The sequence below is a fragment of the Pseudomonas sp. MH9.2 genome (genome assembly GCF_034353875.1).
In the GTDB taxonomy this organism is placed as follows: domain Bacteria; phylum Pseudomonadota; class Gammaproteobacteria; order Pseudomonadales; family Pseudomonadaceae; genus Aquipseudomonas.
Map to the genome: position 1 here is coordinate 2,070,616 of NZ_CP133784.1, position 230,686 is coordinate 2,301,301.

Consider the following 230,686-nt stretch of genomic DNA (forward strand, 5'->3'; position numbering starts at 1 on the left):
TAATGATTCTCTTTATCTCTTGCGTTAAAAGTTAGATATATCTTAAGGTATATCTAACTTACGCAGGAGACAGAGAAATGAGCGAACCAGGTGACCCCACTCACCATGCCCATCAAGACCACCGCGATCACGGTGACGGCCGCGATGGTTTCGAAAAACGTCCCGGCCGTGAGCGCGGAGGACGCGGCCCGCGGGTCTTTGCTCCCGGCGACCTGAAATTACTGCTGCTCGCGTTGATCGCCGAACAACCCAGCCACGGCTATGACTTGATCCGCCAGATCGAAGGTATGTTCGACGGCGCCTACAGCCCAAGCCCGGGGGTGATCTACCCGACACTGACCTTTCTTGAAGAAAGCGAAATGATCCTCGGCGACGCCTTCGGCGGGAAAAAACGCTACGTCGTGACCCCGAGTGGTGAGCATTCGCTGACTGAACAGGCCATCGCGCTGGAGGGGGTGCACATGCGCATCGACGTCAGTAAGCGCGCCTTGCGCGGACATGATCGGCCGCCGCAAATCCATGAAGCCGTGCACAACCTGCGGCATGCGCTGCAACTGCATCACGGGCGCTGGGATGCGGCAGAAATCCTGCGCGTGAGCACCCTGCTGAACGACACCGCCAAAGCTATCGTTGACGGCCCTGTCAGCGCCACGGAGAAGTCTTGATGAATTTGCAACAGACCATTCACCGCGTCAGCCATGACATCAAACGTCGCAAGCTGGAGGTGCTGCGCGTCATCGACCTGACACCCCGGATGCGCCGCATCACCTTGGGCGGGCCGCAACTGCAGGGCTTTGTCAGCCTGGGCACCGATGACCACGTGAAGTTGATCTTCGCGCAAACGGCCGAAGAGCAGGCGGCACTCGAGACCTTCGTCCCCGGCTCCCCAAGCGATGGCCCAAGCCCGGCGATGCGCGACTACACGCCTCGGCGCCATGACGCAGAGGCTGGCGAACTGGATATCGATTTCGTCCTCCACGGCGAGGGGCCTGCCGCCACGTGGGCAGCGCAGGCCAAACCGGGGCAAACGCTGTACATCGCCGGGCCACGGGGCTCGATGATCGTCCCGGATATCTTCGACAGCTACTTGCTGATCGGCGATGAAACCGCCCTCCCCGCCATTGCCCGCCGTGTAGAAAGCCTGCCGGCCAACCGCAGTGCGCTGGTGGTGGTCGAGATCGCCGACTCGTCCGAGCAGCAGACCTTGCACAGTCTGGCTCAGGTCGACGTGATCTGGATTGTGCGGGGCGAGCAGGATCTGGTGAAGGTTACCCGCAGGCTGGAAATGCCGGAAGGCAAGCTATACGCCTGGGTGGCAACTGAAGCGGCGTTGTCACGCAAGATTCGTCGTGTATTGCTGAATGAATTTGGCCTGGAGGAAAGTCTGGTAAAAACCGTCGGTTACTGGCGCCTGAATGAGGCCGACAACGGTTGAACGATGTCGGCGATGCGGTCTTGAACAGACCGCATTCCTTCACCGTCTGACGCTGTGGCCCTTGACCCTATCCAGCCCGACCAGTACCAGCGAGATCATGAAAAACCCGGCCAGCACGCCACCTGCATTGATAAAGGCCTTGGCATAACCGAGGGTGCCGACATCAATAAAGGGGTACATATAGTCGCCAATCAAATCCCCCCGCAACAGCACGTAAGCGAAATACACCAGCGGGTAGATCCCCCACAGCAGCACGTGGCTCAAGCGCAATCCCCCTTTCTGGACGTATAGCCACCAGTACACAAGAAACAGCAGCGGCATGATGTCGTGCAGCAATTCGTCCGCGATCCATTGCCAGCCCTGGGGCTGCCACAAATGGCGCAGGAGCACGTTGTAAGCGAGCCCCACCAGGACAATGCTGGCAGCAATGCCGCTGCACACCCAAGGCGTTCGGAAAAAGCGATGAACACCATCGCTTCTGCTAACGACCGCGCAGGTCAGGGCAATCGCCACCAAGGTGTTAGTGAGTATGGTAAAAAAACTGAAGAACCTTACCAGCCCACCGAGCAGACTCGCTTGATCCGCCCACCGCGCGAAAAAAATCAGATACAGCTGGATAGCCAATGCCGACCATCCCAGCAGTGCTGCGATGATGATGAAGCTGCGCTGTCCTTGCGACTGTTGCGAATGTTCGCTGTGCATCGTTTTAATCATCCTTGGGTATCGGCAGAGAAAGGAGGGCCCTCACCAGCCTTTGCTGCGTGCCAGCTTCACGTACAAACCTTCGACCTTCTCCCGCGCCCACGGGGTCTTGCGCAAAAACGTCAGGCTGGACTTGATGCTCGGATCGCTTTTGAAACAGCGAATATCAATGCGCTCCGCCAATCCCGACCATTCGTAGTGCGCCACCAGCGCGGTGAGGATCTGCTCCAGTGTTACGCCATGCAGAGGGTTGTTGTTGGATGTCGTCATACCAGGCCTTCGAACTGATTTAAGCGGGGTTTGCCCCGTAAGGTGCGCACCTTAGCCGAGCCTCCCCGTAGCGGGAAGAGCTTAACGCCCCAAGGCATCAGATTGGCATCAGACGAACACCGATAGAAGTTGTAGGACATAACCCCGTCACCTGCACTGCCTGCCTTTCACTGTTACTAAATCCGCAACAAACCTTGGCGCATCCTTCCCTTTCGCTTATTGGCTCAGGTCTCTATCATTACAAATCACTGCTGAATCGATTAATCAACGAATACGCCTCATGTTTGGCACAGAGGCCTGAACTCTGTGCATCGATAGCTGCCTATGAAATAACCCCGTCAAATCCTGACTGCGCCCCCGCCGATGGAACGCATCCAATCGCCAAAATCAGTGGCTTCAATGCGCATGCATGTGACTGGACTAGGCTCACAAACAGACGTTACGCACCAAGCGACATCCCCTTAATCGTCCTGGAGAAACACATTATGAGCACTGATGGTGCTTTAAGCAGAACACGCCTGTTACCGACATTGCTCGGTCTGGTGTTGCTGCTGATGGGCCTGGCCATGTTGGCAGGAGGCATCAAGCTGACGCTGCTGGGCGGCTCGCTGTACTACCTGCTGGCCGGTATCGGCTTTGCCCTGACTGGCGTGTTGCTCATCGCAGCACGCCGTGCCGCGCTAGGCCTGTACGCGCTGCTTCTGCTCGCCAGCACGCTCTGGGCGCTGTGGGAAGTGGGCCTGGATTGGTGGCAACTGGTGCCGCGTCTGGCGCTGTGGTTCGCGTTGGGCATCGTGCTTTTGCTGCCGTGGTTCCGTCGTCCCCTGCTGCGTGGGCAACCCGCCCCCATGGCCACCGGCGCATTAAGCATCGCCGTGGTGCTGGCCGGCCTTACAGCGTTGGCCAGCCAGTTCACCCACCCTGGTGAGATCAAAGGCCAACTGGACCGCGAAACCGCAGGCACCACCAACACCGCCCCGGCCATGCCCGACGGTGATTGGCAATCCTATGGGCGCACCGCGTTCGGTGATCGCTATTCGCCGCTGGCGCAGATAACTCCTGAAAACGCGGGTAAGCTGGTGCCTGCCTGGACCTACCGCACAGGGGATATCCCTGGACCGAACGATCCGGGTGAAACCACAGCCGAAAACACCCCGCTCAAGGTCAACGGGATGCTCTATGTGTGCACACCGCACAGCCAGGTGATCGCACTGGACCCGGACACAGGCAAGGAAATCTGGCGTTTCGACCCGAAGATCAGCACGCAGAAAGCGGCTAACTTCAAGGGTTGGGCGCACATGACCTGCCGCGGCGTGTCGTATCACGATGACGCCGCTTACGCTGCGACTCCCGCTCCCGCTCCCGCGCCGTCGGCAGTACCTGCGCGAAGCCCCGTGCCAGCAGCAACATCGGCGACCAGCGCAAACTCGTGCCCACGTCGCCTGTTACTGCCAACCGCGGACACCCGTCTGATCGCGCTGAACGCCGACACCGGCAAGCCGTGCGAAGACTTCGGTGTTAACGGCTCGATTGATCTGGGCGCCAACATCGGTGCCTTCACGCCAGGTGGCTACTACTCCACCTCGCCGCCTGCCGTGACCCAAAATCTGGTCGTCATCGGTGGTCATGTCACTGACAACCTCTCCACCGATGAGCCGTCCGGGGTGATTCGCGCGTTCGACGTGCACACCGGTCGTCTGGTCTGGAACTGGGACAGCGGCAATCCGAACGACACCACGCCGATTGCTGCGGGCAAAACCTACACCCGTAACTCTCCCAACATGTGGTCGATGTTCAGCGTCGACGAAAAACTCGGCATGCTTTACCTGCCGATGGGTAACCAGATGCCTGACCAGTGGGGCGGCAATCGCACCCCTGAATCAGAGAAGTACAGCGCCGGCCTCGTTGCGCTGGACATCGCTACCGGCCACGTACGCTGGAACTTCCAGTTCACCCATCACGATTTGTGGGACATGGACGTTGGCGGCCAACCGACGCTGATGGACATGAAAACCGCGGATGGCATGAAACAAGCCGTCCTGGCATCGACCAAGCAGGGCAGCATCTACGTGCTGGACCGCAGCAACGGTCAACCGATCGTGCCGATCAACGAAATCCCGGTACCACAAGGCGCGGTTGCCGGCGATCACACGTCGCCGACCCAGCCCAAGTCCGACCTGAACTTCATGCCGCCGCCCCTGAAAGAGCGCGACATGTGGGGCGTGACGCCATTCGATCAAATGCTGTGCCGGATCGACTTCAAATCCCTGCGCTATGACGGCCCCTTCACTCCCCCATCGCTGCAAGGTTCGATCGTCTATCCAGGCAATTTCGGCGTGTTCGACTGGGGCGGTATCTCGGTTGATCCGGTGCGTCAGATCGCGTTCGTAAACCCAAGCTACATGGCCTTCAAATCCAAACTGGTTCCAGCAGCCGAGGTTGAAGGTGGCCCAGGCCGTAAAAGCGAAACTCAAGGCGTACAACCCAACAAAGGAGCACCTTATGGTGTGATCCTCGAAGCGATGCTGTCGCCGATGGGCCTGCCTTGCCAAGCGCCAGCCTGGGGTTACGTCGCAGCCGTGGACCTGACCAATCACACCACGATCTGGAAACACCAGAACGGCACTGTGCGTGACAGTGCGCCAGTACCGATCCCGTTGACCATGGGCGTACCTAGCCTGGGCGGAACGTTTGTCACCAAGGGTGGCGTGGCGTTCCTGAGCGGCACCCTCGACCAGTACCTGCGCGCCTACGATGTTCGTAACGGCAAGCAACTGTGGGAAGGTCGCCTGCCAGCAGGCGCCCAGACCACGCCGATGACCTACACCGGCAAGGACGGCAAGCAGTACGTGCTGGTCATGGCGGGCGGTCACGGTTCACTGGGCACCAAACAAGGCGATTACATCCTGGCGTTCAAACTGCCGGACTGATGATGAAGTGACCCAATGAAAAAGGCGGCTACCGAAAAGTAGCCGCCTTTTTTGCAGGGCTTGTCCCGTTCGGAGCTTTGTGGACATCTGCCATGGGGTTGCCACAAGCGCCCCTATACTGAGCACGGCCTTTAACTATCATCCTGCCAGGGCTTACAAAAAATTATCGGCGCATTGAACGAGAACCCAGGCTCGACCGAATCTATTTGTACTCACCATTGAAACCCTTGCTGCTGCGCCCCATCTAAACTCCATGTTCAATTGTGCAGGTGCCCCATGAGCGACCAGCAAACAGACTCACAAAATTTGTCAGATGACGTTAATGCCGAGCACGACATAGACCAGGGTTCAACCAACACCAGCCTGGCCCTTCCGGGGCAAAACCTCCCGGACAAGGTCTACATCATCCCGATCCACAACCGCCCGTTCTTCCCAGCTCAAGTGCTGCCGGTGATTGTCAACGAAGAGCCTTGGGCCGAGACCCTCGAGCTGGTCAGCAAGTCGGACCATCATTCACTGGCGCTGTTTTTCATGGACACGCCCCCCGACGATCCCCGCCATTTCGACACCAATGCCCTGCCTGAATACGGCACGCTGGTAAAGGTCCACCACGCCAGTCGCGAGAACGGCAAACTGCAATTCGTGGCCCAGGGTCTAAGTCGGGTACGTATTCGCACCTGGCTCAAGCACCATCGCCCGCCGTATCTGGTGGAAGTCGAGTACCCGCATCAACCCAATGAGACGACTGATGAGGTCAAGGCCTATGGCATGGCCCTGATCAATGCGATCAAGGAACTGCTGCCGCTCAACCCGCTGTACAGCGAAGAGCTGAAGAACTATCTGAACCGCTTCAGCCCAAACGATCCGTCGCCGCTCACCGATTTCGCGGCAGCACTGACCTCGGCCAACGGCGTCGAACTGCAAGAAGTGCTCGATTGCGTACCCATGCTCAAGCGCATGGGCAAAGTCCTGCCTATGCTGCGCAAGGAAGTCGAAGTCGCGCGCCTGCAGAAAGAAATCTCTGCTGAAGTGAACCGCAAGATCGGTGAACACCAGCGCGAATTTTTCCTCAAGGAGCAGCTCAAAGTGATCCAGCAAGAGCTGGGCTTGAGCAAAGATGATCGCAGCGCCGACATCGAGCAGTTCGAGCAGCGCCTGGAGGGCAAAACCCTGCCGCCTCAGGCACGCAAGCGGATCGACGAAGAAATAAACAAACTCTCGATACTGGAAACCGGCTCACCGGAATACGCGGTGACGCGCAACTATCTGGATTGGGCCAGTTCGGTGCCGTGGGGCGTTTATGGCAAGGACAAGCTCGATTTGAAGCACGCGCGCAAGGTGCTCGATCAGCACCATGCGGGCCTGGATGACATCAAGAGCCGAATTCTCGAGTTTCTCGCGGTGGGCGCTTACAAGGGGGAGATCAGCGGCTCCATCGTCTTGCTGGTCGGCCCGCCGGGCGTGGGCAAAACCAGTGTGGGCCGCTCGATTGCCGAATCATTGGGTCGGCCGTTCTATCGGTTCAGCGTCGGCGGCATGCGCGACGAGGCAGAGATCAAGGGCCACCGTCGCACGTACATCGGCGCGCAACCGGGCAAACTGGTCCAGGCGCTCAAAGACGTCGAAGTGATGAACCCGGTGATCATGCTCGACGAGATCGACAAGATGGGCCAGAGCTACCAGGGCGACCCAGCCTCGGCGTTGCTGGAAACCCTCGACCCGGAACAGAACGTGGAATTCCTCGATCACTACCTGGACCTGCGTCTGGACTTGTCGAAAGTCCTGTTCATCTGCACCGCCAACACCCTGGATTCAATCCCCGGCCCATTGATCGACCGAATGGAAGTGATTCGCCTGTCTGGCTATATCACCGAAGAGAAAGTCGCCATCGCCAAACGCCACCTGTGGCCTAAGCAATTGGAGAAGGCTGGTGTGGCCAAAAGCAGCCTGTCCATCAGTGACACTGCGTTGCGGGCCGTCATCGATGGATATGCCCGTGAAGCCGGGGTCCGGCAGTTGGAGAAACAACTGGGCAAGCTGGTGCGTAAATCCGTGGTCAAGCTGCTGGATGAGCCGAATTCGGTGATCAAGATCGCGCCCAAAGACCTGGAAGCTTCGCTGGGCATGCCAGTATTTCGTAACGAACAAGTGCTGTCAGGTACCGGCGTCATCACCGGTCTGGCGTGGACCAGCATGGGTGGTGCCACATTGCCGATCGAGGCGACCCGAATCCACACGCTCAACCGCGGCTTCAAACTCACCGGGCAGCTGGGCGATGTGATGAAAGAGTCGGCGGAAATTGCCTACAGCTACATCAGCGCGAACCTGGCGCAATTCGGTGGTGATCCGCGTTTCTTTGACGAGGCTTTTGTGCACGTGCACGTGCCCGAAGGCGCGACGCCTAAAGACGGCCCGAGTGCAGGGGTGACGATGGCCAGCGCGTTGCTGTCCCTGGCCCGCAATCAAGCGCCAAAAAAAGGCGTGGCCATGACCGGCGAACTGACACTGACCGGGCATGTATTGCCGATTGGCGGTGTGCGCGAAAAGGTTATCGCGGCGCGTCGGCAGAAGATCCACGAGTTGATCTTGCCTGAGCCAAACCGTGGCAACTTCGAAGAACTGCCCGACTACCTCAAGGAAGGCATCACCGTGCACTTCGCTAAACGCTTTGCTGACGTCGCGAAGATTTTGTTCTAAGCGCCAATGGTCTCGCCAGCACGTTGACCCCTACAGAAGACCTCGCTTATCTGTAGGCGCCAACTTGATGGTGAGAAAGGTTATGCTCCCTGTTCGTTGAAAACGACTGGAGCTTCCATGACTGCTGTCCGCCTGCTCGTCCCTCTGAGCCTTGTCCTGCTTGCTGCGTGTGCGCAACAACCAAGGCAAATCGTCTCCGTTGAAAAGCAAAGCCAGTGCCCGTTGAAGCTGAAAACCGGGCAAACCTTGATCCTGACGCTGCCCAGTACACCCACTACCGGTTATCGATGGAAGGTGCAGACGCCTGCGTCGGGCGTGCTGCGCAGTTTAGGGCCGGAGGTCTATAGCAACCCGGAAGAGGCAGGGCTTGTGGGGAGCTCCGGGCAATCGGTATGGCGCTACCAGGCTGCCAGCGCGGGAGATGGGCAGCTGTTGATGATGTATCAACAGCCGTGGGCGCCTGAAGTGGCACCTGTTCAGACCTTCGATTGTGCGATCACGGTTAACTGAGGCTCAGCGCCCACATTCGCGAAAGCCCTGATGCGACCCGTCTGACAGGACACGTCGCATCCTGAGCGCAAACTGGCTAAAATGCCGGCCTTTTCGCCCTCTCCGCTGGAACCGCCGTGAGCAAAGAACCCGACCGCATTTTCGCCCAGCCCCTGGCCCAGGTGCCGGACTTCGCCTTTAACGAGGACGTGGTGCGGGTGTTTCCGGACATGATCAAACGTTCGGTACCGGGCTACCCGACTATTGTCGAAAACCTGGGTGTGCTTGCGGCGCAATTCGCTCAACCTAATAGCATTCTTTATGACCTGGGCAGCTCCCTCGGTGCCGTCACCCAATCGTTGCGCCGTCACGTGCGCAGTGAAGGCTGTCGCGTGATCGCTGTGGATAACTCGAGCGCGATGGTTGAGCGCTGCCGTGAATACCTGAAAGCTCAAGACTCGATGTTCCAGGAGTTGTTGCCGGTTGAAGTGATTGAGGGCGATATTCTTGCGCTGCAATTCCAGCCCGCTTCGGTGGTGGCGCTGAACTTCACCTTGCAGTTCATTGCCCCGGAACAACGGTTGGCTTTACTCGGTCGCATCCGCCAGGCACTGGTGCCCGGTGGCGCGCTGATTCTTTCGGAAAAACTGCGTTTTAACGATGATCAGGAACATGCCCTGCTCACTGATTTACACATCGCGTTCAAACGCGCCAACGGCTACAGCGACCTGGAGATTTCCCAGAAGCGCAGCGCCATTGAAAACGTCATGAAACCAGACAGCCTCGAAGAACACCGTGATCGCCTATTGGCGGCCGGATTTTCCAAGGTGGTCCCATGGTTTCAATGCCTTAACTTTGCCTCGTTGATTGCCCTGCCATGATTGATCTCGCTCCACTGGTCCGCCGTTTGGCGGACACTCCCCTGGCTGAATGGGCCAACGGCCTGCAAGCACAACTTGATGCCAAAATGAGCAAAAGCCACGGCGACCTGCAGCGCTGGCAAAGCGCGCTGGACGCCCTGCCTGAATTAGTGCCGACACGCATTGATCTGGTTGAAAGCTTCACCCTTGATAACGACTGCGATGCCGATACGCGGGCGCAGTTGCACAACGCGCTGATGGGCCTGTCACCGTGGCGCAAAGGACCGTTCGATGTGTTTGGTGTGCATATCGACACCGAATGGCGCTCGGACTGGAAATGGTCGCGGGTGTCACCGCACCTCGATTTAAAGGGCAAGCGCGTACTGGATGTGGGTTGCGGCAACGGCTATTACCAATGGCGCATGCTCGGTGCCGGGGCCGACAGCGTGATCGGCGTCGATCCAAACTGGCTGTTCTTTTGCCAGTTCCAGGCGATGCAGCGCTATTTGCCCGACCTGCCTGCCTGGCACCTGCCGTTCGCCCTGGAAGACCTGCCAGCCAATCTCGAAGGCTTCGACACAGTATTTTCCATGGGCGTGCTTTATCACCGGCGCTCTCCCATTGACCATTTACTGGCGTTGAAAGACTGCCTGGTCAAAGGTGGCGAACTGGTGCTGGAGACGTTAGTGGTGAAAGGTGATGTGCAGCAAGTGCTGGTGCCGGAAGATCGCTACGCGCAGATGCGCAACGTCTGGTTCCTGCCGTCGGTACCGGCCCTTGAACTATGGTTGCGCCGTGCCGGATTTGTCGATGTGCGCTGCGTGGATGTCAGCATTACCACCGTCGAGGAACAGCGTGGCACCGACTGGATGCGCTTTCAGTCATTGAGCGACTACCTCGACCCGGCCGACCACAGTCGCACGGTGGAAGGCCTGCCCGCACCGATGCGCGCGGTGATCGTGGCGCGCAAGCCTTAGACCTCATCGTCTGAAAATCGGTCTTCGCGAATGGGTTGAATGGAGGTCTATCTAATTCAGCCCTTGGCAGCCGCTGCCAGTATCAATGCCTTCATTTCAGCCACGGCGGACTTGAAGCCGACGAAAAGCGCATGAGCCACCAGCGCGTGGCCAATGTTCAACTCGTTGATGCCCTTAATCGCCGCCACCGCTTCGACGTTGTGGTAGTGCAAACCGTGACCCGCGTTGACGATCAGGCCCTGGGCCAGGCCAAACGCCACCCCGTCAGCGATGCGTTTCAATTCTTCCGCGACTTCGCTCGGTGTTTGCGCGTCGGCATAACGGCCGGTGTGCAACTCGATGGCGGGCGCACCTATGCGTTTCGACGCGGCTATCTGCCGCTCATCAGGGTCGATGAACAACGATACTTCACAGCCGACTTTCGCCAGACGGTCCACTGCAGCCTTGATCCGCGCCTCTTGACCGGCAACGTCCAGACCGCCTTCGGTGGTCAGTTCCTGACGGGTTTCCGGGACCAGGCAAATGTGTGCCGGACGCAGACGCTCGGCGAACGCGAGCATTTCTTCGGTGACGCCCATTTCGAAGTTCATGCGTGTTTGCAGTACATCCTTGAGCAACAGTACGTCGCGCTCCTGAATATGCCGACGGTCTTCACGCAAATGCACGGTGATGCCATCGGCACCCGCCTCTTCAGCATCCAGCGCTGCTTTCACCGGGTCCGGATAGCGGGTACCACGGGCCTGACGCAGGGTGGCGACATGGTCGATGTTCACGCCAAGAAGAATGCGAGTGTTATGGGTCACGGATCGCTCCTAGAAATTTGATCAAAACAGACCGCGCAAGCATAAAGCTTGCTCACGGCTTGCGAAACAGTTCACGGCTGACTAACGGGCGACCGCCAAGGTGCACGGCCAACGCTTGACGCATCAATCGCTTGGCTGCTGCCAGAGCACCCGTGGCGCTCCAATCGGCTTCAGCCATGGCCAACAACTCAGCCCCCTGAAACAGCCCCGGCTGCAACAACCATACTCGCTCCAGCCCGGCATCCACTTGCAAGCGATACAAGCCGTCGGCTTCCACCGGATCACCGTTGATGTCAGCGTCCAGATCGAAGCCGTAGCCCAGATCATCGAGCAGTCGCCATTCAAAGGAGCGCAACAAGGGTTCGAGCGGCCGACCTTCAGCCAGTGCCAGCAAGGTGGCGGCGTAATGATCGAAAACAGCGGGGTGAGGATCTTCGGCGGGCAGCAGACGGATCAGCAGTTCATTCAAGTAAAGACCGCTGAACAAGGCTTCGCCAACCAGCCAGGTGGAAAGGCCTGCGCTTTCCATGCGCCCGACATTTTTCAGTTCGCCCCGCCCGCGAAACTCGATTTCAAGCGGGACAAAGGGACGTGCCAGGGTGCCGGCCTTGCCGCGAGCGCTGCGCAGCACAGCTCGCAATCGGCCTTGCGGGGTAAGGAAATCGACCAATGCGCTGCTTTCGCGGTACGCCCGGCTGTGCAGCACATAAGCAAGTTGGCCGGTGGGCGTGCTCATCGTTCAGGCAGGCTCGCAGATCGCAGCAGTAGGAAGGGCATAGCCAGGAAAAGATGCGGCGTTGCCCGGTGATCGACGGCTAAGCGACCAATCACCAGGCCATGAGACTTACAGGTCGCCGTAGCCCAACGAACGCAGGGCGCGCTCGTCATCGGACCAGCCACCTTTGACCTTGACCCACAGGTTGAGCATGACCTTGGAGTCAAACAACAACTCCATGTCCCGGCGTGCATCTGTGCCGATACGTTTGATCCGCTCACCTTTGTCGCCAATGATGATTTTTTTCTGACCATCACGCTCGACCAGAATCAGCGCGTGGATGTGCAGGGTCTTGCCCTGCTGCTTGAATTCTTCGATTTCCACGGTGATCTGGTATGGCAACTCGGCACCGAGCTGACGCATGATCTTCTCGCGGACCAACTCGGCGGCCAGGAAACGGCTGCTGCGGTCGGTGATTTGATCTTCCGGGAAAAAGTGATCGTTTTCCGGCAAATGGGCGGCGATCAGGCCTTCAAGTGCTTCGAGGTTATGACCCTGTTGAGCAGAAATCGGCACGATCTGCGCATTCGGCAGTTGGCCTTGCAGCCACTCCAGGTGCGGCATCAGCGCGGCTTTGTCTTCAAGGCGGTCAGTCTTGTTGATCGCGAGAATCACCGGGCCTTGCACGTATTGCACACGCTCGAGCACCATCTGGTCTTCATCGGTCCAACGGGTACGGTCAACCACGAAAATCACCACGTCGACGTCTTTCAACGCGGCCGAGGCAGTCTTGTTCATGTAACGGTTGAGCGCTTTCTCGCCGTTCTTGTGCATGCCCGGGGTATCGACGTAGACCGCCTGTACCAAGCCTTCGGTCTTGATACCGAGCATGTTGTGGCGAGTGGTCTGCGGCTTGCGCGACGTGATCGCCAGTTTTTGCCCAAGGATGTGGTTCAGCAGCGTGGACTTGCCCACGTTGGGCCGGCCAACAATGGCAACATAGCCACAGCGTGTTGCAGTTGAATCAGTCATGGCCGTTCTCCACGCCAAGGGCAATGAGTGCTGCGGCCGCTGCTACCTGTTCGGCAATACGACGGCTAACACCCTGACCCCGGCTTTTTTCATTCAATAAGTTAATCTCGCACTCGACGAAAAACATTCGGCAGTGCGGCTCGCCCTGGATATCCACCACTTCGTAACGCGGCAGGTCACAGGCACGCGACTGGAGAAACTCCTGCAGCCGGGTTTTAGGATCTTTGTTGGTATCGACCAGGGTCAGGCTGTCGAACTCGGTGGTCAGCCAGGCCAACACGCGCTCACGCGCCATGTCCATGCCAGCATCCAGGTAGATAGCACCGATCAGCGCTTCCAGGGCGTCGGCCAGAATCGATTCGCGGCGAAAACCACCGCTTTTCAATTCGCCGGAGCCCAGGCGCAAGTACTCGCCCAAGTCGAAACCACGGGCCAGCAGGGCCAGTGTCTCGCCCTTCACCAGCCGCGCCCGCAAGCGCGACAACTGGCCTTCGCGCGCCAGAGGGAAGCGGTCGAACAAGGCTTCACCGGCGACGAAATTGAGAATGGCATCGCCGAGGAATTCCAGGCGCTCGTTATTACGCCCGGCAAAACTGCGGTGAGTCAGGGCCAGGATCATCAGTTCCTGGTCTTTAAAGGTGTAGCCGAGCTGACGCTCCAGGCGACTCAAGGAAACGCTCACGGTTTGCCCACGCTGAATTCGTGGTCGAACTTGACCACCAGATCAATGTTCTGGATCAGTGGCTCACGATTTTCGTATTTCAAATGGGCGAGAAACTTGTTGTTCTCCACCGTTACACTTAACGCCTTGTTCAAATCCAAATCCCGAATGCTGTTGACCTGCATGCCTTTACTGACATGGCTGTAAAAATCGCTGACCGTTGTAATTTCCAGCGTTTTGTCGGTTTCGACCGAGCTAATGATTTTCTTCATCGACATATAGTCGAGGTAATGCGGAATCAGTTTGAAGGCCGTGCTTGCCGCAAACGCGATCAAAGCCAAAGCCAGCAACCACCCCACGAACGACAAGCCTTTCTGCGAACCGGCAGGTGTCATGTTCGACCTCAAGCGTAGCTGTTCCATAGTGCCGGCAAGGTGTTCCATTGCCATCGTTTCAACGCAGCCCAAACGACGTACGGCGCTGTTGAGTACAGCGCCGTATTGGCTACTTGATCAGCCCAACCCGCGAGAAGTTCGGCAGGTGGCTCAGTTTCGGCTCAGGCCAGCTCATCCAGACAGCAAAGGCCTTGCCGACGATATTCTTGTCGGGAACCATGCCCAGCTCATCCTTGGGAATGTTTGGATCATCCCAGAAACGGCTGTCGTTCGAGTTGTCCCGGTTGTCACCCATCATGAAGTAGTGCCCGGCCGGCACAGTCCACTCATGATCTGGTGGTGCACGGTAGCGGCTCATTTCCTGGCGAATCTGGTGTTCAACGGCACCAAGCTGCTCAAGATAAAGATCCGCGCTGCCCAAGGTCCCCGGCTCGGAGCCAATCAGTTGTTTGGCCACCAAATCACCGTTGACGAACAGACGCTTGTCGCTGGTGTAACGGATCTGATCACCTGGCAAACCGACCACACGCTTGATGTAGTTGACGGTCGGGTCGCTTGGGTAACGGAACACCATCACATCGCCGCGTTGAGGATCACCGATCCGAATCACTTTCTGATCCAGCACCGGCAGGCGAATACCGTAGGAGAACTTGTTCACGAGGATGAAATCACCCACGTCCAGTGTTGGCTTCATCGACCCTGAAGGGATCTGGAAGGGCTCGACCAGAAATGAGCGCAGCACCAGCACGATAAACAGCACCGGAAAGAATGATTTGCCGTATTCAACCAGCAAAGGCTCTTTGTCCAGGCGTTCCAATACCGCGACATCCGGCTGGCTGACGCTGCCCTGATAAGTCGCGATGGCAGTCCGCCGGCGTGGTGCCAGAATGAGCAAATCGAGCAATGCAAGTGAACCGCATACGACGACAGCGATGACCAACAACAGCGGGAAATTTAGTGACATAGGACCTAACTATCCAACCTGAGCACTGCAAGGAAGGCTTCCTGTGGAATTTCCACGTTACCTACTTGCTTCATGCGTTTTTTACCGGCCTTTTGCTTCTCGAGCAGTTTACGCTTACGGCTTACGTCACCGCCGTAACATTTGGCCAGTACGTTCTTTCTGAGTGCCTTGACGGATGTACGCGCTATAACCTGCCCGCCAATGGCGGCCTGGATTGCTACGTCGAACATCTGCCGCGGGATCAGTTCCTTCATCTTTTCGGTCAACGCGCGACCTTTATAATTCGCCGTATCGCGATGCACGATCAACGCCAGGGCGTCGACTTTTTCACCGTTGATCAATACATCGAGCTTGACCAGATTTGCTGACTGATAACGGTTGAAATGATAGTCCAGAGACGCATAACCACGGCTCACTGACTTGAGACGGTCGAAGAAGTCCAGGACCACTTCGTTCATCGGCAGGTCGTAAGTCACTTGCACCTGAGTCCCCAGGAACAACATGTCGTGCTGTACACCACGCTTTTCAATGCACAATGTAATGACGTTGCCCAGGTGCTCTTGCGGCACAAGAATATTCGCCCGCACGATCGGCTCGCGCATGTCTTCGATTACGGACTGATCAGGAAGCTTGGACGGGTTGTCGACGTAAATCGTTTCACCGGTCTTCAACAGTAATTCAAAAATTACCGTTGGCGCGGTGGTGATCAGGTCCAGATCGTACTCGCGCTCCAGACGCTCCTGGATGATCTCCATGTGGAGCATGCCCAGGAATCCGCAACGGAAGCCGAAACCCAGTGCGTCGGAGCTTTCTGGCGAATACTGCAGGGACGAGTCGTTGAGCGTCAGTTTTTGCAACGCTTCGCGGAAGTCCTCGAAGTCATCCGAGCTGACCGGGAACAGACCGGCATACACCTGCGGCTGAACACGTTTGAAGCCTGGCAGTACATCCACGTCGGGCGTAGTGTTCAAGGTCAGGGTGTCGCCGACAGGGGCGCCGTGAATATCCTTGATACCCGCGATGATGAAGCCTACTTCACCGGCTTTCAGGTCAACGGTCTGCGTATGTTTGGGGGAGAAAACACCCACGCTGTCGACCAGATGCACCTTGCCGGTGGACTTGACCAGGATTTTGTCGCCCTTGCGTACGCAACCGTGGCGTACACGCACCAGCGAGACAACGCCCAGGTAGTTGTCAAACCAGGAATCGATGATCAACGCTTGCAGCGGATCTTCGATGTTGCCGGTCGGCGCGGGAATGGTGTGAACCAGACGTTCAAGCACTTCATCGACGCCCAGACCGGTCTTGGCCGAGCAGGCGACCGCGTCGGTTGCATCGATACCGATGATTTTCTCGATTTCTTCCTTGACGCGGTCCGGGTCGGCCTGCGGCAAGTCGATCTTGTTGAGTACCGGCATGACCTCAAGGCCCTGCTCGATAGCGGTGTAGCAGTTAGCGACGGACTGGGCTTCGACCCCTTGACCCGCATCGACAACCAACAACGCGCCTTCGCAGGCCGCAAGAGACCGGCTGACTTCATAGGTGAAGTCTACGTGACCTGGGGTGTCGATGAAGTTCAGCTGGTAGGTTTTGCCGTCCAGCGCTTTGTAATACAGGGTAACGCTATGGGCCTTGATGGTGATGCCGCGTTCGCGTTCCAGGTCCATGGAATCGAGGACTTGAGCTTCCATTTCGCGCTCGGACAAGCCACCGCACATCTGAATGAAGCGGTCGGCCAGCGTCGACTTGCCATGGTCAATGTGGGCGATGATGGAGAAATTGCGGATATGACTCAAATCACTCACGGATCAACACTCAAAAAGGTTGCAGGCAGATTGCCCGCCGAAAAATAGCCGGGAATTGTACCTGATGGAAGACTGGGGCGTCACGTTCGCAGGCCACACCAGCGGTCAGTAACCGCATTCTCTGGACGACAGGTGCAAAAAAGGGCGGTGATCACCGCCCTTTTCGTCACGCCAATCTGTTACTCGGCCAATTTGAAGGTGATGAAGCTAGCCCGACCCTGACGCAGAACGCGCATGGACACGGAACGATTCTTCGGCAACTCCTTGGCAACCTCGGTGAAGTTCGTGGCCGACGTGATCGCCTGATTGTTCAGATGAGTGATCACATCGCCCGGTTGCAAGCCGATCAAGGCTGCAGGACCGTCCTGCACTTCCTTGATGACCACGCCACCCTTGAGGTCGTAGCTTTTTTTCTGTTCAGCGGTCAGATCGGCTACCGACACACCCAGGCGATTGCTGCTGCGCTCGACGCCAGAATCCGGAACATCCATTTCCTGACCTTCTTCGGGCAGCGCGCCGATGGTCACGGTCAAGTGTTTACGCTTGCCGTCACGGATCACTTCCAGATCGGCCTTGCTGCCGTCTTTCAGATTGCCGACCAGATGTGGCAAGTCGGCAGACATCACAATCGGCTGACCATTGGCACTGAGGATAACGTCACCCACCAGCACGCCGCCTTTCGCCGCAGGACCGTTCTCCAACACCTGAGCCACCAACGCACCGGCCGGCTTATCCAGACCGAAGGATTCAGCCAGGTCTTTGTTGACCTCCTGAATCACCACCCCCAACCAGCCACGATTGACCTTGCCGCCCGCTTTCAACTGGTTCGCGACATCCATCGCGACGTCGATCGGGATGGCAAACGACAAACCCATGAAACCACCGGAGCGGGTGAATATCTGGGAGTTGATCCCGACCACTTCGCCAGACATGTTGAACAGCGGACCGCCGGAGTTACCCGGATTGATCGCGACATCGGTCTGGATGAACGGTACATAAGTATCGTTCGGCAGGCTGCGGCCCTTGGCGCTGACGATACCCTTGGTCACCGAGTGATCGAAGCCGAATGGTGAACCAATGGCCAGCACCCACTCACCGACTTTCAGTTTGTCGGAGTTGCCAATCTTGACGACTGGCAGGTCTTTGCCCTCGATCTTCAAGACCGCGACATCCGTACGCGGATCAGTGCCAATCAATTTGGCCTTCAACTCGCTACGGTCGGAAAGACGCACGAGAATTTCATCCGCGCCGTCGATGACATGGTTGTTGGTCAACACATAACCGTCGGCAGAAATAATAAAGCCGGAACCCAAAGACTGGATTTCGCGCTGACGATCACCTTTGGGCGTGCGTTGCCCCTTAGGCATGTTGCGTTCAAAGAACTCTCGAAGCTGAGGTGGCAACCCTTCCAGATCAGGCATTTGAGCGTTCGCGACAGAGCGCTCAGGCATTTTCTGGCGGGTACTGATGTTCACTACAGCGGGCGAGGCCTGCACAACCAGATCGGTGAAGTCAGGCAAAGCCTCCGCCTGCGCGGTGGCCATCTGACCCAGTATCAGGACTGCAGTGACAATTGACAGGTAAGACTTCAAGCGTGGAATCAACATACGGCTCCCGTTCACAACGAGCATGGTTAAACAGTACGGGCCAAGGGGCCCGCGGAGCATGTGCGCATCACAAGCAATCGCTGCGCGCCTCTGTGGGGCATTTTTTTACCCCAGAAACGACGAAGGCCAGAGCTGCCAAGCCATGACCTATAAAAAAAATCGAAGTTTTTTGCAACCTGGAAGTATCACCAAACATGTCAGCATCTCGGCCGCAAGACAAGCACAGGCTTGCCTTGCAGAGAAAACAGCCTGAAATAAACGTCTCTCATCCCGGGCACTGCCTCCAATCCTTGCTTACCCAGCCGCTCACTTGGTGGCTGGCTGGGCTTGATCATCAGCGCTACGCATCGAGAGCGCAATCCGCTCTGCGGTGCCTATCGGTATTTCTCCCACCACAGTGACCATGGCGTCTCCGACAGCTGTCGTCACCCGACGCGACACCGCCACTGTCGGGCCGAACTGGGTCCGGATATCAGTAACAGCATCTCCGTTCAACGGCTCGATAAAAACAGAGAATCGTGCAAGCCCGTCGTCGTACATCAAACTAGTCACCAAAGTCTTGGTAACCGGATCCTTGCGCACCGCACTGCTGCTCAACTCGAAGCCGTCCGGCAACCAGTCAGAGCGCCACGTGGAACGAACATTCGGTGCTTCGTCCCTGGTTTTGACCATCTGTACCGGCTTGCAATCAGGACTGACTTCAAGCATTTGATCGGTTGGGATGTCCCGGGTATCAAGCTCGGTAAACTGGAAGCGTTCGAGCAGCTGACCTTTATCGTTCAACAGCAACGACTTCAACGGCAATGCTGTTTCGCTGTCCAGGTGCAATTCGACGCCGTAGCGGTGTTGATCTCGAGGCGTCATCGAAATGATGATTGCATCACGACCCGCAACCCGCGATTTCCCGACGACTTTCATGTCATACCAAGCAGATAGCTTTTTCGAGTCAAGACCCCGTGCCGACGAGTCGCGCACATTGACTACCCCGGCTACAAGCGTGCCGCTGACGCATTGGGTAAGCCCATCAACGCGCAGCACTTCCTGTGCAGAACCATCCAGCTGAAGCAGATGCTCACGAACCTTGCCATCAGTCACACGATGCCAAATACGGTGGGTAGAGAAACTACCGTTACGCTCGTAAACGAAAGTGCCTTGGAAACTTTGTGTCTGGTCAGCCTGCGCAAAACGCTTGAGCATGTTTTGCGCGTCATCGGCATGCGCCGGAAGAACCAGCCATCCAACGAGTAGAAGCGGTAATAGAGGGATGGCGCGCATGATCCTCCTTAACGGTTTTCCAGGCTGGCAGCACGAGCATACGGCAAGGCACTTTCGGTGCCCTTCAAAGCGGCTTGCTGAGCATGTTGACGCAGATAGCCTGGCAGACGCTGATCATGCCAGCCAGTCTGACCTTGCAAGACACCACTGGCCATCGGACCCGGGGCTTGCTCGGCGCTTTCGTTGTAACCGGCCAATACTGCAGGGCCTTTTACTTGTGGTACCGACAGATTCGCTGGCTGAGCGGCTTGCTGCGCCAATTCAACACCCGCGATTTCGTCCTGATTGTACAAACGTACACCGGCCAACACAGCAACGGTTACCGACGCGGCAACGGCCAGTCGGCCCAAGCTGCGCCAAGGGCTACGGCTTGTCTTGAGCGGAGTAACTTCATCGGCGATCGCAGCAGAAACAGCCGCCGATATATCCAGATGAGGCAGCAACAAGTCTTTGTGCATGGCTGCACGGGCAACTTGATAACGCGACCATGTGGCACGTGTATCCGCATCGCCGAAGGCATTCAATACCCGGCGCAATTCCAATTCATCCGCTTCGTTATCCATCACCGCGGACAGCGATTCCTGCAGGGCTTCACGACTCATGGCGGTTCCTCTCTTGGCTATCGCCGCTGTCTCAGGAGTCCTGCAACAAGGGTTGCAGGGCTTTGTCTATGGCTTCCCGAGCGCGGAAAATGCGAGAGCGCACGGTACCCACCGGACACTGCATGACGCTCGCAATGTCCTCGTAACTCAGACCATCGAATTCACGTAAAGTTAGGGCTGTCCGTAAATCTTCTGGAAGTAACTGGATAGTTCGATGGACAGTGCCCTCGATCTCATCCCTCAACAATGCGCGCTCTGGCGACTCGATATCCTTGAGGCCATGATCGCCATCGTAGAACTCCGCGTCTTCAGACCTTACATCGCTGTCCGGTGGTCGCCGACCGCGCGACACCAAATAGTTTTTTGCCGTATTAATAGCGATGCGGTACAGCCATGTATAAAAAGCGCTGTCGCCGCGAAAGTTACCCAGTGCACGATAAGCCTTGATAAAGGCCTCCTGTGCAACATCCTGCGCTTCATGGGTGTCGTGCACAAATCGCACGATCAAACCAAGAATCTTGTGCTGGTATTTCAGCACGAGCAGATCAAAAGCTCGCTTGTCGCCGCGTTGTACGCGCTCGACCAGCTGCTGATCTTCTTCCTGGGTCAACATGAACGCTCCTCATTGAAGCTGAAGGAGTGTTGCATCAACCCTTGAACAGGCTTGCAAACATAGACTCGGGCTTTGCGCAAAAGTTCTCCCCTCTCAGCAAGTTTCCTGCGGGCAGTCATCAGACCCGCACGAAAAACGCAGCCCGGACATGGCCGGCTACGTGAATAATCTTGTCGTCGAATACGCGCGTGGTGGAAGCTGCTTTTGACCCCCCGCAAATACCCAACATGTTCCTTTATAGGCAACCTGCTATTGAGCCCAGGCGTGCATGAAAAGTTCCCGGGGTCCGCGCTCAGGTGTAAGAAGCTCACTGCGGCTCTCGAGTAAATGCTGATTCAGCCTTGAAACAATCGCAACACGGACCCTTTTGCAGGGAAAACGGTGTGCATCATCGTTCCGACTGGAGCACAATCCGAGCCCGCCGTGGTTTCACAATGCCATAAAAGCGCGGCTATTGTGCCGATCCACCCCTCTATATACTAGTGCCCGCCAAGCTCGGAATTCAGACATGAGCCAACATTTCCAACACGACGTCCTGGTAATTGGCAGCGGTGCCGCAGGGCTGAGCCTTGCGCTAACCTTACCGAGCCATTTACGCGTTGCCGTTTTGAGCAAGGGCGACCTGGCCAGCGGCTCGACATTCTGGGCCCAGGGCGGCGTTGCCGCCGTGCTGGACGACACCGACACCGTGCAATCCCATGTCGAAGACACCCTGAATGCTGGCGGTGGCCTGTGCCATGAAGACGCTGTGCGCTTCACCGTCGAGCACAGCCGCGAGGCCATTCAGTGGCTGATCGACCAAGGCGTGCCGTTTACTCGCGATGACCAGTCAACCACGGAAGACGGCGGTTTCGAGTTTCACCTGACCCGGGAAGGTGGCCATAGCCATCGGCGTATCATCCATGCCGCCGATGCAACAGGCGCTGCGATTTTCAAAACCCTGCTCGCGCAAGCCCGGCTCAGGCCCAACATTGAACTACTGGAACAGCGCGTCGCGGTCGATCTGATCACCGAACGTCGCTTGGGTCTGGACGGTCAACGGTGCCTGGGCGCCTACGTGCTCAATCGCGCCACCGGCGAAGTCGACACCTACGGCGCGCGCTTTACCGCCTTGGCGTCCGGTGGCGCGGCGAAGGTTTACCTGTACACCAGCAACCCTGACGGAGCCTGCGGTGACGGCATAGCGATGGCCTGGCGCTCCGGTTGCCGGGTGGCGAATCTGGAATTCAACCAGTTTCACCCTACTTGCCTGTATCACCCACAAGCCAAAAGTTTTCTGGTAACCGAAGCCCTGCGCGGAGAAGGCGCCTGGCTAAAACTGCCGAACGGCGAGCGCTTCATGCAGCGCTTCGATCCTCGGGCCGAACTGGCGCCACGAGACATCGTGGCCCGAGCTATCGACCATGAAATGAAGCGTCTGGGCGTTGATTGCGTGTACCTGGACATCAGCCATAAACCGGCAGAATTCATCAAGACCCATTTCCCGACGGTCTACGAGCGCTGCCTTGAGTTTTCCATCGACATCACCAAGCAGCCGATCCCGGTGGTGCCGGCCGCGCATTACACATGTGGCGGCGTGATGGTCAACGAACAGAGCCGCACCGACGTGCCAGGCCTTTACGCCATCGGCGAAACCAGTTTCACCGGCCTGCACGGCGCCAACCGCATGGCCAGTAATTCGCTGCTGGAATGCTTCGTCTACGCCCGCTCTGCCGCCGCCGATATCGTTGAGCAACTGCCCAATGTACCCCAGCCTGAGGCGCTACCGACCTGGGATGCAAGCCAGGTCACCGACTCCGACGAAGACGTGATCATTGCCCACAACTGGGATGAGTTGCGGCGGTTCATGTGGGACTACGTGGGTATCGTGCGCACCAACAAGCGCTTGCAACGTGCCCAGCATCGGGTGCGCTTGCTGCTGGACGAGATCGACGAGTTCTACAGCAACTATAAAGTCAGCCGCGACCTGATCGAACTGCGCAACCTAGCGCAAGTGGCAGAGTTGATGATCCGCTCGGCCATGGAACGCAAGGAAAGCCGGGGATTGCACTACACGCTGGACTACCCAGACATGCTGCCTGAGGCCCTGGACACTATTCTGGTGCCGCCCACCTACGTCGGCTGAACTTCAACCGCACGCGCAAACGCCGGTGTACTTCCGGCGCCAACGCGTCGCGTGGAATGCACACACTGCGCACCCGCCGCCCAACGACGCCAGACGCTCCTGCCAGACGAAAACGCAGCACCACCGCCAAAGGCAGCGCCAGACTGTCTCGACGCAGTTGCACCGCCTTCCAGCCTGAACGAGCACTCCAAAGCTGCCAACCGTCAGCATCACGGCGTAAACCGGTGAACGCCGAGGGACTGCTCAGTAAAATGAAGCGCGGCAGTGCCCAGCCTCCATGCATCAGGCACAGCAAAACACCGAGCGCGCCTGCCCAGTCGGGGACATCAAGAAAATATAACGAAACCAGGGCCAACGCCTGAGCGATCAGATAGGCCGTCAGCAGGAGCCGTGAGGCCTGCCAACGGCATTCGAAACGATCACTTCGGCTGGACACGATCCAGAATCATGCGAACCATGCGCTGCAGCTCCGGATCTTCAGATTCGGCGCGCTGCATGAACCAGCCGAACATATCCTGATCTTCACACGTCAGCAATTTGCGATAAAGATCGCGATCTTCGGCATTAAGGGTGGAATAAACCTCCCTTACAAAAGGTACCAGCAACACGTCCAGCTCAAGCATGCCACGACGGCTGTGCCAATAAAGCCGGTTGAGTTCAACGTCATCGACCATGGAGCGCTCCTCAAATAGGCGGCAAGTATACAGGCGCAGTTCCAGAAGGCGCACTGCGCTTTGGTCGCAGCAGTTTTCAACGACGTGTGATCGCGCCTGTACCCATTCTGCAGACACCGCACTATCATGGTGCCCAGACTTTTTACTCTGCGATGACTAATGGCCGACTCAGCTTTTTTCTGCACGCTGTCCCACGAGGGCATTCTCGCCGTCCGCGGTCCTGACGCCAGCAAGTTCCTACAGGGCCAATTGAGCTGCAATCTCAATTACCTGAACGACACCACCGCGACCCTGGGTGCACGCTGCACGCAGAAAGGCCGCATGCAATCGAGCTTCCGCATCCTGCTTGAAGGCGATGGCTGCCTGCTGGCAATGGCGTCTGAACTGATTGAGCCGCAATTGGCTGATTTAAAGAAATATGCGGTGTTCTCCAAATCAAAGCTGACCGACGAAAGCCCGGCCTGGGTCCGTTTCGGCCTCAGCAACGGCGACGACACACTGATAGCGCTGGGGCTGGATGTGCCGCAAGCGTCAGACAGCGTGACGCGGGCCAATGGCCTGATCGCCATTCGCGTATCTCCTGCCCGTACTGAACTGTGGGTGCCGGCCGATCAGGCCGAAAACGTACGGGCTCGTCTTGCGGCGCAACTGGCTCAGGGCACATTGAATGACTGGCTGCTGGGTCAGATTCGCGCCGGCATCGGTCAAGTGACGGGCGGTACTCGGGAAACCTTCATTCCGCAGATGATCAACCTGCAAGCCGTGGGCGGCGTGAGCTTCAAGAAAGGCTGCTACACCGGCCAGGAAATCGTCGCGCGCATGCAGTACCTGGGCAAACTCAAGCGACGACTGTATCGCTTGACCCTGACTGGCGCTGAAATCCCTGAGCCCGGCACGCCACTGTTCTCGCCGGTTCATGCCAGCGCCGTGGGCGAAGTCGTGATTGCCGCGCAGGCAACCAACGGTATCGAGCTGTTGGCGGTGTTGCAGGCCGAAGCGGTGGAGGACGGGAATATCCGACTCGGCACTCTGGAAGGCCCGGCGCTGCTGTTGACCGACCTGCCTTATACATTGGACGCCAAGCTCGAAACCCAGCGTTGATCGCGGCAAGTACCCTCTTCCCCGCTCAAACCAAAAAACCGAAAAATCACCCCAAGCGCTCGTCGAGCGCTTAGGGCTCGGATCACGCAATACCAAGAGATTCGACATGAGCGACATGGCTGACAACGTGCAAGCGGACTTGATCAAGGCGATCAATAACGATGCTCTGTTTCTGCCAACACTGCCGGAAGTTGCGCTGAAAATTCGTCTCGCCGCCGAAAATCCTGACATCAGCGTCAGCGAACTGAGCAAGGTAATCGGCGGCGATACCGCGCTTTCAGCACGCCTGATCAAAGTAGTGAATAGCCCGCAGATGCGCGCCAGTGTCGAGGTCAGCGACCTGCACACCGCCATCACCCGGCTGGGGATCAATTACAGCTGCAATCTGGCAATCGGACTGGTGGTGGAGCAGATGTTTCAGGCCAAATCCAAGGTGGTAGAGCGCAAGATGCGCGATATCTGGAAGCAAAGCCTGCAAGTTGCGGGTATCAGCTACAAGCTGTGCCGCACCTACTCGAAGCTTAAACCGGATCAAGCGACCTTGGCGGGCATGGTGCACCTGATTGGTGTACTGCCAATCCTGACGTACGCCGAAGACCATTACGAACTGCTCTCGGACTCCGTCAGCCTCAACCATGTGATCGAGCATATTCACCCGATTATCGGTGAAAAACTGCTCATCAGCTGGGAGTTCCCGGAGCCGCTCGCCAAGGTGCCGGGGCAGTTCCAGGATTTCACCCGCCAGTCGGAGTGTGCCGATTACGTCGATCTGGTGCAGATTGCAACGGTGCACAGCTACCACGGCACCAGCCATCCTTATGCTGGAATTGAACTGAGCAGCTTGCCTGCCTTCGGCCGGCTGGGTCTGGACCTTGGCGATGGCCGTCTTGTTTCCGAAATGAATGAAGCCATGAACATGCTCTATTGAGCGCCGTTTTGAACAGGGACAAAACTCACCCGCACCTTCAAACCGCCTTCGGCACCGTCATGCAGGCTGATCTGCGCCAGATGTGCGCGACAGATCTCACCGACAATCGCCAAACCCAAGCCTGACCCTGCACCCTGCTGCTGACGCCGATAGAAGCGTTCAAACACCCGTTCACGCTCTGTTTCAGGGATCCCCAGGCCGTCGTCCTCGACTTCAAGAATGCAGGGTGCCCTCACCCGCAGAATCACATTGCCACCCGTCGGAGTATGCGCCAGGGCGTTATCCACCAGATTGCTCAGCAATTCGTTGAGCAATGTCGGCTCGCCGCGCAGCCACACAGGGTCTTCGGCCTCCAGCGCCAACGCAACACCACGCGCATGGGCCAGCGGCGCCATGGCCATGCCCAGCTCGCGAGCCAGTTGGCTTAAGTCGAGCAACTGGGCGCCCCCTTCAGCAATCGCCCGCGCACCGTTTTCGATACGTGCCAGAGACAGTAATTGATTGGCCAGATGCGTCAGACGATCAGTGCCCTGCGCAGCTGATTCCAGAGTAGTGCGCCAGTTTGCCGGATCGGTATCACGCAACCCCAATTCGATACGCGCCTTGAGCGCGGCTAATGGTGTGCGTAACTCATGGGCGGCATCTGCGATGAATTGCGCCTGACGCTCAAACTGCACGCGCAGACGTTCGGTGAAGTGATTGAGCGCACCCACCAGCGGGCGCAACTCACGCTGGACTTCCACAAGCGGCAACGCCCTTAGGTCGTCGGGCTGGCGCTCTTCGACCGCAGTACGCAAACGCTCCAGCGGACGCAACGCCGCGCTGACGGTGAACCACACCAACACCAACGCGCCCATGCCGAGCATGCCCAGACGCAATAACGTGTCAGCCATCAGGCTGCGCGCCATACGCACCCGGGCTTCCTCCGTCTCGGCCACGCGAATCTCCGCCATACCGTTCATGTTCGGTTCACTGACGGGCTTGAGCAGGCTGACCACCCGTACGTCCTGCCCCTGATACCGCCCATTGTAAAAGCTCGCCAGCGCCGGGTAGTCATCTGTGCGCAAGGTGCCCGGCGGCGGCGCGGGTAGATTTTCGTAGCCAGAGATCAGCTTTTTGTCGATGTCGTTGACTTGGTAATAGATCCGCCCCGCACTGTCATACGCAAAGGTGTCCAGTGCGACATACGGCACATCCGCGCTCAAACCGCCGTCGCGCTGCGAAAGCCCGGCGGCAATGGTTCGCGCCGACGCCAGCAAGGTTCGGTCATAGGCCGTGTCGGCCGCTTCGCGACCATTCCAGTAAGCGCTCAAGCCGCTGGCCAGCATCAATACGGTGAGCAGCAGACCCAGGTTCCACAACAACCGCCAACGCAGGCTGCTGTGGGTAGGCAGCTTAAGCATCACGGCTTTCCAGCAAATAGCCAAGACCGCGGAACGTAACAATGACAACAGGTTGGCCATCAAGCTTTTTGCGCAGGCGGTGTACGTAGATTTCGATGGCGTCGGGACTGGCATCTTCATCGAGGCCAAACACTTGCGCCGCCAACTGTTCTTTACTCATCACCCGGCCGGGTCGGGCGATTAGCGCTTCAAGCACCGCCTGTTCACGAGACGTGAGGGCCAGCAGCTCATCGCCCAGGGTGAAGCGCCGAGTGTCGAGGTCATAGACCAGCACCCCGCAACGCTGCTGGCGTTCGCCGCCGAGCACGCTACGGCGGAGCAACGCCTTGACCCGTGCTTCCAACTCGGTCAGTTCAAAGGGTTTGGCCAAATAATCATCAGCACCCAGATTGAGGCCGTGCACACGATCTTTGACATCGCTCCGCGCGGTCAGCATCAGCACTGGCAGATTTTTCCCTCGGGCCCGCAAGCGGCCCAACACTTCAAAACCGTCCATGCGCGGCAAGCCCACGTCCAGAATCGCGACGGCATATTCCTCACTGCTCAACGCCAAATCGGCGGCCACCCCATCGTGCAAAACGTCCACGGTCAAACCCATACTTTTGAGGGCTTGAGCCACGCTTTCGGCTAATTGCAGATGGTCTTCGACGAGAAGAACACGCATCGACTTCTCCAGATTCTTGGGCTTATAAGGCGCGGAGTTTACAGCCGCATCGTTGGCTGTGAAGCACAGAAAAAATCAACGACAGCTGAAAGGTTAGTGAAAGTTTCACCTTCTAGCATCGCGCTACGGTGGCTTATACCTGCCGCAAAACTGAAAAGCGCCTTGAAGCGTTTTCAAAGGTTTTATTAAAAAAATAATAACAACAACGGAGTATTTCATGACGCTGTCCTTGCAGACTCAGGCCGCCTCGCCTGCTCGTCCCCTTCGCCTAAACCCCTCCGCGCTTGCCAGCGCCGTTGCCCTTGCCGGTTTCAGCCCGCTCAGCTACGCCGATTTTATCGACGACAGCAGCGCCAGCCTGGAAACCCGCAACATGTACTTCAACCGCGACTTCCGCGACGGCACCAGCGCCCAGCAATCCAAGCGCGACGAGTGGGCCCAGGGCTTTATCCTCAACGTCCAGTCAGGCTACACAGCAGGCACCGTCGGGTTCGGCGTGGATGCCATTGGCATGTTGGGGATCAAGCTCGACTCAAGCCCGGATCGCACTGGCACCGGCCTACTACCGACCCACGACAATGGCCGCGCCGCCGACGAATATTCCAAGTGGGGCCTGACGGGCAAGATGAAAATCTCGGCCACCGAACTGAAAGTCGGCACGCTGATCCCTGAGCTGCAAACGTTGAAGCCCAATGACGGGCGCATCCTGCCGCAGACCTTTGAAGGCGGTATGCTCACCTCCAGAGAGTTCAAGAACCTGACTTTTACCGGCGGTCGTCTGGAGAAGGTCAAGGACCGCGATGACACCAGCAGCGAAGACATCGCGCTGAACAACAAGAACAAACGCTTCGCTGGCACGGTGACGGGTGATCACTTCGACATGGCCGGGTTTGATTACAAACTCACCGACAAAATCACTGCCAGCTATCACTTTGCTCAACTTGATCAGGTCTACGACCAGCATTTTGTCGGCCTTGTCGCCTCGCAACCCGTGGGCCCAGGCACCCTGGCCACTGATGTGCGTTTCGCGGTCAGCGGCGATCAGGGTTCGGCTCGCGGCGGTAACATCGACAACAAATCATTCAATGGCATCGTCAGCTACAGCCTCACTGGTCATAAGTTCAGCGCGGGCTATCAGCACATGTCCGGTGACAGCGCCTTCCCGTATGTGGATGGCAGCGATCCGTTCCTCATCAACTTCGTACAGATCGGTGATTTCGCCGAAGCCAACGAGCATTCCTGGCAAGCGCGTTACGACTATGACTTCGCCAAGCTGGGCGTCCCCGGCCTGACATTCATGAGCCGCTACGTCAGTGGTGACAACGCTAAAGTGGCGAGCCATGACGGCGAAGGCAAAGAGTGGGAACGCGACAGCGAAATCAAATACGTGGTACAGAGCGGCGCGCTGAAAAACGTCGCCGTGCGCCTGCGCAACGCCACGTACCGATCGAACTTCGCCCGGGACGCCGATGAAGTGCGCCTGCTCGTCAGTTACACGGTCGCGATCTGGTAATCGTTAGAACAGCTGGGCCCAAAATAACAACTCCCCTGGAGACAACCATGACTTTATCTTTGCGTCGTTTCGCCCTCGCCGCCAGCTGCATGCTAGTGGCTACCCAACTGCTCGCGGCTGAACCCAAGCGCCCGGAATGCATCGCTCCGGCCTCACCGGGGGGCGGATTTGACCTGACCTGCAAGCTGGCACAGAGCGCGCTGGTCAACGAAAAGCTGCTGAGCAAACCGATGCGCGTGACCTACATGCCCGGCGGTGTCGGCGCAGTGGCGTACAACGCAGTGGTTGCCCAGCGACCGGCCGACGCCGGCACGCTGGTGGCCTGGTCCAGCGGCTCGCTGCTGAACCTGGCACAGGGCAAGTTCGGCCGCTTCGATGAGAACGCCGTGCGCTGGCTCGCGGCGGTCGGCACCAGCTATGGCGCCATCGCCGTGAAAAGCGACTCGCCCTACAAGAACCTCAACGACCTGGTCGAAGCGCTGAAAAAAGACCCGAGCAAAGTGGTGATCGGCTCCGGGGGCACCGTCGGCAGCCAAGACTGGATGCAGACCGCCCTGATCGCCAAAGCCGCGGGCATCAACCCGCGTGACCTGCGTTATGTTGCCCTTGAAGGCGGCGGTGAAATCGCCACCGCGTTGCTCGGCGGGCACATTCAAGTAGGCAGCACCGACATCTCCGACTCCATGCCGCACATCCTTAGCGGAGACATGCGCTTGCTCGCCGTGTTCTCCGAAAAACGCCTGGACGAGCCGGAAATGAAAGACATTCCGACCGCCAAGGAACAAGGCTACGACATCGTCTGGCCGGTGGTACGCGGCTTCTACCTCGGGCCAAAAGTCAGCGACGAAGACTACGCCTGGTGGAAAGCGGCCTTCGACAAACTGCTGGCCTCCGATGACTTCGCCAAGCTACGTGACCAGCGCGAACTGTTTCCCTTTGCCATGACGGGCCCGGAACTGGACGCGTACGTGAAGAAGCAGGTCGCCGACTACAAGATCCTGGCCAAGGAATTCGGCCTGATTCAGTGATTGAACTCAATTGATATCAGTGGTTGCGTCGCCCATTCGAGGCGACGCGACACAGGAGTTACCCATGCTCTTACAACGAATTTTCGCCTCGGCGTTGCTGCTGGCGTGCGTCGGTCTTGCGCTCATGGCCTGGCCTTATCAGGCCGCATTTTCCTATGAACCTGTAGGACCTCGGGCGTTTCCCCTGCTGATGCTGGGGCTGATGGGCCTGGGCTTGCTGTACATGCTGTTTCGCCCGACACCCCTCGTCCACAGCGAAGAAGACCCTCAACTGGACCGCCCTACCCTGATCAAAATCGCCACTTGCACGGTTTTGCTCCTTATTTTCGCCGGCCTGTTCGAACCCTTGGGTTTCATCCTCAGCAGCATCCTGATCGGCATCCCCATGGCCCGTCTGTACGGCGGTCGCTGGAAGCTGAGCGTGGTGGTCGTGACCTTGATCAGCGTCGGCCTTTACCTGTTGTTCGATAAAGCCATGGACGTTCCGTTGCCGCTGGGCCTGCTCGACGTTCTGGAGAATTAATGTGGACACTTTTAGCTACCTGAGCCAAGGCTTCGGCGTTGCGCTGACCCCTTACAACTTGATCACCGCCCTGTGTGGCACCCTGATTGGCACCGTTGTCGGTTTGCTGCCCGGCCTTGGCCCGATCAATGGCGTGGCGCTGTTGATCCCTATCGCGTTCGCCCTCGGGTTACCCCCGGAGTCAGCGTTGATCCTGCTGGCGGCGGTGTACCTGGGCTGCGAATACGGCGGCCGGATCAGCTCGATCCTGCTGAACATTCCGGGCGAAGCGTCCACGGTGATGACCACTCTCGACGGTTACCCGATGGCTCGCCAGGGTCTGGCCGGTGTCGCCTTGTCGCTGTCGGCGTGGAGCTCGTTTATCGGTGCGTTCATTGCCACCTGCGGCATGGTGCTGTTCGCGCCCTTGCTGGCGAAGTGGGCGATTGCCTTCGGACCGGCGGAATATTTCGTACTGATGGTGTTCGCAATCGTCTGCCTCGGCGGCATGGCCGGTGATCGTCCACTGAAGACGTTTATCGCGGCGCTGATCGGGCTGTTTCTGTCCACGGTCGGCATCGACGCCAACAGCGGTGTGTACCGTTTCACCGGCGACAATATCCACCTGACTGACGGGATTCAGTTCGTGGTGTTGGTTCTGGGGCTGTTCTCGATCAGCGAAATTCTATTGCTGCTGGAAAAAACCCATCGCGGGCAAGAGGCGGTCAAAGCCACCGGCCGCATGATGTTCAACTTCAAAGAAGCCAGCTCGGTGTTCGTGGTGAACCTGCGTTGCGGTGTGCTCGGTTTCATCATGGGCGTGCTGCCGGGTGCTGGCGCGACACTGGCCAGCGCCGTGGCCTACATGACCGAGAAGCGTCTGGCGGGCAAGACCGGCAAATTCGGACAAGGTGACATACGCGGCCTCGCGGCCCCGGAAACCGCCATCGGCGGTGCGGCATGTGGAGCGCTGGTGCCGATGCTGACCCTCGGTGTCCCGGGCTCGGGAACGACAGCAGTGATGATCGGCGCATTGTCGCTGTACAACATCACGCCTGGCCCTTTGCTGTTTCAACAGCAGCCCGACATCGTCTGGGGCCTGATCGCCTCGTTGTTCGTCGCCAACGTCATGCTGGTGATCCTCAACATCCCGATGATCCGCATCTTCACCCGCATCCTCGCTGTGCCGAACTGGGCGCTGGTGCCAGTGATCGCGATCATCACTGCGATTGGCGTCTACGCCGTGCATGCCACCACCTTCGACCTGTTCTTGATGGTCGGTATCGGTATCTTCGGCTACATCCTGCGCAAGATGGACTTCCCTCTGTCGCCGGTCCTGCTGGGCTTTATCCTCGGCGGCTTGATGGAACAGAACCTGCGCCGTGCCCTGTCGATCTCCAACGGTGCGCTGGAAATTCTTTGGTCCAGCCCGATTACCTTCGGGATATGGGTGCTGACGGCCATCATGCTGCTGATGCCTGTCGTGCGGATCTGGCGCAAGCGCTCCCGGCAGCGTCGTGCCGTGGCTAATGTCTGATCGCCCTTTAAATACGTGGTGGGGAACCCCGCTGGTCGGCCTGCTGGGCGGTTACCTCGCCAGCCAGGTTGGCTGGCCGCTGCCGTGGATGGTGGGCTCGCTGCTGGCGATCATCCTGGTGCGCTGCCTGACGCCCTGGCAACTTGCGGAAATCCCCGGCGGCCGTAAAGGCGGGCAGTGGATTGTCGGGATTGGCATCGGCCTGCACTTCACGCCGGTTGTCATCGAACAGGTCATGTCGCATTTCGGCCTGATCTTCTTCGGAGCACTGGTCACCAGTGTTTCCAGCGTAGTCGGAGTTTGGCTGATGCGACGTAGCGGCGAAGATCGCGCAACGGCGTTCTTTTCCAGCATGCCGGGCGGCTCTGGCGAAATGGTCAACCTCGGGGCGCGCAACGGCGCAATCCTCAGCAGCGTCGCGGCGGGACAGAGTTTGCGAGTGTTGATGGTGGTGCTGTGCGTGCCCGCACTGTTCAAGTATCTGCTGGGCGACGGTGCGCCTGCATCGAATCCGGCAGCCGTTGACTGGTCCTGGCTGCTGGTGCTGTTTCCCGCAGGCGGACTGCTGGCGTGGCTCTGGCAACGGCTGAAGCAACCCAATCCATGGCTGTTCGGACCGCTATTGCTCAGTGCGGCCGCAAGCATCACTTGGGACTTGCACATCGGCTTACCGCAAGGCGGCAGCCAGATCGGCCAATGGCTGATCGGAAGCGGCCTGGGCTGCCATTTCAATCGTTCGTTCTTTCGGCGGGCGCCGTCGTTTATTGGCCGAACATTGCTGGGCACTGCACTGACCATGCTGATCGCCGCCCTCGCCGCTGGGTGCCTGAGTGTGATGACCCATCTGGACCTGCGCTCACTGACCCTGGGCATGATGCCCGGCGGCATCGCCGAAATGAGCCTGACAGCGGAAGTCTTACAACTGTCGGTGCCGCTGGTCACGGCAATGCAGGTCATGCGCCTGCTGTTTGTACTGTTCCTCGCCGAGCCGCTGTTTCGGCACTGGGATAAGCGGGCTGAGTAGAGACCGGGTTGACCCGTTCGCGAATGAGCTCGCTATTTTCTGTGGGAACGAATTCATTCGCGAAGATGGCAGGATGCCCGCCACTGCATTCAGGTCAAACCGGCGGCAATCTCCAGTCAATCGGTGTCAATCCATTCTGTTGCAAGAACTTGTTGGCCCGGCCAAAGTGTCCGTTGCCGAGAAAGCCTTTGTAGGCGGACAGCGGCGAGGGGTGTACCGAGGTCAGTACCAGGTGTTTGCTGGCGTCGATCAGTTTCTGTTTGCTTTGGGCATGAGCACCCCACAGCATAAACACCAGATGCGGCTGATGTTCGCTGACGACCTCAATCACCTTATCGGTGAAGATCTGCCAGCCTTTTTTTGCGTGTGAAGCAGCGTTCGCGCGTTCGACAGTCATGGTGGTGTTGAGCAGCAGCACGCCCTGATCGGCCCAGGACTGCAAGCAGCCGTGATTGGCGATGTCGATGTTCAGGTCACGCTTGAGCTCTTTATAGATATTGACCAGCGATGGCGGCGTTGGCACGCCTGGCTGCACCGAGAAGCACAAGCCATGGGCCTGACCTGGGCCGTGGTACGGATCCTGGCCAAGGATCACCACCTTGACCTTGTCCAGCGGCGTCGAGTTCAACGCATTGAAGATCATCGGGCCCGGTGGATAGATTTCCTTGCCTGCGGTGTGCTCCTGGCGCAAGAACTCACGCAGTTCGTTCATATACGGTTTTTCGAATTCCTCACGCAACGCGTGCTTCCAGCCGGATTCGAGTTTGATACGGTCATCGTTTGTCATGGCACACCTGCAAAAATCAATGCGCGGACACTAGGAAAGCTGGCCGCCGATGTCAATCGACCAATGTCATTGCACCACGCGGCCCCTGCCTCTTTCCTACACTCCCTGTAATCACCGTTTGCAACTTACCCCCGCATAGGGGTATCACAGACCCAATGGACAGTTGCCCCGCCCCCCGAGAGGTCATGATGAATCTGCAATTTGAAGAACTCCACGCCCAAGACGGCGCGCGCATTGGTGTTGCCAGCCTGGATGCGGAAAAGTCTCTGAATGCGTTGTCGCTGCCGATGATCCAGGCGCTGATGGATCGCCTTGAAAAATGGGCCGATGACCCGCAAATCGTTTGTGTACTGCTGCGCGGCAATGGCTCTAAATTTTTTTGTGCCGGCGGCGATGTACGAGCATTGGTCGACGCCTGCCGTGCCCATCCCGGCGAAGTCCCACCGCTGGCCGCGCATTTTTTCGCGGCGGAATACCGGCTCGATTACCGTCTGCACACGTACCCCAAACCCTTGATCTGCTGGGGCCATGGTTACGTGCTGGGTGGCGGCATGGGCTTGTTGCAAGGCGCGGGCATTCGCATCGTCACCCCGACCAGTCGCCTGGCAATGCCGGAAGTCAGTATCGGCTTATACCCTGATGTCGGCGCCAGTTGGTTCCTTTCCCGACTGCCCGGCAAACTGGGCCTGTTCCTCGGACTGACCGGTTCACACATCAACGGGCGCGACGCGCTGGATCTGGACCTGGCCGACCGTTTCCTGCTGGATGAACAGCAAGAAGAGTTGGTCGAGGGGCTGCTACAACTGAACTGGCAGGAACAAAGCCCGGTGCAACTCAACAGCCTGCTCAAGGCGCTGCAACAGGAAGCCATCGGGCAATTGCCTGATGCGCAATGGTTGCCGCGTCGAGCGCAGATTGATGAACTGCTGGACGTCGCGACTCTGCCGTGCGCCTGGCGTGCCATCAGTCAATGGAACACGCACGGCGATGCCCTGCTCAGCCGTGCGGCAAAGAATCTGACTGAAGGTTGCCCCCTGACTGCCCATCTGGTGTGGGAGCAGATTGTCCGCGCCCGACACATGTCGCTGGCTCAGGTATTCCAGATGGAATACACCCTGAGCCTGAATTGCTGTCGTCATCCCGAGTTCAGCGAAGGCGTGCGGGCGCGCCTGATCGATAAGGATCAAAAGCCTCATTGGCACTGGCAAGACGTCGCCAACATCCCGGACGCCGTGATCGATGCGCACTTCGCCAAGGTATGGGAAGGACGGCACCCCCTGGCGGACCTTTTAGACTACTAGACCCTTAAAGCAGGTGAAGCGCCGACGTAGCGACGCTTCACCTGTTTCCACCCCGACCATCGCCGCCACGGCCGTCGCCTCCGCGATTGCCGTGATCACCCCGGCCGCCTGAACCATTGTCATGACCGCGACTGCCACCACCGTGTCCACGGTCACCGTCATTCCGGCCTTCATTCCATGAAGGGTTGTAGTGTCCGCCACGACCCTCATGGCCACCCTGATCACTGCGGTAGTAACCCCGTCCGGCGTAAGGCATAGGTCTCGGACCATAATCAGGCCGAGGGGCGTAATAAGGCGCCGGACGCGGCCCGTAATAACGGGGAGGCGCTACGTAATAGCTCGGACGGTAGGACCGGTCATAACTGCCATAGTAAGCGCCACCGTAAACCGGCTGTGTATAGACATCGGATTCGTAATAACCGGGACCTGCATAACAACCAGCGAGGATTAAACCAAGCACAACTATAAGCAAGGGTCGTCGATACATGGCGGCCTCCTGGACCGCTAGAGAGCTCAAACCAGCGACGCTGGTCGGCATCGGTCAAAACCGCTGACTGACGAAAAATCAGACCGCAAATAATTCACCGAGTGCCCTGCCCCAAAAACTATATCCCACTCAAGATGCGCCCCAAACAGGTGCGTGCACGCACCACGCTAAAGCACCCACTCCCGTTCTCGCTCCCCCTTCAACTGCGCAACCCAACTGCCGCAAGGCGTGGTGAGACTTGGCACGCCTCTCGCTTATGACTTGATGTGCAGGAGTCAAAACAGGTTCGCGGCACCACAATTTACAATAGCTGACTAGGGTTCCGATTCGCTTGACGCGAGTGGCTGGTCCGAGAGTTGGCGACCTCCAGTAGAGGTTACACGGCGGGATAAAAGCCCGGGAGACAGGACACCAGTGGTGTCGCGTGACTCCTGACCGCTCGTTTTTTTTCCTACTGGAGGTTCTTATATGCAGAGCAACATTAAAAAGCCCCGTCTGTTCGCCATGCTCGCCGCTGGCCTCGTCGCGGCATTGAGCCTCTCGGCACACGCCGCCCCGAAAGAACACTTCAACGTTTGCTGGACCATCTATGCCGGCTGGATGCCCTGGGAATACGCGGGCACCCAAGGCATCGTCGACAAATGGGCGAAGAAATACGGCATCACCATTGATGTCACCCAGATCAACGACTACGTCGAATCGATCAACCAATACACCGCCGGCCAATTCGATGGCTGCTCCATGACCAACATGGACGCGCTGACTATTCCGGCCGCAGGTGGCGTCGACAGCACCGCGCTGATCGTCAGCGATTTCTCCAACGGCAACGACGGCATCGTGATCAAGGGTGAAGGCAAGAAAGTTGCCGACCTCAAAGGCATGAAGGTTAATCTGGTCGAGCTGTCGGTTTCTCACTACTTGCTGGCCCGTGCCTTGGACAGCGCTGACCTTACCGAGAAAGACCTTAAGGTCGTCAACACCTCGGATGCCGACATTTCTGCTGCCTTCAACACCGATGACGTCAAAGCGGTGACCACCTGGAACCCAATGCTTTCGGACATCAAGGCCAAACCCGGCGTGACCGAAGTGTTCGATTCGAGCAAGATTCCTGGCGAAATCATGGACATGATGGTGGTCAACACCCAGACCCTGAAAGACAACCCGGCACTGGGCAAGGCCCTGACCGGAGCCTGGTTCGAAGTGGTCGCACTGATGAACAGCAAATCCGCCGCCAGCACCGCTGCACTGGAACACATGGCCAAAGCCTCGGGCACCGACCTGGCTGGCTTCCAGTCGCAACTGAACACCACCAAGCTGTTCGCGACCCCCAAGGAAGCACTCGACTTCGCCGCCAGCGCTCAACTGCCACAAACCATGCGCAAGGTCGCCGAGTTCTCCTTTCAACATGGGCTGCTCGGTGAGGGTGCCAAGGACACCAGTGCAATCGGCATGTCTTTCGCCAACGGCGTGACCAGCGGCGACAAGACCAACCTCAAGCTGCGCTTCGACCCGAGCTACGTACAGATGGCTGCCGAAGGCAAATTGTAATCGCGTTCCAGCCCAAAGGTTATTGCCATGCGCTTGATAAACCGCCGCCCGGATCGCGCCAGCCGTCTGATTTTGGTGATCCTGCCGTTCGCCTTGTTGCTGTTCGCCTATTTCATGGGATCGGCGACTCGGCTGACGGAAAACCCCAACGACAAACTGCTGCCCAGCGCGGTGCAGATGACCGATGCGGTCAAGCGCATGGCCTTTACCGAAGACCAACGCAGCGGCGGTTATCTACTGTGGCAAGACACTGCCTCCAGCCTGCAACGCCTGGCGATTGGTCTTGGCATCAGCGCCCTGCTCGGCTTGTGCCTGGGTATCGCGTCGGGGATTCTGCCGCTGTTCGGCGCACCGTTGTCACCGCTGCTGACGGTGTTGTCGATGGTCCCGCCGCTGGCGATTCTGCCGATCCTGTTCATCGTGTTTGGCTTAGGTGAGCTGTCGAAAGTCATGCTGATTGTGATTGGCATTACACCGATCCTGGCGCGGGATCTGGAGCAGCGCGCCCGGGAGATTCCGGTCGAGCTGCTGATCAAGGCGCAGACCCTCGGCGCCTCGACCTGGACCTTGGTCCTGCGGGTGATCCTGCCGCAACTGCTGCCACGCCTGCTGATTGCCTTGCGTCTGGTGCTGGGTTCGGCTTGGTTGTTCCTGATCGCGGCCGAAGCCATTGCCTCCACCGACGGCTTGGGGTATCGGATTTTTCTGGTACGACGCTACCTGGCCATGGACGTGATCCTGCCCTACGTGGTCTGGATCACCCTGCTCGCCTGGCTGATGGATTGGGGGCTCAAGGCCCTGACCCGGCGTGCATTCCCCTGGTATGAAGGGGCACGCGGATGAGCTTTATTTCGGTGAAAAACGTCTGGCAACAGTACGACGATCAAGTGGTGCTCGAAGGCCTGAACCTGAGCGTCAACGAAGGTGAGTTCTGCACCTTGGTCGGCGCCTCGGGCTGCGGCAAATCCACTTTCTTGCGCTTGCTGCTCGGCCAGGAAGTGCCCAGTCGCGGCCAGATCCATCTCGACGGCAAGCCGCTGGCTGGCGAACCGGACGCCAGCCGTGGCGTGGTGTTTCAGCGCTACTCAGTGTTTCCGCATCTGTCAGTGCTGGACAACGTTGCTCTGGGTCTGGAATTGCCACGCTCGCCACTGCTTGGACGCCTGTTCGGCACGGCCAAACGCGAGGCTCGGGAACAGGCCGCGGCCGTGCTGAGCAAAGTGGGCCTGGCCCATGCGCAGGACAAGTACCCGACGCAATTGTCGGGCGGCATGCAGCAACGGCTGGCCATCGCTCAAGCGCTGATCATGAAACCGCGCGTGTTGCTGCTGGACGAGCCCTTCGGCGCGCTCGATCCGGGTATCCGCAAGGACATGCATGTCTTGTTGCTGGAGCTGTGGCGCGAGACTCGCCTGACTGTGTTCATGGTCACCCACGACCTGTCCGAGGGTTTCAACCTCGGCACCCGTCTGCTGGTGTTCGACAAGGTTCGCCATGACCCCCATGCGCCCGGCGCTTATGGCGCCCGCATCACCTACGACATTCCCTTGAACAGCGATCGCCGCGCCGCACGCGCCGCCATTGATTCGCTGCAAACGGTTTAGAGGATCTTTTTTATGAACGCGCACATGACCGACTCAACATCCCTGTTCCCCGTCTTTGCTGAAGAAATCCTGCCCGGCGGCGGCCACCGTTCGTTCGTGCTCAAGCGCGGCCAACTGCTGCGCCTGACCGACGTCCGTGGCGGCGCCAACGTCAGCCTGACCCTGCTTAACGCCAACGAGAAAACCGAACGGCTGAACCTGCCGGACAGCCTCAAATGCCAACACACCGCAAAACTGACCACCGGCCACTGCCTGTACTCGGACATGGGCCGGGTGCTGGCAGCGATCACGGCGGACACCTGCGGCTGGAGCGACAGCTTCGGTGGGGTGCTGTGCGCTGAAGAGGTCGCGGAAAAATATGGCCAAGGCCGCTATCAGGAACTGCGCAACGGCTTCTTTCGCAACGGCACCGATAACCTGCTGGTGGAACTGGGTAAATGGGGCCTGGGCCTGTCCGACCTGCTGATGACCCTGAACCTGTTCAGCAAAGTCCGGGTCGACGAAGACGGACACTTTCACTTCGTTGCGAACAACTCCAAAGCCGGTGACTACATCGAGCTGTATGCGCCGATGGACACCCTGGTGGTGCTGACCGCCCTGCAGCACCCGATGGACCCTGATCCACAGTACGCCCCCAAACCGCTCAAGCTCGGCTGGATGAACGCCGATCCCAGCATCGCCGAGTACTGCCGTACCTCGCGCCCGGAAAACGAGCGCGGTTTTATCAACACTGATCGCCTGTTCGCCTGAGGATCGCTGCCATGACCACACTCTCCAAACAGCCGGAAGCGGCGATCTACAACGCGACCATCCCCGCAGGCGAGCCCTGGCTGAGCGAAGTCAAGGCCGGACAAACCCTGCGCATCCTCGACCTGGAAGGCAATCAAGCAGTCGATACGCTGTTCTACAGCCTGGCCAACCCCCGCGAACGGTATGACGTGCAGCGTACCTTGCGGCGGCAGAACAGCGTGTACCTGACCACCGGCAGCGTGCTGTATTCCAACCTCGGCAAACCGATGCTGACCATCGTCGAAGACACCTGCGGACGCCATGACACCCTCGGCGGCGCTTGCGCGCAGGAGAGCAACACCGTGCGCTACTCTCTGGAAAAACGTCACATGCACAGTTGCCGCGACAACTACCTGCGCGCCTGTGCCCATGACGGTCGCCTGAGCAAAGGTGACATCGGCCCGAACATCAATTTCTTCATGAACGTGCCGGTCACCGCAGACGGCGGCCTGACCTTCGAAGATGGCATCTCGGCGCCCGGTAAATACGTCGAACTGCGCGCGGAAATGGACGTGATCGTGCTGATTTCCAACTGCCCGCAACTGAACAACCCGTGCAACGCCTACAACCCGACACCTGCGCAGTTGCTGATATGGAACTGAATCTTTTGAAGCTACGCAGCTGGTTATTCAGCCTGTGCCAAAGCCGCTCCGGGCAGTGCGTGGCGTCAAAGCGCCAGCCTCCCCTGTAAGAGCACCAGGTTTCGCCATCGGGGACGGCCTCGAGGCACTACGAAAACAGCGGGACGGCCCGCTTCCCGGCAAGAAACCGATCAGCCATCGGTTTCTGGGGTTTATGCCATGTTCAAGACACTGCTGATCGCCAACCGTGGCGCCATTGCCTGCCGCATCCTGCGTACCTTGCGCGCCTTGCAGGTCAAGGGCGTGGCGGTCTATTCCGAAGCCGATGCCGCCAGCCTGCATATTCTTCAAGCCGATGAAGCCCATAGCCTGGGTGAAGGTGGCGCAGCCGGGACCTATTTGGCGGTGGATAAAATACTCGCCATCGCCAAAGCCAGCGGCGCCACGGCGATCCATCCCGGTTACGGCTTCCTCTCCGAAAACGCCGCGTTCGCCCAAGCCTGCGAAGACGCTGGCATCGCCTTCGTCGGCCCGACACCCGACCAGCTTCGGGTGTTCGGCCTCAAACACACGGCACGCGCACTGGCCAAGCAACACGGCGTGCCGATGCTTGAGGGCACCGAACTGCTCGACAGCCTCGACGACGCCCTCAACGCGGGCGAACAGATCGGCTACCCGGTGATGCTGAAAAGCACAGCAGGCGGTGGCGGGATCGGCATGCGCGTGTGCCGCAGTGCGCTCGAACTGAGCGAATCGTTCGACGCGGTGAAACGTCTGGGACAGAACAACTTCAGCGACGCTGGCGTCTTTATCGAGAAGTACATCCAGCGCGCCCGGCACTTGGAAGTACAGGTGTTCGGCGACGGCCAGGGCGACGTTATCGCCCTCGGTGTGCGTGATTGCTCGGTACAACGGCGCAACCAGAAAGTCCTCGAAGAAACCCCGGCGCCGAACCTGCCAGACGGCATGGCCGACGAACTGTGTGCGGCAGCGATCAAGCTGGCCAAAGCGGTCAATTACCGCAGCGCCGGGACCGTGGAGTTCGTGTTCGACAGCGAGGACCAGCGTTTCTATTTCCTCGAAGTGAACACCCGCTTGCAGGTCGAGCACGGGGTCACTGAACAAGTGTGGGGCGTCGATCTGGTCAGCTGGATGGTCCAGCTGGCAGCGGGTGATCTACCGCCACTCAGTCAGTTGCGCACGGGCTTGCAGGCGAACGGTCATGCGATTCAGGCGCGGCTGTATGCCGAAGACCCGGGCCGGGATTTCCAGCCCTGCCCCGGCTTGCTGACTGCGGTGAATTTCCCGACCGCCGATGGCAAGACCTTGCGCATCGACACCTGGGTCGAAGCCGGTTGCGAGATCCCGCCGTTCTTCGACCCCATGATTGCCAAGCTGATCAGTTGGGCGCCAACCCGTGAGCAGGCCAGCGCCGGACTTGCTCAAGCGCTGAGCGACAGCCACCTGTATGGCGTGGAAACCAACCGCGATTACCTGCGGCAGATTCTGCTCGACGCGCCCTTTGCCAGTGGCCAGCCATGGACTCGGTGCCTGGAAGGTCTGGTGTATCGCGCCAACACCTTTGAAGTGCTGAGTGGCGGTACCCAGACCAGCGTGCAGGACTATCCCGGGCGTCTCGGTTACTGGGCGGTCGGTGTGCCGCCGTCCGGGCCAATGGACAGTCGCGCACTGCGTCTGGGCAACCGCCTGCTGGGCAACGCCGAAGGCTGTGCCGCGCTGGAAATCACCATGAGCGGCCCGCTGCTGCGCTTCAACACCGACGCCGTGGTTGCCATCACCGGCGCGCCGATTCCGCTGACCCTGGACGGTCAGCCTCAGGCGCTGAATACCGCGTTGCTGGTACCCGCCGGTTCAACCCTGGCGCTGGGCACCATCGCGGGCGCCGGTGCACGAAGCTACCTCTGTGTGCGCGGCGGGTTGGAGCTGCCGGACTATCTGGGCAGCAAAAGCACGTTCACCCTGGGTCAATTTGGCGGGCATGGCGGCCGCGCTTTGCGGGCTGGCGACGTGCTGCACATTCCAGCCCTGAGTGACCGCAGCATCGGTCAGCGCGTACCGGACGACCAGCTTCACGCCTTGCCTGCCGTGCGTCAGATCCGGGTCATTTACGGCCCCCATGGCGCGCCGGAATATTTCACCGAGCGCTACATCGAGACCTTCTTCGCCACCCAATGGGAAGTGCATTTCAACTCCAGCCGTACAGGCGTCCGCCTGATTGGTCCCAAGCCGGAATGGGTCCGCGCCGACGGTGGCGAAGCGGGCTTGCACCCCTCGAACATCCACGACAACCCGTACGCCATCGGCGCCGTGGATTTCACTGGCGACATGCCGGTCATCCTTGGCCCGGATGGCCCGAGCCTGGGCGGTTTCGTCTGCCCGGTGACCATCATCGAAGCCGACCTCTGGCAACTGGGGCAACTCAAGGCCGGCGACAACGTGCAGTTCCATCCGGTCAGTATCGATGCTGCACGCGCGATCTTCTGCATGAGCGAACGTGCTCACGAGGAAAGCGACGCGGTGCCAGATCTGGCCTCATCGCGAATGAGCTCGCTAGCACAAGGGTTAATTTCACCTGTTGTATTGGACATCGGCCAGGACGACACACGGCTGATGGCGCGTCTGTCTGGCGACACTCATTTGCTCCTGGAAATCGGCGCACCCGAGCTGGACCTGGTACTGCGCTTTCGCGGTCATGCGCTGATGCAGGCCCTCGAAGCCAAAGCGCTACAGGGCGTGATCGACCTGACGCCGGGCATTCGTTCCCTGCAAGTGCATTACCAGCCCGAACAACTGCCGCTTGCGGATTTACTGGATATCGTCGTCGGCGAATGGGACGCCGTGTGCGCCGCCAAAGACCTGCAAGTGCCGTCGCGAATCGTGCACTTGCCGCTGTCCTGGGATGATCCGGCGTGCCAGTTGGCCATCGAGAAATACATGACTACCGTGCGCAAGGACGCCCCGTGGTGCCCAAGCAACCTGGAGTTCATCCGCCGCATCAACGACCTGCCCAACCTCGACCAAGTGCAGCGCACGGTGTTCGACGCCAGCTACCTGGTGATGGGCCTGGGCGACGTGTACCTCGGCGCGCCTGTCGCCACCCCGCTCGACCCACGGCACCGGCTGGTGACGACCAAGTACAACCCGGCACGGACCTGGACGGCAGAGAACTCGGTCGGCATCGGTGGCGCCTATATGTGCGTGTACGGCATGGAAGGCCCCGGTGGTTATCAGTTTGTCGGGCGCACGTTGCAGATGTGGAACCGCTACCGCGAAGTCGCGGCGTTCGATGGCAAACCGTGGCTGCTGCGCTTCTTCGATCAGATTCGTTTTTACCCGGTCAGCGCCGAAGAGCTGCTGCGCATCCGCCGCGATTTTCCCTTGGGCCGGTACCCGCTAAGCATCGAGCACAGCACCTTGAACCTGGCTGACTATCAGGCTTTTCTCGCCCGTGAAGCCGAGGGTATCGCCGCATTTCGTGCTCAGCAGCAAGGGGCCTTCAACGCCGAACGCGAACGTTGGATCGCCAGCGGTCAGGCACATTTTGAAAGCGACGAAGCCGCTATCCCAGCCACCGACGACGCCCCTCTTGACGCAGGCCAGCACGGCATCGACAGCCATATCGCCGGCAACCTGTGGCAGGTGCAGGTCGAGGTCGGCCATCGGGTTGAAGTGGGCGATGTGCTGGTGATTCTGGAGTCGATGAAGATGGAAATTCCGCTACTGGCAACCCTGGCTGGCACCGTGCTTGAAGTAAGGGTGCAGCCCGGCTCGGCGGTGCGCGCCGGGCAGCGGGTCGTGGTGCTTGAAGCTGACTGAACTTACTTATTTTTTTGACGGAATTACGCCATGAGCCATGACCTGCATTCAAGCGACCTGCGCCTCGACAGCGTTCGCGCCGCGTATCAAGACGGTCGCCAGACACCTCGGCAACTGATCCTCGCCCTGCGCGAAAAAGCCGCTGCGTTGAACCCGGACTATCACCTGTTCATCCATCTGCTGAGTGCTACCGAGCTGGAACCCTATCTGGCCGCGCTGGAAAACAGCGACCTCAACGACCTGCCGCTGTATGGCGTGCCGTTCGCGATCAAAGACAACATCGACCTGGCCGGCATCCCCACGACCGCCGCCTGCCCGGCATTCACCTATACCCCGGAGCGCTCGGCGACCATCGTCGAGCAGTTGATCGGCCTCGGCGCAATTCCGTTGGGCAAAACCAACCTCGACCAGTTTGCCACCGGGCTGAATGGCAGCCGCTCCCCCTATGGGGCCTGCCCGAACAGTGTGCTGGCCGAGTACCCGTCAGGCGGCTCCAGCGCAGGATCATCGTTGGCCGTGGCGCTCGGCGTCGCCAGCTTCGCCCTCGGCACCGACACCGCCGGGTCCGGCCGAGTGCCCGCAGCACTGAACAATCTGGTGGGACTCAAGGCCAGTAAGGGCCTGATCTCCACTGCCGGGGTGGTGCCCGCCTGCCGCACCCTTGATTGCGTGACCACTTTCACCGCCACCGCGCGCGAAGCCAGCCAGTTGCTCGGTCTGGTAGCCCGACTCGATTCGCGTGACGAATACAGCCGCAGCAACCCGCTGTGGAACGACGCCTCTGCGTTCGGTGCGCCCCGCCCGTTTCGTTTCGGCGTACCCCGTGCGCAGGACCTGGCGTTCTTCGGCTGCGAGCAAGGGCCCCTGCTGTTCGGCGATGCCATCGACCGTCTGACCGCGATGGGCGGCGAAGCAGTGACGCTGGACCTGTCACCCTTCCTCGAAGCTGCGCGCCTGCTGTATGACGGCCCATGGGTTGCCGAACGCTACAGCGTTGCGGGCGAACTGATGGAGCACAACCCAGAAGCGGTATTGCCGGTGATCCGCGCAGTACTGTCGAAAGCACCGGCCGTGACCGGCGTGCAAACGTTCCGTGCGCACTACCGCCTGCAAGCACTCAAAGCCCTGTGCGACAAAGCCCTTGAAGGTCTCGACTGCGTAGTGACGCCCTCCATCGGTCGCCCGGTGACCCTCGCCGAACTGGAGGCTGAACCGGTGCTGCGCAACTCGGAATTGGGTTACTACACCAATTTCATGAACCTGCTGGACTACGCCGCCGTCGCCGTACCGAGTGCCTTCATGGACAACGGCCTGCCGTGGGGCGTGACCCTGTTCGGTCGGGTCTTCACTGATCACTATCTGCTCAGCCTGGCCGACGCCCTGCAACGCCATACCGGCCTGCCGGTGATCGGCGGCCACGCACCCAACCTGTCAGCACCGACCACTGTCGCCCGCAACGACATGGCACGCTTAGTGGTGTGCGGCGCGCACCTGGATGGCCTGGCGCTGAACTGGCAACTCAAGCAGCGCGGTGGCCGCTTGCTGGAGGTCACCCAAAGCTCGGCGGATTACCAGCTCTACGCATTGGCCGGTGGACCACCGTTTCGGCCCGGCATGCTGCGGGTCGCGCAAGGCGGCGTAGCGATTGCCGTGGAAGTCTGGGAACTGCCAAGCCGCGAACTGGGGTCATTCCTCTCCGGCATTCCGGCACCCTTGGGCCTGGGCAAGGTTCAGTTGGCCGACGGACGCTGGGAAAGCGGTTTCATCTGCGAACCTTATGGCCTGGAGGGCGCGACAGATATCAGCCACCTAGGCGGATGGCGCGCCTATTTGAGTGCCTGACCCAACCATTAAGTAGCCCGACGACGAACGTGGCTGCGCACGTTTCAGTGCGCAGCCACAGCGTCCTGCATACCCCTGTTTACACGCACCCCGTCGTTACATAGATGTACGACATGAAGAGATCCCTGATGACACAGTGACGCGCCCCTCATCACGTTCAGCCATCCACATGAATGACCCAGAAAATCCAGTCCCCCCTGTTCCAGCACGCACTGCACCCGCCCCAACATACAGCCTCGAACACCCCGCACTTACGCACCTGACCGGCAACCACAGTGAACAGAGCGATACCCTACCTTCCTCTGGAGCCTTTGCGCTGTCGCCGTTTTATTACGCAACGCCCGACGATCATCTGGAGGGACTGTCGCAGGAACCGCCACCCGCCACAGCGCTAAACCACAAACAACTCGCCACGCTCAGAAAGAGCCGCGCCGCCAGACTGCTCGCCATGTCGCCCTTGAGTTTGAAAGCCTGGCAGATGGACATGGACTGCCCGCCGGGAGTGCACGCCTATGTCAACGAACAACTGACTCGGCTTTTATTTGAGCAGACCGGTAAGCCCTCCCTGCCGGACCATATTTACATGAACTTCACGACCGATACGCGTCCGGCCGTCTTTGTCGATGGGCAAGAACTTTACACGCGGCGTCTGTCCCTCACCGACGTGGCGGTTACCTCTTTCGATGCAGCCAGTTTTTATGCCCTGATGCAGAGCGCTGAACCTGAGCGCCTGTTTGATGAGGCAACACCTTCGCTGAGCACAACCCTGGTCCTCACGCTGATCGACAAGGCGGACTGGCCTCGACACTACGAGACCCTACTTGCCGTCTTCTGGGCCAGGCATGAACTGACGTATCGCACCCTCGCCAAACTTTCATTTCTCGACACGCTGGGCCGGTACCACACGCGTAAAATGATCAGCCTGGACGGTTATAACCTGACGCTTGAAGCCATGGGACTCGACCGGTTCCCCACCACCGTTGAAACCCTGGAAACATCAGCCAAAGGCGAGCGCACGGTCGTCCGTGTAGTGCTGCTGAATGACCAAATCCTGCCGGGCATCTTTCAGCTGACCTCAAAAAATACATCGCACAGTTTTATTCACATCACCGGTCAAAAACCTGCCGTTTTCGAATACATCAGCGACAACCCTGAGTTAATGAGGCAAAAACTCCTCGACGCGTTGAACACGTCGCCCTGGCTCGCGTCGTATCTGGACGCTGCCGACAAACAAGGGAACTCGCCCTTCACTCTCGATATAAAAACTCTCGATGAGGATATTTTTTCCGCGCTCACCCGCGCCCAGAAAGCGTTTTCATTCGAGCAGCACTCACAACACACCCACACGGACGCCTTGTTCATGCTGGTCGAACGCGGCCTGACCCTGGTGAGCGTTCTTGATCGCTGGGAACTTCAGCCGGATATCGTGAAGCGGATACCCAACCCACTGATGGCCGCCAACCGACTGATGCGCAGCTACCTGAAAAACGACCATCAACTGGATGTGAATCCGGATCATGTTTTCATTCGCTATGTTCGAGGCACATCGACCACCCCATTGGGTAGCGCCCACTCGCCCATCACGTATGTTCAACCCCCCGACGAAACCCCGATCAGCCTGAGCAACGCCCTGTTGAGTAACTACCGGGTCGAGCGGCCGGTGGGTTATATCGATAACGGCGCCCGTACGACGGTTTACACCGACCCCACAGGCAAGGGGCAATGGTCCGAAGGCGCTGCGCTTGAGATATCCCCGGAGGTCATCGAAAGCCACATCAGGAGCATTAACTTTCTTGACCTGATGTCGAAACAACTCAACCGGTTTTGGGAGAAGCAGGGAACTGCTATCGAGCAGTCGTTCAAGACAACCTTTATGGCGCAGGCAGTGATCAGCCTCAAACAGAAACAGTTAACACGCGCTGGATTCGATCTCATCGTCGAAATGCTGGACACGACGTCTACCAGCATCCGCTGCAAAGCGTTGGGTTTTTACCTGAAACCCTCGCTGATAGAAGGCACGCAATGCCAACCCTGTGCCGGTCTGCTGGTATTCACCCACGCCGACACACCCTTGACGGTGCTGTACCAGGCCGGTCAGTCCGTGGCATTTATCGAATTCAGTCGCGACATCGAACTTACCCGTTATATACAAACCGCCGCCAAGGATAAGCAGTGGCAACGCATGCTGTTGAGCTATATACCGGTCAGACTCCACGAGAAGTTTATGTATCTTCTTGATGTTTGGAGCGGTAACAGCATCCCCGACCCGGCTTCCTCCCTGCTTCGGCCCTGGACAGACGTGGTTTACGCCAACGACCTGCATAAAGCCAAAGCCCGAGCCCTCTGCGAGCAGCCCATTACTTCGTCGCCGTTCGTCTTCATGCGCGAGACGCTTGAGCGCAACTATCAAGATGATGCGAATGAACACATCGTGACCTCGAAAGAAGTTTCGCTGCGCTATTGGACGCGTCAGCTCAACCACCTACAGCTGTTGCTGGCGCCCATGTCGCTGCTGCTGACGCCCGTGGCGCTGGCCTCTCTTGCGACTCACGCCGGGTCCATCTACCTGGGCATCGCGACAGCAGCATTACCGGGAAACCGGAACACCGAAAAAACCCAGACAGCGCTCAACGTGCTGTCTTTAGGGCTGTTGCAGCTGGCGCCCTACACCCCCCGATTGCTGCGTTTGTTCAACACATTCAACGTTCTGGGGAAAACAGCCATAGCGGGGGCTAGCGCTACGTCCGCCGCCACAAAAAGCTTCGGCTCCTGGCTTGGCCGATCAATGAATGCCCGTAAAACCCGCCTGGAAACATTTTTCAATACCAACAGCCTGCTCAAGACCTGGAACATTCCCGGTCATAGCACCTTCGGCACCTTACCCGTCAAAGTATGGAAGCTTGGTCGAAAATTCCTGCTCTGGACCTCGGACAAGGCTCAAGCCAGAACCCTGGTTGTAAGTACACACGGGCATTACTTGCCGTGGACTAACACTGCACGGATCCCCAATGGCACCGAACTTAGAACCTACGCACCCCATGGTTATGAGCTGGTCGACCCAACGCTTCACCGAGTCGTGAGCCAGAGGGTCAAACCGTTTTCTATTTTAAATAACGCAAACAACAGCCTCGCGCGTCCTCCAGGCCCGCTGCCGCCGTATGCCATCACCGATAAGGTGCTGGCCGGAACATCCCTTCCGGGCAATATCAAGAATTATTCGCTGATGAAATTCCAGAGTACTCGCGGCGAGACGTATCAAGAAATCAGTCACGTGGTGCGTCATTCGAACCTGTCGCCTTTAAACGGTCTTCCCGCTACGCCCATGGACGTACTGACTGTCAGAAATCGCCTCGGCATGACTTATCCGAACCTGCAGGATCTTTTCAAATCATTGTCTGAACAGGGTATCCACTACGACAAAATTTTATTGGTGCACTGCCGTTGTTCTGCCATCAACTCTTTGATAGGCCGCTCACCCGCGTATATAGCACCGACCGCGAACATGCCGATTACACCGTGAACCTGAATCGGCCATAGCGCAGAACAGTAGCAACACGCTAGCATGCGACCTCTATTGATCTTCTCCTCACCGGACTCGTCATGCCACTTCGCTCTCCACTCAATTCCCAGCGTTCGTTGATCCTGACGTTGGTGGTCCTGCTGGGGAGCGGTTTTCTGGCGACATCTCTGCTCAGTTATTACGCCTCGCGGGCGTCGATTCGCGACAGCATCGTCAACACCGAACTGCCGTTGACCTCGGACACGGTGTATTCGGAGATCCAGAAAGACCTGGTCCGGCCGATCCTGATCTCATCAATGATGGCTCGTGACACCTTCATGCGTGACTGGGTGGTGGCTGGCGAGCACGACCCGGAACAAATGACCCGTTACCTCAACGAAGTCATGAGTCACTACAGTGCCTATACGGCCTTTTTTGTCTCCAATACCAGCCTCAAGTATTACCAGGCCAAAGGCGTCTTAAAGAAAATCGACGCCAATGAGCCACGCGACATCTGGTACTACCGGGTACGCGACATGGCTGCGCCCTACGAAATCAACGTCGATCCAGACATGGCCAACAAGGACAACCTGACCTTCTTCATCAACTACAAGGTGTTCGATTACAAAGACAACTTCATCGGCGCCACGGGTGTGGGCCTGACCGTGGATGCGGTGATCAAGCTAATCGATCGTTATCAGCAGCGGTATCAACGGAGCGTGTATTTCGTCGACGCCTTCGGCCGGATTGTGCTCACGGGCGCTCAAGGTGGACCACTGGGAGCCGTCATCGGCCAGTCCCTCAAGGACATGCCGGGCCTGAAAGACTTGCACGACAAACTGCCGAGGCCACAGACCGGCAGTTTCGAATACCAGACGCAAGGCCAGAACCATTTTCTCAACGTGCGCTTCATCCCAGAACTGAACTGGTACCTGTTCGTCGACAAACAGGAAGACGGCGCCCTCACCGATATCCGCCAGTCGCTGTACCTGAACCTGTTCATCTGCCTGGTGGTGACACTGGTGGTCATGTTCTTGCTGCACCGGGCCATCGGCCGCTATCAGCGTAAGATCGAAGCCCAGGCCACCCTCGACAGCCTCACGGGCCTGCCCAATCGCCGCGGCTTCGATTTGATGGCGCTCAAGGCCATGCAGGAAGCGCAACGCGAGCCCAAGCCCTTGGCGGCGCTACTGATCGACATCGACCATTTCAAGCGTCTCAATGACGACCATGGCCATCTGGCGGGCGATGAAGTGCTCGTAGGCTTCGCTCAGGACCTGCAAAGCTGCCTGCGTCAGTCGGATATCATTTGTCGCTGGGGCGGCGAAGAGTTCATCATCCTGCTCAAGGACACCAACAGCGCCAGCGCTCAGCAAGTCGCGGAAAAAATCCGTCTGCTGGCAGAGCAGCACTCCTACACCTTTTCCGCCACGTCGTTGCAGATCACCGTCAGCGTTGGCCTGACTGAACTGCAGCCTGACGACACCCTGCACAGCCTGATTGCCCGCGCCGACCACGCGTTGTATCGCGCCAAACACACTGGGCGCAATCGGGTGTGCATGGAGAGGGCCCGGTCTCAGTTTGAATAGGCGCGCCATGCACAGCCAGACGATGGAAAAAAGCTCAATCGATCCTGACCGCTGCCCGGTCTGCGGCGCCAGCAACCGCTGCACCCTCGCCGACCCACGTACGGCGACGCAACCCTGCTGGTGCTTTTCAGTCAGTATCGACCCGACTGTACTCCAAGCGCTGCCGCTGGAAGTGCGCAATGCTGCCTGCCTGTGCCCGCGTTGCGCACAGATCGAAACCGACGTTCAGTCGAAGCCCAACGACTAGATCGCGTACCATGCCCGCCCCTTTCCCGGTCGTCTGTCACTGCCATGCGTCTTGATCGATTCCTCAGCAACCTGCCGCGCTTCAGCCGCAAAGATGTGCGATTTGCGTTGGTGGCCAAGCGCATCAAGGTCGACGGTCAGACCGTCAGCGACCCCCTTCACGAGGTGCGTGAGTTCACCCGTGTGGAATGCGACGACGACGTATTGCAAGCCGGCAAACCGGCACGCTATTTCATGCTGCACAAACCACCGGGCTGCGTCAGCGCGACGCTCGACCCACAGCATCCAACGGTGCTCGACTTGCTGGATGAGCCGGACAAAGAAGACCTGCACATCGCCGGTCGACTTGATTTCAACACCACGGGCCTGATGTTGATCACCAATGACGGTGTGTGGTCGCGACGATTGACCCAGCCGCAGACCAAGCTGGCAAAAATTTACTACGTAGAAACCGAGCAAACGATCAGCGACGACTACGTACAAAAATTCGCTGAAGGGTTTTATTTCGCGTTTGAAGACCTCACCACTCAGCCCGCCGAACTGACCCTGTTGGGGCCTCACTGCGCGCGGCTGAGCATCGTCGAGGGCCGCTACCATCAGGTCAAACGCATGTTCGGCCACTTCAACAATAAAGTCCTGCGCCTGCATCGCGAGCGCATGGGCCCCCTGCAACTGGACGCCGATTTGGCGCCTGGGCAACACCGCGCCTTGAGCACCGAAGAAATCCTCGCGATCTGATCAAACCGACCACTCAGCAGAAGTTGTCCAACAATTTACCAACGGCACTTGCGGGTTGTCCCCGAGCCTGCTTGAATCCAATCGTCAGTCTCCATGTGACTGATTGGTCACCCACTCATTCTAAGAAACTTTTTGCCGTCTCGAGAACCTCAGGTTCCGTGCCGACAAACCGCCCGCCAATAACAATACCTGTCGAACAGATCGTTTCGGATCGACATGGGCCCCCCTTTCCAGGCGCATGCCTACCTGTCACGAAACTCGTGCAACCTCTTTTGCGCGCATACCTGTTTTCGCCAGGAGTCTATGTTATGAGGCCAGAAATCGCTGTGCTTGATATACAAGGTCAGTTCCGGGTTTACACGGAGTTCTACCGCGCAGATGCCGCAGAAAAGACCATTATTCTGGTCAACGGCTCGATGGCCACTACTGCGTCCTTTGCTCAGACTGTTCGCAACCTGCACCCGCAATTCAACGTGGTGCTGTACGACCAACCCTACGCGGGCAAATCCAAAGCGCACAACCTGCACCGGCAGCCGCTGACCAAAGAGCTCGAAGGTCAGATCCTGCTTGAGCTGATCGACCACTTCGCCGCCGAACATGTGCTGTCCTTTTCCTGGGGCGGCGCAGCAACCTTGATTGCCTTGGCGCAGAAACCACGACGTATTGAAAAAGCTGTCATCAGCTCGTTCTCACCCGTGGTCAACGAACACATGCGCGACTACCTCGAACGCGGCGTCAAGCACCTCGGTGCGTTTGATCGCCACGAGGTCGGCTATCTGGTGAACAACACCATCGGTAAACACTTGCCGTCGTTGTTCAAGCGCTTCAACTACCGGCATGTCAGCAGCCTGGATATCCATGAATACGTGCAAATGCACTTTCATATCAGCCAAGTGCTGACCACTGACCAACTGTGCTACGTCGACGCCGCGAAACGCATCGACGTGCCCGTGTTATTCCTCAACGGCGAGTGGGACGAATACACCGCAGCAGACGACGCCCAGCTTTTCGGCGACCACGTGCGCCATAGCGAGTTCTGCACCCTCCGGGCCACCGGCCACTTTCTGGACATGGAACACAAAGCCGCCTGCCGCGACTCGCAAGAGGCCTTGTTGAGTTTCCTCAAGCCCACACCCGTCGCAAAACGGCCACGCTACACCCAGGTACAGAGCCACCATGCATTTGCACTGTGAACTGAAATCACTCGCCCTTGTAGGTCGCTATCGAGCGCAGTTTTCGGCAGCGCCTACAGGGAATGCGTGTTTCACGTGACGACGTAATCTGTCACGCAGCAGGTTTACCCGAAAAAAACGCCAGAAAAACCCACCTGGAAAAAATAGCGCTTCAGTTCAGCGCCGACATCTGGTACAAAGTCAGCCGCTCAAAGCGGGTGTCGTATAATGGTATTACTCCAGCTTCCCAAGCTGATCACGCGGGTTCGATTCCCGCCACCCGCTCCACTTTCCTGACTTCACATGTTCCCGCGTATAGAGGAGAGCAGTGAAAACCAAAAAACCGGCCTCTTAGCCGGTTTTTTTATGCCTGTAAGTTTTCGTATAGCGGTCGGCCATGGGGAAATGACGGCTTAACGCGCAAGCCGCTGCCGTGAGTCAAATCTCGTCTGAGCATTTGACTCACCGCGCAGGACCTTCAAACGCGAAACTGATCCATCAGTTTCATCTGGTGAGTCGCCAAGGCGTTGAGTTGGTGGCTGACCTGCGCCGACTCGGTGGCCTGACCGGCAAGGGTCTCGGTGACGGTGCGAATGGCCGAGACGTTGCGGTTGACCTCTTCGGCGACGGCGCTTTGCTGTTCGGCCGCGCTGGCGATCTGCAGGTTCATGTCGCTGATCACCGTGACTGCGTCACTGATTTTGCTCAGAGCCTGAACCGCTTGATGAATGTGCTCAGCGTTCTCCTGGGCCTTGCTGTGGCTTGAATGCATGGTCTGCACGACGCCGCGAGTGCCGCTTTGGATGCGCTCGATCACGTGGCGAATCTCTTCCACGGAATCCTGGGTGCGCTTGGCGAGGTTGCGTACCTCGTCGGCGACTACCGCAAAACCGCGCCCGCTTTCGCCGGCACGCGCAGCCTCGATGGCGGCATTGAGGGCCAACAGGTTGGTTTGCCCGGCAATGCTGCGGATCACTTCCAGCACCGAACCCACCTGCTCACTATTGACCGCCAACGCTTCGACTTCGGTCACGGCATTACTGACTTCTTCGGCCAGCAGGGTGATATCGCGTGTACTGCGCTCGATGATCGTCAAACCGTCCTTGACCGACTGGTCAGCACCTCGAGCAGCACTGGCCGCACTTGAGGCATTGCTGGCAACGTCCTGAGCGGTAGCGCTCATCTCGTTGGAGGCTGTTGCCACCTGATCGATTTCGCGAAACTGCACCTGCATGCCATCACTGGTACGACGGGCGATGCCTGAAGACTGGTCGGCGGTTGCACGGGCTTCGGTGACGCTTTGTTTGATCTGGGCGATGGTCGGTTGCAGTTTGTCGAGGAAGCGGTTGAACCAGCTGACCAGTTCACCGAGTTCATCGCGCTTGGCGTATTTCAGGCGCTGTGTCAGGTCGCCGTCACCGCTGGCAATGTCCTTGAGCATGGCCGCCACACTGTTGATCGGCCGAGTCACGCCCGAGGCCGTCAGCCAGATCAGCAGCAGACCCAGTAGACCCGCGAGGGCTGCGACCAACAGAGCCTTGACGGTGCCACTGGTTTTCGCGGCGTCGAGCACGGCCTGCAATTTGACCGCGTCGGCCAGGAGCACCTGTTCTGGCAAGTCGATGACCACACCCCAAGGGGTAGCACCGGGGATCGGTGTCACCGGAAAAATCGCCCGGATCACGTCGCCCTGTTTGACCACGCTGACCTTGTTGGTGCCGATCGCCCGGAGGATGTCCTTACCGTCGCCGCCCAAGACCTGCTCAATGCCTTTGCCCAGGGTGCCGGCGTCGACGCTGTTGGCTGTCAACAAGCCACTGCCCGAGACAATCAGCATGTGCCCGGCGCCGTCGAACAGTTCTTTCTGGGAGCTGACCGCCTCTGCCTGTAGCGAACTCAGGGCCAGGTCCACACCCACCACACCGATGACCTTGCCGTCGACACGAACGGGCACGGCGATGGTTGTCATCAACACCAGTTTGCCGCCGACCGTGTCGGCGTAGGGCTCAAGCAGGCAGGTCTTGCCACTATGGAGCGCGCAGGTGTACCAGGTGTTGTAGGGCATACCGCTGAGGTTCAGTTCAGTCTTGGTCATGTCGCTTTCGAGAATGACGGTGTTCAGGCTAGTGTCATCGGCACGGCTCCAGTAAGAGGAAAACCGTCCCACTTCGTTGGCACTGTGCTTGGCGTCATTGGCAAACTCAGTGTCTCGACCATCCAGTGCGTTAGGCTCGAAGGATAGCCAGATACCCAGCACGCTGGTGTTACGTTCAAAGACGGTGCCCAGGCTGTGGTTGAGCTCTTCGCGCAGCGCGGCGGCGTCCAGTGAGCGGTGACCGGCCATGGTGCGTATGTCGACGACTTGGTCGGCCATTGCATTGACGACCAGCAGACTGTCACCAAATGTCTTTTGTACCCGTAGCGCTTTTTCCGTCGCCTTTGCCTGTAACAGGTTCTGCACACTATCAGTGAGCATTTTCTTGCTTGAGGCGCCGACCAGTTGGTCATTCTGGTTAGTCTGGTAAAAATTCATCCCGACGATCAATCCAACCACACCCAGCAGGCAAAGTCCTGAGAGCAATACAATCTTCAGGCGGATAGAAAAGTTATCGAACATAAGTGTTCTCATAGTGGATCGGCCGGGAGGATGGCGAGAGCCGCATATGGTGTTACCCGCCATATTCTTGTAGTTATATATTTGTAACGGCCTTGGGCCTCGTAACTTGAGACCGAGGCCTTTTTGGGTCGAGGCCGCACGGATCGCCGATGATCGTGATCGGTTAGCCCCATGTACCGAATACGTACCAGAACCGTTACCCGATGAGACTGGAGATAGTCGCGCCGGGGAGTGTATAAAATATCCACTTCAACCCGGATATCCGCATCATGCCTGCCAACAGTCGCGCGTGTTCAGATCAGGTCGATGCTGACCTGATCAAGATCACTCGTCTATTCGCCACGCCTATCGCCAGCTTGATCCACCCAGAGCATGAGCTTCTGAACGAACAACTGCGGTCGGTCATCCTGGAGCGTTCGGCACACGACCTTGGCACATTGCACAGTAACGATGGCGGCTGGCAATCTCAGGACGACTTCGCCACGTGGGCTGGTGAGCCTGGCGCAAAACTGGTCGCCTTCGCACAGGAGCTGGCCAACCAGCTGTCAGCCATCAGCTCGCCGGAGCACGGTCTCATAGAAGCTCATTTGCAGTGGCGCTACAGCGCATGGGCAAATATCAACCGCAAGGGCCACTCCAACTCATTACATGCGCACCCGGGGGCATTTTGGTCTGGAGTGTATTGGGTAGACGATGGCGGTCGCGGGCACAATCCTGAACTCGGAGGCGAACTGGAATTCATCGACCCGCGTGGGATCACACCGGCGCTGCTCAATCCCGCCCTGCGCATGCGCATCGCGGGTTGTCTGGCGGCAGGCTACGCGAGCACAGTCACGCCCTCAAGCGGTACGCTGCTGATGTTTCCCTCCTGGCTAATGCACGCTGTGCGTCGCTACGAAGGTGATCGGCCGAGGATTTCCGTGGCGTTCAACTTTGCTATTTGAGCCGACGTTATCGCAGTGCCATCAAGGACAGACACCGGTTTCCTGTTCTGGAATCACAGGTCTGTCCTGACGTTCGAGCCTCTTCACACCCCGCCCTTCAATTTCCGCACTGCCGTTATCTCCGGCAAATCCACGCGTCTTACATAAACCCGCAGTGGCTCGGTGATGTTCAGCCGGTCATCAATGTTCTGCTCCAGCAACAACGCCAACAGGTCGCGCTTGAGTGTCATGACCTGGTTATCACCAGCTTGCCAGACGAATTCGTGAGTCGGCGTGATGGTATGGTCGGGCACGTCCATGCCAAAGGCGTCTTCGCTGAAACGAACGATGTACCGGTCCGCTTTGTGGTGGTAGCCGACAAAGCCTTTAAGCAGGTCGGAAGCGTCACAAATGACGCTCGAGGTAATGCTCATGGTTAGCCTCTGGGACGTATCAAAGTGCGCTGCGGAAAATCGCTTCGATCTGAAGCTGTTCAGCCGGGCGCGGATTGGTCAGGCCGCAGGCGTCTTTCAAGGCGTTGGCAGCCAGGGTTGGAATGTCTTCCTCCTTGACGCCCAGTTCTCTGAGGCCCGCAGGGATGTCGACGGCACGGGACAGATTGCGAATCGCGGCGATGGCCGCCCGGCTGCCGTCGTCGGGGGAGAGGCCGCGCGTGTCTTCACCCATGGCGTGGGCAATGTCGGTCAGCCGTGACGGGCAGACGCTGGCGTTGAAGCTTTCGACATGGGGCAGCAAGATTGCGTTGCACACGCCGTGGGGCAAGTTATAGAAGCCACCCAATTGGTGAGCCATCGCGTGCACGTAACCCAAGGAGGCGTTGTTGAACGCCATGCCCGCGAGAAACTGCGCATACGCCATGTTTTCCCGCGCAACCATGTCGCTGCCATTGGCCACGGCCTGGCGCAGGTTATCGGCGATCAGCGCCATGGCTTTCAGGGCGCAGGCATCGGTGATCGGGGTAGCGGCCGTTGAGACGTAGGCTTCAATGGCGTGGGTCAGTGCGTCCATGCCCGTGGCTGCCGTGAGCGCTTTAGGCATCGCGACCATCAATCCGGGATCGTTGACGGAGAGCACGGGGGTGACATTACGGTCGACGATGGCCATTTTGATGTGGCGGACTTCGTCAGTGATGATGCAAAACCGCGTCATCTCGCTGGCTGTGCCCGCCGTGGTGTTGATTGCAACTACAGGCAACTGCGGCTTGGCCGACTGATCGACACCTTCGTAGTCGCTGATGTGCCCGCCGTTGGTCGCGCACAATGCGATACCTTTTGCGCAATCGTGGGGCGAGCCGCCGCCGAGGGAGATTACGAAATCGCAGCCGCTGTTCTTGAGCAGCGCCAGGCCCTTCTCAACGTTACCCACGGTAGGGTTGGGTTGTGCGCCGTCGAACACCAAGGCATCGATGTCCTGTTCGGCCAACAACCCGACGATTTTCGCCGCAACACCGGCCTTGGCCAGCCCGACGTCGGTTACGATCAACGCTTTGTGAAATCCGAAGTTGCGGATGGCGGTCATCGCTTCGGCCATGCAGCCAATGCCCATGATGTTCACCGCAGGAATAAAGAAAGTGCTGCTCATGGCAAGTCCCTGTAACCAAGCCAAGCCAGTCGATCCGGTTTGGCGAATGCGTGCAGCATCTTCTGATTGCAAACATTTCGCATTGATCTGGCTCAATACCGGCATCAACGTCGGGATCAGCCGATAGGCGTGATAAAGTCCCGGCGCTGCCTTTCCCCGACCTGACGACGAACAGAGACTATGGACTTCACGGATTTTGACGCTGAGCTTGCAGACTGGAATGAGCTGCGGGCGACCACCCCATTTTCCGGTTTGCTGATCGGAAACGGCGCGAGCATGGCGGTGTGGAAGAACTTTTCTTACGACTCGCTCTTCGAAAAAGCCGAGACCACCCGTAACAAACCGTTGAGCCATACCGAACTCGCCGTATTCAAGGCCATAAACACCAGCAATTTCGAGCCGATCCTGAGTGCGCTGAAAACCACCATGAGGGTCAACGCAGCACTGACCATCAGTTCTTCATCGCCACGTAATCGGTATTTCGCGATTAAAGAAGCCCTGATCCACGCCGTGCGTTCAGTCCACATTCCATGGCGTCTGGTGGAAGAAAGTACCCTGACCCGTCTCAATCAAGAACTCAGCCAGTACCGTACTGTTTATTCGACCAACTATGACTTGCTCTGCTATTGGGCCGTGATGCAGTCGCCGCAGGCCTTCAACGACCTGTTCGACGATGACGCCACTTTCGACCTCAGCAATACGCCGACCAATGCCACGCGCATTCTTTATCTGCACGGCGGCTTGCACCTTGTGAAAAACCTTGATGGCAGCGTTCGCAAACTGCTGTCATCGGAAAGCACCCTGCTGGGCAGCTTCGCCATCAATGCCCTGGACGACGTGCCGCTATTCATCAGCGAAGACAACAGCGAGAACAAGCTGAAGATGATCCGCCACTCGGATTACCTGTCTTTCTGCTACTCGCAACTTGCGACTCATGAAGACGCCCTGTGCATCTTCGGCCACGCCCTTGGCACCCAGGACAAACACATCGTCGACGCGATCAGGCATGCCGGGGTCAAGACCATCGCCCTCTCCATTTACCCGCGCAGCGCCGCCTTTATCCAACACCAAAAGCGGCACTACAGCAGCGTCTTCGCGGGGCTGGATGTGACCTTGAAGTTCTTCGATGCCAAGACCCACCCGCTGGGCAGCCCTGAATTGTCGGTGCCCGTCGAACGTCTGAATACGACTGTAAGCGCACCGAAACCAGTGGGCTCAAAGCGCTGAGAGCAATTCACGCCTGAAGAAGCACCCGAACTGTACGGATAAATCTCTCTGTAGCTGTGAGGGCGCGTGCGGGTCGGTTTGTGGCTAGATGAGATGCTCTTGTATCCCATAACAACAAGGCCACGTTTCGATCATGTCCTCTCGCGAAAACACCGGTATGGCCTTGGGCCTGATCGGGGTGATTATTTTCAGTCTGACGCTGCCCATGACCCGCATCGTGGTCCAGGAAATCCACCCACTCCTCAATGGCCTGGGCCGCGCATTACTGGCGGCGATTCCAGCCGCGGCGCTGTTGCTTTGGCAGCGCGAAAAGTGGCCGACCTGGGCGCAGATCAAAGGTCTGAGTCTGGTAGCGCTTGGAGTGATTGTCGGTTTTCCGGTGCTGTCCGCCTGGGCGATGAAAACCCTGCCTGCGTCCCACGGCGCGCTGGTCAATGGCCTGCAACCCTTGTGCGTGGCGATCTATGCGGCGTGGCTCTCACATGAGCGCCCATCGAAAGCCTTCTGGGCCTGTGCGGCATTGGGCAGTGCGCTGGTGCTCGGCTATGCGTTGATCAGCGGTGCGGGGAATATTCAGGCGGGCGACGTGTGGATGCTGGCGGCGGTGGCCATCGGCGGGCTGGGTTATGCCGAAGGCGGCCGTCTGGCCAAGCAGATGGGGGGTTGGCAGGTGATCTGTTGGGCCTTGGTCCTGTCCAGCCCGCTGCTGCTCGGGCCGGTGATTTATCTGGCATTGCAGCATCAAGGACCGATCTCCACCGGCACGTGGTGGGCATTTGGTTATGTGTCGATTTTCTCGCAATTCATCGGCTTCTTCGCCTGGTATGCCGGCCTGGCCATGGGCGGCATCTCGCGAGTCAGTCAGGTGCAACTGCTGCAGATTTTCTTCACCATCGTCTTTTCAGCGCTGTTTTTCGGTGAGCACATCGAGCCAATTACCTGGGTGTTCGCGGCCGGCGTCATCGCTACGGTGATGTTGGGACGCAAGACCACGGTCATTGCGCCCAAGCCGATCACCACCCGAGTCTAATCAGCTGATGTAGCCGTCTGCCTGGAGCAGGGTTTCCAGGCAGTGTTCCTGAATACCGTAGAACGCTTTCAATTCCTGGATTTTGCTCAACAACTCCGGCTGTTTGAGCGGCTCGGCGCGTTTGACCGCAAGAATCATTTTGTTCTTGTTGGTGTGCTCCAGCGAGATGAACTCGAACACCTTGGTCTCGTAACCGCAGGCTTCAAGGAACAGGGCACGCAAACTGTCGGTAACCATTTCTGCCTGCTGGCCCATGTGCAAACCGTATTGCAGCATTGGCCGCAACAGCGTCGGGCTTTGAATCTGCAAGCGGATCTGTTTATGGCAGCACGGCGAGCACATGATGATCGACGCCCCGGAACGAATACCCATGTGGATCGCGTAATCGGTGGCGATATCGCAGGCGTGCAAGGCAATCATCACGTCGATGGCACTGGGCGCCACAGTGCGCACATCGCCATGCTGGAACACCAGCCCCGGATGCTCCAAGCGCGCAGCGGCGTTGTTGCACAGCGTGACCATGTCCTCGCGCAACTCGACCCCGGTGACATGGCCTTCTGCGTGCAAGGTGTTGCGTAAGTAATCGTGAATCGCAAAGGTCAGGTAGCCCTTGCCCGAACCAAAGTCCGAGACCTTGATCGGCTGATCCAGCGCCAGCGGCGAGGTGCTCAAGGCATGGGAAAACACCTCAATGAACTTGTTGATCTGCTTCCACTTACGCGACATGGACGGGATCAGTTCGTGCTGTTTATTGGTCACGCCCAAGTCGGTCAAAAATGGTCGATTCAGCTCCAGAAAGCGCTTCTTCTCACGATCATGCTCGACCGAGGGCGCTTCGCGCTGCTGCTGGGCCTTGCTGGTGAACAGCGTACTTTTACCTTTTTTGCTGTATTCCAACTGCACTTCGTCAGTCAACGATAACAAGTGCGCGTTCTTGAACGATTCGGGCAATAAACCCGCGATCACCTCGACCCCTTCCGCCAGCGGGAAATTCTTGGTGATGTCGCGGGTTTTATAGCGATACACGAACGACAGGTGCGGCAGCTCCTTGATCGTCGTCAGCTTGATGATGATGCGCTGCAACTCCACCTCAGCGCCGACGTACTTGGCCAGTACCAGCTTGATAAAGGAGTTCTGCGACAGACTGGTGTCCAGCAGGCTCAAAAACTGCGCACGATGATCCGGCACAGACTGGGTGGACGTTGCAGTGGCTGACATTGGAAAGCGCCTCGGACGGGCTAAAAATAACGAGGCGGCCATTTTAGAAGAGTTGATGGTAGAAACGTACGATTATTTTCTTATAGGTAAAGCGCCCTATAGCGAGCCAGACAAAATATGACGCGAACATTTCCTACAACAACTGATGAAATAACTTCCGAGCCAAATCCCAAAACGTAAAGTGCGCAGACTGAAATCCGGCTATATTTAAGAGCGTCTAATGAGCAAACAGACTGCAGTGTCCGCTATTAATTTTTATTATCACGCACAGGAAGTGCCCACTCTATGAACAAGCTTATTGAACTAAAAAACGACGACACCTTGGAACACGCTGTAACAAAACCGCTCGATTACTTGAAAATCTCCACGACAGCAGAACAAAATGGTGGCCGCGGCTCAGCGCTAATTCTGACAAAAGAAGACATTCTGACTATCAAGCGTTATGAAAAACAAAGTTTGAACTTCCCGTTGACACTTGCTGAGGTGGAGAACCACCTCGGTTTCAAAACCAGTAACATTAAGGGCCTTGAGCCCATAGACATCCTGCAGACCTATACGAGCATCAACGCCCACGCCAAGCGTTGGGCACCCCTTGAAAGTGAAATAAAACTGGTTGGCACATCACTGGATATATTTGCAACCAGCTTTACCGTCTCCGGCCAAAGAATTCTGAACATCATCGACAGAATGGACATTCTGGACCAACTGGAGTTGACCGTCGCCGACCTGTCACTTGAAAGCATTCAGGACCTGCCATTGGCACCCTTGAATCCAAAAGACCAGAAAATCAAAACGGCGCTGGTTTCTTATTTAAATATAATCGCAGCCGACATCGCGAAATCAAAAAAAGAAACCCATGACGTAAAACAAAAAATCACACATTTTGCAAAGACGCTTGCGGAACAGTTGATCCCGAGCGTGAACGATAAAATCACCCTCACGAGCACGTCCAATCTCAATCAGAAAGTGACAGATTTGGAAAAGGATATTGACGAACTGACGAGCGTGATCGATCAAAAAAACAAAGAATACAAATCGCTAACTACTAACGTCGCATGGGGAGGGTTTGGGGGCCCTATAGGTCTCATCGTTGTCGGTGGAATTCTTGGTGCTAAAGCGGAAAAAATCCGCAAGGAAAAAAATAGTCTTATCGCTGAAAAAAACAAAAAAATTAGCTCCCTTAAAATAAAACGTCCACTCGTTGCCGCTCTGCACGGGTTGAGTTTACATTTCCAAAATATGGAAATTCGCATGTTGGATGCCGAACAAAGCTCGAAGAACCTTGAAGACATGTGGGCCGTTCTGGCCAAGTACATCGATCATTCTGCGGAAGAACTCGAGAGCATCAATAACACCCATGATCTTTTGACGTTTGCCGTACGATTTGAGCGCGTCGTTTCTCCGTGGCATACCATCAAAAATTACACCCACGAATTACTGATTGCGTTCGAAAGCGCACTCACCGAATACAAACTTAGCCGGCATTATTGATTCATAAGGATATGAAATGAACGTTTATCAACTGAACACCTCTTTGCCATTTTCCAGCCCTGACTTGTCGGTCATGGCGGCGTCCAAACAACTGATCAATGTGCAAGCCATGTCTCTGCGACTGGCGTTCCTTTCGGCAATGGACGAAAAACTTCAGCACCTGGATATCACCATCAACCGTGCGGATCAGGTATTCCGGGACGAATTAAGAAATGTCTTCGTCATATTGGACACTACCCACCTGGCGCCTATCGACACCAAAATCCAGCAAATCAAAGACAGCGATCGATTAACGGCAGCCCAACAACAACGCGGCATTGATCTGCTGAACCAAGAGAAAATGCGGATTATCGCCACCGTAATCACCTCCATTCAAAAAGGCGCCAGATCCATCTCCCGGGGTGCCGATGACATCAGTGCAATCAACCTGAAATTGAAAGACGGCACGTTACACACTACATTGCAAAACCGAATCAACACACTGACCCAGAAAAACGCCGGGCTTAATGTTCAGCTCAGCAACATTGTCGATGATCGACGCACGCTGAGTGAAGCCATCAAGGTTTTTGAAAAATATAATATAGCGGACCTGTTCAAGGACACGTTACCTACCGCCGCAGAGTTGGGTGCCTTGAATATAGAGATGCCAGAAATTGCGGCGATTCAGCTGGCGGCAGGCCGACTGGAGAAGTTACTGGAGCATGTCAGTCGCACGCTTAACTACGTAGACCTCATCAACGAGAGGGATAAGCTGCGCAATCGTTATAACGCCCTTACTACCCAATCCCGTGATATTGACGCTGAGATCAACACCCTTATCGATCAGTCCAATCAACTTATGGGGTTGGCCAATGTCGAGCAGACCAAAACCGTTTGGGTGCAAGAGGCCCAAAAAGTCGCTAAATCATTTCAGATCTTTCTAGGTTCAAACAGCAATGACGTTCTGCTCGACGAGAATTTTTCTCAGCACCTTGTTCAACTGAAGGCCTATGTGCATTCTTTTTACACTGTAACCCGCACACTCTAATCAATCTCTCGCCGCAAAAGCAGATGCCTGGGAAACCGTCATCTGCTTTCACTTGCCGGTCACCCCAGCACCACCAACCGATTCGGCAACTCATTGCGCGTCTGCGTCACAGGCACATGGGTCGCCAACAATTCGCCGCAGGCTTCAATGCAACCCAGGAACCCTTGCAAGGTCTTCCCGTCACTGACCTGTTGAGTGAACACCTCGATCAGCGCTTTCCAGACAGTGTCGTCCACACGGCTGCTGATGCCCCGGTCTACGATGATTTCAACATAGCGCTCAGCTTCACAGACGAAGATCAGGATGCCGGTACCGCCGAGCGTATGGTGCAAATTCTGCTCGAGGAATTGGCGGCGAGCCAGGTTACCAGCACGCCAATGGCGTACGGATTTGGGGATCAAACGGGTTGTCACCGCCGGAACGCGCATGATCAGTGCGGCAACGATAAAAGTGGCCATCTGCACCAACAGCAGCTGATTGGCGTTCAGCCAGCCTGGGTAATAGTTGATCAGTCCAGGCAGCAACAGCGCCACTAGCCCAGCCCCGATCAACGGCGCGTACGTGTAATCGTCGGCCTGTGCGGCCAGCACCGTGACCAGTTCGGCATCGGTTCGTTGTTCGACCCGGCGAACGGCCTCGGCGACCTCGCGCTGTTCTTCTTTATTCAGTAAAGCCATGTGCGATCACCTATAGGACCCATCATTTACCAATTACCGGACGCGCCGCCGCCGCCGAAGCTGCCACCACCGCCACTGAAGCCGCCACCACCAGAGCGTGAGCCTCCAGAGCCAAAACCGCCCATGCCGCCCATGAAGCCACCGCCACCGCCTCGTCCTCTGCCCCAGAGCATGTTCATCACGATAAAGATCAAGAACAGCGCCAGGTACACCATGTTCTGCATAGCATCGCCGGAGCCATTGTCGGCGGCGGGCTCGGCCAGCGGGTTGCCTCCGAGCACCTGGATCATGGCCTGCACGGCCTGGCTGATGCCGCCGGAGAAGTTACCGGCCTTGAACGCCGGGGTGAGTATCTGGTTGATGATCACCGAAGACTGGGCATCGGTCAGGCGTTCTTCAAGGCCGTAGCCCACCTCAATCCGCACTTTATGATCATCGCGGGCAACAATCAGCAACGCGCCATTGTCTTTGCCCTTTTGCCCGACACCCCAGAAACGGCCGAGTTGGTAACCATAATCCTCAATGCTGGTGCCTTGCAGGTTGGGCAGCGTGACCACCACAACCTGCTCGCCGGTCGCCTGCTCATGAGCCTCAAGCATGTGTGACAGTTGCGCTGTTGTTTGCGCATCTATCAGGTGCACGGTGTCGACCACGCGTCCGGTCATGGGCGGAAACACCAGCGCGGCCAGAGTCACCGTGGCGCAAGCCAACAGTAAACCCACCAGGGACAGCCGCAGGGCGCGCATCAGAATTTCACTTCAGGGGCTTTCTCGGAGCCTGGCGTCGTGGCTTCAAAGTTCGGCCGGATCGGCAGATCGCTGTACATCACGGTGTGCCAGAGGCGACCGGGGAAGGTACGAATTTCGGTGTTGTAGCGCTCGACCGACGCGATGAAGTCTTTGCGCGCCACGGCGATGCGATTTTCCGTGCCTTCAAGCTGCGATTGCAGGGCAAGGAAGTTTTGGTTGGATTTCAGGTCCGGGTAACGCTCGGAGACCACCATCAGACGACTCAGCGCACTAGTGAGCTCACCCTGAGCTTGTTGGAACTGCTTGAGTTTTTCCGGATCGTTCAAGGTGCTGGCGTCGACCTGAATCGACGTGGCCTTGGCCCGCGCCTCAATGACAGCGGTCAGGGTGGTCTGTTCCTGTTTGGCATAACCGCGCACAGTCTCGACTAGATTGGGGATCAGGTCGGCCCGACGCTGATACTGGTTCTGCACCTGCGCCCAGGCAGCCTTCACCTGCTCGTCATAGGTCGGAATGTTGTTGATGCCACAACCGGCCAATAACGTGCTCAGCAGCATCAGCGCCGTCATGGACCAACTGAAACGAAAGCCCCGTTGTGTTTGCATGTCCTTTTCTCCCCGTTTGAAATGCTTATTCATTCTGACCCGACAGACTGACTTTAGCCAAACCAGACGATCCGCTGCATAATCCGCGGTCAAGACTGGATTGCTAACGCGCAATACGCTAAAACTCCCTGCGCTAAAGATGCTCTGCGCGACAAAGAGTTCAGTGGCGACCCCTTCGCCCTGATCGACAATAAGCGCAACAGGCTCAATACCCAACATTTGGCTGACCAGTACTTAACGTAAGTTGCTGAAGAACGCCTTGAGAAAATAGTCATGAATAAGCTGTGTTTGCTGGGCCTTGTCGTCGGCCTGGCCAGTCACTCGGTAATGGCCGAGACCAATGACACCACCCTGCAGACTAAAAACGTCTTCATTTCCGACCTGATGAAACAAATGACCCTCGATGAAAAAATCGGGCAGTTGCGACTCATCAGTATCGGCCCCGAAATGCCGCAGCCGAATATCCTCAAGGAAATTGCTGCCGGCAGAATCGGCGGCACGTTCAACTCGATCACCCGTTCCGAAAACCGTCCTTTGCAGGAAGCGGCAGTTGCGAAGAGTCGCCTGAAGATTCCCATGTTTTTCGCCTACGACGTGGTCCACGGCCATCGTACGACCTTTCCGATCAGCCTGGGTCTTGCGGCGAGCTGGGACATGGACGCGATAGCCTTGAGCGGTCGTACGTCAGCCATTGAAGCCAGCGCCGATGGCCTGGACATGACCTTCGCACCGATGGTCGATATCTCCCGCGATCCCCGCTGGGGCCGCAGCTCGGAAGGGTTTGGCGAGGACACCTACCTGGTGTCGCGCATTGCCAAAGTCATGGTCAACGCTTATCGCGGCGAGCATCCCGGTGGCGCTGACAGCCTGATGCCCAGCGTCAAACACTTTGCGCTGTATGGCGCTGTCGAAGGCGGTCGTGACTACAACACCGTCGACATGAGTCCGGTGCGCATGTACCAGGACTATCTGCCGCCTTACCGCGCCGCCATCGATGCCGGTGCTGGCGGGGTAATGGTCGCCCTCAACTCAGTCAACGGCGTACCGGCCACGTCCAACACCTGGTTGATGCAGGACCTGTTGCGCAAGGAGTGGGGCTTCAAGGGCGTAACCGTCAGCGACCACGGCGCCATCAAGGAACTGATCCGCCACGGTGTGGCCAGCGACGAACGTGAAGCCGCCAAACTGGCGATCAAGAACGGCATTGACTTGAGCATGAATGACTCGGCCTATGGCAAACACTTGCCTGGTCTGCTCAAGGACGGGGAGATTTCCCAGAAAGATATTGATAACGCCGTGCGCGAAGTGTTGGGCGCCAAGTACGACATGGGCCTGTTCGCCGACCCGTACCGTCGTATCGGCAACGCCGCTCACGACCCGGTCGACACCAACGCCGAAAGCCGCCTGCACCGCAAAGAAGCGCGTGAGGTGGCACGCAAGACCATGGTGTTGCTGAAAAACGATAACCAGACGTTGCCGCTGAAGAAGCAAGGCACCATCGCGGTGATCGGCTCTCTGGCGACAAGCCAGATGGACATGCTGGGCAGCTGGTCCGCTGCAGGCGTACCGAAACAATCGGTCACTATTTTTGACGGTCTGGCCAATGCGGTCGGCGACAAGGCCAAGCTGGTTTATGCTCGCGGCGCCAATGTCTCTGATAACCCGAAAGTCATTAACTACCTGAACTTCATGGTCACCGAAGTCGAGATCGACCCGCGTCCGGCCGAAGAAATGATTGCCGAAGCGGTCAAGGTTGCCCAGCAGGCTGATGTGGTGGTGGCAGTGGTTGGCGAGTCGCGGGGCATGTCCCACGAATCGGCGAGCCGCACTGACCTTAATATCCCCGGTAGACAGCGCGACCTGATCAAGGCACTCAAAGCCACCGGCAAACCCTTGGTGCTGGTGCTGATGAACGGCCGCCCGCTGACTTTGGTCGAGGAACAGAAACAGGCTGACGCGATGCTCGAAACCTGGTTCACCGGCACCGAAGGCGGTAACGCAATAGCTGACGTGCTCTTCGGTGACTACAACCCGTCAGGCAAATTGCCGATGTCCTTCCCTCGTTCGGTGGGGCAGATTCCGGTTTACTACAACCACCTCCGCACCGGCCGTCCTTTCACGCTCGGTTCGCCCCCGAACTACACGTCAAACTACTTCGAAGAAGAAGTCACTGGCCCGCTCTTTCCATTCGGTTATGGCTTGAGCTACACCCAGTTCAGTCTGTCGGACGTCACGTTATCCAATAAACACATGAAACGCGGCGGCCAGTTGACCGCCAGCATCGCGGTAAAAAACACCGGCAAGGTTGCTGGCGAAACGGTGGTGCAGCTTTATCTGCACGATGTTGCTGCCTCCATCAGTCGCCCGGTCAAAGAGCTGAAGAACTTTCAGAAAGTCATGCTCCAGCCTAAAGAAGAGAAAGTCATCAACTTCGTCATCACTGAAGACGACCTGAAGTTCTACAATCCTGCGCTGAAATACGCGGCTGAGCCGGGCGAATTCAACGTGATGATTGGTCTCGACTCTGAAGACGTGAAAACAGAGAGCTTTGAGTTGTTATAAGCGGCCCTGTATCAGGCGCGGTCCAGCCTCTGGACCGCGTTGCATCCTTCGCGAAGACTGAACGTCACACGACATGAAATCTCGACGTTCACCCAGCGTTCTCGGCACTGCCCCGTGCTAAGGTGCCTGCCGACTCACTTCCGTCTCCGCCACCATGTCCTTCACTTCCCGCACCTTTCGCCTGCCTCTCTATGTGCTGCTGATCCTGGCGGGCGCGGTGTTGGCTGCCGGACTGGCGATGCAGCAGACCGAACGTCACGCCCTGGCCGACGATGCCGGGCGAGCCCGTGGGCAACTGGCGTTGTATGGCAATACGCTGCACACCCTGATCGAACGCTATCGCGCGCTGCCCGCAGTGCTGGCGCTGGACCCTGAACTGCGTTCGGCCTTGAGCGGACCGGTCAGCTCAACGACTCAGGACACGGTGAACCGCAAACTGGAACGGATCAACAGCGCGGCGCAGTCATCCACCCTGGAGCTGCTCGACCGCAACGGTTTAGCGGTCGGCGCCAGTAACTGGCGTTTGCCGAGCAGCTATGTTGGTCATAACTATGCGTTCCGCCCCTACTTTCTGCAGACAAAAGCCCAGGGCGTGGGGCGTGGGGCGCTTTTATGCGGTTGGCGTGACCAGCGGCATTCCCGGTTATTTCTTATCGAACGCCGTCACCAGCGACGCGGGCGATTTTCTCGGTGCCATGGTGGTGAAACTGGAGTTTCCCGAACTGGAACACGAATGGGGCCAAGGCAGCGACCTGCTGCTGGTCAGCGACGCCAAAGGCATTGTGTTCATCGCCAATCAGCCCGGCTGGCGCTATCGCGAGTTGCAGCCGATTTCCGCCAGCGACCGCGCGGAACTGGCCGCCACCCGCCAGTACGACAAACAACCGTTGTCGGCCCTGCATCGCCAAGTGATCCAAGCGTTTGACGACAACGGCCATCTCGCCAGGATCGAAAGCCCCGACGGTGCGGTGGATTATCTGTGGGAGTCTTTGCCACTCACCGCCGAAGGCTGGACCCTGCATCTTTTGCGCAAGCCACAGGTGGCGGCCGAAGACATGCGCAATGCTGCTCTGGCAGCGGCCGGCACTTGGCTGACGTTGGTGTTTCTGAGCCTGTTTCTTTATCAGCGCTGGCGTTTGGCGCGTTTGCATCAGCGCAACCGTGAAGAGCTGGAACAACTGGTTGAAGAGCGCACCCGCGACCTGCGCACCGCTCAGGACGGGTTGGTGCAGTCGGCCAAACTTGCGGCGTTGGGGCAGATGTCCGCAGCGTTGGCCCACGAAATCAATCAGCCGCTGACCGCCCAACGCATGCAACTGGCCAGCCTGCGCCTGCTGCTCGATCACGGCCGTATCGACGACGCCTATCAGGCCCTGACCCCGCTGGATCAACAACTGACGCGCATGGCAGCGCTGACCGGGCATTTGAAAACCTTTGCCCGCAAAAGCCCCAGCGGCCTGCGGGAACGGCTGGATCTGGCGGCGGTGGTTGATCAGGCGTTGCTGTTGCTCGAACCCCGGCTGCGCGAAGAACACGTCAGTTGTGTCTTGCACCTGACCCGGCCCGCGTACGTGCGCGGTGATGCCATTCGCCTGGAGCAGGTGCTGATCAACCTGCTGCGCAATGCGCTGGATGCCATGCGCGATAAACCGCTCAAGCGTCTGGAAGTACGCATTGAGGCTGAGCAGCCTGCACACGATTCCACTAAGCCCAGGCAATGGCGGCTGACGGTCGGCGACAGTGGCGGCGGCATTGCGCAGGAGCATCTGGCCAACGTTTTCGACCCGTTCTTCACCACCAAACCAGTGGGCGATGGGTTGGGACTCGGCCTGGCGGTGTCTTACGCCATCGTCCACGAATCTGGCGGCACGCTGTACGTCGACAATCATGGCGGCGGCGCGCGATTCACACTGACGCTTCCCACTGATCCAGAGGCCTGATCCTGCATGCTGAATTCTGTAATTGTGGTCGATGACGAAGCCAGCATCCGCGATGCGGTACAACAATGGCTGTCGCTGTCCGGGTTCCGTGTGCAGGTGCACAGCCGCGCGGAAGATTGCCTGGCCGCACTGCCCGATCATTTTCCCGGCGTCATCCTCAGCGATGTGCGCATGCCAGGGATAAGCGGCCTGGAGTTTCTGGCCCGCCTGCAACGCTTAGACCCGGACTTGCCGGTGATCCTGCTGACCGGGCATGGCGATGTGCCCATGGCGGTGGATGCCATGCGCGATGGTGCCTATGACTTTCTGGAAAAACCCTTCAGCCCGGAAACGCTGATGAGTAGCCTACGCCGGGCGCTGGAGAAGCGGCAGTTGGTCCTGGAAAACCGACGCCTGCATGAACAAGCCGATGCCAAGTCCAAACTGGACGAAACCCTGCTGGGCGTTGCACCCAGTCTGCACACCCTGCGCCGGCAAGTGCTGGAGCTATCGCAACTGCCCGTCAACGTGGTCATTCGCGGCGAAACCGGCAGCGGCAAAGAACTGGTCGCGCGCTGCCTGCATGACTTCGGCCCTCGGGCGGGCAAACCCTTTGTCGCACTCAATTGCGCGGCGATCCCCGAGCAGTTGTTCGAAGCCGAACTGTTCGGCCACGAAAGCGGTGCCTTCACGGGCGCGCAGGGCAAACGTATCGGCAAGCTGGAGTACGCCGACGGCGGTACGTTGTTTCTCGACGAAATTGAAAGCATGCCGCTGGCCCAGCAGGTCAAATTGCTGCGCGTTATTCAGGAGCAGCGCCTCGAACGGCTGGGCTCTAACCGGAGCATCTCTCTCGACATCCGGATTATCGCCGCGACCAAACCAGATCTGCTGGAAGAGGCACGGGCCGGGCGTTTTCGCGAAGACCTGGCGTATCGCCTGAACGTGGCCGAACTGCGTTTGCCGCCGTTGCGCGAGCGCCGCGAAGACATTCCGCTGCTGTTCGGCCATTTCGCTCGCACCGCCGCCAAACGCCTGGGGCGCAAGGCGCCGGTATTGAGCGGCGCGCAACTGAGCCATCTGCTCAGCCATGACTGGCCGGGCAATGTCCGCGAACTGGCCAACGCGGCAGAACGTCAAGTCTTGGGATTGGGCCAGGCAGAGCCCACAGCCACCGAGTCGGGACAGTCACTGGCCACCCGGCAAGAGGCGTTCGAAGCCCATTGCCTGCGCAGCGCACTGACCCGGCACAAAGGCGACATCAAGGCCGTCCTCCACGAACTGCAACTGCCACGCAGGACCCTCAACGAGAAAATGCAGCGTCACGGCCTGCAACGGGAAATGTTTCTGCTGGTTGCGGAATAAGCCGCCCTATCGGCAACTTTCCGCTCATGGGAATCACGCCAATGAGCGGATTCCCGCCTAAAAAATCACCCAAACCCTTCTAGACCGGCCATCACTGGCCTGGCACAGCTCCTGCTATAGGACTGCCAGGCTGCGCTTGTGCGTGCTCCACTAAAAATAATGACTTAAAGGATCCGTGATGGACATCCCCAACTCTCTGTCTAAAGGGTCGGCTGCCGCGTCGACCAAAGAAAAAACCACAGGCAGTCGCCTGAAATCGATTTTCAGCGGCTCGGTCGGCAACCTGGTCGAGTGGTACGACTGGTACGTCTACGCCGCTTTCTCGTTGTACTTCGCAAAATCGTTCTTCCCTCAGGGCGACACCACCGCACAACTGCTCAACACCGCTGCGATCTTCGCCGTGGGCTTTTTGATGCGCCCGATCGGCGGCTGGCTGATGGGCATTTACGCCGACCGCAAGGGACGCAAAGCTGCACTGATGATATCGGTGTTCTTGATGTGCTTCGGCTCGCTGATCATCGCGTTGACCCCGAGTTACGAAATCATCGGCGTCGGCGCACCGATTCTGCTGATATTCGCCCGCCTGCTACAGGGCTTGTCAGTCGGTGGCGAATACGGCACTTCGGCGACTTACCTGAGTGAGATGGCCACCAAGGAACGTCGCGGCTTCTTCTCCAGCTTCCAGTACGTCACGCTGATTTCCGGTCAACTCATCGCGCTGGCGGTACTGATCATCCTTCAGCAAACCCTGACCACTGAGCAGCTGTACGCATGGGGCTGGCGTATTCCGTTCGTGATCGGCGCCCTGTGTGCCGTGGTCGCGCTGTACCTGCGGCGCGGGATGGAAGAGACCGAGTCGTTCACCCAGAAAAAAGAGAAACCAAAAGAAAGCCTGATGCGCACCTTGATGCGTCATCCGAAGGAGCTGATGACCGTGGTCGGCCTGACCATGGGCGGCACCCTGGCCTTCTACACCTACACCACCTACATGCAGAAATACCTGGTGAACACCGTCGGCATGAGCATCTCCGACTCCACCACCATTTCAGCGGCCACGCTGTTTCTGTTCATGTGCATCCAGCCCTTGGTCGGCGCACTGTCGGACAAAATCGGACGGCGTCCTATCCTGATTGCGTTCGGCGTGTTGGGTACGCTGTTCACGGTGCCGATCCTGACCACCTTGCACACCGTCCAGAGCTGGTGGGGTGCGTTCTTCCTGATCATGGCGGCGCTGATTATTGTCAGCGGTTACACCTCGATCAATGCCGTGGTGAAGGCCGAACTCTTCCCCACCGAAATTCGCGCCTTGGGCGTGGGCTTGCCTTATGCCTTGACCGTATCGATCTTCGGCGGCACCGCGGAATACATCGCGCTGTGGTTCAAAAGCATCGGCATGGAGACGGGCTACTACTGGTACGTCACCGCCTGTATTGCCGTTTCGCTGCTGGTTTACGTGTTCATGAAGGACACCCGAAAGCACTCACGGATTGAAACCGACTGAGCGTGAATGTCGATTTCTAATCGGGACACGCAGTCAAAAAAGGGGTGACCACTTCAAGTGGTCGCCCCTTTTCTTAACACCTCAACGGCCTCCCCAATCGGGCATGAGTGGGTCGCAAGAAAGTCGGAAATATCCATTAGACGTTTGCATACCCACCGACAACTGCACACATCTACATGATTTTATTGGCTTTTATTAATTATTATTTTTAATGACAGTTAATAGCACCCTTTGTTTAATTATTAACAAAGCTGAGCGGCGTAGCGGCTGAGTGATGACGCGGACAGTGCAAACCGTTTGAGGTAACACCTCTTGGATTTACCTTCAGCCCGGCCTATGCCGGGCTGATTCTTTTACGGAGTTTATGAAAGCCCGTTGTATTGTTGCACCGGCAAACAACACGTAACTTCGGTATGAAAAGTGCGTGCACTACCTCTCCAGAATAATAATTCTACTGCTCACTCTACTGCTGCCAACCTCGTGTCTGACGTCACCGAAAAAGCGAGTACCCAGTGCACATTACCCTCCGTTCCCGACGCCCACTACCACAGCAACCACATGATTTATATGAGAATTTACGTACTATTAATTTCAGCAATAGTCGCTAGCATCCTTAATGACTTCTTAATTAAACCGAGCGGCGTAACATTCACCCCATAGCAACTTAAAACCCACGAACATGCAGAGCAAACATCATGAAAACTTCAAAACTTATCTTCGGCCTGGCGTTCTCGGTATTGGCCAGCAGCGCGTTCGCCCTTCCCGCTTTTGCAGAAAATGGTTCGGCTCACACTAGCGCTACTCATGTTGCTGCTGATGGCGCTGATCACGTCGGTGCAAACCGTGTCGCCGCTGATGGCGCTGATCACGTCGGTGCAAACCGTGTCGCCGCTGATGGCGCTGATCACGTCGGTGCAAACCGTGTCGCCGCTGATGGTGCTGACCACGTCGGTGCAAACCGTGTCGCCGCTGATGGTGCTGACCACGTCGGTGCAAACCGTGTGAGCTAACAGCTCACACTGCTCCTTCCAGCCCGGCTTATGCCGGGCTTAATTTTGCGCGGCATGAAAGTCTGGAAACGCTGGTCGATGCCTTGCACTATGGCAGTCTTTCCCAAAGCAGCTGTTGTCATCAGGAATCCCGCCATGCCAGACGATATCCATTTCTACGAACCTTCCCAAGGGCATCGCCTGCCCCACGACCCGTTCAATGCCATCGTCGGCCCGCGTCCTATCGGCTGGATTTCATCCCAGGATGCTCAGGGCAATCTGAATCTGGCGCCTTACAGTTTCTTCAACGCCTTTAACTACATTCCGCCAATCATTGGCTTTTGCAGTGTCGGTCGTAAGGACAGCCTGAATAACATCGAACAGACTGGCGAGTTCGCCTGGAATCTGGCGACGCGGCCACTGGCCGAAGCAATGAACAAGAGCTGCGCAGCCGTCCCGCCGGGAACTGATGAATTTGAGTTGGCGAACCTGACCCCCGTGGCATCGCGCATCATCAAGGTGCCGCGCGTGCTGGAGACGCCGGTGTCGTTCGAATGCAAGGTCACGCAGATCGTGCAGCTGCAACGCGCGAACAGAGAGTTGGTGTCGAGCTGGCTGATTCTTGGCGAAGTGGTGGCGGTGCATATTGCCAAGTCACTGTTGAAAGACGGCATCTACGACACTGCGGCCGCAGAGCCTATTTTGCGCGGAGGCGGCCCTGCCGATTACTTTCAGCTGGGGCCGGAATCACTGTTCAAGATGTACCGGCCCACCGTTTAAACCAGGTTAAAACACCAACTCGCCGTGCGCATCGACATCGACCAGACGGGCCAATACCTCGGTCGCGGCCTGGTCGGCTTCATGCGCTGTTTTGAATTTTTGCCCGTCCAGCACACGATGAAAACGTGGCGCGCCACCCGCGCCATGGGCTTTGACGGCAATCGCCGCATCGTAACCGCCCTCACCGGGCATGACTGCGGAAACCGCTTCGACGTCTTTGAACTCTTTACGTGCCATGCCGCTTATCCTGCCTGTTAATGGGATCGCGGCAATTCTAAACCGTTTGCACGCCAGACCGCAGGGCGGTGGTCATGTCCACACCGTGCATCTGGTTAGCCTGCGCCGCGCTAACAGTGGCAAAGGTATGAAAATCCAGACTGCTGACCACCAGTTCCTGCACCACGTCAGCGAAAACGCTTAGTTCCGGGGTCGAGAAGTAAGCGTTCATCGCCTGCTCGCTAGACCATAAGCCGGACACCAACCACAAATCCGGATCGCACATTGATTGCTGCAACGCAAAGTGCAGACAGCCAGGAGCCTTCAGCGTCGGTTCGATCAGGCGACTCAATCGCACGCCCAAGTGTGCACTGCATCCGGTTCGGGCACGGGCAAAGGCAAGGTGGCTCACGGGGCCTGGATTGGGCATGATCTGCACTCCTGAGGTGGACAGCTTTTATGGGGCGCGGCGCAACTCGCTACAGCACCAGAGATTAGGCCGGTAGGGGAATTTGCCGTTAGCCGGTTTCTGCCCGGTTATTGCCTATTACTGCATCAGGGTGTTTGCTGCCTGTTGCACCTGAACCTGAGCGCAACAATTCCGCGCCTGTCGAACAACGGAGCATCAAGCAAGTTCAGGCCTTGATAAGCGGGAGTTGCTGCCTCTCTGCACGCGCGCCGACAGAATCAGGCAAGCATTGAGCAGAATCCAGGTAGCGCTTTTTTTTGCACAAAAATAGGCTGTGCTCATCGGTGAACCATCAGAGGATTCGAGGCATGTTACAGCGTGAGCCCCCTAGCGTTCAGGTGGACGATGATATGGAAAAGCAGCGTGCCGAGCTGGCCGATATCATTCGACGCTTTGCGCCTGAAGATGGCATTTTCACCACTGCCGTCGCGCCGCTGTACATGGTTCGCTACGATCATCCGGTCCAATCGTTTCCGACGCTGGCGCAACCAGCGCTGTGCATCCTCGCCCAAGGCAGCAAGGACGTGCGCCTGGGTGACGAAAGCTACACCTATGACCCGCTGAATTATCTGGTGCTTTCGGTGGCGATGCCGCTCAGTGGCTGTATTCAGCATGCCACGCCGGAGCACCCGAACCTGGCGCTGCGTCTGGACATCGACCCCGCGCAAATCAATACCCTGATCGCCGAAGCCGGCCTCATGAGCGTGCCGACCCGTCCGACCGGACGCGGGCTGTATATCGAGCGCATTGATTCGCAACTGCTCGATGCAGTGCTGCGTCTGACACGCTTGCTGTCCACTCCAAAAGACATTGCCATGCTCGCGCCGCTGATTCAGCGCGAGATCCTTTACCGTCTGTTACGCAGTCAGCAGGGCTATCAGCTGTATGAAATCGCGATGTCCAACAGCCAGACGCATCGCGTCACGCAGGCAATAAAATGGCTCAACAGCAACTACGAGCAACCCTTGCGGATCGAAGATCTGGCGCGCGAAGTGAACCTCAGCGTGTCAACGCTGCACCATCGCTTCAAGTCGGTGACGGCCATGAGTCCCTTGCAGTACCAAAAGCAGCTACGGTTGCAGGAAGCCCGACGGTTGATGCTGGCTGACGGGCTGGACGCCTCGGCAGCCGGTTATCGGGTCGGCTATGAAAGCCCTTCGCAGTTCAGTCGCGAGTACAGCCGTCTGTTCGGCGCACCGCCCTTGCGCGACCTGGCTCGGCTGCGCAAGCGCGTTTAACCCGCCACCAGCGGTCAGTCATACACGTTCAGGCCGTCAGTACCCGGCAAGCCTCGGCAGGAATGGTGATCGACACCGGATTGCCGATGCTCAGACCGAAGCCCTGGCACGGGGTACTCAGCGCGGTCAGCGAAACACCGGCGCAATCGATAGTGGTTTCGATGGTCGCGCCGATATCACGAACGAAGGTCACGGTGCCCAACAGACGATTGCCAGCAGTCGGCAGCGGCAACGATAGTTGCAGATCCTCCGGGCGCACCAACATTTTGATCTTGGCACCCGCCTCAATGCTCGCGCAGATCGGTACGTCCAACGCTTCACCGCCGGGCAAGCCGACGCGCCCGTTGCCCAGTGCGATAGCAGGAAAGATATTGCCCGAGCCAATAAAGTCGGCGACGAACTCGTTGGCCGGGTTGCGATAGATCTCAATCGGCGTGCCAACTTGTTGCACGCGATTCTGTCCCAGTACCACCACAATGTCGGCCATGGTCATGGCTTCGCGCTGATCGTGAGTCACCAGGATAGTGGTGATATTCAGCCGTTGTTGCAGTTGGCGAATCTCCACCTGCATCGACTCGCGGAGCTTGGCATCGAGTGCCGACAAGGGCTCATCCAACAGCAGCAGCTTGGGGTGCGATGCAATCGCCCGCGCAATGGCCACGCGCTGACGCTGACCACCCGAAAGCTTGGCCACTGGCCGATCAACCATTTGCTGCAACTGGATCAACTCAAGCAATTCCTTGACCCGCGCTTGCTGGTCGGCCTTGCTTACGCCACGCAGTTTCAACGGGTACGCGATGTTTTCCCCCACCGTCATGTGCGGGAACAGCGCCAGTGACTGGAACACCATGCCGAAGTTGCGCTGGTGCGCCGGGGTATGGCTCACGTCCTCGCCATCGAGACGAATCTCGCCGCCGCTCAAGGTTTCCAGGCCCGCGATCATGCGCAACAAGGTGGTCTTGCCGCAGCCGGAGGGGCCGAGAAAACATACCAGTTTGCCTTCGGGCAGGTGCAGGTTGACGTCCGTTACCGCGCAGGCCGAGCCGTAGAATTTCTCGACGTTTTCCAGGATTAATCCGGTCATTTACCTAAACCTCAAAAAATTAGAACGAAACGCCACCTTCACCGACCAGCTTCTCCAACGCCCAAATCAGGACGAAGTCGATCAGCACGATCAACACGGCAAACGAAAAGACGGTCGGATCCAGCGATGACACGGTGCGGCTGTACATCCAGATCGGCACGGTCATCACGTCGATGTTGTAGAGGAAGTAGGTGACGGTGAACTCGTTGAACGAGACGATAAACGCCAACAACATCCCGGCAAGAATCCCCGATTTCATCAACGGCACAACCACGTCGACAATGGCCCGCAACGGTGAAGCGCCGAGCATTTGCGCGGCCTCCTCGACTTCGCTGCCGATGGACATCATCGCCGCAGTGCAGTTTTTCACCACGAACGGCAGCGCCAGAATTACGTGTGCGATAACGAGCCGCGAGGTGTTCATCTGAAACGGCAGGCTGTCGAATATCAGCAGCAACGCCAGACCGAGCACCACCATGGGAAACACCAGCGGCAGCGACATTAGTTGCAGTGCCACACCCTTGCCGCGAAATTCGCAGCGTGTCAGGGCATAGGACGCAGGCACCGCGACCAGGGTCGCCAGGACCATGGTCAGGCACGCGACCCACAGACTGGTGGTCATGGCTTTACCTAGACTCAACACATCACTGGCGTCGGGGGAAACAAAGGTATTCCAGGCGGCCTTGTACCACTGCAGGCTGTAGCTGCTGGGCGGAAAGTCCAGGTTCGAGGCACCACTGAACGACATGACGATCATGGTCAGAATCGGCAGCACGGCCAGCAACAGAATGAAGCCTGAGAGGACACCCGCCAAGCGACCGGTGTCTCCAGGTAGGATCGGTTGAAAGCGCAAGCGGCTTTTCGAGGGGCTGCTCATTGCGAAGCCTCCAGCAGACGGCGACGACGGCCGGTGATGTATTCAGAGAGGGTCATGATTGCCAGGGTGGTGACGATCAACACCACACCGGCAGCCGAGGCAGCAGGCCAGTTCATCAGGGGCGCGATCTGGTCGTGGACCATCACCGCCAGCATGGGCACCCGCCGACCGCCGAGCAGTAACGGCACGACGAAACTGCTGGCGTTGTAGGCGAACACCAGCGTGGCGCCGGTGATGATGCCAGGCAGGCTCATCGGCAACACTACTTGGCGAAACACTTGAAAACGACTGGCGCCCAAGGTGGCGGCGGCTTCTTCATAGCTGCGCGAAACCCCGCGCATGGCGCTGGCAATCGGTAATACCGCCAATGGGAAAGCGGTTTGCACCAGGCCCATCAGCACACCATTTTGGTTGTAGAGCATCATCACCGGACGGGTGATGATGCCCAGCCCCATCAACGCCTGATTGAGCATGCCGCCCGGGCCGAGAATCACCAGCCAGCCGTAGCTTTGCAGCAGCAGGTTGACCAGCAGCGGCAGGAGCACGGCAGCCAGAAACACCCGACGCAACAAAGGCGACTGCAAGCGCGACATGGTGTACGCCACCGGAATCGCCAGTACCACCGCGATCACCGCACTGAACAATGCCAGGCGCAAGGTCAGCAGTAATGACTTCAGGTAATACGGCTCAGCCAGTTGTGCGTAGCTGGCAAGGCTGAAGCCGGACCATTCGGCGCCCTTGGTGCCGACACTCATGCGCAACACCAGGAGGCTGGCGGCAATCAACACCGCGAGAAACAGCATCGATGGCGAGAGAAAAAGCCAGGCGCGCGCCGTGGGGGAAATCGTTTTAGCCCGGCGTACCGAGGGCGCGGCGGCCGAGCTGATCAAAGGAGGGTGTTCCATGGCGGTGATCTCGTGGGAGATGGATTCAGCATCGCGGGCAAGCGCGTTCCTACAGGAGCATGTAGGCGCTTGCTTGCCCGCGATTCGCAACTCAGGAAGAGAAGATTTCCGTGTAACGACGAATCCACTGATCGTGAACGGTGGCCAGGAAAGCGTTGTCGTGCATGATCGCTTTGTCGGCAATCTGTTCCGGCGTAAGGATGTACGGGCTCTTGCGCGCTTCTGCCGAGATGATTGCCTTGGCGTTGACCGGGCCGTTGAAGATGTCTTCGGCCATCTTGCCCTGCACCAAAGGGTCGAGAGAATGGTTGATGAAGGCGTAAGCCAGATCGGTGTCGCCCGGACGATTTTTCGGCATGACCGACTGCATCAGGTCGGTATAGAAGCCTTCTTTCATACCAAAGGTAGCACCCAGACCGTAGGCCGGATCGCGAATCTGTTTCGGAAAGAACGCCGGGGCATACAGGCCACCCATGTCCAGCGAGCCCGTGCGGAACAGCTCTGCAATCTGGTTCGGGTTCTCGCCCAAGGTCACTACGCGGTCCTTGAGCTCTGCCAGTTTCTTGAAACCGGGTTCGATGTTGTGCTCATCGCCACCGGCCAGTTTGGCGGCGATGATGATCAGGTCCATGGCCTCGGTCCAGTTCGGCGGCGGCAGGAAAATGTTCGGTGCCAGATCCCGATCCCACAGTGCGGCATAGCTGTCCGGCGCTTCTTTTACCGTGCGGGTACTGTAGATCAGGCTGTTGCACCACAGTAGATAACCGATGCCGTGACCGTTGGCGCCTGTGCGGTATTTTTCAGGCACGTCGACAATATTGGGGATGCGATTGAGGTCTGGTTTTTCCAGCAGACCGGCAGCGGCCAGGCCTTCAGCACCGACACCGGCGAGGGTGATGATGTCGTATTGCGGACGATCACCACCGGCCTTGAGCTTGGCGACCATTTCCGAGGTGCTGCCAGTACGGTCGGCAATAACCTTGGCACCGGTTTTGGCTTCGAAGGTGGCCGCGATATTGCGCAGTGCCGCCAGGCCAGTGTCGTCGGACCAGGTGAGCAAGCGCAGGGTTTTCCCCTGAAACCGGGTATCACTGGCACTGGCCCTGATGAAGGGCATCGACATCGCAGCCGCGGCGACCGATGCAACGCCCACCGTCTTGATGAATTGCCTTCTGTTCAGATCATGCTCGCCCATGACGGACTCCTTTTGTTTTTCTAAAAGTGAGGATTGATCGCAGCTTCGCCCCAGGCTGAGTGCGCCAGTTGATCCCGCTACAGCTCCCGTGCTCCGGGGGCCGTGGCTGATTCGACACGGTCATCCTGAGGCGGGGCTTGAGACGCAACAATCGAAAATTTGTCATTGAAGCCATGTGTCAAACGCATGCCTCGACAGGAGGCATGCGTGAGCTGCTTTGGTGCTAAAAGGCGGCGCGGATGACGTGTTTGAGTTCCTGAAAAGCCTGCAGTCCCCAAGGCCCCAGCTCGCGACCGATGCTGCTCTGCTTGTAGCCACCCCACGCGGCCTGCGGAAAAATCACCTGCGGCGCGTTGATCCATACCAGGCCTGCTTGCAGTGCATTGGCGACACGATCAGCCGTGCCCGGATTGCGACTGACCACGCTGGCCACAAGGCCGAATTCGCTGTCGTTGGCCAAGGCGATGGCCTCGTCTTCCGTGGCGAAACGGCGCACGCACAGCACAGGGCCGAAAATCTCTTCGCGCCATAACGCACTGTCCAGGGGCACATCGGTGAACACCGTGGGCTGTATAAAATATCCGCGGGATAGATCCGCAGGCCGCTTACCACCGCACACCAGGCGTGCGCCGTCGTTCACACCCCGCGCGATATGCCCGAGCACCCGTTGGTATTGAGCCTGATTGACCAGTGCGCCCATCTCGACTTCGGGCTCGAAGGGGTCGGCCACGCGGATGGCTTCGGCGCGCGCCTTGAGCTTTTCGAGGAATGCGTCGACCAACTCATCGGCAACCAATACACGACTGGTGGCTGAACACATCTGCCCGGCATTGAAAAATCCGCCACCGCTGGCCAGCTCCACCGCCAGATCCAGATCGGCATCGGCCAGCACCAGCAGCGAGGACTTACCGCCGAGTTCCAGGCTCACGCCCTTGACCGTTTCAGCGGCCCGCTGCATAACCTGAACCCCCACCGCAGTGCTGCCGGTAAATGAGATTTTCGCGACGTTCGGGTGCGCCGACAGTGGCGCACCGACTGCCAGCCCGGTCCCGCAGACCAGGTTGAACACCCCGGCGGGCAGACCGCTTTGCGCAATGATGTCGGCCAGTTCGAGCTCCGGCAGCGGCGTGACTTCCGACGGTTTCAATACCACGCAACAGCCGGCTGCCAAGGCGGGGGCCAGCTTCCAGGCAGTGGTGACCATCGGGAAGTTCCACGGCACGATCAACCCGACGACGCCACACGGTTCACGCCGTAGACGCGCCGCGAAGTCTTCACTGGGTAGCGTCACGGTGCTGTCTTGCTGCCCGTCCAGCGCTTCGGCCAGGCTGGCGTAATAGTCGAATGTGGCGATGACATCATCGACATCGATTGCGGCCTCAAACAGCGGCTTACCGTTGTTGCGCGATTGCAGCTCAATCAGTCGCTCGCGTCGTTCCCGCACCCCGCTGACGATCTTGCGCAACAGCACGCCCCTGGCCGCTCCCGTGGTCTGTGACCAGATAGGGAGTGCCAGACGCGCGGCTCGCACAGCGTGTTCGACGTCCGTGGCATCGCCGCCAGCCAACGTCGCCAGCGGCGCTTCGGTGGCCGGGTTGATCACCCTAAGTTGCTCACTGCCCGACAACCATTGGCCATCAATGTAGAGCCCAGCAAGGGGTGTGCTATTCGGGTTCGCTTGAGCGTTCAGCATGCTTTCATTCCGGTCATCCAGAGGGTCTGGTCTATTTCGATCAAGGTCGGGCATTGGCGGTCGCCCGCTTTTCGCAACGCCAGCTTCAGTTCCTCGACGCCAGCAATCCTCTCTGCTTCACAGCCCAAGGCTTTGGCGACGCCGATAAAGTCGGGGGTATAAATGTCGACGCCCACCGGTTCAATCGAGCGGTTGACCATGTATTTTTTGATTTCCTCGTAGCCCTGGTTATTCCAGAGCAGGACGATGATCGGCGTGCGCGCTTCCACAGCGCTGGCCAGTTCCGAGAGGGTAAATTGCAAACCCCCATCGCCTATCAGGCACACCACGGCGCCACGAGCCTTGGCTTCAGAAGCACGCCCCAGCCAGGCGCCAATCGCGGCAGGCAAGGCGTAACCGAGGGTGCCGTAACCGGTCGATGAGTTGAACCAGCGACGCGGCTGCTCCAGATTGAGGGTCAAATTGCCGGTGTAGACGGGTTGAGTCGAGTCGCCGACCAGCACCGCATCGGGTAACACGTCGAGCACCGTCTGCAAAAAAACAGTCTGCCCGCGAGTGGCGTCGTCCCAGGTGGTCGCCAGGGTTTCGCGCAACGCAGCGGCGCGCGTGTGGCCCCAGTCCGCGCAGCGTGGAGCCAGTTCTTTTTTGCCAAGCCCGGCCAACAAAGCTTGCACGGCCGTGTCGGCATCGGCGACCAGCGCCACCTGCGGCGCATAGTTGCGCACGGTCTGATCAGGGTCGATATCAATGCGCAGCAATGCACCCGGGATCTCGAAACCACCGGCGAAGGTGATGTCGTAATCGGTTTCGGCCAGTTCGGTGCCGATGGCCAATACCACATCGGCCTCAGCTACCAGCGCACGCGTCGCCACCAGCGATTGGGTTGAGCCGATCAACAGTGGGTGACGCGATGGCAGCATGCCCTTGGCATTGATGGTCAGCGCTACCGGGGCTTCCAACTGTTCAGCAAGCCGTGCCAACGCAGGCGCGGCATCTATGGCGCCACCACCGGCCAGAATCAATGGCCGCCTGGCCGCCGCCAGCAGGCTGACCATTCGCGCGATGGCCTCGGGCGCCGCACCGGCACGGCTGACATTCACAGGTTCGCTGGTGAGCAACGCGTCGGCATTTTCTACCAATACATCAAGGGGGATTTCGATGTGCACCGGGCGTGGACGACCGGCCTGAAACAACGCAAACGCGCGAGCCAGCACTGCCGGTAATTCCGACGCCGACATCAAGGTGTGGGAAAACGCGGCAACGCCCGCGACCAGATTGCTCTGCGATGGCAGCTCATGCAACTTGCCGCGCCCGCCGCCCAACTGGCTGCGCGATTGCACACTGGAAATCACCAGCATCGGAATCGAGTCAGCGTAGGCCTGGCCCATGGCCGTGGTGATGTTGGTCATGCCGGGGCCGGTGATGATGAAGCACACACCCGGCTTGCCACGGGTGCGCGCATAACCGTCGGCCATGAAGCCGGCGCCTTGCTCATGGCGCGGCGTGACATGGTTGATCGACGAGCCGGCGAGCCCGCGATAGAGCTCGACGGTGTGCACACCCGGGATACCGAAGACCTGCTCGACGCCATAGCCCTCGAGCAATTTGACCAATACTTCGCCGCACGTTGCCATGTTCGCCTGCCTTTCTTTTATTCGGGAACTGCACGTTGTCGCGGCGCTCAGGCCTGCCAGACACACTGCAGATGAGGCCCAATTGGACCCGGCATGCCGTAGCGGTGACAACGCAAAAAATGTCATGCTAGGCATGTCCTCCATTCATGCCTGAGCCCCGATGAAACGCCTGCCGCCCTTACCTGCCCTGCATACTTTTCTGATTACAGCCCAGTGCTGCAATTTCACGCGGGCCGCAGAACTGCTGCACATCACCCAAGGCGCAGTGAGCCGGCAGATCTCGGGGCTGGAAAGTCATCTGGGCTATACGTTGTTCCAGCGCCAGGCACGCGGACTGAGCCTGACCGCCCAAGGGCGCGAGCTGTTCCCACGGATTCAGAAAGTGTTTTCGTTGATCGACGAAGCGGTCGAACACGTCGGTGCGAAACGCGAAACCCTGCGACTCAAGGCCCCGACGTGCATGATGCGGTGGCTGCTGCCGCGTTTGTTGCAGTGGCAGAAAGAGCGCCCGGATGTCCCCGTCGAGCTGACCACCACCGTGCAACATGCCGTGGATTTCCGCCGCGAAGAGTTTGATGCCGCCGTAGTGTATGGGGCACCGCCGGCCAATTCGGTGGCGGCACATCATCTATTCGATGAGCAATTGACCCCGGTCTGTTCTCAGCAACTGTTGGCCGGGCCGATACCGCTCAAGACCCTGGCCGATCTGGAGCAGCACATGCTGCTGCACCCGACTCGCGACCAGCGTGATTGGGAAAGCTGGCTCAAGGTCGCCGGAGCGACCGTCAGTAATATCGCCAAGGGCCAGCATTTCGACACGCTGGACCTCGCCATGTCAGTCGCATCACAAGGGACAGGCGTGGCCATCGGTGATTGGGCTCTGATCGGCGAGGACCTCAGCGCCGGACGGCTGGTGGCGCCCTTCGACCTCAAGGTGCGCACCGGTGCCGCGTATTACCTGGTGTATCCCGAACGCTCCGACCCATCGCCCGAGTTACGCGAACTGATCGACTGGCTGCTCGTCCAGGCGGCCGAGCGCGCCAGTCAATAACTGACGCTCAATAGCCAACTGTAAAGCGCTGACGCGGGTGCGCGTGCTGCTCAACTTCATCGAGCATGGCGATGGCATAGTCGGCAAAGCTGATCGAACTTTTACCGGCGGCACTGACCAGCAAATCGTCTTTACCCAGACGAAATGCACCGGTGCGTTCGCCTTCGAAGAACTCCGCCGACGGCGAAAGAAAGGTCCAGTCCAGCGACTTTTCCTGACTCAGCGTCTCCAGAAACGCCACACCCGCGCCGGCTTCGGCTTTGTACTCTTCAGGGAAGTCTGGCGTATCGATCACCCGCAGACCCGGCGCGACGAACAGACTGCCAGCCCCGCCTACCACCAACAGACGGGGAACCCCAGCCTGCTTCACCGGTTCGATGGTCGCGCGGGCCGACACACTGGAAAAATGCGTCGCACTGATCACCACGTCATGCCCGGCGACTGCATCGGTATAGGCCTTGGCATCGCTGACATCCAGGTTTTTGCAGACCACGCCCGCACGTCCGGCGAGAGAGGAAGGGTCCCGAGCAATGGCCGTCACGCTATGACCACGGCGCAGGGCTTCTTCTAACAGCTGACTTCCGGCACGGCCGGTGGCACCGATAATTGCGATTTTGCTCATGGTGGTTCTCCGAAGGTAAGGTAATGAACAGAGCTTAGTTGCGCGACTCAGTACAAAAAATGCGATGCTTGAGCATAGTTTGTTTCTAAAATCGGGCAAATCATGGATCGGCTAATCGCAATGCGGGTGTTCGTGACAGTGGTGGACAGGGGCAGCCAGTCAGCAGCGGCGGACCATCTGGACATGTCGAGACCAGTGATTTCGCGCTACCTGGCCGAGCTGGAAGACTGGATCGGCGCACGCCTGATGCACCGCACCACGCGCAAACTGAGCCTCACCGCCGCAGGCAACGAAACCCTGCCACGCTGCCGGCAGTTATTAGAGCTGTCGGCCGATATGCAGGCGGCTGTCAGCGTTCCGGCCGATACGCTGCGCGGCGCTTTACGCATCAGCGTCAGTACCTCTTTCGGTCACGCGCAAATGGCCGATGCGGTCAGCGACTTCGTTAAACGGCACCCCGGCGTGAGCATCGATATGCAGGCCCTGGACCGCACGGTGAATCTGATCGACGAGCGCATTGATCTGGCCATTCGAGCCAGCAATGACTTGGACCCGAATCTGATTGCGCGGCGCCTAACGGTCTGTCGCTCGGTGATCTGCGCGTCACCGGGCTACTTGCACGAACATCCCTCGCCACTGCGAGTGGAAGACCTCAGCGAGCATAATTGCCTGACACATTCCTATTTCGGTAAAAGCCTGTGGCATTTCGAGCAGGATGGCGAACAGGTCGCTGTGCCTATCCACGGCAATATCAGTGGCAACGAAACCACCGCCCTGATGCGTGCAACCATGGCTGGAGCCGGCGTGGCAATGCTACCGTCGTACCTGGTCAGCCCGTTTCTGCGCAACGGTGAGCTGATCCGGCTATTACCCGAAGCGCGGCCTCTGGACCTGACCCTGTATGCGGTGTACGCCTCACGCAAGCATATGCCCACCACCTTGCGCAGTTTGTTGGACTTCCTCGTCGACCGGTTCAAGGCAGGACCCGAATGGGATGAGAACCTTTGACAGAGATTCGCAATTTGTTATTCGGCCGGCATGCATACCGCCCTATCGAGTAGCCTGCTATCGGTCTAGAATAGCCTGCCCTGTCCTGCCGACTTTTACGGCGAGGTCACTGCTAGTTGAGCCCCTACTTGACCAGTCTCAACCAACCTAAACCTGCGATCCGAGGCGTGTTATTCGCGCTGATGATGGCGGTCTTTCTCAGCGCACTGGATCAGACCATTGTTGCAGTCTCGATGCCGGCGATCTCTGCGCAATTCAACGATTTCGACCTGCTCGCGTGGGTGATCTCTGCCTACATGGTGGCGATGACTGTTGCGGTGCCTATTTATGGCAAGCTCGGCGATCTGTATGGACGCCGGCGCCTGATGCTGTTTGGTCTGGGAATGTTCACCCTGGCCTCATTGTTCTGCGGCGTGGCCCAAAGCATGGAGCAACTGGTGCTGGCGCGGATACTTCAGGGCATCGGCGCGGGCGGCATGGTTTCGGTCAGTCAGGCGATCATTGGCGACATCATCCCGCCTCGCGAACGCGGGCGTTATCAAGGTTACTTCAGCGGCATGTACGCGCTGGCGAGCGTGGCCGGGCCGGTGCTCGGCGGCTTCATGACCCAATACCTGTCGTGGCGCTGGGTATTCCTGATCAATCTGCCGCTGGGCATCAGCGCCTTGTGGATCGCCCACCGCAGGCTGGTCGGGCTGCCTATTCCACAACGCAAGCCGATCATCGACTACCTCGGCACGCTGCTGATGATCATCGGCCTGAGTGCGCTGTTGCTGGGCATTACCGAAATCGGCCAAGGCCATGACTGGCGCGACAGCCAGGTGCTCGCGCTGCTGGGGATCGCGCTCTTGGCCCTGATCACGTTTGTCGGGTACGAGCATCGCACCCAGGAGCCCTTGCTGCCGATGCACCTGTTTGCAAATCGCAACGCGGTGTTGTGCTGGTGCACGATGTTCTTCACCAGTTTCCAGGCCATCTCCTTGATCGTGTTGCTGCCACTGCGCTTCCAGACCGTGACCGGCGGCGGTGCCGACAGCGCAGCCCTGCACCTGATGCCATTGGCCATCGGCATGCCCATGGGCGCGTATTTCGCCGGCCGGCGCACCTCAATGACCGGGCGCTACAAACCGATGATTCTCATCGGAGCAGTGTTGATGCCCCTTGCCATCCTGGGCATGGCCTACACCCCACCGCAAGCAGCGCTGCTCAGCGGTGCGTTCATGGTGTTGACCGGTTTTGCCAGCGGCCTGCAGTTCCCAACGTCGCTGGTCGGCACTCAAAATTCGGTGGCGCAGCGAGACATGGGCGTCGCCACCAGCACCACCAACCTGTTCCGCTCACTGGGTGGCGCAGTCGGTGTGGCACTGATGTCGGCGCTGCTGCTGGCAATGCTGCAACGGTCCGGCCTCGCACAACTGAGCGGCACCCCCATGGGCGCCGAAGGCAGTTCGGGCAACGTATTGATGGACAGCCTGAATGCCGCCAGTGGACCGGCGCAACAATACTTGCGAGGGGAATTGCTCCTGACATTCCGGCATTTACTGATGGTCAGCGCGGGGATTTCGCTGTTAGGTCTGGCCGCCGCACTGGCGATGCCTGACAACCTGTTGCGCGGGCGCGGGGACAAAGACAGGGACGTCTGAAACAGCTTCGCCAGGTCGCTGATTCGCGGCGGTCTGACGAAGCGACAGGGTTGATGACGTTATAGGCTGTAGTAACCCACCGCGACCAGATAGTGACCGACCTTGCGCACGTACGCGTGCTTGTTCTCTACCTTGTTGGTCACCGGGTTGCGCCAGCGGTATTCGTATTCGCCCTCGTCCTGTTTTTTGATCAACGCCAGAATCGGCTCGCCCACGGGCTTACCTTCAGGGTCTTTGACCTTGCTGAAATCCGTATTGATCAGCCGCAGATTGGTACCGTGGGCGGCATAACGCTGGTTGTTCAGATCGACCACGAACACATAGAGGTCATCGTGAAGGAACCCGCCTTTCAAACTGTTGATGGCGCTGAGGGTGCCCTGCTCGTCCTTGGCCAGTTCAGCGGAGGCTTTGTCCAGCAAGGCCTTGGCCTGTTCGGACGATGCGCGTGGCAGGTAATAACCGACCGCCAGGATCCGGTCACCCACACGCTGGTAGTACACGTGCTTGAGCTCGACCTTGCCATCGCTCCAGTTCTGCCAGCGGTATTCTGCCTGCTGGATACCCTCGGCTTGCGGTGCCGCCAGGCCTTGCTTGAACGCTTTTTGCAAATCAGGTCCCAGTAAATCGGACACGTCACGTCCGATCAACGCAACGGAAGGCCCGCCGCTGGCCAGCATCACGCCGTTGGTATCGACCACATAGACATAGAGTTCCCCCTTGACGAAGTCCCCCTGACGGCTGAATTCGGCAAATGCCTTATCGCCCTGATCGTGATATCGAGCCAGCGCTTTGACCAGCAAGGCCTTGGCGGCCTGCCCATCATCGACTGTTTTCGCCGTCGTTTCAGCTGCCGCCCAAGCATGGCTGAAGCACAGGCATAACAATCCGCCCACTACAGCTTGTTTCAGCAGACCCCTCATTGCGCATTCCCCAATCTTATTAGTGTCGTCATAGCTTAGACGGCTGGTGGAGATAGGGAATTATTCACAAAGACAAGGTTCGCTGGACCGCCCCCTTAAGCCGGGCCTGCCTGACCGGCCTCGCAGAATGTTTCAATCGGAAATCACCTTGCACCCCGTAGCGTCTTGCAGCGCTTGCAGGCTCACCTCAGGGGCAATTTCCACCAGTTTCAAACCGGCCTCGGTGACATCCAGCACGGCCAGGTCGGTGATGACCCGGTCGACCACGCCAACGCCGGTCAACGGCAGGTCGCAGTTTTTCAACAGCTTGTGGGCGCCGCCCTTGGCCGTGTGCTCCATCAATACGACAACACGCTTGACCCCGGCTACCAGGTCCATGGCGCCCCCCATGCCCTTGACCATCTTCCCAGGGATCATCCAGTTGGCCAGATCACCTTTTTCAGAAACCTGCATGGCCCCAAGAATCGACAGGTTGATATGGCCGCCCCGGATCATCGCAAACGAGTCGGCACTGTTGAAAAAGCTGCTGCCGGGCAACGTGGTGATGGTCTGTTTACCCGCATTGATCAGGTCAGGGTCGACTTCGTTGTCACGCGGAAACGGGCCGATACCCAGCAGGCCATTTTCACTTTGCAGCCAAACGTCCATGCCTTCGGGAATGTAGTTGGCGACCAACGTCGGCAAACCGATACCGAGGTTGACGTAAAAGCCGTCCTGCAATTCTTGGGCAGCGCGTTGCGCCATTTCTTCACGAGTCCAGGCCATGATCAGGCGCTCCGCACAGTGCGTTGTTCGATACGTTTTTCAGGCGTGGCGTTGAGCACCAGACGCTGTACGTAAATGCCCGGCAAGTGAATCTGATCCGGGTCCAGCTCGCCGAGCTCGACGATCTCTTCGACTTCGACCACGCAGACTTTCGCGGCCATGGCTGCCAGCGGGTTAAAGTTGCGCGCGGTCTTGTTGAACACCAGGTTGCCGGATTTGTCCGCCTTCCAGGCTTTGACCAAGGCAACGTCGGCGCGCAGGGAGCGCTCCATCACGAACCACTCGCCATCGAACTCACGGGTTTCCTTGCCCTCGGCGACCAAGGTGCCGTAACCGGTTTTGGTAAAAAACGCCGGGATACCCGCGCCGCCCGCACGCAACTTTTCGGCCAGTGTTCCTTGAGGGGTGAATTCAAGCTCCAGCTCTCCAGCCAGATACTGACGCTCGAACTCTTTGTTCTCGCCCACGTAGGACGAGATCATTTTGCGGATCTGCCGGGTGGTGAGCAGTTGGCCCAGGCCAAAGCCGTCAACGCCAGCGTTGTTGCTGATGACGGTCAACTCACGCTTGCCGCTGTCTCGTAGCGCGGCGATCAAGGCTTCCGGAATACCACACAGGCCAAAGCCGCCAACCGCCAGGGTCATGCCATCTTCGACGAGACCTTGCAGAGCTGATTCGGCGGTCGAGTAGATTTTGTTCAATTGTTATTCCTCGAAGATCGCCATGCCCAAGGTTATCGCGGGCAGCGGCGCAGGTTTCGGGTCGTGGCTTTACGGTGTCGTCTGAGCGTAGACCGCTGATGGGGATAACGCAGTATTCATCGAGACGAGTTTGGGTACCCCTGGCGTCGGTCCCTGGTCCTCAGAAAGTCATTGAGCCCACTATCACTTGGCCCCTTCCACCCAAAACCATTGAACCCGCCCAGCCTTCAAGTGCGGGAAAGCCGGCATGACGTCACCTTCGGTAAACAGTCGCCGCGAGCGCGCCGTGGCGTTGCTGAACCAGTAACCGGTGTGCGTGCAGGGGTCACCCACGTTAAGCGCAGGCTTGGGCTGTTCGTCGAAGCGCGCATACCACCGCGCGGTGGACGCTTCGCTAAAGCCTCCATGCACGGGATAGGGGTGCAGACAACCGGTGTCCTGTACGCGTATCGATTTGAGCGCAGCGTTCACATCAACGTAAGCCGCTGGCGACGCCTCACCCTGCCTGCCCAGGTCCGGCAAGACGCCGGCGCGGATGATCAAGCCATCGTTATAGGCATGAAAAACGACGGCACTGCAACGGCTGAGCTGTCGGCGCAATGCATCGCTGCCGCCCAACCGCGCGACAAAGCGGTTACCAATAATCGTGTACCAATTCACCCCTTTGATGTGATCGAGCAAGCGCAAGCTGTCTATATGCGGCAAGGGATCGACCATCAGGCCGGTATATTTCTGCGCCAGTTGGTATTCCAACGGGAAGTAGTGATGACCGTCATTAGGAAACACGCACGCCAGACCACCATAGCCATGCTCTGCCTGGACCTGATCACACAGGTATTTAAGCCAGCACTCATAGCGTTGAGCGCCTTCGGGCTCAAGCAGCATGGACAACGGCAAGACCATTTTCAGACAGGAGCGATCAATGTCGGCCTGGCTTCGGGGCGTGTTCATGACAAACAGCCGATACTCGGCAGTTTCTTGCAACGTGCCACTGCCAATCGACCAGATAAATTGCTCGTCCGGCGAACTGTCGAGAATCTTGCGTCGACAACCGGCAAAGCTGCTGGGCGTCATTTTTCGCAGGTGCTTGTAGAACTGCCATTTGAGCCTGGCTTTGAACTGCTGGCGAAACCAGACGAAACATTCTTCTATCCGCTGTTTGGTTTCCAGTGTGTGGCCGTGCCTGAAGTAGAGCGTGGTAATCAGCCCTAGGCGAACGACTGGATCGCCTTCAGCAGAGTTGATCGCCAGACTCGCAGCCTGATACCTGAGCCGACCCAAAGGGCTTACGTCATCAGAGACAATTTCTGACATGCCCTGTCCTCTCAATCTGAAGTTTTCTGACTGCAGAGACTGAAGGGTCTTTCGGAGAGGGGCAATACGCGAAAATTACTTTGGGAAATCAGCCACGCATTTCAAGAAGCGTCCTACTCATGTCCTACAAAAATAGCGACTTTTCAGCGTTTTCGCTGCCCCAGACAACGGACGCAAAGAGCCGTGGGGTTATGGGTTCTGAAAAGCGGCTAATTTATGAATGCAGGCCGATTTTTTCGTGATGTTAACAATACGTCTTTTTTAAGCGTTTAGCGCGGGGCCGCTGTGAAAAGAAGGTCTTACTTCAGACCGTTCCTAAAAGGTCAGGCCGCACCCTTAGTTTCAGCGGCGGCCCTTGTACCGTCATGATTGTTATTTTATGGGATTTGTGACAAACAAGGTTGCTTGGTCACGTTGAAATAAAGCATTCGATAGTCCTCGCACGAGAATGAGAGAAGAGTGTCCATTCTCGCCCCTCAAGGCACCTGGAGGTATCGAGAACGTGACGATTACTTTATCCTGCCCTGGCTCAAATACAATAAGCGCCTCAAGCTTCATCATTTTTTTAACCATATGAAATATTACAGTTTCCAGGCGCATGGAGACGCTCAGCGCACTAGCCTCTGATAGGGTGACCGTAATGTTCAGGTCCTGAACTGTCTCCTTGGACTCGATGTAGGAGTCTTCAACGGCAATGAAAGGTAGCGAGGTGAAAGAGGGCGTATCGACTGCAGCTGGACTGATAAAAGCAATGTCGGACAAATAGATATTTCCGCCTTCAGGTAGCGTAAAGGAGAGCATATTGACGGGCTGAGAAAAATCAATATTTAAATTACTGAGAGGCACTAAAATTTGCTGCAAGAGGAAAGTTTCAACGCCAGGAACTATTTCAACGACAGGCAACAACATGATTTGATTTGCAGCCGGGTTTAATATGAGATTACCTAACGCAATATCAAGCTTTACGAGCGCTTGAGGATTCTCTTCGAGTAGATGAGTGACGTAAAAACTTAAATGCGTGTAGCGTGAGATATCAACGGGATCTTCATTGTCGCGGGGGTAGAGTTCGAGTTTGGCCGGCGATGATGCTATCGTATTTTTCAAGTTCAAAAAACTGTGATGGAGGTGGTGTGTATAGCGCTCTGACTTGCTGAATGATGCCTGTTTTTTTATTTCGCCCTCCCCCAGCCTGATGGTCCAGGCCCATTTTCCTGGTGTAGATGAAGCGTCATCAGAGTAAAGAGTTTCAAAACTTTGGACATTATAAGTATTTGATCGTTGAACGTGTGCAGAACTTCGAACTTCGGCCTTGGGCAGTAGAGGTACACTTACAGATGAACCATCAAAGAACGGCAAAAATTGCTGCTCACCTCCGAGCGTCAGGCGAAAAAAACCAGCGATATAAAATGCCCCTAGAAGACGCTGTTCCTCTTGTGTCAGTCGAGGGACAGTCAGATCACCCCAAGCGAGAGCGTCATCCTATCCCAATGGATAACCGGGCGACCATATTTCATTAAAATAGTTATGATTGGCGCCCATCAGCAATACGGAACTTCGCAATACATTGTCATTGAATGCGAGCCTGGAGAGATCTAAAGATTGTTGACCGTTTAAATTTTTGGAGTCACTGTCTAAAAACGGATGAATGAACGCTGTGTGGGTATCGGGGACGCTGATACCTTCATACGAAGTACCCCCTAATAATAAAGCCGCCGGTATACCATAACCTCTTTTCAGCAGACGATTCAGGGTGATAGTCCGCGCGACGCCTTCGCCGCCGCGCGAATGCCCCATCAACCCTATGTTGTTTAGGTCAAGCCTGCCTTTCAGGAGCGGAAGATCTGGGCAATTACCTTTGTTCGCTTCGGTGAGTAAGTCAAGGTGAGCTAAAATCAAATGAGCCCGCGATGTACTTTCCAGGTTAGGGAGTTGCTTTGATCCTATGCCGTAAATGGCGTTAGCCGACAGGGACACAACGACGTAACCATGACTAGCCAGTTCTGTTGCTGCCGTGCTGTAACCTTCATGACTGGGGATGGGTGCTTTATTGGGCGGACAGGGCCATGCTTGAATTTTAGGTTCGCGACCAAGTGTAGCCGAATAGCACACGTGATGACGACCATGTAAGAAAATAACAACGGGGTGAGCTTCTTCGGTGTCTTTCGGCAGATACACCGCCGCGCGAAATTCTGACTTAAAAGGAGGGTTAGCAGGCAGCTCCAAGACGTCATCGCCATAATCATAATCATAACGAATTACTTGGAAAGTACCTGACGGAACTGGGCCAGGCCCTGTTGCCTTTTGAGTTCGTGTTCGAGCTTTTTTTTGCCGAGGCGCGCCCTCATATCCTGCTTGAGTTTGAAGTGTTTTAACAAACTCTTCCGGAGCAATGACTTCTTTTATTTGGTTAATGCGCACGAAATTATTTTCAAGGTCCTTAGTCATGCGTATTGCTCCATTTCTATCGTGAGCGAGTGCCTATCCGCAAGAGGTCAGACAGATCACTGTACTGCGTATTTTTAGGCCACTAATAGCTTAGAACAGGAGCATGAAAACGCAAGTTTGAAGTACACCCTAACCGGATGTCAGGGAAGGCGATGCTGTTCCGTAAGAATAGAGTCGCCTTTCGCGAGCGACGGCGCGAGGGCATTGCCCCGACCAAGCAGCGCGGCGCTTACCGAGGCCGCAAAAAAACCTGCCCGACGAGCAGACCGTCGTACGTCGGCAACGAGCCTCTGCCGGCGAGCAGAAAGCCCAGTTGGCCCATGAGCTCGGTAATAAGTAGGGAAACCTTTGCCAGTACTTATGCAAGGATAACTGATACATGCCCGTCGCTCGATACTCTCGGTCACTGAGCGCGACGCTCTGCTTGCGCTGCCGGACAGCCAGGACGACTTGATCCCCTACGCCTTCCTTTGACTATCCATGTGAAACGGCAACAGGCCCTAGGTAAATACTTAGTAAACTAACTATCCCGACAACGTGCAGGAAGATATAAATACAGGCCAAGCGCCATCCGGTTATATTCGTTCGGATAGCGCTGCCTGAGCACCGTTCAAGAACGCAAAGCGGGGCTCAAGCGAAGCATGTCCAGAACGGTATCGACCAGTTGCTCGGCCTCTTTACAGAGCGCAAAGCTGTCCGGGATCAGCAACCACTGGCCAAGAATGCCGTCAATATAGCCATGCAGACAGATCGAGGCGCGTGTGGTGTTCAGATCGGCAGGCAATTGGTTTTTACGCACGGCATTGCTCAGGGCCAGCCCGATGCGGTCATTGCAGTCGACGGCTGCAGCTTGACGCTGTCGCCGCATGTCACACATTTCATCGGTGAATTCGCACTTATGAAACAGAATTTCATTGATGCGACGGGTTTTAGGGTCTAGTGCAACTTGATGAAACAAATGAATCAGCAATTTTCGCATGCAGCCCAGCGGGTCAACTTCGTCCTCACTTTCGCTGGCTTTGGCCATTTCATCGAGCGGCTCATGCAGGCTGTCGAGCATCGCCTGCACCAGATCAGCTTTATTGCTGAAGTGCCAATAAATGGCGCCACGAGTCACACCCGCAAGCTTGGCAATGTCCGCGAGCGTGGTGCGGGCCACCCCGCGCTCATAGAACGCCTTCTCGGCAGCTTCCAGAATCTGGCTTCGGGTTTCCTGAGCTTCCTCTTTGGTGCGACGGACCATGGCAGTAAAACCTCAATCAAAATGTCGCAAGCTGATGACGTCAATCGGCCTGCGACTGCACCGGGCAGCCTTTGTATTGCCTTGTCCCGGACCTACTTTCATGCCTTGCCGTGCTGGAGTGTCGCAGTGCAGGGTATTTACAAACAACCATGAACGTAAGTATATTCCTTAGCATGCTACTTATCTAGTCACCCCTTTTTTCACCTTTTTACTTTCTTGAGCAACTCAAGCTCCTGAGCCGAGGATCTTCATGCAATTCAAGCCAGCTGTTACCGTTCTGGTCACTGCCGTCGCCCTGGCAACACTGCTCAGCGGATGCAATAAAAAGCAAGAGGCTGCGCCAGCGCCGCCCCCTCCTCAGGTCGGTGTCGTTACCCTGCAAACGCAAGCTTATACCCTGACCACTGAGCTGCCGGGCCGTACCACGGCGTACCGCATTGCTGAAGTGCGTCCTCAGGTCAACGGCATCATTCTCAAGCGGTTGTTCACTGAAGGCGGTGACGTCAAGGCTGGCGAGCAGCTTTACCAGATCGACCCGGCGCTTTACGAAGCGACGGCCAACAGTGCCAAGGCGACCCTGCAGTCGGCAAAATCGCTGGCTGATCGTTATAAGCAGTTGGTGAACGAGCAGGCGGTGAGCCGCCAGGAATACGACACGGCACAAGCTTCCGCCCTGGAAGCACAGGCAGCCCTGCAGACCGCTCAGATCAACTTGCGCTACACCAAAGTGCTCGCCCCGATCTCCGGGCGTATCGGCCGCTCTGCCGTCACAGAAGGCGCGCTGGTCAATAACGCCCAGACCAACGCCATGGCAGTGATTCAGCAACTGGACCCGATCTACGTCGACGTTGTCCAGTCTTCGACCGACATGCTCAAGCTGCGGCATGAACTTGAAGGCGGCCAACTGCAAAAAGCCGGAGAAAACGCGGCCAAGGTCAAGTTGACCCTGGAAGACAACAGCCCCTATCCACTTGAAGGCAAACTGGAGTTCTCGGAAGTCTCGGTCGATCAGACCACAGGCTCCGTCACCTTGCGCGCCAAGTTCCCGAACCCGGCTCACACCTTACTGCCAGGCATGTTCGTGCATGCTCAACTGCAGTCTGGCGTGAACAAAGCCGCGATTCTGGTTCCGCAACAGGGCGTAACGCGTGACCTGAAAGGCACGCCGACCTCGCTGATCGTGAACAAGGACAACAAGGTAGAACTGCGCACCCTTGTGGCCTCGCGCACCGTTGGCAACGACTGGCTGGTCGAAAGCGGTCTGAACCCGGGTGACCGTGTCATTACCGAAGGTCTGCAGTACGTCAAACCTGGCGCTGAAGTGAAGGTCGCCGAAGCGACCAACGTCAAGGCAACAAACCCGGCACCTGCACCGGCCACTGAAAAAGCCGCGAGCAGTAAAGGGGAGTAATTCATGTCGAAATTTTTTATCGACCGTCCAATCTTTGCCTGGGTAATTGCCCTGATCATCATGTTGGTCGGGGCACTCTCGATCCTCAAACTGCCGATCAACCAATACCCGGCCATTGCACCGCCCGCCATCGCGATCCAGGTGACCTACCCAGGTGCGTCCGCACAGACCGTGCAGGACACCGTGGTTCAGGTCATCGAACAACAACTCAACGGTATCGACAACCTGCGGTATGTCGGTTCTGAAAGTAACTCCGATGGCAGCATGACCATCACTGCGACGTTCAACCAGGGCACCAACCCTGATATCGCGCAGGTTCAGGTCCAGAACAAACTGAACCTGGCAACACCCCTGCTGCCACAAGAAGTGCAGCAGCAAGGTATTCGTGTGACCAAGGCGGTGAAAAACTTCCTGATGGTCGTCGGTTTGGTGTCCGAAGACGGCAGCATGACCAAGGATGACTTGGCCAACTACATCGTGTCGAACATGCAGGACCCTATCTCACGGACCGCCGGTGTCGGTGACTTTCAGGTCTTCGGTGCCCAGTACGCCATGCGTATCTGGCTGGACCCGGCCAAGCTGAACAACTTCCAGCTGACCCCGGTGGACGTTAAAGCCGCTATGACGGCACAGAACGTTCAGGTTTCATCGGGTCAGATCGGTGGTCTGCCTGCGCTTCCCGGCCAACAACTGAACGCCACCATCATTGGCAAAACCCGTCTGCAAACAGCCGAACAATTCGAAAAAATCCTACTCAAGGTCAACCTTGATGGCTCCCAGGTACGCCTGAAAGATGTCGCCAGCGTCGGTCTGGGGGGCGAGAACTACAGCGTCAGTGCCCAGTTCAACGGCAAAGCGGCTTCCGGCCTTGCCATTAAACTGGCCACTGGCGCCAACGCACTGGACACCGCGAAAGCGATCCGCACCACGATTGCCCAACTGGAACCTTTTTTTCCGCCTGGCATGAAAGCGGTGTATCCGTATGACACCACGCCAGTCGTCACTGAATCGATCTCGGGTGTAATCCACACCCTGGTCGAAGCCATCGTTCTGGTGTTCCTGGTGATGTACCTGTTCCTGCAGAACTTGCGGGCCACGATCATCACCACGATGACCGTGCCCGTGGTCTTGCTCGGTACGTTCGGTGTCCTCGCGGCGGCGGGCTTTACCATCAACACCCTGACCATGTTCGGCATGGTGCTGGCCATCGGCTTGCTGGTGGACGATGCGATTGTGGTGGTGGAGAACGTCGAACGGGTAATGGCCGAAGAAAAACTGTCACCCAGAGACGCCACGCGAAAATCCATGGGTCAGATTCAAGGGGCTCTGGTCGGTATTGCCTTGGTACTGTCGGCGGTTCTGCTGCCAATGGCGTTCTTCGGCGGCTCCACAGGGGTGATTTACAAACAGTTCTCGATCACCATCGTTTCAGCCATGGCGCTCTCGGTGCTGGTTGCCCTGATCTTCACGCCAGCGTTGTGTGCAACCCTGCTCAAACCGATTGACCACGAAAAACACGGTCAACCCAAGCGTGGTTTTTTCGGCTGGTTCAACCGCACCTTCGACCGCAGCGTACTGAGTTACGAGCGCGGCGTCGGCAACATGATCAAGCACAAAACTCCGGCTTATCTGGCCTATGCGCTGATCTTTGCCGGGATGGTCTGGATGTTCAACAGCATCCCGAGCGCGTTCCTGCCAGAAGAAGACCAGGGCGTGATCTTCGCCCAGGTGCAGACACCCGCGGGCTCATCCTCAGAGCGTACGCAAACCGTACTCGACAATATGCGCAGCTACCTGCTCGATAAGGAAGGCGCAGGGGTCAAGTCGGTGTTCACCGTGAACGGCTTCAACTTCGCCGGTCGCGGCCAAAGTTCGGGCCTGGCGTTTATCATGCTTAAACCATGGGACGAGCGCACGGCCGAGAACAGCGTGTTCGCGCTGGCCAAGCGTGCCCAGGCACACTTCTTCAGCTTCCGCGACTCGATGACATTCGCTGTCGTTCCACCCTCGGTACTGGAACTGGGTAACGCCACGGGTTTCGACCTTTACCTGCAGGATCAGGCAGGGCTCGGCCATGCCAAGCTGATGGAGGCTCGTAACCAGTTCCTCGGTCTGGCCGCCCAAAGCAAGATTCTTGCAGGTGTGCGCCCCAACGGTCTGAACGATGAGCCCCAGTACCAACTGGTCATCGATGACGAACGTGCCAATGCCTTGGGCGTGACGATGCTGGACATCAACACCACGCTGTCGATTGCGCTAGGTGGCAATTACGTCAACGACTTCATCGACCGCGGTCGGGTCAAGAAGGTCTACGTTCAGGGTGAAGCCGGCAGCCGGATGTCACCTGAAGACTTGAAGAAGTGGTATGTGCGCAACGCTACCGGTGAGATGGTGCCCTTCGCCTCCTTTGCCAGTGGCAAGTGGGTGTATGGCTCGCCGAAACTGTCACGTTACAACGGCGTAACCGCTGAAGAGATATTGGGTGTGCCAGCACCGGGCTATAGCACCGGGCAGGCCATGGACGAAGTCGAATCCATCATCAAAAAACTCCCGGCCGGTATCGGTTACTCATGGACCGGCCTGTCCTATGAAGAACGTCTGTCCGGTTCTCAGGCGCCAGCGCTGTACGCCCTGTCGCTGCTGGTGGTGTTCCTCTGTCTGGCAGCCTTGTATGAAAGCTGGTCAATTCCTATCTCGGTCATGCTGGTGGTGCCACTGGGGGTTATCGGTGCGTTGATAGCCACCAGCATGCGTGGCCTGTCCAACGACGTGTTCTTCCAGGTGGGCTTGTTGGTGACCGTCGGTCTGTCGGCGAAGAACGCCATTCTGATCGTCGAGTTCGCCAAGGAACTGCATGAGCAGGGGAAAAGCTATACCGAAGCGGCGATTGAAGCCTGCCGCATGCGGTTGAGGCCAATTGTGATGACGTCCATGGCGTTCATCCTCGGTGTGGTCCCGCTGGCGATTTCCACGGGTGCAGGCTCGGGCAGCCAGCACTCGATCGGTACAGGGGTAATCGGCGGTATGATTACGGCCACGGTCCTGGCGATTTTCTGGGTGCCATTGTTCTTTGTTTCGATATCCTCGCTGTTCAAAAGCAAGGTAAAACCGACAGAAACTCCACACGATGAGGCTGGCCAATGAGCAAGTCCCTGATCGCTCTGGCAGTCACCGCGTTCATTCTTGGCGGCTGCTCGTTGATCCCCGATTACAATCAGCCAGCAGCGCCGGTGTCTGCGCAATGGCCACAAGGTCCGGCTTATTCGCCAACTGAATCGGCCGCAGTCGCCGCTGCCGAACAAGGCTGGCGTCAGTTTTTTCAAGACCCGGCCCTGCAACAGCTGATTGAGACCGCGCTGGTCAACAACCGCGACCTGCGTGTCGCGGCTCTGAACATCGACGCCTACCGTGCGCAATATCGCATCCAGCGCGCCGACCTGTTCCCGGCCGTTTCGGCCGATGGCAGCGGCAGCCGTCAACGCGTTCCGGCCGACCTGTCCACCAGCGGCAAAGCGGGCATCAACAGTCAATACTCGGCGACCCTGGGCATCAGCGCCTATGAGCTGGATCTGTTCGGCCGCGTACGCAGCCTCAGCGAGCAAGCGCTGGAGACTTACTTCTCCAGCGAGGAAGCTCGCCGCAGCACGCAGATCAGTTTGGTGGCCAGCGTCGCCAATGCCTACCTGGTATGGGAGGCAGACAAGGAACAGCTCAAGCTGACTCAGGACACGCTTAAAGCGTTCGAAGAGAGCTACCGGCTCACCGCCCGCAGCAATGAAGTCGGCGTCGCTTCTGCGCTGGACGTGAGCCAGTCACGGACGTCGGTTGAAGGTGCCCGTGTCAAACTGGCGCAATACCAACGGCTGGTCGCTCAAGACCAGAATAACCTGACGCTGCTGCTGGGCACCGGCCTCCCGGCCAACTTGCCTGCAAGCCAGCCGCTCAGTGCCGATCTGCTCAGCAAAATGCCGGCGGGCTTGCCGTCGGACTTGCTGCAACGGCGCCCGGACATCCTTGAAGCAGAGCATAAGCTCAAGGCCTCCAACGCCAACATCGGCGCAGCGCGAGCCGCGTTCTTCCCAAGCATCACCCTGACAGCCAGTGCCGGCACTGCCAGCCCTGATCTGTCCGGGCTGTTCAATGGCGGCTCGGGCACTTGGTTGTTCTCGCCGAAAATCAATCTGCCGATTTTCAACGCGGGCAGCCTGCGTGCCAGCCTGGATTACTCCAAAATCCAGAAAGACATTGGCGTCGCCAATTACGAAAAGACCATTCAGACCGCGTTCCAGGAAGTCTCCGACGGGCTGGCCTCGCGCCAGACCTACAACGACCAGCTCAAGGCCCAGCGTGATCTGGTTGCTGCCAACCAGGACTACTACCGTTTGGCCGAGCGTCGTTACCGGATCGGGATCGACAGCAACCTGACGTTCCTCGACGCCCAGCGCTCGCTGTTCAGTGCGCAACAGTCATTGATCACTGATCGCCTCTCGCAACTGGTCAGCGAGGTCAATCTGTACAAAGCCTTGGGTGGCGGTTGGTACGAACAGACCGGACAGGCCAAACCTGCGACCGGCGACGTGCCTGAAACCAGACTGTTCTAGTTTCAGCACCCCATAAAAAACCCACCGTCTGGTGGGTTTTTTATGAGCGGCTGAAACCTAGTTGCCTCAATCCTGCTCAGCTCAACAAAAACGCCAACACCCGACTGGTAAACACCTCGCCCGCCTCTACGTTGGACAGGTGCGCCGCGTGGACTTCTTCGTACTCGGCGCCATCGATATGGTCGTGGATAAAACGCCCACCCGCAGGCGGCGTCACCGGGTCGTGGATACCGGAGATGATCAGTGTCGGCGCGCTGATCGACCCCAGATCCTCTCGGAAATCCGCATCGCGCACGGCGGCGCAGTTTGCGGCATAACCTTCGGGCGAAGTCGCCGCGAGCATATCGGTAATGCGCTTGGCCTGATCCGGGTTGGCGGCGGCGTACTCAGGCGTGAACCAGCGTGCGATTGACGCATCACGCAACGCGACCATAGCCGCCGGGCCATCGCGCAGCACCGTTTCAATTCGCGGATCCCAGGTCTCGGGACCGCCGATCTTAGCCGCGGTGTTGCATAGCACCAGCTTGTGCAGCCGCTCGTTGGCATGGATACCCAGCCATTGGCCAATCAGGCCGCCCATGGACAAACCGCAAAAATGCGCCTGTTCAATCTTCAGCCCGTCGAGCAACGCCAGCACATCTTGACCCAATTGCTCGATGCTGTAGGGGCCCGGCGTCACCAGCGAGCGACCGTGCCCGCGGGTGTCGTAGCGCAGGACACGGAAGTATTTGCCGAAGGTCGGCAACTGGGTGTCCCACATATGCAGGTCGGTGCCCAACGAATTGGACAAGACCAGTACCGGCACATCTTTCGGGCCATCAAGTTGATAGTGCAGTTGACCATCGGCAAGTTGTACAAATCCCACAGCAGCCTCCTTCGGGCACGTTACATGAACGCATAATCTAAATGACGCGCGCCCTTCCGGGCGCGCGCGGATGGATCAATGATCGTGATGCAAAAACGCCGGTTGTTTCGGCAGGCGCAGGCTGAACAGGAAAGCGATCGCCATCATGACGGTCACGTACCAGTAGAAGTTGCTCTCCATACCCATATTCTTCAGGTTCAGCGCGACGTATTCGGCCGAGCCACCAAAGATCGCGTTGGCCACGGCATAGGCCACGCCGACACCCAATGCACGAACTTGAGGCGGGAACATCTCGGCTTTTACCAGACCGCTGATCGAGGTGTAGAAGCTGACAATCGCCAGCGCCAGAGTGATCAGGAGAAACGCCATAAACGGATTGGTCGTGGTTTTCAGCGTCATCAGAATCGGCACCGTACACAGTGTGCCCAGCGCGCCGAACCACAGCATCGAGTTACGGCGCCCGATCTTGTCCGCCAACATACCGAACAGTGGTTGCATGCACATATAAAGGAACAGCGCGCCGGTCATGATGTAACTAGCGGTTTTGGCTTCCATGCCCCCGGTGTTCACCAGGTATTTCTGCATGTAGGTGGTAAAGGTGTAGAAAATCAGCGAGCCACCGGCGGTGTAACCGAGCACGGTGATAAAGGCCGTTTTGTGATCCCTGAACAACGCCCGCATGCTCCCGGCGTCTTTGTCCTTACGCGTTTCTGCCGTCGTGGTTTCTTTGAGCGAGCGACGCAGGAACAGGGAAATCACTGCTGCGATGGCGCCAACCACGAACGGGATGCGCCAGCCATACGCACGCAGCTCTTCAGTACTGAGAAACTGCTGCAGGATGACCACTGTCAACACAGCCAGCAACTGGCCGCCGATCAGGGTCACGTACTGGAACGAAGCGAAAAAGCCGCGCTGCCCTTTGAGCGCAACCTCGCTCATGTAGGTTGCCGTGGTGCCGTATTCGCCACCCACGGACAACCCCTGGAACAGCCTGGCGACCAATAGCAAGGCCGGTGCCCACGCGCCAATCGTGCCGTAGGTCGGCAGGCAGGCGATGACCAGTGAACCACCGCACATCATCAGTACCGAGATCATCATGGAGTTCTTGCGGCCATGCTTGTCGGCCACCCGGCCACCCGGCCAAACAGCCAGCCACCGATCGGACGCATCAGAAAACCGGCGGCGAACACGCCCGCCGTGTTAAGCAACTGCACGGTCGGGTCATCGGAAGGGAAAAAGGCCGGCGCGAAATAAATGGCACAGAAGGCGTAGACGTAGAAGTCGAACCACTCCACCAAGTTGCCCGAAGAGGCACCGACAATGGCAAAAATCCGCTTGCGACGCTCCTCCCCGGTGTAATGCACGGGCTCGGAGACGGTGGTACTTGTTATTGTCATTGGGAGTTCACTCTGAGGGGTAACTACCCCATTCTAGACACATTCTGTAACCAACTGACCTCTCAAAACGCAATCATCCAGAAGAGGGTCCGACTCTTGTGGAGGCGGTCCTTTCCTGGATGCTTTAAAACGTTGTGATCAGACTCTTTCGATGGCTAACGCCAAGCCTTGCCCGACCCCCACGCACATGGTCGCGAGCCCTTTCCGGCCACCGGTTTTTTCCAGCTGATGCAGGGCCGTCAGAATCAGACGTGCGCCACTCATGCCCAAAGGATGACCCAACGCAATCGCCCCACCGTTGGGATTGACCTGCGGCGCATCATCGGCGAGATCCAGTTCACGCAACACAGCCAGGCCTTGGCTGGCGAAGGCTTCGTTGAGTTCGATCACATCGAAATCAGTCACGGCCAAGCCAAGACGCTCGACCAGTTTGCGAACTGCAGGCACCGGACCAATGCCCATCACGCGCGGAGCGACTGCCGCGCTGGCCATCCCCAGCACCCGAGCCCGGGCGGTCAAACCATGCTTTTTCACGGCGTCGGCAGAGGCCAGAATCATGGCTGCCGCGCCATCATTGACGCCTGAAGCATTGCCAGCGGTGACGGTCTTGCCTGCCCCGTTGACCGGTTTAAGCTTGCTCAGGGTTTCCAGGCTGGTATCGGCACGAGGGTGTTCATCGTGCGCGACAATGGTTTCGCCTTTTTTGTGCGTAACACGCACCGGCACGATTTCTTCAGCGAAATAGCCTGCGGCCTGAGCCACGGCCGTGCGCTGTTGGCTGCGCAGGGCGAAAGCATCCTGATCAGCACGAGAAATCTTATAGTCATCAGCGACGTTGTCGCCGGTCTGCGGCATGGCATCGACGCCGTACTGAGCCTTCATCAATGGGTTGATGAAGCGCCAGCCAATGGTGGTGTCTTCCAGTTTCATGTTGCGCGAAAACGCGGCATCAGCCTTGCCCATGACGAAAGGCGCGCGGGACATCGACTCAACACCGCCAGCAATCGCCAGCTCCATCTCACCGCTGGCGATGGCGCGGAAGGCTGTACCGACCGCGTCCATGCCCGAGGCGCAAAGACGGTTGAGGGTCACCCCGGGAATGCTCTGCGGCAGGCCCGCCAACAAAGCGGCCATACGCGCCACATTGCGGTTGTCTTCACCGGCCTGATTCGCGCAGCCGAAAAACACTTCATCGACCTCGTCCCAGTTCACCGACGGGTTACGCTCCATCAGCGCTTTGATCGGCAGTGCAGCCAGGTCATCGGCACGCACCGTCGACAGGCCACCGCCAAAACGGCCAATCGGTGTACGAATCGCATCACAGATATAAACGTCACGCATCATGCTTCTCCCGGTGCCTGACCATGAGCGATGGCGGTACGCGCTTCCAGATCACGCAAAGCGGTCAATTCTGTTTCGGTAGGTTCAGCCGAGTACACGACATTCTCGGCAAAGCGCAATTCCCAACCGGTGGCGGCGATGACTTGCTCGCGAGTCACGCCTGGATGCAGGGTCGTGACCACGAACTCATGGGTACCGGCTTCAGGTTCCATGATGCACAGATCGGTGATGATCCCCACCGGACCGGCACCGGGCAAACCGAGTCTCTTGCGTGAATCCCCGCCTTCGCCGTGACCGACAGACGTGATGAAGTCGAGCTTGTTGACGAACGCCCGCGCCGATTGCTTGAGGATGATCAACACCTGCTTCGCGGAACCGGCAATCTCCGGCGCACCGCCAGCTCCCGGCAAGCGGACCTTCGGATTGTGATAGTCGCCCACCACGGTGGTGTTGATGTTGCCAAAGCGGTCAACCTGAGCGGCACCCAGAAAACCGACGTCGACCCGGCCACCTTGCAACCAGTAGCGAAAAATTTCACCGGTGGAGACAACAGTGTCGGCGGTTTCCGCCAGTTCGCCGTCGCCAATCGACAGTGGCAGCACGTTCGGCTTGGCGCCGATCGGGCCGGATTCGTAAATCAGCACCACATCCGGCGAGGACGTCAGGCGGGCCAGGTTCGCGGCCTTGGAAGGCAGACCGATGCCGACGAAGCAGACCGAGCCGTTCTTCAAACGACGGGCTGCAGCGACTGTCATCATTTCATTGGTGGTGTACGTCATTTATTGAGCCTCCGAAACGCTAGCCAACCGGGCTTTGAATTCATTGAAATCAGCGGTGCCGTGGATATAGTCGGCAATCCACGCAGTGAAGCTGTCACGGTCGCGGGCAATAGCGTCCCAGGCTTGATAGAAGCGGTTATCACGCTCGTAGTAACCATGGGCATAGGATGGATGCGCACCACCGGGGACCAGGCAGACGGCGCTCAGGGCCCAGGTCGGCAGTACGCAAGCGTTCATCGGGGCCTTGAGGTCATCAACGATCTCCTCAACCGTGACGATGCAACGCTTGGCCGCCAGTGCCGCTTCTTTCTGCACACCCAGAATGCCCCACAGCAGCACGTTGCCTTTACGGTCCGCTTTCTGCGCATGGATCACGGTGATGTCCGGGCGTATAGCAGGGACCGCCGCCAGCACTTCACCGGTGAAGGGGCAGGTGACCGTTTTGATCATCGGGTTGACCTTGGGCAGGTCGGAACCGGCGTAAGCCCGCAGCACCGCGAAAGGCAGCCCGGACGCACCTGCAACATAGGCGTTGGCAAGGTCCGCGTGGCTGTGTTCTTCGATTTCCATCGCATGCGGCCACTGTTTCTCGACCGCGTCACGCAAGCGATGCAAGGAGCCAACACCAGGGTTGCCGCCCCACGAGAAAATCAGTTTTTTCGCACAGCCGGCACCGATCAATTGGTCATAGATCAAGTCGGGGGTCATGCGCACCAAGGTCAGGTCTTTTTTACCCTGACGAATGATTTCGTGGCCCGCAGCAGTGGGTATCAGATGGGTGAAGCCTTCCAGTGCAACGATGTCGCCATCGTTGACGAATTGCTTCACGGCATCGTGCAGAGAAAGAATTTCAGCCATGGAGTTGCTCCCGATCTCGCATCACAATCAATAAATAGCGCAAGTGAGCTGCGCTGGAATGCGAATCAGGTTATGCCTGAGCGAAGGGGCAAACAATCCGATAATCGACTAACCGTTCGTTAATCGCACAAATTAAAGAAGGCGACTGAAGGCTGAAAGTGCCCGCTCTTCGCGAAGAGATCGAACAGGCACCCTGTATTCAAAATGTCAGGTAAATAGCTGTGTACTCAAATCGCGGCTGGCATCGAGCATGATTGGCAGAAAGCGTTGCTCCAATTCACTGCGGGCCACGCGTCCAGCGCTGGTGCTGACGTTGAGTGCGGCCAACACTTGGCCGGAGGCGTCATATACAGGGACGGCAATCGAGCGCAGGCCTTGCTCGAGTTCCTGGTCAACGATGCACCAGCCCTGCTGGCGAACCTGCTGCAGGCATTCCAACAAGTCCTCGGGTGTCGATAACGTGCGACTGGTTTTAGGTTGCAGGTCGACGTGATCGAGGTATTCACCGAGCGAAACATCGTCCAGCGCAGCCAACAGAATGCGCCCCATGGACGTGCAATAGGCGGGTAACCGTCCGCCCACCGAGAGGTCCACCGAGATCAATCGCTGGGTCGTGGCCGAGCGGGCTATATACAGAATATCGTCGCCTTCGAGGGTCGCCATGTTGCAGGCCTCATGCAATTGATCGCTCATGCGGTCCAGATAAGGCTGGGCCGAGATCGCAAGCGGCGTCGATGATAGATAGGCATGCCCCAACGTCAGCACTTTAGGCAACAGCGAGTAGGTCCGGCCATCACTGGTGGCGTAGCCCAGCTTGATCAACGTATGCAGGCAACGGCGTACCGCCGCGCGGGGGATTTCCGTGCGATGGCTGATCTGGGCAATCGTCAATTGACGCTTACGCTCCTGAAAGGCATGGATCACCGCCAAACCTCTGGCCAGGGACGTCATGAAATCCGGGTCGCCGGTCAGCGCCTGAATCCGCTTGGCCGGTGACGCCACAATCGGCGGCGCCAGCGAGGCAAATGAGTTGCGCAGTTGATCGTTCATCCCAAACACCGCCTATCGACGCCTTTTCAGGCCGGATACAAAGCCCTTCACAACGTTTCACTAAGGAATTCATCGGGCCCGTCTCGGGCGATTATCGAACCAATGACCGATAATCGCAATTGACCCATCGCCTTTATCCTTATACCTTTCACTCGCCGCTTAAGTGGCTTCTTGGAAATACTGGTCAGGTACCCACGAGAAGTCCATTGGTACGGCCTTGCCCACGAAGCGAGGCCGTTTTCTTTCAGCGCCGTACACGAGCGCAACGCTACCCGATACGCAGCCTCTTCCGGCACCACGGAAGAACCGCTGCGCTATTGTTTCTGATGCGCCCTGTCTGCCCCTGCGCGCTGTGCCACAAAAACCGTGGCTTATACCCGTGCCCCTACTGATCATCCTCAATTGGAAACAGTCTGTGGCCCGGGCATGAAGTTGTAGTGGTATTCAATCGCTGTCTAAACTTCAGAACTGTCGTACAGAAAAAGAGTACTGATGGAAGACATATCGTAACAATCGCGCACATAAAGTTGACGGCACCGAACATCTTGGAGATAGTGTTCTTCGGTTGACTGGCTATAATGCCCCGCAGTGATTGAAACTCCAGCGCGCTAAGCGTGGATCCAGTCACATGGACCCTGCACTGACCCGGTGCACGATCCAGACAGTCCGCGGATGAGATACCGAGCCATTGATAGCCACCGCGCTTGTAATCCATATCTGTTGCTACGACAGCTGTTTTTTCTGGTGCCCGTAGCCGCGAGCAGCAAGAAGGTATTTACACGTAGTGTGTAAAGGAATGTCCGACTGTTTAAACGGCCCGACAGACTGGACATCGCCGGTGTAAGCACTTCCCGCGCTCTGCGCTGTCACCGGAATTAATCTCGACATTATTAGGTAACACTGTGACGAAAGATGAACTGCGCGTGGAACTTGAGCGCCAGGAACAACGTTACAAGGATGTATACGGCGGGGAAGTCACCACCTACGCCGCACAACCAGAGCCCGAACGTAAGCCTTGGCGCAAAAGAGCCAGCCTTCTCGATCAGGCGTTCAAGCAAGAACTGCAAAAAATGGAAAAAGACCTCAAGGAAGAACCTTAGCCTTTGCGGATAAAATCAGTAGCGGTTTACGGTGCGCCACCTTCTTGATGGGCGCAGAGCTCGTTTTTACTGAGGTTTGAGGCAACTTTGAACCAAAGGCTGTCTTCCCGACAGCCCTTTGGGGCGGTAGCTGTGGCCATCCATTTCGTTTAATGATGTAACCAATGAGCAGCAAGTGCATCGATTTATAGGGTTTTCTGGCATAATCGCGCCCCCTTACGACCGGGTCAGAAGATTTTCATGATCGATTTATTCAGCGGGCTAGATGCTTGGGTGCTTGTGAGCTTGCTGCTTGCCCTGGCCTTCGTTCTCACGTTCGAGTTCATCAACGGCTTTCATGACACCGCTAACGCGGTAGCTACTGTCATCTACACCAAAGCCATGCCGCCCAACCTGGCCGTATTCTTTTCCGGTTTGTTCAACTTTCTGGGTGTATTGCTGGGCGGTGTAGGAGTGGCCTACGCCATCGTCCACTTGCTGCCCGTCGAACTGCTGATCAACGTAAACACCGGCCATGGCCTGGCCATGGTGTTCTCGCTGCTCGCGGCGGCGATTACCTGGAACCTCGGCACTTGGTATTTCGGGATTCCGGCATCCAGCTCGCACACTCTGATCGGCTCTATTCTGGGAGTCGGGCTCGCCAACGCATTGATTACCGGCATTCCGCTGGCCGACGGCGTGAACTGGCAAAAAGCGATCGACATCGGTGCGTCGCTGATCTTTTCGCCGCTGGCAGGCTTCATCGTTGCCGGTTTGGTGTTGCTCATTCTGAGATGGTGGCGCCCGCTGTCCAAGATGCACAAAACGCCGGAGCAGCGCCGCAAGATCGATGACAAAAAACACCCGCCTTTCTGGAACCGTCTGGTATTGGTGGTTTCCGCCATGACCGTCAGTTTCGTACACGGCTCCAACGACGGTCAGAAGGGTATCGGCCTGATCATGTTGGTCTTGATTGGTATCGTACCAAGCCAGTTCGTTCTCGACCTGAGCAGCACCACCTATCAGATCGAACGGACCCGGGATGCAACCCTGCACCTGAGCCAGTTCTATCAGCGCAACACCGACACCCTGAGTGAGTTCCTGGCCTTGGGCAAATCGAAGGATGGCGACTTGCCGGAGCGCTTCAGCTGTAACCCGACGCAAACCGAGCCGACCATCAACGCCCTGCTCAGCACGCTTAAAGGTGTCGTCGATTATCACGCTCTGTCGACTGAAAGCCGCATCGAAGTGCGTCGCTACCTGCTCTGCATGGATGACACTGCCCGAAAAGTCGGCAAACTTTCCAACTTGGCACCTCGTGAAAAATCCGACCTTGAGAAGCTGCGCAAGGACCTGACGGCGACCACTGAATATGCGCCGTTCTGGGTCATTCTTGCCGTCGCCCTAGCGTTGGGCCTGGGCACCATGATTGGCTGGAAACGCGTGGTACTGACCATAGGTGAAAAAATCGGCAAGCAAGGCATGACCTATGCCCAAGGCATGTCGGCACAGATCACCACCACCTGCGCGATCGGCCTGGCTAACGTTTTCAGTCTGCCGGTTTCGACCACCCATATCCTGTCCTCTGGCGTTGCCGGGACCATGGTCGCAAACAAAAGCGGTTTGCAAGGCGGCACGGTGCGCGCCATTATCCTGGCCTGGGTCTTGACCCTGCCAGCGACCATCGCACTGTCGGCTGGCTTGTTCTGGGTGGCGTCAAAAGTGTTGGCTTAAACAGTAAGACTCAAGAAAAGCGCCCTGTTCGGCGCTTTTTTTTGGCCTGTCAGCCTGGATTCTCAGCGATCAAACAAAGTAGCACCGAACGTTTAATTTTGGTGCTGCCACACCAGCGCCTCACCTTTTTGCACCGAACATCTATTCTTCTCAGTGGTCAACCTTAGGAACAACCACGCTGCGGAGGGATTGCCGTGCATATCGCTGACATGACCATGTTCTACGCACCAGCCAGCGGTGGCGTGCGCACTTATCTAGATGCAAAACATCGTCGTTTGGGACGTTATTCAGGCGTTCGTCACAGCCTCTTGATCCCCGGCGCCAGCCTGAGCCACAAAGACGGCATTTATAAGGTACCGGCGCCGGCCCTGCCCTTCGGTAACGGCTATCGCTTCCCTCTCCGCCTCGCACCGTGGCGCAATATCCTGAAAGATCTGCAGCCCGACGTGATCGAAGTCGGCGATCCCTATTTAACCGCATGGGCCGCACTGGACGCGCGTCGCCAACTGGATGTACCGGTCATTGGTTTCTATCACTCGGATTTACCACTGCTGGTCAGTAATCGCATCGGTAATTGGCTCGGCACTAATGTCGAGACCTACGTCAGCAAGTTGTATAACAATTTCGACCGGGTCTTGGCGCCCAGCACCATCATGGCCGACAAGTTGATCCGATTGGGCGTCGAGAATGTGCACATGCAACCGCTGGGCGTGGACCTTGTGACATTTACACCAACCCTTCGCGATCCATGCCTTAAAGCCGAGCTAGGCCTCAACGAAGACACCCGTTTGCTGATTTTCGCCGGACGCGGATCGCGTGAAAAAAACCTGCCCGTGCTGCTCGACTGCATGAAACGACTGGGCGCTGGCTATCACCTGTTGTTGGTCGGCTCGCACATGCCAGATGCAGTTCCGGACAATGTGTCGGTCATCGGTCATTTCTGCCCCGCCAGCGAAATCGCCCGTTTGTTGGCCAGCGCCGACGCCTTACTGCATGCAGGCGATCAGGAAACCTTTGGCCTGGTGATTCTCGAAGCCATGGCCAGCGGCATTCCCGTCATTGCTGTGGCTGCTGGCGCCTTTTCCGAAATCGTCCCTGAAGCGTGCGGCCTGCTCTGCGAGCCGAACAATCCATTGTCAATGGCCAGCGCCGTACGAGAATTATTCAGCCACAACAGCGTGCAAAAAGGCTACCAGGCGCGACAGCACGTAGAACAGCGATACGCGTGGGACACTGTGGTCGAGGGCCTGCTTGAACACTATCAAGCTGTCCTGGGCAGCCGCTTACCGGTGCTCGCTCATGGCTGACATCGAACGTAGCGTATTGTTGGTGCTTCATGATGTGGCGCCCGAAACCTGGACCGATTACCAGCCATTTGTTCAAGCCATAGACGCTTTGGGCAATATCCCAATGACTCTGTTAGTGGTTCCCGACTTTCATAAACGCAATGCGGTAAGCACTGACAATCACTTTCAGCGCGTGCTGGAAACTCGTATTGCCCACGGCGATGAACTGGCGCTGCATGGCTACTACCATTGCGACGATAGCCCGCCGCCGCGCACACCGCGCGACTATTTCATGCGGCGCATTTTCACGTGGGAAGGCGAGTTTTATGCTCTGGACCGGGATGAGGCGTTGGTACGACTGCATGCCGGAATCGAATTATTTCAGCGCTTAGGCTGGCCGCTCCATGGGTTCATTGCCCCCGCCTGGCTGATGAGTGAGGGCACGCGAGACGCCTTGCGCAGCTTGCCTCTGCACTACACCAGCGATGCTCAGCATTTGTATCGGCTGCCGGACTTCGCCCGGATTGAAGCGCCGGGCATTGTCTGGAGTGCCCGCAGCCCTTGGCGTCGCGGCGTGTCGAAAATCCTCAGCGGGCACCTCGAACACAGGTTTCAGGCGGCATCGACCATTCGATTGGGCTTACACCCGGTCGACATGCGCCATGAGTATGCCCGCCGCTACTGGCTACAAATCCTGCAACGACTGATCCAGAGCGGCCGTACGCCCATGACCAAGGCACACTGGCTTGCCACACAGCATCCAGCCATGAGGTCAGCCGCGTGAAACGACTTGCCTGGTTATTGGCAGGGCTGCTCGCCGCCCTCCTGATTCCGCTTGTGTTGGGTGGCAGTGAGATGTTCCTGCGCCTGCGCAGCTTCCCTCTGGACCTGCTATTGGGAATGCTTGGCATGATCGCCGCGTGCTGGGGCCTGAACTCGCTACGCTTGCGTCTATTGCTGGGTGACAGCGTGGGCGGGCTAAGTCCGCTGAAAAGCCTCGGGGTGGTCATAGCCACCGAGTTCGCGATTTGCGCAACGCCGGGCGGCAGTGGCGGGCCACTGACATTAATGACATTGCTGTCGCGCAATGGCATACGCCCGGCTAAAAGCAGCGCGGTCTTCGCCACTGACCAACTCAGTGATCTGCTGTTCTTCCTGTGTGCCCTGCTTGGCATTCTGCTGTATGCACTGTTTCACGAACTCAGTCAGAAGCTGGAGTGGATGCTCAGCCTGAGTGTGATTCTGATGCTTGGCGGATTGTGCCTGGGCATCGGCTTCGCCCGCTACCATCGGCAGATCATCAAACTCAACGGGGGCCTGCTCAAACGCGTCAACACCAGTGCCACGACTCGTCGGCACTGGGCACGCAAACTGCTGCATTTTCGTGATGCGTTTGTCGACACGCTGAAGATGCCTCGGCAAAAACTGGCGCAGGTGTTCGTGCTGACCTGCCTGCATTGGGGCTTGCGTTACAGCGTGTTGTATCTCGCCTTGCATGGTTTGGGCGTGGACATAGCGTGGGCCTGGAGTTTTCTGATTCAAATGCTGTCACTGAGTGCGGGGCAACTGAGCCTGTTGCCGGGTGGCGCAGGCGCTGCAGAACTGACATCGGCGGCACTGCTGGCCCCCATGGTGGGTAAGTCCACGGCAGCTGCGGCGATCCTGATCTGGCGGGCGGTGACGTACTACTTCTACTTGATCGCCGGTGGGCCGGTGTTTTTACTATTGGTCGGACGACCGTTGCTGAACAAGCTGATACGCCTCAAACACGCCTGATTATTTTTTCGGTGTGCCCGTTGGCGCCTCAGGCGCTTGCTGCAATTGCCGCCAAAGCTCGGCGGCACCGTTGAAGTCCGCACCGTCCTCCAGACCCAGCGCCTCCGGGTCATAACGACTCAGGCAGCCCTCGCCAAGCGTGGGCGGTGCTCTCGATGTGGCTTTGTCGAGTGGATCGGTCATCTTCGCCTCCATCGCTATGCCTTCGCGAATAAACTCACCCCACAGCAAACCTGTGTGAGAGCGGATTTATTCGCGAATGGCAGTAAGCCAGGTACTTGAGACTAGTCGAACACGACCGTCTTGTTGTGATGCACCAGTACCCGATCTTCCAGGTGGTAACGAAGCCCGCGAGCCAACACCATCTTTTCCACGTCGCGACCGAAGCGCACCATATTTTCGATGCTGTCACGGTGGCTGACGCGTACCACGTCCTGCTCGATGATCGGCCCCGCGTCGAGTTCTTCAGTCACGTAGTGACAGGTCGCACCAATCAGCTTCACGCCACGTAGCGAAGCCTGGTGGTAGGGCTTGGCCCCCACGAACGACGGTAGGAAGCTGTGGTGGATGTTGATCACCCGATGCGCATATTCACGGCACAATTGCGGCGGCAGAATTTGCATGTAACGCGCCAGCACGACTACGTCCGCCTCATGGTGCTTGACCAGACGCGAGACTTCGGCGAACGCCGGCTCCTTGTCCTTTGAGTCCACCGGAACATGGTAATAAGGGATGTTATGCCACTCGACCATGCTGCGCAGGTCTTCATGGTTGGAAATCACACAGGCGATTTCGCAGTCCAGTTCATCGGTGTGCCAGCGGTGTAGAAGATCTGCCAGACAGTGCGATTCACGACTGGCCATCAACACCACGCGCTTTTTCTGCGCCGAGTCCGTGACGCGCCAGTCCATGGAGAACTCTTCGGCAATCGGCGTGAACGCCTTGCGAAATTCTTCAAGTTCCAGGGGGACTGTGTCGGCACGAATCTCGTGACGCATAAAGAACCAACCACTGAGATTGTCCGAGTGATGGCTCGCCTCGGTAATCCAGCCATTATAGGCGGCCAAAAAGTTACTGACTTTAGCAACGATGCCGACGCGGTCCGGGCAAGCAATCACCAGCCGAAAAGTGCGCATGAGGGAAAAACTCCAGAACTTCGCAAAGGCCGCCATTCTAGCGATTACGCAGAGAAACTGCAGTACTCCTCTCGCCGAGTCTGAAACCGCCGAGGTCATTGGGGCCCGCGTCCTCAGGCAGCGCCGCTTTCCATGATAGCTGTCTACTCAGCACCGACTAATGCCCTGCATTAGAAAGGGCCATTATGGCGATATCCTTCAGCGCCCACGGTACAACATCTAATGTCGTCGCACTGTTGCGCAGGGCCTATTTTATAAATAATTGCCCTAAAACTTTTCTTTAATGTTTACTTGATCAAACTGTCTGACTATTATTGCATCACTGCGTCCCTGCCACCCTCTGAACATAAGGTACCCCTTCATGTCCCTGATCAACGAATACCGTGCCACAGAAGAAGCCATCAAAGAACTGCAAGCCCGTTTGAAAAGTCTGTCGCAAGACGACAAACTGCAAACTGAGCTTGAATTTGAAGGCAAGCTGCGCACCCTGATGGGCGAATATCAAAAATCGCTGCGCGACATCATCGCCTTGCTTGATCCAGAGTCCAAAGTTAGCAAGACTCCTCGCGGCGCCGTGAAGACTACCGGCACCAAGCGTGCGCGCAAGGTCAAGCAGTACAAGAACCCGCACAACGGCGAAGTCATTGAAACCAAAGGCGGCAACCACAAGACTCTGAAAGAGTGGAAAGCCAAGTGGGGTGGTGATGTAGTTGAAGGCTGGGCAACTCTGCTGGGCTAAGTGAACACCGGTCGTCAGCAATGACGGCTCATAAAAAAACGCCAGCTTGCTGGCGTTTTTTATTATCTGCCGTTTATGGCCTGCCACGCATTACAGAAAATGTCCCTCCCCCAACCAGATGGCCCTTCAGAGGCTGAAGCGCTCGCGCAGTTGCTGGGCGTAATCCTGCCATTGGCTCAATACCTTAAGCTGGGCCGGTGTAGCACTAAGGGACAACTCAACCAGGGATTTCGTAAAACTTTGTAATGTATTAGGCGCTCCGCTCTCAGCCCGCGATAAGCGCTGCTGACAAAAGGTATACCAGCGCTGTTGCTCCTCGACAGTCAAGGTGTTGGCAAAGTTCCTCGCGCGGTATCTGAATAATAATTCAGGCAGACGCTCATCATCAAAAGGCCATTCGTCGCGGGCCAATTGTTCCGGCTCGGCAGTGCGTACTTGCTCACACAACCGTCGATCACGGTCACCGAGGAACCCGTCATATAACTGCTGCTCCGGGTCTTCACTGGGCGTAAAATTTTCACGGCCATAAACGGCTTTCACTTTATCCTGCCAAAGTTCCTGCGCGTCTGTTAACTGCTGCGCGCGCGCCTGATACTGGGCCATGTCCAATTGCAAACGCTGCTGATCTTCGGCACGCAGCACGTTGAGCGGCGCGACCACCGGGCAGCGGTTTATATGCAACAGCTTGAGCGGCACCGGCAATTCACCGTCGGCAAGATCATCTCGCCGGGTATATAAGCGCTGACGCAATGTATCGGCGTCCTGCTCAAGCAACGGCGCAGGGTCCTGGTGTAAATCACAGACAATCAGCGCATTGCGATTGTGCGGATGCCACGCCAGCGGCAATACCACACCCAAGTAACTGCGCGCAGCGGAGAAGCGCCCGGAGATGTGAACCAGCGGCTGCATCAAACGGATCTGATCCTGCACTCGCTGCTTGCTGCGTAGCTGAAACAAATAGTCATACAGTTTCGGCTGCTTCTCACGAATCAAACGCGCCAAGGCGATCGTAGCGCGCACATCGGACAAGGCATCATGAGCCTGACCGTGATCGATGCTATTGGCGGCGGTCAGACGCTCAAGTTTCAAGGTCACTCGCCCCTCCTCCTCGGGCCAGACGATCCCTTCCGGGCGCAACGCATATGCCGTTCGCACGACATCGATCAAATCCCAACGGCTATTACCGCCCTGCCACTCCCGCGCATAGGGATCGAAAAAATTGCGATACAGGCTGTAACGGGTCACTTCGTCGTCGAAGCGCAGGGTGTTGTAGCCTGCGCCACAGGTGCTTGGTGCCGACAACTCAGCATGCACCCGGGTCATGAAGTCGGCTTCACTCAAACCCTGTTCGGCCAGGCGGTCAGGGGTGATGCCGGTGATCAGGCACGCTGCCGGGTGCGGCAGGATGTCCTCGCTCGGCTGACAGTAGAGGTTAATCGGCGCAGCGATCTCATTGAGCTCAGCGTCCGTGCGGATACCGGCAACCTGAAGCGCACGATCATTGCGCGGGTTGATGCCAGTGGTTTCATAGTCGTACCAAAAGATGCTGGAGGTCACGGGCTATTCCTGAACAGAAGACCGGCAAAGTGTAGGGGGTGCGCAGCATAAATGGCCAATCGGCTGATTCAGGCACGCAGCGGATACATTTACTCACACGTCTTGTACCTATCCGTTTGGAGAGTCTGGTTGCTTCGATGGCCCGTGCTGGCTAGCATCGGGCTTTGTCTTCAGGCGTGCATCACTCGATAATGTCCTTCCCCCCAGCTTTACCAAGGAGTGCTGCGCCGCACATACCATTGGATACTCGCGCCCGTATCGAAACCCCGGAAGGCATCGATCTGATCCTGCGCCCGGCAGGCCTGGTGCCGCGCACGCTGGCGTTTACTCTCGACCTGTTGGTTCGTGCACTGGTCATGGGCGGGCTATTCATCTTCCTCAGCCTGTTCGATAAGTTCGGCATGGGCCTGAGCGCGCTTGTGCTGTTTCTGGGGACGTGGGGGTACATGGTCCTGTTCGAGGTGCTGAATCAAGGGCGCACTGTCGGCAAGCAGATCATGGGCCTTCGCGTGGTTCACGACGACGGCACGCCGATTGGCTGGCCAGCGTCATTGACCCGCAACCTGCTGCGTTTCGTCGACATGCTGCCCTTCGGTTACTTTCTGGGTGCCGTGAGCTGCTTGCAGCACCCCACTTTCAAACGTCTGGGCGATCTGGCCGCAGGCACATTGGTAGTCTATTGCGACCCGCCCGGCGTGCGCCCGACGCTGCCCCATGCGCTGCCGCTGATTGCCCCATTCGCCCTGACCCTGGACGAGCAGCGCGCGCTGTTGGGCTTCGCTGAGCGGCAGGCCAGCCTGTCCGCCGAGCGCACGCAGGAGTTGGCCGCGATTCTTGCGCAGCCCTTGCAAGTCCCCGCAGATCAAGCCGTCGCGCACCTCAATGGGATCGCTCGCGGCCTGCTGGGGCCGACATGAAGCAATCCCTGTTCGAAAGTCGCCATCAACCTGACTGGCAGCGCTTCGCCGAACTGCTGGACGCGCTGGAGCACGGCAAAGCCGAGAGCAAGGCCTGCGAGGCCTTCGCCAGCGACTACCGCCGAATCTGCCAGCAATTTGCCTTGGCGCAAGAGCGCGGCTACAGCAGTCATCTGGTCGACCCGCTGCAACACTTGGCGATGCGCGGCCATCAACAACTGTACCGGCACCGCAGCCAACTGGGTGCGCATCTGTTGAGTTTCGTCCTCGCCGACTTTCCGAGACTGGTCAGGACGCAATGGCGTTTCGTGCTGGTCGCCAGCCTGCTGTTTTTCGGCAGCCTGATCGGCATCGGCCTGTTGGTGTATGTCTTTCCGGACCTGGTCTACAGCGTCGTCAGCCCCGCGCAGGTGACCGAGATGGAAAGCATGTACGACCCGGCGGCGCGGCGCATCGGTGAGGCGGCGACGCGAGGCTCCAGCGAAGACTGGATGATGTTCGGTTATTACATCATGCATAACATCGGGATCGCTTTTCAGACCTTCGCCACCGGACTGCTGTTCGGCTTGGGCAGTCTGTTTTTTCTGTTTTTCAATGGTCTGATGATCGGCGCGGTGGCCGGCCATCTCAGCGGAGTCGGCTACGGGCAGACCTTCTGGTCATTCGTCATCGGCCATGGTGCTTTTGAGCTCAGCGCCATTGCCCTCGCCGGCGCCGCAGGCCTCAAGCTGGGCTGGGCTTTGCTCGCGCCCGGGCCTCTACCGCGCAGTGAGGCGCTGCGGCTGGCGGCAAAAGTGAGCGTGCAGTTGATGTGTGGGGTCATGCTGTTTCTGCTGATCGCGGCCTTTATCGAAGCCTACTGGTCATCAATGACAACTTTTCAACCGCTGACCAAATACCTGGTCGGTGCCTGCCTGTGGGGGCTCGTCGGGGCGTACCTGATCTTCGCTGGACGGAGTGGCCATGCGCCTGACTGACGCCAGTGTCGTGATTCGCCCGCGCAATCCATGGGAAGCCATCGATCTTGGCGTGCTGCTGGCTCGCGAGCATCGCGGCTTACTCATGGCCAGTTGGGCCGTCGTTACGCTGCCGATCTTCGCCGTGCTCAGCGTGGTGTTCTGGAACGCGCCAACGATTGCGATCCTGGTGTTCTGGTGGCTCAAACCAGCCTTTGAGCGCCTGCCGCTGCTGATTCTTTCGCAAGCGATTTTTGGCTCGACGCCCAGCCTCAAGCAAGCCCTGAAAGCCTGGCCAAAAGCACTCAAGCCGCAGTTGCTGGCCAGCCTGACCTGGCGCCGATTGAGCCTCAGCCGCAGCTTCAAACTGCCGGTGCAACAACTTGAACACTTATCCGGCCCGGCACGCCAGCAGCGCATCGGCATTCTCAGCCAACACAACCTGCGCGCCGCACGCTGGCTGACATCGGTCGGCAGCGCACTGGAAATGACCTTATGGCTCGGGTTGATGAGCGTCTTCTATTTGTTGATCCCACAACAGGTCGAACTGAACTGGAGCTGGAACAGCCTGCTCGACATCGAAGGCAACTGGCACTGGCTCGAACACCTGAGCAATGCTTTTTATGCTTTGATCCTGATTTTCTGGGAACCGATTTATGTGGCCAGCGGCTTCACTTTGTACCTGAACAGGCGCACCGCGCTGGAAGCCTGGGATATCGAACTGGTGTTGCGCCGTTTGCGCCAACGCCTGATCGGCAGCGCCTATGTCATGTTGATCGGCCTGGGCCTGGTTTTTTCAACACCCACCCCGTCCGCCTGGGCTACGGAGCAAAGCTATAGCTGCCCATTGCCACCGCTTGATCCTGCATCACCCGAACACGCCCCCACCGGGCCGGACAGCCCACGCCTGACTCATCAGGCACTGACCAGCAACGCCGCACGCGAGAGCATCAACGCGCAACTGGCACAACCGCCGTTCAAGAACCCCAAGACCGTGACCGGTTGGCGCTTGATCGAAGACAAAGCGGCTAGCAAAGTGGAAAAACCTGCGGAATCAGCCCAGTGGCTACTGCGCTTGATCAACTGGCTGGCGCGTATCGCCAGCGTACTTGCCCATGTGTTTGAAGTGCTGCTGTGGGCAGGGGCGATCATCCTGGTCAGCGTATTGATCTGGCGATACCGGGCCTGGATCAGCACCTTCGTCAGCCGTCGCCAAGGCCCGGAAAAGACTCAACGCAACGTCCCCCGGCAATTATTCGGTTTGCAGGTCAACGCCCAAAGCCTGCCCGATGACGTGGCTGGCACCGCCGAACGCCTGTGGGCCACTCAACCCCGCAAGGCCCTGGGCCTGTTGTATCGAGCGCTGCTCAGCCGCCTGTTGACCGACTACCAGCTGCCGCTGAAGAATGCCGACACCGAGGGCGAGGTCTTGCAGCAGGTTGCGCAGCTCAAACAGCAGGCATTGCACGAGTACAGCCAACACTTGACTGAACACTGGCAGAACCTCGCCTATGGCCATCACCTGCCCCCAGCGCATCTGCAGCAGGAACTGTGTGACGGCTGGCGGCAACTGTTCGGTTCGGGGCTCCCCCGATGACCAGACGCAACACACTGCTGATTGGCCTGCTATTAATCGTCGCGCTCGGGCTGGCCGGCCGTTATCTGTACACGCACCTAGAGCGTTACACCGAGGTCATCGACCAAGGTCCGTCGCCCGACGTACGCGGCAATCCCTACCTGGCCGCCGAAAATTTCCTGCGCCAACGCTCGGTGCCGGTCCAGGTCACCGATGCACTCCAGAACTTGCCCGACGCGCGTCAGGAGCCGCAGACCCTGATGCTCCTCGCCAGCCGCGAGAACATGACTCCCCGGCAAGTCGAGCGACTGCTGGACTGGGCCAAATCCGGCGGTCATCTGCTGTTCGTCGCCGAGCAACTCTGGGATGAACAGAAAGGCCGCAGCGGCGACCTGCTGCTGGACCGGGTGCAGATTCACCAATTCCTCAGCGCGGACCTGCAAACACAGGACCGGGCAAAAGCCATCGTGCCCAGGCAGCCTGCCCCCCTGGCGCCGACGGACTACCCAAGCCTGACCAAGCTGTACCTGGAAAACGAAGACGACCCGGCCTATTTCAGTTTCGATACTGACTTTCACCTGGACGACCCCAAGGACCGTGCTCAGTCCTGGGCCAACAGCGGCTCGGCCACGCACATGATGCAACTGGCCTACGGCGACGGTTTGATCACCGTCCTGAGCGACAGCGACCTGTGGAAAAACAAGACCATCGCCCGCTACGACAATGCCTGGCTGCTGTGGTATCTGACGCAGGACAGCTCGGTGACGATGTTGCTGCAATCCGGGCACGCTGATTTGTTCAGCCTGTTGCTGCGGTATTTTCCGGAGGCGTTGACCGCGCTGATGTTGCTGATCACCTTGCTGCTGTGGCATGCAGGCCAGCGTCACGGCCCGCTGCAGGCCCCGGCCTCCCGTGCGCGTCGGCAATTGACCGAACACCTGCGCGCCAGTGCCGATTTCCTGCTCAGACGCAGCGGTCAACAGGTCCTGTTGCGTGGATTGCAGCAAGACATCTTGCGTCGCGCCCGACAGCGTCATCCCGGTTTCGAACACCTCGGCATCGCCGACCAATGGCAGGTGCTTGGGCGCCTGACGCGCCAACCCACCAGCGCTGTCAGTCAGGCCCTGCGCCCACGGCCCGCTCAGCGACTGTCCAGCGCAGAATTCACCCGTCAGGTTGCCCACCTGCAAACTCTCAGGAATGCCCTATGAGCGACTACCCGATGGACCCGCAAAGCAGCGCCGAGACCACGACAGCGCCCAGCAATCAGGCCCAGCAACGCCAACGTGCCAGCCATTTGGCTCAGACCCTGCGCCAGGAGCTGCAAAAAGTCCTGATCGGCCAGAACACAGTGATTGACGATGTGTTGACTGCGCTGATCGCTGGCGGCCATGTGCTGATCGAGGGTGTTCCGGGGCTGGGCAAAACGTTACTGGTCCGCGCCCTCGCCCGCTGCTTCGGCGGGAATTTCGCCCGGATTCAGTTCACTCCCGATCTCATGCCCAGTGATGTCACTGGCCACGCGGTGTACGACCTCCAGACCGAACAGTTCAAGCTGCGCAAAGGTCCGCTGTTCACCAACCTGCTGCTGGCCGATGAAATCAACCGTGCTCCGGCGAAGACCCAGGCCGCGCTGCTCGAAGCCATGCAGGAACGACAGGTCACCCTGGAGGGACGCGCCCTGCCGATCGCACAGCCGTTCATGGTGCTGGCCACGCAAAACCCTATCGAGCAGGAAGGCACCTATCCTCTGCCCGAAGCTGAACTCGACCGCTTCATGCTCAAGTTGCGCATGGACTATCCAGACTCCGCCGAAGAACTGAGCATGGTTCGTCAGGTCACACGCTCGACCAAGGCCGATATGCTCGATGTACAGCCGCTGCGCACCGTCCTGCAAGCCAAGGACGTGCTGGCCCTGCAACGCATTGCCAGTGAATTACCGCTGGACGAACAGGTACTCGATTACGCCGTGCGCCTGGCGCGCGCAACCCGTAGCTGGCCAGGCCTGACCTTGGGTGCCGGGCCACGTGCGTCGATAGCACTGGTTCGCGGGGCGCGGGCGCGAGCCCTGTTGCGCGGTGGCGAATTCGTGATCCCGGATGACATCAAAGGCTGCGCGCTTGCGGTGTTGCGCCATCGGGTCAGGCTCTCGCCCGAGCTGGACATCGAAGGGCTGTCGGTGGATCAAGTGCTCAAACAACTGCTCGATCAGGTTCCGGCGCCACGTCTATGAAGCAGGCGCTCAAGCCCTCTCGCTTATTGCTCGGCTGGCTTGGCGCATTGATGTGCCTGGCTGTTGTCCTTGGCACTTTGGACGCGTTGGGCATCGATCTTCCGGCGAAACTTTCGGCGGTAGGTTGGGGGCTGTTGATGGCGCTGATACTGCTCAGCCTGCTTGATGCCTGGCGGCTCACTCGCCAGCCCTCGCCGCGCCTGCAACGTCAACTGCCGGGCAGTCTGGCGCTGGGACGCTGGAGCGAAGTACGCATCACGGTCGAGCATGATTTCAGCCAGCAGCTGACACTGAGCGTGTTCGATCACGTGCCTGAGGGCCTGACCGTTGAAAACCTGCCACAAAACATCACGTTGCTCCCCGGCGAACACGCCCAGCTTGGCTACCGTCTGCGCCCGCTGAGTCGCGGCCATTTCGGCTTCGAACGGTGCGAAATCAACCTGCCCAGCACCTTGCGTTTATGGACCACGCGCCGCTATCTGCCGCTGGTCGATGCCACCCGCGTTTACCCCGACTTTGCACGTGTGTATGGCGGCCAGCTGCTCGCGGTGGATAACTGGATCAGCCAACTGGGCGTGCGCCAGCGTCAGCGTCGTGGCCTGGGACTGGAGTTTCATCAGCTGCGCGAATTTCGCGAAGGCGACAGCCTGCGCCAGATCGATTGGAAAGCTACAGCACGCCAACGCACACCCATCGCCCGCGAATATCAGGATGAACGTGATCAGCAGATCGTATTCATGCTCGATTGCGGCCGACGCATGCGCAGTCAGGATGGAGACCTGGCGCACTTCGACCATGCGCTCAATGCCTGCCTCCTGCTCAGTTACGTCGCGCTGCGCCAGGGCGATGCGGTGGGGATTACCACCTTTGCTGGCGAGAAGGACCACTACCTGGCACCGGTCAAAGGCTCGGGACAGTTGAATGTGCTGCTCAATAGTGTCTATGACTTGAAGAGCACACAACGTCCCGCCGACTACAGCGTCGCCGTGCGCCAATTGCTCGCCCGGCAGAAACGCCGCGCACTGGTGGTGCTGGTCACCAACCTGCGTGATGAAGACGATGAGCAATTGCTCGGCGCGGTCAAACAGCTGAGCCGTCAGCATCGGGTATTGGTCGCCAGTTTACGAGAGGAAGTGCTGGACAGCCTGCGTCAGACCCCCGTGCAAACCTGGCAAGACGCCCTGGCCTACTGCGGCACCATTGATTTCCTCAACGCACGCGCAGGTCTGCACGAACGTTTGATCGCCCACGGTGTGCCGGTACTGGATGCGCGCCCCGGAGAACTCGGGGCGCAATTGGTCAGCTGTTATCTGAGCTGGAAAAAGGCCGGTACGCTTTGAATCAAAGCAGGTGAATGCAGTGCCCGCGTCAAACAGACCCTGTGCTCAGACCGGGGCTTCCAGAGAGTGGAAGCTGAAGTAACGCTGCAACGCACGGATCAACTGTGCGTACTCGATGGGTGAAGCCTGCAACAGGAACCCTGAATCGTAGTTCCTTGGCGTTTCGTCTTCGTGACACCAGAGGCAACGACCATCGATATCGATGGTTCTCTCTTCACCATTGTTATCCGGTATCTTCAAACGCAGCTCGAAATCCGCGCCTACCAGAATCGGCAGCTCGCTGATCAACATCAAACCGTCTTGTGACACATTGCCGAGACATCCTATCGGTTTATCGGTATATCGATTAAAAACCTGCAAAAAATAAGGCAGTTGATGACGTTCGATTCGTCGTTCGATAAGCATGTTTGACGGTCGCTATAAATGAACCATTAAGCATGGTTGCGCTAGTGCTTTTCGAGTTCGCGGGGGCGTGGCGATAATCGCTGCCGAGGCAAATTCTCCCTTGATACCTGCACGCCATCAAACACATCCATAACCTGAACCCTTTAAAAACAGAGTCTCGGAACAGAGCATTTTTTTGCGTGATGTACGCCGGTCCATGGCCACGTGTGCGACTATTTTTACGTATTTTTACTCCCTGCGCCCAGAGACTAGCTCAACACAGCCGTATGAGCACTCCCAAACATGACCGCCCATCCAATCGGGTGTAATTAAAGTGAGGCTGGGCTCGGCTGTGCCGGTTCACCGCGGCGGTAGTGGCCGAGTTGCTGCAGGGTATCAAGACGTGCGTGCGCTCGAAACGCATACTCGCTGGAGGGGTACTGGGTAATGATGAACTGGTAGGTCTGAGCCGCATCGACGAACAAGCTTTGACGCTCCAGGCATTGCCCTCGTAGCATCGACACCTCTGGTTGGATGTATCGACGCGAACGGCTTTCACGCTCGACCTGGGACAATTCGAGCATCACGCTGTCGCAATTACCCTCGGCATACGAGCGGTAAGCGCTGTTCAGATGCTGGTCCATCGACCAACGCGTGCAGCCCCCGACACTGGCCATCACGGCTAAAACGATCAAAATTCGCATGGGTCTCTCCTGTGCTCTGCAATGTATCGACCCGACCAAGGATTTCTTCAAGATGTTTTTTGCCCAGAAAAGACGGGCCAAGGTAGTGCAAAGGAACAATGACTACAGGACTGGACAGTAGTAGCCTCTCGCAGCGCCTCAGCAAAGGAGTCTGTAAATGACCGTTCGTCGTACCAAAATCGTCGCTACCCTTGGCCCTGCCAGTAACTCGCCGGAAGTTCTCGAACAACTGATCCTGGCAGGTATGGACGTCGCTCGTCTGAACTTCTCCCATGGCACGCCGGACGAGCACAAAGCTCGCGCCCGCCTGGTCCGCGAGATTGCCGCCAAGCACGGGCGCTTCGTCGCACTGCTCGGCGACCTGCAAGGCCCGAAAATTCGTATCGCCAAATTCGCCAACAAGCGGATCGACCTCAAGATTGGTGATCACTTCACCTTCTCTACCGTTCATCCACTGACTGAAGGCACCCAGGACATCGTCGGCATCGACTACCCGGATCTGGTCAAAGACTGCGGCGTAGGCGACGAACTGCTGCTCGACGACGGACGTGTCGTCATGCGCGTTGATACCGCCACCGCCGATGCCTTGCATTGCACGGTGTTGATCGGTGGTCCGCTGTCCGACCACAAAGGCATCAATCGTCGCGGCGGTGGCCTGACAGCACCAGCCCTGACTGAGAAAGACAAGGTCGACATCAAGCTGGCAGCAGAAATGGAGCTGGATTATCTGGCCGTTTCGTTCCCACGCGATGCCGCCGACATGGAATACGCTCGCAAACTGCGCGACGAAGCCGGCGGTACTGCCTGGCTGGTGGCGAAGATCGAACGCGCAGAAGCGGTCGCAGACGATGAAACCCTCGATGCGCTGATTCGCGCCAGTGACGCCGTCATGGTTGCCCGTGGTGACCTGGGTGTGGAAATCGGTGACGCGGAACTGGTCGGTATCCAGAAAAAAATCATCCTGCACGCACGCCGCCACAACAAGGCAGTCATCGTGGCGACGCAGATGATGGAGTCGATGATCCAGAACCCGATGCCGACTCGGGCTGAAGTGTCGGACATCGCCAACGCAGTGCTCGACTACACCGACGCAGTGATGCTATCGGCAGAAAGTGCTGCGGGCGCGTACCCGATCGAAGCAGTCCAGGCCATGGCACGGATTTGCGTCGGCGCTGAAAAGCACCCGACCAGCAAAACCTCCAGCCACCGCATCGGCAAGAAATTCGAGCGTTGCGACGAAAGCATTGCGCTGGCGGCCATGTACACCGCCAACCACTTCCCCGGTGTGAAGGCGATCATCGCCTTGACCGAAAGTGGCTACACGCCGTTGATCATGTCGCGGATTCGTTCTTCCGTGCCGATCTACGCGTTTTCCCCACACCGCGAAACCCAGGCACGCGCCGCGATGTTCCGTGGCGTCTATACCGTACCGTTCGACCCTGCGGCCCTGCCACCGGGCCAGGTCAGCCAGGCGGCGGTGGACGAGCTGGTCAAACGTGGTCTCGTCAAGCAAGGCGATTGGGTGATCCTGACCAAAGGTGATAGCTATCACACCATTGGCGGCACCAACGGCATGAAGATCCTGCACGTCGGCGATCCAATGGTCTAAGGCTGCCACGGCAGTATCAAAAGGCCCCGCAGTTCATTTTTGAACTGCGGGGCCTTTTTTACGCCTGAATATCCCGTCCCTGAATGGGCATCTTCGCCTTGTTTCGGGAGATCAGCGCTCAACTGCGACTGAGAAACACATCGGCCAACAGCTGACTGCGCGGCAAGCCCGCAAGATAAAGGCGCTTGGCGAAAATCTCGACGCTGGCAGGGTGCCCGCAAAGCAAGGCGATGGTTTGTCGTGAAGCAAGTCGCAGTTCCGCCAACGCGGCCGGGAGTTCGGCTGTGGTGAGTAATTGGATCTGCAGTTGTGGATAAGCCACCGCCCGTTCAGCCAGTGCTGTGGATAAGTAATGCTCGCTGGAGTCTTGGGCCACATGGATCACGCGAATGGTCGCCTGATGTTCCTGACGCAGCGCCTCGCGCAACACGCCCCACAGCGGACCAAGCCCAGTGCCTGCCGCCAGGAGCAATAACGGATGGTTGTGCCAGTCCGGATCATAGTGCAAAGCACCACCGCGCAGCTCACCCAGCCGCATCGGGTCACCCGCTTTCAACTGCCGCGCGGCATCGCTGAAAGCGCCAGGGTGACGGCAATCAAGATGAAACTCGAGGAAGCGATCCTCTTCCGGCAAGCTCGCCAGCGAGTAGGGACGAGCGATGCCATTGGCGGTCCATAACACCAGATGCTGCCCGGCGCGATAGCGAAGTGGCCGCTCGGGTGTCAGGCGCAAGCGCAATACCGTCGGGCTTAGCCAGTCGCAACTGGCAACCTTGGCCGGCAGGCCATCGCGGCCGGGGTCGAAAATTTCCACGGTCAGGTCTTCGACGACCCGACACTGACAGGCCAGTCGCCAACCCTGCTGACGTTTGTCGGCGTCCAGCGCTTCTGGCTGAGCATCCGCAGGTTCGCCTTGCAGGCAGCGAACCAGACAGGCATGGCAACTGCCCGCCCGACAGCTGTAGGGCACGGCGATCCCGGCGTTATTCAGGGCATCGAGCAGATTGCTCGCCGCAGCGACCGGCCATTGCCGGTCACCGACACGGATGTCAGGCATCGGCGTTTTCCCACGCCGCGGCACAACAATTTCGCCCGCCGCGCTTGGCGCGGTAAAGCGCCTGATCCGCACGCTGCAAGGCTTCGTCAAGATCGTCGCCCACTTCCAGCAAGGTCATCCCCACTGACAGGCTCAATTCAGTCACTTCCAGACCAACCAGTTCGACATGAGTAAATGCCTCGCGCAGCCGCTCGCAACAACCGGTCAGGTGTGCAGCAGTGCAATGCGGTATCAACAGCACGAATTCCTCCCCGCCATAGCGAGCCAATACGTCGCCCCCGCGCAGACAGGCAGTGGCAACAGCGGCGAAAGCCTGCAACACCTGATCACCGGCAGCATGGCCGTGGGCATCGTTGATGCGTTTGAAGTGATCCAGGTCGATCAGAGCCAAACCGTGAGAATAACTGTTGTCCATGGTTTCCAGTTCGCGGGAAGCCATGCGCAGAAAGTGTCGACGATTATATAAGCCGGTCAGTTCGTCAGTCGCCACCAGATCTTCAAGCTGACGCATCATCCCGCGCAAGGTCTCCTGATGCGCCTGGAGCGCAAAGCGGCGCTGACGCATGCGCTGCCGCGAGGCCTGGACATAGCGGGCGTACAGACATAGCCAAAGCAATACGATAAACAGCGCGAAGACTTGTAACGCGGCCAAGCCTGGATCCGCCAGTGTCCGCTGGAAGGCTTCCCATAGATTCAATCCGGAGAAGCTCAAGAACACAAACGCCACGCAGCGCACAAATACCTTGGGCGTCAGATGGAACAGGCCAAACAGCATGATCAGCACATACATGACCAGGAATGTGCCCCGGGCGCTATCGAGATTGGCCAGCAGGTATGTTTGCCACCCCAACGCCAACAGCACCTGAAGCTCGGTCAGACTCGGGTCTTTGAAACGCAGGTTGAAGCCGCCAAGAAACACCCCCAACAGCAGCAACTGGCAGAGCACCACCAGACAGCTGCCAATGACAGCCGTGCGCAGGGGAGCCTGGTAATAGTCGGTAAAAATTGCCACCCAGACCAGTGCCAGCACCAACACATACGTGCTGGCAGCCAAAGCAAATCGTTTCAGCAACAAACTCTGTATGACTTTAGGGGTCACTCGTTGACTCACCGTGCTCAAAGGGACTCCTTCCCGTGCTGGCACAAACGGCCTCTGTGGCTAATTCCATTAGTCAGCGTTCTGCCTGGACACCCGGTGTTCGCTGCCGCGTCCCCTGCCGGCCTGCGACGCCTTGCAGCGCATGAATCAAGAATCCGTACGATTAAAATCGTCGAGCTAACAAGGTCCACCATAGAGGCCAATTGCTACTTTAGTGCGACTATTCAAAAATAACTATTCAATTCTCGCCCCCCATTACGGCAACGCTTCTTCTAGCCACGCAAAAACAGTGCCCACCCTTTGCCCGACCTTCGTTTGCACGCAAGCGGATGTGTCCAGGCCAACCCCACGCTATACTGCGGCGCCTTTTTTGCGTCGGCGTTGTGAGTCGGCGCGCTTACTTAAAGATGTTTTTCAGCAGAGCACGGCGGTACTGTTGGAAACAGCTAATCGAATGTTCCCGTCCTAGCAGAGGAGCGTGCCACATGACCGTGATCAAGCAAGACGACCTGATACAGAGCGTCGCCGACGCCTTACAGTTCATTTCTTACTACCACCCCGTAGACTTTATTCAGGCCATGCATGAGGCCTATCTTCGCGAAGAGTCGCCTGCGGCCCGCGACGCCATCGCCCAGATCCTGATCAACTCGCGCATGTGCGCGACCGGCCATCGGCCGATCTGCCAGGACACCGGCATCGTGACCGTGTTCGTTCGTGTGGGCATGGATGTGCGCTGGGATGGTGCCACCATGAGCCTGGACGACATGATCAACGAAGGCGTGCGTCGCGCTTACAACCTGCCGGAAAACGTCCTGCGGGCTTCGATCCTGGCTGACCCGGCTGGCGCTCGTAAAAACACCAAGGACAACACCCCGGCAGTTATCCACTACTCCATCGTCCCGGGTAACACCGTGGAAGTGGACGTGGCGGCCAAAGGCGGCGGCTCGGAAAACAAGTCGAAGATGGCGATGCTCAACCCGTCCGATTCGATCGTCGACTGGGTGCTGAAAACCGTACCGACCATGGGCGCTGGCTGGTGCCCACCCGGCATGCTCGGCATTGGTATCGGCGGCACCGCCGAGAAAGCTGCGGTGATGGCCAAGCAAGTACTGATGGACTCCATCGACATTCACGAGCTGAAACTGCGTGGCCCGTCCAACCGTATCGAAGAGATCCGTCTGGAGCTGTTCGAGAAGGTCAACCAACTGGGCATCGGCGCTCAGGGCCTTGGCGGTCTGACCACCGTGCTCGACGTGAAAATCATGGACTACCCGACCCACGCGGCTTCGTTGCCGGTGTGCATGATTCCTAACTGTGCGGCGACCCGTCACGCGCACTTCGTGCTCGATGGCAGTGGCCCGGCTTCGCTGGAAGCGCCACCGCTGGATGCCTACCCGGAAATCGTCTGGGAAGCCGGTCCATCCGCGCGCCGCGTCAACCTCGACACCCTGAAACCGGAAGACGTGCTGAGCTGGAAAACCGGCGAAACCATCCTGCTCAGCGGCAAGATGCTCACCGGTCGCGACGCCGCGCACAAACGCATGGTCGAGATGCTGGACAAGGGGGAAACACTGCCTTTCGACCTCAAGGGTCGCTTCATCTACTACGTTGGCCCAGTCGACCCGGTGCGCGACGAAGTGGTTGGCCCTGCTGGCCCGACGACCGCAACGCGGATGGATAAATTCACCCGCCAAATCCTCGACCAGACAGGCCTGCTGGGCATGATCGGTAAATCCGAACGCGGCCCGACTGCCATCGAAGCGATCAAGGACTACAAAGCCGTGTATTTGATGGCTGTCGGCGGCGCGGCTTACCTGGTTGCTCAGGCGATCAAGAAATCCCGTGTGGTGGCCTTCCCCGAAATGGGCATGGAAGCGATCTACGAGTTCGACGTCAAAGACATGCCGGTCACCGTTGCAGTCGATAGCAAAGGCGAATCGGTACACATCACTGGGCCAGCTATCTGGCAGAAGAAAATCAGTGAAAGTCTGGCGGTAGAAGTTCAGTAAAAGCGACGTATCAGATACGCCCCCTCGCATAAAAAACCCGATCACTTGATCGGGTTTTTTATGCCTTGCACATTACTTGACGGCGGAGCGCACCACGCTCAACTCAGGCGTCACCACGCGACGCTGACTCAAATACCGCGTGCAACTGACCCGCAGGAACGAGGCAAAATTAACCACCTCACCGCGATAATCCATGACCTCTTCATACAGTTTGCCAATCAGCTGATTGGTGGTCATGCCATCGAGCTGAGCGATCTCGGCGAGGATGTCCCAGAACTGATTTTCCAGGCGTAGCGTCGTCACCACACCGCAAATGCGCAGCGACCGTGAGCGCGACTCGTAGAGAATCGGATCAGCTTTGACATACAGCTCGCACATACGCCCTCCTTACAAAATAATTTCGGTTCCGAGTAGTTTCAGGAAGCCGTTCAACCAGCTCGGATGCGCAGGCCAGGCTGGCGCGGTGACCAGATTGCCTTGGGTGTGCGCAGCGGTTACCGCGATGTCGATGAACTCGCCACCGGCCAGACGCACTTCCGGCGCGCACGCAGGATAAGCACTGCATTGACGGTCTTTGAGGATACCCGCTGCGGCGAGCAGTTGCGCGCCATGGCAGACCGCCGCGATGGGTTTATCGGCCTTGTCGAACGCGCGCACCCACTCCAGCACGGTTTCATTCAAACGCAGGTACTCCGGCGCGCGACCACCAGGCACCAGCAGCGCGTCATAGTCCTCAACCTTGACCTGATCAAAATCGAAGTTGAGGGCAAAGTTGTGCCCGGGTTTTTCGCTGTAGGTTTGATCGCCTTCAAAATCGTGAATCGCCGTACGCACGGATTGGCCATTGGTTTTGCCCGGACAGACCGCGTGGACGGTGTGCCCGACCATCTGCAGCGCCTGGAACGGCACCATCACTTCATAGTCTTCGACGTAATCGCCAACCAGCATGAGAATTTTTTTAGCGGCCATTTGAAGCTCTCCTTGAATGTAGGGCTTGGGCAATAAGCGTAGTCAAGCTACGGCCGATAGGGGCAAGACAGGTAATAGACAACTACTACGACGGTGAAAAGCTGCGGGAAGGATCAGTCTCGTCGGTCGAGGACGTTGACGACCAGGCGGTCAATCCAGCCCCAGGCACGCTGCTTGACCCGACGCCAGAATGGCCGAGCCTCCCAGGCTTCGAAACTGACCGGTGAGCTGAGCGCAAAGTCGTTTTCGAAGCTGGCAGCGACCGCAAGCGTCAGGCCGGGATCAAGGGCTTCGAGATTCGCTTCCAGGTTGAAGCGCAGGTTCCAGTGATCGAAGTTGCACGAGCCGATACTGACCCAGTCGTCGATCAAGACCATCTTCAAATGCAAAAAGCACGGTTGGTATTCAAATATCTGCACGCCCGCCTTGAGCAGTCGCGGGTAATAGCGATGGCCTGCATAACGCACCGACGGATGATCGGTACGTGGACCGGTCAGCAGCAGGCGTACATCGATACCCCGCATAGCGGCTCTACGCAGGGAACGACGGACTTTCCAGGTTGGGAGAAAGTACGGAGTTGCCAGCCAGATTCGGCGCTTTCCACTATTTATCGCACGCACCAACGATTGCAAAATGTCGCGGTGCTGGCGGGCGTCGGCGTAGGCCACGCGGCCCAACCCCTGACTGGCGACCGGCACCGTGGGCAAGTGCGGCAACCCGAAACGAAGCGTCGGCCGCCATGCGAAAGGGCGATGATTAGCGTGAAATTGCCGGTCGAACAGCACTTGCCAGTCAGCAACCATCGGCCCCGTGATTTCCACCATCACTTCATGCCATTGGCTGGTGTTCTGCTCAGGCAACCAGAACTCATCGGTCACGCCCGTCCCCCCCACCACCGCCAGACGTTTGTCCACCAACAGCAACTTGCGGTGATCGCGGTAGAGGTTACGAAAACCACGGTGCCAACGCACAGGGTTGTAAAAGCGCAGAACGACGCCTGCTTCGATCAAGCGATTGCGCAGGTTCAAGGTGAATGCCTGAGCGCCATAGTCGTCGAACAAGCAGCGCACAACGACCCCGCGTGACGCCGCGTGGACCAGCGCTTGAACCACCGCATCGGCACAGGCTCCGGCTTCGACCAGATAAAGCTCCAGTTCGACCTGCTGTTGCGCCTGCTCGATAGCCTCGATCATGCGCGGGAAAAATGCCGGACCGTCGACCAGCAAACTGAATTTATTGCTGCTGCGCCAGGCAAAGATCGCTCGACTCATGTCAGCGCGCCGTGAAAATCAGCACGGCACCCACCGGTACCGACAAACTGATTGCCGACAACCCGGCGACCTTACGTAAAGCGCTCAGGCCAGGCACCAAATCGAAATCCTCGGCATGCACCACTAAAGGCTCCAGGGTGACCACTTGGAATCGTCGATCATCAAGCCGGGTGGCGAGCAGTTCGGCACTGTAGCGGTGGGAGGCGCCGTGCAGGGTGACGGTCAGTGGCAGGCGCAGTTCCAGTTGAGCACCGGGCGCCAGGTCGTTGATCGGCCGCAAGTCGAGTTGCGCGGCAATCTGCGCCGAAGGAAACTGTTTAACCTCAAACAACTGATCACGCATGCGTTCGTCGCGCAGGGGAATACCACTGCTGACGGAGTCGAGCTCGACCTGAAGTTCGGCCATGCCTTTCAGGTCGACCTTACCGTGCAAGACGAGAAAGCGATGCACTTCAGACGTGTCAGCATTTTTGGTGGAAATAAACGACAGTCGCGATGACTCGTTATCCAGATACCAACTGGCGTGGGCCGGCAAAGCCAGGACTCCAAGCAGGGCCTGCACGCCAAGGAGGGCCAGGCGGGTCATCGTGTGCATGCAAGCTCCAGGTGCGCATTTGGCGCCAACCTTAACCGGCTGTCAGAGAGCTGGCAAATGCTGTGCAAACGCCAGCGGGCAACGCCTCAGCGGGTCATAGATCCAGCTGACAGCCCTGACGCGGGTTCTGCCATGCTGCGCTGCTGCTACGGCCAAAGCCAGTGGCGGTCACGCGTTTATTCTCGACGTCATCGACCAGACTACTGGGCACGTATTGCTTCACGTACGCCGCGCAATAGTCAGCAGGGTTGCCCGTCACGTATCGGCACGAACAATACTCCTTGGCCGTATAGGCACTGATGATGCTCGGGAAAACCCGCAATGCAACACGGTTCTGCCAAGCCAACACGGCTACCAGCAGGGCCACCAGCAACAGCAGGCTGCTGAATGGGCGGCGCAGGACAAACCAGCGGTGGCTGTTCACTGCTCACCCTCCCCGGCAAACGCAGCCAGTGCCCGCTTGAGCAATTGATCGTCGTCGTAACGCGCATCACGGTCATCGGCGTAACGCACGATCACCAGATTGGCGCTGGGCACCACATACAAGGCCTGCCCCCAATGCCCGAGCGCGGCGAAGGCATCCGGCGGTGCATCGGGCCAAGGCCTTATTGAGGTGTCGGCATCGGGCAGGCGATTCAACCACCACTGTCCGCCTGGCACTTCATTATCTGACGCAGATTGATTGTGAGCGAATGGCGTCAGGCTGAAGTCGACCCAGGCCTTAGGCAGTAACTGCTTGTCCTGCCAGCGACCGCCACGCTGCATCAGCAGGCCGATACGCGCCAGATCCCGCGCGCTCATGTAGGCATAAGACGAGCTGACGAAGATGCCGCTCCCATCGGTTTCCCACACCGCGCTGCGAATGCCCAGCGGCTCGAACAGCGCAGTCCAGGGATAGTCCGGGTAGGCCTTGTCACCAACCATGCCTTTCAAGGCTGCAGACAATACGTTGCTGTCACCGCTGGAATAACGGTAGACGGCTCCCGGCGCGCAGGCCACGCCATGCCCAGCGGTGAATCGGGCCATATCGCGGTGCCCTCGGGTATAAAGCATCGCTACCACTGAGGAGTTGAGCGGCGCGTACTCATAGTCTTCCTGCCAATCCAGACCCGAGGCCCAATGCAGCAAATCCTGCACACGGATGTCCGGGTGGGCCTTGAACGGTGGGTAGAATGTGCTCACTGAATCGTCCAGCTGGAAACGCCCTTCACCAAACGCGACACCAAGCACGCTGGCCATCACGCTTTTGCTGACTGACCAAGTCAAATGCGCCGTGTTGGCCGTGGTCGCTGCCGCATAGCGCTCGTAAACCAGTTGTCCGTCGCGGATCACCAACAGCGCATCGGTGCGGATGCCTTTGCGGGTCGCGTCATCACGTGCTGGGAAGGCGTAATCCTCCAACGCTAGCACCGCCGGGCTCCGTGCCGCAGGGGCGCTTGACCATTGTTCGCCGGGCCAGTTTTGCGCCAACGCCGAACAGGCGCACAAGCCCAATGCCACGGACTGGCACAAACGCAAAAAAAGCCGAAGATTCATGGAGTAATCTCTTGCGAAGTCTCTATAACCCTAGCAGCGATTCGTGACAAGCCTGAGAGGACCGCTCCGATTCTGTCAGGCCGCGATGACCCTCCGGCGGTCCTGTCATACAAGCATCACCAAAGCTTAATGGTGGTGACATCGGCTCTCCCTAGCCTAACTCCGTACCACACAGTCGACCGGCCGCAAACCCATGGCTGGCTTACGGAGACGACCCATGACCCAGATCGCCCGCAGTCGTGACACAGGTGCCGAACGTCGCCTTCAGGCTGAACGCCTAATTGGACCACAGGCACTGCATGAAGCCCAGTCCTTACGCTTCAGCGTGTTCAGCGGCGAGTTCAACGCCAAACTCAAAGGCGCCGAACTTGGCCTGGACAGGGATGACTACGATGTGCACTGTGCGCACATCGGCGTACGCGACCTCACCACGGGCCGTCTGGTGGCGACTACCCGTTTGCTCGACCATAAAGCCGCCAACACCTTGGGACGTTTTTACAGCGAAGAGGAATTCAGCCTGCACGGCCTCGGCCATCTGCAAGGCCCGATTCTGGAGCTGGGGCGTACCTGCGTTGATCCGGCGTACCGCAACGGCGGCACCATCGCGGTGTTGTGGAGTGAGCTGGCGGAAATCCTCAATGAAGGCAGCTACAGCTACCTGATGGGCTGTGCCAGCATTCCGATGCAAGATGGTGGCATCCAGGCCCACGCGATCATGCAGCGCTTGCGCGAACGCTACCTGAGCACTGAACATCTGCGTGCCGAGCCGAAAAATCCGCTGCCAGTCTTCGACCTGCCCAAGAACGTCATCTGTGAAATGCCGCCACTGCTCAAAGCCTATATGCGGTTAGGGGCAAAAATCTGCGGCGAGCCATGCTGGGATGAAGACTTCCAGGTGGCCGACGTTTTCATTCTGCTCAAACGCGACGAGCTGTGCCCCCGTTACGCCCGCCACTTCAAGGCGGCCGTGTGATGAGCCGGGTACGCGGCTATGCCCGTGTTGCGCGGGTGCTGTGGGTGATTGCTCTGGGGCTGACCATTGCCGGCGCGTTCGGTGTGCTTGAACGCTTGCGCATCGGCAACTCCATGGCGCGTCGGCAACGCTGGGCCAGTTGGTTCATGACCCACTTGAGTGGCGCCCTGCCCTTTCGCGTAACCGTCAGCGGCGAGCTGCCGCGTGAGCCGATGCTGTGGGTCAGCAATCATGTGTCGTGGACCGATATCCCTTTGCTGGGGATGCTCGCCCCTCTGTCGTTTCTGTCCAAAGCTGAAGTGCGGACCTGGCCGGTGGCCGGCTGGCTGGCGTTGAAAGCGGGCACCTTGTTTATCCGTCGCGGTTCGGGCGATAGCCGATTGATCCAGCGACAAATGACCCGGCACTTGCAAGAAAATGATGCGCTGATGATTTTCCCCGAGGGCACCACCACCGACGGCCGCAGCCTGCGCACCTTCCATGGTCGCCTGCTGTCCAGCGCAATCGATGCAGGCGTGCCGTTGCAGCCGGTTGCCATTCGTTATCTGCGTGACGGCAAGCCTGACCCTATAGCGCCGTTCATCGGCGACGACGACCTGCTCTCACACCTGCGCCGTTTGTTCGCCAACGAGCAGGGTGATGTGCATATCCAGTTACTCCCTCCGATCGCCAGCCAACATCAAGAACGCGCTGCTTTGGCGTTTCAGGCTCAGCAAGCCGTGCACCTGGCCCTGTTTGGCGAGGTCGCTCAGCCAAGGGCTGAGCGCTCGGCCAAAGCAGCCTGAGCAAAATCCTGCAACAGCGGGTAAAACTCTGCGAAATCCGCACTCAATGGCTGATACAGCGCCTGCAATTCATGCATGGCGCCGGCCAATCCTTGCGGTCGCGACAGGCGTCGGGAAATCCCGCTCAGCACCTGCTCCAGCACCTCGAACTCCCGATAAGAGCCCAGCCAGTCCTGGGCCGCCATGCGCGGCGCGATCAGGGCCAGACGCTCCGGTAACGCCGGTTCGGCGGCCAGCACCCGATAAACCCTGGCGGTGAATGCATCCAGCGGTTGTTCGGCATACACCGCCCAGTCCCGCGCCAGGCAATGATCGAAAAACACATCCAGGACGATGCCGGCAAAACGCCGTCGCTCCAGCGGGAAGCGGGCGATGGACTGCTTGATCAGCGGGTGCGTATCGGTGAACGAATCAATGCTGCGATGCAGCTGGATCGCCGCTTCGAGTTCGGGGGTAAAACGTCCCGGCAGCGGTCCTTTGACGAAATCGCCGTACAGACTGCCGAGCAATTGCGCCGAGCGCTGACCGCCCAAGTGGAGGTGTGCGAGATAATTCATGAGCCCAGCGTACGCCTATTCCGCACCGAGGCCTATATCGATATAACCCGATATAGCGTTTTATGCGATGCTTAGCACCCATTCATATTTGTATATCGCGAAATATAGATATAAAGTTCGCTGAATCGCGATATACCGCTATACACGGATTTGAGAACGACATGTCTATCGACCTCGACGAAATAATAAAAGCGCTGGCCCACCCTGTTCGCCGCGAAATACTCGCGTGGCTCAAAGACCCTCACGCCTGCTTTCCCAATCAGGATCACTCGCTGGACAACGGCGTTTGCGCCGGACAGATCGACCAACGTGCCGGCCTCTCCCAGTCCACCGTTTCTGCGCACTTGGCGGTCCTGCAACGTGCCGGTCTGATCACCAACAAAAAGGTCGGCCAATGGCACTTTTTCAAACGCAACGAAGACGCCATCCAGGCGTTCCTGCAAGAAATGAACAAGCAGCTCTGATTTCTTCCCACTTTTCAGGAGACGCTTCGTGCCTCTTTCGCTACTAATGCTGGCCTTGAGCGCCTTCGCTATTGGCACCACGGAATTCGTGATCATGGGGCTGCTGCCCGATGTCGCGGCTGACCTCGGTGTCTCGATCCCTGGCGCTGGCTGGCTAGTGACCGGTTACGCCCTGGGCGTGGCTATCGGCGCGCCGTTCATGGCCCTGGTCACCGCCAGATTGCCCCGTAAGGCCGCACTGGTTTCGCTGATGGTGATTTTCATCATCGGCAACCTGCTCTGCGCCCTCGCCAGCGACTACAACCTGCTGATGTTCGCCCGGATTGTCACCGCCCTGTGTCACGGTGCATTTTTCGGTATCGGCTCGGTCGTTGCGGCCAACCTGGTCGCGCCCAATCGTCGCGCTTCGGCCGTCGCCATGATGTTCACCGGTTTGACCCTGGCCAACGTCCTGGGCGTGCCACTGGGCACCGCGCTGGGGCAGTTGGCGGGCTGGCGTTCGACCTTCTGGGCGGTGACGCTGCTCGGCGTGATCTCGTTGATCGGTTTGATCCGCTTCCTGCCGGCCAAACATGACGAGGAAAAACTCGACATGCGTGCCGAACTGGCCGCCCTGACTGGCGCCGGAATCTGGCTATCACTGAGCATGACCGTGTTGTTCGCCGCGTCCGTGTTCACCCTGTTCACCTACATCGCCCCATTGCTCGGCGACGTCACCGGGGTATCACCCAGCGGCGTGACCTGGACCCTGCTGCTGATCGGCCTGGGTTTGACCCTGGGCAATGTGATTGGCGGCAAGCTGGCCGACCGCAACATGTCGCTGACCCTGATCGGCGTGTTCATCGTCATGGCGGTGGTCTCCACCGTGCTGACCTGGACCAGCACCGCGCTCATTCCAACTGAAATAACCCTGTTCCTCTGGGCCACCGCCAGCTTCGCAGCCGTGCCCGCCCTGCAAGTGAACGTGATGACCTTCGGCAAGGCCGCGCCCAACCTGATTTCGACCCTGAACATCGGCGCCTTCAACATCGGCAACGCCCTGGGCGCCTGGGTGGGTGGGAGCGTAATCGCACACGGCTTCGGCTTGACCCGCGTGCCTGTGGCCGCTGCAGCGCTGGCGGTGCTCGCACTGCTGGTGACCCTGCTTACTTTTCGCCAGAGCGTTAACCCCGATCTGGCACCTGCTACCGACTGATCCTTAGAGGGTTCTACACCATGACCACTATTTTTGACCCGATTACACTGGGCGATCTGAAATTGCCGAACCGCATCATCATGGCGCCGCTGACCCGCTGCCGCGCCGATGAAGGTCGCGTCCCCAATGCACTGATGGCTGAGTATTACGTTCAGCGCGCCTCGGCGGGCCTGATCATCAGCGAAGCGACCTCGGTCACGCCAATGGGCGTCGGCTACCCTGACACGCCCGGTATTTGGTCCAACGACCAGGTACGGGGCTGGAGCAACATTACCAAAGCCGTGCACGCTGCAGGCGGCCGTATCGTTTTGCAACTGTGGCACGTTGGCCGGATTTCCCATCCGTCGTACCTCAACGGTGAAACCCCGGTCGCTCCGAGCGCGATTGCCCCTGCGGGCCACGTCAGCCTGGTTCGTCCACTGTCTGACTACCCGGTACCGCGCGCCCTGGAAACCGCTGAAATCGCCGAGATCGTCGATGCTTACCGCGTAGGAGCGGAACACGCCAAGGCCGCCGGTTTCGACGGTGTCGAAGTCCACGGTGCCAACGGTTACCTGCTCGATCAGTTCCTGCAAAGCAGCACCAACCACCGCACCGACGAATACGGCGGCTCGCTGGAAAATCGTGCACGCCTGATGCTGGAAGTGACCGATGCGGTGATCGAAGTCTGGGGCGCGGGCCGTGTCGGCATGCACCTGGCGCCACGTGCCGACTCCCATGACATGGGCGACGAGAACCTGTCCGAAACCTTCACCTACGTAGCCCGTGAACTGGGCAAGCGTGGGATCGCGTTTATCTGCTCCCGTGAAAAAGAAGCTGGCGACAGCCTTGGCCCACAGCTGAAAAAAGCCTTCGGCGGCCAGTACATCGCCAACGAACGCTTCACCAAAGACAGCGCCAACGCCTGGCTGGCCAGTGGCAAAGCCGATGCCGTTGCGTTCGGCGTGCCGTTCATCGCCAACCCGGATCTGCCGGAGCGTCTGCAACAAGATGCACCGCTAAACCCCGCACATCTGGAAACTTTCTACAGTAAGGGCCCGGTCGGTTATATCGATTACCCACGAATGTAAGACGTTCACGCCACACTAAAAAAGCCCCGATTCTTAGAGCCGGGGCTTTTTATCTAATGACCACACAAACAACTAGCGCCCATTACAAACAGCGCCAGAGCAGTCAATATGTATTCCCGCGCGCCCTACGCACGCTTGCCGACGGGTTTACCGTCTGCGTCGGTTACCGTGCCATCTTCATATTCAAAAGTGCCGTCAACATGACGCATCACTTTGTCTGCCGAGTAATACCACCTTCCATCCGGGTACTTGATATCACCGGCAGGGTCTTTGATTGACCCATCCGGATACTCGGTCGTCCCGTCTGCGTATTGTTTACTTCCATCTGGATGAGTCACTGTCTTGTTAGCGTCATCGATTACTTTCCCATCGGGAAGTGTAACGGTCGACGTTTCGTTATTGACCACGGTTCCATCGGCCAGCTTAACGATGGGAGCGGGCTGGCCAGTGGACAAATCCTTGATGGTGGAAGCGATCGAAAAGGCGTTAGCGGCTATATCAAAGGAAGTGCTAACGCTTTCCAGGATACTGCGGGGCGCCGGTTTTTCCGGAAGCTCTCGGGCTGGCAAGCCCGCCTGATCGACGTGAGGCTTGGCGGGCGGAGCTTTTGGCTTGTCCAAGACCATCGGTGGCCTGGCGGGTGGAGCTTTTGGCTTGTCCAGGGAAATCGATGGTTTGGCTGGAGGGCCTTTTGGCTTGTCCAGAGTCAGCGGTGGCTTGGTTGAAGGGCCCTTGGGCTTATCTTTGGACGTCGACGTTTTGTCCCCGGACGTATCTTTTTTTATCGGCTTTTTAAACTTATCACCAGGCGGTCTGGCAGGGGACGCAATCAAAGCTTCCGCATGAGGAACATCAGTCCCAAGGCCAGAGCCAATACTATCGAGTGGTGCATTCATCACATTTTCCTTTTACCCGGCCCGCAACAAATAGCCTGACCGGGTGTTAATTATTTATCGCAAGGTTATTTATTTAACGGGTATGCAGCACTTCAATAACCCGCTTCGACCCAGAACAACTCAGTCGCTAAAGACACCTTACAAAATAACTAACAAAAGACAAGCCTCTCCACGGCTCATTATCAAGAAACATCAATAAACAGAAAAGCCCCACACGCAACCGAGCTAATTCCAATCACTGTAAATACTTAGGGCCACGCTGCGCACCGGTTTTATCGATACACCAATGCGTGCGCGCCTTTATGTGCTCACTGCTGACTAACGGGCGTTAATCTGCTGTTGCAGATTCTGAATCTGGCTTTGCAAGGTACTGATGTTGCGCGTGACTTGCCCACGGAACGCATCAAACTCAGCGGTACTGCCACCTTGAGCCGCAGCAGCCGGACGATTGTCCTGCTCGCTCTTGAGCACCAATACCTCTTGCTCAAGACGGTCGATGGCCACACTTGGATTGCCCTGCTTTTTCAGCGCGGCCACATCAGCGCTCAGGCTTTTCATCTGGGCATCAAGCTGGGCTTGAATGGACTGCGTGGACTTCACGTCGGGCTGGGCACCTTTCAATGCCGCCAGTTCGCTACCCAGGCTTTTCACTTGCTCTTCTAGCTGAGCATTGGCGGTCTGCAACTGGGCAGTCTGCGCAGACATCTGCTCCAGACGCTTGCCCAAGCCACTTTGTTGGCCGACGACGCCCTCTTGCTGTTTGTCCTGATCGTTCAGTTTGCTTTCCAGCTTCTGAATTTGCAGTTTCAACGCCTCACTGCCATTGCTGGCGACCGACTGGGTTGCCACCACTTTCCCGGAGATATCCTGTAACCGCCCTGCTGCTTCCTCGCTGATGCGAGCAAAGCTTTCCTGAGTCGCAACCAGTTGCTGCTCCATCAACGAAACCTGCTGAAAACTCCACCAGGCCAGCCCAGCGAAGGCAATGAACAATGCGCCGACCAACGCCCAGATAGGCCCGGTGTTGGCGCGGTTGACCTTTACCACTGGCGTGCTGCGCGAATACACCGTCGTGCGCTCACGAGCAGCGGCGGTCGGTGCAAAATCGTCATCGTCGTCTTTGGCACTGAGGTTCGGCACATCATGGAAGTCATCGTGCGGGTCGTTACGCATGGTTAAACCTTTTGGAAGCTGCTGGAAACTGAAAAGGATTGCAGTATAACCACTGACCCGCCGACCAAGAGGTCCTGCTTCAAATCGACTGTTGCGCTTTCCACCAGCCACAAAACTCGTCCAGTGCCGTCCACAGGCTGACCCGTGGCTGATAGTCCAGATAATGCTGGGCCCGGCTGATGTCTAACGTGAAATCCTTGCTCATCATCTGCACGCCCAGCCGCGACAACGTCGGTTCCGGGCGCCCGGGCCACAACAGGCAAGCCCCCTCGTTCAAGGCGGCGGCGCTGTAAGCCAGCGCATAGGAGCGGTAGCGGGTGACTTGCGGCAGTTCCATCTGACGCATCACATAGTTCACCACATCCCACAGTGGAACCGGCATGCCGTTGCTGATGTTGTAGGCCTTGCCCAAGGCGGAACCGGCCGCCAGCAGACTGCTGAGCAGTGCGTCATTGAGGTTCTGGATGCTGGTGAAGTCGACCTTGTTCAGGCCATTGCCGACAATCGATAGGCGTTTTTTGCGCTGCATGTTCAACAGCCGCGGGAAGATGCTGTTGTCGCCTGCGCCCGTGACAAAACGCGGGCGCAAGGCGATGACTTCCAGCCCGAACTCTTCGGCACCGAAAACCTTTTGCTCTGCCAGGTATTTGGTCGCCGCATAATGATTGATGAAGCGCCTGGGCACCTGTTCTTCCTTGATCCCCAGATGCGAATGACCGTCGAAGTAAATCGACGGCGACGACAGATGCACCAACCGCCGCACCTGCTGCTTGAGGCAGCCTTCGACGATGTTTTCCGTCACTTGCACGTTGCCTTGCTGAAAGTCCTGACGTCGACCCCAAACCCCCACGGCTCCGGCGCAATGCACCACAGCTTCGACGTCATGGCATAGCCGCTGTACCAGTTCGGGATCGGACAAATCACCCTGAATGAATTCCGCACCACGGCGCACCAGATGCTCGACGCCCTCGGCACGACGGCCGTTGACCCGCACGGTAAAGCCCTGCTCTAACGCGAAACGCGCAAAGCGTCCGCCGATGAAGCCGCTTGCGCCGGTGACCAGAATCTTCATTTACCGCTCCGTTAACTGTGTGTGTGTGTTCATTACGTGTGTTGTTTATTGCGTGGCTCGAAGCAAGTGACGCTCACGAAATGTTAAGCGGCACTAGCCATTGACCTGCCCGGTGGGTCAGATGCTCCGTCAACTGCGTCAGCAACTGACCGCCATTGCGCCAATAATGCCAATACAACGGGACATCGATGGGGTGATCAGCCAACAGTTCCACCAACAGGCCGCGCTGCATCTGATCACGCACCTGCTCCTGCGGCACCAGCCCCCAACCGAGCCCCGCTTCGGCCATGCGCAGAAACCCTTCGGACGACGGACACAAATGATGCTCGAAGCCACCCTCCACGCCCAGCGATGCCAGGTAACGGTGCTGAAGAAAGTCATCGGGACCAAACACCAGCGCCGGTGAGCGCGCCAATTGCACGGCGGCAACACCCTGCGGAAAGTGCCGGGTGATAAAACCGGGACTGGCCACGGCACGATAGCGCATGGCACCCAGTAACACGCTGCGCGCGCCTGCCACCGGGCGCTCGGTGCCGCACACACAAGCGGCCACTTCACCGGCACGCATCCGTTTGAGGCCCACGTCCTGGTCCTCGACCACCAGGTCCAGCAATAGATGCTGCTCGGCGCAAAAATCCCCGACTGCGGCTGCCCACCATGTCGCCAGACTGTCGGCGTTAAGCGCGATGCGCAGGCGTTCGGGCATGCCTTCTTCGTCCAGTGCTGGCACCTGGCTTTGCAGGTCTCGTTCAAGCAGACGCACCTGCTGCACATGGTTGAGCAAGCGTCGGCCAATCTCTGTCGGGCTCGGCGGGGTGGCACGGATCAACACGGGCTGACCGACCCGCGCCTCAAGCAATTTGATCCGTTGCGATACCGCTGATTGGGACAGGCCCAGGACCTGAGCGCCACGCTCGAAACCCGCCTGCTCGACGACAGCCGCCAAAGCGGAGAGCAATTTATAGTCGAACATCATTTTCTCTAATGAGTGATGAGTATTATTTGTTTTTCTTATACAGCCAAGCACCCCACACTCGCCACACAAACTGCATCAACCAAGGAATTACGTCTCCATTTTTGACGCCGATGGCCGCGCAAACATGAGTAGCTTTACAGAGGAATGACGGATATGTGGCAAAGTTATCTCAATGGCCTGTTGGTGGCCGCTGGGCTGATCATGGCGATCGGCACGCAAAACGCGTTCGTCCTCGCACAAAGCCTGCGCCGCGAACATCACCTGCCCGTGGCGGCACTGTGCGTCGTATGTGATGCCCTGCTGGTGGCCGCCGGGGTTTTCGGGCTGGCGAATGTGCTGGCACAAAATCCACTGTTATTGTCGATTGCCCGCTGGGGCGGGGCCGGATTTCTGCTGTGGTACGGCAGCCTGGCGCTGCGTCGCGCGTGCTCCCGGCAAAGCCTGCAACTCAATGAAAAACCCGGGCTGCGCTCACGGCGTGCAGTGCTGCTCAGTGCTTTGGCGGTAACGCTGCTCAACCCCCACGTGTATCTGGACACCGTGCTGTTGATCGGTTCGCTTGGCGCGCAGCAAAGTGTGCCCGGCGCTTATGTGGTCGGTGCCGCCAGTGCCTCATTGTTGTGGTTCACCACGCTGGCCGTGGGTGCGGCGTGGCTCTCCCCTTGGCTCGCGCGGCCAGCGACCTGGCGCATGCTGGATCTACTGGTGGCGGTGATGATGTTCAGTGTGGCGGCGCAATTGATTCGAGCGAGCTGAGTGCGGAGTGTTCGGGGCAACGCATAAACCCCGTGGATCGACCCCCCATCTGCGATTGTTATCAGGTCTCGTTGGCTGATCAATATTTATCATCAGGTTTACGACAAGGCTCTGGAACCTCTATTCCACACAGTTGTTGCGTGGTTATGGCGCAGGCCGGGTGCTATGATCCAGCCCCTGCGTCGCAAAGAGTACAAACTCCCCGACGCATGTTTATGTCTGGCCGCCCGTGATCGGCCTTGCGCTCACCGCAACTGACCTGATTAGGAGATTAACCATGGCTTTTGAATTGCCAGCGCTGCCCTACGCACACGATGCCCTGCAGCCGCACATTTCCCGTGAAACCCTGGAATACCACCACGACAAGCACCACAACACCTACGTCGTGAACCTGAACAACCTGGTGCCAGGCACCGAGTTCGAAGGCAAGACCCTGGAAGAGATCATCAAGACTTCTTCGGGCGGTATCTTCAACAACGCCGCTCAAGTATGGAACCACACGTTCTACTGGAACTGCATGGCGCCAAACGCTGGCGGCGAACCTACCGGCGCTCTGGCTGACGCGATCAACGCTGCGTTCGGCTCTTTCGCCAAGTTCAAAGAAGAGTTCAGCAAAACGTCCATCGGCACCTTCGGTTCCGGTTGGGGCTGGCTGGTGAAAAAGGCTGACGGTTCCCTGGCTCTGGCCAGCACCATCGGTGCCGGCAACCCGCTGACCAGCGGCGAAACACCGCTGCTGACCTGCGATGTGTGGGAACACGCTTACTACATCGACTACCGCAACGTGCGGCCGAAGTACGTAGAAGCGTTCTGGAATCTGGTCAACTGGAAGTTCGTCGCTGAGCAATTTGAAGGCAAAACCTTCAAAGCCTAAGCGCTGATCCAGACAAAAAAACCCGGCATTGCCGGGTTTTTTTTCGTTTGTGCTTGGCTCTTTTCTGTATTGTCACCATGCGATAGCAGACTAATATCAGTTTCTTGACAACTTTACAGATCAGCGCTCAAGTTCCACCTGTATTCGACCGACATAAATAGGGACAGCCTTACCTCGGTCTCTAGAACAGCGTTAACGCCGGGTACACGCAACTGACCTACAGATGTGATTGCCCCTTTGACGAGCCGCTTGTGTTTACCAATACTCGCACACGGTCACACGCTCCCAGCACGGATTAAGGAATAACCATTTGAAGCTGGAACTCAGAAACAGCTTGTCGGTAAAGCTGCTGCGCGTGGTGCTGCTCTCGACGTTGATCGTAGGGGTGGTCTTGAGTTGTGCGCAGATCGTCTTCGACGCCTACAAGACCCGACAAGCCGTCGCCAGTGATGCCGGACGCATCCTCGATATGTTCCGAGACCCCTCGACCCAGGCGGTGTACAGCCTGGACCGGGAGATGGGCATGCAGGTCATCGAGGGACTGTTTCAGGACAATGCGGTGCGCATGGCGTCCATTGGGCATCCGAACGAAACCATGCTCGCGGAGAAATCCCGGGAACTGAAACAGACGTCCACCCGCTGGCTGACCGACCTGATCCTCGGACAGGAGCGCAGCTTCACTACTCAGCTGGTCGGTCATGGCCCGTACAGTGAGTATTACGGCGACCTGCGCATCACCCTCGATACCGCCACCTATGGCGAAAGTTTTATCGTCAGTTCAGTGATCATCTTCATTTCCGGCGTGCTGCGAGCCTTGGCCATGGGCCTGGTGCTGTACCTGGTCTATCACTGGCTGCTGACCAAACCGCTGTCGAAAATCATTGAACACCTGGCCCATATCAACCCCGACCGCCCCAGCCAGTATCAACTGCCGCTGCTCAAGGGTCATGAAAAAAATGAATTAGGCATTTGGGTCACCACCGCCAACCAATTGCTGGCCTCGATTGAACGCAACACGCATCTGCGCCACGAAGCCGAGAACAGCCTGCTGCGCATGTCCCAGTACGACTTCCTCACTGGACTGCCCAACCGCCAACAATTTCAACAACAACTGGACAAAATTCTGGTCGATGCCGGCCGCCTGCAACGTCGGGTTGCGGTGCTGTGTGTCGGGCTTGATGACTTTAAAGGCATCAACGAACAGTTCAGTTACCAGGCTGGCGACCAACTGTTGCTGGCGCTGGCTGACCGCCTGCGTGGCCATAGCGGCCGACTGGGTGCCCTCGCCCGTTTGGGCGGCGATCAGTTTGCGTTGGTACAAGCCGATATCGAACAGCCCTACGAGGCCGCCGAGCTGGCGCAGAATATCCTCGACGATCTGGAAGCCCCCTTTGCGCTGGACCAGCAGGAAATCCGTCTGCGCGCGACCATCGGCATCACCTTGTTCCCAGAAGATGGCGACAGCACCGAGAAGCTGCTGCAAAAAGCCGAACAGACCATGACCCTGGCCAAGTCCAGGTCGCGCAATCGGTATCAGTTCTATATCGCTAGCGTCGACAGCGAAATGCGTCGACGCCGTGAGCTTGAAAAAGACCTGCGCGAAGCCTTGCCACGCGATCAGCTGTATCTGGTCTACCAGCCGCAGATCAGCTACCGCGATCACCGCGTCGTCGGGGTTGAAGCCTTGATACGCTGGCAGCACCCCGAGCACGGCCTGGTACCGCCTGACCTGTTCATTCCGCTGGCCGAGCAGAACGGCACGATCATCGCGATTGGCGAGTGGGTACTCGATCAGGCATGTCGGCAGTTACGCGAATGGCACGACCAGGGGTTCAGTGACCTGCGCATGGCAGTCAACCTGTCCACCGTGCAACTGCACCACGCCGAATTGCCGCGCGTGGTAAACAACCTGCTGCAGATTTACCGCCTGCCGCCGCGCAGCCTGGAACTGGAGGTCACCGAAACCGGCCTGATGGAAGACATCAGCACCGCAGCCCAGCATCTGCTTAGCCTGCGCCGCTCCGGCGCGTTGATCGCTATTGATGACTTCGGCACCGGCTATTCTTCCTTGAGTTACCTCAAGAGCTTGCCGCTGGACAAAATCAAGATCGACAAGAGCTTCGTCCAGGACCTGATTGATGACGACGATGACGCCACTATCGTGCGCGCTATCATCCAGCTGGGTAAAAGTCTCGGCATGCAGGTGATTGCCGAAGGCGTAGAAACAGCCGAACAAGAGGCTTACATCATTTCTGAAGGCTGTCACGAAGGCCAGGGCTACCTCTACAGCAAGCCCCTGCCCGCCCGTGAACTGCTGGCTTACTTGAAGCAAGCCCAGCGCTCCAACGCGGAAATCCTGTAACCCGGAACGGCCCCGCTCTACCACTCCTTCCCCCCGCAGTTACACGCCGAAATGCTGAGTAACCAAGTTTTTCTGCGCGGCCCCTTTACATAGAATGCATATCTTTCGCATTATGGCGCCGCTTTTCCAATTGCTAACGCGTGTTATTCACTTCTCGACGCAGGATTTCGTCATGATTCGTATGCCTCTCGCAACCGCTAGTCTGTTGGCCTTCGCTATCTCGCTCGCTGGCTGCGGCGAAGGCAAGGACAAAGCCGCCGCGCCGCAAGCCCCGGTTGCTGCTACCACAACACCTGTTGCCGCAGGCCAGCTTGACGACGTCGCGGCCAAGGCAGTGGTCGTCAACTACACCAACATGGTCTTCGCCGTGTTCAGCGATGCCGAATCCACTGCGAAAACGTTGCGCACGGCGGTGAACGACTTCCTCGCCACCCCCAACGACGCATCCCTCAAGAAAGCCCGTGCTGCCTGGGTCGCCGCTCGCGTGCCTTACATGCAGAGTGAAGTCTTCCGCTTCGGCAATACCCTTATCGATGACTGGGAAGGTCAGGTTAACGCCTGGCCCCTGGACGAAGGCCTGATCGACTACGTAGCTGGCGATTACCAGCACGCGCTGGGCAACCCGGGCGCGACCGCCAACATCATCGCCAACACCGAAATCCAGGTTGGCGAAGACAAAGTCGACGTCAAGCAAATCACCGGCGAAAAACTGGCCAGCCTCAACGAGTTGGGAGGTTCCGAAGCCAACGTCGCCACCGGCTACCACGCCATCGAGTTCCTGCTCTGGGGCCAGGACCTGCACGGCAACGGTCCAGGTGCCGGCGAGCGCCCGGCCACTGATTACGTCGAAGGCGCAGCGGGCACTGGCGGCCACAATGATCGTCGTCGCGCCTACCTCAAAGCAGTGACCGACCTGCTGGTCAGCGATCTGGAAAAAATGGTCGACAACTGGAAACCAGGTGTTGCAGGCAACTACCGCGCCTCGCTGGAAGCCGAGTCCGGCGAAAGCGGTCTGCGCAAAATGCTCTTCGGCATGGGCAGCCTGTCCCTCGGCGAACTGGCCGGCGAACGCATGAAAGTCGCGCTGGAAGCCAACTCCAGCGAAGACGAACACGACTGCTTCAGCGACAACACGCACAACTCTCACTTCTACAATGGTCTGGGCATCCGCAACGTCTATCTGGGTGAATACACCCGTGTGGACGGCAACAAAATCAGCGGCCCAAGCCTGTCCTCGCTGGTCGCCAAAGCGGACGCCACCGCCGACGCCACCGCCGACGCCACGCTCAAGGCCGACTTGAACGCCACGCAGGCCAAGCTGCAAGTGATCGTCGACCATGCCAACAAGGGCGAGCACTTCGATCAACTGATCGCTGCCGGCAACACCCAGGGCAACCAGATCGTGCGCGATGCCATCGCATCACTGGTCACCCAGACCGGCGCCATCGAACAAGCTGCGACCAAGCTCGGCATCACCGACCTGAACCCGGACAACGCTGATCACGAGCTCTGATTCAAGGTTCATACCCATTACATAGGTAAGTGTGATGGCCTCTTCGTGAATAAATTCACTCCCACAGAAAACATGCGATTCCCTGTGGGAGTGAACTCATTCACGAAAGCGGTATGTCAGGCCAAAACCGCACTATCAGGATGCTCCAGTGATTCCCTTGCTATCCCGCCTATCCCTTCCCCTGCTCCTGGTCATGACCATGAGTGCGTGCGATCACGCGCCGCGTTTCACTAAAGCCGAGCCGGGTGAAGCGTTGTCGGGGGGAAGCGCGACGGTGAGCAAGACAGACCGGAATGCTTTTTCGCTGCCCTCAGCCAATCTTTCGCCTGTACGGCGTCTGGATTTCAGCGTCGGCAATAGCTTTTTTCGCAGCCCGTGGGTGATCGCGCCGTCGACCACCACCGCACGTGACGGCCTGGGCCCGCTGTTCAATACCAACGCCTGCCAGAACTGCCACATCAAGGACGGCCGCGGCCATCCACCTGCACCAGGCGACAGCAATGCGGTGTCGATGCTGGTGCGCCTGTCGATCCCCAATGATCCCGCCTACGCCACACTCATTGAGCAATCGGGCGTGCTGCCCGAACCGGTGTATGGCGGGCAACTGCAGGACATGGCGATCCCCGGCGTCGCACCGGAAGGTAAGGTTCGCGTCGACTATGAGCTGTTGCCGGTGACCTTCAAGGACGGCACACGGATCGAATTACGTCAGCCCAAACTGCAGATTACCCAACTCGGCTATGGACCGATGCACCCCGGCACCCTTTTCTCCGCGCGGGTCGCACCACCGATGATTGGGTTAGGTCTGTTGGAGGCGATCCCGGATGCGGCAATTCTGGCCAACGCCGACACTCAACACCAACGGAACAATGGCATTACCGGGCGCCCCAACCGGGTCTGGGACGACGCACAACAGAAAATCGTGCTGGGGCGATTTGGCTGGAAAGCCGGGCAGCCGAATCTCAACCAGCAAACTGCGCACGCCTTCTCGGGCGATATGGGCCTGACCACCGGCCTCAAAACCGCCGATGACTGCACCTCGACCCAAATCGACTGCCTCAACGCGCCAACCGGTAAAGGCCCTGAAGGCGAACCGGAGGTCAGTGATAACATCCTGCGTCTGGTGCTGTTTTACAGCCGCAACCTGGGAGTGCCCGCGCGACGGGATGTCGACAACCGACAGGTGCTGGCCGGCAAGACTCTGTTTTATCAAACAGGCTGTCAGCAGTGTCATACGCCACAGTTCACCACGGGTGCCAACGCCGCCGAACCCGAGCAGGCCAATCAAGTGATCCGCCCTTACAGCGATTTGTTGCTGCACGACATGGGCGAAGGACTGGCCGACCATCGCAGCGAGTTTCAAGCCACTGGCCGCGACTGGCGTACTCCGCCGTTGTGGGGCATTGGCCTGACCGAAACAGTCAGCGGGCACACACAGTTTTTACACGACGGTCGCGCTCGGAACCTGCTTGAAGCCGTGCTCTGGCACGGTGGCGAAGCGCACGCCGCGCAGCAACAAGTATTGGCGTTTAGCGCCGAACAGCGCACTGCATTATTAGCGTTTTTGAACTCGCTTTAACGATGTAATCCCTATTGATGAGAAGAGGAGCCGGACATGTTCCGCCCCAAACTGTTATTCACCAGCCTGGCCGCCTTTGCCATCGCCGCCTGCTCGCCACAAGACCCACAGGCCGTGACGTCTGCCGCCATCGCCAAACAGGTGATACTGCCGACCTACAGTCGCTGGGTCGATGCCGACCGCCAACTGTCGATCAGCGCGTTGGCGTTCTGTCAGGGCACGTCAGACTTGGACACCGCCCGCGCCGACTTCCTGCACGCGCAAAAAGCCTGGGCTGAATTACAGCCATTGCTGATTGGTCCATTGGCCGAAGGCAATCGCGCCTGGCAAGTCCAGTTCTGGCCAGACAAAAAGAACCTAGTGGGGCGCCAGGTAGAGCAATTGGTCAGCGCACAACCGCAGATCAATGCCGACGCACTGAGCAAGTCCAGCGTCGTGGTGCAGGGCCTTTCGGCGTATGAATACATCCTGTTCGACGCCAATGTCGACATGGCCAACACCGAGCAAAAAACCCGTTATTGCCCCCTGCTGATCGCTATCGGTGAGCGCCAGAAAGCGCTGGCCGAGGAGATCCTGACCGGCTGGAACAGCACTGATGGCATGCTCGCACAATTGAGCAAGTTCCCTAATCCGCGTTATGCCGACGCCCATGAAGCCATCGCTGAATTGCTTCGGGTGCAGGTCACCGCACTGGACAGCCTGAAGAAAAAACTTGGCACGCCATTGGGTCGTCAGACCAAGGGCATACCACAGCCGTTCCAGGCCGACGCCTGGCGCAGCAAGGCATCGCTCAGTAGCCTGGAAGCCAGCTTGATCAGCGCCGAGACGGTGTGGTCTGGCGTCGACAACCACGGCCTGCGTGGCCTGCTGCCCGCCGAACAAAAACCACTGGCCGACAAAATCGATGCCGCTTATGCCGCCAGCCGCCAGCTGCTTTCAGCGTTGAAACCTCCGTTGACCGACCTGCTCGCCACCGACGCTGGTCGTCAGCAGCTCAATGCCTTCTACGACAGCCTCAACGCCCTCCATCGTTTGCATGAAGGCGAACTCGCCAAGGCGCTGGATATCCAGCTTGGCTTCAACGCTAATGATGGTGACTGATATGTTGCGACGTCAGGCCCTGGCCCTTGGAAGTCTGCTGCTCGGCGCTTGTACGCTGGGCGGCTGGACACTCTTTCAGCAAAAGGGGTTTCGGCAAAAAGGGGCGAACCCTCTGCTGCTTTCCGCTCGGGACGATGGCAACGGCAAGCACTATGCCGTGGGGTATCGTCTGGACGGCAGCCAAGTCTTCGCCACTCAGGTCGGCCAACGTTGCCATGACATCATCAATCACCCTGACCTGCCCTTGGCGCTGTTCGTCGCGCGCAGGCCCGGGACGCAAAGCTACCTGCTCGACTTGCGGGACGGTCGTTTGCTCCAGACCCTCACGTCCCGGCCCAACCGGCACTTCTACGGCCACGCCGTCATTCACAAAAGTGGCGAATGGCTGTACGCCACTGAAAACGACACCACCGACCCAGGACGCGGGGTGCTGAGCGTCTATCAGTTCGTCAACGAACGCCTGGTACACAGTGGCGAAATCCCTACCCACGGCGTCGGCCCTCATCAGGTGTCGTGGATGCCCGATGGCGAAACCCTGGTGGTCGCCAACGGCGGGATTCGCACCGAAGCCGAAAGCCGGGTCGAAATGAACCTCAATGCCATGCAGCCCAGCTTGGTGCTGATGCAGCGCGATGGCACCTTGTTGAGCAAAGAAGCCCTCAGCCAGTCGATGAACAGCATCCGCCATCTGGCCATCGCCAGCGACGGCACGATTGTCGCGGGGCAGCAGTTCATGGGCGAAGCACACGAGTCGTCTGAACTGCTGGCGATCAAACGCCCCGGCCAGCCCTTCGTGGCGTTCCCGGTGGCCGACAGCCAATCGCAGGCGATGAATCACTACACCGCCAGCGTTGCAGTGCACAGCGAACTGCGTCTGGTGGCCCTCACCGCACCGCGCGGCAACCGCTTTTTTATCTGGGATCTGGACAGCGGCGAAGTGCGTCTCGATGCGTCACTGGCCGACTGCGCAGGCGTCGGCGCAGTGACGGATGGTTTCGTCGTCACCTCAGGCCAGGGACGCTGTCGATTCTACGATTGTCGGCAAACAGAGCTGCTGGCAAAGCCTCTTGAATTGCCGGCGGGGCTCTGGGATAACCATCTGCATCTGGTTTGATGCAGGGCCAGCAAAGCTGGCTTATCCTGAACCAGCACGCCCGTAGTTCCTGCAGTATCGCCCCGAGACAACGCCGGGGCGGCGGGATTCATGTGCTCGCCCGATTCAACGGTTTTTCCAAGGAAGTGGAATATGCTGCGTCGCCGGATGCTGATCATGTTGGGGGTTGTGCTGCTCGTGGCGCTGAGCCTAGCGGGCTATAAAGCCTTTTCCGTCTATCGGCAGATCCAGGTATTCGCCACCCCCAAACCGCCCATCAATGTTGCCGTCGTTACCGCCAACGAACAACCGTGGCAGAGTCAGCTCCCGGCGATTGGCACCCTCAAGGCCTTGCAAGGGGTCGATCTGAGCCTGGAGATTGCAGGGACGGTCAAGGCCTTGCAGTTCGAGTCCGGGCAGAAGGTCACTGCTGGTCAGCTGCTCCTGCAGTTGGACAGCGATGTTGAAAGGGCGCTGTTGGGCACCGCTGAAGCTGAATTGGGCCTGGCGAAGATTGAGCACGGACGTGGCAGCCAATTGGTCGGTAGCCAGGCCATCTCCAAAGGCGATTTCGACCGGCTCGCCGCACAGTTGAAAAAAGCCTACGCCTCGGTCGCCCAATTAAATGCCGCGTTGGCGAAAAAAAGCATCCTCGCCCCCTTCAGCGGCACCATCGGCATTCGTCAGGTGGATGTCGGTGATTACCTCGCGAGCGGCACGATGATCGCCACGTTGCAGAATTTGAGCAGTTTGTACGTCGACTTCTATGTACCTGAGCAAGCGGTGCCGAAACTGGCGGTTGGCCAGGTAGCGCTGGTCACCGTAGCGGCCTATCCGGCACAAACCTTTGAGGCGAAAATCAGCGCAATCAACCCGAAAGTCGATGACGCCACGCGCAACATACTGGTCCGCGCCACGCTGCCTAACCCTGGCGGCGAGCTGCTGCCGGGGATGTTCGCCAGTCTGCAGGTATTGCTACCCGGCGCCAGCACCCGCGTGGTGGTCCCGGAAAGCGCGATCAGCTATACCCTCTACGGCAATTCGGTGTATCTCGTGGTGGCGAAAAAACCGCCGGGGGCGAGCCCGAAAAAGACGCCAAAGGCGAGCCGCAATGGACCGTGGAGCGGCGCTTCGTCGAGACGGGCGAGCACCGCAATGGTCGAGTGGTTGTCAGCAAAGGGCTGAGCGCCGGTGAACGGGTGGTCAGCGCTGGCCAGCTCAAACTGGACACTGGAGCCCATGTCGCCATCAGTGCCGACAAGACACTGCAAGCCGAACAGAACAGCCCGCCACGCGCTGACTGATCAAGGAATTCTTCATGGCGTTTACAGATCCGTTCATCCGTCGTCCGGTGCTGGCCACCGTCATCAGCCTGCTGATTGTACTCTTGGGCTTCCAGGCATTCGGCAAGCTGACCATTCGCCAATACCCGCAGATGGAAAACGCCCTGATCACTGTGACAACGGCTTACCCCGGGGCCAACGCCGAGACTATCCAGGGCTATATCACCCAGCCGTTGCAACAGAGTCTGGCCAGCGCCGAAGGCATTGATTACATGACCTCGGTCAGTCGTCAGAACTTTTCGGTGGTGTCGATTTATGCACGCATCGGTGCGGACAGCGACCGGCTCTTCACCGAGCTGCTGGCCAAGGCCAACGAGGTCAAGAACAAGCTGCCGCAAGACGCTGAAGACCCTGTATTGAACAAGCAGGCCGCCGATTCAACCGCCCTGATGTACATCAGCTTCTATAGCAGCGAATTGAGTAACCCGCAGATCACCGACTATCTGTCACGGGTGATTCAGCCCAAGCTTGCGACCCTGCCGGGCATGGCCGAAGCAGAGATTATCGGCAATCAAGTCTTTGCCATGCGCCTGTGGCTCGACCCAGTGCGCCTCGCCGGTTACGGCCTGACCGCCAGTGATGTCACTGCGGCCGTGCGCCGCTACAACTACCTGTCCGCTGCCGGCGAAGTAAAAGGCGAATACGTGGTCACCAGCATCAATGCTGCCACCGAATTGAAGTCTGCCGAAGCCTTTGCCGCCATCCCGCTGAAAATCTCGGGCGACCGCCGCGTGCTGCTCAGCGATGTCGCCCGAGTGGAAATGGGGGCGGAAAACTATAACGCGATCAGTTCTTTCGATGGCACGCCGTCGGTCTATATCGCTATCAGGGGTACGCCCAGTTCCAACCCGCTGGACGTGATCAAGGAAGTGCGCAAGATCTTGCCGGAGCTGGAAAACCAGTTGCCGCCCACCCTGAAAATTTCCATTGCCTATGACGCTACCCTGTTTATTCAGGCATCGATTCATGAGGTGATGAAAACCCTGATCGAAGCGGTGTTGATCGTGATTGTCGTGGTGTTCCTGTTCCTCGGCGCCCTGCGTTCGGTGCTGATCCCGGTGATTACCATTCCGTTGTCGATGATCGGCGTGTTGTTCTTCATGCAACTGATGGGTTACTCGATCAACTTGCTGACCTTGCTCGCGATGGTGCTGGCGATCGGGCTGGTGGTGGACGATGCGATTGTGGTGGTGGAGAACATCCATCGGCATATCGAGGAGAGAAAGACGCCGTTCAACGCGGCCATTGAAGGCGCCAGGGAAATCGCGAGGCCGGTGGTGTCGATGACCCTGACCCTGGCAGCCGTCTATGCGCCCATCGGTTTTCTTCAAGGCCTGAGCGGGGCCCTGTTTAAGGAGTTCGCCCTGACGCTGGCAGGCGCGGTGGTTATTTCGGGAGTGGTAGCGCTAACGTTGTCGCCGATGATGTGCGCCCTGCTTTTACGTCACAACGAGAATCCTCGTGGCCTGTCGCACAAACTTGATCAGACCTTCGGACGCCTCAAGGCCCGCTACCAACGCATGCTGCACGGCACGCTGAATACGCGGCCCGTGGTGCTGGTGTTTGCCTTGATCGTGTTATGCCTGATTCCGGCGCTGCTCAAGTTCACCAAATCGGAATTGGCGCCCGATGAAGACCAGGGCATCATTTTCATGATGGCCACGTCGCCACAACCGACTAATCTCGACTACCTGAACGCCTACACCGATGAGTTCATCGGGATCTTCAGGACGTTTCCCGAGTATTACTCCTCGTTCCAGATCAATGGCTTTGACGGGGTGCAGACCGGTATCGGCGGTTTCCTGCTCAAGCCGTGGAACGAGCGCAACCGCACGCAGATGCAGCTTCTGCCTGAGCTGCAGGCCAAAGTCGCGAAGATCGCGGGCCTGCAAGTGTTCGGTTTCAACTTGCCGTCGCTGCCGGGTACGGGCGAAGGCCTGCCTTTCCAGTTCGTGATCAATACGCCGAACGACTATGAGTCGCTGCTGCAAGTGGCCACCCGGATAAAGACGCGCGCGGCCGAGTCAGGCAAGTTTGCGTTTCTCGATATTGATCTGGCCTTCGACAAGCCCGAGGTAGTGGTCGATATCGATCGGGCCAAGGCGGCGCAGATGGGTGTGTCCATGCTCGATCTGGGCGGCACGCTGGCAACATTGCTCGGCGAAGCGGAGATTAACCGTTTCACCCTTGATGGCCGCAGCTACAAGGTCATCGCGCAAGTCGAACGGCCGTATCGGGACAATCCTGACTGGCTGAACAATTACTACGTGAAGAACAACAAAGGCGAACTCCTGGCACTGTCGACGCTGATCAAGGTCCATGACCGGGCCAAACCGCGTCAGTTGAACCAGTTTCAGCAACTGAATTCGGCGATTATTCAGGGTTTCCCGATTGTCGGCATGGGCGAGGCTATCGAGACCGTTCGCCAGATCGCCACAGAAGAAGCACCACACGGTTATGCCTACGACTATGCGGGCGCTGCGCGGCAGTTCGTGCAGGAAGGCAATGCCTTGTGGATGACCTTTGCTCTGGCACTGGCGATTATTTTTTTGGTGCTGGCGGCGCAGTTCGAAAGCTTTCGAGACCCATTGGTCATTCTGGTGACGGTCCCGCTATCGATCTGCGGGGCACTGATTCCGTTGTTTCTGGGGCTATCGAGCATGAACATCTATACACAGGTGGGACTGGTGACGCTGATAGGGCTGATCAGCAAGCACGGCATCCTGATCGTTGAGTTCGCCAACCAATTACGCCGCGACAAGGGCCTGAGCGCCCGCGAAGCGGTCGAAGAAGCCGCTGCGATTCGTCTGCGTCCGGTATTGATGACCACGGCTGCGATGGTATTTGGCATGGTGCCGCTGATTCTTGCTACCGGTGCCGGGGCCGTCAGCCGCTTCGACATCGGCACCGTGATTGCCACGGGAATGTCGATCGGCACGCTGTTCACCCTGTTCGTGCTGCCGTGCGTGTACACGCTGCTGGCGGCACCTGACAAGAGGGCTGATCTGGCCCTCGATCTGTAGAAACCAAAAGGCCCCGTAAAAACGGAGCCTTTTGATTGACGAAAGTTTTCAATTTTCTTGTCTCATCCCTTGAGTCAAGCCATACATAAACAGTAATAGGTCATGATCGGGCCTCATAGACTCCTGAACCTTGGCCACACGTGGCAAGAGGCATCGACCCTCGCCATGTTGCGCACTCAATATCTTGGGCCCAGGTTGCTCCCAGAGGGCCAGCGCCAAGGATGCGATCCCTAAAGCCCCCACCAAAAAAAAACCTCGGGCTATTTCGAGTTTCATTAATGCAAGCCTTTGATAGCACTGCCAAACGCCGTCTCGTAAAAGTAGACGAGTTTCTGCCATGCTGTTGCACTGAACGACGAATGGCGACGAAGATCGGGCTCGTCGACCCACTCTCCTCGCCGGGTCCAGAAGTACGCGAAACGATCCTGAACTGCAACATTCGGTTCTGCGACAAAGTCCACCGTCATCCTGTTACCTCTTGCGCAATAAATAAACTCGGCCTTACCCGCAGAAACTCACGCAGCAAAGCCAACGTGGGACACCTCTGCGAGCGAAACGGTTCCTTTATTTTGCAAATGGTATTACAAGGCATTGGGCCGCGCCTCCGCCAAAACTCAGCGTGGCGCCACCTTCAAGTCAACTCTAAAACGACAGCCATTTGGCTCTACGTTGCTCAGACTCACGCTCCAGCCCTGGTTTTCACAGATCCGCTGGACCAGTGAAAGCCCCAAGCCCAACCCTTCACCTCGCTGCTCGTTGCCGCGCACGAACGGCTGGAACATGGCTTCACGTTTTTCCTCGGGAATCCCGACACCGCTGTCCTCGACCACAAAGCCTTCTGCTTCTAGCGTAAGCCGGATAAACCCGCTGTCGGTGTAATGCAATGCGTTGCGCAGCAAGTTGCCCATCACCGCATGAAGGAACGTGGCGTTGTAGCCTGTGTCCGAAGACTGACCAGGCTCAAACAACAGTGTCAAACCTTTGGCCTCAATGGGTTCTCGCCACAACGTTATCAACTGATCAGCTGCCGCAGCGAGGGATAGCTTCGGCGCCATGTCCGAATCCTCACGCTGGGTCCGCGCCAGCATGAGAAAGGTTTGCACCAGATCACGCATCTCTTCACAGGCACGAGCAATACGCTGCACCTGAGCGCGTGCGCGCTGATCGAGGGCCGGATTTTCAAGCAGCAACTCACAGGAGCTGGCAAGTACCATCAGCGGCGTGCGCAGCTCATGACTGACATCACTGGTGAACAAGCGCTCTCGCGTCAGGGCCTGACGCAAACGCCCGAGCGTGGTATCAAAGGCCACGGCCAGCTCACCCACTTCATCGGCGGCATAGTCTGGCGCCAAGAGCGGCGCAAGCCCCAACAGTTGATCGCGATGCCTGACCTGTCTGGCCAGCCTTACCACCGGCGCCATTACTTTTCGCGCCAATATCCAGCCGAGGAACACTGCCAGCCCCAGCGCAAGGACGAACCCGACCAGCACCACCGCGAACAGCACCCGTTCACGCTCTTCAAAATCGCTTTGATCCTTCAACAACGCGTATCGACGTCCGTCGACGACGACCACCATGACGTGATAGGAAAGGTCATCACGAAAGACTTCATGAAACCCTGGCTCCAGATGCCGCAAATCTTTAGGCAAATCGAACTCACCACGGCCGTCGCTGAAATAGAACAGCTCACCTGGCTCCGGGCGATGGCTCCAGTCGCTAATGCTGTCCATCAACAACAAGCGGTTGAGGTCGCTCCCAAGACCTGCGGAGATCAGCTTTTCTTCGACCACATGGACGGTTGCCACGATGCCTAGGGCGAACGATCCTGCAACCAACGCACTCATCAACGCGAACGCGATGATGATCCGCTGGGCAAGGCTTTGTTTAAACTCCATCACGGCCCTCGGCCAAGCGGTACCCAACGCCATGTACCGTCTGCAGCAACGGCTTGGCAAACGGTTTGTCGATCACCTGACGCAACTGGTGCACATGGCTACGCAGGCTGTCGCTGTCTGGACAATCGTCGCCCCACAGGGCCTCTTCAAGAATCTCCCGACGCAGCACATGCGGGCTTTTCTGCATCAATACCGCCAAGAGCTTGAGGCCGACAGGGTTGAGTTTGAGCAGGCGCCCTTCCCGAGTCACCTCTAAGGTATCGAGGTCGTAAATCAGGTCAGCGACCTGCAGGGTGCGCCTGCCTCCCCCCTGAGCACGGCGCAATACCGCTTCGATTCGTGCAGCGAGTTCGGACAAGGCGAAGGGTTTGAGCAGGTAATCGTCAGCGCCGGAACGGAAGCCTTGCAGCCGGTCGTCCAGTTGATCGCGTGCGGTGAGCATAATTACAGGGGTATCGCGCCGGGCATCCTCGCGCAGCCGCTTGCACAGGGTATAGCCGTCTATACCGGGCAGCATGATATCGAGCACGATCAGGTCATAGTGCTCGGTGGCCGCCAGATGCAAACCGGAAAGCCCATCCTGCGCGCAGTCGACCGTATAGCCCTTCAAACCCAGGTAATCCGCCAGGTTTGCCAGGATGTCGCGGTTGTCTTCAACCAGCAGAATTCGCATGGGGTACTCTCTCTGTATGCTGTTAAGGCCTTGAAGCTGGCGCAGCTTAAGGCCAAGTGACGCGCTCGACCAGTTCTAACGGTCAGGACCGGGTCGCTGGGTCGATCTCGCTCAACGTTTTTTTCACAGCGGGTTCACAACCGCATTACAGTGGCGCTGCCAGACTTTGGCCTTTGCGATCAGGAATCATCAATACGGTTAGCGCTATCGGCGCCGGCGCGCTATTGGCCTTTACGGTCCACCACTGGTTTGTCCGGGGGGCTGCCGAGCGTCAGTATATTCATCATGCTCCAGGCTGATCGGCCTGGACCCTCTCTCTATGCGCTCAGGATATTTCATGCCTTCACCTTTTGCCCGCCCCTACTCTCGCCCACTCAATCTTTGGGTGTGCCTGGGTGTCCCCGCCGTTACAGCGGTCATTCTGATCTTGCTGGAACTGACCTCTCTGGACATGGATATCGCCAGGCACCTCTATGACCCGGTAGCGGGAGACTTTATCGGTCGACACAGCAATTTCCTTGAAGACGTCCTCCACAACCGCGCAAAACAGGCAGTGATTGCGTTCAGTCTTATTTCCCTGGCTGCCTTTGCCGGCGCTTTTTTTGTGCAGCGCCTGAAACCGTGGCGCCGCGAACTGGGTTGCCTGGTACTGTCCATGGCGCTGTCCACCGCCTTCGTGACACCCGTCAAAGTCGTCACCTCGGTGCAATGCCCATGGAGCCTGACTGAGTTCGGCGGCCAAGAAACCTACAGCGAGTTGCTAAGCCCTCGTCCTGCGACCGACAAACCTGGGCGCTGCTGGCCCGGCGGTCATGCTGCGACCGGCTTTACCCTGTTCGCACTGTTCTTCGCCTTGCGTGATCGCCGTCCTCGCCTGGCACGAGCCGCATTGGTATTTGCCTTCAGCCTGGGCACGATTTTCTCGATTGGTCGAATGCTGCAAGGTGCGCACTTCTTCTCTCACAACGTCTGGACAGCGGTGTTCTGCTGGCTGATTTGCCTGGGGTCGTATTACGCCGTGTTATACCGCGCTGAACCGAAGATAGTCCCGGCGAGTAAACCTCTGGTCGCCAAGGCTGGTTGATTCTGAGTCTGTGTGCGGAGCGGAACTTTAACGCTCGCCGCACAGCTCAGCCTCACCGACTACCCGCCATAAAAAAACCCCGCCGAAGCGGGGTTTTTTATGGGAGAGGTAAAGCTGGCTTACATCATGCCGCCCATACCACCCATGCCGCCCATGTCCGGCATGCCGCCGCCAGCAGCCTTGTCGTCAACCACTTCAGCGATCATCGCTTCGGTAGTGATCATCAGGCTGGCGATGGAGGACGCCGCTTGCAGAGCAGAGCGAGTCACTTTAGCTGGGTCAAGGATGCCCATTTCGATCATGTCGCCGTATTCGCCAGTAGCAGCGTTGTAACCGAAGTTACCCGAACCCTGCTTGACCTTGTCGACAACTACGCTTGGCTCGTCGCCGGAGTTGGAAACGATCTGACGCAGTGGAGCTTCTACAGCGCGACGCAGCAGAGCGATACCGACGTCCTGATCAGCGTTGTCGCCTTTCAGGCCAGCGATTGCTTGCAGGGAGCGAACCAGTGCCACGCCACCGCCAGGTACCACGCCTTCTTCAACGGCTGCACGTGTTGCGTGCAGGGCGTCTTCAACGCGGGCTTTCTTCTCTTTCATTTCAACTTCGGAACCGGCGCCGACTTTGATTACTGCAACGCCGCCGGACAACTTGGCCAGACGCTCTTGCAGTTTTTCTTTGTCGTAGTCAGACGTGGTGTCTGCTACTTGCGTACGGATCTGAGCGATACGCGAGTCGATATCGGCACGAACGCCAGCACCGTCGATGATGGTGGTGTTTTCTTTGTTCAGCACAACGCGCTTGGCATTACCCAGGTGTTCCAGGGTAGTGGTTTCCAGGCTCAGGCCGATCTCTTCGGAGATAACGGTACCGCCAGTCAGAACAGCGATGTCCTGCAGCATGGCCTTGCGACGATCACCAAAGCCAGGAGCTTTGACGGCTGCAACTTTCACGATACCGCGCATGTTGTTCACAACCAGAGTCGCCAAGGCTTCGCCTTCAACGTCTTCAGCAACGATCAACAGCGGACGGCCAGCTTTGGCCACTGCTTCCAGAACTGGCAGCATTTCGCGGATGTTGGAGATTTTTTTGTCGACCAGCAGGATCAGCGGACCGTCCAGCTCGGCAACCATGGTATCTGGCTTGTTGATGAAGTACGGGGACAGGTAGCCACGGTCGAACTGCATGCCTTCAACAACAGACAATTCGTTTTCCAAGCCAGTGCCTTCTTCAACGGTGATAACGCCGTCTTTGGTCACTTTTTCCATAGCTTCGGCAATGATGTCGCCGATGGAGCTATCGGAGTTGGCGGAGATGGTACCCACCTGAGCAATGGCCTTGGTGTCGGTGCAAGGCTTGGACAGCAGCTTGAGCTGAGCAACGATAGCGATGGTCGCTTTGTCGATGCCGCGCTTCAGGTCCATTGGGTTCATGCCGGCAGCGACGGCTTTCAGGCCTTCGTTGACGATCGATTGAGCCAGAACGGTAGCGGTGGTGGTGCCGTCGCCTGCGTCATCGTTTGCACGGGAAGCAACGTCTTTAACCAGCTGCGCGCCCATGTTTTCGAAACGGTCTTTCAGTTCGATTTCTTTTGCAACGGAGACGCCGTCTTTGGTGATCAGCGGAGCGCCAAAGCTTTTTTCGATAATGACGTTACGGCCTTTAGGCCCGAGGGTCGCTTTAACTGCGTCAGCCAGGACGTTGACACCGGTGAGCATTTTTTTACGGGCGGAGTCGCCGAATTTAACTTCTTTTGCAGCCATGATCGTTATTCCTTAAATACTGGGTAGTAACGGAAATTCGCGGGAAATACTCAGGCTTCGACGACTGCGAGAATTTCGTTCTCGCTCATCACCAGCAGGTCTTCGCCGTCTATTTTCACAGTGTTGCTGCCGGAGTAAGGGCCAAACACCACTTTGTCGCCTACTTTTACGGCCAGCGCACGCACTTCACCGTTGTCCAGCACGCGGCCGGTACCAACAGCAAGGATCTCGCCACGGTTTGGCTTTTCAGCAGCCGAACCCGGCAGAACGATACCGCCAGCAGTTTTCGATTCTTCTTCGCTGCGACGGATTACGACGCGGTCATGCAGAGGACGAAGCTTCATTGTCGATCTCCTAATTATGGTTTTGAACGTCCGGTGACTGCACCGGCGGTTTAGAACATCCGGCGTTGCCGGTTACGGTTCGACGAGCGAACCGCAGAATACGGTCTGGCGAATCCACCAGAAACCTTGCGGTGACCCTTACATAAGGGCGAGCAAGGTGATTACAAGGCTTGGCGTGTAATTTTTTTGCAGACAGATACAGCCTTTTGAAACATATGCGGCACCGGACGGTCCCGCACAGGCCGTTGCGTACAGGCTAGAACGCTTACCGATCGCGATGTTCGAACTCACCTTCGATCACGTTAGGCTGACGGTTGCCGGGGTGTGCGGCACCGGGACGCTCCGGGCCACCCGCGGCTCGTACGTCATCGGCAAACGCACGCTGGCGGATCGCTTGCTCTTCAGCGCGCTTGCGCAACGTGTTGACCAGCACCTTACGGGTGAACGGCAACAGGCAGATCAGCCCCAGTACGTCACTGATAAAACCAGGCAGCAGCAGTAACCCACCGCCGACGGCGACCATCAGACCTTCCAGCATCTGCTGGGCTGGCAGCTCGCCGCGGGCCAGGCTCTCGCGGGCACGCAGCGCCGTGGCAAAGCCTGCGATCCGGATCACGAATACGCCGAGCATGGAGCTGGCGACCACCAGCAAGAAGGTCGGCAAAAAGCCAATGGCCATACCCACCTTGACCAGAACAAACAGTTCCAGCACTGGAAACAGTAGAAAGAGCAACAGAAAAACGCGCATCAAATGAGTTCCTCAACGGAAGAATGACTTCCAATAAACCCTATGTGACGTCGCCAAATCGTGAATTCAAGCCTCTTGGGCTTCATTCGCCGGCCATTTTTCAGCATGGGCCAGCTGGACCAAGGCTTCGCGAACTTGTTTCGGAGTGTTACAGGAGTGAGCAAAAGCCAGCCAGTATAGACCCTGCCCTATGCGTAAATGCATACCTTCGCTGTCGATACCGACCATCTGTGCGGGCTGCGTCTGCGGCAGACCGGACAGCGTGACGTAATGGGCGATGGCGGTAGCGTGGTCGTTATTCATGTGTTCGACCATTGCGGTTTCCGCTGCGCCAGCAAACGGATTGGCCAGGGCGACCTCATCGAGCCAGTGAATCGCGCCAAAACCGCCGATATAACGGTATCGCACCGGGACCAGCACCCAGAAGTCAAAGTCGTGGGCACTGTGATAGCTCTGCGATTCGGGGAAATACCGGTAATAACGCTCGGCAGCCGCTTCAATGGCAGCGCTGCCGGTCAGTTTCTCGGCCTCGGCCAGCAGGGTGATACGGCCCACCGCCTGTACATCCTCAGCTCCGCGCTCTCCAACCAGCAGCGAGCACTTGGGGTCCTTTTGCAGGTTATGCGTGTGCTGGGCGATGCGGCTGATCAGGATCAGTGGCCTGCCCTGATCATCCAGGCAATAAGGCACCACAGAGCCGAACGGGAAGCCGGGCATGGATTTGGAGTGAGTGGACAGCACACCCCGGTATTCCTTGAGCAGCAATTCTCGGGCATGCTTAGCGGCATTAACGCTCATCTTATGACTCCTTATATAGAATCCGTCGAAAACGGACGGGCGCTCGGTATTTTTGCAGCGCCACCAGAGCAACTCCAAGCGCGGACTCCGCGAGTGTGGGTCATCTGGTAAGGATAACCACCGACTGTTTTATTGGGCACGCGCATGCATTTGAAAGACAAGATAATTATTATCACTGGCGGTTGCCAGGGTTTGGGCCGTTCGATGGCCGAATATCTCGCGGCCAAAGGCGCGAAGCTGGCCCTGGTGGACTTGAATCAGGAAAAGCTTGATCAAGCGGTTGCCGCTTGCAAGGCATTGGGCGTGGAAGCACGGTCTTACCTGTGCAACGTCGCTAACGAAGAACAAGTGACGCAGATGGTTGCTCAAGTTGCCGAGGACTTCGGCGCGATTCACGGCCTGATCAATAACGCAGGGATTCTTCGTGACGGCCTGCTGCTAAGGGTCAAGGACGGCGAGATGACCAAGATGTCCCTGGCGCAGTGGCAAGCGGTCATCGACGTCAATTTGACCGGCGTATTCTTGTGCACCCGTGAAGTGGCAGCAAAGATGATCGAACTGAAGAATCAGGGCGCGATCATCAATATCTCTTCGATCTCCCGCGCAGGCAATGTCGGTCAGACCAACTACTCGGCGGCCAAAGCCGGTGTCGCAGCCGCCACCGTGACCTGGGCCAAGGAACTGGCACGCTATGGCATCCGCGTCGCAGGCATTGCCCCTGGCTTCATCGAAACTGAAATGACCTTGGGCATGAAGCCTGAAGCGCTGGAAAAAATGACCTCAGGCATCCCGCTCAAGCGCATGGGCAAACCTGAAGAAATCGCCCATTCGGCAGCTTATATTCTGGAGAACGACTACTTCAGCGGTCGTATTCTGGAATTGGACGGCGGGTTGCGGATCTAGGTTCTATTGCTGATCAGGGTCGAGTCAGTCGGACGCGACCCTGATCCGTTCGCAGGGCAGGGGAATGCCTGGTTGCAAGCGCCCCTGCGATAGCCTCATCGGAGGCTTACCACGTCACCCCAAAGCCAGCCGTATAGCGGGTCTTGTCGAGATCCCCGTCGGAAGAACCGCTAATGAGGTTTTTCTCAGCCTTCAGGTTGAGCGAGGCCCATTCGGTAACTTTGTAACGCAGCCCAATCTCACTGTCCAGACTGTAATTGGCAACGCCCGTGAGTGATTTGTTCAATTCGCCATTGGTGAAAAACTCGACCCTCTTGCCAATCAAGAAACGGTTGTAATCCCACTTCATGCCCGCGGAATAGAAATTGGCTTTCTGACCGTCCGCGTATTCGTAGTCGGTGCGGTTAAGCAACGAACCCAGCGAGAATGCACCCAGCTCGTCATCCCAGAATTGATAGCCCGGACCGGTACCGATTGTACGTTGGCGGGTCAAATTTTCTATATCGTCGCGTTTGTAGGTAACACGACCATCCCAGAACCATTTTTCGGTGAAGAAACGGTCAATGGAGTACTCGGCGCTCCAGTTATCGGTACTGATGAGGCCATCCTGAGTTTCGCGGTTGTACTCGCCTTTGGCGTTATGCCGCCAATCGCCGTGACGCGCCGAAGTCTTGAAGGCGATGTTGTAATCGTCGGTGTTCTTTTCCGCACGCTGAAAATCCAGCGCGGCATCGATGCTGCCTTTCCAGACCAGATCCGTAATCACCGGTTTGGGTTTCATGATCTGCTGGATGCTGGCCAGCTCGACAGTCTTGGGCGCCTCACCATTGGCCAGCGTCACCTTGCCATCCTCGGCCGGCTGCAACGACTTGGCGATTTCGCCGGGGTACTTGTCCTGTTTGACCAGAAGCTTCTGATCACTCTCCAGGGTTTTGATCTGTTTCCAGTCCAGCGGGATCGCTCCGGCATAATCGGTCTGGAGCAACAACTTACCGCCATCGAAGACTCTAATGGTCCCCGTCAGCCGATCACCATTTTTCAACCAGACGGTATCGGCGAGTACAGGTATGGAGGTGCTGATAATAGCAATGCACAGCAAGGTTCTAGACAGCATAAGCAACGACAAGGCTCAGGTTTACAGGGGAATCGGGCATCATCTCCAGGACGACAACGAGCAACAAAAGACCCATTACGCGGGCTGTAGTTCCACAAACCCTGCCTTCAAGCGCCTTTCAACAGGAATAAACGCGTGACCGATCACCCGCCAAAACAGGACGACTCTGCTCAATTAACGCCGGCCGAAGTCCGGCGTAGAGCGCTCTACGTGACCCTCCATCAAATCCCGGAAGGCAAGGTCGTGAGCTATGGACAGCTGGCTGAATTTGCCGGACTGGGGCGTGCCGCACGCTGGGTTGGGCGCACGTTGAGCCAATTACCGCAGGGCACCTCCCTCCCCTGGCACCGGGTGCTGGGGGCGGGCGGTAAACTCAGTTTGCCGGTCGGAACCGCCTCAGGCGACGAACAACGTGCGCGTCTAAGGGCTGAAGGCGTCATCATCAAAAATAATCGAGTAGATATTCAGTGCCATGGCTGGCGCCCGATAGAGCACAGCGGTTAGAGTGCGCCCTTTGTTTTCGTAACCTGAGGCAGACTTCAGCCCATGCCCCGTAAATCCTGGCGCGCCGCGCTCGCCGCTTATGCCAGCCCCTCGACGTTAGTGCTATTGCTGCTCGGATTCGCTGCGGGCATGCCTTATATGCTCGTGTTTTCCACGCTGTCGGTCTGGCTGCGCGAAGCGGGCGTCGCACGTGAAACCATCGGTTATGCCAGCCTCATCGGCCTGGCTTATGCCTTCAAGTGGGTCTGGTCACCCCTATTGGACCAATGGCGCCTGCCTTTTCTTGGCAAACTTGGCCGCCGACGATCATGGCTGGTGTTGTCTCAATCCCTGATAGTGCTTGGCTTGATCGGCATGGGTTTTTGCGACCCACAAAAACACCTGTCCTGGCTGATTGCTATTGCCGTGCTGGTTGCGTTCTCGTCTGCGACGCAAGACATCGCCATCGACGCCTATCGTCTGGAAATCGCTGAAGACAGCCGCCAGGCCGCCCTGGCAGCGAGCTACATGTCCGGGTACCGCGTTGCGGCTCTGCTTTCCACTGCGGGGGCGCTGTATTTTGCCGAAGGCTTCGGCTCGACTGGCTTCAGCTACAAACATTCGGCGTGGGCGGGCACTTACATTCTGTTCGGCCTTTTGATGCTGCCCGCACTGGTCACCACGATGGTCATGCGAGAGCCACCGGTACCGTTGCGCACCCAGCTGTCCGCAGCGCGCTATGGATTCAACCACCAGTTGGCGTCAGTCTTTGTGCTGATCATCTTGCTGGTTTCAGTACCCGCGATGTTCACCCAGCTGTACTACACGGACTTTGCCAGCGTGCTGTTCAACGGCACCAGCTGGGTCACTCTGCTGCTCGAAGACCGAGCGTTTCTACGCGCCATCCTGTACATCACACTGACCACCCTGTGCCTGTCATCCTTTGGTCGACGCGGGCTTGCACCCGTCCTGACTCCCGTTAACGACTTCATCAGGCGCTATCGCTGGCAGGCTTTTCTGCTGTTAGGTCTGATCGCAACCTATCGAATGTCAGACACGGTCATGGGTGTCATGGCTAACGTATTTTATATCGACCTGGGCTTCACCAAGGACCAGATTGCCAGCGTCAGCAAGCTCTTCGGCCTGGTCATGACCCTGTTGGGCGCGGGCTTTGGTGGGTTGTTGATCGTTCGTTTCGGCATTCTGCCGATCCTGTTCATCGGCGGCTTTGCCTCAGCGGCCACTAATCTGCTGTTTTTAATGCTCGCAGACATGGGCCCGAACCTGCGGATGCTCATAGTGACCATCTCCCTGGACAACTTCAGCGCAGGGATGGCTACGTCTGCTTTCGTCGCCTATCTGTCGAGCCTGACCAACCTCAAGTTCTCGGCGACACAATACGCGCTACTCAGCTCGATCATGCTCTTGTTGCCGCGCCTGATAGGTGGCTATTCCGGGGTAATGGTAGAAAGGTTTGGCTACCACACCTTCTTCCTGATCACCGCCGTGCTCGGGTTACCAACCCTGGTGATGATCGCCCTGCAATGGGCTCAGGAGGCACGACGGGCCAAAGCGGTGCAGGTGCCGGAAGCGATTGAAACATCGGTCAGCGAACAGCCTTAGGTTGCGCGGCAAGCAAAAAGCCCCGACTCGCGGGGCTTTTTGTTTTTCAGCAGAGCCGGCTTATTGTGCGGCCGACTCCTGCACCACGCGAACCATCCGCTGTGGCGCAGGGATATTGATGTTGGCGGCCTTCAAACGATCCCGCGCTTCAATATTGAAATAAGCGACGACATCGGCATAGTCGCCGGTCTTGGTCCATGCACGCAGCGACAGGGTAATAGCATTCTCGCCCAACGTCGTGACCACCGCCTGAGGCGCCGGATCCTGCAGCACGCGAGGATCCTGAGCCATCTCCAGCAACACCTGCAGGGCTTGCCGCAGATCAGCGTCATGCTCCACACCAATGTCAAAGACCACCTTGCGAGTTGGCTGACGGTTGGTGTTGGTGATGATGCCATTGGACAGGATGCCGTTAGGCACGATCACGGTCTTGTTATCACCCGTGCGCAGAACCGTATGGAAGATCAGGATGTTGTCGACCGTGCCGCTGATGTTTTGGGCTTCGATCCAATCACCAATGCGGAACGGGCGAAACAGCAAAATCAGCACACCGCCAGCGAAGTTCGCCAGACTGCCCTGCAACGCCAGACCGATGGCCAGACCCGCAGCACCGATGGCGGCCACGAACGAGGTCGTTTCGACACCGATCATCGACGCGACGCTGACGATCAGCAGCACTTTGAGGACGATGTTGGCCAGGTTGCTGATAAATCCCTGTAACGCCAGGTCGGCATTGCGCAACGCCAGTAGCCCACCCAGTTTGCGCGTCACTTTGTTGATCAGCCACCAGCCGATACCCAGAGTAACCACGGCCAGCAACACTCGGCTGCCATACTGCAGAAACATGGGAACCCAAGACTGGGATACCTTTACCAAATGATCAACTTCAGCATTCAAATCCATTGAGGTCACCTTTAGTCGCGAAAGTTGTTGAACTGCAGGGGCATGCCGAACTCATGACCCCGCAGTACCGCCATCGCTTCTTGCAAATCATCACGTTTCTTGCCGGTCACACGGACTTGCTCGCCCTGAATAGCGGCCTGCACCTTAAGCTTGGCGTCTTTGATATGAGCGACGATTTTCTTCGCCATCTCTTTATCAATGCCTTCCTTGAGGGTGGCTTCCTGCTTCATCAATTTGCCGGACGCATAAGCATCCTTGAGCTCAAGGCATTGCACATCAATCTTGCGCTTGACCAGGCACAGCTTGAGGATTTCGACCATCGCCTCTAGCTGAAAATCTGCCTCGGCGGTGAGGTTCACGGTCAACTCCTTGAACTCGAATGTGCCTTTGCCTTTAAGGTCGTACCGACGATCCAGCTCTTTGATGGCATTGTCGACGGCGTTAGTGACTTCGTGTTTATCCAGTTCGGACACTACGTCGAACGAGGGCATGTAATTTCTCCAGATAAACGGCGCGGCTCGATATGAAGATGGAGCACGCCTGACTTGACGGTATGAATGCGCCGTCATTATAACGAGACTTTCCCCACCGTCGCTGCGAGCCTGCCATGTTGAATTCCAATTCCTTCATTCAACACCCCGTCATGCCTTCGCCAGTGAATGGCTGATGGCTGTTATCTGGCACGTTTTGGGCGTCGGCAGCCTCGGCAGCCTGTGGGCGACCCGCCTGGCGCGCGCCGGATTACCGGTACGCCTGATTTTGCGCGACCCAACGCGTCTGACGGCCTACAAGGCCGCCGGCGGTCTGACCCTGGTCGAGCAAGGCCACGGCCACACCTTGGCCATCCCCGCGCAAACATTCGACGCCGCCGAACCCATTGAACGCCTGCTGGTAGCGTGCAAAGCCTATGACGCCGAAGCCGCCGTCGCTCGTCTGGCTCCGCGATTGAGCGCCAATGCTGAACTGATCCTGTTGCAAAATGGCCTCGGCAGTCAGGATGCGGTCGCGGCAAAGGTGCCCCATGCCCGCTGTATATTTGCATCGAGTACCGAGGGTGCTTTTCGTGACGGCGACTGGCGTGTGGTATTTGCCGGCCACGGCTACACCTGGCTCGGCGATGCCAAGGACCCGACGCCGCCCACATGGCTGAACGAGCTACAGGCCAGCGGCATCCCTCATGAGTGGACCCCGGACATCCTCACCCGGCTCTGGCGCAAGCTGGCGCTGAACTGCGCGATCAACCCACTGACCGTACTCCATGACTGCCGCAACGGCGGGCTGGCAACCCACCACTGCGAAGTCGCGACACTGTGCGCTGAATTGACCGAACTGCTCGGTTGCTGCGGCCAGCCCGCGGCAGCCGAGGACTTGCACAGCGAGGTCGAGCGGGTGATTCAGGCGACGGCAGCCAACTATTCGTCGATGTATCAGGACGTCGCCCACGGCCGCCGCACCGAAATCAGCTATCTGTTGGGCCACGCCTGCGCGGTAGCGGCGCGTCATCAGTGCTCGCTGCCGCACCTGACTCAGCTGCAAGCGCGACTGATCGCCCATTTGCAGTCACGCGGGTTGCGCACCGACTAGATTACGGCGCGGCCAATATTGCTCAGTGCCTGAACCCCGCGTTACCCTGCGGGTTCATCAATCGCCTGTGATTTGCCCGATGCCATTGCGCCAGCGCCTAGAAAACCTACCGGTAGGACAGAAGCTTCTGGCCGCCTTGCTGGTCTTGTTGACCACGGTATTGTTGGTGGCCAACCTGACCTTCATCAGCGCCGCCTATTACATCTCCCAAGAAAGCATGGCCCCACAAGCCTTGCAGACCATTGGCCGACTGCTCAGCAACCCCGGTCTCAGCCAGGACGCGTTAACGTCGGAAAGCAACGCCAAAGCTTTGCTCAAGGAGCTCAAGAGCTATAGCTCATTGCGTGCGGCAGCACTGTACGACAACAACGGTGAGCGTCTGGCGCAGGTACAGCAGGGCGAAAAACTCAACTTGCCCGAACGCTACAAGAACATAGAAGGTTGGCGCCTGACCGAGTTTCGCAGCACTCAACTGATTCCCATCCCCAAAGCAGGAGAAGCTCCAGGCTACCTATTGCTGGTGGCCAGCAGTGAGCTGCCGATGGCGTTTTACACCGGCACGCTCACCGCCAGCCTGGGGATTCTGGTATTCAGCGTATTGCTGTGGCTGATCATCGCCCGGCAGATTCGGCGCCTGATCACCGAGCCGATCTACCAGCTCGAACAGCTGTCGCGCCAGGTGACCCGCGAGGAAAACTACGCACTGCGTGCCAAACGAGGCAACGACGATGAAATCGGCAGCCTGGCGGAAGCCTTCAACACCATGCTTTCGCGTATTGAAGCCCGGGAGCAGCAACTCAAACGTGCGCGGGACGACTCTCAAGACGCCTACGACCAAGCACAGGGCCTGGCAGAAGAAACCCGCCACACCAACCGCAAACTCGAACTCGAAGTGCAGGTGCGCAGCAAGATCGAGAAGAAACTCACCGGCTTCCAGAACTACCTCAACAGCATCATCGACTCGATGCCGTCAGCGCTGATCGCGCTGGACGAACAGCTGTATGTCACGCAATGGAACCAAGAGGCCAGCGCCCTCTCCGGCACACCTCTGGATGAAGCCCTCAATCAGCCGATTTTCCTCGCCTTTGAGCCAATGAAAGCTTTCCTGCCGAAGATCAAACACACGGTCGAGCGACACACGGTCACCAAGATCGAGCGGGTCACCTGGATCAAAGATGAAGTCCCTCACCACTATGCACTGACCTTTTATCCGCTGACAGGCGGCGCAGGCCGTGGCGTGGTGATCCGCATCGATGACATCACCCAGCGGCTGTCGCTGGAGGACATGATGGTGCAGTCGGAGAAGATGCTGTCGGTCGGCGGGCTTGCGGCCGGCATGGCGCATGAAATCAACAACCCCCTAGGCGCAATCCTGCACAACGTGCAGAACATTCGCAGACGCCTGTCGCCGGATCTGCCGAAAAACATCGAGCAGGCCGAACAAAACGGCATTGATCTGGCGCAGGTCAATCGATACCTGGAAAGCCGTGAAGTGCCTAAATTACTCGAAGGCATCCAGCAGGCCGGCGCCCGCGCCGCCAAAATCGTCAGCCACATGCTCAGTTTCAGCCGACTCAGCAACCGACAGATGGCGCCCTGCGACTTGCCCGCCTTGATCGATCAGGCCGTAGAAATCGCCAGTAACGACTTCGACCTGACCATCGGCTTCGACTTCAAGGGCCAGGCCATCATTCGCCAGTTCGACCCCAACCTGGGCCCCGTACCCGGTACGGCTAACGAGCTGGAGCAGGTGCTGCTCAATTTGCTGAAGAACGCCGCGCAGGCCATCCATCAACGTGCAAATGATAGTGAACCGGGACGCATCATCCTGCGTACCCGCCTAAACCCGCCTTGGGCCGAGATCCAGGTCGAAGACAATGGCATCGGGATGTCTGAGAACGTACGAAAACGCACCTTCGAGCCGTTTTTCACCACCAAGGAAATCGGTCAAGGCACAGGGCTCGGTCTGTCCGTGTCGTACTTCATTATCACCAACAACCACAAAGGCCAGATGGAAGTGCAATCGACCCCAGGCCAAGGCACTTGCTTCACCCTGCGCCTGCCGCTGGCCGGCAGCGCAATCAACGTTCAGGAACAGTCCCTTTCGGAGTTATAACCATGGGCTTTCGCCTGTCGAAAATTTACACACGTACGGGCGACAAAGGCGAAACCGGCCTTGGTGATGGCCGCCGCGTACCCAAGGACCACCCGCGTATCGAGGCCATTGGCGAGGTCGACACATTGAACAGCCAAGTGGGCGTATTGCTCGCAGGGTTGGCGGAGCAGGTCGAGCATTATCCGGGCTTGAGCGAGCTGATCGAGGTACTGACGCCTTGCCAGCATCGGTTGTTCGATCTGGGTGGCGAGTTGGCGATGCCTGCGTATCAAGCGCTCGACAACGCTGAAATCGAGCGCCTGGAGGCAGCCATCGATCTATGGAACGAGACGCTGGGTCCGCTGGAAAACTTCATTCTGCCGGGCGGTTCAGCATTGATCGCGCAGGCCCACGTATGTCGCAGCCTGGCCCGCAGCGCCGAACGCCGTTGCCAACACCTGAATGCCCTCGAACCACTGGCAGGGGTTGGCCTGGCCTACATCAACCGACTGTCGGACCTGCTGTTCGTGGCGGCGCGTTTGATTGCCAAGCGTCAGGGCATTGCCGAGATTCTTTGGCAGGCGGCGCCAAAACCGTAGGGGCGAGGCGGTCAGACCTCTGGCCAAAACGCCCGAATCCCTGCCACGCCCTGCGCGCCGCTTTCCCAGGCGCGCTGACGATCATCGACACCGACACCGCCTAGCAAAAACACGGGCTTGCTGAAGCCGGCGATCAACTGCGTCGCCTGCTCCCACCCCATCGGCAGCGCGTCTGGATGGGTTTGCGTAGCTTGCACCGGAGACAACGTGACGAAATCCACCCCCATCTGCTCGGCCAGCGCCAATTCCTCAGCGTTGTGACAGGACGCCGCTAGCCAGCGTGCAGCAGGGAACGGTCGGCCTGCGCTGGCGAGTTTGCGCAACTGCGCCGCCGTCAGGTGCCACCCAGCAGCCGGGAAGTCACCCAGCCACTCCAGCGGCCCTTTGAGCATCAACTGCGCCTTGCCTGCGCAGAGTCCAACGGCATCCACCGCCAAGTCGCGATATTTCGGGTCGTACCCGTTCGGCGAGCGCAGCTGTACCAGCTTGATTCCTCCGGCTATCGCCTTCTGCAAACCGCGCAGCAATTCTGGCGTTTCCAGCCCCTCGGGGGTAATCAGGTACTCGCCAGGCAAGCGTGCTGCCGCGACGATAGGCTGATTCGCCGCCGGAAAGTCATAGTCCACCAGCTCGCGCGCAGACGCCCACGCCAATGGCTGGCCTTCGGCGCCATGCGGCTCACCGATGAATGCCGATACTTCCCAGACATCCAGCAACACCTGCTTGTCCGGGTAGTCGTGCTGAACCTTGATCAACGGACGAGCGGTGACAACCACGATACCCAGCTCTTCCAGCAGCTCGCGTGCCAGCGCGACCTCGACCGTTTCACCGGTCTCGACCTTACCGCCGGGAAACTCCCACAAACCGCCCTGATGCTGAGTATCGGCACGTCGTGCGATAAGGATCTTGCCGTCGTTACCACGGATCACTGCCGCTGCTACATGAACTCGTTTCACCGCACCACTTCCTCTAAACCTGCTTTCTGCCAGCGCTGAAAAGCAGGCCACTGGTAAATTGTTTCAACATACGCCTGCGCCTCTGCGGGCAATGCCACACGATAGGTCCGCAGGCGCACTGCAACCGGAGCGAAAAACGCATCCGCCGCGCTCAGCTTACCAAACAGATAAGGACCACTCTCAACGGCCGCGGCACGACACTCAGCCCACAACGCAACGATACGATCGATGTCGGCCTGAGCGTCGGCAGGGATCACGTCCAGCGCCGCATCACGCCGAAGGTCGAACCCCATGTGCGTGCGCAAACCCATGAACCCGCTGTGCATCTGCGCGCAGGCTGAGCGCGCCTGGGCCCGGGCAGCGATATCCTGCGGCCAGAGTCCCGCCTCGGGAAAACGCTCGGCCAGGTACTCAATAATCGCCAAAGAGTCAGCAATGGTCCCGTGTTCGGTTTTCAGGAGAGGAACTTTGCCGGTTGGCGAATGCTCAAGCGCCCGTTGCCGACTGTCTGGCTGATTCAGCCAAATCACTTTCTCGGTATAGGGCACGCCGATCATATCCAGCGCCAGCGCAGGACGCAGCGACCAGGAAGAAAAGCGTTTGTCGCCGATAATCAGGTGCAAGCTCATGTTCGGGACTCTCCAGGAGGGCGGATCGATCACCTCAGGTGGGAGCAAATACATTCGCGCCCACCTGTTCAGCTAAAATGCGCGTCCAGATTACGTACGATATTCCGCGTTGATCTTCACGTACTCGTGCGACAGGTCGGTGGTCCAGATAGTTTCGCGGCATTCACCACGGCCCAGCTCGATGCGGATGGTGATTTCAGCTTCGGCCATGACCGCCGAGCCCTGAGCTTCGGTGTAGGTGGTTGCACGGCAGCCCTGGCTGGCGATGCACACAGCACCGAGGAAGACGTCGATCTTGCTGACGTCCAGATCCGGCACACCGGCGCGGCCCACCGCAGCAAGGATCCGGCCCCAGTTGGGATCGGAGGCGAACAACGCGGTTTTGATCAACGGTGAGTGCGCCACGGCGTAAGCCACGTCCAGACATTCCTGATGATTGCCGCCGCCATTCACTTCAACTGTGACGAACTTGGTTGCGCCCTCGCCATCACGGACGATGGCCTGAGCCACGTCCATGCATACTTCGAACACCGCTTGTTTAAGCGCGGCGAACAATGGACCTTTAGCCTCAGTGATCTCCGGTAATGCGGCCTTGCCCGTCGCGATCAGCATGCAGCAGTCGTTGGTCGAGGTATCGCCGTCGATGGTGATGCGATTGAACGACTTGTTGGCCCCGTCACGCAGCAGGTCCTGCAACACACTCTGCGCGACCTTGGCGTCAGTAGCGATGTAGCCGAGCATGGTCGCCATGTTCGGACGAATCATCCCTGCGCCCTTGCTGATCCCCGTCACGGTGATGGTCACGCCTTCATGCTGAAACTGACGGCTCGCCCCCTTGGGCAAAGTGTCAGTGGTCATGATCCCGGTTGCCGCGGCGGCCCAGTTATCCACAGACAGATCGTCCAGGGCGGCTTGCAGCGCGCCTTCGATTTTCTCCACGGGCAATGGCTCGCCAATCACCCCGGTGGAGTAAGGCAGCACCGCATTGGCGTCGACACCCGCCAGCTCCGCGAGCTTGGCGCAGGTACGCGCGGCGGCTGCTAGCCCCGGCGTACCGGTGCCCGCGTTGGCATTACCGGTGTTGGTCAGCAAATAACGCACAGGGCCTTGTACACGCTGCTTGGCCAGAATCACCGGCGCGGCGCAGAACGCGTTCAGCGTGAACACGCCCGCCACACTGGAACCTTCAGCGCAGCGCATGACCACCACGTCTTTGCGCCCTGGGCGCTTGATTCCGGCAGAGGCAATGCCAAGTTCAAAACCAGGAACCGGGTGCAACGTCGGCAAAGGACCAAGACCAACAGCCATGAAGTGCGCTCCTTGAAAGCTATCTGCGCCGCCCGCATCGGTACGGCTCAATCGATGGAAAAACGCCGCGACGGCTGGGCCGGTCGCGGCGCGGGGTATTTCAGGTTAACAACGCCAGGCTGAACTTAGTTGATCTGGCCGTGGCAGTGCTTGAACTTTTTGCCCGAACCACACCAGCACACTTCGTTGCGACCCAGTTTCTGATCGTTGCGAACCGGTGCCGCTGCGACGGCAACATCGCCCTCCTCCAGCAGCGCTTCGGGCTGATCCAGACTTGGAGCCTCGGCGTGTTCGAACTGCATGCGGTGAGCCAGCTCCTCGGCGTCGCGACGCAGACGGGCTTCTTCTTCGGCCGGGTCTTCGCGGCGAACCTGAACGTGAGACAGCACACGGATAGTGTCGCGCTTGATCGAGTCGAGCAGTTCCTGGAACAGCGCGAAGGACTCGCGTTTGTATTCCTGTTTCGGGTTCTTCTGTGCATAACCCCGCAGGTGGATACCGTGACGCAGGTGGTCCATGGTCGACAGATGGTCTTTCCACAGGTCGTCGAGGACACGTAGCAGAATCTGCTTCTCGAACGTGCGCAGCGCTTCGGCACTGGCTTGTTCTTCTTTATCGTTGTAGGCGGCCAGCAGCTCTTGCAAGAGCTTCTCGCGCAGGGTTTCTTCGTACAGATGATCGTCTTCGTCGAGCCACTGCTGGATCGGGAGCTGAACGCCGAAATCGCTGTTCAGCGCCGCTTCCAAGCCCACGACATCCCACTGTTCTGGCAGCGACTGTGGCGGAATGTGCTGGCTGACAAGGCTGTTGAGCACGTCCAGACGGAAGTCAGCGATGGTGTCACCAATGTTGGTCGCAGCCAGCAGGCTGTTACGCATGTGGTAAATCACTTTACGCTGTTCGTTGGAGACATCATCGAACTCAAGCAGTTGCTTGCGAATGTCGAAGTTACGGCCTTCGACTTTACGCTGCGCTTTTTCGATCGCATTGGTCACCATGCGGTGCTCAATCGCTTCGCCGGACTGCATGCCCAGCGCTTTCATGAAGTTTTTCACCCGATCAGAGGCGAAAATGCGCATCAGGCTGTCTTCCAGCGACAGGTAGAAACGGCTGGAACCTGTATCGCCCTGACGACCGGCACGACCACGCAGCTGGTTATCGATACGGCGCGACTCATGACGCTCGGAAGCAATCACATGCAGACCACCCGCTTCGATCACTTGCTGATGGCGTTTCTGCCAGTCGGCTTTGATCTGAGCGATCTGCTCAGGGGTCGGCTCTTCCAGGGCCGCGACTTCCACTTCCCAATTGCCGCCCAACAGAATGTCGGTACCACGACCGGCCATGTTGGTGGCAATGGTCAGCGCACCCGGACGACCGGCCTGGGCGATGATTTCGGCTTCTTTTTCGTGATACTTGGCGTTCAGAACCTTGTGATCGATGCCTTCCTTGATCAACAGGCTGGACATGTGCTCGGAGGTTTCGATGGTTGCCGTACCCACCAGTACCGGACGCCCCTGGGCCAGGCACTCTTTGATATCGGTGACGATGGCGGCGTATTTTTCTTCGGCGGTCAGGTAGACCAGGTCGTTGAAGTCTTTACGCGCCAGCGGCTTGTTCGGCGGAATAACCGTTACCGACAAGCTGTAGATCTGATGGAACTCGAACGCCTCGGTGTCCGCTGTACCGGTCATACCGGACAGCTTGTTGTACAGGCGGAAGTAGTTCTGGAAGGTGGTCGATGCCAGGGTCTGGCTCTCGGCCTGAATATTCAGCACTTCCTTCGCTTCGATGGCCTGATGCAGACCTTCGGACAGACGGCGACCCGGCATGGTACGACCGGTGTGTTCGTCGACCAGCAGGATCTGACCGTCCTGGACGATGTACTCGACGTTGCGATGGAACAGTTTGTGTGCGCGCAGACCGGCGTAAACGTGGGTCAAGAGGCCCAGGTTGTGCGCCGAGTACAGGCTTTCACCCACCGCCAGCAGGCCGACTTCAGTCAGCATCTCTTCGATGAACTGGTGACCGGCTTCGTTCAGTTCAACCTGACGGGTTTTCTCGTCAACGGTGAAATGCCCGGCCTTGGTAACAACACCTTCCACTTCCTCGATGTGCTGCTCGAGTCTCGGGATCAGTTTATTGATTTCGGTGTATAGCTTGGAGCTGTCTTCAGCCTGACCGGAAATGATCAGCGGCGTACGCGCTTCATCGATCAGGATCGAGTCGACTTCGTCGATTACAGCGAAGTTAAGCTCGCGCTGGAACTTGTCTTCCATGCTGAAAGCCATGTTGTCGCGCAGGTAATCGAAACCAAATTCGTTGTTGGTGCCGTAGGTGATATCCGACGCATAAGCAGCGCGCTTCTCTTCCGGCGGCTGGAAAGGCGTGACGACGCCGACGGTCAGACCGAGGAATTCGTAAAGCGGACGCATCCAGTTGGCGTCACGACGAGCCAGGTAGTCGTTCACAGTAATAACGTGCACGCCCTTACCGGCCAGCGCGTTCAGGTAAACCGCCAGTGTCGCCACCAGGGTCTTGCCTTCACCGGTACGCATTTCAGCGATCATGCCTTCGTGCAGGGCTGTGCCGCCAATCAACTGGACGTCGAAGTGGCGCATACCCATGACACGCTTGCCGGCTTCTCGGGCAACCGCAAAAGCTTCAGGCAGAAGTTGATCGAGGGTCTCACCTTTGGCTAAACGGGCCTTGAACTCTTCGGTCTTGGCACGCAATTGCTCGTCCGAAAGGGCCACCATTTGCTCTTCGAAGGCATTGACGGTGACGACCGTCTTGAGCATGCGTTTGACTTCACGCTCGTTCTTGCTTCCAAAAAGTTTCTTTAACAAAGGCGCAAACATATCGACAGGATCTTCCACACATAGGGATGGAGGGCGGCCCCGTGAGTCGCCCGTGCAGCCCTTATGGCCGCATGCGAACGAGCATTCTACCCGGAAACGGTGGTGAGGAAAGTGGCGTTATTCCACGATACCGGCACAACGCTCTAATGGGGCAGCTTTACAATAGGGCCGTTTTTTCGGACTTCAACCCATTGAGGGGAAAAGTGACGCATTGAATGTGTCCATAAAAGCACGGAAAACCCATCTAACGAAGCCGTGCGGGCGCTTTCTGCTACCATGGCCGCTCTGTAACTCAAGGTGTCCCACATGGCATTTCGTCCCCTCTCGGCAAGGGCGCCGGCCGTCTTGCTCCGCGAGGCGAAGCCGCTTAAAGCCATATTCCACCACGCTCAACGCCTGGCCCACTTACAGCGCCTGCTCGAAACCCAGCTGCAACCGGCTGCTCGTGAACACTGCCACGTCGCGTCCTGGCGTGAAGGCAGCCTGTTGCTGATCGTGACCGACGGTCATTGGGCCACGCGCCTGCGCTATCAACAGAAACGCCTGCAACGACAGCTGGTCGCTTTTGAAGAATTCGCCAGCCTGACGCGCATCCTGTTCAAAGTACAACCGCCTACCGTCCAACAGGGCGCAACAGGACACACCATCCATCTGTCGGCCAACGCCGCAGAAAGCATCCAGGCCACGGCAGAGGGTATTACCGACCCTAATCTGCGTGCCGCGCTGGAGCGGCTAGCGAGTCATGGCAAGCCCAAGGGCTGAAGAAACACTGCCGGACGCTGCCGCTATTGATACGGCGTGTGCAACGCTGGCACCACGCCCACGCGCCCTGATTTGCAGGGATGCGCCTATTGGTCACTGAGTCTGCTTACCCAGCAGTGCGCAGGCGTTCATGAAGGTCATTTTCTGTTTGCGCATTGCGTCTTCCACCGTGCGCGTGGCTTTTTGCAGGACGGGGCTGGGTTTGGCCCATTGATCGGTGGGGATCGGTTGCGACCAGCGCTGCACGTGGTCGGGCAACACGGGGGAACCGGCTTTGTGACCCCACTCGGCTATCATGTACGGCATTTTCCAGAAGGTTAAAACCCGGCGCACGTACCACCAGCGCACGGGCCAGCGGGTGCGAGGCTCAAGGCCGACTCTGGCGAGATACTCATCACTCAACGGGCAGTGCAAATCGCCCATGTCTTCCTTGATCCGCCGCTCCACGTCCCACGTGTGTAGCCCTTCGTAGGGTCGAAGTTCATCCTCGGTCAACTCCCGCCCCAACAGCATCTTCAGCCAGTCGCCCGTTTGATCCTTGGGAATGCCTTGCTCCATGTACATACGAATGGCCTCCCAGGTGCCAATGGCATGGGCCTGGCTGGGTTTACCGACCAATACGAACTGCACGGTGTCGTTTTTCTCGTCCTCCAGCCCCATGCCGAAGGTGTAGAACTGGGTGGCACCGTATTGGCTGACCATTTCTGATTGAGACACCCAGGCGACCACGCGCTCCCATGGCACGATCAGGACTTCGTGGGTGTCGCTGTCGACGAAACAAACTTCGCGACGTTGGCGGTTGAAGCGCAGGGGGTATTGTTTGGCTTGGGTGCGAACGCCAGAAATAACGGTTTCAATCATAATTCCAATGCATATCGGAGCGACCCAAAGCCCTAAATTCAAGAACCAAGAAAATAATATGTTCCAGTCATTTGAAAATGAGTTATTAGTATTGGGCGGCGTCGCAGCTAACAAAATCAATGCAAGCATGAGCGGGCAGATAAATATCAAGAAAATCATTAGCCACATAACCCAAGCCAACAATTTCCCCTGAAAAACCATACCGTTGTTGCTGCCGCCCATCTGCAGATACACATCATTCATCGCTGAGAAATCCTGCATGCTCACGGGCGCTTGACCGGTACACACCGGCAACGGTGCTAAATACAGTGTTTCCTCAAGGCCATGCTTCCGCACCTCGCCAACAGTAGGACGATTGTCTGTAATGTCCTGCGCCGCCATGGACGGCGCAGGGTTTTCTTTGCGTTTGAATACTTTACTGAGCATGTTTATTCAGCAGCGCGCAGGCGTTCATGAAGGTCATTTTCTGTTTGCGCATTGCGTCTTCCACCGTGCGCGTGGCTTTTTGCAGGACGGGACTGGGTTTGGCCCATTGATCGGTGGGGATCGGTTGCGACCAGCGCTGCACGTGGTCGGGCAACACGGGGGAACCGGCTTTGTGACCCCACTCGGCTATCATGTACGGCATTTTCCAGAAGGTTAAAACCCGGCGCACGTACCACCAGCGCACGGGCCAGCGGGTGCGAGGCTCAAGGCCGACTCTGGCGAGATACTCATCACTCAACGGGCAGTGCAAATCGCCCATGTCTTCCTTGATCCGCCGCTCCACGTCCCACGTGTGTAGCCCTTCGTAGGGTCGAAGTTCATCCTCGGTCAACTCCCGCCCCAACAGCATCTTCAGCCAGTCGCCCGTTTGATCCTTGGGAATGCCTTGCTCCATGTACATACGAATGGCCTCCCAGGTGCCAATGGCATGGGCCTGGCTGGGTTTACCGACCAATACGAACTGCACGGTGTCGTTTTTCTCGTCCTCCAGCCCCATGCCGAAGGTGTAGAACTGGGTGGCACCGTATTGGGTGACCATTTCTGATTGGGACACCCAGGCGACCACGCGCTCCCATGGCACGACCAGTACTTCGTGGGTGTCGCTGTCGACGAAACAAACTTCGCGACGTTGGCGGTTGAAGCGCAGGGGGTATTGTTTGGCTTGGGTGCGGACGCCCTCGACAATCGTATAACCGACGGTGCCAACAGATATAACCCCCATACACATCCCGACATAAAGACATGCCTGGAACCCCATCCAAAGAAGCCCCCAAAAAGAACGTTCGATATCTGCGGGTGAAAATATGATGATCAACGTCGCCATCAATATGGGAAAGAAGACCAAAACAATTAGCGTCAACCAAATGGCCCAAGCGAATAATTTCCCCTGAAAAACCATGCCGTTGTTGCTGCCGCCCATCTGCAGATACACATCATTCATCGCTGAGAAATTCTGCATGCTCACGGGCGCTTGCCCGGTACACACCGGCAACGGGGCTAAATACAGTGTTTCTTCCAGCCCATGCTTTCGCACCTCGCCAACAGTAGGACGATTGTCTGTAATGTCCTGCGCCGCCATGGACGGCGCAGGGTTATCTTTGCGTTTGAATACTTTACTGAGCATGTTTATTCAGCAGCGCGCAGGCGTTCATGAAGGTCATTTTCTGTTTGCGCATTGCGTCTTCCACCGTGCGCGTGGCTTTTTGCAGCGCGGGACTGGGTTTGGCCCATTGATCGGCGGGGATCGGTTGCGACCAGCGCTGCACGTGTTCGGGCAACACGGGCGAGCCGGCTTTGTGACCCCACTCGGCGATCATGTACGGCATTTTCCAGAAGGTTAAAACGCGGCGCACGTACCACCAGCGCACGGGCCAGCGGGTGCGAGGCTCAAGACCTATTTCGGCCATGCGCTCGTCGCTTATCGGCATGTGCAAACTGCCCATGTCCTCTTTTATCCGCCGCTCTACATCCCAACTGTGTAGCCCTTCGTAGGGTCGAAGTTCATCCTCGGTCAACTCCCGCCCCAACAGCATCTTCAGCCAGTCGCCCGTTTGATCCTTGGGAATGCCTTGCTCCATGTACATACGAATGGCCTCCCAGGTGCCAATGGCATGGGCCTGGCTGGGTTTACCGACCAATACGAACTGCACGGTGTCGTTTTTCTCGTCCTCCAGCCCCATGCCGAAGGTGTAGAACTGGGTGGCACCGTATTGGGTGACCATTTCTGATTGGGACACCCAGGCGACCACGCGCTCCCATGGCACGACCAGTACTTCGTGGGTGTCGCTGTCGACGAAACAAACTTCGCGACGTTGGCGGTTGAAGCGCAGGGGATATTGTTTGGCTTGGGTGCGGACGCCAGAAATAACGGTTTCAATCATAATTCCAATGCATATCGGAGCCACCCAAAGCCCTAAATTCAAGAACCAAGAAAATAATATGTTCCAGTCATTTGAAAATGAGTTATTAGTATTGGGCGGCGTTGCAGCTAACAAAATCAATGCAAGCATGAGCGGGCAGATAAATATCAAGAAAATCATTAGCCACATAACCCAAGCCAACAATTTCCCCTGAAAAACCATACCGTTGTTGCTGCCGCCCATCTGCAGATACACATCATTCATCGCTGAGAAATTCTGCATGCTCACGGGCGCTTGACCGGTACACACCGGCAACGGTGCTAAATACAGTGTTTCTTCCAGCCCATGCTTCCGCACCTCGCCAACAGTAGGACGATTGTTTGTGATGTCCTGCGCTGTCATGGACGGCGCAGGGTTTTCTTTACGATTGAATACTCTACTCAGCATCGAGGTACTTCAACTCGTCCTGCTTCAAGAACCAGGGTTCGATGGGTCTGAGCCGAGCAGGAAGTTCTTTGTGCGGTTTGTAGTTGAACGTCCCCTGTTGCTCAATCCTCACCCCGTACACAGTAGAGCGATGAATATCCAGAACATGAAAAATCGTCCGATGGCGCAGTGAACGATGGTCTTCCACCTTGTAGCTGACGGCCAGTGCCAGGCCGAAAGAGTCGGATAACTCCAGGGAAAAAATAGGCAGTCTCAAGACCAGCCCCTCATTTCCCTGACTGAGTACCGTAAGTCTGTTAGCAACATATTCGCTACGTTCCTCCCAGTAAGGTGGAACGTACACTGCTCGCCCAACGCGCTTGTAAGGTTGCTCGCTGGGTTGACGCTGATACACTTCAATTGACACTTCGCGACGGTCCAGTTCGGCGGTTCTTACCCCTGGGAAGGTCAGGCGCAGCTCAGTGTCTTTACCATTACGAATCAGCTGACACAGGGGCTGCTGGACCACGGCAGCCAGATCACTCCAGTCATCCTCCAGACCCTGCTTGACGTCGTCGTGGCCCCATGCACTGTGATGCATCCATTTTTTCATGGCATCCAGATTGAAGTAGTTATAGAGACCTTCACCGACCAGTTGCAATGCCATGCCAATAACGCCAATCACATTCGCTCGTACGGCAACGTTGATCAGTCGCGGACTTTTCTCCGCCCACGCCAGAGCGCGCAGTTCTCGCGGCAGCCTCAAAATCTCGGTGGTGATTGAATAGGTGTGCTTGAACCCCCATCCGTTAGTGCCCATTAAAATTGCATCGCCACTCATTTGTAATGAAGTAGCGGCCAGTTTTTTACCGTCACCTTGCGATAACGCTATACCCCATTGCCTAGCATGTTTTCCAAAGTCAATGGTGGCTGCCGCGAATCCAAAAGCAAAGGCTCCCAGTCCGGCAATAGCAGACCATTGACCCAATCGAGCCATCGAACTGAGCTTGCCGGCGGAACTTTCCATTTGGCCGATATGATATTGCAATATGCTTACTGCTAATCCTTGCGTGGCAGCAAAGCCTGCGGATAGTACGAGCACTAATGCTTCGCTGAACTGCGCGAACTCTCGTAGCCCCCTGCGATCTCTTTCTGCGATATCCCCTATAACACTCACAAACTTCATCGCATGCAAATAAAACAACACCACCGCAATCTGATCGCCCTTGGACTTGAGCACACTCGCCACCGGTCCTTTGAACGTGCCACTGCTCCGATAATCACGCACGGTGCGTTGCATCTCTTCGCTCAACTCGGCATCCATGTTGCCCAGCACCAAGCCAAACTGGCCGGGGCCCTTGCCGCCGGGCGTCAATGCGTGGCTCAGGCGATCCTCTACAGGCACCATTCGGGCTTTGAGGGCGACAATCTGATTGTTCAGCCCCTTCACGTCGCGCTGCCACATCACGTCGTGACGACGCTGCGTGTAAAGTTCCTTGAGTTCGTGGCGCATGTTCAGGGCAGTACTGCGGTCGAGGTTGAAATGCTCTATTTCCCATGGCGTAGCCGCACGAAGCGTCAGTCCGCTGGTGGCGTAAGAGCGAAGCAATCGCAGCCGTGCCGGTGGGCCGATATTGCGTATGAAACTATTGGGATCAATGCTGGCGCCACGCTGAAAGTCCCGTTGAAAGATGTCTAGTTGATGAGCTGTGGTCATCTGTAAAGCCGGGTCATACGCCCCACCCAACAAACTGCTCAACCCCTGAAACTCCCCAGTCAACCGCTGATAGTTCGGCAAGCGCTGCCGCATCAAACTGTTGAACTGGTTAGCCAGTGCATCCAGCTCCGCCACAGCGCCGGGGGCGTCGGTCAGCTTGATGCTGAAGTTGCCGAGGTCGGCGAGTTTTTTCTTCAGATCCAACTGATCGGCGCTGCCGAGGGTATCCAGCCCTGGCACCTGGACCAGCGGATTTTTCTCCAGATAGGCTTCCAGTTGCACCATGGCCTCACGGTCATCGCAGATAGCGGCGACGCACTCGAGCTCGGTTTCCAGTCGATGTCTGATCTGCTCGTTTTGCTGGAAATCGTAGTACCACGCAGCGCGATGGAAATGGCCTTCGACGATCATCTTCAGGCGGTCGGCGCGGATGCGTTTGAGCTGGCCTTGCCAGTGTTGCAACAGGGTTTGTTGTTTGAGCACAAAGGCTTGCATGGCGTGCCGATTCACCAGGTCATCGATACCGCGCTCACCCGGTTCGGCACCGTGCAGGGCTTCGTAGGTCTGGAAGTTCAGCTCGACGATGGCCTCTCGATGGTGTTGCCAACGCGGGTCACCCAGCGCATCACGTAATTCCATGGAGGCTTTGGCGAAGGGATTGGTCTGCGCCAGCTCACGCCAGTGACTCTCGTCGCCGTACACCCCCGGCCCGTGATAATCGCGTTTGATGCGTAAGTAGTTCAGCAGCGTCTCGCGTTCTGATTCGGTGGTGTCCTTGATCAACGCGGCATAACGCGGGTCATCGGTGGCCAGCTCGCTCAAGCGTTTCTGGCTGACGTCGTACAGGGACTGAATGTAAGCGCCCGTGAGGTACTGGCGTTGCAGGGCGTCATCGTCGCTCCACTGACCGATCCAGTCAGCGACCTTGAGCTGGGCGGCGGCCAGGTCGCGCATGATGCCGATGTCGTCACGTACCACCAGAAACAGGAAATCGCGCTGGTGTGCGCCATCGACCTGGCTGGTCAATTCTTCGATCCAGGTGTGGCGAAACAGCGGCGTGTGTTCCCAGATGTAAGCGGTGTTTTCTTCCGTGCTTGCGCCGTCGGGCAGGGTCTTGCCCGGGGCTTGATCGACCGGGCCGCGACCGCCGGTTTCGCAACGATTTTCCGCCACTTCCGCCAGCCAGTCTGTGGCCTGCTTTTCGGTCAGTAAATGCTGGCCTGTGTGCTCACTGCTGGTGGCGGTCAGGTCGACGCGTTGCATGAAGTGTTCGCGCTCGGTGGCGTGCCGGATCACTTGCGAGCACTTGTAGGCGGTCCACTGAATTTCCGAGTAGGCCACGTACACCGTGCTGCGGCGAGCGAGGGTCAGGGTGGACCCACCTTCGATGGCATGCTCACGGACATCGCTGGCGACCTCGGTGCCCTGCCACAATAATTTGCTCAGAGAACCTTGTTCCACGAAGTACTCGTGCAGATAACCGGTCGTGTTATCGATGACGTACAAGTAACCGTTGCGCAACAAGCGAATGCCCATGGCCTTGCTCTGCAAGGTGTGGGGCATGGGGATGTCAGAGGGAGGCGTAAGGTGCTCCACCAGGCCGTAGCGGACCGGCAGCAACTGGATCGTGGTTTTGGTCAGTGGGCACACCCCTCCAGCGCTGACGTTATCGCGACTGCGGGACTGGGCGATCAAATTAGCCAAATGGCCACGGGGGGTCATGAGGTCGGTCATGGGTGGCTCCTGCGCTCGACCAACGTGGTGATCATTGCGATACGCGTGCTGGGTGGGAGTGGGGACGCGGGGTTCAGCAGGCTGGCGATTTCTGGATCGGCCACAAGCCGCTGTTCGCCTAGAAAACCATGGGCGTTGGCGTACAACCAGATGTCGGCCTCGCTTTCAAAGCCGAGTTCGACTGCCCGCTTTGCCAGGCCACGCAAGTGCTGCCAGCGCTGTTGGGGCTGCAAATCCATGCGGTAGTCGGGAAAAAATTCGCCCATGTGCCCGTAGAGTTCGGTCACATTTTTGTCGAAACTGGCTTCATTCAGAAGCTCCACCTGCCGCTCGTTCAGTCGGTACAACGCGGCGTGGTTCGGAGCGGGTCGCTCACCGGCACGGGTGTAGTGGCGCCAACCGTCGCTCACCGCGTTGACGACCATGACCCGCAGGCAAGGTCCAAACAGGGTGGACGTCGAGGATACTGTGTCGCTGAACACCGCATGGGCCACTGCCGGATCGGCGATGCGCAGCAGCATTTCCTCACCCGAGGGGTGTTCGACGCTTGCCAGCCAGCGCCAATGCGCGGCCACCTGCTCCCATGGGGCATCGCAGGCCAATAGATAACCCCAATGCTCTCCGACATGGGCCAAAAACTGCTCAAGAATGGGGTCACTCGGCTCTTTCAGGCGTACAAGACAGGGAGAGAGCGCCCTGAATTGCGCAAACCGGGTCCGCAGATAAATAACCTCGACTGTCACCTCGGGGTCCCATTGAAACAGACGCGGCAGCAGCGTCTTGACCTGTACTGCATCCAGCAACAGCGCAACGGTTTGTTCCCAGGAAAAGTCGTCGGGCAAACACAGGGTTGGTTTTTTTGCATTAATCATGGGTCTGCTCCGTGTTGGCTAGCACGCACAGCGGGCACAGCAGTGGCATGCGCGAAGCGGTATCGGTTTGCCCTTTTGACGCGAAGACGATCGACGGCGGAACCCCTCCTGCAATCAGTGTTTGAGTGTCGCCGGGGGCCAACGGCATTGCAGGGGTCCCCGGTACCGGTGCGCCGCCGACCTGGATCGGTGTACTGCTGAAAATCCCCGCCGGATTGATGACGATGTGCTGACCGTTGATCGACAGCGTCAAGCTGAGGCCACCGCTGATGACGATGTTGTCACCGCTGATGTGCACTTCTTGCCCGGCGGCCATCAACAAGTCGCCACCGACGCGGGTGTGACTGCTGCCAGCGACGTCGAGGTGATCGTCGGCCAACAACTGCACTTTGCGGGCGCCGGTGACGGTGACGTTTTCCTCGGCCTTGAGCACGGTGGTGCTGTTGCCTTTGATGGTTTCCAGACGTTCGTTGCCGATTTCGATGCGGCTGTCGTTCTGGATCAACTGCTCCATATCGCGCTGGGCGCGGAGGTAGATCAGCTCTGCCCCGCTCCTGTCTTCCAGGCTCAGCTCATTGAAACCAGACGTTTTTCCGGTGCTTTTGCTGCGCAAAACGGTTTTAGTTTTGTTTTCCGGCAGGTTGTGAGGCACTTGATGGGTGTTGTTGCTCAGGCATCCGACCACAATCGGCTTGCAGGCGTGCCCTTCTTCGAAGGCGACCAACACTTCCATGCCCACGCGGGGGATGGTGACCGCGCCGTATCCGGCGCCGGCCCAGCTGGAGGCCACCCGCACCCAGCAGCTGGTGCTTTCGTTTTCTTCACTGCGGTCCCAGTGAAAACGGACTTTTACCCGCCCGTATTGATCACAGTGGATGTCCTCTTCGGCAGGGCCGGTCACCACGGCGGTTTGCATGCCTTGAATCTTCGGGACTGGATGTTTGAGGGCAGGCCGAAATTGCACGGTCTCGCGGATAGCAATGAACTCATTGCGATAACCCTGAGTGATTCGACCGGACTCCACCGGCTCGTCACTGACCGCGTATTCCTCTAATACAGCAGGCTGGCGACCATCATGAAACACCCAAGTCGGTAACCAGACCACGTTCCAGGCCGGCTCCGGGTGTTCTTCTACCTTTAACGGCGTGCCACTGCGCAGCAAAGGCTGGTCGCTCTGACCTTGGGCGAGTTCAGCATCGCCGCGAAGTCGCTCCAGCGCCCGACGCGTGCGTACCCGTCCTTGGTGCGCGGTATCAAACTCTCCGGGGTAGATGTACGTCTCAAGGTTCGGAAATACCTTGGAGTCCCGGTCCGCTTCCAGCGAGAGGTGTGCGTTTTGGAAGTCGTAATCACGGTGGGTGACGCGGCTGGCGCGGGTGCTCAGGCCTACGCCGAACGCCTGGATCACCGGATGCTCTGCCGCCATGCCGTTGATCGGCCGAAACGGCATCACCACGGTGGGATTGCCCGCGTGATAGAACTCGGTTTCCTGATCGGCGAAGATCAGTTGGTGCCCTTCCGGGGAGTGCTTGAAGTAATAGAAGTAGCCTTCGGCCTCGCACAAACGGCTGACGAAATGCAGGTCAGATTCATCGTACTGAACGCAATATTCATGCGGGACCGGTTTCTCCGGGCCGATGTTGAACAGCACGTGCAAACCGTTCAGCAAACCATGCCCCTTGAGCACGTCGCGGAGGATGGCTTCAGTGGTCAGGTTCTGGAAAATCCGCCGATTACTGGCGTGCTGCAAATAGCGCAGAAACGGCACCATTACCAGTTGGTAGTGGCTCAACCGGGTGCCCACTTTGCCTTTCCGGATGGAGTAGATATGGCCGTGCAGGCCCCGATCGCCAAAAGCCAGATAGGCTTCTTTGTGCAGCAGGCTTTCCAGCTCGCGCGGCGGTCGGTCGGTGACCACATCGACGGTGATGTCGAAGCACTCGCTGATGGCCTCTTCGCCGGAAAAGGCTAGAACAAGTAACTCGTTGTCTTTAGCTCCTTTGATGCTGAGCGTGAACGTTGGGGCAGTGGGCATCGCCGTTCTTCATATCGGAATGAACGGTAATTTTGGGTAGATAAACCGACTAAAGGTATCCCACCCTGCCGACAAACCCAGTAGGAGACGTCTCTCAATTTCGCAGGGTTATTCTTACATTCTCCCTGCACTCTTCAACAACCATAAAAAAAGGCCACCCGAAGGCAGCCTTAAAAAACAAAAGGAAAGAGAGAGTACTAATTACACGGCCGCAACAGGACGCATGTAAGAGATCGGGGCGGTGCTGGCGTCTTCGAAGGTCACGATTTCCCAAGCATCTTTCTGCGCAATCAATGCGCGAAGAAGGACGTTGTTCAGTGCGTGCCCAGACTTGAAGCCTCGGAACTCGCCTATCAGGCTATTGCCCAGCAGGTAAAGGTCACCGATTGCATCCAGGATTTTGTGTTTGACGAATTCGTCCTCGTACCGCAGGCCGTCCTCGTTAAGCACTCCGTCCTTGTCGACCACGATGGCATTTTCTACGCTACCGCCAAGTGCGAGATTGTGCTTGCGCAGGTACTCGATATCACTCATGAACCCAAAGGTACGGGCGCGGCTGACTTCTTTAACAAAAGAAGTACTGGAAAAATCCACGGTTGCACTTTGGGTACGGTTACGGAAAACAGGGTGGTCGAAGTCGATCTCGAAACTCACCTTGAACCCTTCGAAAGGCAGGAAAGTGGCGGTTTTGCCGTCCTCTTCCACAGTAACTTCTTTCAGGATACGAATGAATTTCTTGGCTGCGTCCTGTTCTTCCAGGCCGGCAGATTGAATCAGGAATACGAAGGGTCCCGCGCTGCCGTCCATGATTGGAACTTCGGAGGCAGAGAGTTCGACGTAGGCGTTATCGATGCCAAGGCCAGCCATGGCCGAAAGCAAGTGCTCTACCGTGTCCACCTTGGTGTCCCCGCTGACCAAAGTGGTCGACAGGGTGGTGTCACCGACGTTTTCCGCACGGGCAGGGATCTGCACCACAGGGTCGAGGTCGGCACGACAAAACACGATGCCGGTATTCACAGGTGCGGGCTTGAGGGTCAGGTAAACCTTTTCCCCCGAGTGCAGGCCTACACCTGTGGCACGGATAATATTTTTCAGGGTGCGTTGTTTAATCATGGCATTGGCCGCTTCAGCGCAAGTTGCGAACTGGTATCAACAAAGGCTGGCGATAATAGCAGACCCGGCCTTTGCTGAACACCAATCACCCTAATACCCCTGATACATTTCATCAATCGGCCTGGCGACGCAGGAAAGCCGGGATATCCAGATAATCCAGGTCATCGTGCGGGTTCATCTTCGCTGCAGCGGCAGCACCGGCGTGAGCCTGGTTGCGCATCACAGTCGGACGGTCCAGATCGCGGTAATTCACCGACGGCAGCTCCTGACGTGCAGAAGGTTGCACTGCAGCATGTTGTTGCGAGGTCTGCAGGGTGTTGTCGATCACCTTCACAGGTTTCTCGATTTTCGCGCCCAGGCCAGTGGCAACCACGGTCACGTGCAACTCGTCGCGCATGTCCGGATCGATAACCGTACCGACCTTGACCATCGCGTGCTCGGAGGCGAACGCTTCAATGATGCTACCCACGTCCGAGTACTCACCCAGGGACAGGTCAGGACCGGCAGTGATGTTGACCAGGATGCCGCGAGCACCTTGCAGGTTGACGTCTTCGAGCAGCGGGTTGCGGATGGCTGCCTCAGTCGCTTCACGTGCACGGTTCGGACCGCTGGCGCAGCCAGTGCCCATCATCGCCATACCCATTTCGCTCATCACGGTACGTACGTCAGCGAAGTCGACGTTGATCATGCCCGGACGTTTGATGATGTCGGAGATACCGCGAACAGCACCGGCCAGTACATCGTCAGCCTTGGCGAAAGCCGACAGCAAGCTGGCGTCCTTACCGAGGATGGTCAGCAGCTTCTCGTTAGGGATGGTGATCAACGAGTCAACGCTTTCCGACAACAGGCGGATGCCTTCATCGGCGATCTGCATGCGTTTGCGGCCTTCGAACGGGAACGGACGAGTCACCACTGCAACGGTGAGAATCCCCATTTCCTTGGCCACTTCGGCGATGATCGGTGCAGCACCGGTACCGGTACCGCCGCCCATGCCAGTGGTAATGAACACCATGTTGGTGCCCTGTAGCACTTCAGCAATGCGCTCACGGTCTTCCAGTGCAGCCTGACGACCTACTTCAGGGTTGGCACCAGCACCCAAACCTTTGGTCACACCAGTGCCCAATTGCAGGATGGTCCGTGCGCCGATGCTTTTCAGCGCTTGTGCGTCAGTGTTGGCGCAGATGAATTCCACACCTTCGATGTTGCTCTTAACCATGTGGTTAACAGCATTACCACCACCACCACCAACACCGATAACCTTGATTACCGGGCTTTGCGGGACGTTGTCTACGAGTTCGAACATTTTCCCTCTCCTTTCATTTTCTCTAGTTTTTTCGCCTACTGCCTACCACTACTACTGCTTTGAAACTTAGAAATTGCCTTGCACCCAGCGCTTGAGGCGCTCGAATACCGGTGTTTTAGGTTCATCGCTATAGCTGCTGCTACTGATGCCGGACAACGAAATACCGTCGGATTGCTTTTGCAGCCCGTACAGCAACAGCCCCACACCAGTGGAATAGATTGGGTTGCGGACGACGTCCGAGAGCCCTTTGACACTGTGCGGCACGCCGAGGCGTACCGGCATATGGAAGATTTCCTCGGCCAGTTCGACCGCGCCTTCCATTTTTGAGGTACCACCGGTCAGCACGATGCCGGCCGGGATCAAGTCTTCATAACCACTGCGACGCAGCTCGGCCTGAATCAATGTGAACAACTCGTCGTAACGCGGCTCGACCACTTCAGCCAGCGCCTGACGGGACAACTCACGTGGTGGACGGTCGCCGACGCTTGGTACTTTGATCGTTTCGCCGGCGCCAGCCAGTTTGGCCAGGGCACAGGCGTAGCGAATCTTGATCTCTTCGGCGTATTGGGTAGGTGTACGCAACGCCATCGCGATGTCGTTGGTAACCTGATCGCCCGCAATCGGGATGACTGCGGTATGACGAATAGCGCCTTCGGTGAAGATGGCGATGTCGGTGGTGCCGCCGCCGATATCGACCAGGCAAACGCCCAGTTCTTTCTCATCATCCGTCAGCACCGAATACGCGGAAGCCAGCTGTTCGAGAATGATGTCGTCAATTTCCAGCCCGCAACGACGCACGCATTTTTCAATGTTTTGTGCGGCATTGACGGCGCAAGTCACCACATGAACCTTGGCTTCCAGACGTACGCCCGACATCCCCAAAGGCTCACGAACGCCTTCCTGGTTGTCTATCACGTAGTCCTGCGGCAGGGTGTGGAGCACCCGCTGATCCGCTGGAATCGCCACGGCCTGGGCGGCATCGAGTACACGCTCCAGATCCGCCATGCTGACTTCACGGTCACGGATCGCCACGATGCCGTGGGAGTTCAGGCTGCGAATGTGGTTGCCCGCTACACCGACGAAAGCCGAGTGAATACGGCAACCGGCCATCAGCTGAGCTTCTTCAACGGCGCGCTGGATCGATTGCACGGTGGACTCGATGTTCACCACCACGCCCTTCTTCAGGCCACGGGAAGGATGCGTGCCGATACCGACGATTTCCAGGGTGCCATCCGCCCCGACTTCGCCCACCAACGCCACCACTTTGGAGGTGCCGATATCCAAGCCGACGATCATTTTCCCGCTTTGCACGTTTGCCATGGTCCTGCCTCTTATCAATTCTTCGCGACGGCGGGTTTGTCCGTCGTAGGCGCAACCTGCTCACGCCATCCCACGGCAAGGCCGTTGGAGTAACGCAGGTCGATGCGCGCAATATTCGTCATCTGTTCTTTAAGCGTTTTTTCATAAATGGCAATAAATCGGCGCATTTTTTCCACCAGATGGTCGCGTCCCAGTAACAACTCGATACCCGGGCCCGCACTGCCTGCACCAGTGGTCAAAAACCAACTGCCACGTTCACGTAATTCCAGACGTACGATGGAAAAACCCAACGGCCGTAACATCTGACTCAACACCTGATACTGCTGCATCACCTGCTGCTGGGCACGTTGAGGGCCAAACAGTTGAGGCAGATGCTCGTAATTGGCCAGCTCGCGCGGGGTAAACGCCTGACCCTGGTTGTTCAGCAGCGCCTCTTCACCCCAGCGCGCCACCGGCAATTGTTCTTCCAGACGAATGACCACCTGATCGGGCCAGACACGCCTGACTTCGGCGTGGGCGATCCAAGGCATTTGTTCCAGTTCGGTGCGCATCCCTGCGAGGTCGATGGTGAAGAAGCTCGCCGCCACATAAGGGGCAATGCGCTGCTGCACCGCTTGCTGGCTGATGTAGCTCAGATCACCCTGCACATTGATCCGGGTAATTGGCCGGTCGGCATACGGCAACAGCCGCTGCGCGGCTTCGTAGGTACCGAAGCCCAGAACGACCAACATCACAGGCCAGAACAGGCGCTTGAAGAATCCGAGGTTTGCTTTAGGCAGACGCATCGACAGCGGCTCTTTGGCCACCATCCGACTGGCACCACGCGGCACCGGCTTGCGGCCGGGAACGGGTTGCTGATGACGTAGCATCGCGCCTTGCATGGGATTAACCTCGCGCCTCGACACTGTCAGCCAGAATCGCTAACACTAACTGCTGAAAATCCAGGCCCGCCGCTCGTGCCGCCATCGGGACCAGACTGTGATCGGTCATGCCGGGGACGGTGTTCACTTCCAACAACCAGAACTTGCCATCAGCATCCTGCATAACGTCCGCACGCGCCCAACCTGCAATGCCAACGGCCTCGCAAGCACGCGCAGTAAGATCTTTAAGCTCTTGTTCTTTTGCACTGTCGAGCCCGCAAGGGATCCGATACTGAGTATCGGAAGCCAGGTACTTGGCGTCGTAGTCGTAGAAACTGTGGGGAGTGCCCAGACCGATGGGCGGTAATATCTGGTCACGCAGAGTCGCGATAGTAAACTCCGGACCCTGGATCCATTGCTCGACCAATACTTGTGAATCGTAGGTGCTGGCAGCTTTCCATGCGGCGATCAACTCATCGACGCTGGTCACCTTGGCCATACCGATACTCGAACCTTCATGGGCAGGTTTGACGATTAAAGGGAAGCCCAGTTCCGTTGCCGCAGAAATACAATCAGCCTCAGTGCTCAATGCGGCATGCCGAGGTGTCGACAAGCCCAGACTTTGCCAGATCTGCTTGGTCCGCAACTTGTCCATGGCCAGCGCAGAAGCCAGTACGCCGCTGCCGGTGTAGGGGATCTCCAGACACTCCAGCAGGCCTTGCATGCTGCCGTCTTCGCCGCCACGACCGTGCAAGACGATAAAAGCACGATCAATTTTTTCGCTGACCAGACGCTGCAGGAAGTCGTCACCGACGTCGATGCCGAACGCGTCGACACCTGCACTTTGCAGGGCCTCAAGCACTGCCTGACCGGATTTCAGCGACACTTCGCGCTCAGCGCTTTTACCACCAAACAGGACGGCGACACGGCCGAAAGCCTTGGGTTCGAGCGTGGACAACAAGGTGGATTGCAGGGTTGAAGTCATTTCAGTTTCCCCTCGGTCGGGGCCACGACAGCACCTGCAAACAGCGGGCTTCGAAGCAGTTGCGGCGCGAGGCCACCAATGTCACCGGCGCCCTGGCACAGCAAAATATCGCCAGCACGCAACAGTGGTTTGACCAGCGGTGCCAACTCGACGCCACGCTCGATGTAGATCGGGTCCAGCTGACCACGTTGACGAATGCTGTGGCACAAGTTGCGACTGTCGGCACCTGGAATCGGTTCTTCACCGGCTGGATAGACTTCCATCAGCAACAACACGTTGGCTTCGGCCAGTACTTGCACGAAGTCATCGTAAAGGTCGCGAGTACGGCTGAAGCGATGAGGCTGGTAAACCATGACCAGACGACGATCCGGCCAGCCGCCACGGACAGCATTGATTACCGCAGACACTTCACGCGGGTGATGGCCGTAGTCGTCGACCAGCATCACATTGCCGCCTTCGACCGGCAGCTCGCCATAGATCTGGAAGCGTCGACCAACACCCTGGAAGCCTGACAGCCCCTGGACGATAGCCTCGTCGCTGACGCCCTCGTCGGTAGAGATTGCGATGGTCGCCAACGAGTTCAGAACGTTGTGGTTGCCCGGCATGTTTACCGAGACATCCAGCGGCGCGCGGTCACGACGCAGCACCGTAAAGTAAGTCAGCATGCCTTCCTGACGCACGTTGATGGCGCGTACGTCGGCTTCTTCGCTGAAGCCGTAAGTCAGCGTCGGACGCTTGATCAGCGGCAGAATTTCACGCACCACTGGATCATCGATGCACACCACGGCCAGCCCATAGAACGGCAGGTTGTGCAGGAACTCGACGAAGGTTTTCTTCAGTTTGTTGAAGTCGCCTTCGTAGGTCGCCATATGGTCGGCGTCGATGTTAGTGACCACGGCCACCAACGGCTGCAAGTGCAGGAAGCTGGCGTCGCTTTCATCCGCTTCAGCGATCAGGTAACGGCTGGTGCCTAACTGAGCGTTGGTTCCAGCAGCATTCAGGCGACCACCGATAACGAACGTCGGGTCCAGGCCACCGGCCGCGAACACCGAAGCGATCAAACTGGTGGTGGTGGTTTTGCCATGCGTGCCAGCGACTGCGATGCCGTGGCGATAGCGCATCAGTTCGGCCAGCATTTCGGCACGCGGGACCACAGGAATGCGACGTTCCAGAGCCGTAGCGACTTCCGGGTTCGCGGTATTGACTGCACTGGAGACCACAAGCACGTCAGCCGTCGCGATGTTCTCGGCGCGATGGCCGATAAACACCTTGGCGCCGAACGATTCAAGACGTTCAGTCACTGGTGAAGACTTCAAGTCGGAGCCGGACACTTTGTAGCCCAGGTTAAGCAGAACCTCGGCAATACCGCACATGCCCACCCCGCCGATACCGACGAAATGGATGCGACGGATGCGGCGCATTTCCGGCTGGGGCATCGCCCTCTTGCTCTCAACCATGAGCCACCTCCAGACAGATATCGACCACAGTGCGCGTTGCGTCAGGTTTGGCCAGGTGGCGAGCCGTGCGGGCCATGTTGTTCAATTGTTCGGGTTGCATCAAAACCTCTTTCAGGCGTGCGGCCATTTCGGCTGCGCCAGTTGTCGCTTGTGGCATGACGAAGGCTGCACCTTCGCGGGCCAGATAGTCGGCATTACGGGACTGGTGGTCGTCGATCGCGTGGGGCAACGGCACCAACAGCGACGGCAGGCCAGCCGCAGCCAGTTCACTGACGGTCAGCGCGCCTGCGCGACAAACCACCAGGTCGGCCCAGCCATAGGCTTGAGCCATGTCTTTGATGAAGGGCGCCACTTGCGCCTCGACATCGGCAGTGCGATAGCGCTCTGCGGTGATCTGGTCATGATTCTTGCCGGCCTGATGAAACACTTCAGGTCGCAACTCCAGCGGCACCTGTGCCAATGCAGCAGGCAGCAGTTTGTTCAGCGGTTCAGCGCCCAGACTTCCGCCAAGGATCAGCAGACGGGCTTTACGTCCGCCCAGCGCCTGACGCGGCGTTTCGAGAAACAACTCGGTGCGTACCGGGTTGCCGGTGGTACGGCGTTTTGCCGAAGCCGAAAACGTATTCGGGAAGGCTTCGCACACACGAGTGGCAAACGGCGCCAGGCTGCGATTGGCTGTACCGGCGACGGCGTTCTGTTCATGAATGATCAGCGGTACCCCCGCCAATTTCGCTGCCAAGCCGCCAGGGCCGGTGACAAAACCGCCCATTCCCAGTACGCAGACCGGTTGCAACTGACGGACGATCTTGCGCGCCTGCAGCAACGCCCTGAGCAGCACAAACGGCGCTTTCAACAGCGAAATCACGCCCTTGCCCCGGAGGCCGGTCACGTTGATCAAATGCAGCGGCAAGCCCGCTTGAGGGACCAGTTCGTTTTCGATACCGCGCGGCGTGCCGAGCCAGTGCACGCGGTAGCCGCGGGCCTGGAACTCGCGCGCACAGGCCAGCGCCGGGAAGACGTGCCCACCCGTACCGCCCGCCATGATCAGCACGTTAGCGCCCATGGGTCGGCTCCTCGGTGAAGTCGCTTTCATTGAATTCCGTTTCTTCACTGCCGGTATTGGTCCGCGCCTCCCACTCGATGCGCAGCAACAAGCCCAGGCTTGCGCAGCAGATCACCAACGAACTGCCGCCATAACTGAGGAAGGGCAAGGTCAGGCCTTTAGTCGGCAGTAGCCCGACGTTTACGCCAATGTTGATCAGGAACTGACCAATCCACAGGAACGCCAGACCGTAAGCCACATAGGCAGCGAAATATTGCTTGGCCCTTTCGGCCCACATGCCGATGTACATGGCCCGGATACTGACGAATACAAACAGGCCCACAGTGATCAGCGAGCCAACCACGCCCAACTCTTCCGCGAGCACGGCAAACACGAAGTCGGTGTGCGCTTCAGGTAAATAGAACTGTTTCTGCACGCTGTTACCCAGACCGACGCCGAACCATTCGCCACGGCCAAAGGCAATCAGGGCCTGGGTCAGCTGATAACCGGAGCCAAACTGATCGGACCAGGGGTCGGTGAAGGTGATCAGGCGCGCCATACGATAGGGCTGCGCTTGAACCAGCACGAACACCGCGCCCACCGCCAACACCACCATCAGGGTGAAGCGGAACAGCCCTACGCCACCGAGGAACAGCATCGCAGCAGCAGCCCCCATCATTACCACGGTGGCACCGAAGTCCGGCTCCATCAGCAGCAAACCTGCCATGGGCAGCAAAACGATGAATGGCTTGAAGAAGCCCATCCAGCTTTCGCGGACTTCCTGCTGGCGCCGTACTAGGTAACCGGCAAGAAAAATCACCACGAAAACCTTGGCGATTTCCGAAGGCTGGACGTTGAACATCCCGAAGCCGATCCAGCGCATCGAACCGTTAACCTCACGGCCCAGCCCCGGCACCAATACCATCACCAGCAAGCCGAAGGCGCCAATCAACATCAGCCAGCCCAGGCGCTGCCAGGTTGAAACCGGAATCATCATGGTCACGCCACAGGCGCCCAAACCGATGACCAGATACACCAGGTGACGCATCATCATGTATAGCGGGTTGCCGGACTGCACGGCGGCCACTTCTGACGAGGCAGAAGTGATCATCACCAGGCCCAGGCCCAGCAGCGCAAGGCAACCGGCCAACATCGGAAAGTCGACATCAATGCCGCGACCGCTGATCAGCGGCGATGGATAAGGCTTGATCACACCCAGAATCATGACAAGCCCTCCACGGCATGAGCGAACACACGCCCGCGCTCTTCGAAATTCTTGAACATGTCCAGGCTGGCACAGGCGGGAGACAGCAATACCGCATCCCCGCTCTGCGCCCATTCGGCAGCACGTTGCACAGCTTCGTCCAGGGTTTTGACGCGAACTAAAGGCACCGCATCGCCGAAGGTTTTGGCAAGCAATTCAGCATCGCGGCCCAACAACACAACCACGCGGCAATAGGCGGCGACAGGGGCACGCAAGGCACTGAAGTCAGCACCCTTGCCATCTCCACCTGCGATCAACACCAACTTGCCCGCGATATCCACGCCCAAGCCTTCGATGGCAGCCAGCGCGGCGCCAACGTTGGTGGCCTTGGAGTCGTCGTAATAGTTGACACCTGCACGCTCCCGCAGCCATTGGCAGCGATGCGCTAGGCCGGTGAAGGTGCGCAAGGCGCTGAGCATGGCGTCGAACGGCAAGCCCACCGCATGCCCAAGCGCCAACGCAGCCAAGGCGTTGGACTGATTGTGCGCGCCGCGAATTTTCAGCTCGCGGACCGGCATCAGGTTGTCGAACTGGAAGGCGAGGTATTTTTCGCCGTTCTCTTCGCGCAGACCGAAGCCGTGGAAATCTGGTGTATTCAGACCGAAGGTCCAGCACGGCAGGCCTTCACCGATCAGAGGCCGCGACAGTGCGTCCTGACGATTGACCACCACTTGCCGGGCGCCACGAAAAATCCGGTGCTTGGCCAAGTGATAAGCCGGTAGACCGCTGTAACGGTCCATGTGATCTTCGCTGACATTCAACACGGTCGCCACTTCGGCGCCGAGCTGGTCAGTGGTTTCAAGCTGGAAGCTGGAGAGCTCGAGCACGTAAAGCTCGACCGAGTCGTCGAGCAAGTCCAGCGCCGGAGTGCCGAGGTTGCCACCGACCGCAACGCGTTTACCCGCTGCGACCGCCATTTCACCCACCAGCGTGGTGACCGTGCTTTTCGCATTCGAACCGCTGATTGCAACGATGGGCGCCTTCGCGTTACGCGCGAACAACTCGATATCACCCGACAATTTCACGCCACGGGCCGCCGCTTGCTGCAATGCAGGGGTCGCCAATGCCAGACCGGGGCTTACGTACAGCTCGTCGGCACGGCAGAGAAACTCCACATCCAGCTCGCCGCAACGTACTTCCACATGCGGGTAGTCCTGACGCAACGTCGCCAACTCAGGCGGATTGTCCCGCGTATCAGCCACAGCAAACGACACACCCTGCTTCGCCAGGAAGCGAACCAGGGACATGCCGCTCTTGCCGAGGCCGACAACGATGCGGAAGTGGTCAGAAACGATCAGAGACACTCGTTCTACCTCAGCTTCAGGGTGGCAAGGCCGATCAGCACCAGAATCACGGTGATGATCCAGAAACGGACAATCACGCGCGGCTCGGGCCAGCCTTTGAGTTCAAAGTGGTGGTGAATCGGTGCCATGCGGAACACACGACGACCGGTCAACTTGAAGGACGCGACCTGGATCACGACTGAAAGGGTTTCCATCACGAATACACCGCCCATGATGAACAGGACGATTTCCTGACGAACGATCACCGCGATGGTGCCCAGTGCGGCGCCCAGCGCCAGGGCACCGACGTCGCCCATGAACACTTGCGCCGGGTACGTGTTGAACCAAAGAAAGCCAAGGCCTGCGCCAATCAACGCGCCGCAAAACACAATAAGTTCACCCGCGCCCGGTACATAAGGGATCAGCAGGTATTCAGCGAATTTCACGTTACCCGACAAGTAGCAGAAGATACCCAGCGCACCGCCAACCATCACCGTCGGCAGAATCGCCAGACCGTCGAGGCCGTCGGTCAGGTTGACCGCGTTGCTCGAACCGACGATCACGAAGTAAGTCAAGACCATGAAGCCAATGCCAAGCGGGATACTGGCGTCTTTGAACATCGGCACGATCAAGGTGGTTTCAACCACGCTAGGCGCAGTCGTATAAAGGAAGATCGCCGCGCCGAGGCCGAACACCGACTGCCAGAAGTATTTCCAGCGGCTAGGCAAACCCTTGGAATTCTTCTCGATCACTTTGCGGTAATCGTCGACCCAACCAATGCCACCGAACAGCAACGTGACGATCAACACGACCCAGACATAACGGTTACTCAGGTCAGCCCACAACAGGGTGCTGACGGTAATCGCTGAAAGGATCAACGCCCCGCCCATGGTCGGCGTGCCCGATTTGGACAGGTGCGACTGAGGACCGTCATTACGTACCGATTGGCCGATCTGGCGATTCTGCAGGGTGCGAATCATCCATGGACCCAGGCACAGCGAGAGCGACAATGCAGTGAGCACGCCGAGAATCCCGCGCAGGGTCAGGTATTGAAAGACCGCGAAGCCTTTGTAGAACTGTTGCAGATATTCCGCCAGCAGCAGCAGCATTAGTGTTTCTCCCGGCTAGAACCACACAAAGCCGCGACGACGTTTTCCATCGCAGCGCTGCGCGAACCCTTGATCAAAATAGTGGTATTAGTGTCCTGCTCGGCGCCCAGCGCCGCGATCAGGTCAGTCTGGTTAGCGAAGTGGCGAGCATGCTGGCCAAAAGCGCTCACGGCATGAGTCATAAGAGGCCCTACCGCGTATAACGCCGACACCTTGCCCGCAGCGTATGCGCCGACTTGGCGATGGCCTTCTTCAGCCCACTCGCCCAGCTCGCCAATATCCCCGAGCACCAGGACGGTGCGCCCGGAAAAGCCGGCGAGTATATCAACGGCAGCGCACATTGAGGTGGGGTTAGCGTTGTATGTGTCGTCGATTACGCGGATACCATTAGGGGTCAGTTGCGAGACCGCGCGACCTTTGACCGGCTGTACCGCATTCAATCCTGCAACGATACCTTCCAGCGAAACACCCAACGCATGCGCCGCCGCAGCAGCAGCCAGTGCATTGGTGACGTTGTGCGTGCCCAGCAGGTTGAGCTGGACAGTCGCCGCGCCGGACGGACCGTGCAATGTGAAACTTGGGCACCCGCGAGCATCGCGGGTCAGATCACGCGAGTAGAAATCAGCAACGTCGTCGCTCAAGGCAAAGCTCACGACCTGGCGTCCATCCGCCCGTGCGTGCCAGATGGCGAAGGCCTTGTCATCACGATTGAGTACCGCGATACCGGCTGGATCGAGGCCATCGATAATTTCACCCTTGGCCTGGACAATTTTTTCCGGGCCGCCGAACTCACCCACATGGGCGGTTCCGGCATTGGTGATCAGTGCGACATGGGGTTTGGCCAGGCTGACGGTGTAGGCAATTTCGCCAACACGCGAGGCGCCCAGCTCGATCACGGCGGCCGTGTGTTCAGCCGCCAGCTCAAGCAGGGTCAGTGGGACCCCCAGGTCGTTGTTCAAATTACCGCGAGTGGCCAGTACCGGCCCGCGCGTGCGCAAAATGCTCGCAAGAAGTTCCTTGACCGTGGTCTTACCGCTGGAACCGGTGATCGCGGCAAGCGGCTTGTCGAACGCATTGCGATTCAGTGCACCGAGCTGCGCCAGCGCCTGACGGGTATCTTCGACCACCAGTTGCGGCAGAACGGAACCTGCGACCTCACGCTCGACCAACGCACCGACCGCGCCTTTGCCCGCGACGTCATCGAGATAATCATGGCCGTCGAAACGTGGACCGGTCAGCGCTATAAACAACTGGCCCGGAACAATGGCGCGGCTGTCGATGCTGACACCGGTAAAGCTGCAATCCGCATTGACCTGACGGGCAGCGAGTGGCGCGATCAGTTGACTGAACGTCAGTGGCTTAAGCATGTGCCACCTCCCATGCAGTCAAGGCTTTGCTGGCTTCTTCCAGATCGGAGAACGCATGACGCTGCCCCTCGATTTCCTGGTAGTCCTCATGACCTTTGCCTGCCAACACGATCACGTCCGCCGCGCTGGCGCTGGCAATCAATTGGGCAATCGCCTGGCCGCGACCGGCAACGAAGCTGACTTTATCGACGGCAACAAACCCTTGGCGGATGTCATCGAAAATCTGCGCAGGCACCTCTGTCCGTGGATTGTCATCGGTGACCACAACCAAATCCGCCAGCCGCTCAACCACTTCAGCCATCAACGGACGCTTGCCGCGATCTCGATCCCCGCCACAACCGAACAGGCACATCAGCCGGCCCTTGGCGTGCGGGCGCAGTGCTTCGAGGACTTTTTCCAGTGCGTCGGGTGTGTGTGCGTAATCAACCACGACCAACGGCTGGGTGCCGCCGCCCAAGCGCTGCATGCGACCGATCGGGCCTTCCAGTTTCGGCAGCACGCTTAAAATTTCATCTAGCGCGTAGTCCAGGCCCATCAACGCGCCGACCGCCGCCAGCACGTTGCTCAGGTTGAAACGCCCCAGCAGGCTGCTTTGCAGGTTGTGCTCGCCTTGCGCGGTGACCAGGATAGCGCGCACGCCATCGTCATCGAAGTGTGCATCACGGCAGTAAAGGTCTGCACGGGGATCGTCAAGGCTGTAGCTGATCAGGCGCGACTCTTGTCGTTCTTTGACCAGTTGCCGACCGAAATCGTCATCCAGATTGATCACTCGACAATGCAGATTGGGCCAGGCAAACAATTTCGCCTTGGCGGTTGCGTAGGCTTCCATCGTGCCGTGGTAGTCCAGGTGGTCACGGGACAGGTTGGTCAGCACTGCAACGTCGAACGCCAACGCAGTCGCACGCCCTTGATCCAGTCCATGGGAAGACACTTCCATCGCCACCGCACGAGCGCCCGCTTTCTTCAAATCGGCCAGCGTCGCTTGCACGGCTATTGGATCAGGCGTGGTATGGCGGCCGCTTTGCAGCGCACCATAAAATCCGGTGCCCAGGGTGCCAACAATCCCACAGTGCTGCCCAAGCTGATCCAGCGCTTGCGCGACCAACTGGGTGACACTGGTTTTGCCGTTAGTGCCGGTGACGCCCACCAGATTCAAACTGCGGCTCGGGTCACCATAAAAGCGCCCGGCGATGTCGGACAGTTGTGCAGCCAAGCCCTTGACCGGAATCAACGGCACATCAGTGATGGGTAAAACGCTTGCGCCTTCAACTTCATAAGCAACTGCGGCAGCGCCCCGTTTGAGTGCATCGGCGACATGCGCACGACCATCGAGCTTGCCGCCCGGCACCGCCAGAAAGAGATCGCCGGCACGTACATTACGGCTGTCGAGGGTCAACTCGCGGATCAACAGATCGCGGTCGGCATGGGCAAAGATCTTGTTCAGGCTAACAGGCATTAACCACGCCCTCCTTTAACAACAGGCGCAGCATTGACTTGTTCCTGCGTGGGAATTGGTGCCAGATTATCCGGCGTAACGTTCATCAGTCGCAGCGTGCCGGACATGACCTTGCTAAATACTGGAGCCGACACCAGTCCACCGTAGTAGCCCGCTTTGCCGGGTTCGTCGATGACCACGACTACCGCGTACCGCGGGTTGCTCATCGGACCAAAGCCCGCAAACAAAGAGCGATAGGAGTTTTCGGCGTAACCCTTGGTGCCCACCGCTGTTTTACGTGCGGTACCGCTTTTGCCGGCCACATGGTAGGACGGCACACGAGCGCGGAACACACCGCGCGGGTCTTCGATCACTTGCTGCAACATGCCTTGTACTGTTTTTGCGGTAGCCTCCGGAATCGCTTGAGTAGCCTCCGGTGGCGTGTCGGTTTTCAGGATGGTCAGCGGCACGATACGGCCATTGTTGGCCAGCGCGGAGTAGGCGTGCACCAACTGCAACGCGGTGACCGACAGACCGTAGCCATAGGACAAGGTTGCGGTTTCTGCTTTGCGCCACTCACGGTAGTTAGGCAAATTGCCAACGCGCTCGCCAGGGAAACCCAAGCCAGTGTATTGGCCCAGCCCGACTCGCTGCATCGCACGGAAAATCGCTTCGCCGCCGACGTCGAAGGCCACCTTACTCATACCGACGTTACTGGAGTTGATCAGGATCCCGGTCAAATCGAGGATCGGGCCCTCGGTCTTGGTAACGTCACGAATGGTGTATTTGCCGATCTGCAGCGTGCCAGGGTAAACCTCGACTTTGTCGGTAGGTTTCCAGCGACCACTGTCCAGAGCGGCGGTCATGGAGATCGGCTTCATGGTCGAGCCCGGCTCGAACACGTCGATGATGGCGCGGTTACGCATCGCCGCCGGCACCATGGTGCGACGGTTGTTGGGGTTGTAGGTCGGTGAGTTGACCATGGCCAGCACTTCGCCAGTCTTCACGTCCATGATCACCAGGCTGCCAGCCTTGGCGTCGTTTTCCTGAATGGCGTTGCGCAACTCGCGGGTGGCCAGGTATTGCAGGCGCAGATCAATAGACAAAGCCAAGGTCTTCCCGGCCTTGGCGTTTTTTGTAACCTGAACATCCTTGATAAGTCGTCCGCGCCGGTCCTTGATGACCTGTCGCTTACCCGGTACACCGGCAAGCCAGTCGTCATACGCCAGTTCGACCCCTTCACGACCATGGTCGTCCAGGTCGGTGAAGCCCACCATGTGTGCAGTGACATCGCCCGCCGGATAGAAACGCCGGAACTCTTCGATGCCATAGACACCAGGGACTTTCAGGTCGAGCACGACTTGACCTTGTTCCGGCGTCAGGCCGCGAACCAGGTAGATGAATTCTTTACCGGCCTGAGCATCCAGACGGTCGCCGAGCAGTTTTGCGTCCTGCCCCAGAGCGGCGGCAAGCGCAGGCCATTTCTCTTTAGCCTGCTGCATTTCTTTCGGGTTGGCCCACAGCGTCGTCACAGGAGTACTGACCGCCAATGGCTCGCCGTTACGGTCGGTGATCAAGCCACGGTGAGCCGGGATAGGGATGTGTCGTACGCTGCGAGCATCGCCCTGACCTTTCAAGAAGTCATGGTCTATCACCTGCAGATCGATGATGCGCCAGCAGATCGCGCCCACCATAATGCCCAGCAGCCCCACCACCACGCGAAAGCGCCAGGGATAGAGGGCGCCCTCGAGCTTCATCATGGCGCCACCATCCGCACTTCAGCAGCGCTGGGAATACGCATTTTGAGTTGTTCGCTGGCCAGCGTTTCAATCCGGCTGTGGGCGGTCCAGGTGCTTTGTTCAAGAATCAGCCGACCCCACTCTGCCTGCGCCTTGTCACGCACGCTCAACTCGGAGTACAGGGAGTTAAGTAACTGCCGGTTCCAGTGGGCGCTGTAAGCCACACCGATCGCCGAAACCAACACGGCAAGGAACAGCAGCAACATAATGAAACTACCGCCAGGTAGAGGCTTGAGGAAAAGGCGGCTCACCGGAGCTTCTCCGCCACACGCATGACAGCGCTACGCGAACGTGGATTGGCTTTGGTTTCAGTCTCGGAGGCAAACTGCGCCTTGCCCAGAATTTTGATTTTTGGATCAAACGCCTGAAACCGAATTGGCAGGTCGCGGGGCATTTTGTCGGCTTCGCCTTTGGCGAGCTTGCGCATGAACAGTTTGACGATGCGATCTTCCAGCGAGTGGAAGCTTATAACAACCAGCCGGCCACCGATTTCCAGCGCTTCAAGTGCAGCTTCAAGCCCGGTTTCAAGATCGCCCAGCTCGTTATTGACGTGGATACGCAAGCCCTGGAACGCACGGGTCGCTGGATTCTTGCCTTTTTCCCACGCGGGGTTGGCAACCTTGAGCACTTCCGCGAGATCACCCGTGCGTTCGAAACGCTGAGTCTCACGACGCTGAACCACGGCATTTGCCATGCGCTTGGCGAAGCGCTCTTCGCCGTATTCCTTGAACACGCGAGCGATTTCTTCTGCTGATGCAGTGGCGATAAAGTCGGCGGCGCTGATGCCACGCGTTGGGTCCATACGCATGTCCAACGGACCGTCGTTCATGAAGCTGAAACCGCGTTCTGGGTCGTCCAGTTGTGGGGAGGACACGCCAAGGTCGAGCAATATACCGCTGACCTTGCCTGCCAGACCGCGACTTTCGAGTTCAGAACCCAGCTCGGCAAAGCTGCGCTGCACAATGACAAAGCGGCCGTCTTCGGCCGCCAGCGCTTGCCCGGTGGCAATTGCTTGGGGGTCTTTATCGAATCCCAGCAAACGACCGCCCGGCCCCAGGTGCTGCAATATCAAACGGCTGTGTCCGCCACGCCCAAACGTGCCATCCAGGTAGCAGCCATCGGCACGCACCGCGAGAGCCTCTACGGCTTCGTCAAGCAGTACGGTGATGTGGGTAAAGCCGCTATTCATAGTCACAGGATCAAATCACGCAGTTCATCAGGCATAGCGCCCGGTTGTTGAATGGCCGCCAGATCCGCTTCAGCAAGAGCGTTCCAGGCGTCCTCGTCCCACAGTTGAAACTTATTAAGCTGGCCAACTAACATCACGCGCTTATCTAACTTGGCATAATCGCGAAGGCGCGGCGGGACCAGAAAACGGCCGCTACCATCGAGCTCCAAATCAACCGCATTCCCGATCAATAATCGTTGCAAGCGACGGTTCTCTTCACGAAATGTGGGCAAATCACGCAATTTGGCTTCAATCAATTCCCATTCGGATAATGGGTACAAACATAAGCAGGGACTGGCAGCATCAATTGTCACGATCAACTGCCCGGCACTACGCGAATCCAGCTCGTCGCGGTACCGGCTCGGCATAGCGAGACGGCCCTTTGCATCGAGATTGATTGCATTAGCACCACGAAACACAGCCGCGATCTCCAAATATTAACTTTTTACGCCGAAAAAACCCACTTCATGCCACTTTTCGCCACTTGTGCACACTATAGGAATGCGCCCACCACACCGTCAAGGCGCGGTCCTAAGGAAAACCCTTACAGATCGGAGATTTAGGAGGGTAAAAACAGGTGAAGGAACAATTTCTCAATTGTTTTGACGAATAAACCTGAATTGACTCAGAGCACTGCAGCTCGAAGTTAAAGTGATTTATCAAGAGTAAGATTTTTTTGATATTACAAAAGCGCTTCTGCTACGAAAAAGCAGAGAGAGGGAAAAGGTGGAGAGTCGATCTGTAAGCCGGGTTCTGTCGAGGACAGTCATTCCTCTACGACGGCCATCACTGGACGCCTTTAGCAACCTACCCGGTTCCAGCGCGGGCCACGCCTTGGAACCCTATTTGGTCTTGCTCCGAGTGGGGTTTACCTTGCCACGAACTGTTGCCAGACGTGCGGTGCGCTCTTACCGCACCTTTTCACCCTTACCGGCACCGAAGTGCTTAGGCGGTTATTTTCTGTGGCACTTTCCGTAGGCTCGCGCCTCCCAGGCGTTACCTGGCACTCTGCCCTATGGAGCCCGGACTTTCCTCCCCCCCCTATTGCGGAACAATAGAAGGCAGCGACTGTCCAATCGACTCTCCGCCGCCAAGGTTAGCGGCACGGACGCTCAAGAACAAGCTTTAATAAGCCCCGCGCGTTTTGACTGTTAGGCCGAGAAGGATCTTTTATCCATCTTTCTGTTTCTCCAGCGCTACCTGATAAAGCAAATTCTTGCGCACACCCGTGATCTCCGCCGCCAATGCCGCCGCGCGCTTGAGAGGCATTTCTTCCAGCAGTAAATCCAGAATACGCCGAGCTTCGGTGCCGATGACATCCTCGTCTTCAGGCAACGTCCAGCCCGCGACCAGCACCACGCATTCGCCGCGCTGCTGATTACTGTCACCTTCGACGAACGCACGAAGCTCTGCCAAGGGCAGACCTTTGAGGGTTTCGAAGGTTTTAGTCAGCTCGCGCGCCAACAATGCTGGACGCTCAGGGCCGAACACCAATTCCAGGTCTTGCAGGCACTCGAGGATGCGGTGTGGCGCTTCATAAAAGATCAACGTGCGCGGCTCTTCTTTCAACAACTCAAGTCGCGCCCGTCGCCCTACCGCCTTAGCGGGCAAGAAACCTTCGAAAATAAACCGGTCCGAGGGCAAGCCAGCCGCTGACAAGGCGGCGATCAGCGCACAGGCACCCGGCACCGGGACCACCGGGATGCCGGCGGCACGCGCCTGTCGGACCAGGTGATAACCCGGATCAGAGATAAGCGGCGTCCCTGCATCGGAGATCAGTGCGATGTCATCGCCCGCGAGCAGCCGTGTAATGAATCGACTCCCCTCCTCACGCTCGTTGTGCTCGTGACAGGCAGCCAAGGGCGTGGAAATACCGAAATGCTGCATCAACCGTAACGAGTGGCGAGTATCTTCAGCGGCAATTAGCGCAACCTCGCGCAACACTTTTAATGCGCGCACGCTCATGTCATCCAGGTTACCGATAGGCGTGGCCACGACATAAAGCGAGCCAGCAGCGGAATTCAAAGCACCTGGAGCAGTCAAAGCGCACACCTCTTGAGTTAACAAAAAAACGCATTGTACAGATTACGGCATGAACCAATGGGTAGCCGGTCAAGGTCAGCACTTAAAAAAGAATGAAAAAAGCGTTTGCTTTCGCTGCAATAGAGGATGAACAGCATGAAAAAAGGCTGAATTCATCCTTATTTCCCGGCCCAACGACCAATATGACCGCTTTAACGCCACTAACATCGCGCCCCGGCCAGTGCTTGGGTACAATTCCCCGCTAATTTGCTCGAGTATCAGGAACACTTACATGATCGCTTGCCTGCGGCTGTTCTCTGCCCTCTTTCTTGCTGCCCTGTTGGCAGCTTGCGCCAGCTCGCCCTCGTCAAGTCTTGGCGAGCTTCCACGCACTCCTGACGCCAGCATCGAGCAATTGCTCGAACAAGCCGCTGCCGCCAAGTCGCCCGATAAAGCTGCACTACTGAGACTCAGTGCAGCCGATCAGGCCAATCGACAACGTGACCCGGGGCGTGCCGCGCGCATTCTCGAGCAGGTGCCTCTTGATCAGCTCAAGCCCGCGCAACAAGTGTATGCCAGCACACTATCGGCTGAACTAGCGCTGGGCCGAAACCAGCCCAAGGCCGCGTTGACAGCCCTGAGCCACCCAAGTTTGCAACGACTGGGCGAACTGCCAGTCGAGCAGCAGATCCGTACAGGACTGGTCCAGGCACGCGCACTGGAAGCCGACGGGCAGATAATGCCTGCCGCCAGCGAGCGGGTATTTATCGCGCCATTGCTCAAGGGCCCTGAAGCCAGCGCTAACCATGAAGCGATCTGGACACTGGTTGCTGCCTTGCCCACCGAGCAACTGCAAAGCACCAGCAACAATGACCTGAGTGGATGGCTGAGCCTGGCCCGCGCAGTCAAAGGCGGTGGCACCCTGGAGCAACAACAGGCGGCCATCGATACCTGGAAAGCGCAAAACCCACAGCACCCAGCTGCCCTGCAACTGCCGGCCCCACTGGCCCAGCTCAAAGCGCTGACCAGTGAACCGCTGACCAAAATCGCCCTGCTGCTGCCGCAAGATGGCCCGCTCGCATCTGTTGCCCGTGCATTGCGCGAAGGCTTTATGGCTGCCCACTACCAGGCGCAGCAGGCGGGCCAAAAGCCGCCAGCCATTGAAGTGTTTGACAGTTCGCACCTGACCTCTCTCGATGACTTCTACCGCCAAGCCAAAGCATCGGGTGTGCAGCTGGTCATCGGTCCGCTGGAAAAGCCGCTAGTCAAACAACTGAACAGCCGCCCGCAATTGCCTATCACCACACTGGCGCTGAACTACAGCGACGCAGGCCGGGGTGGACCTCCACAACTGTTCCAGTTCGGCCTTGCCGCTGAAGACGAAGCCCGCGAAGTCGCACGTCGCGCCTGGGCCGACGGCAAGCGCAGCGCCGCAGCCATGGTCCCTAAAGGCGAATGGGGCGATCGCGTCCTGGATGCCTTCCGCCAAAGCTGGCAAGCGGCCGGCGGCACGTTTATCGTTGCTGAACACGTCGACCAGCCTGTCGCCCTGGCCCAGCAAATCGCTGATATGTTCCAGCTCCGGAACAGCGAAGCCCGCGCCAAGAGCCTGCAAAGCACCGTCGGCACGCAAGTAGCGGCACAACCGACACGTCGCCAGGACATTGATTTCATCTTCCTTGCGGCAACACCCCAGCAAGCGCAGCAGATCAAGCCAACGTTGGTATTCCAGTACGCAGGCGATGTTCCGGTATACGCAACTTCACACCTGTTCACCAACAGCGGCGACCAAGCACAGTATCTGGATCTGGAAGGCATTCGCTTCTGTGAAACGCCGTGGCTGCTCAACGCCAACGACCCACTGCGCCAGCAAGTGACCGTGCAATGGCCACAAGCGGCAGGCAGCCTTGGCCGCCTGTACGCCATGGGGATCGACGCTTATCGTCTGGCACCGCGCCTGGCACAGCTCAAAACCCTGCCAGACAGCCGCATCGACGGCCTGACCGGCAGCCTGAGCATGGGTTCGGGTCAACGTGTCGAGCGTCAACTGCCATGGGCCCAGTTTGTCGGCGGCAAGGTTCAGCATCTGCCGGACACTCCGCGTTAATGCCGAGCACCCCTCAGCAACAAGCAGGGCGCGAGGCTGAAGCCTACGCCCTGAAACATTTGCAACAACAGGGCCTGCGCCTGATCACGCAGAACTGGTTATGCAAACGAGGCGAGCTCGATCTGGTCATGCTCGACGGCGATACAGTAGTATTCGTCGAGGTTCGCTATCGACGTCACGCAGGCTGGGGCGGAGCGCTGGAAAGCGTGGATACCCGCAAGCGTGCAAAGCTCATACTTGCCGCACAGTTTTTTCTCCAGAAAGAGTCGCGCTGGGCAGATTCCCCATGCCGTTTCGATGTGGTGGCCATTAATGGCGACCCCGGCAGCGCGCCTCCGCTGGACTGGGTGAAGAACGCATTTGATAGCTGATTCATAGCGCCCGACTGGCCAACCCTGGACGGCGCGCTTTAAAGCCCTGATGTATAGAAAGTCCACACACCGATTTCGCTCTTTGCTTTGCAGGCTGCACTTTCTTGTGCCTGGAGCAGCCGCCCTACTTAAGGTCACCCGATGGACATGCAATCCCGAGTTCGCCAGCTTTTCCAGGCCAGCATCGACACCAAGCAGCAGGCGATGGAAGTTCTTGCCCCCTACATTGAGCAAGCCAGCCAGGTTATGGTGAATGCCCTGCTCAACGAGGGCAAAATGCTTTCCTGTGGCAATGGTGGCTCGGCCGGCGACGCACAGCACTTCTCCTCGGAGCTGCTCAATCGCTTCGAGCGTGAACGCCCAAGCCTGCCCGCGATTGCGCTGACCACCGACAGCTCGACGATCACGTCCATCGCCAACGACTACAGCTATAACGAAATTTTCTCCAAACAGATCCGTGCGCTGGGTCAACCGGGCGATGTCCTGCTGGCGATTTCCACCAGCGGCAACTCGGCGAACATTATTCAAGCCATCCAGGCCGCACATGATCGCGAAATGATTGTCGTAGCATTGACGGGTCGCGACGGTGGCGACATGGCCTCGCTGCTGCTGCCAGAGGACGTGGAGATACGTGTCCCGGCCAAAGTCACCGCACGGATTCAAGAAGTCCACCTGCTGACGATCCATTGCCTATGCGATTTGATCGACAGCCAACTGTTCGGGAGTGAAGAATGACCCCTAATCGCCTTAGCCTACTGGCTTTGACACTGTGCCTCAGCATCAGCGGATGCAGCTCGGTCCTGACCGCAACCCGCGACAAACCCATCGAGGATGATCGCGGCACCCGGACTTTCGGCAGCAAGATTGATGACTCCCTGATCGAAACCAAGGTCGCGGTCAACGTTGCCAAGGCCAACCCCGATCTCGATGAAGGCTCACACATCATCGTCACCAGCTTTAACGGCATCGTATTGCTCGCTGGCCAGACACCACGTGCCGATCTGAAAGCCCTTGCAGAGCAAGCCGCAAGCTCTGTACAGCGCGTCAAGAAGGTCAATAACGAACTTCAAGTCATGCCGCCCTCCTCGATCCTCGCTCGCAACAACGATGCCTGGCTGACTACCAAGATCAAGACGCAGATGCTGACTGACAACACCATTCCGGGCTCGCGCATCAAAGTCGTGACCGAAAATGGCATCGTCTACCTGCTGGGTCTGGTGACTCAACAGGAAGCCACCCGCGCAACCAACCTGGTGCAGAACGTGTCCGGCGTACAAAAAATCGTCAAACTGTTTGAGTATATTGATTAACGGCAACACACCCGTTTTGCCTTAACAGCAAAACCGCGAATCAAAAAAGGCGATCCCTGGGGATCGCCTTTTTTTTGACTCGTTTGCTTCAGATCACTTGACCACTTTCAGACTGGGCCTGCCGGTAGGTCGCGGTGGTTCGCTACCTGGTGGCGGACTGTCATCATCCGGCTCGATCACGTCGTCATCCTCCAGCGGAGGCTCCAGATCAAAAACCATACCCTGGCCATTCTCCCGGGCATAAATGCCCAGAATCGCAGCTACAGGGACGTACAACGTGTGCGGCACGCCACCGAAGCGGCCTTCGAAGCTGACGGCATCGTTATCCATGTGCAGATGACGCACGGCACTGGGCGATACATTCAAAACAATCTGGCCGTCATTGGCGAAGCCCTGAGGGACCTGCACCGACGGGTACTCCGCATTGACCAGCATATGCGGGGTGCTATCGTTATCGACGATCCACTCATACAAAGCGCGAATCAAATAAGGGCGACTGGAGTTCATTAACGGCTCCTTAAGCCTTAGCGCATATCGCGTTCAGCACCGGACAGACTTGTCTGGAAAGCTTCACGCGCAAATTGGCGCTCCATGTAATCAAGCAGCGGCTTGGCTGGCCGCGGCAATTCTATACCCAGGATCGGGAGACGCCAGAGTATGGGCAATAGACAACAGTCGACCAAACTTTGATCTTCACTGAGGAAAAAAGGTTTATCCGCGAACAGCGGAGAAACGCCAGTAAGGCTTTCACGCAGCTCTTTACGCGCCTGAACACGCGCGGGCTCTTTGCTGCGCGAATCCAGAATCAAATCCACCAGACCACACCAATCACGCTGAATACGATGAATCAGCAGACGGCTATTGGCACGCGCGACAGGATAGACCGGCAGCAGAGGTGGATGCGGGTAACGCTCATCCAGATATTCCATTATCACTGTCGACTCGTACAGCGCCAGGTCACGATCGACCAGTGTTGGCACGCTGCCGTACGGGTTCACCTCGATCAGCTTCGGCGGATGACGACCCGCCACTACATCAATGATCTCAGCGCTGACACCTTTCTCTGCGAGCACAATGCGCACGCGGTGGGAATAGTGGTCGGCGGGGTCGGAGTAGCAGGCCAACCGATTGGTCACGCCCATGGCGGTCCTCCTCGCTTGTTAAAGTTTTCAGAAGCAGAAAAACGAGCGCGCCCAAAGGGCGCCTCCGATATCGACTGCGCAGAAACAGGTGGCCGTTGAAAGCAGCCCGGCGGCTCATCCATCGAACATGAATGACCCAACCCGACCGCCCTCGCCCTACCTGCCCCACGCTCGTTATCTTTAAAGAGACGCCCTAGGGCGCGCATCGTTAACAGCAGGGATTACAACTTGATCAATGGACATCTTTCCAGTATTCGCGCTTCAGCAGGTAAGCGAATACGAAGAAGAACGCCAGGTAGAGCAACACATACGTACCGATGCGCTGATGCTCCAGCTTCACCGGGTTCGCCGAGTAGGCCAGGAAGGTCACGATATTCTTGACCTTCTCATCGAACTGCTCTTCGGTCAGCGCACCGGTTTTCGGCAACACGGTCAGTTGATCGCACGCTTCATGAGTCAGCGGAGTACCGGTCAATGGATCATATTGCTTCTTGCCGTCCTCAACCACTTGCACTTGCTTGCAACCAATCACCTGACGACCTTGCAGGCCTGCCAGAACGTTTGGCATGCCGACGTTCGGGAAAATCACGTTGTTCACGCCCCAAGGACGTGTCGGATCTTCGTAGAACGAGCGCAGGTAGCTGTAGAGCCAGTCAGTACCACGCACACGAGCCACCAGGGTCAGATCGGGCGGTGCAGCGCCGAACCAGGCTTTCGCATCAGAAGGCTGCATGCCGATACTCATGTGGTCGCCAATTTTGGCGCCGGTGAATATCAGTTTTTCCTGCATCAGATCGTGAGGGATGCCCAAATCGTCCGCAACGCGTTCATAGCGCTGAAACTTGGCACTGTGACAACCCATGCAGTAGTTGGCGAAGGTACGCGCCCCATCCTGCATCGCGGCCTTGTCAGACACGTCGATATCGACCTTCTCCAACTCAGGGCCCTCTGCGTTTGCAAAGGACAGGGTAGGCAGAAGCGCAAACATCAATACAGCAAATAGCTTTTTCATCAGCCAGTCACCCTTTCTGGAACCGGTTTGGTCTTCTCGAGCCGGGTATAGAACGGCATCAGAATGAAGTAGGCGAAGTACAGGAATGTACAGACCTGCGACAGGATCGTGCGCTCAGGGGTTGGTGGCAGAACACCCAACACACCCAGAATCACGAAGGCTATGCAGAACACTACCAACCAGCCCTTGCTCAGCCAGCCTTTGTAGCGCATGGACTTGACCGGACTACGGTCGAGCCATGGCAACACGAACAGTACGGCAATCGCAGCACCCATGGCGATAACGCCCATGAGTTTGTCCGGAATCGCACGCAGGATCGCGTAGAACGGCGTGAAGTACCAAACAGGAGCAATGTGCAATGGGGTCTTGAAGGCGTTCGCCACTTCGAAGTTAGGCTTCTCGAGGAAGTAACCACCCATTTCCGGGAAGAAGAACACGATCGAGCAGAAGATGAACAGGAACACCACCACGCCGACGATATCTTTCACGGTGTAGTACGGGTGGAAGGCAATGCCGTCCAGCGGTATACCGTTTTCGTCTTTGTGTTTCTTGATGTCGACGCCATCAGGGTTGTTCGAACCGACTTCATGCAGCGCCAGAACGTGCAACACCACCAGACCCAGAATGACGATCGGCAAAGCGACCACATGAAGGGCGAAGAAGCGGTTCAGGGTAATCCCGGAAATCAGGTAGTCACCACGAATCCACTGCGTCAGGTCGCCGCCAATCACCGGAATCGCACCGAACAGCGAGATGATCACCTGGGCGCCCCAGTAGGACATCTGACCCCAAGGCAGCAGATAACCCATGAAGGCTTCAGCCATCAGCGCCAGGTAGATCAGCATCCCGAAGACCCAAACCAACTCGCGCGGCTTCTGGTAGGAACCGTAGAGCAAGCCACGGAACATATGCAGATAAACCACGATAAAGAAGGCAGAGGCCCCGGTGGAGTGGAGGAGGCGCAGGATCGAGCCATATTCCACGTCACGCATGATGTATTCGACGGAAGCAAACGCCTCTTCAGCCGACGGCGTGTAACTCATGGTCAGCCAGACACCTGTAACGATCTGATTGACCAGCACCAGCAAAGCCAGCGAGCCGAAGAAGTAGAAGAAGTTAAAGTTTTTTGGTGCGTAATATTTGCTGAGATGGTCTTCCCACATTTTTGTGGCGGGAAAGCGCGCATCAACCCAGTCCATGAACTTGCTCATCACGCTTTCTCCGGATCGACGCCAATGACAATAACATTGTCCGACTCATAGGAATGCGGCGGCACTGGCAAATTCAAAGGGGCTGGTTGCGATTTGTAGACGCGCCCGGCCAGATCATAGTGAGAGCCGTGGCATGGACAGAAGTATCCGCCCACCCAGTCTTTACCCAGATCAACGGGTGCGACTTCAGGACGAAACGTCGGAGAACAGCCTAAGTGGGTACAAATTCCGACCAACAGAAGAATCTCTGGCTTGATCGAACGTGTCTCCGGGTCGACGTAGGTCGGTTGTATTGAGTTCTTGGAGTTCGGATCGGAAAGTTGCCCTTCGATCTTCTTCAGATTTCCCAATATTTCTTCGGTACGACGAACGATGAACACCGGCTGACCTCGCCACTCAGCAATCATCTGCTGACCGGCTTCGATCTTGCTGACATTCACCTTTACCGGTGCACCTGCGGCTTTCGCCTTGGCACTGGGAAACCATGACCCCACGAACGGGACCGCAGCCCCCACCGCTCCTGCAGCACCCACGACGGACGTGGCTGCTACAAGGAAGCGACGCCGGCCTGCATTCACGCCGTCATTGCTCATTCCGTTCCTCTCCCATCAGCTCTGTGACCTGTTAAACCAGGCATCTACTAAGTAAAAATCTGAACTGTGTAAAAATTTTGCCGAATGGTAATGAAAAGCCCCTTAGTTGACAAGGTAATTACCATCCTGAAACGGCTTGAAGCCTTATAACACGCGGCGCCCGCTGATGTGGCAAGTTGTCACACCTAAAATGAACGCCCATAAAAAACGCCCAGCTCCGAAAGGAAACTGGGCGCTTTTGAACGAAGCAGCGAATTAACGCTTCGAGTACTGCGGACGCTTACGCGCTTTACGCAGGCCAACTTTCTTACGTTCAACTTCACGAGCATCGCGAGTCACGAAGCCTGCTTTGCGCAGAGCGCCGCGCAGGGTTTCGTCGTACTGCATCAGAGCGCGAGTGATACCGTGGCGGATTGCGCCAGCTTGACCACTTACACCGCCACCGATAACAGTGACGTAGATGTCGAACTTCTCGGTCATCTCGGTCAGTTCCAACGGCTGACGAACTACCATACGGGCAGTTTCGCGACCGAAGAACCCATCGAGGGTACGGTTGTTGATGGAGATGTTACCGGTACCAGGACGCAGGAAAACGCGAGCGGTTGCGGTCTTGCGACGGCCAGTGCCGTAATTTTGAGTCGCCGACATAATGAACTATTCCGTTAAAACTTCAGTTCTTGGGGCTGCTGAGCAGTATGAGGGTGTGCAGTGCCCGCATAGACTTTCAGCTTACGATACATGTCGCGACCCAGCGGGTTTTTAGGCAGCATGCCTTTAACCGCGGTCTCGATCACGCGCTCAGGAGCTTTGGCAATCAGCTTTTCAAAGTTGATCGACTTGATCCCGCCCGGAAAACCGGAGTGTGAGTAGTAGATCTTGTCGGTGGCTTTAGCACCGGTAACGCGGATTTGCTCAGCGTTGATAACGACGATGTAATCGCCAGTATCGACGTGCGGAGTGTATTCCGGTTTGTGCTTGCCACGCAGACGGCTCGCGATCTCGGTCGCCAGACGACCCAGGGTCTGACCAGCAGCGTCGACGACGAACCAGTCGCGCTTAACTGTTTCCGGTTTAGCAGTAAAAGTCTTCATTCTTTAATAGCCTCAGGGGCCGCCCTGATAAATTAGACGGCGGATCTTACTGAATAGTGCGTACTTTGACAAGGTCAAAGGCAGCCGGAAACAGACGCTGTCGGGGGCTCGGGTCGGCGCGTCCGTAATACGGCAAGATTCTTCGGCAGACGGCGCATCACTTCCACTGCAAAGAGCTGCGGAATTATGCCGATTGCGAAAAAAATTTCAACCTGCTTTTATGATTCCCCTCAATTTAAGGAGAAAAATATGGATTACCGCCGACTCGGCCGGACCGACCTGAATGTCAGCGCCCTGTGTCTGGGCACCATGACCTGGGGCGAGCAGAACAGCGAACCAGAGGCCTTTGCACAGATCGAAAGAGCCAAGGCTGCCGGGATCAACTTCATTGATACGGCGGAAATGTACCCTGTACCTCCCAAAGCCGACACCTACGCCACCACTGAGCGGTTCATCGGTAATTACTTCAAAACCCGAGGTGATCGCGCCGACTGGATTCTGGCCAGCAAGATCGCCGGGCCTGGCAACACCATTGATTACATCCGTGACGGCAACCTCAAACACAATCGCGAGCACATCGTTGCCGCCGTGGATGCCAGCCTCAAGCGCCTGCAGACTGACTACATCGACTTGTACCAGCTGCATTGGCCCGAACGCAGCACCAACTTCTTCGGCCAACTGGGCTACACGCACAAAGAAGGCGAGTTCACGCCCCTCGAAGACACCCTCGAAGCACTCGACGCGCAGGTCAAGGCTGGCAAAATCAGGCACATCGGCCTGTCCAACGAAACGCCGTGGGGCACAATGAAATTTCTGGAGTTGGCGCAAAGCCGCGGCTGGCCGCGTGCAGTGTCGATCCAGAACCCTTACAACCTGCTCAATCGGACGTTCGAGGTCGGCCTTGCAGAAATCGCCATTCGCGAGCAATGCGGCCTGCTGGCTTACTCGCCACTGGCCTTCGGCATACTGTCAGGAAAGTACGAAAACGGCGCACGACCGCCCAAAGGCCGCCTGAGCCTTTACAGCCGCTTCAGCCGCTATTTCAATCCGCAATCGGAAGCCGCCTGCAGCCGTTACGTCGCTCTGGCGCGTGAGCACGGCCTCGACCCTGCGCAAATGGCCCTGGCTTTCGTCACTTGCCAACCGTTCGTCACCAGCAACATCATCGGCGCGACCTCCCTCGAACAACTGGACAGCAATATCGCCAGTTTCGAGCTAAATCTTTCCGATGAAGTGCTGGCAGGCATCGAAGCGATTCACAAGGATCACCCAAACCCGGCGCCGTAATACGGCGCCAACCTGCGTTACAACGCCCGGGCGATGATCTCTTTCATGATTTCGTTGGTCCCGGCGTAAATCCGCTGCACCCGCGCGTCTGCCCAAGCCCGGGCAATAGGGTATTCCCACATGAAGCCGTAGCCGCCATGCAACTGCACGCACTCATCGAGCACCTTGCATTGCAGGTCCGTGCACCAATATTTCGCCATCGCGGCTGTCGGCACGTCCAGCTTGCCCAGCAAATGAAGCTCCAGGCAACGATCAACGAACACGCGGCCGATCTGCACTTCGGTCGCGATTTCGGCGAGCTTGAAGCGAGTGTTCTGGAACTCGGCAATCGCCTTGCCGAACGCCTTACGCTCCCGGGTGTACGCCAACGTCCACGCCAACGCTGCCTCAGCCGATGCCAAGGCCCCTATGGCGACGGTGAGGCGCTCCTGCGGCAATTCCTGCATCAAGTACGCGAACCCCATGCCGGCCTGCCCCAAGAGGTTCTCCTTGGGCACACGCACGTCCTGGAAAAACAGTTCAGACGTGTCTTGCGCCTTCATCCCGACCTTTTCCAGACGCTTACCCTTGGCGAAGCCCGGTGTATCGGCTTCAACCAGGAACAAACTGGTGCCTTTGGCACCCGCCTTGGGGTCGGTCTTCGCCACCACAATGACCAAATCGGCCAGAAAGCCGTTGGTGATGAACGTTTTCGAGCCATTGATCACATACTCGTCACCGTCCAGCACGGCGGTGGTTTTCACCCCTTGCAGGTCCGAGCCCGCGCCCGGCTCGGTCATCGCGATCGCCGTCACCATCTCGCCCGACACCAGCTTAGGCAGGTACTTGAGCTTCAACGCTTCGCTGCCGTAATGCAGGATGTACGGCGCAACGATGTCCGAGTGCAGAGAGAAACCAATACCGGTCAAACCCAACCGTCCGACCTCCTCGATCACCACGGCGCTGTAAAGGAAGTCAGCCGCCATGCCGCCATATTCCTCGGGCAGGTGCGAGCAAAGCATTCCCTGCTCCCCCGCCTTGTTCCAGAGTGCACGGTCGATGTAGCCCTGTTTTTCCCATTGAGCATGAAAAGGCACGGCCTCCTGTTCGAGGAATTTACGCACGCTGCTACGGAAAAGTTCGTGCTCGGAGCTGAACAGGGTTCTAGGGATCATGCGGCACCTGCAAAAGTGGGTAAGCCCGGATTGGCATGCAGAGCCTAAGCCCATGACCTGCGCGAGGACACTGGACACATCCGCCAAAAAATAAGACGATCCAGCCGTTGTTTGACCACTTTCCCATATAAGAACAAAAGAATTATGTCTACCCAACACTCCGCGCCCCTGCGGCGCGTCAGCATTCTGGCCATTGAGGGGGTATTCGCTTCAACCCTGATGCAAGCCAAAGATTTTTTCCATCTCGCCAGCCTGCGCTATGGAAAACAGCTGGGCCAGGGCCTCAAAACGACCTTCGAAACCCGTATCGTCAGCCCAGACGGGCTTCCTGTGCGCAGTTTCAGCGATGTGATCCTGCCCGTGGATGGCGGCCTGGAACACAGCGATGTGATCATCCTGCCCGCGTTCTGGGATGACTTCGATGCACTGTGCCTGCGCTACCCTCAAGTGCTGCCATGGCTGCGCGAGCAACACGCCAAGGGCGCCGTACTGTGCGGCGAAGCCAGCGGCGTTTTCTGGCTGGCACAGGCAGGCCTGCTCGATGGCAAGGAGGCGACCACTTATTGGCGATTCTTCAGCGAGTTTGGCGAGCGCTTCCCTGCGGTGCTGCTCAATCAGGAAAAGCACCTGACCGATGCGGACAATGTGTATTGCGCGGGCGGCACGACGTCAGCCTGCGACCTGTACATCTACCTGATCGAGCGCTTCTGCGGGGCCAATGTCGCGCAAGCCGTAGCCCGCGACATTCTTTACGAGGTGCAACGCAACTATTCGCCGGGACGAATGGGTTTCGGCGGGCAAAAACTGCATCAGGACGTGATCATTCTGCAGATACAGCAATGGCTCGAAGAGCATTTTGCTGACAAGTTTCGCTTCGAAGATGTCGCCCGGGAACACAGCATGAGCATCCGCAACTTCATGCGCCGCTTCCAGACCGCCACGGGAGACAAGCCCCTGCATTACCTGCAAAGGCTGCGCATAGAAACCGCCAAGGGCCTGCTTTCCGGCACCCGCAAAAGCATCAAGACCATCAGCTACGAAGTCGGCTACGACGATGCCAGCTTCTTTGCCCGACTCTTCCGCCAGCACACCGAACTGTCACCGAACCAGTATCGACAACAGTTTCTGCAAGCGGCTTGAGGTGAATGGGCACACCCTACGAAGGCTGTGCATCCAGCCTAGGGCTTGTGTGCCCGCGACAGGAACTCATGGGACTGCATTTCCAGCAGACGGCTGAGCGTGCGCTGGAACTCGAAGTTCAAGCGGCCACCGGTGTACAGGTCTTTTAGCTCAACCTCGGCGGAAATGATCAGCTTGACGTTGCGGTCGTAGAACTCGTCGACCATGTTGATAAAGCGCCGAGCGATATCGTCAGTGGTCACACTCATCTGCTCGACGCCGCTGATCAACACGGCGTGAAAGATTTTGCCGAGTTCAATGTAGTCATTCTGGCTGCGCGGGCCGTCGCACAGTTCACGAAAATCGAACCAGGCCACGTCATCGCACGTCAGCAGCGCGCGAATCTCACGATTCTCGATCATCAGCACGTCGTCCTTGGTCGCTTGGGCGCAGTCCGGAGTCAATGCACGGAAACTCTTGCGCAGGCTCTCCTCGGCGGCAGCATCGAGCGGAAAATGGAACAGCTCGGCTTGCTCCAGATGGCGCAGACGGTAATCCACACCGCTGTCGACGTTAACGATTTCAGTGTGCTGCTTGATCAGGGCGATGGCAGGCAAGAAGCGCGCGCGCTGCAGACCGTCTTTGTACAGACCGTCCGGCACAATGTTCGACGTAGCGACCAGGGTTACGCCGTTTTTGAACAACTCTTCCATCAAGGTCCCGAGAATCATCGCATCGGTAATGTCCGAAACGAAAAATTCATCGAAGCAGATCACTCGCGCCTCATCGGAAAAACGCTTGGCAATCAGGACCAGCGGATTCTTCTCGCCGCTGAGAGTCCTCATCTCTTCGTGCACACGCTTCATGAAGCGGTGGAAGTGAGTGCGAACCTTTGCCTTGAACGGCAAGGCTTCGAAGAAGGTATCGACCAGGTACGTCTTGCCCCGGCCAACGCCACCCCAGAAGTACACGCCCTTGACGGGCACCTGCTCTTTCTTGCCGAACAGTTTGCCGAACATCCCTGGCTTGTTCTGCTGCGCGGCGACCAGATCGTCGTACAGGCGCTGCAAATGGCGCACAGCGTTTTCCTGCGCAGCATCGTGGAAGAAGTCGGGGTTTTTCAGATCAGCTTGATATCGTTCTAGGGGGGTCATATTCGTTAGCAAGGCAAGAAAAACGGGCCGCCACTGTAGCGACGACCCTTGAAAATGGCAATCAGACCTATTGCGGGGCCAGTGCCGCTTTCAGGTTTTCGATGGCTGCGTCACGCGCAACGCTGTCGGAAAACAGCGGACTGTCTGCCACACAAGCACCCTCCAGCCATACGCTAAAACGGTCTTCCTCACTGCGCATGTCCAGTTCGCCGCCTTGCTGTAGCTGCTTGCTGACAGCACCGGCCGTCTTGCCGTCGGCAAAATTGCGCGACAGCAGCAATTGCTCACCATCGGCAGACAGCAGCCGGAAACGGAAACTGCCGTCATCTTCACGGAAGCTGACGAAGCGCGCGCCCTTCACTGCTTTTTTCTTACCGGTGTCCGCGCTTTGTACGACGCTGCGGAAAGAACGCAGGCCGACCGCCTCACGCAACTCACCGAGAAACGGTGTTGCGACGCTTCGCGCTTTTTCCGCACCCGCCAGAAGAATGTCTTCCAGATCGGCTGGACGCTCCATAAACCCGTGGTAGCGCTCACGCGCCTCGCTCAGCTCGCTCTCCAGCAGTTGGAACAAGCGCTGCTTGGCGTCGCCCCAACCCAGGCCCTGCAACAGCTCAGAACGGAACTCAGCGCCTTGCTCAGGCGTTGCGAAGGCCTGATAGAGGGTAAACAGGTGCGAATTATCAGGATCCTTGGCTTCGCCCGGCGCACGCGAGTCAGTGACGATGCGCGAGATCGCCTCTTTCATGTCCTTGGGGCTACTGAACAACGGGATCGTGTTGTCGTAGCTTTTGGACATTTTGCGCCCGTCCAGCCCCGGCAGCGTGGCAACGCCCTCCTCAATCAAAGCTTCGGGCATGACAAAGAATTCCTTGCCCTTGCCGAACAGATGGTTGAAACGCTGACCGATGTCGCGAGCCATTTCGACGTGCTGAATCTGGTCACGACCGACCGGCACTTTATGCGCGTTGAACATCAGGATGTCGGCGGCCATCAGCACCGGATAGCTGTACAAGCCCATGGTGATGCCTGCGTCCGGGTCTTCGCCGGCTTCGACGTTTTTGTCCACCGAAGCCTTGTAGGCATGTGCGCGGTTGAGCAACCCCTTGGCCGCGACACAGGTCAGCAGCCAGGTCAGTTCAGGAATTTCCGGGATATCCGACTGGCGATAGAAAGTGACCCGATTCACGTCCAGGCCAGAAGCCAGCCAGGTTGCAGCGATTTCCAGACGCGAGCGCTGAATGCGCAGCGGGTCATCGCATTTGATCAGCGCGTGGTAGTCGGCCAGGAAATAGAATGAATCGGCATCGCTCTGGCGGCTGGCGACGATGGCCGGACGGATGGCGCCGGCATAGTTGCCAAGGTGTGGCGTGCCGGAAGTGGTGATACCGGTCAGGATACGAGTGGTCATGGCTAGTCGCTTATAGGGTTAGGCGCCTATGGAGTCAGACGCTTGTGGCTGCAATCAATTCGAAAGGCGCGGCAGGACCAGCTCTTTGAGCTCGGTCAGCTTGCCATGAAAAAAGTGCCCACATTCTGCCACTTTCAGTAGCTCATGGGGGCGCTCAAGGGCGTCGGACCATGCGTAAACCGCTTGCGGGTCGACAACCTCATCAGCCTCGGGCTGAATCAGGGTCAGCGGGCAGTTCTGCGGCAGTACATGCTCATTACCCAGACGCGCCACCGCCGCAGCCACCATGAACAGATGACTCAGTTGCTCACCCTTGGCTTCCAGGCGTCCGCCCAGGCTGGCGGCGACAAAGCCGCCAAAGGAGAACCCAAACAGCGTGATCGGCAGTTCAGGATGCTGCTCACGCAACCATTGCGCTGCGGCTTCGGCGTCATCGATTTCGCCAGAGCCCATATCGTGTGCGCCAGCGCTGGCGCCAACCCCGCGATAATTGAAGCGCAGGGTGATCAAACCGGCGTCGCGAGCAGTGCGCTGCAACGTCGACACGACTTTATTGAGCATGGTTCCACCCTGCACCGGGTTAGGATGGCAGATCAGCGCCATGCCGCGGGCGTCCTCAAGATCGAGGTAAAGGGCTTCAAGCTGGCCTACCGGGCCATCAATCAATACAGGGGTTTCGCGGATGAGCAAGAATGAACTCCGTGACCTCGAAATGGGTCGACTCGTCTAGCTGATAGTCTGTGACTTGCATACCCGTGAGCGTGTCACGGTATACAGCACAGGTTCGAGCCGTTAACGTAAAGCAAAGCCGTTTATAGAGGAAGGACTCGTGGAACTCTCGCTCTCAGTTTGGTTGTTGCCGACGCTTGCCCTGGTTGTCGGCGTCGTCATTGGTTTCCTGGTCGCTCGTTTGCTGCCCAACGCCGCCCCTAACAGCACGCAGCGTCAGCTGGATGATGTTCAGGAGCGCTTCAACAGTTATCAGAACGAAGTGGTTACCCACTTCAACAGCACGGCAACCCTGGTGAACAAGCTTTCGCAGAATTTCCAGGAAGTACAGGACCATCTCTCCGATGGTGCCAACCGCCTGGCGCTGGACGAAGTGACACGTCAACGCTTGCTGGCCAGCCTGCACGCCGATGCGCCACAAGCGCCTCGCGACCGACTGACGCCACCCCGCACCACAGAAGCGCCGAAGGATTACGCGCCCAAAACACCGAACGCCCCCGGCATGCTCGATGAGCATTACGGTTTGAAAAAATAAACTGAGCTCAAAACACAAAAAACCGCCGCTCTGACCGAGCGACGGTTTTTTTATTTGGGCGGGAAGCGTAGTTGCAAACACGCTCACAGGGTTTTGTGTGCCGCAAACCTGTAGGAGCCCCTTGTCCGCGATGGCGGTGTGTCAGACACACCGCCTCATACCCATCAGATCGCGCCGCGGCTGCGTAGCAGTTCCAGAACTTGCTTGACGCTGTTGTCGAGTGGCAGCGATTCGATATAGATTTTTCCTACAACACTTTCGGACTGCGGAGTCTATATAACATTTCGACCTGAAACTATGCTCTTCCGAAGTTAGGAGGACATATGAAAACAATCGTAACGATCATCATCTGTGTACTGCTTTCAGGCTGCGTATCGGAAGACTGCTATAGAAACTGCTTCATGTTTAAAAAACACGACCCCGACCTAGATTTTAAATGCGACATAAACCCTGACAGGCCTGAGTGTGCCGAACGCCGCTAACGCCTACAATCGCATCTAATATCGTACCCCTTGAAAAATCACCAGAAGTCAAACCTCCAGATGGGATGCTCTTTTGACTGAAACAAAATTTTATATATTTTTGGCACAGATCGTCCAGGCACAAACCCAAAGCGAGCCCAGCATAAGGCCCCTGTTCGATTGTCGTAGATGACCATATTCCCGTCATCCTGCAAGGCCAAATAGCTGTTGTACCAGACTGACTTGTCACGCGTGTGGCTGCTCTCGGCAATCCAGGTACGGCTCCGGAGGCTGTCGTACAAGAAGCCACTGTTGCTCACAATGAAGCGCGGAGCCCCAACCATTTTCTTTTGAGAGGACAGAGTCTTGCTATAAGGTTGGCCAGTGTCAGCAATCTAGGCAACCACGCCGTGATCCTTGATCACCAAGTTCCCGTCGCCTTGCAACTCCAATCGGAAACGCCCATTCGGAGATACCAGAAATTGTCCTGGCGACATGATCTGATTGGGTGGCAATACTGAAGAACCACTTCCTTGAAACGGAACATATTGAATACTCATACTTATCTCTACAAACAATAATTGAGCACCCACTTGATCAGATTAATACCTCGCCCAGGCCATACATATGTATAGATAACTCAGACTATTATTTTGCGCTTTAACACCCACAAAACATCATCTGATGCACAACTTACAGGCCATAAAAAACCCTGCGAAGAATCACGCCTTCGCAGGGTCTTTTTGTCAGCGGACAGCGATCAGATCGCGCCGCGGCTGCGCAGGAGTTCCAGGACTTGCTTGACGCTGTCGTCGAGTGACAGCGATTGAGTGTCGATCACCAGATCGGCATTCAATGGCACGTCATACGCGAAGGACTCACCCGGGATGTTGTCGCCATTGGCGGCATACAGACCCTGCGGATCACGCTCGCGGCAGACCGCTGGCGAAGCCTGGACGTAAACGGTGATCAGACGATCATCACCGATCAGTGACTTAGCCTGTTCGCGACCTTCGGCGTCCGGGGCAACGAATGCCGCCAGTGTCAGCAGGCCCGCTTCGTTGAACTGACGTGCAACATGCGCGGCACGTCTCCAGTTTTCGGTACGCCCGGCACGGTCCTGCGGCAGACCCTTGTTCAGGTCATGGCGCAGGTTCTGGCCGTCAAGCACGTAAACCGCACGCCCCATGTCGAACAGCTTGCGCTCCACGGCATAGGCCAGAGTGCTTTTGCCAGCGCCGGACAAGCCGCTGAACAATACCGTGGCAGGCTGCTGACCGAAACGGCGCGCACGCTCTTCGGTAGCGACGTGAGCCTTGTAGTCATGATGGCTACCACCGACAACGATTGGGCGAGCGATGATCATGCCCGCAGCAACGGTGCCGTTGGTCAACCGATCAATAACGATGAAAGAACCCGTGGTGCGGTTGCTGTCATAGCCATCCAGCGCAATCGCGCTGTCGAGACTGATTTTGACCCGACCGATTTCATTCAGTTGCAACGCGCTGGCCGGGCCTTCGGCCAAGGTGTTAACGTCGACCCTGTAGGCGATGCTGGCAACAGAACCCTGCACGTAGCTGGTGGCGCGCTTGATGTCGTACTTCTTGCCCGGCAGCATTGGCTCTTCAGCCATCCAGACCATCATCGCGTCGAAGCTGTCAGTGATCTGCGGAATGCTGTCGGCATGCACCAGCAAGTCGCCACGGGAGATGTCGACTTCGTCTTCCATGGTCAGGGTCACGGCCTGGCCTGGACCGGCGTGTTCCAGTTCGCCATCAAAGGTGACGATGGATTTAACCCGACTGGTCTTGCCGGACGGCAACACGATGATTTCATCGCCTTTGTGCACGATGCCGCTGGCCAGGGTGCCGGCGAAACCACGGAAGTTCAGGTTCGGACGGTTAACGTACTGCACCGGGAAACGCAGGTCGGTGAAGTTACGATCCGCCGCAAACTCTACGGTCTCGAGAAT

The 230,686-nt window shown here is 57.9% G+C and carries 202 protein-coding genes, 1 tRNA gene, 1 other RNA gene, 6 pseudogenes and 1 riboswitch (1 of these 211 cut by a window edge); of the genes and pseudogenes, 91 read left to right on the forward strand and 119 right to left on the reverse strand.

All coding sequences use genetic code 11. The features are described 5' to 3' along the window. Positions 1 to 77: 77 nt before the first annotated feature. Positions 78 to 665, forward strand: a complete 588-nt coding sequence (locus RHM55_RS09695) for a PadR family transcriptional regulator (RefSeq protein ID WP_322181498.1) — start codon at positions 78 to 80, stop codon at positions 663 to 665. Further along, on the forward strand, positions 665 to 1,435 hold the full coding sequence (locus RHM55_RS09700) for a siderophore-interacting protein (RefSeq protein ID WP_322181500.1): 771 nt from the start codon (positions 665 to 667) through the stop codon (positions 1,433 to 1,435). The genes RHM55_RS09695 and RHM55_RS09700 overlap by 1 nt, the downstream gene beginning before the upstream one ends. Before the next feature lie 39 nt (positions 1,436 to 1,474). On the opposite strand, the gene RHM55_RS09705 is transcribed toward RHM55_RS09700, so the two are convergent. Both RHM55_RS09705 and RHM55_RS09710 read right to left on the reverse strand, forming a co-directional pair. Then, complete coding sequence (locus tag RHM55_RS09705; RefSeq protein WP_322181503.1) at positions 1,475 to 2,137, reverse strand: Pr6Pr family membrane protein; 663 nt, start codon at positions 2,135 to 2,137, stop codon at positions 1,475 to 1,477. A gap of 42 nt (positions 2,138 to 2,179) precedes the next feature. Beyond that, positions 2,180 to 2,407, reverse strand: a complete 228-nt coding sequence (locus RHM55_RS09710) for a VF530 family DNA-binding protein (protein WP_219062087.1) — start codon at positions 2,405 to 2,407, stop codon at positions 2,180 to 2,182. 485 nt (positions 2,408 to 2,892) lie between these two features. Between RHM55_RS09710 and RHM55_RS09715 the strand changes: the two genes are divergently transcribed. The 5 genes from RHM55_RS09715 (at position 2,893) to cmoB (ending at position 10,360) form a co-directional block, all read left to right on the forward strand. Next, on the forward strand, positions 2,893 to 5,337 hold the full coding sequence (locus RHM55_RS09715; RefSeq protein WP_322181506.1) for a glucose/quinate/shikimate family membrane-bound PQQ-dependent dehydrogenase: 2,445 nt from the start codon (positions 2,893 to 2,895) through the stop codon (positions 5,335 to 5,337). Positions 5,338 to 5,643: 306 nt separating this feature from the next. Continuing rightward, positions 5,644 to 8,034 carry an endopeptidase La gene (lon, locus tag RHM55_RS09720; RefSeq protein WP_322182829.1) on the forward strand — a complete coding sequence of 797 codons (2,391 nt, stop codon included), beginning with the start codon at positions 5,644 to 5,646 and terminating at the stop codon, positions 8,032 to 8,034. 117 nt (positions 8,035 to 8,151) lie between these two features. After that, positions 8,152 to 8,544 carry a protease inhibitor I42 family protein gene (locus tag RHM55_RS09725; protein WP_322181508.1) on the forward strand — a complete coding sequence of 131 codons (393 nt, stop codon included), beginning with the start codon at positions 8,152 to 8,154 and terminating at the stop codon, positions 8,542 to 8,544. A gap of 116 nt (positions 8,545 to 8,660) precedes the next feature. After that, positions 8,661 to 9,404: a carboxy-S-adenosyl-L-methionine synthase CmoA gene (cmoA, locus tag RHM55_RS09730; RefSeq protein ID WP_322181510.1), complete on the forward strand. Its 744-nt coding sequence runs from the start codon at positions 8,661 to 8,663 to the stop codon at positions 9,402 to 9,404. Further along, a complete protein-coding gene (cmoB, locus tag RHM55_RS09735; protein WP_322181512.1) occupies positions 9,401 to 10,360 on the forward strand; it encodes a tRNA 5-methoxyuridine(34)/uridine 5-oxyacetic acid(34) synthase CmoB in 960 nt (319 codons plus the stop codon). Before cmoA ends, cmoB begins: the two co-directional genes overlap by 4 nt. Positions 10,361 to 10,416: 56 nt before the next feature. On the opposite strand, the gene pdxJ is transcribed toward cmoB, so the two are convergent. From pdxJ to rpoE, 11 genes are all read right to left on the reverse strand, one after another. Next, positions 10,417 to 11,163 carry a pyridoxine 5'-phosphate synthase gene (gene pdxJ, locus RHM55_RS09740; RefSeq protein ID WP_322181514.1) on the reverse strand — a complete coding sequence of 249 codons (747 nt, stop codon included), beginning with the start codon at positions 11,161 to 11,163 and terminating at the stop codon, positions 10,417 to 10,419. A 52-nt stretch (positions 11,164 to 11,215) separates the two neighbouring features. Further along, positions 11,216 to 11,899 (reverse strand): DNA repair protein RecO, encoded by a 684-nt coding sequence (gene recO / locus RHM55_RS09745; RefSeq protein ID WP_219062098.1) that lies wholly within the window; start codon positions 11,897 to 11,899, stop codon positions 11,216 to 11,218. A 108-nt stretch (positions 11,900 to 12,007) separates the two neighbouring features. After that, a complete protein-coding gene (era, locus tag RHM55_RS09750) occupies positions 12,008 to 12,910 on the reverse strand; it encodes a GTPase Era (RefSeq protein ID WP_322181517.1) in 903 nt (300 codons plus the stop codon). Continuing rightward, the gene (gene rnc, locus RHM55_RS09755; RefSeq protein ID WP_322181519.1) at positions 12,903 to 13,592 is read right to left on the reverse strand and encodes a ribonuclease III; all 690 of its coding nucleotides are present in this window, start codon (positions 13,590 to 13,592) and stop codon (positions 12,903 to 12,905) included. Before rnc ends, era begins: the two co-directional genes overlap by 8 nt. Further along, complete coding sequence (locus RHM55_RS09760; protein ID WP_322181521.1) at positions 13,589 to 13,966, reverse strand: DUF4845 domain-containing protein; 378 nt, start codon at positions 13,964 to 13,966, stop codon at positions 13,589 to 13,591. Before RHM55_RS09760 ends, rnc begins: the two co-directional genes overlap by 4 nt. A 109-nt stretch (positions 13,967 to 14,075) precedes the next feature. After that, positions 14,076 to 14,930 carry a signal peptidase I gene (gene lepB, locus RHM55_RS09765; protein WP_322181523.1) on the reverse strand — a complete coding sequence of 285 codons (855 nt, stop codon included), beginning with the start codon at positions 14,928 to 14,930 and terminating at the stop codon, positions 14,076 to 14,078. Between the two features lie 5 nt (positions 14,931 to 14,935). Continuing rightward, positions 14,936 to 16,735: a translation elongation factor 4 gene (lepA, locus tag RHM55_RS09770; protein ID WP_322181525.1), complete on the reverse strand. Its 1,800-nt coding sequence runs from the start codon at positions 16,733 to 16,735 to the stop codon at positions 14,936 to 14,938. A gap of 179 nt (positions 16,736 to 16,914) precedes the next feature. Further along, positions 16,915 to 18,336 (reverse strand): DegQ family serine endoprotease, encoded by a 1,422-nt coding sequence (locus RHM55_RS09775; protein ID WP_322182832.1) that lies wholly within the window; start codon positions 18,334 to 18,336, stop codon positions 16,915 to 16,917. Positions 18,337 to 18,648: 312 nt separating this feature from the next. Continuing rightward, on the reverse strand, positions 18,649 to 19,617 hold the full coding sequence (locus RHM55_RS09780) for a MucB/RseB C-terminal domain-containing protein (RefSeq protein WP_322181527.1): 969 nt from the start codon (positions 19,615 to 19,617) through the stop codon (positions 18,649 to 18,651). A gap of 8 nt (positions 19,618 to 19,625) precedes the next feature. Next, positions 19,626 to 20,219 carry an anti sigma-E factor RseA C-terminal domain-containing protein gene (locus RHM55_RS09785; RefSeq protein WP_322181529.1) on the reverse strand — a complete coding sequence of 198 codons (594 nt, stop codon included), beginning with the start codon at positions 20,217 to 20,219 and terminating at the stop codon, positions 19,626 to 19,628. A 31-nt stretch (positions 20,220 to 20,250) separates the two neighbouring features. Further along, on the reverse strand, positions 20,251 to 20,832 hold the full coding sequence (gene rpoE, locus RHM55_RS09790) for an RNA polymerase sigma factor RpoE (RefSeq protein ID WP_219062107.1): 582 nt from the start codon (positions 20,830 to 20,832) through the stop codon (positions 20,251 to 20,253). Between the two features lie 508 nt (positions 20,833 to 21,340). Between rpoE and nadB the strand changes: the two genes are divergently transcribed. Then, the gene (gene nadB, locus RHM55_RS09795; RefSeq protein ID WP_322181531.1) at positions 21,341 to 22,957 is read left to right on the forward strand and encodes an L-aspartate oxidase; all 1,617 of its coding nucleotides are present in this window, start codon (positions 21,341 to 21,343) and stop codon (positions 22,955 to 22,957) included. Here the strand turns inward: nadB and RHM55_RS09800 are convergent. Beyond that, entirely contained in the window at positions 22,926 to 23,393 is a 468-nt protein-coding gene (locus tag RHM55_RS09800; RefSeq protein WP_322181533.1) for a protein YgfX, read from the reverse strand. The genes nadB and RHM55_RS09800 overlap by 32 nt on opposite strands. After that, positions 23,377 to 23,631, reverse strand: a complete 255-nt coding sequence (locus tag RHM55_RS09805; RefSeq protein WP_322181535.1) for a succinate dehydrogenase assembly factor 2 — start codon at positions 23,629 to 23,631, stop codon at positions 23,377 to 23,379. The genes RHM55_RS09800 and RHM55_RS09805 overlap by 17 nt, the downstream gene beginning before the upstream one ends. Positions 23,632 to 23,790: 159 nt before the next feature. Here RHM55_RS09805 and RHM55_RS09810 point away from each other — a divergent pair, with 159 nt between their 5' ends. Next, positions 23,791 to 24,732: a folate-binding protein YgfZ gene (locus tag RHM55_RS09810; RefSeq protein ID WP_322181537.1), complete on the forward strand. Its 942-nt coding sequence runs from the start codon at positions 23,791 to 23,793 to the stop codon at positions 24,730 to 24,732. A 106-nt stretch (positions 24,733 to 24,838) separates the two neighbouring features. Next, positions 24,839 to 25,660 carry an HDOD domain-containing protein gene (locus tag RHM55_RS09815; RefSeq protein WP_322181539.1) on the forward strand — a complete coding sequence of 274 codons (822 nt, stop codon included), beginning with the start codon at positions 24,839 to 24,841 and terminating at the stop codon, positions 25,658 to 25,660. On the opposite strand, the gene RHM55_RS09820 is transcribed toward RHM55_RS09815, so the two are convergent. Together RHM55_RS09820 and RHM55_RS09825 are read right to left on the reverse strand one after the other, a co-directional pair. Then, positions 25,654 to 27,063: a sensor histidine kinase gene (locus RHM55_RS09820; protein ID WP_322181541.1), complete on the reverse strand. Its 1,410-nt coding sequence runs from the start codon at positions 27,061 to 27,063 to the stop codon at positions 25,654 to 25,656. The genes RHM55_RS09815 and RHM55_RS09820 overlap by 7 nt on opposite strands. Continuing rightward, complete coding sequence (locus tag RHM55_RS09825) at positions 27,056 to 27,727, reverse strand: response regulator (protein ID WP_322181543.1); 672 nt, start codon at positions 27,725 to 27,727, stop codon at positions 27,056 to 27,058. The genes RHM55_RS09820 and RHM55_RS09825 overlap by 8 nt, the downstream gene beginning before the upstream one ends. Before the next feature lie 217 nt (positions 27,728 to 27,944). Here RHM55_RS09825 and RHM55_RS09830 point away from each other — a divergent pair, with 217 nt between their 5' ends. From RHM55_RS09830 to RHM55_RS09850, 5 genes are all read left to right on the forward strand, one after another. Further along, positions 27,945 to 29,240, forward strand: coding sequence for an OprD family porin (locus RHM55_RS09830; RefSeq protein ID WP_322181545.1), 1,296 nt, complete (start codon positions 27,945 to 27,947; stop codon positions 29,238 to 29,240). Between the two features lie 47 nt (positions 29,241 to 29,287). Beyond that, the gene (locus RHM55_RS09835; RefSeq protein WP_322181547.1) at positions 29,288 to 30,268 is read left to right on the forward strand and encodes a tripartite tricarboxylate transporter substrate binding protein; all 981 of its coding nucleotides are present in this window, start codon (positions 29,288 to 29,290) and stop codon (positions 30,266 to 30,268) included. Between the two features lie 64 nt (positions 30,269 to 30,332). Next, complete coding sequence (locus RHM55_RS09840) at positions 30,333 to 30,791, forward strand: tripartite tricarboxylate transporter TctB family protein (RefSeq protein ID WP_322181549.1); 459 nt, start codon at positions 30,333 to 30,335, stop codon at positions 30,789 to 30,791. A gap of 1 nt (position 30,792) precedes the next feature. Continuing rightward, entirely contained in the window at positions 30,793 to 32,307 is a 1,515-nt protein-coding gene (locus RHM55_RS09845; protein WP_322181551.1) for a tripartite tricarboxylate transporter permease, read from the forward strand. Continuing rightward, positions 32,300 to 33,331, forward strand: a complete 1,032-nt coding sequence (locus RHM55_RS09850; RefSeq protein WP_322181553.1) for an AbrB family transcriptional regulator — start codon at positions 32,300 to 32,302, stop codon at positions 33,329 to 33,331. The genes RHM55_RS09845 and RHM55_RS09850 overlap by 8 nt, the downstream gene beginning before the upstream one ends. Positions 33,332 to 33,425: 94 nt before the next feature. Here the strand turns inward: RHM55_RS09850 and ung are convergent, their stop codons facing one another. Beyond that, positions 33,426 to 34,118 (reverse strand): uracil-DNA glycosylase, encoded by a 693-nt coding sequence (gene ung, locus RHM55_RS09855; protein ID WP_219062123.1) that lies wholly within the window; start codon positions 34,116 to 34,118, stop codon positions 33,426 to 33,428. 188 nt (positions 34,119 to 34,306) lie between these two features. Between ung and RHM55_RS09860 the strand changes: the two genes are divergently transcribed. After that, a complete protein-coding gene (locus tag RHM55_RS09860; protein ID WP_322181555.1) occupies positions 34,307 to 35,419 on the forward strand; it encodes an enoyl-CoA hydratase/isomerase family protein in 1,113 nt (370 codons plus the stop codon). A 37-nt stretch (positions 35,420 to 35,456) separates the two neighbouring features. On the opposite strand, the gene RHM55_RS09865 is transcribed toward RHM55_RS09860, so the two are convergent. After that, positions 35,457 to 35,906 (reverse strand): hypothetical protein, encoded by a 450-nt coding sequence (locus RHM55_RS09865; protein WP_322181557.1) that lies wholly within the window; start codon positions 35,904 to 35,906, stop codon positions 35,457 to 35,459. A 303-nt stretch (positions 35,907 to 36,209) separates the two neighbouring features. Next, a riboswitch (guanidine-I (ykkC/yxkD leader) is annotated at positions 36,210 to 36,311 on the forward strand. 63 nt (positions 36,312 to 36,374) lie between these two features. Here RHM55_RS09865 and RHM55_RS09870 point away from each other — a divergent pair. From RHM55_RS09870 to RHM55_RS09930, 13 genes are all read left to right on the forward strand, one after another. After that, on the forward strand, positions 36,375 to 37,454 hold the full coding sequence (locus RHM55_RS09870; RefSeq protein WP_416152007.1) for a putative urea ABC transporter substrate-binding protein: 1,080 nt from the start codon (positions 36,375 to 36,377) through the stop codon (positions 37,452 to 37,454). Between the two features lie 27 nt (positions 37,455 to 37,481). After that, a complete protein-coding gene (locus RHM55_RS09875; protein WP_322181559.1) occupies positions 37,482 to 38,297 on the forward strand; it encodes an ABC transporter permease in 816 nt (271 codons plus the stop codon). Further along, positions 38,294 to 39,058, forward strand: coding sequence for an ABC transporter ATP-binding protein (locus tag RHM55_RS09880; protein ID WP_322181561.1), 765 nt, complete (start codon positions 38,294 to 38,296; stop codon positions 39,056 to 39,058). The genes RHM55_RS09875 and RHM55_RS09880 overlap by 4 nt, the downstream gene beginning before the upstream one ends. 24 nt (positions 39,059 to 39,082) lie before the next feature. Beyond that, a complete protein-coding gene (locus RHM55_RS09885) occupies positions 39,083 to 39,808 on the forward strand; it encodes an urea amidolyase associated protein UAAP1 (RefSeq protein WP_322181563.1) in 726 nt (241 codons plus the stop codon). Between the two features lie 11 nt (positions 39,809 to 39,819). Then, on the forward strand, positions 39,820 to 40,449 hold the full coding sequence (locus RHM55_RS09890; protein ID WP_322181565.1) for an urea amidolyase associated protein UAAP2: 630 nt from the start codon (positions 39,820 to 39,822) through the stop codon (positions 40,447 to 40,449). A gap of 198 nt (positions 40,450 to 40,647) precedes the next feature. Continuing rightward, entirely contained in the window at positions 40,648 to 44,265 is a 3,618-nt protein-coding gene (uca, locus tag RHM55_RS09895) for an urea carboxylase (protein WP_322181567.1), read from the forward strand. A 30-nt stretch (positions 44,266 to 44,295) separates the two neighbouring features. Beyond that, the gene (atzF, locus tag RHM55_RS09900) at positions 44,296 to 46,107 is read left to right on the forward strand and encodes an allophanate hydrolase (RefSeq protein ID WP_322181569.1); all 1,812 of its coding nucleotides are present in this window, start codon (positions 44,296 to 44,298) and stop codon (positions 46,105 to 46,107) included. Positions 46,108 to 46,276: 169 nt separating this feature from the next. Further along, positions 46,277 to 49,627, forward strand: coding sequence for a dermonecrotic toxin domain-containing protein (locus RHM55_RS09905; RefSeq protein WP_322181571.1), 3,351 nt, complete (start codon positions 46,277 to 46,279; stop codon positions 49,625 to 49,627). An 80-nt stretch (positions 49,628 to 49,707) separates the two neighbouring features. Then, complete coding sequence (locus RHM55_RS09910) at positions 49,708 to 51,195, forward strand: sensor domain-containing diguanylate cyclase (protein WP_322181573.1); 1,488 nt, start codon at positions 49,708 to 49,710, stop codon at positions 51,193 to 51,195. Between the two features lie 7 nt (positions 51,196 to 51,202). Then, on the forward strand, positions 51,203 to 51,442 hold the full coding sequence (locus tag RHM55_RS09915; protein WP_416152008.1) for a cysteine-rich CWC family protein: 240 nt from the start codon (positions 51,203 to 51,205) through the stop codon (positions 51,440 to 51,442). Positions 51,443 to 51,486: 44 nt separating this feature from the next. After that, complete coding sequence (locus RHM55_RS09920; RefSeq protein ID WP_322181576.1) at positions 51,487 to 52,179, forward strand: pseudouridine synthase; 693 nt, start codon at positions 51,487 to 51,489, stop codon at positions 52,177 to 52,179. Between the two features lie 308 nt (positions 52,180 to 52,487). Continuing rightward, on the forward strand, positions 52,488 to 53,372 hold the full coding sequence (locus RHM55_RS09925) for an alpha/beta hydrolase (RefSeq protein WP_322181578.1): 885 nt from the start codon (positions 52,488 to 52,490) through the stop codon (positions 53,370 to 53,372). A gap of 193 nt (positions 53,373 to 53,565) precedes the next feature. Further along, positions 53,566 to 53,639 (forward strand) — tRNA-Gly (locus RHM55_RS09930). A 190-nt stretch (positions 53,640 to 53,829) separates the two neighbouring features. Here RHM55_RS09930 and RHM55_RS25890 read toward each other — a convergent pair. Both RHM55_RS25890 and RHM55_RS25895 read right to left on the reverse strand, forming a co-directional pair. After that, positions 53,830 to 54,585 carry a methyl-accepting chemotaxis protein gene (locus RHM55_RS25890; RefSeq protein WP_407074625.1) on the reverse strand — a complete coding sequence of 252 codons (756 nt, stop codon included), beginning with the start codon at positions 54,583 to 54,585 and terminating at the stop codon, positions 53,830 to 53,832. Between the two features lie 150 nt (positions 54,586 to 54,735). Continuing rightward, a pseudogene (locus RHM55_RS25895) lies at positions 54,736 to 56,031 on the reverse strand (cache domain-containing protein); the annotation flags it as partial. A 206-nt stretch (positions 56,032 to 56,237) separates the two neighbouring features. Between RHM55_RS25895 and RHM55_RS09940 the strand changes: the two are divergent. Continuing rightward, a complete protein-coding gene (locus RHM55_RS09940; protein ID WP_322181584.1) occupies positions 56,238 to 56,912 on the forward strand; it encodes a TIGR02466 family protein in 675 nt (224 codons plus the stop codon). Between the two features lie 83 nt (positions 56,913 to 56,995). Here RHM55_RS09940 and RHM55_RS09945 read toward each other — a convergent pair whose 3' ends face one another. After that, entirely contained in the window at positions 56,996 to 57,325 is a 330-nt protein-coding gene (locus RHM55_RS09945) for a DUF2025 family protein (RefSeq protein ID WP_322181586.1), read from the reverse strand. A gap of 19 nt (positions 57,326 to 57,344) precedes the next feature. Beyond that, positions 57,345 to 58,493, reverse strand: a complete 1,149-nt coding sequence (yiaY, locus tag RHM55_RS09950; RefSeq protein WP_322181588.1) for an L-threonine dehydrogenase — start codon at positions 58,491 to 58,493, stop codon at positions 57,345 to 57,347. A 180-nt stretch (positions 58,494 to 58,673) separates the two neighbouring features. On the opposite strand from yiaY, the gene RHM55_RS09955 reads away from it, so the two are divergent. Both RHM55_RS09955 and RHM55_RS09960 read left to right on the forward strand, forming a co-directional pair. Further along, complete coding sequence (locus RHM55_RS09955) at positions 58,674 to 59,720, forward strand: DUF4917 family protein (protein WP_322181590.1); 1,047 nt, start codon at positions 58,674 to 58,676, stop codon at positions 59,718 to 59,720. A gap of 133 nt (positions 59,721 to 59,853) precedes the next feature. Beyond that, positions 59,854 to 60,750 carry a DMT family transporter gene (locus RHM55_RS09960; RefSeq protein ID WP_322181592.1) on the forward strand — a complete coding sequence of 299 codons (897 nt, stop codon included), beginning with the start codon at positions 59,854 to 59,856 and terminating at the stop codon, positions 60,748 to 60,750. Here RHM55_RS09960 and RHM55_RS09965 read toward each other — a convergent pair whose 3' ends face one another. Continuing rightward, complete coding sequence (locus tag RHM55_RS09965; protein ID WP_322181595.1) at positions 60,751 to 61,968, reverse strand: SAM-dependent methyltransferase; 1,218 nt, start codon at positions 61,966 to 61,968, stop codon at positions 60,751 to 60,753. A 285-nt stretch (positions 61,969 to 62,253) separates the two neighbouring features. Here RHM55_RS09965 and RHM55_RS09970 point away from each other — a divergent pair, with 285 nt between their 5' ends. Together RHM55_RS09970 and RHM55_RS09975 are read left to right on the forward strand one after the other, a co-directional pair. Further along, entirely contained in the window at positions 62,254 to 63,459 is a 1,206-nt protein-coding gene (locus tag RHM55_RS09970; RefSeq protein ID WP_322181597.1) for an alpha-xenorhabdolysin family binary toxin subunit A, read from the forward strand. Positions 63,460 to 63,475: 16 nt separating this feature from the next. Then, complete coding sequence (locus RHM55_RS09975) at positions 63,476 to 64,486, forward strand: alpha-xenorhabdolysin family binary toxin subunit B (protein ID WP_322181599.1); 1,011 nt, start codon at positions 63,476 to 63,478, stop codon at positions 64,484 to 64,486. Between the two features lie 59 nt (positions 64,487 to 64,545). Here the strand turns inward: RHM55_RS09975 and RHM55_RS09980 are convergent, their stop codons facing one another. The 3 genes from RHM55_RS09980 to RHM55_RS09990 are packed head-to-tail and all read right to left on the reverse strand — an operon-like array spanning position 64,546 to position 66,517. Then, positions 64,546 to 65,163 (reverse strand): hypothetical protein, encoded by a 618-nt coding sequence (locus RHM55_RS09980; RefSeq protein WP_322181601.1) that lies wholly within the window; start codon positions 65,161 to 65,163, stop codon positions 64,546 to 64,548. Positions 65,164 to 65,189: 26 nt separating this feature from the next. Then, entirely contained in the window at positions 65,190 to 65,909 is a 720-nt protein-coding gene (locus RHM55_RS09985) for a TPM domain-containing protein (RefSeq protein WP_322181603.1), read from the reverse strand. Next, positions 65,909 to 66,517, reverse strand: coding sequence for a LemA family protein (locus tag RHM55_RS09990; RefSeq protein ID WP_322181606.1), 609 nt, complete (start codon positions 66,515 to 66,517; stop codon positions 65,909 to 65,911). Before RHM55_RS09990 ends, RHM55_RS09985 begins: the two co-directional genes overlap by 1 nt. 273 nt (positions 66,518 to 66,790) lie before the next feature. Between RHM55_RS09990 and bglX the strand changes: the two genes are divergently transcribed. Continuing rightward, a complete protein-coding gene (bglX, locus tag RHM55_RS09995; protein ID WP_322181608.1) occupies positions 66,791 to 69,079 on the forward strand; it encodes a beta-glucosidase BglX in 2,289 nt (762 codons plus the stop codon). Between the two features lie 88 nt (positions 69,080 to 69,167). On the opposite strand, the gene RHM55_RS10000 is transcribed toward bglX, so the two are convergent. Beyond that, a complete protein-coding gene (locus RHM55_RS10000) occupies positions 69,168 to 69,401 on the reverse strand; it encodes a hypothetical protein (RefSeq protein WP_322183162.1) in 234 nt (77 codons plus the stop codon). On the opposite strand from RHM55_RS10000, the pseudogene RHM55_RS10005 reads away from it, so the two are divergent. The 5 genes and pseudogenes from RHM55_RS10005 (at position 69,297) to RHM55_RS10025 (ending at position 75,633) form a co-directional block, all read left to right on the forward strand. Beyond that, positions 69,297 to 71,019, forward strand: a pseudogene (locus RHM55_RS10005) (ATP-binding protein). The gene RHM55_RS10000 and the pseudogene RHM55_RS10005 overlap by 105 nt on opposite strands. A 6-nt stretch (positions 71,020 to 71,025) precedes the next feature. After that, a complete protein-coding gene (locus RHM55_RS10010) occupies positions 71,026 to 72,363 on the forward strand; it encodes a sigma-54 dependent transcriptional regulator (protein ID WP_322181610.1) in 1,338 nt (445 codons plus the stop codon). 178 nt (positions 72,364 to 72,541) lie between these two features. Then, complete coding sequence (locus RHM55_RS10015; protein WP_322181612.1) at positions 72,542 to 73,864, forward strand: MFS transporter; 1,323 nt, start codon at positions 72,542 to 72,544, stop codon at positions 73,862 to 73,864. Between the two features lie 695 nt (positions 73,865 to 74,559). Continuing rightward, positions 74,560 to 74,874, forward strand: coding sequence for a hypothetical protein (locus RHM55_RS10020; RefSeq protein ID WP_322181614.1), 315 nt, complete (start codon positions 74,560 to 74,562; stop codon positions 74,872 to 74,874). A 135-nt stretch (positions 74,875 to 75,009) separates the two neighbouring features. After that, the gene (locus tag RHM55_RS10025) at positions 75,010 to 75,633 is read left to right on the forward strand and encodes a flavin reductase family protein (RefSeq protein WP_322181616.1); all 624 of its coding nucleotides are present in this window, start codon (positions 75,010 to 75,012) and stop codon (positions 75,631 to 75,633) included. Positions 75,634 to 75,639: 6 nt separating this feature from the next. Here the strand turns inward: RHM55_RS10025 and RHM55_RS10030 are convergent, their stop codons facing one another. Both RHM55_RS10030 and RHM55_RS10035 read right to left on the reverse strand, forming a co-directional pair. Continuing rightward, a complete protein-coding gene (locus RHM55_RS10030; protein ID WP_322181618.1) occupies positions 75,640 to 75,870 on the reverse strand; it encodes a hypothetical protein in 231 nt (76 codons plus the stop codon). A 37-nt stretch (positions 75,871 to 75,907) separates the two neighbouring features. After that, entirely contained in the window at positions 75,908 to 76,279 is a 372-nt protein-coding gene (locus RHM55_RS10035; RefSeq protein ID WP_322181619.1) for an antibiotic biosynthesis monooxygenase family protein, read from the reverse strand. Positions 76,280 to 76,626: 347 nt separating this feature from the next. Between RHM55_RS10035 and RHM55_RS10040 the strand changes: the two genes are divergently transcribed. Then, positions 76,627 to 77,556 carry an AraC family transcriptional regulator gene (locus RHM55_RS10040; RefSeq protein ID WP_322181622.1) on the forward strand — a complete coding sequence of 310 codons (930 nt, stop codon included), beginning with the start codon at positions 76,627 to 76,629 and terminating at the stop codon, positions 77,554 to 77,556. Positions 77,557 to 77,584: 28 nt separating this feature from the next. On the opposite strand, the gene RHM55_RS10045 is transcribed toward RHM55_RS10040, so the two are convergent. The 6 genes from RHM55_RS10045 to RHM55_RS10070 all read right to left on the reverse strand — a co-directional run bounded on the left by RHM55_RS10045 (position 77,585) and on the right by RHM55_RS10070 (position 84,944). Continuing rightward, positions 77,585 to 78,640 (reverse strand): ABC transporter ATP-binding protein, encoded by a 1,056-nt coding sequence (locus RHM55_RS10045; RefSeq protein ID WP_322181624.1) that lies wholly within the window; start codon positions 78,638 to 78,640, stop codon positions 77,585 to 77,587. Between the two features lie 19 nt (positions 78,641 to 78,659). Next, complete coding sequence (locus RHM55_RS10050; protein WP_219062157.1) at positions 78,660 to 79,517, reverse strand: ABC transporter permease; 858 nt, start codon at positions 79,515 to 79,517, stop codon at positions 78,660 to 78,662. After that, a complete protein-coding gene (locus RHM55_RS10055) occupies positions 79,514 to 80,422 on the reverse strand; it encodes an ABC transporter permease (protein WP_322181627.1) in 909 nt (302 codons plus the stop codon). Before RHM55_RS10055 ends, RHM55_RS10050 begins: the two co-directional genes overlap by 4 nt. Positions 80,423 to 80,513: 91 nt before the next feature. Then, positions 80,514 to 81,617, reverse strand: a complete 1,104-nt coding sequence (locus RHM55_RS10060) for an ABC transporter substrate-binding protein (RefSeq protein WP_322181629.1) — start codon at positions 81,615 to 81,617, stop codon at positions 80,514 to 80,516. 223 nt (positions 81,618 to 81,840) lie between these two features. Beyond that, positions 81,841 to 83,310, reverse strand: coding sequence for an aldehyde dehydrogenase family protein (locus tag RHM55_RS10065; protein ID WP_322181631.1), 1,470 nt, complete (start codon positions 83,308 to 83,310; stop codon positions 81,841 to 81,843). After that, complete coding sequence (locus RHM55_RS10070; RefSeq protein WP_322181633.1) at positions 83,304 to 84,944, reverse strand: 5-guanidino-2-oxopentanoate decarboxylase; 1,641 nt, start codon at positions 84,942 to 84,944, stop codon at positions 83,304 to 83,306. Before RHM55_RS10070 ends, RHM55_RS10065 begins: the two co-directional genes overlap by 7 nt. A gap of 160 nt (positions 84,945 to 85,104) precedes the next feature. Here RHM55_RS10070 and RHM55_RS10075 point away from each other — a divergent pair, with 160 nt between their 5' ends. Beyond that, on the forward strand, positions 85,105 to 85,995 hold the full coding sequence (locus RHM55_RS10075) for a LysR substrate-binding domain-containing protein (protein WP_219062162.1): 891 nt from the start codon (positions 85,105 to 85,107) through the stop codon (positions 85,993 to 85,995). Between the two features lie 7 nt (positions 85,996 to 86,002). Here the strand turns inward: RHM55_RS10075 and RHM55_RS10080 are convergent, their stop codons facing one another. Beyond that, positions 86,003 to 86,617, reverse strand: a complete 615-nt coding sequence (locus RHM55_RS10080) for an NAD(P)-dependent oxidoreductase (RefSeq protein WP_322181636.1) — start codon at positions 86,615 to 86,617, stop codon at positions 86,003 to 86,005. Between the two features lie 102 nt (positions 86,618 to 86,719). Here RHM55_RS10080 and RHM55_RS10085 point away from each other — a divergent pair, with 102 nt between their 5' ends. Together RHM55_RS10085 and RHM55_RS10090 are read left to right on the forward strand one after the other, a co-directional pair. Beyond that, the gene (locus RHM55_RS10085) at positions 86,720 to 87,625 is read left to right on the forward strand and encodes a LysR family transcriptional regulator (RefSeq protein WP_322181638.1); all 906 of its coding nucleotides are present in this window, start codon (positions 86,720 to 86,722) and stop codon (positions 87,623 to 87,625) included. A gap of 128 nt (positions 87,626 to 87,753) precedes the next feature. Then, positions 87,754 to 89,268: an MDR family MFS transporter gene (locus RHM55_RS10090; RefSeq protein ID WP_322181640.1), complete on the forward strand. Its 1,515-nt coding sequence runs from the start codon at positions 87,754 to 87,756 to the stop codon at positions 89,266 to 89,268. Between the two features lie 59 nt (positions 89,269 to 89,327). Here RHM55_RS10090 and RHM55_RS10095 read toward each other — a convergent pair whose 3' ends face one another. From RHM55_RS10095 to RHM55_RS10120, 6 genes are all read right to left on the reverse strand, one after another. After that, positions 89,328 to 90,188, reverse strand: coding sequence for a cache domain-containing protein (locus RHM55_RS10095; RefSeq protein ID WP_322181642.1), 861 nt, complete (start codon positions 90,186 to 90,188; stop codon positions 89,328 to 89,330). A gap of 132 nt (positions 90,189 to 90,320) precedes the next feature. Next, complete coding sequence (locus RHM55_RS10100) at positions 90,321 to 90,953, reverse strand: CoA transferase subunit B (protein WP_322181644.1); 633 nt, start codon at positions 90,951 to 90,953, stop codon at positions 90,321 to 90,323. 2 nt (positions 90,954 to 90,955) lie between these two features. Beyond that, on the reverse strand, positions 90,956 to 91,654 hold the full coding sequence (locus RHM55_RS10105; RefSeq protein ID WP_322181646.1) for a CoA transferase subunit A: 699 nt from the start codon (positions 91,652 to 91,654) through the stop codon (positions 90,956 to 90,958). A gap of 183 nt (positions 91,655 to 91,837) precedes the next feature. Further along, positions 91,838 to 92,968: a DUF3396 domain-containing protein gene (locus RHM55_RS10110; protein ID WP_322181648.1), complete on the reverse strand. Its 1,131-nt coding sequence runs from the start codon at positions 92,966 to 92,968 to the stop codon at positions 91,838 to 91,840. Between the two features lie 372 nt (positions 92,969 to 93,340). Next, positions 93,341 to 94,324, reverse strand: a complete 984-nt coding sequence (locus RHM55_RS10115) for a hypothetical protein (RefSeq protein WP_322181651.1) — start codon at positions 94,322 to 94,324, stop codon at positions 93,341 to 93,343. Positions 94,325 to 94,447: 123 nt separating this feature from the next. After that, a complete protein-coding gene (locus tag RHM55_RS10120) occupies positions 94,448 to 95,413 on the reverse strand; it encodes a hypothetical protein (protein ID WP_322181653.1) in 966 nt (321 codons plus the stop codon). A 170-nt stretch (positions 95,414 to 95,583) separates the two neighbouring features. Here RHM55_RS10120 and RHM55_RS10125 point away from each other — a divergent pair. Further along, positions 95,584 to 95,823: pseudogene (locus tag RHM55_RS10125) on the forward strand (hypothetical protein); the annotation flags it as partial. A 200-nt stretch (positions 95,824 to 96,023) separates the two neighbouring features. On the opposite strand, the gene RHM55_RS10130 reads toward RHM55_RS10125, so the two are convergent. Then, complete coding sequence (locus RHM55_RS10130) at positions 96,024 to 96,656, reverse strand: TetR family transcriptional regulator (RefSeq protein WP_322181655.1); 633 nt, start codon at positions 96,654 to 96,656, stop codon at positions 96,024 to 96,026. Positions 96,657 to 96,906: 250 nt separating this feature from the next. On the opposite strand from RHM55_RS10130, the gene RHM55_RS10135 reads away from it, so the two are divergent. The 3 genes from RHM55_RS10135 to adeC are packed head-to-tail and all read left to right on the forward strand — an operon-like array spanning position 96,907 to position 102,668. After that, positions 96,907 to 98,067: an efflux RND transporter periplasmic adaptor subunit gene (locus tag RHM55_RS10135; protein ID WP_322181657.1), complete on the forward strand. Its 1,161-nt coding sequence runs from the start codon at positions 96,907 to 96,909 to the stop codon at positions 98,065 to 98,067. Positions 98,068 to 98,070: 3 nt separating this feature from the next. Then, positions 98,071 to 101,211, forward strand: a complete 3,141-nt coding sequence (locus RHM55_RS10140; protein ID WP_322181659.1) for an efflux RND transporter permease subunit — start codon at positions 98,071 to 98,073, stop codon at positions 101,209 to 101,211. After that, the gene (adeC, locus tag RHM55_RS10145) at positions 101,208 to 102,668 is read left to right on the forward strand and encodes an AdeC/AdeK/OprM family multidrug efflux complex outer membrane factor (RefSeq protein WP_322181661.1); all 1,461 of its coding nucleotides are present in this window, start codon (positions 101,208 to 101,210) and stop codon (positions 102,666 to 102,668) included. Before RHM55_RS10140 ends, adeC begins: the two co-directional genes overlap by 4 nt. Before the next feature lie 76 nt (positions 102,669 to 102,744). On the opposite strand, the gene pcaD is transcribed toward adeC, so the two are convergent. The 6 genes and pseudogenes from pcaD to pcaR form a co-directional block, all read right to left on the reverse strand. Further along, positions 102,745 to 103,533: a 3-oxoadipate enol-lactonase gene (gene pcaD / locus RHM55_RS10150; protein WP_322181663.1), complete on the reverse strand. Its 789-nt coding sequence runs from the start codon at positions 103,531 to 103,533 to the stop codon at positions 102,745 to 102,747. A gap of 75 nt (positions 103,534 to 103,608) precedes the next feature. Next, positions 103,609 to 104,930: pseudogene (locus RHM55_RS10155) on the reverse strand (MFS family transporter). Positions 104,931 to 105,068: 138 nt separating this feature from the next. Next, positions 105,069 to 106,274, reverse strand: a complete 1,206-nt coding sequence (pcaF, locus tag RHM55_RS10160; RefSeq protein ID WP_322181666.1) for a 3-oxoadipyl-CoA thiolase — start codon at positions 106,272 to 106,274, stop codon at positions 105,069 to 105,071. Next, positions 106,271 to 107,050: a CoA-transferase subunit beta gene (locus RHM55_RS10165; protein ID WP_322181668.1), complete on the reverse strand. Its 780-nt coding sequence runs from the start codon at positions 107,048 to 107,050 to the stop codon at positions 106,271 to 106,273. The genes pcaF and RHM55_RS10165 overlap by 4 nt, the downstream gene beginning before the upstream one ends. Further along, positions 107,051 to 107,908 (reverse strand): CoA transferase subunit A, encoded by an 858-nt coding sequence (locus RHM55_RS10170; RefSeq protein ID WP_322181670.1) that lies wholly within the window; start codon positions 107,906 to 107,908, stop codon positions 107,051 to 107,053. It abuts the gene before it with no gap. 207 nt (positions 107,909 to 108,115) lie between these two features. Beyond that, complete coding sequence (pcaR, locus tag RHM55_RS10175; protein WP_219062179.1) at positions 108,116 to 108,958, reverse strand: pca regulon transcriptional regulator PcaR; 843 nt, start codon at positions 108,956 to 108,958, stop codon at positions 108,116 to 108,118. Positions 108,959 to 109,860: 902 nt separating this feature from the next. On the opposite strand from pcaR, the gene RHM55_RS10180 reads away from it, so the two are divergent. From RHM55_RS10180 to RHM55_RS10200, 5 genes are all read left to right on the forward strand, one after another. Beyond that, positions 109,861 to 110,058 (forward strand): hypothetical protein, encoded by a 198-nt coding sequence (locus tag RHM55_RS10180; RefSeq protein WP_219062180.1) that lies wholly within the window; start codon positions 109,861 to 109,863, stop codon positions 110,056 to 110,058. Positions 110,059 to 110,298: 240 nt separating this feature from the next. Continuing rightward, complete coding sequence (locus RHM55_RS10185; RefSeq protein WP_322181673.1) at positions 110,299 to 111,771, forward strand: inorganic phosphate transporter; 1,473 nt, start codon at positions 110,299 to 110,301, stop codon at positions 111,769 to 111,771. A 194-nt stretch (positions 111,772 to 111,965) separates the two neighbouring features. After that, positions 111,966 to 113,078 (forward strand): glycosyltransferase family 4 protein, encoded by a 1,113-nt coding sequence (locus RHM55_RS10190; protein ID WP_416152009.1) that lies wholly within the window; start codon positions 111,966 to 111,968, stop codon positions 113,076 to 113,078. Further along, positions 113,071 to 113,841 (forward strand): polysaccharide deacetylase family protein, encoded by a 771-nt coding sequence (locus RHM55_RS10195; RefSeq protein WP_322181675.1) that lies wholly within the window; start codon positions 113,071 to 113,073, stop codon positions 113,839 to 113,841. The genes RHM55_RS10190 and RHM55_RS10195 overlap by 8 nt, the downstream gene beginning before the upstream one ends. After that, a complete protein-coding gene (locus RHM55_RS10200; protein ID WP_322181678.1) occupies positions 113,838 to 114,833 on the forward strand; it encodes a lysylphosphatidylglycerol synthase transmembrane domain-containing protein in 996 nt (331 codons plus the stop codon). The genes RHM55_RS10195 and RHM55_RS10200 overlap by 4 nt, the downstream gene beginning before the upstream one ends. Here the strand turns inward: RHM55_RS10200 and RHM55_RS10205 are convergent, their stop codons facing one another. Next, on the reverse strand, positions 114,834 to 115,016 hold the full coding sequence (locus RHM55_RS10205) for a hypothetical protein (RefSeq protein ID WP_322181681.1): 183 nt from the start codon (positions 115,014 to 115,016) through the stop codon (positions 114,834 to 114,836). A 101-nt stretch (positions 115,017 to 115,117) separates the two neighbouring features. Further along, the gene (purU, locus tag RHM55_RS10210; RefSeq protein ID WP_322181683.1) at positions 115,118 to 115,969 is read right to left on the reverse strand and encodes a formyltetrahydrofolate deformylase; all 852 of its coding nucleotides are present in this window, start codon (positions 115,967 to 115,969) and stop codon (positions 115,118 to 115,120) included. Positions 115,970 to 116,330: 361 nt separating this feature from the next. On the opposite strand from purU, the gene mvaT reads away from it, so the two are divergent. After that, on the forward strand, positions 116,331 to 116,708 hold the full coding sequence (gene mvaT / locus RHM55_RS10215) for a histone-like nucleoid-structuring protein MvaT (protein WP_322181685.1): 378 nt from the start codon (positions 116,331 to 116,333) through the stop codon (positions 116,706 to 116,708). A 126-nt stretch (positions 116,709 to 116,834) separates the two neighbouring features. Here mvaT and sbcB read toward each other — a convergent pair whose 3' ends face one another. Beyond that, on the reverse strand, positions 116,835 to 118,265 hold the full coding sequence (sbcB, locus tag RHM55_RS10220; RefSeq protein WP_322181687.1) for an exodeoxyribonuclease I: 1,431 nt from the start codon (positions 118,263 to 118,265) through the stop codon (positions 116,835 to 116,837). 191 nt (positions 118,266 to 118,456) lie between these two features. Between sbcB and RHM55_RS10225 the strand changes: the two genes are divergently transcribed. Genes RHM55_RS10225 through RHM55_RS10250 form a run of 6 tightly spaced genes read left to right on the forward strand, consistent with a single transcriptional unit; the run spans position 118,457 to position 125,287 of the window. Then, positions 118,457 to 119,182 (forward strand): RDD family protein, encoded by a 726-nt coding sequence (locus tag RHM55_RS10225; RefSeq protein WP_322181689.1) that lies wholly within the window; start codon positions 118,457 to 118,459, stop codon positions 119,180 to 119,182. Beyond that, on the forward strand, positions 119,179 to 120,159 hold the full coding sequence (locus tag RHM55_RS10230) for a stage II sporulation protein M (protein ID WP_322181692.1): 981 nt from the start codon (positions 119,179 to 119,181) through the stop codon (positions 120,157 to 120,159). The genes RHM55_RS10225 and RHM55_RS10230 overlap by 4 nt, the downstream gene beginning before the upstream one ends. Continuing rightward, positions 120,146 to 121,735, forward strand: a complete 1,590-nt coding sequence (locus RHM55_RS10235; RefSeq protein WP_322181694.1) for a DUF4129 domain-containing protein — start codon at positions 120,146 to 120,148, stop codon at positions 121,733 to 121,735. The genes RHM55_RS10230 and RHM55_RS10235 overlap by 14 nt, the downstream gene beginning before the upstream one ends. Continuing rightward, positions 121,732 to 122,925 (forward strand): DUF4350 domain-containing protein, encoded by a 1,194-nt coding sequence (locus RHM55_RS10240; RefSeq protein ID WP_322181696.1) that lies wholly within the window; start codon positions 121,732 to 121,734, stop codon positions 122,923 to 122,925. Before RHM55_RS10235 ends, RHM55_RS10240 begins: the two co-directional genes overlap by 4 nt. Before the next feature lie 11 nt (positions 122,926 to 122,936). Then, positions 122,937 to 123,947 carry a MoxR family ATPase gene (locus RHM55_RS10245; protein ID WP_322182844.1) on the forward strand — a complete coding sequence of 337 codons (1,011 nt, stop codon included), beginning with the start codon at positions 122,937 to 122,939 and terminating at the stop codon, positions 123,945 to 123,947. Then, positions 123,944 to 125,287 (forward strand): DUF58 domain-containing protein, encoded by a 1,344-nt coding sequence (locus RHM55_RS10250; protein ID WP_322181698.1) that lies wholly within the window; start codon positions 123,944 to 123,946, stop codon positions 125,285 to 125,287. The genes RHM55_RS10245 and RHM55_RS10250 overlap by 4 nt, the downstream gene beginning before the upstream one ends. Before the next feature lie 45 nt (positions 125,288 to 125,332). Here RHM55_RS10250 and RHM55_RS10255 read toward each other — a convergent pair whose 3' ends face one another. Both RHM55_RS10255 and RHM55_RS10260 read right to left on the reverse strand, forming a co-directional pair. Beyond that, positions 125,333 to 125,692 (reverse strand): PilZ domain-containing protein, encoded by a 360-nt coding sequence (locus RHM55_RS10255; protein ID WP_322181700.1) that lies wholly within the window; start codon positions 125,690 to 125,692, stop codon positions 125,333 to 125,335. A gap of 308 nt (positions 125,693 to 126,000) precedes the next feature. Continuing rightward, complete coding sequence (locus tag RHM55_RS10260) at positions 126,001 to 126,375, reverse strand: tetratricopeptide repeat protein (RefSeq protein WP_322181702.1); 375 nt, start codon at positions 126,373 to 126,375, stop codon at positions 126,001 to 126,003. Between the two features lie 157 nt (positions 126,376 to 126,532). Here RHM55_RS10260 and pyk point away from each other — a divergent pair, with 157 nt between their 5' ends. After that, positions 126,533 to 127,984 (forward strand): pyruvate kinase, encoded by a 1,452-nt coding sequence (gene pyk, locus RHM55_RS10265; RefSeq protein ID WP_322181704.1) that lies wholly within the window; start codon positions 126,533 to 126,535, stop codon positions 127,982 to 127,984. A 118-nt stretch (positions 127,985 to 128,102) separates the two neighbouring features. Here the strand turns inward: pyk and RHM55_RS10270 are convergent, their stop codons facing one another. Further along, on the reverse strand, positions 128,103 to 129,041 hold the full coding sequence (locus RHM55_RS10270) for an iron-sulfur-binding ferredoxin reductase (RefSeq protein WP_322181706.1): 939 nt from the start codon (positions 129,039 to 129,041) through the stop codon (positions 128,103 to 128,105). Next, positions 129,034 to 130,140 (reverse strand): GGDEF domain-containing protein, encoded by a 1,107-nt coding sequence (locus tag RHM55_RS10275; RefSeq protein WP_322182846.1) that lies wholly within the window; start codon positions 130,138 to 130,140, stop codon positions 129,034 to 129,036. Before RHM55_RS10275 ends, RHM55_RS10270 begins: the two co-directional genes overlap by 8 nt. A 485-nt stretch (positions 130,141 to 130,625) precedes the next feature. Between RHM55_RS10275 and RHM55_RS10280 the strand changes: the two genes are divergently transcribed. Then, positions 130,626 to 132,149 (forward strand): fumarate hydratase, encoded by a 1,524-nt coding sequence (locus RHM55_RS10280; RefSeq protein WP_322181708.1) that lies wholly within the window; start codon positions 130,626 to 130,628, stop codon positions 132,147 to 132,149. A 72-nt stretch (positions 132,150 to 132,221) separates the two neighbouring features. On the opposite strand, the gene RHM55_RS10285 is transcribed toward RHM55_RS10280, so the two are convergent. The 6 genes from RHM55_RS10285 to RHM55_RS10310 form a co-directional block, all read right to left on the reverse strand. Next, positions 132,222 to 132,527, reverse strand: coding sequence for a ribbon-helix-helix domain-containing protein (locus RHM55_RS10285; RefSeq protein ID WP_322181710.1), 306 nt, complete (start codon positions 132,525 to 132,527; stop codon positions 132,222 to 132,224). Between the two features lie 9 nt (positions 132,528 to 132,536). Next, positions 132,537 to 133,118 (reverse strand): DJ-1/PfpI family protein, encoded by a 582-nt coding sequence (locus RHM55_RS10290; RefSeq protein ID WP_322181712.1) that lies wholly within the window; start codon positions 133,116 to 133,118, stop codon positions 132,537 to 132,539. Between the two features lie 113 nt (positions 133,119 to 133,231). Continuing rightward, the gene (locus tag RHM55_RS10295; protein WP_322181714.1) at positions 133,232 to 134,389 is read right to left on the reverse strand and encodes a phosphatidylserine/phosphatidylglycerophosphate/cardiolipin synthase family protein; all 1,158 of its coding nucleotides are present in this window, start codon (positions 134,387 to 134,389) and stop codon (positions 133,232 to 133,234) included. A 1-nt stretch (position 134,390) separates the two neighbouring features. Continuing rightward, positions 134,391 to 134,984: a YceI family protein gene (locus RHM55_RS10300; protein ID WP_322181716.1), complete on the reverse strand. Its 594-nt coding sequence runs from the start codon at positions 134,982 to 134,984 to the stop codon at positions 134,391 to 134,393. 94 nt (positions 134,985 to 135,078) lie between these two features. Then, the gene (locus RHM55_RS10305; protein ID WP_322181718.1) at positions 135,079 to 135,408 is read right to left on the reverse strand and encodes an amidase; all 330 of its coding nucleotides are present in this window, start codon (positions 135,406 to 135,408) and stop codon (positions 135,079 to 135,081) included. Then, positions 135,405 to 136,520, reverse strand: a complete 1,116-nt coding sequence (locus tag RHM55_RS10310) for a serine hydrolase (RefSeq protein ID WP_322181720.1) — start codon at positions 136,518 to 136,520, stop codon at positions 135,405 to 135,407. Before RHM55_RS10310 ends, RHM55_RS10305 begins: the two co-directional genes overlap by 4 nt. A 217-nt stretch (positions 136,521 to 136,737) precedes the next feature. Between RHM55_RS10310 and olsB the strand changes: the two genes are divergently transcribed. Both olsB and RHM55_RS10320 read left to right on the forward strand, forming a co-directional pair. Beyond that, positions 136,738 to 137,493 (forward strand): L-ornithine N(alpha)-acyltransferase, encoded by a 756-nt coding sequence (gene olsB / locus RHM55_RS10315; protein WP_322181722.1) that lies wholly within the window; start codon positions 136,738 to 136,740, stop codon positions 137,491 to 137,493. After that, complete coding sequence (locus tag RHM55_RS10320) at positions 137,493 to 138,278, forward strand: lysophospholipid acyltransferase family protein (protein ID WP_322181725.1); 786 nt, start codon at positions 137,493 to 137,495, stop codon at positions 138,276 to 138,278. Before olsB ends, RHM55_RS10320 begins: the two co-directional genes overlap by 1 nt. Here the strand turns inward: RHM55_RS10320 and RHM55_RS10325 are convergent. Beyond that, positions 138,242 to 138,835, reverse strand: coding sequence for an ACP phosphodiesterase (locus tag RHM55_RS10325; protein WP_322181727.1), 594 nt, complete (start codon positions 138,833 to 138,835; stop codon positions 138,242 to 138,244). The genes RHM55_RS10320 and RHM55_RS10325 overlap by 37 nt on opposite strands. Positions 138,836 to 138,996: 161 nt before the next feature. Here RHM55_RS10325 and RHM55_RS10330 point away from each other — a divergent pair, with 161 nt between their 5' ends. The 3 genes from RHM55_RS10330 to RHM55_RS10340 are packed head-to-tail and all read left to right on the forward strand — an operon-like array spanning position 138,997 to position 141,564. Next, complete coding sequence (locus tag RHM55_RS10330; protein ID WP_322181730.1) at positions 138,997 to 139,299, forward strand: helix-turn-helix transcriptional regulator; 303 nt, start codon at positions 138,997 to 138,999, stop codon at positions 139,297 to 139,299. A gap of 28 nt (positions 139,300 to 139,327) precedes the next feature. After that, positions 139,328 to 140,494, forward strand: coding sequence for an MFS transporter (locus tag RHM55_RS10335; protein WP_322181732.1), 1,167 nt, complete (start codon positions 139,328 to 139,330; stop codon positions 140,492 to 140,494). Positions 140,495 to 140,514: 20 nt separating this feature from the next. After that, positions 140,515 to 141,564, forward strand: coding sequence for an alkene reductase (locus RHM55_RS10340; RefSeq protein WP_322181734.1), 1,050 nt, complete (start codon positions 140,515 to 140,517; stop codon positions 141,562 to 141,564). 125 nt (positions 141,565 to 141,689) lie between these two features. Here RHM55_RS10340 and RHM55_RS10345 read toward each other — a convergent pair whose 3' ends face one another. The 4 genes from RHM55_RS10345 to RHM55_RS10360 all read right to left on the reverse strand — a co-directional run bounded on the left by RHM55_RS10345 (position 141,690) and on the right by RHM55_RS10360 (position 145,678). Beyond that, the gene (locus RHM55_RS10345) at positions 141,690 to 142,460 is read right to left on the reverse strand and encodes a hypothetical protein (protein WP_322181737.1); all 771 of its coding nucleotides are present in this window, start codon (positions 142,458 to 142,460) and stop codon (positions 141,690 to 141,692) included. 318 nt (positions 142,461 to 142,778) lie between these two features. Beyond that, entirely contained in the window at positions 142,779 to 143,633 is an 855-nt protein-coding gene (locus RHM55_RS10350; RefSeq protein ID WP_322181739.1) for an ATPase, read from the reverse strand. Between the two features lie 79 nt (positions 143,634 to 143,712). Next, positions 143,713 to 144,705 carry an NAD(P)-dependent oxidoreductase gene (locus RHM55_RS10355; protein ID WP_322181741.1) on the reverse strand — a complete coding sequence of 331 codons (993 nt, stop codon included), beginning with the start codon at positions 144,703 to 144,705 and terminating at the stop codon, positions 143,713 to 143,715. Between the two features lie 73 nt (positions 144,706 to 144,778). Next, positions 144,779 to 145,678, reverse strand: coding sequence for a LysR family transcriptional regulator ArgP (locus RHM55_RS10360; RefSeq protein ID WP_322181743.1), 900 nt, complete (start codon positions 145,676 to 145,678; stop codon positions 144,779 to 144,781). Between the two features lie 156 nt (positions 145,679 to 145,834). On the opposite strand from RHM55_RS10360, the gene RHM55_RS10365 reads away from it, so the two are divergent. From RHM55_RS10365 to RHM55_RS10405, 9 genes and pseudogenes are all read left to right on the forward strand, one after another. After that, positions 145,835 to 146,437: a LysE/ArgO family amino acid transporter gene (locus tag RHM55_RS10365; protein WP_219062216.1), complete on the forward strand. Its 603-nt coding sequence runs from the start codon at positions 145,835 to 145,837 to the stop codon at positions 146,435 to 146,437. A 277-nt stretch (positions 146,438 to 146,714) separates the two neighbouring features. Beyond that, entirely contained in the window at positions 146,715 to 147,311 is a 597-nt protein-coding gene (gene sodB, locus RHM55_RS10370; protein ID WP_219062217.1) for a superoxide dismutase [Fe], read from the forward strand. Positions 147,312 to 147,621: 310 nt separating this feature from the next. After that, positions 147,622 to 149,673, forward strand: a complete 2,052-nt coding sequence (locus tag RHM55_RS10375) for a putative bifunctional diguanylate cyclase/phosphodiesterase (RefSeq protein WP_322181747.1) — start codon at positions 147,622 to 147,624, stop codon at positions 149,671 to 149,673. A 172-nt stretch (positions 149,674 to 149,845) separates the two neighbouring features. Then, a complete protein-coding gene (locus tag RHM55_RS10380) occupies positions 149,846 to 151,186 on the forward strand; it encodes an imelysin family protein (protein ID WP_322181749.1) in 1,341 nt (446 codons plus the stop codon). Between the two features lie 193 nt (positions 151,187 to 151,379). After that, the gene (locus RHM55_RS10385; RefSeq protein ID WP_322182848.1) at positions 151,380 to 152,765 is read left to right on the forward strand and encodes a di-heme oxidoredictase family protein; all 1,386 of its coding nucleotides are present in this window, start codon (positions 151,380 to 151,382) and stop codon (positions 152,763 to 152,765) included. A gap of 36 nt (positions 152,766 to 152,801) precedes the next feature. Continuing rightward, positions 152,802 to 153,866, forward strand: a complete 1,065-nt coding sequence (locus RHM55_RS10390) for an imelysin family protein (RefSeq protein ID WP_322181751.1) — start codon at positions 152,802 to 152,804, stop codon at positions 153,864 to 153,866. A gap of 1 nt (position 153,867) precedes the next feature. Next, entirely contained in the window at positions 153,868 to 154,980 is a 1,113-nt protein-coding gene (locus RHM55_RS10395; protein ID WP_322181753.1) for a DUF1513 domain-containing protein, read from the forward strand. A gap of 132 nt (positions 154,981 to 155,112) precedes the next feature. Beyond that, positions 155,113 to 156,263, forward strand: a pseudogene (locus RHM55_RS10400) (efflux RND transporter periplasmic adaptor subunit). A 14-nt stretch (positions 156,264 to 156,277) separates the two neighbouring features. Continuing rightward, a complete protein-coding gene (locus RHM55_RS10405; RefSeq protein WP_322181755.1) occupies positions 156,278 to 159,325 on the forward strand; it encodes a multidrug efflux RND transporter permease subunit in 3,048 nt (1,015 codons plus the stop codon). A gap of 48 nt (positions 159,326 to 159,373) precedes the next feature. Here RHM55_RS10405 and RHM55_RS10410 read toward each other — a convergent pair whose 3' ends face one another. From RHM55_RS10410 to colR, 4 genes and pseudogenes are all read right to left on the reverse strand, one after another. After that, positions 159,374 to 159,601 carry a hypothetical protein gene (locus tag RHM55_RS10410; RefSeq protein WP_322181757.1) on the reverse strand — a complete coding sequence of 76 codons (228 nt, stop codon included), beginning with the start codon at positions 159,599 to 159,601 and terminating at the stop codon, positions 159,374 to 159,376. Next, positions 159,601 to 159,708: pseudogene (locus tag RHM55_RS10415) on the reverse strand (InaA protein); the annotation flags it as partial. The gene RHM55_RS10410 and the pseudogene RHM55_RS10415, both read right to left, overlap by 1 nt. A gap of 231 nt (positions 159,709 to 159,939) precedes the next feature. Continuing rightward, positions 159,940 to 161,220 (reverse strand): HAMP domain-containing sensor histidine kinase, encoded by a 1,281-nt coding sequence (locus RHM55_RS10420; protein ID WP_322181759.1) that lies wholly within the window; start codon positions 161,218 to 161,220, stop codon positions 159,940 to 159,942. After that, the gene (gene colR / locus RHM55_RS10425; protein WP_259098423.1) at positions 161,210 to 161,893 is read right to left on the reverse strand and encodes a two-component system response regulator ColR; all 684 of its coding nucleotides are present in this window, start codon (positions 161,891 to 161,893) and stop codon (positions 161,210 to 161,212) included. The genes RHM55_RS10420 and colR overlap by 11 nt, the downstream gene beginning before the upstream one ends. Before the next feature lie 337 nt (positions 161,894 to 162,230). On the opposite strand from colR, the gene RHM55_RS10430 reads away from it, so the two are divergent. After that, complete coding sequence (locus RHM55_RS10430) at positions 162,231 to 162,977, forward strand: phosphatase PAP2 family protein (RefSeq protein WP_322181761.1); 747 nt, start codon at positions 162,231 to 162,233, stop codon at positions 162,975 to 162,977. Positions 162,978 to 163,096: 119 nt separating this feature from the next. Here RHM55_RS10430 and groL read toward each other — a convergent pair whose 3' ends face one another. The 4 genes from groL to RHM55_RS10450 form a co-directional block, all read right to left on the reverse strand. Beyond that, positions 163,097 to 164,740, reverse strand: coding sequence for a chaperonin GroEL (gene groL, locus RHM55_RS10435; protein ID WP_219062231.1), 1,644 nt, complete (start codon positions 164,738 to 164,740; stop codon positions 163,097 to 163,099). 50 nt (positions 164,741 to 164,790) lie between these two features. Further along, positions 164,791 to 165,084, reverse strand: a complete 294-nt coding sequence (locus RHM55_RS10440; RefSeq protein WP_322166002.1) for a co-chaperone GroES — start codon at positions 165,082 to 165,084, stop codon at positions 164,791 to 164,793. 265 nt (positions 165,085 to 165,349) lie between these two features. Beyond that, complete coding sequence (locus tag RHM55_RS10445) at positions 165,350 to 165,832, reverse strand: FxsA family protein (RefSeq protein WP_322181764.1); 483 nt, start codon at positions 165,830 to 165,832, stop codon at positions 165,350 to 165,352. A 66-nt stretch (positions 165,833 to 165,898) separates the two neighbouring features. Then, the gene (locus RHM55_RS10450; protein WP_322181766.1) at positions 165,899 to 166,630 is read right to left on the reverse strand and encodes a HugZ family protein; all 732 of its coding nucleotides are present in this window, start codon (positions 166,628 to 166,630) and stop codon (positions 165,899 to 165,901) included. Positions 166,631 to 166,774: 144 nt separating this feature from the next. Here RHM55_RS10450 and RHM55_RS10455 point away from each other — a divergent pair, with 144 nt between their 5' ends. Then, complete coding sequence (locus RHM55_RS10455; protein ID WP_322181768.1) at positions 166,775 to 167,533, forward strand: SDR family oxidoreductase; 759 nt, start codon at positions 166,775 to 166,777, stop codon at positions 167,531 to 167,533. Between the two features lie 106 nt (positions 167,534 to 167,639). Here the strand turns inward: RHM55_RS10455 and RHM55_RS10460 are convergent, their stop codons facing one another. After that, on the reverse strand, positions 167,640 to 168,647 hold the full coding sequence (locus RHM55_RS10460) for a DUF481 domain-containing protein (protein WP_322181770.1): 1,008 nt from the start codon (positions 168,645 to 168,647) through the stop codon (positions 167,640 to 167,642). A 135-nt stretch (positions 168,648 to 168,782) separates the two neighbouring features. On the opposite strand from RHM55_RS10460, the gene RHM55_RS10465 reads away from it, so the two are divergent. After that, positions 168,783 to 169,151 (forward strand): MGMT family protein, encoded by a 369-nt coding sequence (locus tag RHM55_RS10465; protein WP_322181772.1) that lies wholly within the window; start codon positions 168,783 to 168,785, stop codon positions 169,149 to 169,151. A 42-nt stretch (positions 169,152 to 169,193) separates the two neighbouring features. Further along, positions 169,194 to 170,753 (forward strand): AmpG family muropeptide MFS transporter, encoded by a 1,560-nt coding sequence (locus RHM55_RS10470; protein ID WP_322181774.1) that lies wholly within the window; start codon positions 169,194 to 169,196, stop codon positions 170,751 to 170,753. A gap of 60 nt (positions 170,754 to 170,813) precedes the next feature. On the opposite strand, the gene RHM55_RS10475 is transcribed toward RHM55_RS10470, so the two are convergent. Together RHM55_RS10475 and RHM55_RS10480 are read right to left on the reverse strand one after the other, a co-directional pair. Next, positions 170,814 to 171,656 (reverse strand): mechanosensitive ion channel family protein, encoded by an 843-nt coding sequence (locus tag RHM55_RS10475; RefSeq protein ID WP_322181776.1) that lies wholly within the window; start codon positions 171,654 to 171,656, stop codon positions 170,814 to 170,816. An 11-nt stretch (positions 171,657 to 171,667) separates the two neighbouring features. Then, positions 171,668 to 172,147 carry a YajQ family cyclic di-GMP-binding protein gene (locus tag RHM55_RS10480; protein ID WP_219062239.1) on the reverse strand — a complete coding sequence of 160 codons (480 nt, stop codon included), beginning with the start codon at positions 172,145 to 172,147 and terminating at the stop codon, positions 171,668 to 171,670. 175 nt (positions 172,148 to 172,322) lie between these two features. On the opposite strand from RHM55_RS10480, the gene RHM55_RS10485 reads away from it, so the two are divergent. The 3 genes from RHM55_RS10485 (at position 172,323) to RHM55_RS10495 (ending at position 175,934) form a co-directional block, all read left to right on the forward strand. Continuing rightward, complete coding sequence (locus RHM55_RS10485) at positions 172,323 to 173,240, forward strand: putative 2-dehydropantoate 2-reductase (protein ID WP_322181779.1); 918 nt, start codon at positions 172,323 to 172,325, stop codon at positions 173,238 to 173,240. A gap of 79 nt (positions 173,241 to 173,319) precedes the next feature. Further along, positions 173,320 to 175,356, forward strand: coding sequence for a sensor histidine kinase (locus RHM55_RS10490; RefSeq protein WP_322181781.1), 2,037 nt, complete (start codon positions 173,320 to 173,322; stop codon positions 175,354 to 175,356). Positions 175,357 to 175,358: 2 nt separating this feature from the next. Beyond that, the gene (locus tag RHM55_RS10495; RefSeq protein WP_322181783.1) at positions 175,359 to 175,934 is read left to right on the forward strand and encodes a cob(I)yrinic acid a,c-diamide adenosyltransferase; all 576 of its coding nucleotides are present in this window, start codon (positions 175,359 to 175,361) and stop codon (positions 175,932 to 175,934) included. A gap of 11 nt (positions 175,935 to 175,945) precedes the next feature. Here RHM55_RS10495 and RHM55_RS10500 read toward each other — a convergent pair whose 3' ends face one another. The 4 genes from RHM55_RS10500 to secA all read right to left on the reverse strand — a co-directional run bounded on the left by RHM55_RS10500 (position 175,946) and on the right by secA (position 181,688). Further along, the gene (locus RHM55_RS10500) at positions 175,946 to 176,890 is read right to left on the reverse strand and encodes a Nudix family hydrolase (RefSeq protein ID WP_322181785.1); all 945 of its coding nucleotides are present in this window, start codon (positions 176,888 to 176,890) and stop codon (positions 175,946 to 175,948) included. Further along, on the reverse strand, positions 176,887 to 177,519 hold the full coding sequence (locus RHM55_RS10505) for a glutathione S-transferase family protein (RefSeq protein WP_322181787.1): 633 nt from the start codon (positions 177,517 to 177,519) through the stop codon (positions 176,887 to 176,889). Before RHM55_RS10505 ends, RHM55_RS10500 begins: the two co-directional genes overlap by 4 nt. 90 nt (positions 177,520 to 177,609) lie before the next feature. Beyond that, positions 177,610 to 178,827, reverse strand: a complete 1,218-nt coding sequence (argJ, locus tag RHM55_RS10510; protein WP_322181789.1) for a bifunctional glutamate N-acetyltransferase/amino-acid acetyltransferase ArgJ — start codon at positions 178,825 to 178,827, stop codon at positions 177,610 to 177,612. A gap of 125 nt (positions 178,828 to 178,952) precedes the next feature. Then, positions 178,953 to 181,688 carry a preprotein translocase subunit SecA gene (secA, locus tag RHM55_RS10515; RefSeq protein ID WP_322181791.1) on the reverse strand — a complete coding sequence of 912 codons (2,736 nt, stop codon included), beginning with the start codon at positions 181,686 to 181,688 and terminating at the stop codon, positions 178,953 to 178,955. Between the two features lie 306 nt (positions 181,689 to 181,994). Here secA and RHM55_RS10520 point away from each other — a divergent pair, with 306 nt between their 5' ends. After that, positions 181,995 to 182,450 carry a DUF721 domain-containing protein gene (locus tag RHM55_RS10520; protein ID WP_322181793.1) on the forward strand — a complete coding sequence of 152 codons (456 nt, stop codon included), beginning with the start codon at positions 181,995 to 181,997 and terminating at the stop codon, positions 182,448 to 182,450. Between the two features lie 93 nt (positions 182,451 to 182,543). On the opposite strand, the gene RHM55_RS10525 is transcribed toward RHM55_RS10520, so the two are convergent. From RHM55_RS10525 to rsmI, 24 genes are all read right to left on the reverse strand, one after another. Next, on the reverse strand, positions 182,544 to 183,311 hold the full coding sequence (locus tag RHM55_RS10525) for a DUF6708 domain-containing protein (RefSeq protein WP_322181795.1): 768 nt from the start codon (positions 183,309 to 183,311) through the stop codon (positions 182,544 to 182,546). A 415-nt stretch (positions 183,312 to 183,726) separates the two neighbouring features. Then, on the reverse strand, positions 183,727 to 184,920 hold the full coding sequence (locus RHM55_RS10530) for a DUF6708 domain-containing protein (protein ID WP_322181797.1): 1,194 nt from the start codon (positions 184,918 to 184,920) through the stop codon (positions 183,727 to 183,729). Next, entirely contained in the window at positions 184,910 to 186,103 is a 1,194-nt protein-coding gene (locus RHM55_RS10535) for a DUF6708 domain-containing protein (RefSeq protein ID WP_322181799.1), read from the reverse strand. Before RHM55_RS10535 ends, RHM55_RS10530 begins: the two co-directional genes overlap by 11 nt. After that, positions 186,093 to 189,533, reverse strand: coding sequence for a toxin VasX (locus RHM55_RS10540; RefSeq protein ID WP_322181801.1), 3,441 nt, complete (start codon positions 189,531 to 189,533; stop codon positions 186,093 to 186,095). Before RHM55_RS10540 ends, RHM55_RS10535 begins: the two co-directional genes overlap by 11 nt. After that, positions 189,530 to 190,405 (reverse strand): DUF4123 domain-containing protein, encoded by an 876-nt coding sequence (locus RHM55_RS10545; RefSeq protein WP_322181803.1) that lies wholly within the window; start codon positions 190,403 to 190,405, stop codon positions 189,530 to 189,532. Before RHM55_RS10545 ends, RHM55_RS10540 begins: the two co-directional genes overlap by 4 nt. After that, positions 190,398 to 192,440, reverse strand: coding sequence for a type VI secretion system tip protein TssI/VgrG (tssI, locus tag RHM55_RS10550; RefSeq protein WP_322181805.1), 2,043 nt, complete (start codon positions 192,438 to 192,440; stop codon positions 190,398 to 190,400). Before tssI ends, RHM55_RS10545 begins: the two co-directional genes overlap by 8 nt. Before the next feature lie 201 nt (positions 192,441 to 192,641). After that, positions 192,642 to 193,553, reverse strand: coding sequence for a UDP-3-O-acyl-N-acetylglucosamine deacetylase (gene lpxC / locus RHM55_RS10555; RefSeq protein ID WP_219062250.1), 912 nt, complete (start codon positions 193,551 to 193,553; stop codon positions 192,642 to 192,644). A gap of 112 nt (positions 193,554 to 193,665) precedes the next feature. Next, positions 193,666 to 194,856 carry a cell division protein FtsZ gene (gene ftsZ / locus RHM55_RS10560; RefSeq protein WP_219062251.1) on the reverse strand — a complete coding sequence of 397 codons (1,191 nt, stop codon included), beginning with the start codon at positions 194,854 to 194,856 and terminating at the stop codon, positions 193,666 to 193,668. 66 nt (positions 194,857 to 194,922) lie between these two features. After that, positions 194,923 to 196,176 carry a cell division protein FtsA gene (gene ftsA / locus RHM55_RS10565; protein WP_219062252.1) on the reverse strand — a complete coding sequence of 418 codons (1,254 nt, stop codon included), beginning with the start codon at positions 196,174 to 196,176 and terminating at the stop codon, positions 194,923 to 194,925. 14 nt (positions 196,177 to 196,190) lie between these two features. Continuing rightward, positions 196,191 to 197,057: a cell division protein FtsQ/DivIB gene (locus RHM55_RS10570; protein ID WP_322181807.1), complete on the reverse strand. Its 867-nt coding sequence runs from the start codon at positions 197,055 to 197,057 to the stop codon at positions 196,191 to 196,193. Between the two features lie 4 nt (positions 197,058 to 197,061). After that, on the reverse strand, positions 197,062 to 198,021 hold the full coding sequence (locus tag RHM55_RS10575; RefSeq protein WP_322181809.1) for a D-alanine--D-alanine ligase: 960 nt from the start codon (positions 198,019 to 198,021) through the stop codon (positions 197,062 to 197,064). Then, positions 198,018 to 199,478 carry a UDP-N-acetylmuramate--L-alanine ligase gene (gene murC, locus RHM55_RS10580; RefSeq protein ID WP_322181811.1) on the reverse strand — a complete coding sequence of 487 codons (1,461 nt, stop codon included), beginning with the start codon at positions 199,476 to 199,478 and terminating at the stop codon, positions 198,018 to 198,020. Before murC ends, RHM55_RS10575 begins: the two co-directional genes overlap by 4 nt. After that, a complete protein-coding gene (murG, locus tag RHM55_RS10585) occupies positions 199,471 to 200,541 on the reverse strand; it encodes an undecaprenyldiphospho-muramoylpentapeptide beta-N-acetylglucosaminyltransferase (RefSeq protein ID WP_322181813.1) in 1,071 nt (356 codons plus the stop codon). Before murG ends, murC begins: the two co-directional genes overlap by 8 nt. After that, positions 200,531 to 201,742: a putative lipid II flippase FtsW gene (gene ftsW, locus RHM55_RS10590; RefSeq protein WP_219062358.1), complete on the reverse strand. Its 1,212-nt coding sequence runs from the start codon at positions 201,740 to 201,742 to the stop codon at positions 200,531 to 200,533. Before ftsW ends, murG begins: the two co-directional genes overlap by 11 nt. Beyond that, complete coding sequence (murD, locus tag RHM55_RS10595) at positions 201,742 to 203,088, reverse strand: UDP-N-acetylmuramoyl-L-alanine--D-glutamate ligase (RefSeq protein WP_322181815.1); 1,347 nt, start codon at positions 203,086 to 203,088, stop codon at positions 201,742 to 201,744. Before murD ends, ftsW begins: the two co-directional genes overlap by 1 nt. Before the next feature lie 5 nt (positions 203,089 to 203,093). Then, entirely contained in the window at positions 203,094 to 204,176 is a 1,083-nt protein-coding gene (gene mraY, locus RHM55_RS10600; protein WP_322181817.1) for a phospho-N-acetylmuramoyl-pentapeptide-transferase, read from the reverse strand. Further along, complete coding sequence (locus RHM55_RS10605; RefSeq protein ID WP_322181819.1) at positions 204,176 to 205,543, reverse strand: UDP-N-acetylmuramoyl-tripeptide--D-alanyl-D-alanine ligase; 1,368 nt, start codon at positions 205,541 to 205,543, stop codon at positions 204,176 to 204,178. Before RHM55_RS10605 ends, mraY begins: the two co-directional genes overlap by 1 nt. Then, on the reverse strand, positions 205,536 to 206,999 hold the full coding sequence (locus tag RHM55_RS10610; protein ID WP_322181821.1) for a UDP-N-acetylmuramoyl-L-alanyl-D-glutamate--2,6-diaminopimelate ligase: 1,464 nt from the start codon (positions 206,997 to 206,999) through the stop codon (positions 205,536 to 205,538). The genes RHM55_RS10605 and RHM55_RS10610 overlap by 8 nt, the downstream gene beginning before the upstream one ends. Then, the gene (locus tag RHM55_RS10615) at positions 206,999 to 208,735 is read right to left on the reverse strand and encodes a penicillin-binding protein 2 (RefSeq protein WP_322182851.1); all 1,737 of its coding nucleotides are present in this window, start codon (positions 208,733 to 208,735) and stop codon (positions 206,999 to 207,001) included. The genes RHM55_RS10610 and RHM55_RS10615 overlap by 1 nt, the downstream gene beginning before the upstream one ends. Then, complete coding sequence (gene ftsL / locus RHM55_RS10620; RefSeq protein ID WP_322181823.1) at positions 208,735 to 209,028, reverse strand: cell division protein FtsL; 294 nt, start codon at positions 209,026 to 209,028, stop codon at positions 208,735 to 208,737. Before ftsL ends, RHM55_RS10615 begins: the two co-directional genes overlap by 1 nt. Further along, positions 209,025 to 209,966 carry a 16S rRNA (cytosine(1402)-N(4))-methyltransferase RsmH gene (rsmH, locus tag RHM55_RS10625; RefSeq protein ID WP_322182853.1) on the reverse strand — a complete coding sequence of 314 codons (942 nt, stop codon included), beginning with the start codon at positions 209,964 to 209,966 and terminating at the stop codon, positions 209,025 to 209,027. The genes ftsL and rsmH overlap by 4 nt, the downstream gene beginning before the upstream one ends. Before the next feature lie 2 nt (positions 209,967 to 209,968). Next, positions 209,969 to 210,424, reverse strand: coding sequence for a division/cell wall cluster transcriptional repressor MraZ (mraZ, locus tag RHM55_RS10630; protein ID WP_322181825.1), 456 nt, complete (start codon positions 210,422 to 210,424; stop codon positions 209,969 to 209,971). A gap of 307 nt (positions 210,425 to 210,731) precedes the next feature. Beyond that, an RNA gene (gene rnpB / locus RHM55_RS10635) (RNase P RNA component class A) lies at positions 210,732 to 211,089 on the reverse strand. 86 nt (positions 211,090 to 211,175) lie between these two features. Next, positions 211,176 to 211,970, reverse strand: coding sequence for a 16S rRNA (cytidine(1402)-2'-O)-methyltransferase (rsmI, locus tag RHM55_RS10640; protein WP_322182855.1), 795 nt, complete (start codon positions 211,968 to 211,970; stop codon positions 211,176 to 211,178). 349 nt (positions 211,971 to 212,319) lie between these two features. On the opposite strand from rsmI, the gene RHM55_RS10645 reads away from it, so the two are divergent. The 4 genes from RHM55_RS10645 to RHM55_RS10660 all read left to right on the forward strand — a co-directional run bounded on the left by RHM55_RS10645 (position 212,320) and on the right by RHM55_RS10660 (position 215,815). Then, entirely contained in the window at positions 212,320 to 214,134 is a 1,815-nt protein-coding gene (locus RHM55_RS10645; protein ID WP_322181827.1) for a penicillin-binding protein activator, read from the forward strand. Beyond that, entirely contained in the window at positions 214,134 to 214,505 is a 372-nt protein-coding gene (locus RHM55_RS10650) for a YraN family protein (protein WP_322181829.1), read from the forward strand. The genes RHM55_RS10645 and RHM55_RS10650 overlap by 1 nt, the downstream gene beginning before the upstream one ends. Positions 214,506 to 214,646: 141 nt before the next feature. Next, the gene (locus RHM55_RS10655; protein WP_219062266.1) at positions 214,647 to 215,240 is read left to right on the forward strand and encodes a phosphoheptose isomerase; all 594 of its coding nucleotides are present in this window, start codon (positions 214,647 to 214,649) and stop codon (positions 215,238 to 215,240) included. Then, positions 215,237 to 215,815 (forward strand): BON domain-containing protein, encoded by a 579-nt coding sequence (locus RHM55_RS10660; RefSeq protein WP_322181831.1) that lies wholly within the window; start codon positions 215,237 to 215,239, stop codon positions 215,813 to 215,815. Before RHM55_RS10655 ends, RHM55_RS10660 begins: the two co-directional genes overlap by 4 nt. Before the next feature lie 93 nt (positions 215,816 to 215,908). On the opposite strand, the gene RHM55_RS10665 is transcribed toward RHM55_RS10660, so the two are convergent. The 7 genes from RHM55_RS10665 to rplM form a co-directional block, all read right to left on the reverse strand. After that, the gene (locus RHM55_RS10665; protein WP_322181832.1) at positions 215,909 to 216,322 is read right to left on the reverse strand and encodes a ClpXP protease specificity-enhancing factor; all 414 of its coding nucleotides are present in this window, start codon (positions 216,320 to 216,322) and stop codon (positions 215,909 to 215,911) included. A gap of 17 nt (positions 216,323 to 216,339) precedes the next feature. Then, positions 216,340 to 216,957: a glutathione S-transferase N-terminal domain-containing protein gene (locus RHM55_RS10670; RefSeq protein WP_219062269.1), complete on the reverse strand. Its 618-nt coding sequence runs from the start codon at positions 216,955 to 216,957 to the stop codon at positions 216,340 to 216,342. Positions 216,958 to 217,189: 232 nt separating this feature from the next. Beyond that, the gene (locus RHM55_RS10675) at positions 217,190 to 217,969 is read right to left on the reverse strand and encodes a cytochrome c1 (RefSeq protein ID WP_322181834.1); all 780 of its coding nucleotides are present in this window, start codon (positions 217,967 to 217,969) and stop codon (positions 217,190 to 217,192) included. After that, the gene (locus tag RHM55_RS10680; protein ID WP_322181836.1) at positions 217,969 to 219,180 is read right to left on the reverse strand and encodes a cytochrome bc complex cytochrome b subunit; all 1,212 of its coding nucleotides are present in this window, start codon (positions 219,178 to 219,180) and stop codon (positions 217,969 to 217,971) included. The genes RHM55_RS10675 and RHM55_RS10680 overlap by 1 nt, the downstream gene beginning before the upstream one ends. Beyond that, positions 219,180 to 219,773 (reverse strand): ubiquinol-cytochrome c reductase iron-sulfur subunit, encoded by a 594-nt coding sequence (petA, locus tag RHM55_RS10685; RefSeq protein ID WP_219062272.1) that lies wholly within the window; start codon positions 219,771 to 219,773, stop codon positions 219,180 to 219,182. The genes RHM55_RS10680 and petA overlap by 1 nt, the downstream gene beginning before the upstream one ends. Before the next feature lie 255 nt (positions 219,774 to 220,028). Beyond that, the gene (gene rpsI / locus RHM55_RS10690) at positions 220,029 to 220,421 is read right to left on the reverse strand and encodes a 30S ribosomal protein S9 (RefSeq protein ID WP_219062273.1); all 393 of its coding nucleotides are present in this window, start codon (positions 220,419 to 220,421) and stop codon (positions 220,029 to 220,031) included. A gap of 14 nt (positions 220,422 to 220,435) precedes the next feature. Further along, a complete protein-coding gene (rplM, locus tag RHM55_RS10695; RefSeq protein WP_322181840.1) occupies positions 220,436 to 220,864 on the reverse strand; it encodes a 50S ribosomal protein L13 in 429 nt (142 codons plus the stop codon). A gap of 249 nt (positions 220,865 to 221,113) precedes the next feature. Between rplM and RHM55_RS10700 the strand changes: the two genes are divergently transcribed. Further along, entirely contained in the window at positions 221,114 to 222,151 is a 1,038-nt protein-coding gene (locus RHM55_RS10700; protein ID WP_322181842.1) for an NADP(H)-dependent aldo-keto reductase, read from the forward strand. A 17-nt stretch (positions 222,152 to 222,168) separates the two neighbouring features. Here the strand turns inward: RHM55_RS10700 and RHM55_RS10705 are convergent, their stop codons facing one another. Then, the gene (locus RHM55_RS10705; RefSeq protein WP_322181844.1) at positions 222,169 to 223,305 is read right to left on the reverse strand and encodes an acyl-CoA dehydrogenase family protein; all 1,137 of its coding nucleotides are present in this window, start codon (positions 223,303 to 223,305) and stop codon (positions 222,169 to 222,171) included. A 219-nt stretch (positions 223,306 to 223,524) separates the two neighbouring features. Between RHM55_RS10705 and RHM55_RS10710 the strand changes: the two genes are divergently transcribed. Further along, entirely contained in the window at positions 223,525 to 224,445 is a 921-nt protein-coding gene (locus RHM55_RS10710; RefSeq protein ID WP_322182858.1) for a GlxA family transcriptional regulator, read from the forward strand. A 38-nt stretch (positions 224,446 to 224,483) separates the two neighbouring features. Here the strand turns inward: RHM55_RS10710 and zapE are convergent, their stop codons facing one another. The 3 genes from zapE to RHM55_RS10725 all read right to left on the reverse strand — a co-directional run bounded on the left by zapE (position 224,484) and on the right by RHM55_RS10725 (position 227,679). Then, positions 224,484 to 225,578 carry a cell division protein ZapE gene (gene zapE / locus RHM55_RS10715; RefSeq protein WP_219062277.1) on the reverse strand — a complete coding sequence of 365 codons (1,095 nt, stop codon included), beginning with the start codon at positions 225,576 to 225,578 and terminating at the stop codon, positions 224,484 to 224,486. Positions 225,579 to 225,645: 67 nt separating this feature from the next. Then, positions 225,646 to 226,989 (reverse strand): tryptophan--tRNA ligase, encoded by a 1,344-nt coding sequence (locus RHM55_RS10720; RefSeq protein WP_322181847.1) that lies wholly within the window; start codon positions 226,987 to 226,989, stop codon positions 225,646 to 225,648. Positions 226,990 to 227,043: 54 nt separating this feature from the next. Further along, positions 227,044 to 227,679, reverse strand: coding sequence for an alpha/beta hydrolase (locus RHM55_RS10725; protein WP_322181850.1), 636 nt, complete (start codon positions 227,677 to 227,679; stop codon positions 227,044 to 227,046). 139 nt (positions 227,680 to 227,818) lie between these two features. Between RHM55_RS10725 and RHM55_RS10730 the strand changes: the two genes are divergently transcribed. Beyond that, positions 227,819 to 228,253 (forward strand): YhcB family protein, encoded by a 435-nt coding sequence (locus RHM55_RS10730; protein WP_322181852.1) that lies wholly within the window; start codon positions 227,819 to 227,821, stop codon positions 228,251 to 228,253. A 1,221-nt stretch (positions 228,254 to 229,474) separates the two neighbouring features. On the opposite strand, the gene cysN is transcribed toward RHM55_RS10730, so the two are convergent. Further along, positions 229,475 to 230,686: the 3' portion of a sulfate adenylyltransferase subunit CysN gene (gene cysN, locus RHM55_RS10735; RefSeq protein WP_322181854.1), read on the reverse strand. The gene runs 684 nt beyond the window's last position; 1,212 of the gene's 1,896 nt are visible here — the last part of the coding sequence; its start codon lies beyond the right edge, outside the window — the gene reads right to left on this strand; its stop codon occupies positions 229,475 to 229,477.

What these genes read in the sequence shown, in the direction of transcription:
- RHM55_RS10195 (WP_322181675.1), top strand. Translation starts at nt 113,071, where the DNA reads ATGGCTGACATCGAACGTAGCGTATTGTTGGTGCTTCATGATGTGGCG.
- RHM55_RS10540 (WP_322181801.1), bottom strand. Translation starts at nt 189,533, where the DNA reads ATGACCGACCTCATGACCCCCCGTGGCCATTTGGCTAATTTGATCGCC.
- RHM55_RS09820 (WP_322181541.1), bottom strand. Translation starts at nt 27,063, where the DNA reads ATGCTTAAGCTGCCTACCCACAGCAGCCTGCGTTGGCGGTTGTTGTGG.
- RHM55_RS09695 (WP_322181498.1), top strand. Translation starts at nt 78, where the DNA reads ATGAGCGAACCAGGTGACCCCACTCACCATGCCCATCAAGACCACCGC.
- RHM55_RS09965 (WP_322181595.1), bottom strand. Translation starts at nt 61,968, where the DNA reads ATGTCAGCCACTGCAACGTCCACCCAGTCTGTGCCGGATCATCGTGCG.
- RHM55_RS10350 (WP_322181739.1), bottom strand. Translation starts at nt 143,633, where the DNA reads ATGCGTAACGACCCGCACGATGACTTCCATGATGTGCCGAACCTCAGT.
- RHM55_RS10670 (WP_219062269.1), bottom strand. Translation starts at nt 216,957, where the DNA reads ATGGGCGTGACCAATCGGTTGGCCTGCTACTCCGACCCCGCCGACCAC.
- RHM55_RS10095 (WP_322181642.1), bottom strand. Translation starts at nt 90,188, where the DNA reads ATGAGGGGTCTGCTGAAACAAGCTGTAGTGGGCGGATTGTTATGCCTG.
- RHM55_RS10040 (WP_322181622.1), top strand. Translation starts at nt 76,627, where the DNA reads ATGTTACAGCGTGAGCCCCCTAGCGTTCAGGTGGACGATGATATGGAA.
- ung (WP_219062123.1), bottom strand. Translation starts at nt 34,118, where the DNA reads ATGACAAACGATGACCGTATCAAACTCGAATCCGGCTGGAAGCACGCG.
- RHM55_RS09980 (WP_322181601.1), bottom strand. Translation starts at nt 65,163, where the DNA reads ATGGCTTTACTGAATAAAGAAGAACAGCGCGAGGTCGCCGAGGCCGTT.
- RHM55_RS10470 (WP_322181774.1), top strand. Translation starts at nt 169,194, where the DNA reads ATGCCCCGTAAATCCTGGCGCGCCGCGCTCGCCGCTTATGCCAGCCCC.
- RHM55_RS10010 (WP_322181610.1), top strand. Translation starts at nt 71,026, where the DNA reads ATGCTGAATTCTGTAATTGTGGTCGATGACGAAGCCAGCATCCGCGAT.
- yiaY (WP_322181588.1), bottom strand. Translation starts at nt 58,493, where the DNA reads ATGAGCAGCACTTTCTTTATTCCTGCGGTGAACATCATGGGCATTGGC.
- RHM55_RS10395 (WP_322181753.1), top strand. Translation starts at nt 153,868, where the DNA reads ATGTTGCGACGTCAGGCCCTGGCCCTTGGAAGTCTGCTGCTCGGCGCT.
- RHM55_RS10020 (WP_322181614.1), top strand. Translation starts at nt 74,560, where the DNA reads ATGAAAACTTCAAAACTTATCTTCGGCCTGGCGTTCTCGGTATTGGCC.
- RHM55_RS10235 (WP_322181694.1), top strand. Translation starts at nt 120,146, where the DNA reads ATGCGCCTGACTGACGCCAGTGTCGTGATTCGCCCGCGCAATCCATGG.
- RHM55_RS10135 (WP_322181657.1), top strand. Translation starts at nt 96,907, where the DNA reads ATGCAATTCAAGCCAGCTGTTACCGTTCTGGTCACTGCCGTCGCCCTG.
- RHM55_RS10355 (WP_322181741.1), bottom strand. Translation starts at nt 144,705, where the DNA reads ATGAAGATTCTGGTCACCGGCGCAAGCGGCTTCATCGGCGGACGCTTT.
- RHM55_RS10325 (WP_322181727.1), bottom strand. Translation starts at nt 138,835, where the DNA reads ATGAATTATCTCGCACACCTCCACTTGGGCGGTCAGCGCTCGGCGCAA.
- RHM55_RS10285 (WP_322181710.1), bottom strand. Translation starts at nt 132,527, where the DNA reads ATGTGCGAGCTGTATGTCAAAGCTGATCCGATTCTCTACGAGTCGCGC.
- RHM55_RS09710 (WP_219062087.1), bottom strand. Translation starts at nt 2,407, where the DNA reads ATGACGACATCCAACAACAACCCTCTGCATGGCGTAACACTGGAGCAG.
- RHM55_RS10300 (WP_322181716.1), bottom strand. Translation starts at nt 134,984, where the DNA reads ATGCACACGATGACCCGCCTGGCCCTCCTTGGCGTGCAGGCCCTGCTT.
- RHM55_RS25890 (WP_407074625.1), bottom strand. Translation starts at nt 54,585, where the DNA reads ATGCAGGTGCAGTTTCGCGAAATCGATCAGGTGGCAACAGCCTCCAAC.
- RHM55_RS09905 (WP_322181571.1), top strand. Translation starts at nt 46,277, where the DNA reads ATGAATGACCCAGAAAATCCAGTCCCCCCTGTTCCAGCACGCACTGCA.
- mvaT (WP_322181685.1), top strand. Translation starts at nt 116,331, where the DNA reads ATGTCCCTGATCAACGAATACCGTGCCACAGAAGAAGCCATCAAAGAA.
- bglX (WP_322181608.1), top strand. Translation starts at nt 66,791, where the DNA reads ATGAATAAGCTGTGTTTGCTGGGCCTTGTCGTCGGCCTGGCCAGTCAC.
- RHM55_RS10530 (WP_322181797.1), bottom strand. Translation starts at nt 184,920, where the DNA reads ATGCTCAGTAAAGTATTCAAACGCAAAGATAACCCTGCGCCGTCCATG.
- RHM55_RS09830 (WP_322181545.1), top strand. Translation starts at nt 27,945, where the DNA reads ATGACGCTGTCCTTGCAGACTCAGGCCGCCTCGCCTGCTCGTCCCCTT.
- RHM55_RS10255 (WP_322181700.1), bottom strand. Translation starts at nt 125,692, where the DNA reads ATGCTTATCGAACGACGAATCGAACGTCATCAACTGCCTTATTTTTTG.
- RHM55_RS10365 (WP_219062216.1), top strand. Translation starts at nt 145,835, where the DNA reads ATGTGGCAAAGTTATCTCAATGGCCTGTTGGTGGCCGCTGGGCTGATC.
- RHM55_RS09910 (WP_322181573.1), top strand. Translation starts at nt 49,708, where the DNA reads ATGCCACTTCGCTCTCCACTCAATTCCCAGCGTTCGTTGATCCTGACG.
- RHM55_RS10450 (WP_322181766.1), bottom strand. Translation starts at nt 166,630, where the DNA reads ATGAGCGTTAATGCCGCTAAGCATGCCCGAGAATTGCTGCTCAAGGAA.
- RHM55_RS10060 (WP_322181629.1), bottom strand. Translation starts at nt 81,617, where the DNA reads ATGGGCGAGCATGATCTGAACAGAAGGCAATTCATCAAGACGGTGGGC.
- RHM55_RS10460 (WP_322181770.1), bottom strand. Translation starts at nt 168,647, where the DNA reads ATGCTGTCTAGAACCTTGCTGTGCATTGCTATTATCAGCACCTCCATA.
- olsB (WP_322181722.1), top strand. Translation starts at nt 136,738, where the DNA reads ATGACCCAGATCGCCCGCAGTCGTGACACAGGTGCCGAACGTCGCCTT.
- RHM55_RS09760 (WP_322181521.1), bottom strand. Translation starts at nt 13,966, where the DNA reads ATGACACCTGCCGGTTCGCAGAAAGGCTTGTCGTTCGTGGGGTGGTTG.
- RHM55_RS10065 (WP_322181631.1), bottom strand. Translation starts at nt 83,310, where the DNA reads ATGCTGAACGCTCAAGCGAACCCGAATAGCACACCCCTTGCTGGGCTC.
- RHM55_RS10430 (WP_322181761.1), top strand. Translation starts at nt 162,231, where the DNA reads ATGCCTTCACCTTTTGCCCGCCCCTACTCTCGCCCACTCAATCTTTGG.
- RHM55_RS09700 (WP_322181500.1), top strand. Translation starts at nt 665, where the DNA reads ATGAATTTGCAACAGACCATTCACCGCGTCAGCCATGACATCAAACGT.
- RHM55_RS10025 (WP_322181616.1), top strand. Translation starts at nt 75,010, where the DNA reads ATGCCAGACGATATCCATTTCTACGAACCTTCCCAAGGGCATCGCCTG.
- RHM55_RS09860 (WP_322181555.1), top strand. Translation starts at nt 34,307, where the DNA reads ATGAATCTGCAATTTGAAGAACTCCACGCCCAAGACGGCGCGCGCATT.
- RHM55_RS10290 (WP_322181712.1), bottom strand. Translation starts at nt 133,118, where the DNA reads ATGGCCGCTAAAAAAATTCTCATGCTGGTTGGCGATTACGTCGAAGAC.
- RHM55_RS09880 (WP_322181561.1), top strand. Translation starts at nt 38,294, where the DNA reads ATGAGCTTTATTTCGGTGAAAAACGTCTGGCAACAGTACGACGATCAA.
- RHM55_RS09925 (WP_322181578.1), top strand. Translation starts at nt 52,488, where the DNA reads ATGAGGCCAGAAATCGCTGTGCTTGATATACAAGGTCAGTTCCGGGTT.
- RHM55_RS10720 (WP_322181847.1), bottom strand. Translation starts at nt 226,989, where the DNA reads ATGACCACTCGTATCCTGACCGGTATCACCACTTCCGGCACGCCACAC.
- RHM55_RS10385 (WP_322182848.1), top strand. Translation starts at nt 151,380, where the DNA reads ATGACCATGAGTGCGTGCGATCACGCGCCGCGTTTCACTAAAGCCGAG.
- RHM55_RS10420 (WP_322181759.1), bottom strand. Translation starts at nt 161,220, where the DNA reads ATGGAGTTTAAACAAAGCCTTGCCCAGCGGATCATCATCGCGTTCGCG.
- RHM55_RS10680 (WP_322181836.1), bottom strand. Translation starts at nt 219,180, where the DNA reads ATGAGCAAGTTCATGGACTGGGTTGATGCGCGCTTTCCCGCCACAAAA.
- RHM55_RS09960 (WP_322181592.1), top strand. Translation starts at nt 59,854, where the DNA reads ATGTCCTCTCGCGAAAACACCGGTATGGCCTTGGGCCTGATCGGGGTG.
- RHM55_RS10015 (WP_322181612.1), top strand. Translation starts at nt 72,542, where the DNA reads ATGGACATCCCCAACTCTCTGTCTAAAGGGTCGGCTGCCGCGTCGACC.
- RHM55_RS10475 (WP_322181776.1), bottom strand. Translation starts at nt 171,656, where the DNA reads ATGGATTTGAATGCTGAAGTTGATCATTTGGTAAAGGTATCCCAGTCT.
- RHM55_RS10605 (WP_322181819.1), bottom strand. Translation starts at nt 205,543, where the DNA reads ATGCTTAAGCCACTGACGTTCAGTCAACTGATCGCGCCACTCGCTGCC.
- RHM55_RS10520 (WP_322181793.1), top strand. Translation starts at nt 181,995, where the DNA reads ATGGCATTTCGTCCCCTCTCGGCAAGGGCGCCGGCCGTCTTGCTCCGC.
- colR (WP_259098423.1), bottom strand. Translation starts at nt 161,893, where the DNA reads ATGCGAATTCTGCTGGTTGAAGACAACCGCGACATCCTGGCAAACCTG.
- RHM55_RS09840 (WP_322181549.1), top strand. Translation starts at nt 30,333, where the DNA reads ATGCTCTTACAACGAATTTTCGCCTCGGCGTTGCTGCTGGCGTGCGTC.
- RHM55_RS10610 (WP_322181821.1), bottom strand. Translation starts at nt 206,999, where the DNA reads ATGCCTGTTAGCCTGAACAAGATCTTTGCCCATGCCGACCGCGATCTG.
- RHM55_RS10440 (WP_322166002.1), bottom strand. Translation starts at nt 165,084, where the DNA reads ATGAAGCTTCGTCCTCTGCATGACCGCGTCGTAATCCGTCGCAGCGAA.
- RHM55_RS10310 (WP_322181720.1), bottom strand. Translation starts at nt 136,520, where the DNA reads ATGAATCTTCGGCTTTTTTTGCGTTTGTGCCAGTCCGTGGCATTGGGC.
- RHM55_RS10480 (WP_219062239.1), bottom strand. Translation starts at nt 172,147, where the DNA reads ATGCCCTCGTTCGACGTAGTGTCCGAACTGGATAAACACGAAGTCACT.
- cmoB (WP_322181512.1), top strand. Translation starts at nt 9,401, where the DNA reads ATGATTGATCTCGCTCCACTGGTCCGCCGTTTGGCGGACACTCCCCTG.
- uca (WP_322181567.1), top strand. Translation starts at nt 40,648, where the DNA reads ATGTTCAAGACACTGCTGATCGCCAACCGTGGCGCCATTGCCTGCCGC.
- lepB (WP_322181523.1), bottom strand. Translation starts at nt 14,930, where the DNA reads ATGTCACTAAATTTCCCGCTGTTGTTGGTCATCGCTGTCGTCGTATGC.
- RHM55_RS10495 (WP_322181783.1), top strand. Translation starts at nt 175,359, where the DNA reads ATGGGCTTTCGCCTGTCGAAAATTTACACACGTACGGGCGACAAAGGC.
- RHM55_RS09970 (WP_322181597.1), top strand. Translation starts at nt 62,254, where the DNA reads ATGAACAAGCTTATTGAACTAAAAAACGACGACACCTTGGAACACGCT.
- RHM55_RS10140 (WP_322181659.1), top strand. Translation starts at nt 98,071, where the DNA reads ATGTCGAAATTTTTTATCGACCGTCCAATCTTTGCCTGGGTAATTGCC.
- RHM55_RS10185 (WP_322181673.1), top strand. Translation starts at nt 110,299, where the DNA reads ATGATCGATTTATTCAGCGGGCTAGATGCTTGGGTGCTTGTGAGCTTG.
- RHM55_RS09955 (WP_322181590.1), top strand. Translation starts at nt 58,674, where the DNA reads ATGGACTTCACGGATTTTGACGCTGAGCTTGCAGACTGGAATGAGCTG.
- RHM55_RS10485 (WP_322181779.1), top strand. Translation starts at nt 172,323, where the DNA reads ATGGCTGTTATCTGGCACGTTTTGGGCGTCGGCAGCCTCGGCAGCCTG.
- era (WP_322181517.1), bottom strand. Translation starts at nt 12,910, where the DNA reads ATGACTGATTCAACTGCAACACGCTGTGGCTATGTTGCCATTGTTGGC.
- RHM55_RS10410 (WP_322181757.1), bottom strand. Translation starts at nt 159,601, where the DNA reads ATGAAACTCGAAATAGCCCGAGGTTTTTTTTTGGTGGGGGCTTTAGGG.
- RHM55_RS10050 (WP_219062157.1), bottom strand. Translation starts at nt 79,517, where the DNA reads ATGAGCAGCCCCTCGAAAAGCCGCTTGCGCTTTCAACCGATCCTACCT.
- lpxC (WP_219062250.1), bottom strand. Translation starts at nt 193,553, where the DNA reads ATGATTAAACAACGCACCCTGAAAAATATTATCCGTGCCACAGGTGTA.
- RHM55_RS09885 (WP_322181563.1), top strand. Translation starts at nt 39,083, where the DNA reads ATGACCGACTCAACATCCCTGTTCCCCGTCTTTGCTGAAGAAATCCTG.
- RHM55_RS10330 (WP_322181730.1), top strand. Translation starts at nt 138,997, where the DNA reads ATGTCTATCGACCTCGACGAAATAATAAAAGCGCTGGCCCACCCTGTT.
- RHM55_RS09870 (WP_416152007.1), top strand. Translation starts at nt 36,375, where the DNA reads ATGCAGAGCAACATTAAAAAGCCCCGTCTGTTCGCCATGCTCGCCGCT.
- RHM55_RS10085 (WP_322181638.1), top strand. Translation starts at nt 86,720, where the DNA reads ATGGATCGGCTAATCGCAATGCGGGTGTTCGTGACAGTGGTGGACAGG.
- RHM55_RS10045 (WP_322181624.1), bottom strand. Translation starts at nt 78,640, where the DNA reads ATGACCGGATTAATCCTGGAAAACGTCGAGAAATTCTACGGCTCGGCC.
- RHM55_RS09890 (WP_322181565.1), top strand. Translation starts at nt 39,820, where the DNA reads ATGACCACACTCTCCAAACAGCCGGAAGCGGCGATCTACAACGCGACC.
- pcaF (WP_322181666.1), bottom strand. Translation starts at nt 106,274, where the DNA reads ATGATGCGTGACGTTTATATCTGTGATGCGATTCGTACACCGATTGGC.
- RHM55_RS10100 (WP_322181644.1), bottom strand. Translation starts at nt 90,953, where the DNA reads ATGGCCTGGACTCGTGAAGAAATGGCGCAACGCGCTGCCCAAGAATTG.
- rsmH (WP_322182853.1), bottom strand. Translation starts at nt 209,966, where the DNA reads ATGAATAGCGGCTTTACCCACATCACCGTACTGCTTGACGAAGCCGTA.
- RHM55_RS09715 (WP_322181506.1), top strand. Translation starts at nt 2,893, where the DNA reads ATGAGCACTGATGGTGCTTTAAGCAGAACACGCCTGTTACCGACATTG.
- RHM55_RS10360 (WP_322181743.1), bottom strand. Translation starts at nt 145,678, where the DNA reads ATGTTCGACTATAAATTGCTCTCCGCTTTGGCGGCTGTCGTCGAGCAG.
- RHM55_RS10035 (WP_322181619.1), bottom strand. Translation starts at nt 76,279, where the DNA reads ATGCCCAATCCAGGCCCCGTGAGCCACCTTGCCTTTGCCCGTGCCCGA.
- RHM55_RS09915 (WP_416152008.1), top strand. Translation starts at nt 51,203, where the DNA reads ATGCACAGCCAGACGATGGAAAAAAGCTCAATCGATCCTGACCGCTGC.
- RHM55_RS10490 (WP_322181781.1), top strand. Translation starts at nt 173,320, where the DNA reads ATGCCATTGCGCCAGCGCCTAGAAAACCTACCGGTAGGACAGAAGCTT.
- RHM55_RS09810 (WP_322181537.1), top strand. Translation starts at nt 23,791, where the DNA reads ATGGCCGACTCAGCTTTTTTCTGCACGCTGTCCCACGAGGGCATTCTC.
- murG (WP_322181813.1), bottom strand. Translation starts at nt 200,541, where the DNA reads ATGGGCGCTAACGTGCTGATCATGGCGGGCGGTACGGGTGGGCACGTC.
- RHM55_RS10120 (WP_322181653.1), bottom strand. Translation starts at nt 95,413, where the DNA reads ATGACTAAGGACCTTGAAAATAATTTCGTGCGCATTAACCAAATAAAA.
- RHM55_RS10245 (WP_322182844.1), top strand. Translation starts at nt 122,937, where the DNA reads ATGGACCCGCAAAGCAGCGCCGAGACCACGACAGCGCCCAGCAATCAG.
- RHM55_RS09985 (WP_322181603.1), bottom strand. Translation starts at nt 65,909, where the DNA reads ATGCGCGCCCTGCGGCTGTCCCTGGTGGGTTTACTGTTGGCTTGCGCC.
- RHM55_RS10405 (WP_322181755.1), top strand. Translation starts at nt 156,278, where the DNA reads ATGGCGTTTACAGATCCGTTCATCCGTCGTCCGGTGCTGGCCACCGTC.
- ftsA (WP_219062252.1), bottom strand. Translation starts at nt 196,176, where the DNA reads ATGGCAAACGTGCAAAGCGGGAAAATGATCGTCGGCTTGGATATCGGC.
- sodB (WP_219062217.1), top strand. Translation starts at nt 146,715, where the DNA reads ATGGCTTTTGAATTGCCAGCGCTGCCCTACGCACACGATGCCCTGCAG.
- mraY (WP_322181817.1), bottom strand. Translation starts at nt 204,176, where the DNA reads ATGCTGCTGCTGCTGGCGGAATATCTGCAACAGTTCTACAAAGGCTTC.
- RHM55_RS09945 (WP_322181586.1), bottom strand. Translation starts at nt 57,325, where the DNA reads ATGAGCATTACCTCGAGCGTCATTTGTGACGCTTCCGACCTGCTTAAA.
- RHM55_RS09990 (WP_322181606.1), bottom strand. Translation starts at nt 66,517, where the DNA reads ATGCAAACACAACGGGGCTTTCGTTTCAGTTGGTCCATGACGGCGCTG.
- RHM55_RS10545 (WP_322181803.1), bottom strand. Translation starts at nt 190,405, where the DNA reads ATGATTAATGCAAAAAAACCAACCCTGTGTTTGCCCGACGACTTTTCC.
- RHM55_RS10615 (WP_322182851.1), bottom strand. Translation starts at nt 208,735, where the DNA reads ATGAAGCTCGAGGGCGCCCTCTATCCCTGGCGCTTTCGCGTGGTGGTG.
- nadB (WP_322181531.1), top strand. Translation starts at nt 21,341, where the DNA reads ATGAGCCAACATTTCCAACACGACGTCCTGGTAATTGGCAGCGGTGCC.
- RHM55_RS10525 (WP_322181795.1), bottom strand. Translation starts at nt 183,311, where the DNA reads ATGATTGAAACCGTTATTTCTGGCGTTCGCACCCAAGCCAAACAATAC.
- RHM55_RS09785 (WP_322181529.1), bottom strand. Translation starts at nt 20,219, where the DNA reads ATGAGTCGTGAAGCCCTGCAGGAATCGCTGTCCGCGGTGATGGATAAC.
- RHM55_RS10080 (WP_322181636.1), bottom strand. Translation starts at nt 86,617, where the DNA reads ATGAGCAAAATCGCAATTATCGGTGCCACCGGCCGTGCCGGAAGTCAG.
- RHM55_RS10705 (WP_322181844.1), bottom strand. Translation starts at nt 223,305, where the DNA reads ATGATCCCTAGAACCCTGTTCAGCTCCGAGCACGAACTTTTCCGTAGC.
- RHM55_RS10455 (WP_322181768.1), top strand. Translation starts at nt 166,775, where the DNA reads ATGCATTTGAAAGACAAGATAATTATTATCACTGGCGGTTGCCAGGGT.
- murC (WP_322181811.1), bottom strand. Translation starts at nt 199,478, where the DNA reads ATGGTTGAGAGCAAGAGGGCGATGCCCCAGCCGGAAATGCGCCGCATC.
- RHM55_RS10030 (WP_322181618.1), bottom strand. Translation starts at nt 75,870, where the DNA reads ATGGCACGTAAAGAGTTCAAAGACGTCGAAGCGGTTTCCGCAGTCATG.
- RHM55_RS10675 (WP_322181834.1), bottom strand. Translation starts at nt 217,969, where the DNA reads ATGAAAAAGCTATTTGCTGTATTGATGTTTGCGCTTCTGCCTACCCTG.
- RHM55_RS10660 (WP_322181831.1), top strand. Translation starts at nt 215,237, where the DNA reads ATGACCCCTAATCGCCTTAGCCTACTGGCTTTGACACTGTGCCTCAGC.
- RHM55_RS10055 (WP_322181627.1), bottom strand. Translation starts at nt 80,422, where the DNA reads ATGGAACACCCTCCTTTGATCAGCTCGGCCGCCGCGCCCTCGGTACGC.
- recO (WP_219062098.1), bottom strand. Translation starts at nt 11,899, where the DNA reads ATGAGCACGCCCACCGGCCAACTTGCTTATGTGCTGCACAGCCGGGCG.
- RHM55_RS10700 (WP_322181842.1), top strand. Translation starts at nt 221,114, where the DNA reads ATGGATTACCGCCGACTCGGCCGGACCGACCTGAATGTCAGCGCCCTG.
- RHM55_RS10505 (WP_322181787.1), bottom strand. Translation starts at nt 177,519, where the DNA reads ATGAGCTTGCACCTGATTATCGGCGACAAACGCTTTTCTTCCTGGTCG.
- RHM55_RS09940 (WP_322181584.1), top strand. Translation starts at nt 56,238, where the DNA reads ATGCCTGCCAACAGTCGCGCGTGTTCAGATCAGGTCGATGCTGACCTG.
- RHM55_RS10280 (WP_322181708.1), top strand. Translation starts at nt 130,626, where the DNA reads ATGACCGTGATCAAGCAAGACGACCTGATACAGAGCGTCGCCGACGCC.
- RHM55_RS10645 (WP_322181827.1), top strand. Translation starts at nt 212,320, where the DNA reads ATGATCGCTTGCCTGCGGCTGTTCTCTGCCCTCTTTCTTGCTGCCCTG.
- argJ (WP_322181789.1), bottom strand. Translation starts at nt 178,827, where the DNA reads ATGGCTGTTGGTCTTGGTCCTTTGCCGACGTTGCACCCGGTTCCTGGT.
- RHM55_RS09705 (WP_322181503.1), bottom strand. Translation starts at nt 2,137, where the DNA reads ATGCACAGCGAACATTCGCAACAGTCGCAAGGACAGCGCAGCTTCATC.
- RHM55_RS10655 (WP_219062266.1), top strand. Translation starts at nt 214,647, where the DNA reads ATGGACATGCAATCCCGAGTTCGCCAGCTTTTCCAGGCCAGCATCGAC.
- RHM55_RS10240 (WP_322181696.1), top strand. Translation starts at nt 121,732, where the DNA reads ATGACCAGACGCAACACACTGCTGATTGGCCTGCTATTAATCGTCGCG.
- atzF (WP_322181569.1), top strand. Translation starts at nt 44,296, where the DNA reads ATGAGCCATGACCTGCATTCAAGCGACCTGCGCCTCGACAGCGTTCGC.
- RHM55_RS09815 (WP_322181539.1), top strand. Translation starts at nt 24,839, where the DNA reads ATGAGCGACATGGCTGACAACGTGCAAGCGGACTTGATCAAGGCGATC.
- rpoE (WP_219062107.1), bottom strand. Translation starts at nt 20,832, where the DNA reads ATGTTGACCCAGGAAGAAGATCAGCAGCTGGTCGAGCGCGTACAACGC.
- RHM55_RS10225 (WP_322181689.1), top strand. Translation starts at nt 118,457, where the DNA reads ATGTCCTTCCCCCCAGCTTTACCAAGGAGTGCTGCGCCGCACATACCA.
- RHM55_RS09805 (WP_322181535.1), bottom strand. Translation starts at nt 23,631, where the DNA reads ATGGTCGATGACGTTGAACTCAACCGGCTTTATTGGCACAGCCGTCGT.
- RHM55_RS10110 (WP_322181648.1), bottom strand. Translation starts at nt 92,968, where the DNA reads ATGTCAGAAATTGTCTCTGATGACGTAAGCCCTTTGGGTCGGCTCAGG.
- pyk (WP_322181704.1), top strand. Translation starts at nt 126,533, where the DNA reads ATGACCGTTCGTCGTACCAAAATCGTCGCTACCCTTGGCCCTGCCAGT.
- ftsZ (WP_219062251.1), bottom strand. Translation starts at nt 194,856, where the DNA reads ATGTTCGAACTCGTAGACAACGTCCCGCAAAGCCCGGTAATCAAGGTT.
- RHM55_RS10535 (WP_322181799.1), bottom strand. Translation starts at nt 186,103, where the DNA reads ATGCTGAGTAGAGTATTCAATCGTAAAGAAAACCCTGCGCCGTCCATG.
- RHM55_RS09780 (WP_322181527.1), bottom strand. Translation starts at nt 19,617, where the DNA reads ATGCGCGCCATCCCTCTATTACCGCTTCTACTCGTTGGATGGCTGGTT.
- RHM55_RS09835 (WP_322181547.1), top strand. Translation starts at nt 29,288, where the DNA reads ATGACTTTATCTTTGCGTCGTTTCGCCCTCGCCGCCAGCTGCATGCTA.
- purU (WP_322181683.1), bottom strand. Translation starts at nt 115,969, where the DNA reads ATGCGCACTTTTCGGCTGGTGATTGCTTGCCCGGACCGCGTCGGCATC.
- RHM55_RS09725 (WP_322181508.1), top strand. Translation starts at nt 8,152, where the DNA reads ATGACTGCTGTCCGCCTGCTCGTCCCTCTGAGCCTTGTCCTGCTTGCT.
- RHM55_RS10260 (WP_322181702.1), bottom strand. Translation starts at nt 126,375, where the DNA reads ATGCGAATTTTGATCGTTTTAGCCGTGATGGCCAGTGTCGGGGGCTGC.
- RHM55_RS10665 (WP_322181832.1), bottom strand. Translation starts at nt 216,322, where the DNA reads ATGAACTCCAGTCGCCCTTATTTGATTCGCGCTTTGTATGAGTGGATC.
- RHM55_RS10070 (WP_322181633.1), bottom strand. Translation starts at nt 84,944, where the DNA reads ATGGCAACGTGCGGCGAAGTATTGGTCAAATTGCTCGAGGGCTATGGC.
- RHM55_RS10710 (WP_322182858.1), top strand. Translation starts at nt 223,525, where the DNA reads ATGCAAGCCAAAGATTTTTTCCATCTCGCCAGCCTGCGCTATGGAAAA.
- rpsI (WP_219062273.1), bottom strand. Translation starts at nt 220,421, where the DNA reads ATGTCGGCGACTCAAAATTACGGCACTGGCCGTCGCAAGACCGCAACC.
- RHM55_RS09850 (WP_322181553.1), top strand. Translation starts at nt 32,300, where the DNA reads ATGTCTGATCGCCCTTTAAATACGTGGTGGGGAACCCCGCTGGTCGGC.
- rsmI (WP_322182855.1), bottom strand. Translation starts at nt 211,970, where the DNA reads ATGAGCGTGCGCGCATTAAAAGTGTTGCGCGAGGTTGCGCTAATTGCC.
- tssI (WP_322181805.1), bottom strand. Translation starts at nt 192,440, where the DNA reads ATGCCCACTGCCCCAACGTTCACGCTCAGCATCAAAGGAGCTAAAGAC.
- RHM55_RS10205 (WP_322181681.1), bottom strand. Translation starts at nt 115,016, where the DNA reads ATGACCGATCCACTCGACAAAGCCACATCGAGAGCACCGCCCACGCTT.
- RHM55_RS10165 (WP_322181668.1), bottom strand. Translation starts at nt 107,050, where the DNA reads ATGACGTACACCACCAATGAAATGATGACAGTCGCTGCAGCCCGTCGT.
- groL (WP_219062231.1), bottom strand. Translation starts at nt 164,740, where the DNA reads ATGGCTGCAAAAGAAGTTAAATTCGGCGACTCCGCCCGTAAAAAAATG.
- RHM55_RS10575 (WP_322181809.1), bottom strand. Translation starts at nt 198,021, where the DNA reads ATGACTTCAACCCTGCAATCCACCTTGTTGTCCACGCTCGAACCCAAG.
- RHM55_RS09875 (WP_322181559.1), top strand. Translation starts at nt 37,482, where the DNA reads ATGCGCTTGATAAACCGCCGCCCGGATCGCGCCAGCCGTCTGATTTTG.
- secA (WP_322181791.1), bottom strand. Translation starts at nt 181,688, where the DNA reads ATGTTTGCGCCTTTGTTAAAGAAACTTTTTGGAAGCAAGAACGAGCGT.
- RHM55_RS10320 (WP_322181725.1), top strand. Translation starts at nt 137,493, where the DNA reads ATGAGCCGGGTACGCGGCTATGCCCGTGTTGCGCGGGTGCTGTGGGTG.
- RHM55_RS10075 (WP_219062162.1), top strand. Translation starts at nt 85,105, where the DNA reads ATGAAACGCCTGCCGCCCTTACCTGCCCTGCATACTTTTCTGATTACA.
- petA (WP_219062272.1), bottom strand. Translation starts at nt 219,773, where the DNA reads ATGAGCAATGACGGCGTGAATGCAGGCCGGCGTCGCTTCCTTGTAGCA.
- adeC (WP_322181661.1), top strand. Translation starts at nt 101,208, where the DNA reads ATGAGCAAGTCCCTGATCGCTCTGGCAGTCACCGCGTTCATTCTTGGC.
- RHM55_RS10380 (WP_322181749.1), top strand. Translation starts at nt 149,846, where the DNA reads ATGATTCGTATGCCTCTCGCAACCGCTAGTCTGTTGGCCTTCGCTATC.
- RHM55_RS10230 (WP_322181692.1), top strand. Translation starts at nt 119,179, where the DNA reads ATGAAGCAATCCCTGTTCGAAAGTCGCCATCAACCTGACTGGCAGCGC.
- rplM (WP_322181840.1), bottom strand. Translation starts at nt 220,864, where the DNA reads ATGAAGACTTTTACTGCTAAACCGGAAACAGTTAAGCGCGACTGGTTC.
- RHM55_RS10170 (WP_322181670.1), bottom strand. Translation starts at nt 107,908, where the DNA reads ATGGCTGAAATTCTTTCTCTGCACGATGCCGTGAAGCAATTCGTCAAC.
- RHM55_RS09920 (WP_322181576.1), top strand. Translation starts at nt 51,487, where the DNA reads ATGCGTCTTGATCGATTCCTCAGCAACCTGCCGCGCTTCAGCCGCAAA.
- RHM55_RS10570 (WP_322181807.1), bottom strand. Translation starts at nt 197,057, where the DNA reads ATGCAAGGCGCGATGCTACGTCATCAGCAACCCGTTCCCGGCCGCAAG.
- RHM55_RS09825 (WP_322181543.1), bottom strand. Translation starts at nt 27,727, where the DNA reads ATGCGTGTTCTTCTCGTCGAAGACCATCTGCAATTAGCCGAAAGCGTG.
- RHM55_RS10445 (WP_322181764.1), bottom strand. Translation starts at nt 165,832, where the DNA reads ATGCGCGTTTTTCTGTTGCTCTTTCTACTGTTTCCAGTGCTGGAACTG.
- RHM55_RS10650 (WP_322181829.1), top strand. Translation starts at nt 214,134, where the DNA reads ATGCCGAGCACCCCTCAGCAACAAGCAGGGCGCGAGGCTGAAGCCTAC.
- RHM55_RS10340 (WP_322181734.1), top strand. Translation starts at nt 140,515, where the DNA reads ATGACCACTATTTTTGACCCGATTACACTGGGCGATCTGAAATTGCCG.
- RHM55_RS10390 (WP_322181751.1), top strand. Translation starts at nt 152,802, where the DNA reads ATGTTCCGCCCCAAACTGTTATTCACCAGCCTGGCCGCCTTTGCCATC.
- RHM55_RS09975 (WP_322181599.1), top strand. Translation starts at nt 63,476, where the DNA reads ATGAACGTTTATCAACTGAACACCTCTTTGCCATTTTCCAGCCCTGAC.
- RHM55_RS10345 (WP_322181737.1), bottom strand. Translation starts at nt 142,460, where the DNA reads ATGAATGCACCACTCGATAGTATTGGCTCTGGCCTTGGGACTGATGTT.
- RHM55_RS10250 (WP_322181698.1), top strand. Translation starts at nt 123,944, where the DNA reads ATGAAGCAGGCGCTCAAGCCCTCTCGCTTATTGCTCGGCTGGCTTGGC.
- zapE (WP_219062277.1), bottom strand. Translation starts at nt 225,578, where the DNA reads ATGACCCCCCTAGAACGATATCAAGCTGATCTGAAAAACCCCGACTTC.
- RHM55_RS09865 (WP_322181557.1), bottom strand. Translation starts at nt 35,906, where the DNA reads ATGTATCGACGACCCTTGCTTATAGTTGTGCTTGGTTTAATCCTCGCT.
- pcaR (WP_219062179.1), bottom strand. Translation starts at nt 108,958, where the DNA reads ATGAACGATCAACTGCGCAACTCATTTGCCTCGCTGGCGCCGCCGATT.
- RHM55_RS10270 (WP_322181706.1), bottom strand. Translation starts at nt 129,041, where the DNA reads ATGCCTGACATCCGTGTCGGTGACCGGCAATGGCCGGTCGCTGCGGCG.
- RHM55_RS10130 (WP_322181655.1), bottom strand. Translation starts at nt 96,656, where the DNA reads ATGGTCCGTCGCACCAAAGAGGAAGCTCAGGAAACCCGAAGCCAGATT.
- RHM55_RS10295 (WP_322181714.1), bottom strand. Translation starts at nt 134,389, where the DNA reads ATGAGTCGAGCGATCTTTGCCTGGCGCAGCAGCAATAAATTCAGTTTG.